Source organism: Gottfriedia luciferensis, assembly GCF_001712755.1.
Lineage (GTDB): Bacteria > Bacillota > Bacilli > Bacillales > Bacillaceae_G > Gottfriedia > Gottfriedia luciferensis_B.
Genome location: NZ_MDKC01000032.1, coordinates 57672 through 288357, shown reverse-complemented (window position 1 = coordinate 288357; position 230686 = coordinate 57672). Strand labels below are relative to the sequence as shown.

Here is a 230686-nt window from a genome sequence, read left to right as displayed (position 1 = left end):
GAATATGAACAGAATCTTTATAGCCAAAATATAAAGTTAATTGCAGGAGTAGATGAAGTTGGTAGAGGTCCATTAGCTGGTCCTGTTGTAGCAGCGGCAGTAATTTTAGCGGAAAATACTGAGCTAATTGGGTTAGATGATTCCAAAAAATTATCTAAAGAAAAACGACAGTATTTCGTAAAGCGGATCAAGGAAGAAGCAATTTCTTATGGAGTTGGTATGGCAAGTTCAACAGAAATTGATGAAATCAATATTTATGAAGCGACTAAATTAGCGATGAGACGTGCGATCGAACAACTTACTCATTCGCCTGAACATTTATTAATTGATGCAATGAAACTACCACTGGATATTTCTCAAACATCAATCATTAAGGGCGATGCAACGAGCATTAGTATAGCAGCTGCTTCAGTACTTGCAAAAGAAACAAGAGATTCTTTAATGTGCGAACTTAGTGTAAAACACCCAAACTATGGATTTGAAAAGCATATGGGATATGGAACAAAGGAACATTTAAAAGCGATCGATGAGCATGGAATAATTAATGAACATAGAAGATCCTTTGCACCAATCAAAGAAAAAGTTTGATTGTAAAAATAATTGGAAGTTAGACTACATCAATTTACTGAAGTAGTCTAAAATAGATTAGATTAACGACATTTAATATTACATAACATTTTAATTTTGTACAAAGTAGATAAATAAATCGAAATGATAAAAACCTAAAATTAAAATGCTCCTAACTGTCGTTAATTTATTTTTTATTGGACAAGGATAAATTATTGGAAAAATAATATTGTAATATGATAAACTACATTGACTATTGTATCTGAAAGGGTTTTCTATATAAAAACATAGAATATTTAATTCTTTTCTACTAAAGTATTTACAGTATATTCTGTAAGAGATACAATAGGGATGTGTTTTAATTTGTCTTGTTCTAAAAGGGGAGGATGGATCATGAATATCCATGAGTATCAAGGGAAAGAAATCCTACGAGGCTATGGCGTAAAAGTACCAAATGGTAAAGTTGCTTTCACAGTTGAAGAAGCAGTAGAAGCAGCTAAAGAATTAGGTACAGCTGTATGCGTAGTAAAAGCTCAAATTCACGCTGGTGGCCGCGGTAAAGCGGGTGGCGTAAAAGTAGCGAAAAATTTAGATGAAGTAAATACATATGCTAGTGAAATTCTAGGTAAAGTATTAGTTACTCATCAAACTGGACCAGAAGGTAAGGAAGTTAAGCGCTTACTTATCGAAGAAGGCTGCGATATTAAAAAAGAGTATTATGTTGGTTTAGTTTTAGACCGCGCTACTTCACAAGTTGTATTAATGGCTTCTGAAGAAGGTGGAACTGAAATTGAAGAAGTAGCTGAAAAAACACCTGAAAAAATCTTTAAAGAGTATATTGATCCAGCAGTAGGTCTACAAGGCTTCCAAGCACGTCGTATTGCGTTCAATATCAACATTCCAAGCAACTTAGTAAACAAAGCTGTTAAGTTCATGATGGGCTTATATACTGCGTTTATCGAAAAAGATTGCTCAATCGCTGAAATTAATCCATTAGTAGTTACAGGTGATGGAGAAGTAATGGCATTAGATGCAAAGTTAAACTTTGACTCAAATGCTTTATATCGTCATGCAGACATTTTAGCTTACCGTGACTTAGAAGAAGAAGATCCAAAAGAAATCGAAGCTTCTAAGTATGACTTAAACTATATTTCTTTATACGGAAATATCGGATGTATGGTTAATGGTGCTGGTCTAGCAATGGCTACAATGGATATCATTAAACACTACGGTGGAGATCCGGCTAACTTCCTTGATGTGGGGGGCGGTGCTACAGCTGAGAAAGTTACTGAAGCGTTTAAAATCATCCTTTCTGACCAAAATGTTAAAGGTATTTTCGTTAATATCTTCGGCGGCATCATGAAGTGTGATGTTATTGCTGAAGGTGTAATCGAAGCAACTAAACAAGTTGGTTTACACTTACCATTAGTAGTTCGTTTAGAAGGAACGAATGTTGAATTAGGTAAGAAGATTCTTAATGAGTCTGGCTTAAACATTGTTGCAGCAGATTCAATGGCTGATGGCGCTGAAAAAATCGTTGCACTTGTAGGCTAAGAGAGGGAGGATAAAAATGAGCGTATTCATTAATAAAGATACTAAAGTCATTGTACAAGGTATTACTGGTTCACAAGGCTTATTCCATACAACTCAAATGTTAGAGTATGGTACTAAAATCGTTGGTGGTGTAACTCCTGGTAAAGGTGGAACTGACATTGCTGGCGTACCTGTATTCAATACAGTTAAAGATGCAGTTGAAGTTACTGGTGCTAATGCATCTGTAATCTACGTGCCACCAGCATTTGCTGCTGATGCAATCATGGAAGCAGTTGATGCAGAATTAGATATCGCGATTTGTATTACAGAAGGTATTCCAGTACTTGATATGGTAAAAGTTAAAAAGTACATGGAAGGCAAAAAGACTAGATTAGTTGGTCCTAACTGTCCTGGTGTTATCACTCCAGATGAGTGTAAAATTGGTATCATGCCTGGTTACATTCACAAAAAAGGTCATGTAGGAATCGTATCACGTTCTGGTACATTAACTTATGAGGCTGTACATCAATTAACTCAAGCTGGTATTGGTCAATCTACAGCTGTAGGTATTGGTGGAGACCCTGTAAATGGAACAAACTTCATCGATGTATTAAAAGCATTCAATGAAGATCCAGAAACTTATGCAGTTATTATGATTGGTGAAATCGGTGGAACTGCAGAAGAAGAAGCTGCTGAGTGGGTACAAGCTAATATGGCGAAACCAGTAGTAGGATTCATTGGCGGTCAAACAGCTCCAGAAGGTAAACGTATGGGACATGCTGGTGCAATCATCGCAGGCGGTAAAGGTACTGCTAAAGAGAAAATGGCTACAATGGAAAGCTGTGGCATTAAAGTTGCACTTACTCCTGCAGTAATGGGCGAAACTTTAATTGGTGCATTAAAAGAGCGTGGCTTATATGAACAATGTAAGACACATGAAGCTTTAGTATAAGAATAATTATAAGTAGCCTCCGATAGGAGGCTACTTTCTTATAAGAAAGGAGAATACATGGAAAAGAAAATTCGACTTATTCATTTGCATCATTTTTTATTTGAAAACTATCAAGCAATCAAGAAGATTCTTCTCTATGATCATGATTTAGAAAACCTCTATCAATATTCACCTTCCACATTTAAAACTACATTTCAAATGACTTCTAAGGCCGCTGATAAATTATATAATCAACTTCATTCAACTTCCATTTTTGATATTTTAAAAGAAAGCTATAAAAAAAATATTAAAATTATTACAATTTATGATGATTTATATCCGGATTTGTTAAGAGAAATATGTGACCCTCCGTTTGTTTTATATTTAAAAGGTAATGAAAATATCCTAAATAAACAATTTATGTTGAGTATAATTGGGGCAAGAAAACCAACCTCATTTGCGAAAATTATTTGTGATTCATTAATAATAGGTCTGATAAGAGAAAATTGTGTTATTGTTAGTGGAATGGCATCTGGATGTGATTCAATTGCACATAATTCAGCTATTTTCCACAACGGAACAACGATTGCAGTTGTTGGATGTGGGTTAGACTATATATATCCGAAGGAAAACTGTAACTTATTTAATGAGCTATCTATAAATCATTTAGTTATTAGCGAATATCCATATTATATTAGACCAGAAAAAAGATATTTTCCTAGAAGAAATAGAATTATTGCTGGTTTATCAAAAGGTTTAATCGTTTAGAGGCTAAGGAGAAGAGCGGGACAATGATTACTGCAAATTTTGCAATTCAATATAATAGAGAGGTATTTGCAGTGCCAGGTCCGATTATAATGGAAGAATATAAAGGGAATCATCGATTAATTCAGGATGGAGCGAAATTAATTACATGTACAAATGATATTTTAGAGGAATTTTAGGAATATACTAAAAAATAAAAAAATATGTTTATATTACAAAATATTGACAATACTAATGCGACTTGTGTTATTTTATATCTAAATAAAATTTGACTAATGTATAGAATAAACTATACAATTTGAAATTGTATGAAGGAAAATCAAAAATATAAATTGAACTCTTCTTATTATGAATCTATTTGAGAATACATAAGAATTAAAGAAAGAAATAAGGAATACAGAGAGTAAAGAATAGGAAACTCTCGGGAGGCTTAAAAGATGGCAGAAAATTTAGTTATAGTGGAGTCCCCTTCAAAGGCTAAAACAATAGAAAAGTACTTAGGTAAAAAATTCAAAGTAATCGCATCAATGGGACATGTTCGAGATCTACCTAAAAGCCAGATGGGGATTGAAATAGAAAACGATTACAACCCAAAATACATAACAATCCGTGGAAAAGGTCCAGTTTTAAAGGATTTAAGATCTGCTGCGAAAAAAGCAAAAAAAATCTATCTAGCAGCCGATCCAGATCGTGAAGGTGAAGCAATAGCGTGGCATATTGCGAATACACTCAATATCGATACATCATCGGATTGCCGTGTAGTGTTTAATGAAATTACAAAAGACGCTATTAAAGAGTCATTTAAAAAGCCTAGACCAATTAATATGAATTTAGTAGACGCCCAGCAAGCAAGACGTGTACTAGATCGTTTAGTAGGGTATAACATTAGCCCATTATTATGGAAGAAAGTGAAAAAGGGCTTAAGTGCTGGTCGAGTTCAATCTGTCGCTCTTAGACTAATTATCGAACGAGAAAAAGAGATTCAAATCTTCCAACCTGAAGAATATTGGACAATTAAAAGTAAAGCTTTAACAAAGAAAGAAACATTTGATACTTCTTTTTACGGAGTTAATGGTAAAAAGTTGGAATTAAATTCTGAGACTGACGTGAAAAATATTTTATCACAAATCAAAGGTGAACACTTTGAAGTTCAAAGTGTTACTAGAAAAGAACGTAAACGTAATCCAGCAACTGCTTTTACTACATCCTTACTACAGCAGGAAGCAGCTAGAAAATTAAATATGCGTGCAAAGAAAACGATGATGATTGCACAGCAATTATATGAAGGAATTTCGCTTGGTAGTGGAGGACAGGTTGGATTAATCACATATATGAGAACTGATTCAACTAGAATATCCGATGTTGCGGCTGAGGAAGCAAAATCTTATATAATTGACACTTATGGTGCAGATTTTGTTGCTACAAATAAAAAAAGTGAAAAAAAATCAGATAAAGTACAAGATGCACACGAAGCAATTAGACCAACGTCTACATTACGTTCGCCTGATACAATCAAAGCACATGTTAGCCGTGATCAATATCGACTTTATAAATTAATATGGGAACGATTTGTTGCTAGTCAGATGGCATCTGCAGTACTAGATACGGTTAAAGTTGACTTAATTAATAATGATGTAATATTTAGAGCAAATGGGTCAGTCGTTAAATTCCCTGGTTTTATGAAGGTGTATATAGAAAGTAATGATGATGGCACAGAAGAGAAAGATCGTATCCTTCCACCATTAGCTGAAGGTGAAAAAGTTAAATTAGAAGATATATTACCTGAACAACATTTTACTCAACCACCTCCGCGATACACGGAAGCTAGATTAGTAAAAACGCTTGAAGAGTTAGGAATAGGTCGACCATCAACATATGTACCAACTTTAGAAACGATTCAAAAACGTGGATATGTTTCATTAGATAATAAACGTTTTGTACCTACTGAACTAGGTCACATAGTATTTGATTTAGTCGTTGAGTTTTTCCCAGAAGTAATTAATATTGAGTTTACGGTTCAAATGGAAGGTGACCTTGATAAAATTGAAGACGGCAATGTGAATTGGATTCAAATCATCGATCAATTTTATAGAGGTTTTGAGAAACACTTAGAAATAGCTGAGAAAGAAATGCAAAAAGTTGAAATTAGAGATGAACCTGCTGGTGAAGACTGTGAAGTATGTGGAAGCCCGATGGTATTTAAAATGGGCAGATACGGTAAGTTCATGGCGTGCTCAAACTTTCCAGATTGTAGAAATACAAAAGCAATTGTAAAAGATATTGGTGTCAAATGTCCTACATGTAAAGATGGGAATATAATTGAGCGTAAATCGAAAAAGAATCGAATATTCTATGGATGTACGAATTATCCAGAATGTGAATTCTTATCATGGGATAAGCCAATTGCAAGACCATGTCCGAAATGTGAAAACTTATTAGTTGAAAAGAAAATGAAAAAAGGTATTCAAGTTCAATGTGTATCATGTGACTACAAAGAGGACCAACAAGTGTGAGTAATTAATTTACTTACTTACCTTAAGACTTTTTAGCAAATCAGTCTGAAATTCATATTTCCTAAAGAATTTGTCTAAATAAAAGTGTGAGCAATTTATTTGCTCACTTTTACTTTTCATATCAACTTTTAATTAAGAAATCATTAAGTAAAAAATTATAAAATATGATTACGTAATTTTGATTGAATCAGCGTAGAAGGAGTTAACAATGAAAGAACAATTTATTAATGTAATTGGAGCAGGATTAGCAGGAAGCGAGGCTGCTTATCAAATCGCAAAAAGAGGAATTAAAGTACATTTATACGAGATGAGACCTGTTAAACAAACTCCTGCTCATCATACTGATAAGTTTGCTGAGTTAGTTTGTAGTAATTCACTAAGAGCGAATACACTAACGAACGCTGTAGGGGTATTAAAAGAGGAAATGAGACGATTAGATTCAGTTATTATTCGATCTGCTGATGAGTGTGCTGTACCAGCAGGTGGTGCGTTAGCTGTAGACCGACATGAGTTTGCTAGCCGTGTAACTGAATATGTAAAAAATCATCCAAATGTAACTGTGCATAACGAAGAAATGACTAAAATTCCTGAAGGACCAACAGTTATCGCAACAGGACCTTTAACATCACCTGAATTATCACAGCAATTAAAAGAATTAACGGGTGAAGATTATTTCTATTTTTATGATGCAGCGGCTCCAATAGTTGAAAAAGAAAGTATTGATTTAAATAAAGTATATTTAAAATCAAGATATGATAAAGGTGAAGCAGCTTACTTAAATTGCCCAATGACAGAAGAGGAATTTGATCGTTTTTATGAAGCATTAACTACTGCAGAAACAGTTCCTTTAAAAGAATTTGAAAAAGAGATTTTCTTTGAAGGTTGTATGCCAGTTGAAGTAATGGCTAAACGTGGAAAGCAAACATTATTATTTGGACCAATGAAACCAGTAGGCTTAGAGGATCCAAAGACTGGTAAAACGCCGTATGCAGTTGTTCAACTACGCCAGGATGACAGTGCTGGAACTTTATATAATATAGTAGGATTCCAAACGCATTTAAAATGGGGGCCTCAAAAAGAAGTTTTACAATTAATACCTGGCCTTGAGAATGCTGAGATCGTACGATATGGTGTAATGCATCGAAATACGTTTATAAATTCACCGAATCTATTAGAAGCAACATATCGTTTTAAAGGACGTGAAGATTTATTCTTTGCAGGTCAAATGACTGGAGTGGAAGGTTATGTAGAATCTGCAGCATCTGGTTTAGTAGCGGGAATAAATGCAGCTAGATACGTAATGGAAAAAGAGTTAGTCGTATTCCCAGCAGAAACTGCAATTGGAAGTATGGCTAATTATATAACGACAACAAGTGCAAAACACTTCCAACCAATGAATGCTAATTTCGGTCTATTCCCTAGGCTTGATGTCAAAATTAAAAGAAAACAAGAACGATATGAAGCTTATGCAAACCGTGCATTAGAATCAATTATGAATTTTGTAGAATGTTAAGAAAATAAATTGCAAATAGCTACTTAATATGTTAGTATGTAGTGGCTTGTGAGGAGAAATTACCTTGAATATTAAAATATTGTGTCAATTATTCATTCAGTATTTACAATTAGAGAAAAACTCTTCACAATACACATTAAATAGTTATAAAAAAATTGTTGAACAATTTCTAGTTTTTATGGAGCAACAATCCATTATTTCATTTTCTTCAGTTACTTATTCTGATGTTCGTCTCTATTTAACAACTTTGCATGACAAACAGCTATCAAGACGTACAGTCTCAAAGCATATTTCTTGTTTAAGAAGTTTCTATCGTTTTCTTATGAGAGAAAATGAAGCAAAAGAGAATCCTTTTGTATTAGCGTCACTTCCTAAAAAAGAAACTATGATACCAAGATTTTTGTACAAGGAAGAACTTGAAAAACTATTTAAGATTAGCGATCTAGATACGGAACTTGGACAAAGAAATCAAGCTCTTTTAGAATTGCTATATGCTACCGGAATCCGAGTAAGCGAATGCTGTAATTTGAAATTAAAAGACATAGATTTTCAAATTGGGACTATTTTAGTAACGGGCAAAGGGAATAAACAGCGGTATATTCCCTTTGGCAGTTATGCAGAAAAAGCTCTTCATACATATATAGAAGATGGCCGAAATAGACTGATAGTAGCTAACAAGCAAATGAATGACGATCTTTTTTTGAATCACCGTGGTACAAAACTAACGGCAAGAGGTGTCCGTGGTATATTAGAAAAAATGATCAAAGATACTTCGTTGACTAATAAAATCTATCCACATATGTTAAGGCATACCTTTGCTACGCATATGCTTGATAACGGTGCTGACATTCGTAGTGTTCAAGAATTACTTGGGCATGAGAATTTATCATCTACTCAAATCTATACACATGTAACGAAGGAAAGATTACAAAAGGTATACAATTTACATCATCCTAGAGCATAAATTCGCTCAATTTTAGAAATTAATCGACATTTCTAAGGAGGATTCACATGTCCAATTTTCATGCTACAACGATTTTCGCAATCAGACACGATGGTAAAAGTGCCATGGCTGGTGATGGCCAAGTAACTTTTGGAAATGCAGTAGTAATGAAGCATACTGCAAGAAAAGTTAGAAAGCTTTTTAATGGAAAAGTTTTAGCTGGTTTTGCAGGATCTGTTGCAGATGCATTTACTTTATTCGAACTTTTTGAGGGCAAGTTAGTTGAATATAATGGTAATATTCAACGAGCTGCTGTTGAATTAGCAAAAAAATGGAGAACAGATCGAGTATTACATAAACTTGAAGCATTGCTAATCGTAATGGATCATAATTCATTATTATTAATTTCTGGTACTGGTGAAGTAATTGAGCCTGACGATGGAATTCTTGCAATCGGTTCTGGAGGGAATTACGCCCTTGCAGCAGGCCGTGCGCTAAAGGAAAACGCAGGGGAAAATCTCTCAGCAAAACAAATTGCCTATGCTAGTTTAAAAACTGCAAGTGATATTTGTGTGTATACGAACGGAAATATAATTTTAGAAGAATTAGAATAGGAGAGTGTATTATGAGTACTTCTTTCACGCCTCGTCAAATTGTTGAAAAACTTGATCAATATATTGTTGGACAGCAACAAGCGAAAAAAGCAGTAGCAATTGCACTCAGAAATCGATATCGTAGAAGTTTACTTGAAGAGTCATTCCGTGATGAAATTTCACCAAAAAATATTTTAATGATTGGTCCAACAGGTGTTGGTAAAACTGAAATTGCTAGAAGGATGGCAAAACTAGTTGGTGCACCATTCATTAAAGTTGAAGCTACTAAATTTACAGAAGTTGGTTACGTTGGTAGAGATGTAGAATCAATGGTTCGTGATCTAGTCCAAACTTCTATTCGAATTGTAAAAGAAGAGCGTATGAATAAGGTGAAAGATCAAGCTGAAAAAAATGCGAATCAAAGATTAGTTAAACTTTTAGCACCAAGTATGAAAAAACAAGCTTCATTCAAAAACCCACTTGAGATGCTTTTTAATCAAGATTCACAAAACTCGAATGCTGAGCAAGAAGAGAATGATACAGAATTAACATCTAAAAGAAGAAATATAGAATTTCAACTATTATCTGGAAAACTAGAAGATGAACTTGTATCTATTGAAGTAGAGCAACAACAAGCTCCGATGCTAGATTTTATGCAAGGAACTGGAATGGAACAAATGGGAATGAACTTCCAAGAGTCATTAGGTAGTCTATTTCCAAAGAAAACTAAAAAAAGAAAGCTTCCTGTTAAAGAAGCTCGTAAGATTTTAACGAATGAAGAAGCTCAGAAATTAATCGATATGGATGAAGTAACACAAGAAGCAGTTTATAGAGCTGAACAACTAGGGATTATTTTCATTGATGAAATTGATAAGATTGCAAGTAAGCAAAACTCTACTCAAGATGTTTCGAGAGAGGGCGTACAAAGAGATATCTTACCAATCGTTGAAGGAAGTACGGTTGTGACAAAATATGGACCGGTTAAAACGGATCATGTTCTATTTATTGCAGCAGGTGCATTCCATATTTCCAAACCATCAGATTTAATACCTGAATTACAAGGTCGCTTCCCAATTCGTGTAGAATTAGGGAAATTATCTGTTGAAGATTTTGTTGGTATTTTAGTTGAGCCTGATTTTTCAATTATTAAACAATATAAAGCTTTATTGTCTACAGAAGGTATACAAATCGAATTTTCTGACGATGCTATACGTAGAATAGCAGAAATAGCATTTGAAGTTAATCAGACAACAGACAATATAGGCGCAAGAAGATTGCATACTATTATGGAAAAGCTTCTTGAAGACCTATCGTTTGAAGCTTCTGAAATTCAAATGGGAACAATTATGATTACACCTCAATATGTAAATGAAAAGCTCGCAAATATTGCAAAAGATAAAGATATCAGTCAATTCATTTTATAATTTAGTTAAAGAACATGTTGAATTCAGCCATGAGTTTGCTAAGAAGTTCAAAGGAAACGTACAATTAAATAGGAGGCATTTAGAAAGATGCAATTATTAGAAAAAACAAGAAAGATTAATAAGTTATTACAACAATCTGCAGGTAAGCCAGTAAACTTTAAAGAAATGGCAGATACATTAGAAGAGGTTATTGAATCAAATGTATTTATTTTAAGTCGTAAAGGGAAATTATTAGGTTACGGTCTTCACCAAAAAATCGAAAATGAGCGTATGCAAAAAATGTTCAGCGATCGCCAATTCCCTGAAGAATATACACAAAACCTATTTAATATTAATGAAACATCATCAAATATCGATATCAACAGTGAGCACACTGCATTCCCAGTTGAAAATAAAGATTTATTTTCTGGCGGTTTAACTACTATTGTACCAATTATCGGTGGTGGTGAGCGTTTAGGTACTCTTGTTCTTGCTCGAATTAATCATGATTTTGAAAATGATGATTTAATCTTAGCAGAATATGGCGCTACAGTAGTAGGTATGGAAATTCTACGTGAAAAAGCAGAAGAAATTGAAGAAGAAGCTAGAAGTAAAGCAGTTGTACAAATGGCTATTTCATCTCTTTCTTATAGCGAATTAGAAGCAATCGAACATATTTTTGAAGAATTAAATGGCTACGAAGGTTTATTAGTAGCAAGTAAAATTGCTGACCGAGTAGGTATTACAAGATCTGTAATCGTAAATGCACTACGTAAATTAGAAAGTGCTGGTGTTATCGAGTCAAGATCACTAGGAATGAAAGGTACTTATATTAAAGTACTAAATGACAAATTCTTATTAGAGTTAGAGAAATTAAAATCTAACTAATTAATAATGTCACTTCTTAAAAGATAATATTAAGTTTAAACCTTTTCTCAATTAATAATTGGGAAAAGGTTTTTTTGCTTTATTATTGTTAGAATATTGCATATTTTATATTGGAATAAAAAGATTAAATAAATAGAGACTATTTCCTTTTTTGTATAAATGAACTATGTAGACGAATTGGAAATTATGGTATGATTAAAAAATATTTACTTGATTATAGTGATAAAATATAAAAAGTATTTTTGAGAGGGAATTAGATAATAAAATTGTAAGGGGATTTTTTCCTTTTATACTGTTGGCTGCTTTCAAATATATTGTTGTTTTTTAGTAGATGTCAGTTATTTCCACTTCAGATACATACTCTCCTTAATACGAAGATAAAGAAGTACAATATCAAACAAGTATGAAAAGTTTCTAGAACTAGCCTACTTTCATTAGTATTAACCCTATTTTAAACTACCTCGTTAGCTTTAATAATTTTTGGTTATAAACAGTTAATTACTAAACAACAATTATTACAAAAGAGGCTTCCTTTTTAATAGTATAAAATAAAAAAATTGTACTCTTTAATTTGTTCTTTATTAAGTATAACTAAAATTAGGTCATCCTAAAGTTTAATCTATTATATTAAAAATAAAATTTTGGAATATAAGTACAATTATTTTAAAAAAATGAAAAAATAATATTTTTTATTGTACTAGATAAAATTTCACATTATTTTAAAGAATAAGTGGATACATTATAGAATTTTAATAATATAATTTTTAAAAGGATCAAAAAGTGAACAACTGAGTTTTTATCGAAACTTACATTGAAAAAGCATGTATGCGAAATGATTGATTCGTACCGAATATTGAATAAAATTAATAGATTCATATTTATTACTATTTAGCCGTTTAATAATAGGCAAATTGAAAGGCTAAATAGTAATAAAAGAAGAATTTGATGAATTAAATCTAGATTTTTTTTAATCTCCTTTTGATGCATTCACTAGACTCCTTGGGAAATGGACATAGTACATATTTAATCGGAAACTGCATATTCAATAGTACGAATAAAACTTGAGTAAAGCTTTAATTCCCTTTATTTAAATGTTGCCTAAAAATTTAATTTCGCCAAAAATCACTAATTTAAGAACAAATTGTCAATCAAGTATTAAACATAATATGGTAATTCGCTGAGGTGAAAAACGTGTTGCAAGTTCAAAAAAATGTTTCACAAAGTTATTGGAAAAAGTGGATTGAAGATCGTGATTTAGATGCCGGAGATACGTTAATGCAGATATATATGCCACTAGTTCACTTTCAAGTAAATCGTATAGCTCATAGATTACCTTCAAGTGTCAGCATCAGCAGGGATGATTTACACAGTTTAGCGTTAATGGGTTTATATGACGCACTAGAGAAATTTGACCCGAAAAGAGATTTGAAATTTGAAACATATGCTTCAATAAGAATAAGTGGTAATATACTGGATGGTCTTCGTAAAGAAGACTGGTTACCTAGAACAATTAGAGATAAAGCAAAAAAAATTGAAAATGCAATTGAAAAGTTAGAACCGACTCTTGAACGAAAAGCTACACCTGAAGAAATAGCGCTGTACACTGGTTATTCTTCGATGGAAGTTATTAATGTCATGAATGATGTGTTTTTCTCTAATATGTTGTCTGTAGATGAACAAATCAAAGATGCTGGAGATGGACAAGTTAATTTTATTGAAACAATAAAGGATCATGAAACATTAACACCAGAAGAAATGCTACTGAAAGATGAACAAAATAAGCTACTTGCTAAGAGGATTGAAACTGAATTAAATGAGAAAGAACAGCTAGTAATAAGTTTGTATTATTATGAAGAATTAACATTTACTGAAATTGGAACAATTATTAATTTATCGACTTCTAGGGTGTCTCAGATCCATGCTAAATCTATTTTTAAATTAAGAGATCTTTTAAGTAAAAAAAATATATAGGAGCTTTGTAAACTCCACAATGAATTCATTTAGAATTTTAAATGGCACTATAATGATTTTTAAGATTATTTATATTTGAGTAATGCAAATCAGCCTCATATTATTTACTTTATTGACAATTCTATTTTAACGATTTAATAAAATATGAAGAAGAATACGATTAAGTTGAATAAATTAACAAAAATTCCCAATACTGATAAAGATTCTGTTGTTGGGACAGGTGAATTCTCATTTCTAAATCACTTGATTTATTCCATTCATGTGTTAATCAAAAGTATGGAAAAATAGCCCAAATTTAAATAATAGCAGTTCGATGATTTAAAAAAGACTTTCTATGGATGAAAATGCAAGAAGGATTTAGATAGAGAAAAGAAAAAGCAAACATTGTTGAAACTTCGACAATAATTTCTCGTTTTCTCTTGATAATTAATAATGTATATGCTATAGTAGTCCATGGTGTTAATACACACGCTTGCCGATTTTCTTATTGGTGCTACCCAGTTTGGGAGTGATAGGAGAAGAAGACGTGAGCGGAGGAAAAAGAACCATTAGGAGGAAATAAAATGTCAGTAATTTCTATGAAACAATTATTAGAAGCTGGTGTTCACTTCGGTCACCAAACACGCCGTTGGAACCCAAAAATGAAACGTTACATCTTCACTGAGCGTAACGGTATCTACATCATCGACCTACAAAAAACAGTTAAAAAGGTTGAAGAGTGTTACAACGTAATGAAAGGTATCGCTGCTGAAGGTGGAAACATCCTTTTCGTTGGTACTAAAAAACAAGCTCAAGAAGCTATTAAAGATGAAGCAATCCGTTCTGGTATGTACTTCATTAACCAACGTTGGTTAGGTGGAACGTTAACAAACTTCCAAACAATCCAAAAACGTGTTAAACGTTTAAAAGATATCGAAAGAATGCAAGAAGATGGCACTTTTGAAGTGTTACCTAAGAAAGAAGTTATTCAACTTAAAAAAGAATTAGAACGTCTTGAAAAATTCTTAGGCGGAATCAAAGACATGAAGCAACTTCCTGATGCATTATTCGTAGTTGATCCTCGTAAAGAGCGTATCGCTGTTGCTGAAGCACGTAAGTTAAACATTCCTATCATCGGTATTGTTGACACTAACTGTGATCCAGATGAAATCGATCACGTTATCCCAGCAAACGACGATGCTATTAGAGCTGTAAAACTTCTTACATCAAAAATGGCAGATGCGATTCTTGAAGCGAAACAAGGCGAAGAAACAACTGCTTAATGAGAAATTGAAAGGTGATAAGAGGTTTTAGCCTTTTATCACCTTTTTTTAAGGTTAAAATAATCAGAAATTGTTTACCTTATAAAACGATTGAATAAAATAAGCTTACATATAGGAGATGAAATATTATGGCAATTACTGCACAAATGGTAAAAGAATTACGTGAAAAAACTGGCGCTGGTATGATGGATTGCAAAAAAGCATTAACTGAAACTGAAGGTAACATGGACAAAGCAATCGACTACCTTCGTGAAAAAGGGATCGCAAAAGCTGCTAAAAAAGGTGACCGTATCGCTGCTGAAGGTTTAACTTTCGTTGAAGTTTCTGGAAACGATGCAGTATTAATCGAAGTAAACTCTGAAACTGATTTCGTTGCGAAAAACGAAGGTTTCAAAGAATTAGGTTCTGTTCTTGCTAAACATATCGTTGCTAACAAACCTGCAACTGTTGAAGAAGCTTTAGCACAAACAATGGCAACTGGTGAAACTGTTGAAACATACATCAACCATGCTATTGCTAAAATCGGAGAAAAAATCTCTTTACGTCGTTTTGAATTAGTTTCTAAAACTGATGCTGATGCATTTGGTGCTTACTTACACAGTGGCGGTCGTATCGGTGTTCTTTCAGTAGTAGAAGGAACAACTAAAGAAGATGTTGCTAAAGACGTATCTATGCACATCGCTGCAATCAACCCTAAATATATCTCTCGTGATGCTGTTTCTCAAGAAGAAGTTGAGCATGAGCGTGGAATTTTAACTCAACAAGCATTAAACGAAGGTAAACCTGAAAACATCGTTGCGAAAATGGTAGAAGGACGTATTGGTAAATACTTCGAAGAAATCTGCTTATTAGATCAATCTTTCGTTAAAAACCCAGACGTTAAAGTAGGTCAATTCGTTAAAGCTGCTAACGGAACTGTTAAATCTTTCGTTCGTTATGAAGTTGGAGAAGGCTTAGAAAAACGTGAAGATAACTTTGCTGAAGAAGTAATGAATCAAGTAAAAGGTAACTAATTTAGTTACTTTGAATGAAAATAGGGGACACTATGTGTTCCCTATTTTTTAAAGAAACGTAAATACATAGATGTACGTAAATGGAGGGTATTATGAGTAAAGCAAAGTATAATCGCGTAGTATTAAAACTTAGTGGTGAGGCACTAGCTGGCGGGCAAGGATTTGGAATTAATCCATCTGTTATTAAATCAATTGCTGAACAAGTTAAAGAAATTGCAGAACTAGATGTTGAAGTTGCAGTAGTAGTAGGTGCTGGTAACATTTGGCGTGGTAAAACAGGTAGCGAAATGGGTATGGACCGAGCTACAGCTGACTACATGGGCATGTTAGGTACTGTAATGAACTCTTTAGCACTTCAAGATAGTCTTGAAACACTTGGTGTACAATCTCGTGTACAATCATCAATTGAAATGCGTCAAGTTGCAGAACCATATATCCGTCGTAAAGCAATTCGTCATTTAGAGAAAAAACGTGTTGTAATTTTTGCTGCTGGTACAGGAAATCCTTATTTCTCAACTGATACTACTGCTGCATTACGTGCTGCTGAAATTGAAGCAGATGTTATTTTAATGGCAAAAAATAATGTAGACGGAGTATATTCAGCTGACCCATCAATCGATAAAACTGCTGTAAAATACGAAACTCTTACATATCTAGACGTATTAAAAGAAGGTTTAGGTGTAATGGATTCAACTGCATCTTCTTTATGTATGGACAATGATATTCCATTAATTGTATTCTCAATTATGGAAGAAGGTAATATTAAACGTGCCGTACTTGGCGAAAATATTGGAACAATAGTAAAGGGGAAATAAAGATGTCTAATCAAATCATTTCTTTAGCAAAAGAAAAAATGACAAAAGCTGTTTCTGCTTTCTCTAGAGAATTAGCAACAGTACGTGCTGGTCGTGCAAACCCAGCTATTTTAGATAAAGTTTTAGTTGAATATTATGGTGCTCCAACACCACTCAACCAAATGGCAAATATTTCAGTACCAGAAGCAAGATTATTATTAATTACTCCTTACGATAAAACAGTCATTAATGATATGGATAAAGCGATTCAAAAAGCTGACTTAGGATTAAACCCTTCAAATGATGGAACTGTAATCAGAATTAGTTTCCCACCATTAACAGAAGAGCGACGTCGCGATTTAGTAAAAGTAGTTAAAAAATCTGCTGAAGATGCTAAAGTTGCAGTACGTAACATCCGCCGTGATGCAAATGATGATCTGAAAAAAGCAGAAAAAAATGGTGAAATTACTGAAGATGAATTACGTGGTCTTGTAGAAGACATTCAAAAACAAACAGATTCACATATCGAAAAAATCGATGGAATCACAAAAGAAAAAGAAAAAGAGATAATGGAAGTTTAATACTGCATTGCAAGGTATATCTTATTAGCGCTTAGAAAAATAATGAATTTTTCACATTATGCTATTACATAATTTCATTATTGCATTATAATTAAATAAACTAAGCGCTTTGAGTAAAAAGACCCTCTGTTTAAGGGGGTTTTTTTACTCAATGCTTTAATTAGATATACTTAGACGGAGGATTAAAGATGTTTAAATTAATTTCTTTTTTTAAAAGAAATAAAGAAGAGAAAAATGTACCTCCAAGTTCGCAATTAAATGGGGTCGATGGAGTAATTCCTGAGCATGTTGCAATAATAATGGATGGTAATGGTAGATGGGCACAAAAGAGGAATCTTCCAAGGGTTAAGGGACACTATGAGGGAATGAAAGTAGTTCGAAAAATTGCAAGAACTGCTAGTAAATTAGGTGTAAAGACGTTAACTTTATATGCTTTTTCAACTGAGAATTGGAAAAGACCTAAAACTGAAGTAGAATTCTTAATGAAGTTACCTCAAGAATTTCTAGGAACATTTTTACCTGAATTAATCGAAGAAAATGTGCAGGTAAGATTAACTGGAAATAAAGAGCAATTACCAAGCTATACTACAGAAGCAGTATTAAGAGCAGTAGAGGAAACTAAAAATAATACGGGTATGGTATTAAATTTTGCCCTAAATTATGGATCTAGAGACGAAATTATTTCTGCAGTTAAAAAGATTTCTTCAGATGTATTGGATAATAAAGTAAATAAAGAAGAAATTAATGAAGAATTGTTCAATCGTTATTTAATGACTAGTGATTTTAAAGATCCAGATTTGTTAATTAGAACAAGTGGTGAATTAAGGATTAGTAATTTTATGCTTTGGCAAATTGCTTATTCTGAACTATATTTTACAGATGTATTATGGCCCGATTTTACCGAAGAGTGTTTAATTGATGCGGTTAAAGAATATCAAAATCGAGCTAGAAGATATGGTGGTATTTAAGAAAGCGGTGAACGAACTTGAAACAGCGTATTATAACAGGAGTTATAGCTGGAGCATTATTTTTAGGATTAGTAATATTTGGTAAATGGCCGTTTGGATTACTTGTATTTGCACTTGGGACAATCGGTTATTTTGAATTGATTAGAATGAAAAAGTTTAATTTATTCAGTGCACAAACTGTACTTGGATTAATCTTAACATGGGTAGCAATTACACCAAATGATTTATCAAATAAGATTTTTCCTGTGGAAATCGGTAAAACAGAAATTTCAATTGTACTAATCCTACTACTTTTATCATATACGGTAATTACAAAGAATACATTTACTTTTGAAGATGCTTCTTTTGTAGTACTAAGTAGTTTATATGTAGGATTAGGATTTCATTATATGTACGAGATGAGAAATATGGGGATTGCATTCTTTTTCTTCCCATTATTCGTAATTTGGGCAACTGATTCGGGTGCATATTTTATAGGGAAAGCGACAGGTAAAACTAAACTTTGGCCTGATATTAGTCCCAATAAAACGATTGAAGGTTCGATAGGTGGAATTATTTGTGCTGTAGTAGTTGCAGTAATTTTATCGATTATGTTAACTTTAAATCATTCAATACTATATTTAGTACTAGTAGCTGTTCTTGTTTCGATTTTTGGTCAATTAGGTGATCTCGTACAATCTGCATATAAAAGATACTACGGTGTGAAAGACTCAGGAAATTTATTACCTGGTCATGGTGGGATTTTAGACAGATTTGATAGTATCATTTTCACATTGCCAATCGTCTATTTACTATTTACGTTATAGTATTAGTTTTTGCATTTAAGGAGACATATGAAAATGAAGAAAATCAGCTTACTTGGAGCAACTGGTTCAATCGGTATACAAACACTCGATATTATTAGAAATCAATCAAATGATTTTGAATTAGTCGCGTGTTCAGCTGGGAGAAATATTGATGAATTATATAAGATTATTTTAGAATTTAAACCAAAACTAGTTTCAGTTGCTGGTAAAGAAGAAGCTGAAAAACTGACGAGCTTAGGTATCCCTTCACAAATCAAAGTTTTATATGGTGAAGAAGGCCTTATCGAAGTTGCCGTTCATGAAGACAGTACAATACTTGTAAACGCTGTTGTTGGAAGTGTAGGTTTAGTTCCAACTATGAAAGCCATCCAAAATGGTAAAACAATCGCACTAGCGAATAAAGAGACATTAGTTACAGCAGGTCATATTGTAATGGCTGAAGCAGAAAAATATGGTGTCTCAATTTTACCAGTAGATAGTGAGCATTCAGCAATCTATCAATGTTTAAATGGTGAAAACCCAAATGAAATACATAAATTAATCATTACAGCTTCAGGTGGTAGCTTCAGAGATAAAACAAGAGATCAATTAAAGGATGTTACTATTGAAGATGCGCTAAATCATCCAAATTGGTCAATGGGAGCAAAGATTACAATTGATTCAGCTACGATGATGAATAAAGGATTAGAAGTAATTGAAGCACATTGGCTATTTAATATGCCATATGAAAAAATTGATGTAGTACTTCATAGAGAAAGTGTTATACACTCTATGATTGAATTCGATGACGGAAGTGTAATGGCACAATTAGGAACACCTGATATGAGGGTACCAATCGCCTATGCACTGAACTATCCTTCAAGAAAACCAATTACTAATCATAAGCCATTAGATTTGATTAAATTTGGGACACTTCATTTTGAGGAGATGGATTTTAACAGGTTTAAATGTTTGGATTATGCTTACCAAGCTGGTAAAGTTGGCGGTAGTTTACCAACTGTATTAAATGCAGCAAATGAAGAAGCGGTAGCTGCTTTTTTACAGAATAAAATATCATTCTTACAAATTGAGAATTTAATAGAAAACGCTCTTGAAAAACACAATGTAATAAGTAAACCTTCATTAGAAGAAATTCGTAACATTGATGAACAAACAAGACAATTCGTTTCATCACTAATAAAGTAAGGGTGGTAATTAGATGAATACAGTTATAGCGTTTGTTGTAATTTTTGGCGCACTTGTATTTTTTCATGAACTAGGACATCTATATTTTGCAAAACGTGCTGGTATATTATGTAGAGAATTTGCAATTGGGTTTGGTCCAAAGGTTTTCTCATTTTATCGAAATGAAACTACATACACAATAAGATTATTGCCGCTTGGTGGTTATGTTCGTTACGCTGGAGAAGATCCAGAAATGGTACAAGTAAAGCCTGGATCACATATCGGTTTACAATTTAACTCAATCGGGGAAGTTACTAAAATTGTAGTTGATCAGTTTGATCGTTTCCAAGATCTTCGTTTTGTTGAAGTTGATTCAATAGATTTAGAACATAAGTTAGAAATCATTGGTACTGAAGAAGGAACAGAAGGCGTTTCAAAATTCAATGTAAATGAAAAAGCGTTCATTTATAGTGAAGGACAAGGTCATCAAATTGCTCCGTATAACCGACAATTTAATAGTAAATCAGTTGGAAAAAGAGCGATTGCTATTTTTGCAGGACCAATGATGAATTTTGTTTTAGCTTTAGTGATTTTTATCTTATTGGGATTACTTCAAGGAACTCCAGTAAATGATGCTAAAATTGGTGAATTACTTCCAAAAGGTCCAGCACAAACTGCTGGTCTAAAAGAAGGCGACATTGTTTTATCAATTGATAATAAAGATGTTTCAAAGTGGGCAGAAGTCGTTAAAATTGTAAGAGAAAGCCCAAGTAAAGAATTATTATTTAAAGTAAAAAGAGATAACAAAGTTATTTCGATTCCAATTACTCCAAAATCAGAAACAATCGACCATAAAGTAAATGGCTTAATCGGTGTATATGCACCTGTTGAAAAAAATGTTTTTTCTTCGGTTAAATATGGTATAACTGAAACAATTGGATGGACAAAAGAAATTGTATTAGCAGTTGGGCATTTAGTATCTGGTCAATTCTCAATCAATAATCTTTCAGGTCCAGTTGGTATTTATCAGGTAACAGATCAAGCTGCACAATCAGGTATTTTCTACTTAATGAAATGGGCAGCGTTTTTAAGTATCAACCTTGGTATTATGAATTTATTACCATTACCGGCTCTTGATGGAGGAAGACTAACATTTTTTGCAATAGAAGCATTAAGAGGTCGACCAATAGATCGCCAAAAAGAAGGTGTCGTTCACTTTATTGGTTTTGCGCTTTTAATGTTATTAATGATCATCGTAACTTGGAACGATATTAAAAGATTTTTCTTATAAGAAGCTCTGTTTAATTTAATCGTGTAATTTCATGAATTTTGTTTAAAGAATCCGCGACTTACTTGTTTATAAAACGGGCTTAATGACATATTGTTTGTCAATTAGCCCGTTTTAAGTGGGAGCGGATTCTTAACTTACAAAGGCCTTTTATAGAAATAGCTTTTAAAACAATTATTTTTAAAATAATTTATAAAAAAAGAATATAAGAATAAAAGAAAAATATGAGGTGAATCCTTTTGAAACAAAGTATCGTATATAGTCCAACTCTTCGTGAAGTACCATCAGATGCAGATATAAAAAGCCATCAATTATTATTAAGAGCAGGATTTATTAGACAAAATGCATCTGGTATATATAGTTTCTTACCTTTAGGCAATAAAGTTCTTCAAAAAGTAGCAAATATTGTTCGAGAAGAAATGAATAATGCTGGTGCGATGGAAATGTTAATGCCATCAATGCAAGCGCAAGAATTATGGGAAGAATCAGGTCGTTGGGATAATTTTGGTCCAGAACTAATGCGTTTAAGAGATCGTCACGGTAGAGGATTTGCATTAGGAGCAACTCATGAAGAAGTTGTTACTTCCATTATTCGTGATGAATTAAAATCATATAAAAAATTACCGATTACACTTTATCAAGTACAATCAAAATTCCGTGATGAAAAACGCCCTCGTTTTGGACTACTTCGCGGTCGTGAATTTTTAATGAAGGATGCTTATTCTTTCCATGCATCACAAGAAAGCTTGGATGAAGTATATGATCGTTTATTTACGGCTTATAGTAACGTATTTACTCGTTGTGGTTTAAATTTCAGAGCGGTTGTTGCTGATTCAGGAGCAATGGGTGGAAAAGATACGCATGAATTCATGGTGTTATCTGACATTGGTGAAGATACAATCGCATTTTCAAATGAATCTAGCTATGCAGCAAATATTGAAATGGCACCAGTTGTTGCGAATTACGAACCATCTGATGAGAAATTAGAAGAAGTTCAAAAAGTAGAAACGCCAAATCAAAAAACAATCGATGAAGTAATTGAATTCTTAAACTTACCGATTGAAAAAAGCATTAAATCAATTATTTTCAAGGCAGATGAAAGTTTTGTATTAGTGCTTGCTCGTGGTGACCATGAAATCAACGATATTAAATTAAAGAATTATTTAGGTGCACATTCAGTTGAGCTTGCTTCTAAAGAAGAAGTAAAAGAACTAATGAACTGTGAAATAGGATCACTAGGTCCAATTGGAGTAAAATCAGATTTATTAGTATTAGCAGATAATGCAATTAAAGGTATTGTAAATGGTTGCTGTGGGGCAAATGAAGAAGGTTATCATTACATTAACGTAACTGTAAATAGAGACTATGATGTTAAAGATTTCGTAGACTTAAGATTTATTCAAGAAGGTGACTTATCACCAGATGGTAAAGGAACTATTTCATTCGCAAAAGGTATTGAAGTAGGTCATGTATTTAAATTAGGTACAAAATATTCTGAGTCTATGAATGCAACATTCCTTGATGAAAATGGAAAATCGAATCCAATCATTATGGGATGCTATGGTATTGGTGTATCTCGTACATTAGCTGCAATTGTAGAGCAATATAATGACGAGAAAGGGATTGTCTGGCCTAAAAACCTAGCTCCTTTTGATGTACATGTTATTACTGTAAATACAAAGAATGAAGAGCAAGTAAATTTAGCTGACGATATTTATAAAACGTTAAAAGAGATTGGACAAGATGTATTATTAGATGACCGAAATGAACGTGTAGGTGTAAAATTTGCAGACGCAGATCTTTTCGGAATTCCTGTACGTGTAGTTGTTGGTAAAAAAGCTGCAGAAGGAATTGTAGAACTTAAAACTAGAGATGGACAAGTTAGTAAAGAAGTAGAAATTTCTAACCTTGTGAATGAAATAAATATGTTAAAATAAAATAAAAGTGGAAGCGACACCTTACGGTAATCGCACACAAATAAAAAGTACCTCTTATTTATGTGGAGGTACTTTCGATTTTTTTACACATATACTGCAATTTATATAATAAGGTTGGTGAAAAAATGGGACAAACACGTCAGGAGCGGTTTCAGCTATTATTAGATCAGCTCCAATTTCCTGAAGATATGCGAGATTTGTATTTTAAAAATGGGGAAATCGTAAATCTTGAAGTAAATAAAAGCGAAAAAAAATGGCAGTTTACTTTTAAAATAGATAATGTTTTACCTTTTGCAACGTTTCAAGTTTTTGTAACAAGTTTATTAAGGACTTTTAAACATATAGCAGATGTTTCAGTCGTTATTAATACGGAAAATCCAAAAATAGAAGAACAAAAAGTAATTGATTATTGGTCATTTATGATTCAATCTGTTGAATCGAAATCACCTATATTACAACATATTGAATCTGCTCTACCTTCAGTTGAAAATAATAAAGTAATGATCCATTTAAATAGTCTAATTGAAGAAAATGCTTTTACAAATCGATACGTTCCTCAGCTGCAAGATTTATATCAAAAAGTAGGTTTTCCTAAGCTGTTTTTTGAGAATACGATTAAAGACAATGTTGAAGAAAAAACTGAGTTTCTTGAGAAAAAAGCTGAAGAAGATCGCAAGCGAGCGATGGAAGTACTTGTTGAATTAGAAAAGAAAGAGGCTGCTGAAGAAGCTGAAGGAGATGAGCCCTCAGGTCCTCTTGTCGTTGGATATTATATTAAGGAAACTGAAATTAATACAATCTCGTCAATCATTGAAGAAGAAAAACGAGTTGTTCTGCAAGGATATGTATTCGATTCTGAAATTCGTGAACTTAAGAGCGGCCGTGTCTTAATTACCTTTAAAATTACCGATTACACGAGCTCAATACTAGTTAAAATGTTCTCTAGAGATAAAGAAGATATCCCGATGTTAAATAAAATTAAAAAGGGTATGTGGGTAAAAGTTAGAGGATCCGTACAAAACGATACATTTGTACGTGATTTAGTCATGATTGCAAATGATATAAATGAAATTACCCCAGATGAACGCAAGGACGAAGCTCCAGAAGGAGAGCGTAGAATTGAGTTACATGCCCATACACATATGAGCCAAATGGATTCAGTTGTTTCAGCAGGTGATTTAGTCAAACAAGCAGGTAAGTTTGGACATGAAGCAATTGCAATAACGGATCATGCGGTTGTTCAATCCTTCCCTGAAGCATTTGGAGCTGGGAAAAAACACGGTGTGAAAATACTATATGGCGTTGAAATAAATCTAGTAAATGATGGTGTACCAACAGCATATAATCCATCTCATATTTCATTAGAGGAAGCAACCTATGTTGTATTTGACGTAGAGACAACAGGTCTTTCTGCGGTTTATGATACGATCATCGAGTTAGCTGCTGTAAAGATTCATAAAGGTGAAATCATTGACCGATTTGAACGATTTGCAAATCCACATCATCCACTATCTGCAACTACGATTGAATTGACGGGAATTACTGATGAAATGGTAAGAGATGCCCCAAATGTTGATGTGGTACTTCGTGAGTTTAAAGAGTGGATGGGTGACGATATACTAGTAGCTCATAATGCTTCATTTGATATGGGCTTTATTCAAATGGGCTTTAAAAAATATGAAATTGGTATTACAAATAATGGTGTAATTGATACGCTTGAGTTAGCTAGAACTTTGTATCCGGATTTTAAAAACTTTCGATTAAATACACTGTGTAAAAAATTCGATATTAACTTAACACAACATCATAGAGCGATTTACGATGCTGAGGCCACTGGCTTCTTACTTCTAAAAATGCTGAAAGATGCAGCAGAGCAGGATATGTATTATCATGACGAGCTAAATAATAACATGGGGAAAGGCGATGCTTATAAACGAGCAAGACCATCACATGCAACTCTTTTAGCTACGAATGAAACTGGACTAAAAAACTTGTTTAAAATTGTTTCATATTCTCATATCCATTATCATCATCGAGTTGCAAGGGTTCCTAGATCATTATTAGTGAAACATCGCGAAGGTATATTAGTTGGATCTGCATGTGATAAAGGTGAAGTTTTTGAGGCAAGTGTTCAAAAATCTCCTGAAGAAGCAGAAAAGCTAATGGAGTTTTATGATTATATCGAAGTAATGCCGCCAGAGACACTTTTACATTTAGTAGAATTAGAAATTGTTCGAAATGAACAACATTTAAGAGAAGTTATTTCAAAGCTTGTTAAAATGGCTGAAAAGGTAGAAAAAATTGTAGTTGGTACTGGTAACGTTCACCACTTACAAAAAGAAGATCAAATTTATCGCAAAATATTAGTTGGGTCTCAAGGTGGAGCAAATCCATTAAATCGACATCGATTACCAGATGTTCATTTTAGAACAACTAATGAGATGCTATCTGCCTTCGCCTTTTTAGGAGAAGAAAAAGCAAAAGAAATAGTCGTTACAAATACGCAAAAAATTGCTAGTTTAATTGAAGATATTAAGCCAATTAAGGATGACTTATATACTCCAAAAATTGAAGGTGCTGAAGATGAAGTTCGCGATATGAGCTATCAAATGGCAAGATCTATTTACGGAGAGCAATTACCAGAAATTGTAGAAGCCCGTCTTGAAAAAGAGTTAAAGAGTATTATTGGACATGGTTTTGCCGTAATTTACTTGATTTCGCATAAACTTGTAAAAAAATCATTAGATGATGGGTATCTAGTAGGTTCAAGGGGATCTGTAGGATCATCATTAGTAGCGACCATGACAGAAATTACAGAAGTAAATCCTTTACCACCACATTACGTCTGTCCAAATTGTAAGCATTCTGAGTTTTTCAATGATGGATCAGTAGGTTCTGGATTCGATTTACCGAACAAAGATTGTCCGGAATGTGGTACTGCATATAAAAAAGATGGTCATGATATTCCTTTCGAAACCTTCCTTGGATTTAAAGGAGATAAGGTTCCTGATATCGATTTGAATTTCAGCGGTGAATATCAACCAACTGCTCATAATTATACAAAGGTACTTTTTGGTGAGGACTATGTCTATCGTGCAGGTACAATTGGTACTGTAGCTGATAAAACAGCATACGGTTATGTAAGAGGTTATGCAAATGATCATAATTTAAATTTACGTGGTGCTGAATATGATCGATTAGCTATGGGATGTACAGGTGTAAAAAGAACAACTGGACAACATCCAGGTGGAATTATAGTAGTTCCAGATTATATGGACATTTATGATTTTTCACCGATTCAGTTCCCAGCTGATGATGTAAAGTCTGAATGGAAAACGACACATTTTGATTTCCATTCAATTCATGATAATTTATTAAAACTTGATATATTAGGACACGATGATCCAACGGTTATCCGTATGCTTCAAGACTTAAGTGGAATCGATCCAAAAACGATTCCAACTGATGACCCTGAAGTAATGAAGATATTTGCAGGACCTGAGTCGTTAGGGGTAACTGAACAGCAGATACTCTGTAAAACAGGTACTTATGGAATTCCAGAGTTTGGTACTAAGTTTGTACGTCAAATGTTAGAAGATACAAAGCCATCTACATTTTCTGAACTTGTTCAAATATCTGGTTTGTCACATGGTACAGATGTATGGTTAGGAAATGCATCTGAATTAATAAACAGCGGGACTTGTACACTTTCTGAAGTAATTGGTTGTCGTGACGACATCATGGTTTATTTAATCTATCAAGGATTAGAGCCTTCATTAGCATTTAAAATAATGGAATCTGTTCGTAAAGGTAAAGGTGTACCAGCAGAGTGGGAAGAAGAAATGAGAAATAATAAAGTACCTGCTTGGTATATTGATTCTTGTAAAAAAATTAAGTACATGTTCCCTAAAGCGCATGCCGCTGCTTACGTATTAATGGCAGTACGAATTGCATATTTCAAAGTACACCATCCAATCCTTTATTATGCTGCATACTTCACAGTTCGTGCTGAAGATTTCGATATTGAAGCAATGATAGCCGGTCCAAGTGCGATTAAAGCTAAAATAGAAGAAATCGCAATAAAAGGATTAGATGCTTCAGTAAAAGAAAGAAGTTTAATGACTGTATTGGAAATTGCTTTGGAAATGTGTGAAAGAGGCTTTTCGTTTGAAAAAATGGATTTATATCGTTCAAGTGCAGATGAATTTTTAGTAAATGGGAATAAGCTAATCCCACCGTTTAATTCGATTCCAGGATTAGGAACGAATGCGGCTAAAAATATTGTTTCGTCTAGAGAAGATGGAGAATTCCTTTCGAAAGAAGACTTACAACAAAGAAGTAAAATTTCAAAAACAGTTTTAGAGTATTTAGATAAACAAGGCTGTTTACAAAACTTACCTGATCAAAACCAATTATCACTTTTCGATGGCTTTTAACAGTTTGCAAAACTTGGGAATTATGGTATAGTAGATACAGATGTAATTTAGCACGGGATTTTTCTTGAAGAGCAGGGGCAACCTGCTCTTTCTTATTACCCTTATGACCCAATTCATCTCTTGCGTAGTATGTAACTTGAATTTTAAGTTACAATAATTGCGTAAATTGGAAATACTAAAGATAATTTCCCTGCTAAATAGCAGGGAATTTTCATCTTGTAATGTTTGGAAGGAGGATACTTCTTGAGTAAGAAGGTCACAGAGGTTGTATCAGAATTAGCACAACCAATAATTGAACAACTAGGATTAGAGTTAGTTGATGTAGAATACGTAAAAGAAGGAAAAGACTGGTTCCTTCGAGTATTTATAGATAGTGAGTCTGGAATTGATTTGGAGCAATGTGCTGCAGTAAGTGAAAAACTAAGTGAAGTCTTAGATGAAAAAGATCCAATTGAAAACCTTTATTTCTTAGATGTTTCATCACCAGGTGCTGAACGTCCTTTAAAGAAAGAACAAGATTTTATAAAAGCAATTGGAAAACAAGTTTTCATTAAAACTTATGAACCAATCCTTGACGAAAAGAAATTCGAAGGGAAATTAATTTCCTATACGTCAGAGGAAGTTCAGTTAGAGTTAACAATTAAAACAAGAAAAAAAATGATGACTATTCCAACACCAAAGATCGCAAGTGCAAGACTTGCTGTTACGTTTTTCTAAGTAGGGGGTACTTTTAATGAGTTCGGAGTTATTAACAGCATTAGAAATAATTGAAAGAGAAAAAGGAATTAGTAAAGATGTAGTAATTGAAGCAATTGAAGCAGCTTTAATTTCAGCATATAAACGTAATTTTAATCAAGCACAAAATGTTCGAGTTGATTTTAACCTACATAACGGTTCAATTCGTGTTTTTGCAAGAAAAGAAGTAGTAAGCAATGTGTTTGATACACGTTTAGAAATTACAGTTGAAGAAGCACAACAACATAATCCAAACTTTATGGTGGGAGATATCATTGAATTAGAAGTAACTCCTAAAGACTTTGGACGAGTTGCTGCAACTACTGCTAAACAAGTAGTAACACAAAGAGTTCGTGAAGCAGAACGCGGTGTAATTTATTCAGAATATATTGACCGCCAAGAAGATATGATGACAGGTACAGTTCAACGTATCGATTCACGCGCAATTTATGTTAACTTAGGTAAAATTGAAGCAGTACTTCCTGTAACTGAACAAATTCCAACTGAGAAATATAGAATCCATGATCGCATTAAAGTATTTGTTACAAAAGTTGAAAAAACATCAAAAGGTCCACAAATTTTTGTATCACGTACTCACCCTGGATTATTAAAGCGTTTATTTGAAACAGAAGTACCTGAAATTTATGATGGTGTTGTAGAAATTCGTTCAGTAGCCCGTGAAGCAGGTGACCGTTCTAAGATTTCAGTATATACAAGCAATCCTGATTTAGATCCAGTAGGTGCTTGTGTAGGTCAAAAAGGTCAACGTGTACAATCAATCGTTAATGAATTAAAAGGTGAAAAAATTGATATTGTTCGTTGGTCTTCAGATCCAGTTGAATTTGTTGCAAATGCATTAAGTCCATCTCAAGTTATTAGAGTTTTAGTAAATGAAGAAGAAAAAGCAACTACAGTAGTAGTACCAGATCACCAATTATCTCTTGCAATTGGAAAAAGAGGTCAAAATGCTAGATTAGCTGCCCGTTTAACTGGTTGGAAAATTGATATTAAATCACAGTCTGACGCAGATAAAATTGGTATTGACTATACATCACCAGCGCAAGAATTAACTGTATCTAATGATGATTTCGATGCTTACGCTGACGACTTTAATGAGGAGTGAGTAAACTCATGAATCGAAAAATTCCTTTACGTAAGTGTGTTGTAACACAAGAAATGAAACCAAAAAAAGAATTAATCAGAATTGTACGTTCTAAAGAAGGAGAAGTATCCATTGATCCAAGTGGAAAAAAATCTGGTCGTGGAGCTTACTTAACAAAATCTGTTGAAGTAGTAAAACAAGCGCAGCAAAAAAATACTTTAGAACAGCAATTAAACGCTAAAATTGATGCTAGTCTATATGAAGAACTTTTAGCGTTTATTGAAAAGGAAAAAGCATGACAAATAAAGGATTGTCTTTATTAGGACTTGCAGCTAGAGCTCGTAAAGTGGTTTCAGGCGAAGAGTTAGTTGTAAAAGAAGTCCAGCAAAAAAGAGCAAAACTAGTTATTTTGTCAAAGGATGCTTCCGATTTAACCGCGAAGAAAATAAAAGACAAGACAACTTATTACAATACTCCACTTTGTTATGTTGAAAATCGCTTTGAATTAGGGCACGCTATTGGGAAAGACGCTCGAGTGGTCGTTGCAATTACTGATCAAGGATTTGCAACAAAACTTCAGACATTATTAAATTAATGGACTAATCTGGGGGTGAACGTATGACGAAAATTAGAATTTATGAGTATGCTAAAAAGCAAAATGTTTCAAGTAAGGAAATTATTGAAAGACTCAAGGATTTAAAAATCGAAGTAAAGAATCATATGGCCACAATTGCAGAGGATATTGTTGAAAAGTTAAATAAGAGTTTTCAACCAAAGTCTGTAGAGATCAAACAACCCCAAAAAGCTATGTCTAAATCTTCTTTTAAGGTAATTTCTGCATTTAATGTAGAAGCTAGTGAAGAGCTTGATTATGAAGCAGACTATCAATTAGAAGATACGAAAGAAAAATCAAAAAAGAACAGTAATAAAAAGAAAAAGACTGATAGCCAAAAGCAAAGCAGTCAAATTGAAGATCGACAAACGACAGGGATAAAGAAAGGCAACCAAAATATGAATCATAAAAATAACTCAACCGAGAACACCTCAAATAAAATAATCTTCTCAGGATCATTAAAAGTTTCTGAGCTTGCAAAAAAATTAGGTAAAGAACCATCAGAATTAATTAAAAAATTATTTATGTTAGGCATTATGGCGACAATCAACCAAGACCTTGATAAAGACACAATCGAATTATTAGCAAGTGACTACGGAGTTGAAGTTGAAGAGGAAGTTATTGTCGATGAAAATGATTTCGAAAGCTTTATTGATGAAGCTGACGATGAGGCTAATCTACAAGAACGTCCACCAGTTGTAACGATTATGGGTCACGTTGACCACGGTAAAACTACTTTACTTGACTATATTCGTAAATCAAAGGTAACTGCTGGAGAAGCAGGTGGAATTACACAACATATCGGTGCTTACCAAGTAGAAATCGAAGGAAAGAAAATTACGTTCTTAGATACGCCTGGTCACGCAGCATTTACTACAATGCGTGCACGTGGAGCACAAGTTACTGATATTACAATTATCGTTGTAGCAGCTGATGACGGTGTTATGCCTCAAACAGTTGAAGCAATCAATCACGCAAAAGCAGCAGAAGTACCTATTATTATAGCTGTGAATAAAATGGATAAAGAATCTGCAAACCCAGATCGTGTAATGCAGGAATTAACTGAACACGGTATTGTTTCTGAAGCATGGGGTGGAGACACAATCTTTGTTCCAATTTCAGCACTAAACGGTAATGGTGTTGATCAGTTACTTGAAATGATTCTTTTAGTTAGTGAAGTAGAAGAATATAAAGCTAACCCATCACGTAAAGCACTTGGTACTGTAATCGAAGCTGAATTAGATAAAGGTAAAGGTGCAGTTGCAACTTTATTAGTTCAAAATGGTACATTAAAAGTTGGAGATCCAATTGTAGTTGGTACTTCATTTGGTCGTGTACGTGCAATGGTAAATGACTTAGGTCGTCGAATTAAAGAGGCTGGTCCATCAATGCCAGTTGAAATTACTGGTTTAAATGAAGTTCCTCAAGCAGGAGACCGTTTTATGGTATTTGCTGACGAGAAACGTGCGCGTCAAGTTGGTGAAGCACGTGCTTCACAAGCAGTTATGCAACAACGTAGTGAAAGCTCAAAATTATCTCTTGAAGATTTATTTGCTCAAATTCAAGAAGGTAACGTAAAAGAAATCAATCTAATTGTTAAAGCTGACGTTCAAGGTTCTGTTGAGGCGATGGCTGCTTCATTACAAAAAATTGAAGTAGAAGGCGTAAAAGTTAAAATCATCCACACAGGCGCTGGTGCAATTACTGAGTCTGATGTAATTTTAGCTTCTGCATCTAATGCGATTATTATTGGTTTCAACGTACGTCCTGATGTAAATGCAAAACGTACTGCAGACTTAGAAAATGTAGATATTCGATTACACCGCATTATTTACAAAGCAATTGAGGAAATTGAATCTGCGATGAAAGGTATGTTAGACCCAGAGTTTGAAGAAAAAGTAATCGGTCAAGCAGAAGTTCGTCAAGTATTCAAAGTATCAAAAGTTGGTACAATTGCTGGATGTTATGTAACTGATGGAAAAATCACTCGTGACAGCGGTGTACGTTTAATTCGTGATGGTATCGTTGTATTCGAAGGTCAATTAGACACGCTAAAACGTTTCAAAGATGACGTTAAAGAAGTAGCGACAAACTACGAATGTGGTATCACAATCGAGAAATACAATGATATTAAAGAAGGCGACGTAATCGAAGCTTACGTAATGGAAGAAATTAAACGTAAGTAACGAAAAGTGGAGAAAGCTTGCCCAGCTCTGAAGGGAATATCTCCGGCAACTTGAAGAAGTGGTGGTTTGTCCACTTCGAAAGTAGTTGGAATATTACCGAAGAGCTAGCTTTCGGAACTAGACATAACGAAAAGTGGAAGCGACTCGCTCTGCCCCGACAAGCATAAGACAAGGACCAGATAAGGTTGGTCTTTAACCTTAACTGGTCATTGGCTTATGACCTCGAGGGGCAAGTCGCTGGAACTAGACATCATATTATTTTCTTCTAGATGATCATTTAAAACTGGAAAAAAATAATGGACTTATCACAAATGAATAAGTTCAGCATAATAAATAATTATTTATACATTTAGTTAAACTAATTGTATGAAGCACGTAATGTTTTGCTTTGTAAGATTGAGGTGAAAGTATGAAAGTTAGAGCACATCGTGTTGGGGAACAAATGAAGAAAGAACTTGGTGAGATTATTGGTAGAAAAATTAAAGATCCAAGAATCGGCTTCGTAACTGTTACTGATGTTCAAGTAACTGGTGACCTTCAACAAGCTAAAGTCTATATTTCAGTATTAGGTGACGATGAACAACGTCAAAATACATTAATTGGATTAGCGAAAGCAAAAGGATTTATTCGTTCTGAAATTGGTCAACGTATTCGTTTACGTAAGACACCAGAATTAATTTTTGAATTTGATGAATCAGTCGATTATGGTAATCGAATTGAGACATTGCTAACTCAAATTAATAAAGAGAATAACTGATAATGAATGGATAGGCGAGAGATTCGTCTATCCATTTTTCATCATGCTAAAAAATAAACGATAGGTGATAAGATGAATGGTGTAATTGCACTAAATAAACCAGCGGGTCTTACCTCTCATGATTGCGTCTTTAAAATAAGAAAGATTTTAAAGACAAAAAAAGTCGGTCATACAGGAACCCTTGATCCAGAAGTAACGGGCGTCTTGCCAATATGTGTAGGTGAAGCTACAAAGCTAATACCATATTTAACCGATGATCGGAAAAAATATATTGGTGAAATTACTTTAGGGTTTTCTACAACAACCGAGGATGCTCATGGTGAAATTATTGATCAAAAGAAGGTTGATCGAGTTATTACTCGTGAAGAAATTTTAAATGTATTAAATCAATTAACTGGAGATATCAGTCAAACTCCTCCAATGTACTCTGCTGTAAAAGTAAATGGTAAAAAGCTATATGAGTACGCTAGAGCTGGAATTGAAGTTGAACGTCCAACTAGAACGGTTACAATATTTGAAATTATTTTACTTGATGATCGAGAAGTATTCGAAGGAGAAACAATTTCTTTTAAATTTGAAGTTTTTTGTAGTAAAGGTACATATATTAGAACTTTAGCTGTTCAAATTGGTGAGCTTTTAGGATTCCCTGCTCACATGTCTTATTTAACTAGAACAAAAGCAGGCGCATTTACGATTGATGATTGTGTTACATTTGCTGAATTAGAAGAAAATGCTAATGATTTTACTTTAGATCGTGTCATGTTATCGATGGAGCAAGCTCTTAATGAGTATCCACGTCTAACTGTGACAGCTGAAGAAGAAGTAAGAGTTTTTAATGGTGGATTTTTTCCGAATACGATGAACTGTAAAGAAGGGGAATATATTGCAGTCTACAACGAAAATAATAGAATTATTGCAATGTACACTCCAAACCCTAAAAATAATAATGTAATTAAACCGACAAGAGTATTTCATAACCAATAGAAAAAACTATATAAATTTTATTCATTGTTCTATAATGGGAAAAGAGACTTGATTATAGAAAAGGTGATATATATGACAAAAATAATAAAAATCACCCATCCTCATTCAATAAAAAAAGAAGATTGTAAAGAAACGGTCTTAGCACTTGGCTTTTTTGATGGAGTACATAAAGGTCATCAACAAGTCATAAAAACTGCCAAAGAAATTGCGGATGAAAAAGGATTATTATTATCAGTTATGACATTCAATCCACATCCATCTGCAATTCTCGGAAATCGTGATGATGCGATTTCTTATTTGACACCTTTGGAGCTAAAAGTGAAGTGGATGGAGAAACTTTGTGTAGACCAATTATTTGTTGTTGAATTTTCAGAGGAATTTGCGACATTACTACCACAAGAATTTGTCGATCAATACATTATTTCTTTAAATGCAAAACATGTTGTTGCTGGATTTGATTTTTCATTTGGAAAATATGGTAAAGGGAATATGGAATCATTACCATTTCATTCTAGAGGTGAATTTACTCAATCAACAGTTTCAAAATTCGTTTTAGACGAGGAGAAAGTAAGTTCAACACGAATTAGAGAAGCGATAAAAGCTGGTGAAATGGAAGAAGCTACCCACTTACTTGGCAGGCAGTATCAAATTAAAGGGATCGTTGTAGATGGTGACAAACGTGGCCGAACAATTGGATTTCCAACAGCTAATATTTCTGTTTCCATTCCATATGCATTACCATCAGTAGGTGTTTATGCTGTAAAATGTATTGTTAATGGTGAAATATATGAAGGTATGTGTAATATTGGATACAAACCAACTTTCTATCATGAGTTCCAAAAACAAACAATTGAAGTTAATATTTTTGAATTTAATGAAGATATATACGGAAAAGAAGTTGAAATTTTTTGGTATGCTAGAATACGTGATGAAAAGAAGTTTAATGGTATAAATGAGTTAATCGATCAATTACAGAAAGATCGTGAAACAGTAAAAAGTTATTTTAGACAATAACTAATTTAGAATACTTGCTTTTATAATTAAAACAATGTAATATTATTAAAGTACTTGAAAAACCGTTGCTTGGCAAATCGATTCACCGACGACTGCTAGGTGATAGGTGTTCAACAATATTATTATGAGGTGAAAAAACATGGCATTAACTCAAGAACGTAAAAACGAAATCATCAGCACTTACAAAACTCATGCGAACGATACTGGTTCTCCAGAAGTTCAAATTGCAGTTTTAACTGAAAACATTAACTCTTTAAATGGGCACTTACGTACTCACAAAAAAGATCACCACTCTCGTCGTGGTTTATTAAAAATGGTTGGTAAGCGTCGTAACTTACTTAACTACTTACGTAACAAAGACATTACTCGTTACCGTGAATTAATTAACAAATTAGGTTTACGTCGTTAATTCGAGTATTAATTTGATACTTTAAGAAAAAGCGGGATTCTTCCCGCTTTTTCTTATACATATCGATTTAAAATTACTGAACAATTGAATTTTAAATTTATAAATATTTATTCTCTTTTTCTCGTTAGTTGATTTCTTTACTAAACATAGGAGATAATAGAGAATATACGATTTTTTTACATAATTAATTTAGACTTTGAATTGTAAATTAGAGAGGGGTATTTATACCATATGGAACAACAAAAGCACGTTTTTTCCACAGAGCTTGCTGGTAAAACTCTTACTGTTGAAGTAGGACAATTAGCAAAGCAAGCAAATGGAGCAGTTTTAGTAAGATACGAAGATACTGTCGTATTAGCAACAGCAACTGCATCAAAGGAACCTAAAAAAGTTAGCTTTTTCCCATTAACAGTAAACTACGAAGAGCGTTTATATGCAGTAGGTAAAATTCCTGGTGGATTTATTAAACGTGAAGGTAGACCAAGTGAAAAAGCAATATTAGCGAGTCGACTAATTGACCGCCCAATTCGACCATTATTTGCGGATGGATTCCGTAATGAAGTACAAGTAATCAGCATGGTAATGAGTGTTGATCAAGATTGTTCATCAGAAATGGCTGCTATGTTTGGTAGTTCTCTAGCTCTATGTGTATCTGACATTCCTTTTAACGGCCCAATTGCTGGAGTTGTAGTCGGTCGCATTAATGGCGAATTTATTATTAATCCAACTGTAGAGCAAGCTGAAAACAGTGACATTCATTTAACAGTTGCTGGAACGAAAGATGCAATTAACATGGTTGAAGCTGGAGCTAATGAAGTGCCAGAAGAAGTAATGCTTGAAGCAATTATGTTTGGTCATGAAGAAATTAAAAAATTAATTGCATTCCAAGAAGAAATAGTAGCTCAAATTGGAAAAGAAAAAATGGAAATTCAGCTTCATGAACTTGACGCTGAATTAGAAAAACAAATTCGTGAAATTTGTGAAACAGAATTAAACGCAGCAATTCAAGTTCATGAAAAACATGCTCGTGAAGCTGCAATCAATGAAGTAAAAGAACGTGTTGTTCTTCATTTTGAAGAAAATGAAGCAGAAGAAGAGATTATTGGACAAGTTAAAGAAATCCTTTCAATGCTAGTAAAAGAAGAAGTGCGTCGTTTAATTACGGTTGAAAAAGTACGTCCTGATGGAAGAAAATTAGATGAAATCCGTCCATTATCATCACAAGTTGGTTTACTACCTCGTACACATGGTTCTGGCTTATTCACTCGTGGACAAACTCAAGCGTTAAGCATTTGTACACTAGGGGCTCTAGGTGATGTGCAAATTCTTGATGGATTAGGCATAGAAGAATCAAAACGTTTTATGCATCATTACAATTTCCCACAATTTAGTGTTGGTGAAACAGGCCCAATTCGTGGACCAGGTCGCCGTGAAATTGGACATGGAGCATTAGGTGAAAGAGCACTTGAGCCAAGTATTCCAGATCAAAAGGATTTCCCATATACAATTCGACTTGTATCAGAAGTACTTGAATCAAATGGTTCAACTTCACAAGCAAGTATTTGCGCAAGTACTCTTGCAATGATGGATGCTGGTGTACCAATTAAAGCACCAGTTGCTGGTATCGCAATGGGATTAATTAAATCTGGTGAACATTATTCAGTTCTTACAGATATTCAAGGTATGGAAGATCATTTAGGAGATATGGACTTTAAAGTAGCAGGAACAGCTAAAGGTGTAACTGCACTTCAAATGGACATTAAAATTGAAGGTTTATCAGAACAAATTTTAAAAGAAGCATTAGAACAAGCAAAAATTGGTCGTATGCAAATTCTTGATTCGATGCTTGCTACAATCAGTGAACCAAGAACAGCATTATCTGAGTTTGCTCCAAAAATCTTAATGATGACAATTAACCCAGATAAAATTAAAGATGTTATTGGACCTGGTGGAAAACAAATCAATAAAATTATTGAAGAAACTGGCGTGAAAATTGACATCGAACAAGATGGAACAGTATTTATTTCATCTGTAGACCAACCTATGAATGAACGTGCAAAACAAATTATTGAAGACCTTGTTCGTGAAGTAGAAGTAGGTCAATTATACATGGGTAAAGTAAAACGAATTGAAAAATTCGGCGCATTCGTTGAAATCTTTGCAGGTAAAGATGGATTAGTCCATATTTCTGAACTAGCAGAAGAACGCATTGCAAAAGTTGAAGACGTAGTTTCACTTGGAGACGAAATCCTAGTAAAAGTAACTGAAATCGACAAACAAGGACGAGTAAACCTTTCTCGTAAAGCTGTATTAAAAGAACAAAAAGAAAAAGCTGAGCAAAACTAGAAAAGCGGAAGGCGTTCGCTCTGCCCCGACAAGCATAAGACAAGGACCAGTGAAGGTTGTTTTTTAACCTTTGCTGGTCCTTGGCTTATGACCTCGAGGGGCAAACGCCTGGAGCTAGACATCTCGCAAAGCTTAAAAGCTTTTGCTCTTCCATGACCCAAAATAGAAACAACAGGCACATAGAAATGAGCCTGTTGTTTTTTTATTTTTACTTCCACATTTCCATTCTAATTCTCTCTTTTAATTTTGCAGAATTTTATGTGTGCCTAAAAATTTTTTGGTTACAATAAGAAAAGTAGAACTAGAAATTACCAGGTAAATTAGTGATTGCTAATTTAGTCGTACATAAGTCATAGAAAGCTTGTTCTATTATATTAAAAAATATCATATTCCTTCTAGTAGGAGGGCGTTTAGGAAATGGGAAGAAGTCGGTTAAAAGTCTTAGCATTCGTTATGGCATTATTTCTAGCAATTTTAGTCGTTAGAAATCAATATACTAATCAATACGTGAGGAACTTAACTTCAAAAACGTCATTTGTAACAGCAAAAACAAATGGGTTATTTGATGAAATCAAAACAAAGGCGCCAACTTTCGAGATACCTCCAAAAGATGCCTATGTGGACTCGGTTTGGAAAGCAATACCTGGGTATAATGGTTTAACAGTCGATGTTAATGCGTCATATAAGAAAATGAAAGCAAAAGGCAAGTTTGATGAGAATAAGCTAGTATTTAAAGAAGTTTCTCCAAAAGTTCATTTAAAGGATTTACCACCATCACCAGTGTATAAAGGGAATCCTGAAAAACCAATGGTAGCATTTACAATCAATGTTGCATGGGGAAATGAATATATTCCGAAAATGTTAGAAGTATTAAAGAAGCACAATGCAAACGCAACTTTCTTTCTTGAGGGTAGATGGGTAAAAAATAATCCAACTGTCGCTCAACTAATCACTGCTGCAGATCAAGAAGTTGGGAACCATTCTTATACACATCCCGATATGGCAAGATTAGGTAGTCAGCAAATAAGAAATGAAATAACCCAAACAAATTCAGTCATACTAGCCACAACTGATCAAAAAGTTGTATGGTTTGCCCCTCCAAGCGGTAGTTATCGTGATGAGGTAGTTAAAATTGCTTCAAGTTTAGGCTTAAAAACAATTATGTGGACAGCAGATACGATTGATTGGCAGAAACCGCCAAGAGAAGTCATTATTAATCGTGTTATGAAAAAAGTAGAAAATGGTACAATCGTTCTTATGCATCCAACGAAACCGACAGCTGAGGCACTTGATGAACTAATTACAAAAATAGAAGCATCAGGTCGAAAAGTTGTAAATATTTCAACTTTATTAGATGAAAAACGGTACGATACAATTAAAAAAGTTGAAAACAAATGACAATTACTTTCAGCTTTGTTAAGATGATTGTAAAATATAGTTAAATTTTTCAATCTTATTACAAAAGTGAAAATAGATGGTGTATACATAGGAGGCATTACATGATTGTACGACATACTTGCAAAAATGGAGTTAGAGTAGTAATTGAAAATATTTCAACTGTTCGTTCAGTTGCACTTGGAGTCTGGATTAAAACAGGTTCAAATAATGAAACGTCAGAACTAAATGGTGTATCACATTTTCTTGAGCATATGTTCTTTAAAGGTACTAAAACACGAAATGCGAAAGAAATCGCTGAAAGTTTCGATTCAATTGGTGGACAAGTAAATGCATTTACTTCAAAAGAATATACTTGTTATTACGCTAAAGTGTTAGATACTCATGCGGATTACGCGTTAGAAGTGTTAGGTGATATGTTTTTTAATTCAACTTTTGATGAAGGTGAATTAGAAAAAGAAAAAAATGTAGTACTTGAAGAAATTAAAATGTATGATGATACACCAGACGATTTAGTACATGATTTATTAAGTAAAGTTATGTATGAAACTCATCCATTAGGTTATCCAATTCTAGGAACAGAAGAAACTTTAAAATCTTTTAACGGCGATACTTTACGTCAGTATATGAAGGATTTTTACACGCCAGATCAAGTAGTTATTTCAATTGCGGGTAATATTGATGAATCCTTTATTAAACGTGTTGAAGATTTATTTGGAAATTATGAGGGGAAAAAGAAAGAGATAAACTTTGGGATCCCTACAATACATTATGGACAAATTGCTCGAAAAAAAGAAACAGAGCAAGCACATCTTTGTGTTGGCTATAGAGGTCTTGAACTTGGACATAGCGACTTATATCCATTAATTGCCTTAAATAATATACTTGGTGGTAGTATGAGTAGTCGTTTATTCCAAGATGTTCGTGAGCAAAAAGGACTTGCATATTCTGTTTTCTCATATCACTCTGCATACCAAGATAGCGGTACAGTTGCAATTTATGCAGGTACTGGAAAAAGCCAATTAAATCAATTATTTGAAACAATCCAAGAAACTTTAAAAGTATTAAATGCAGATGGAATAACAGAAAAAGAATTAAATAATTGTAAAGAGCAATTAAAAGGTAATTTAATGTTAGGATTAGAAAGTACAAATAGCAGAATGAGCCGAAATGGTAAAAATGAATTGATGCTAGGTAATCACCGTACTTTAGATGAAGTAATTCAACTAATAGATAACGTAACAATTGATAAAGTAAATGATATTGCGAAGTTTGTTTTTACTGATGACTATGCAGTTTCATTAGTAAGTCCCGATGGAGTAATTCCAACAAATATTAAACAATAAGTTAATCAATTAGGGGAGCCCTTAAAGGGTCCTCTTTTTTATTTTTCAAATGACTGAGAATAGAAATGTTCAGATTTAAACAGTTTTTCATTACTGCTCCTTAATTTTAGAAAGAATCTTCACCAATGCAATGGAAGATTCATAAGATATTTAGGAGAAAGATGTTAGGCGGTAGTCCTGCTTACAGAGATTAATTTCCATTTACCATAGTGAAGTAAAGAAGGTGAATGCTGCATGTTAACTGGCTTGCATATTGCTGTTATTGGTGGGGACGCCAGACAGCTGGAAGTTATTCGGAAGTTAACAGAGTTAGACGCAAAGGTAACATTAATAGGCTTTGAACAATTAGATAGTGGCTTTACAAGTGCTTCAAAAGAATTAATGGCAGATGCAAATTTTGAAGATCTTGATGCAATCCTTCTACCTGTACCAGGTACAAATATTGAAGGAGTAGTCGATACAATTTTTTCAAATGAGAAAGTCGTGCTGACAAAAGAAATTTTAGACAGTACTCCTTCACATTGTACGATTTACTCTGGAATAAGTAACTCTTACTTAGATAGTATAGTTACAGCTTCAAACCGAAAGTTAGTAAAATTATTTGAACGAGACGATGTAGCTATTTATAATAGTATTCCAACCGTTGAAGGTACGATTATGATGGTTATTCAACATACGGAATATACAATTCATAATTCGAAAGTAGCGGTATTAGGTTTAGGTCGTACAGGAATGAGTGTCGCTAGGACTTTTCATAATTTGGGTGCAAAAGTAAAAGTAGGGGCTCGTAAATCAGAACATATTGCTAGAATTATTGAAATGGGCTTAGAAGCTTTTGAATTTAAGAATATTGAAGAGGCCTTAAAGGATGTAGATGTTGTAATTAATACTGTTCCAGTTCAAATCGTGACAGCAAGTGTTATTTCAAAATTACAACCACATTCATTAATCATTGATTTAGCTTCTAAACCTGGAGGAACAGATTTTCGTTATGCTGAAAAAAGAGGCATTAAGGCCTTATTAGCACCAGGTTTACCAGGAATCGTTGCTCCTAAAACAGCAGGTCAAATAATTGGAAACGTACTAACACAGCTATTAAAGGTAGATTTAGATAAAAGGAAGGAGCAACAAAAATGACGTTGAAAGGTAAGAAAATTGGATTTGGTATTACAGGATCACATTGTACTTATGAAGAGGTAGTACCACAAATTCAAAAATTAGTGGATGATGGAGCTGACGTATACCCTGTCGTTACATTTACTGTAAAAAGCACAACAACCAGGTTTGGAGTAGGAGAAGACTGGATCGAAAAAATTGAAGAAATTACAGGGCGTAAAACAGTTGATTCAATTGTAGGAGCAGAACCATTTGGTCCAAAAGTACAATTAGATTGTATGGTAATTGCACCGTTAACAGGAAATTCAATGAGTAAGTTTGCTAATGCTCAAACTGACAGCCCTGTATTAATGGCAGCTAAGGCTACATTAAGAAATGGAAAACCTGTTGTTTTAGGTATTTCTACAAACGATGCTTTAGGTTTAAATGGAACTAATTTAATGTGACTTAGATGGTAATACCAAATCAATTTTAAAGATCACCTGGGGAGCTTTGGGTAAAGTATTAGTGTAAAATCATCTAGTTTTTGATGTGGCTCTTTTTGATACTCAACTTTAAATAAGACTGATTTAAGGAGTTTATTTTTAAGCTCTATATTGGTTGTTTTGTAATATAAATCTAACACTTTTTCAAAGGTTGGAATTAATTGTTCGTTTAGCAACTCTCTATTGTGATATTTTGTCAGTTCATCCAAAATTAACGTCTTACTATTTGAAAGTTCTTCTAGTCGATTAGAGAGGGTTTTTGAACGTTCATTGTAAATCGATTCATCATAAATACCGCGTTCTAGTAAATTAAATAAATTATTTTTTTGTTTTACAACTTCATTTAATTCATTCTCTATTTGTTTAAGTGCCTGTTTTTTTAAATTAATTACTTCAAAATCTTCCTCGTCGGGTTGATTCGTAAAACTGATTTTATATTCTTTTAACCAAATTTCTAACCCTTGTAATAGTTTCTCTTCAATTAAATGAGTATAGGAAGAGCGGGTGTTACAACGGTTATTTGTACACACAATTTGTCTAGGTTTGCCTTTTGGATAACGCTGCTGTAATTTTGATCCACATTTACTACAAAACATTATTCCAGCTAGCTGATTACTTAATTTACTATTATAAGGGGCATGGTATCGACTAGTTAAAATATCTTGTGCAAAATTGTGTATATCAGGATCAATTATTGCTTCATGTTTTCCATCGACAATTAACCAGTCAGATTTTGGTTTTCTTATACCTTTACTTGATTTTTTATTCCAAGTCACTTTACCGATATAAATCGGATTTTTGATCATCTCCAAAATGGAATTGTAACTCCACTTTTTACCTGTATAGGAAGGGATATTCATTTGATTTAAACGGTTAGCAATTTCGTTTGCACCAATCAAATCCTTCGTATACCATTCAAAAATACTTTTTACTACCTTTGCCTGCTTGCTATTAATACGTAAAGAGCGGAATTCCTTTGTTTCATATATCTCATATCCATAAGGTGCAAAGGTTCCTAAATAATTTCCTCTTTGGACTGATAATACTCGACCTCGTTGAAGCCTTCGAGTAATTATTTTTAATTCTTTTCGCGCCATAAATGCCTCAAATTCACTGTATTCCTCATCAAACTCATCATGTAGGTCATAGGTCTTTCTTGGAGTAATAATTTTTGTTCTAGAGGATTTAAACGTTTCTAAAATAATGCCCTGTTCCTTCATATTACCGCGTCCAAGACGGTCCATATCCATTACTAACACGCCATCATATTTGAATTCTTCAACTTCTTGTAAAAGCTTTAACATTTCTGGCCGGTAAACAAGCGATTCACCAGATGCAATTTCTTGTCGTATACAGATTATATTTAAATTACTTTCCTTAGCGAATTTCAAAAGCTGCTCCTTATGCTTTGATAAGGTCTCACCTTCACCTCTAGCCTCTGCATCTAAATCTGCTCGACTTTTACGCAAGTACAATGCAACTCGTTCCATGTAATCACCTCATAGACTATATATATGTCTAATTAAGGAATTAATTAATTTTTGAATCATCGGCAAAAAAAGGTTGGTTAGTCCGTCAGAAAACTAAACATACAATGAATTATGGGGGTGGTGATACTGAGTAAACAAACAGAATTTACTGCTACCTATCAATTCGGAAAAACAAAAGTGAATATAATTGCGCCAAATGATGTTACAGAAGAAAATAAAAAGAAAATTATTGAAGAAATTCATACGATTGGCTGGAAGATTATTAAAGAAGAAATGTATAAGAAAGATGATCAGTAAGATGAATTTAGTAAGCACCTAAAAAAGGGTGCTTTTTTATCTGTAATCTTGATCAATGAAGAATTAGATTTCAAAAGTAAATTGCTTAGGCAAACTATATTTTTGTACTTTTCACAGCGGTAAAAAACTAAATATGCAATCAATTTAACTACAGATATAATAGTGACCATGATTCATTATTTTAAGAAAAATTCTAAGACAGATTACTCAAAAATCTGTCATTTTTTTTACATAACGAACGTAATTATAGTGATAGTGATTCTAAATATTCATCAAAGAGAGGAATGTTGGTTATTATCGAATATCATTTTAAAAAACAATTTTGTTCAAAGGGAAAATTGATCGAACGTAAGCTTGCTGATCAATTGATTTTAAATGTAAGAATAAAAGATGTCTTAGAACTAGCTTATAATAACTGGGCTTTAGATTATGCAAAAGGTGTAGTTGCCTTAAATCTTACAAATGGTGAATTAATTGGTTATTCACTTAAGGGTGCACATAATAGAACTAGAAACGACTATGAGATTATTATTTTTGAACTAGATGCAAATGTTGACGTGGAAGATATTACTGTTTTAATGGGGAATATTGGTATTCGAGCTGTACGGACATTTTTTGAAATCGACGATGAAACTTTTTCTAACAATATGATATTTTGGACAGAAACCTATTTACGGTTTCATAATTTGACGATTAAATCAATTAGAGATCGGTTTTTAAAGGTACTATATACTGATTATAAACAAACCTTTTATAATACTTGCATTAAAAAACAACTTGATTATGTTTACGCTAACTATATCGTTCATTACAATCATTAGGGTGAGATCTTAAAAATTATTTTATTAAGCTTAATTTTTTGTTTCAATCCCCTTTTAAATCCTTTAATCGGCTCCTTTTAAAGTCAATTTTTTACTGTCCCAAACCAATGATATTCCGTTTAGATAGGTATTATCCTCTAAGTCATAATTTAATGCGTTTAATGAGTACAAAAAATATCTATTTTATTCCCTTTGGCCAAGATGATCCAATCAAAAAACCGAATTCATTAGTGGCAAGAATGGATTCATTGCTTGATACAGTGAAATCTTCTATTGAAGGAAAACAACTTCAACCTGTTTTAGTTGAAAAATATCGCGATCTCCAATAAATATTTTAGAAAAAATAGGACTGAATTATTTTTTCTATGTTAGAATGAAGAAAATTGAGTATGTGTCATTAGGATACATACTCGTTACTATGAAATCAATTATTCAAGCGAAAACCTTTGAATATAAACTTCATTTGACGTAAACTATTTAATAAAAGTGAAAACAGGGATGGTGCAAAAAAAGTGGGGAATAAACAAAGTTATGTAGTAGCTGTAGTAGGTGCAACTGGAGCAGTTGGACAACAAATGATTGCAACATTGGAGAAAAGAAATTTTCCAGTAAAAGAAATTAAATATTTATCTTCAAAACGTTCTGCAGGAACAAAATTAACATATAAAGGTAAAGAAGTAATCGTACAAGAAGCTACTCCTGAAGCTTTTGAAGGTGTTGATATTGCTTTATTTAGTGCTGGTGGCTCAGTATCAAAAGATCTAGCTCCTGAAGCAGTTAAAAGAGGGGCAGTAGTAGTAGATAACACTAGTGCATTTAGAATGGCTGAAGATGTACCTTTAGTTGTACCTGAAGTAAATGACAAAGATTTATTTAATCATAAAGGGATTATTGCAAATCCTAACTGTTCAACAATCCAAATGGTTGTTGCCCTAGAACCAATTCGTCAAACAATTGGTTTAAATAAAGTAGTAGTTTCAACTTACCAAGCCGTTTCTGGTGCTGGAGTTACAGCAATTGAAGCATTAAAGGAACAAGCGCAAGCATTCTTAAATGGTGAAGAAGCAACTCCATCAGTATTACCGGTAAAAAGTGGTGAGAAACATTATCAAATTGCTTTTAATGCAATTCCACAAATCGATGTATTTACTGAGAATGGATATACTTATGAAGAAATGAAAATGATTAATGAAACGAAAAAAATCATGCATTTACCTGAATTACAAATTAGCGCAACTTGTGTACGACTTCCTGTAATTTCTGGTCACTCAGAGTCAGTTTACATTGAAGTTGATAAGGAAGTATCAGTAGCTGAACTTAAATCACTTTTAAGTGATGCACCTGGAATCGTTTTACAAGATGATCCAGAACAACAACTATATCCAATGCCATTTTACAGTATTGGAAGTAATGAAGTATTTGTAGGACGTATCCGTAAAGACCTAGATAATCCATTTGGATTCCATTTATGGATCGTTTCAGATAATCTATTAAAAGGTGCTGCTTGGAATTCAGTGCAAATTGCTGAAAGATTAATTGAGTTAAGCATCATTTAGTGAAAACTGCTAGAGAGGTGCAAAAATGAAAATATTAGTCCAAAAATTTGGAGGGACTTCAGTACGTGACGAAAATGGTAGAAAGCACGCACTTAAGCATATAAAAGAAGCATTAGAAAAAGGATATAAATTAGTAGTTGTTGTTTCTGCTATGGGACGAAAAGGTGAACCATATGCAACTGATACACTATTAAATTTAGTTGGCGCAAAAAAAAGTAAGGTTACACAAAGAGAACTTGATTTATTAATGTCATGTGGTGAAACAATTTCATCAATTATTTTTTCAAATTTATTGAATGAAAACGGTATTCATGCCATGGCAATGACAGGTGCATCTGCAGGTTTCCGAACAAATGATGAATTTGGAAATGCAAAAATTCTTGATATGAAATGCGGCCGTCTAATTAAAGAGCTAGAAAACTATGATGTTGTAGTAGTAGCAGGATTCCAAGGATCAACATCTAATGGTGATATCACAACATTAGGTAGAGGTGGAAGTGATACTTCTGCTTCTGCACTTGGGGTTGCTGTTGGCGCAGAAACAATCGAAATCTTTACTGACGTTGAAGGCGTAATGACAGCAGATCCAAGGATTGTAAAAGAAGCAAGGCCTTTATCAGTTGTTACGTATGCAGAAATTTGTAATATGGCGTATCAAGGTGCGAAAGTAATTCATCCTAGAGCTGTAGAAATCGCGATGCAAGGAAAGGTACCTATTCGAATTCGTTCAACCTATTCAAATAGTTTAGGTACACTAGTAACATCGAATCCTACACAACGAATTATTGGTGATAATATTCAAGATCGTTTAATTACAGGAATTGCACATGTACCGAATGTTACGCAAATTAGAGTAACTTCAAAGGAACATACTTTTGATTTACATTCTCAAGTATTTAAAGCAATGGCAAATAAAGGAATAAGTGTAGACTTTATTAATATCTCTCCTAATGGTGTAGTATACACTGTAAGTGATGAAGTTGCTTCAAAAGCGATAGATGTATTAAAAGGAATCGGCTATGAGCCTTCATACACTACAGGATGTGCAAAAGTATCAATAGTTGGAGCGGCAATTGCAGGAGTACCTGGCGTAACTTCAAAAATTGTAACTGCATTAGCTGAAAAAGGAATTCAAATTTTACAATCAGCTGACAGTCATACAACTATTTGGGTGCTTGTCAAAAATGAAGATATGGTCGAAGCAGTTACTGCACTTCATGATGCATTTGAACTTAGTTCAGTTAAAATGGATTAAATTTTGATCGGAGTGGAACAATGAGTAGATTTGGTAAAATTTCAACAGCGATGGTAACTCCTTTTGATTCAAAAGGAAATATTGATTTCGCAAAAACAACAAAACTTGTGAACTACTTAATTGAGAATGGTACGGATTCAATCGTAGTTTGCGGAACAACTGGAGAATCTCCAACGTTAACTTCTGAAGAAAAATTAGCATTGATTAGCCATGTTGTTTCAACTGCAGCTGGAAGAGTACCTGTAATCGCAGGTACAGGAAGTAATAATACTCGTGAAACAGTTGAATTAACGAAAAAGGTTTCTGCTTTAGGTGTAGATGCAATAATGGTAGTTGTACCTTATTATAATAAACCAAACCAAGAAGGACTTTATCAACACTTTAAAGCGGCAGCTGAAAGTACTGAACTGCCTGTAATGTTATATAATGTACCAGGTAGAACAGTTGCTAGCCTTTCTGTAGATACAGTTGTAAGATTAGCAGAAATTCCGAATATAGTTGCAATTAAAGATGCGACTGGTAACTTAAGCATAATGACAGAAATTATTGACCGTACTCCTGAAGATTTTGAATTATACTGTGGTGACGACGGCCTAACACTTCCTGCATTTGCTATTGGTTCAAAAGGAACGGTTTCTGTTGCAGCACACGTATTAGGAAATGAAATGCAGCAATTAGCTGAAAGCTTCTTCACAGGAGATATGGCTAAAGCACAATTCTTACACCGTAAACTATTACCATTATTTGAAGGATTCTTCATGGCACCAAGTCCAGGTCCAATCAAAACAGCTTTACAAATGAAAGGGTTAGATGTTGGTGGAGTTCGTTTACCGCTTGTACCACTTTCAGAAGCTGAACGCACAACGATCGGTATATTAATAAATAAATTAGACGAAGCATTACAAAGTAATTAATAACAAAACCACTTACAAATAATCCGATTAATTTGGATTTGCGTAAGTGGTTTTTATTAATGTATGGACTCATCCACAAAAAACAGAATTCTCCTATTGAATCACAATAAATGGTCTCATCATTTCATAGTCCTCGTGTTCCAACATATGACAGTGCCAAACATATAAGCCCGTGAATGGCCCAAACCTCATGATTATTCTTGTTACTTGATTTGGATTAGCTTGAACAGTGTCCTTCCAACCACATTCTTGTGGGTTTGGTGGAGACGGTGGATCTGTATAATGAATGATCTTTTCCTTTTTATACTTTTCTACATCAAAGTTTCTACGATCTAAGATTTGGAAATTAATTAAGTGGAGATGTATAGGATGAGCATCTGGCGTTAAGTTAATTAAATACCATATTTCAGTTGTTCCCAATTTTGGATTTTCTGTAATGGGGGCATCCCAATGTTTATTATCCAATAACATAATTTCTCGTCCATACTGATCCATCCTGTGATCTAATGTTAAGTATCGCTTCATTGAAGCAGATTGTTCATTTATTTTTGGAATAGTCACCATACTAGCTGGTATCATGCTCGTGTCTAGGTTTGACAATGGCAATGTAACTAGAAATTGCATCACAGTTCCTGTATTTTCATCAACAGGTCTTCCCGATGGAAATGGGGTAGGAGCATCATTCTGCATAATAATCTTCTTACCTTCAAGATTGGTAAAATCGATGATTACTTCTGCTCGTTCTGCAGGTGATAACATGAGCTCATTTATCCCAATCGGATGCTGCATGAATCCACCCTCAGTTGCGATTTGATACATAAGTTGACCTGTATTAAGCTTAAATCGAAAAAAGCGTGAGTTAGAACCGTTTAATAATCTAAATCGATATTTTCTTGGTTCAACTTTTAAATAAGGATGAACTTTACCATTGACGATGACTGTATCACCAATAAATTCAGGGATATTAGACGTTTGTAGTTCTTTAATTGGTTGATCTGGTTGTTCTGGATAATAAAGTGAACCATCGTGATTAAAACTTTTATCTTGTATCAATAGTGGGACATCATAATTCCCATTCGGTAAATTTAATGAACCTTCCTTCTGATCACTAACTAGATAGAATCCTGCTAAACCAGCATATATATTAAGCCTTGTAATACCAAGTGCGTGATCATGGTACCAAAGTGTAGATGCACAATCGCAATTATCATATCGATATACTTGCTTTCTAAAATAACGCCCAACTTGTTTATAATCTTTTGTGAACCAAGCTTCAGGATAGCCATCGCTTTCAGATTCGACACAAGCACCATGTACATGTACAACTGTCCTTACTTGAGGGACATCTTTATGAGCACCATGAACTGTATAATCGATCGGAAACAGGTGTTTGTCTGGTAAATCATTGATCCATTTAATAAACACGATTTCCCCTTTCTCTACTTTAATTGTAGGTCCAGGATAGCTTCCCTCATACCCCCAAACAGTTGAGTCATTTAACTCGCTATGGAGCGATTGTTTAAACTCCGTCATCGTTACTTCATAATAAGTATAAAAATGATCTTTCCAGCGAGGTTTTAATATTGGTGGAATGGGTAGTTCATCAACAAATTTAGAAAGATTCATTTTGGGGGGCTCTTTGTGATTAAAATTCATATCGAACCTCCTTTTCTAACATATTCATATTCCAGCAATAAGTAATAATTGACTATTCAATAGAAAGAAATTCAATATAGACAGTTAAGAGAAATAAGAGGAGATAAGAAGTCTGATAACATGATTAATTTTGCAAAAAACTGTCAAAGGTAGCCCATATTATTCTCGTTTAATTCAAGTAATCTTAACTCCAATCGTTAAGAAGGAAAGATGAAGTGGAAACAACACAATTTTTCTTTTTAATGTTAGCTATAGAAACCTGGCCGTTAAAAAATGATTAAAAATACTACCCAAAGTAATCCGATTTTCCTATTTAAGGAAGAATGTATCTTGTTTTACCTGTTCGGACTAGGATATAATGTTTGTAAGATTTTGAACGGTCTGTAAATTTAAAGAATTAACTAGGAGGAAAAGGTTGTGGTGAAGGAAATGAAGGAACAAGTAAAAGTTTTTGCCCTTGGTGGGGTCGGAGAAATCGGAAAAAACATGTATATAGTCGAAGTAGGCGATTTGATATACGTGTTAGATGCAGGTTTGAAATTTCCTGACCAAGAAATGTACGGAATAGATCATGTCATACCTGATGTAAGTTATTTAGAGAAAAACGCACATAAAGTAGTAGGTGTTTTTATAACACATGGACATGAAGATCATATTGGTGCAATTCCATATATTATGAATAAACTTCCACAAGTAAAGTTTTACACGAATAAATTAGCTTATTTATTTATAAGAGAAAAATTAAGTGAAAAGGGTATTAAAAACCTTGAGCAATTTGAACTATATGACGAAACTACTTTATTAACTTTTGAAAATAGTTCAATTAGTTTTTTTAGGACTACTCACAGTATTCCTGATTCGTTTGGATTTTGTATAAATACACCACAAGGTGCTGTCGTTTTTACTGGAGACTTCAAATTTGATCAATCGAAAAGTCCCTATCCAGGTGCTGATTTAGGTAAACTAGCATTAATAGGAGATAAAGGTGTCTTATGTTTGCTATCTGATAGCACGAACGCAGAAAGACAAGGGTTTTCGGGTTCTGAGAAGAAAGTATCGGAAGAAATTAAAAAAGAAATAATGAAAGCAAAAGGAAGAGTTTTAGTAGCTTGCTTTTCTTCAAATATATATCGAATCCAACAGGTTATTGATGCAAGTGTAGCTTCTGATCGAAAACTTGCAGTTGTCGGAAGTAGTATGATGAAATCGATTGAAATAGCGAAGGAATTAGATTATTTATCGATTCCTGATGATTTAATGATTTCAGTTGTGGATACAGATAATTATAAAGAAAGAGATATTGTCATCCTTACAACAGGTACTCAAGGAGAACCGATGGCAGCTCTTTCAAAAATTGCTAAAGGTACGCATAAACAAGTTTCAATCCGAAAAGGTGATACTGTACTAATGGCGGCAACACCTATTCCAGGAAATGAAATGTTAGTTTCATCTTCTGTTAATCTATTATTTAGAGCCGGCGCAAATGTTATTTATGGTTATAAGAAGGTACACGTATCTGGCCATGGCTATGAAGAAGAATTAAAATTAATGCTTGAATTAATGAAGCCAAAATATTTCATACCAGTTCATGGCGAATATCGAATGCAAAAAGCACATTCACATATTGCAGAAGAAGTAGGGATGGCAAAAGAAGATATTTTTATTATTGAAAAAGGGGACATCGTTTCGTTTAAAAATGGTCAAGCTTCTCGTACTGAAAAAATCGAAGTTGTCAATGTTTTAATTGACGGAATTGGTGTCGGTGATGTTGGAAATATCGTATTACGTGATCGTAAGCTACTTTCACAAGATGGAATACTTATCGTTGTGGTAACGTTTAACAAGCAAAAGAAAGCAATCATATCTGGTCCAGAAATTATAACTCGTGGTTTTGTATATGTTCGTGAGTCCGAAAAATTAATAACTAGATCAACTGAAATTGTAAAAGACATTACAGAAAAAATGTTACAGAACGATCAAATTGAATGGACATTATTAAAAAATTCAATAAGAGATGGATTAAGCGCTTACTTATATGAAGAAACAAAAAGAAGACCAATGATTCTTCCAATATTAATGGAAGTATAATTTTAAATAGCAATGTATTTCTTAATCCAAGATGGGTATGATTTCCTTATTATTTTCACATACTAACTTGTATGAAAAATGATAGGGGGAACCGTTTTGACAAATTCAAATAATGAAACACCTATTCCAAACGAAGATGCACCTCCAAAGCCAAATGATCAAAAGGATATGAGCATTGTTGAAAAAATTCAGCAATTAGGACAAACAAATGTTCCAGCAAGCAATGATTCAAAAATCCATTGTCTAACGATAATTGGACAAATTGAAGGGCATGTGGCATTACCACCTCAAAACAAGACAACTAAATATGAACATTTAATCCCGCAATTAGTGGCAATTGAACAAAATCCTAAAATTGAAGGATTATTGATTGTTCTAAATACTGTTGGTGGAGATGTGGAAGCAGGCCTTGCGATATCAGAAATGATTGCGACATTAACGAAACCTACTGTATCAATCGTTTTAGGCGGTGGTCATAGTATCGGGGTACCAATTGCAGTAAGTACTGACTTCTCATATATTGCTGAAACGGCAACAATGACGATTCATCCAATTCGTCTAACTGGCTTAGTAATTGGTGTACCTCAAACATTTGAATACCTTGATAAAATGCAAGAAAGGGTAACACGTTTTGTTACAAAGCATTCAAATATTACAGAAGAACGTTTCAAGGAATTAATGTTTACAAAAGGTAATTTAACAAGAGATATCGGCTCGAATGTAGTCGGTGGAGATGCAGTAAAATATGGACTAATTGATGATGTAGGTGGGATCGGGCAAGCACTGAGTAAGTTGCAGGAATTAATTGATGAACGAAAAGAAAAGTCTAATAAAGAGGAGAATGAATTTTGATTCTTTATACAATCATGCCAATTGAATCGATTTTTCCTGTTGATCAACAAGAATACACATCACAGCAGTTTTTGGAATACAATGGTGTTCCAATGTTGGTTGATAGTGTTGGAGGTACAGCTTTTGAAATTAAACGAATTGTCAGTACTGATCCGCAGCATTTTATGCAGTATACACCTGGTCAAAGAATTTTAGTTCTTCCAACTTGAGGTAATTATTAACAATACATGGTAAACATATGTTCTGATATGTTATAATAAATTCAATTTAAGAAAGCAGCCAAAAGGCTGCTTTCTTTGGCGAATCTGCAAATTTTGATGGGGGTGAATTACATGGCAAAGCAGAAGCAGCAAAAGTCAAAAGCTCGAAAATCAGTAAGTGGTAATGGTTCAATATGGTATGAAATTAGTGGATTAATATTTTTAGCACTATCAATCGTAACAATATTAAAGCTTGGTATTGTAGGTAAAGCGTTTGTATTATTCTTGAGATTCTTCTTTGGGGAATGGTACATGCTTAGTTTTCTTTTTATCATCGGTTTATCTGCATATAGCATAATTTATCGAAAAAGACCTCCATTTGTTTCGAGTATTACGATTGGTGGATTGTTAATCTTCTTTAGTATATTGATGTTTAGTCATGTTACTCTATTTGATTTATTAGCAAAAAATAATCAATTTCATGATCAATCTGTTATAAAAAGTACGCTAGATTTATTTTTAATTGAAGCCAAAGGCAAAATCAGTACGGTTGATCTTGGTGGAGGTATGATTGGAGCAATACTTTTTGCAGTTTTATATTTCTTATTTGATCGAACCGGTGCGATTCTATTCGGAATCATTGCAATTGTTGCGGGAGTTTTATTTATAACTGGTAAGCCACTTGGTGGTTATATATATCAATATATAATGCCAAAAGTAAGAAATTTAATTTCAGATAGCTGGAAGGATTTTACAAATTTCTGGAAGCGTGGTCGTGAACAAAAAACTACTAGTAGACGAGCTGAGGCTAAACAAAAGAGAAAAGCAAGGAAAGATTCATTTGAAGACAATGATAATGAAGTAGAAGTGTCTACGGGTAATAATTTAAATTACCAAGTTAAAAATTCATATGAAGATGAGATCATCGAGCCGAAAAAAGAAATTCAAATCGAATATTCTCCTACATATCAGCCACCTAAGGGACCAGAATTGATCATCGCAAATAATTCAAATCAAATCCAAGCTCATTTTGCAGAGGATGATGATCAATCAATTGAATTGCCAGTTGCAGAAGTAGGTATTGATGATAAGGTAGATTACGTATTGCCATCAATGGATTTATTGGCCTACCCAAAGGGTGCTAAAAAACGTGAAAATGAATCCAAACTAAAGGAAAATGCGGACAAGCTTGAAAGAACATTTCAAAGTTTTGGTGTAAAGGCTACAGTAACAAAAGTACATCATGGACCTGCGGTAACAAAATATGAAGTATACCCTGAAGCAGGTGTAAAAGTTAGTCGTATTGTAAATCTTAGTGATGATTTAGCCCTTGCACTTGCAGCAAAAGACATTCGAATTGAAGCTCCGATTCCAGGTAAATCTGCTGTAGGAATTGAAGTGCCTAATACGAATATAACGACTGTATTACTTAGAGAAGTTCTCGAAGCAAAAAATCCGAAATTACAAAATCCATTAGCTGTATCGTTAGGAAAAGATATTGCCGGAGATGCTGTATTTGCAGAGCTTAATAAAATGCCGCATTTACTAGTAGCTGGGGCGACAGGTAGTGGAAAAAGTGTATGTATAAATGGAATCATTGTAAGTATCCTAATGAATGCAAAACCATCTGAAGTAAAGCTAATGCTAATCGATCCGAAGATGGTTGAATTAAATGTTTATAATGGTATTCCTCATTTGCTAACTCCTGTTGTAACAAACCCTAAAAAGGCTTCACAAGCGTTACGAAAAGTTGTTAGTGAAATGGAAAGAAGATACGAGCTTTTTTCTCATTCAGGTACTAGAAATATCGAAGGTTATAACGAATTAACTAAACAAAATAATACGATGACTGATTCGAAACAACCTTTATTACCTTTTATCGTCGTAATAGTTGATGAGTTAGCTGACTTAATGATGGTAGCTTCGAGTGACGTGGAAGATTCAATCACTAGATTAGCTCAAATGGCTCGTGCAGCTGGTATCCACTTAATTATTGCTACACAACGACCGTCCGTTGACGTTATCACGGGTGTCATTAAAGCAAATATACCTTCTCGAATTGCTTTTAGTGTATCTTCTCAAACAGATTCTCGTACAATACTTGATACTGGTGGAGCAGAAAAACTATTAGGAAGAGGAGATATGTTATATCAACCAATCGGTGCATCTAAACCAATCCGAGTACAAGGGGCATTTTTATCTGATGATGAAGTTGAAAGAGTAGTCGAGTTTTCAATCTCTCAACAAAAGGCTCAATACCAAGAAGAAATGATGGTAAAAGAGGAAAAAGATGGGAAATCTGAAGTGAATGATGACCTTTATAATGAAGCTGTTGAGTTAGTATCAAATATGCAGTCAGCCTCGGTATCACTACTACAAAGAAGATTTAGAATTGGTTATACAAGAGCTGCCAGATTAATTGATGCGATGGAAGATAATGGTATAGTTGGTCCGTATGAAGGTAGTAAACCAAGGGAAGTATTAATTAGTAAGCCAGTAGAAGATGAGCAAGCCTTGTCATAAACAAAAAAGAAAAAATTGTCGAAACATTATTGACATTTTTAGACATAGAATGATATTATTTCTTCAGATAAATTGATAGTCCTCATATAATATCGACATAATGGGTCGGAAGTTTCTACATTGCAACCAATATTTGCAATACTATGGGGAAAAAGCATTATTATGGAGAAATGATTTATATTTACGATAATCAAAAACTCTTATAATCTAGCTTTTTCACTAAGTGGAACGGTAGATTATAAGAGTTTTTTTTGTTAAATATGAACAAATGATCCATTAACGTAATAAAAAATAAAGCGTTTACAAAAAAGTGTTGAAATGAGTAAAAAATAACAGTATAGTAAAGAAGGATTATACGACAGATGTCTAACAACTGATGTCTGAAATCCGAAGTTTGGGGGATGGGAAATGAAGATTAAAACAGACACCAGATTACTTTATCTCCAAGTGATGGATCGAATAAAACAAGATATTGAGAATGGTATTTACTTGCCACATCATAAGTTACCATCAGAGTATGAGTTATCTAAAATATTTGGAGTATCAAGAGCAACATTAAGAGAAGCATTAAGAGTTTTAGAAGAAGAAAATATCTTAGTTAGAAGACATGGAGTCGGTACATTTGTGAAACCGAAACCAATATTTAGGACAGGCATTGAACAATTAAGTAGTGTCTCAGAAATGATTGTTGATGCAGGTAAAGAGCCTGGTACAATCTTTCTATCTTCTAAACTATTAGTTCCTACGAAAGAAGATTTAAAAAGCTTCACAATCACTGAAGATGATCGAATGCACGTAGTAGAAAGAATTCGAACAGCAAATGGTGAACCTGTCGTTTATTGCATTGATAAATTACCGACTAATTATTTTAAACAGGTTCCATCATATGAAGATCACTCGTTTTTTACATTCATTAAAAAAGAAACTGGTCGCAATATCGAATATTCAAGTGCAAGAATTGAACCGATAGGTTACCACGATAAAGTTTCTCCTTTATTACAGTGTGAACCAGATGTTTCATTATTATTAATCGAACAGTTACACTTTGACGATTTAAACCGTGCAGTTTTACATTCTTATAATTACTTTAGAGCGGATCAGTTCAGCTTTAATGTTTTAAGAAAAAGAAATTAAATTGTATAGCCAAATTAATATTTACGAAAAATAAGTTTTGGCAAGTTTTCAAATATTGTTTACTGAAAGTTCATTAAATTATTAGGGAGGTGGATCGTTAAGATAACGATTATAAACCAAGCTAGTACAAAAGTAAATAAAAATTTAAGGGGGCAAAATTTTTATGAAGATGAAAAAAGCTGGTCTTGTTCTTTCAATGGCCTTAGCAGCAGGTACAATTTTAGGTGCTTGTGGTAAAGGTGGAGATACAAAAGACGCAAAAGGCGCATTTAAAGTAGGAATGGTAACTGACTCTGGTACGATTGATGATAAGTCATTTAACCAAGGTACTTGGGAAGGGATCCAAGCTGGAGCTAAAGATTTAGGTTTCAATCTTAAGCAAGATACAAAATACTTAAAACCTGCAGGTGAAACTGAAGCAGATTACTTAAAAGAAATCGGTAACTTAAATGATGCAGGGTTTCAATTTATTATAACTCCTGGTTATAAATTTGAAACAGCAATTAATAAAGCGCAAGATAAATATAAAGATGACAAATTTGTAATTATCGATGGTACTCCACACACAGCTAAAGATTTTACTCCAAATGTAAAAGATAACACAGTTTCAATTTTCTTCGCAGAACATGAAGCTGGTTACTTAGCTGGTATTGCAACAGCAGTTCAATTAAAAACTGGTGATGTTGGATTTATCGGTGGTATGGAAATTCCAGCAGTTCAAAAATATAACTGGGGATTCCAACAAGGTATTAAATATGCAAACGAAAAACTTGGAACAAGCATTTCTTTAAAAGCTAATAACGTAGTTTATTCTGGAAGCTTTACAGACAAAGCAGCAGGTCAACAAATTGCAGCTCAAATGTATGACCGCGGAGTTAAAGCGATTTTCACTGCAGCAGGTGGAGTAGGACAAGGTGCTATTACTGAAGCTAAAAACAGAGTAGCTAGTGGTAAAGAAGTTTGGGTTGTTGGTGTTGACGTAGATCAGTACGCTGATGGTGTTTATAAAGATAACAAATCAATCATTTTAACTTCAGCTATGAAAGGTGTTGCAAAAGCAGCTTCTGATATGGTTAAAGCTGAAAAAGATAAAAAATTCCCTGGTGGACAAACTTTAACTTACGATGCAAAAAATGATGGAATTGGTTTACCAAAAGAAAATCCAAACTTAAGTTCTGATACTATAACAAAAGTTAATGATGTATTTAACAAAATTAAGTCTGGTGAAATTGTAGTAGCAAGTGAAAGAGGAAGTTTAATTAAGTAATTAAATTTCTAATTAATAAATGATAGAAGAAGCATAGGAAAGGAGTCCCTTTTATATGCTTCTTCTACCCTAAAAATGATTTTTTAGTTTCATGCTTTAATCAATTGTAAGCACTTATATTGGTAAAGCTTCCAATTGATTAGGGCATGACTATCGGGAGAGAGAGTTAAGCCCTCCTTAAATAAAAAATATAGAAAAATATTTCGAAATCAAGTAAAACTTTAAAATAAAAAATGACTTCGTAATATCAAGGAGGAAAATTATGGAATATGTAGTGGAGATGCTAAATATAACAAAAGAGTTTCCTGGCATTATAGCGAATGATAATATTACACTACGATTAAAAAAAGGGGAAGTTCATGCTTTATTAGGTGAAAACGGGGCAGGGAAATCAACTTTAATGTCCGTCCTTTTTGGAATGTACACACCTGAAAAAGGGATTATAAAAATAAAAGGTAAAGAAGTTAAAATTTCAAATCCAAATGTTGCAAATGAACTAGGAATCGGAATGGTTCACCAACATTTTAAACTAGTTTCAAATTTTACAGTAACAGAAAATATTATTCTAGGTCTTGAACCTAAAAAGGGGCTAGTCGTAGATATTAAGACTGCAGCAAAACGTATTGAAGAGCTTTCGAAAACTTACGGTTTAAATGTAGATCCATATGCAAAGATTGAAGATATTACAGTAGGGATGCAACAAAGAGTCGAAATTTTAAAAACTTTATACCGTAATGCTGAAGTATTAATCCTAGATGAGCCAACAGCAGTACTTACTCCACAAGAAATACAAGATTTAATGAAGATTATTAAAAACTTGATCAATGAAGGCAAGTCAATCATTATCATTACTCATAAATTAAAAGAAATTAAAGCTGTTGCCGATCAATGTACAGTAATTCGTCACGGTAAGTACATTGGTACAGTTGATGTAAAACAAACTTCTGAATCTGAAATGGCATCTATGATGGTCGGACGTCAGGTGTCTTTCAAGGTAGATAAGGTAGAATCAAATCCTGGTGAAGTTGTACTAGATGTAAATAATTTAAGTGTCAAAAATAATAAAAAAGTTTTAGGTTTAAAAAATGCTACACTTCAAGTTCGAGCAGGTGAAATCGTTGGGATTGCCGGAGTTGAAGGAAATGGACAATCTGAACTTGTTGAAGCAATTACAGGGTTAAGAGCGATTGAAGAGGGTTCTATTTTATTAAAAAATCAAGATATTACAAAACACAGTATACGCGAGCGAATTAGAAACGGTATTGCTCATATTCCAGAGGATCGTCAAAAAAGAGGACTTGTTCTTGAATATACAATTGAAGAAAACGTTGTTTTAGAGATTTATAATCAAGAGCCATTCTCTAAATATGGTGTATTAGATAAAGCTGCGATTGCCAAACATGCAAAGAAAATTATTGAAGAATTCGATGTACGATCTGGTGAAGGTGCTAAAACAGTGGTTGAATCAATGTCTGGAGGAAACCAACAAAAAGCAATCATTGGTCGTGAAATCGAACTTAAGCCAGAGTTATTAATTGCATGTCAGCCAACGCGTGGATTAGACGTTGGTTCGATAGAGTATATTCATAAGAGATTAATAGAGCAAAGAGATAGCGGAAAAGCTGTTCTACTGATCTCGTTAGAGCTAGATGAGGTTCTTAATTTATCTGACCGCATTGCAATCGTAAATGCTGGAGAAATCGTTGATATCGTTAATGCCAAAGACACAAATGAAGATGAATTAGGATTAATGATGGCTGGTATAAGGAGAGGTGAAGGGGCATGAAAAAGGGAGGAATCATTTCTTTAATTGCCGTAGTATTAGGTTTACTAGCTGGAGCATTATTAATTTTAGTAACAGGTAATGATCCAGTAGAAGGGTTTACTTATTTATTCCAAGGTGGATTAAAAGATCCGGAGCGTATTGGTAATACATTTGCTACTGCTACTCCGTTAATTTTAACAGGACTTTCTGTTGCATTTGCATTCAGAACAGGTTTATTTAATATTGGTGCAGCTGGCCAAATGCTTTTCGCAGGATTTTGTGCTTCTGCAATTGGTTTAACTTTCGATTTACCTACTCTTATCTTAGTACCAATTATGGTAATTGTAGCCTTTATTGCAGGTGCAGCTTGGGCATTTATTCCAGGACTACTAAAAGCTAGGTTTAATGTTCACGAAGTAGTTTCTACGATTATGATGAACTGGATTGCCTATTGGACTGTTTATTATTTAGTACCACAATATTTTAAAGGTAGTACTGAAACAGAGTCAAAAATGCTTGCAGATGCAGCAACATTAAAAATGCCATTTTTATCAAATTTATTTGGTGGATCATATATTAACTTCGGTTTATTTATCGCCGTAATTATGGTAATCGTTGTTTCATTTATTATTAATCGTACAGTATTAGGGTATGAATTAAAAGCTGTAGGTTACAACCGAAGTGCTGCTGAATACGCTGGTATTTCAGTAAATAGAAATGTTATTTTATCAATGATGATTTCAGGTGGACTAGCAGGGTTAGCAGGTGTTGTTCAATTCGCTGGTAATGCATCACTAATTCAAATAGGTGTTTTACCTACCGAAGGATTCGACGGAATTGCCGTGGCACTTTTAGGCATGAATACACCAATTGGCGTATTTTTCTCAGCTATTTTCTTTGGACTATTATATTCTGGTAAAGGTTTTATGAGTGCAATGACTTCAATTCCACCAGATATTGCTGATGTTATCATTGCAATTATTATTTATTTCTCTGCAACTAGTATTTTAATTAAAAAAGTTATAGATCGAGTATCGAAATCACGCAAATACAAAAACAGCAATGTAGGAGAGAAGGTGAAATAAGGCATGGATTTAATTATACAAATTTTCCCATATGCAATTGCCTATACGATTCCATTATTAATCGTAGCATTAGGTGGTTTATTTTCTGAGCGAAGCGGTGTCGTAAATATTGGTTTAGAAGGTTTAATGGTTGTTGGTGGTTTCGCTAGTGCCTTAACAATTTCAAAACTTCAAGAAACTCATCAAGGTGAAGTTTGGGTAATCTGGGTAGGAATTCTTGTTGCAGTTCTAACAGGTGCTTTATTTTCTTTACTACATGCGTTTGCAAGTATAAATTTACACGCAGATCAAGTAATTAGTGGTATCGCAATTAATATGATTGCAGGTGCTTTAACAATCTTCTTAGCAAGAAATATTACTGGATCAGGAAACATCAGTATTAACGGTATTACTCGTACGGATATCCCAGTGTTAAAGAACATTCCAATTCTTGGAGATTTATTCTTTAAAAACACGTATTCTACAACATGGTTAGTCATCGGCATTCTAATCATTAGTACATTTGTACTTTATAAAACTCGTTTAGGCTTACGTCTACGTGCATGTGGTGAATACCCACAAGCAGCTGATGCAGCAGGTATTAATGTATACCGTATTCGTTACCTTGGCGTTATTATTTCTGGTGCATTTTCTGGATTAGGTGGAGCAATTATTTTAGTAACTTACTCTGGCGAATTTACAGGTAGTGTAGCAGGTCTTGGTTTCTTAGCAATTGCTGCATTAATTTTTGGACAATGGAAGCCACTTGGAATTTTAGCAGCGACATTATTCTTTGGTGTAGCAACAACAATTGCCAATGTATCGCAAGTAATTCCAAGCTTAGCTCATATCCCACCATTAGCATTAAAGTTATTCCCATACGTTGTAACTTTAATCGCATTAGTAATTTTCTCTAAATCATCTCAAGCACCAAAATCAGTTGGTGTTGCATATGAAAAAGGTAAACGATAAATAATTGTTTTGAAGCTTCCTATTTAATTAGGAAGCTTTTTTCATTTGCTGAAACAACATTGTGTCAACTAATTACGAATATTATCCTGTTAAGTAAGATTGCTTTGGTTGAACATCTCTCAACTATACCAAGAAATTAAATTATAATTCGTGTTTTGATCGATTTTACGAAGAAGAAGATCCTCAAGACATTCAAATAACTTCAGTTTGATTTCTTCTGGAATTCGTTAACCTCATGTCACATGGAGTTATTTGAGGATAAAATCACATCGGAAAAGAAGAATTAATCGTTTTAGAGGTATAAAAGAAAAGACAATGTTAAAAAGTGTATTGGTTTTAAGATTTTCAGTTATGTTTTGGTAATGATTGGAACGTAAGGTGCGAGACTCCTGTGGGAAAAGAGGGAAGGGTGAGACCCCGCAGGCTGGCCGAGGAGGCTCACCTCTCTCCCCACGGAAAGGGAGCATCCTGGAGAGGAAATCAACGAAGTACTTATTTTAAAAGAACAGATAGTTGAATTAAACGACTTTTTCAACATCTCTAAACGATTTTAAAATAAGAAGCTTCTTTTTATTTGAATTAATAATTTTGGGTAAACTAAGCAGTAGGTTTTATTTTTGGTAAAATTAGAGATACAATGAAGATATTGGAAATAAATATGAGTAAATAGTATTTGACTAAGGAGGGTTCAATTTGAATTTGTTACAGTACAAAAATAGTGATATTAACGGTATTAAGCTACATGTGGTAACAACTGAAAAGTTTAAAACAAATTCGATTACGTTAAAAGTACGAGGAAAACTCGAAGAAGATACAGTATCGTATCGCGGAATTTTACCTTATGTATTGCAAAGTGGAACAAAAGATCTTCCTACCAATGGTGAAATTAGAAGAAAATTAGAAGAATTATATGGGGCGACCTTCTTTGTAGACGTATCAAAAAAAGGTGATTACCATGTTATGTCATTTACAATTGACATTGCAAATGAAAAATACCTTTCAAATCAAGGTTCACTATTAAATGAAGCGCTGATGCTTATTGCTTCTATTTGGCAAAATCCATTTTTAGAAAATGGGGTATTTTCAGCTAAACATGTTGAAACTCAAAAAAGAACTCAAGTACAACGAATTCAATCAATTAATGATGATAAATTGAAATTTGCAAATCAACGACTAGTGGAAGAAATGTTTAAGGATGAACCTTATGCGTTACTTGCAAATGGAAAAACAGAAGATGTCAATTCAATGACAGCAGACTCACTTTATCAGTACTATGAAAAAGCTTTGCAACAAGATTTAATTGATCTATATATAGTTGGAGATGTTGCATTTGACCAATGTAAACAATTAGTTGAAGAGAATTTTAGAAACACAACTAGTCGAAAATTAACAGTTGATACAACAAAAGCAACGCCAGTCGATTCTCCTAATGAAGTAATTGAAGAGCAAAAACTAAATCAGGCTAAACTTCATATAGGTTATACGACTGGGATTTCGATTAAAGATCCAGATTACTTTGCACTTCAAGTATTTAATGGACTTTTTGGCGGATTCTCTCATTCAAAGTTATTTATCAATGTTCGTGAAAAAAATAGCTTAGCATACTATGCTGCTTCTCGTTTTGAAAGTCATAAATCAATTTTAATGGTTATGTCTGGTATAGCAAGTGAAAATTATGAAAAAGCAACTACAATTATTGCTGAACAACTTGAAGAAATGAAAAAGGGAAATTTCACTGAAGAGGAAATCGATCAAACAAAATTAGTGATTAAAAACAGTCTATTAGAAAGTATGGACACAGCTTATGGAATTATTGAAACATTATTCAATGACCAAGCTGCAGGGAATGAACGTCCGATCGAGGACTGGTTCCCTGAAATTGAAAAAGTTACGAAAGATGAAATTGTAGCTGTAGCTAATAAAATTAAACTTCACACAACTTATTTCTTAAAAGGTCAGGAGGGAGCATAATGGAAAAAAAGTATTTTGAACAATTGAATGAAACGCTTTATTTCGAGGAGCTTGAAAACGGATTAAAAGTATATATTCTTCCTAAACAAGGCTACAACAAAACATATGCGACCTTTACAACTAAATACGGTTCGATTGATTCTGAATTTATTCCTTTAGGAAAAGATGAAAAATTAGTTGTACCAGATGGGATTGCTCATTTTTTAGAGCACAAGTTGTTTGAAAAGAAAGATGGGGACGTATTCCAAGTTTTTAGTAAACAAGGAGCTTCTTCTAATGCGTTTACAAGTTTTACACGAACTGCTTATTTATTTTCAGCAACGAATAATGTAGAACAAAATTTAATGACTTTAATTGATTTTGTTCAAGATCCATATTTTTCTGATCAAAGTGTTGAAAAAGAAAAAGGGATTATTGGTCAAGAAATTAAAATGTACGAAGATAACCCTGATTGGAGACAATATTTTGGGATGATTGCCAATTTATATGGTAAACATCCTGTTAGAACCGATATTGCTGGTACGGTTGAATCAATTTCAAAAATTACAAAAGAATTACTTTATACTTGTTACGAAACTTTTTATCATCCGAGTAATATGTTGTTTTTTGTTGTAGGTCCGGTAGATCCTGATAAAACAATGAATTTAATTAAAGAAAACCAAAGCAAAAAAACGTTCAAAGATGCAAATGAAATTAAGAGATTTTTCCCTGAAGAAACGCCAGAATCAGCAGAAAAGAAAAAAGTGTTACATATGAATGTCCAATCATCGAAAGTGCTCGTTGGCGTGAAAGACTTTTCTGCACCTAAAGGTGGAAGCGAATTATTAAAGCATGAATTATCAATTTCAGTATTACTTGATTATTTATTTGGCAAAGGCTCAAATACGTATCAACAAATGTATGAAGACGGCTTAATCGATGATACGTTCTCATATGATTACTCCGCAGAAAATGGTTTTGCTTTTGCAATCATCGGAGGAGATTCTACTTCACCTGAAAAACTTTCTGAAAAAATTAAAGAAGTGTTATTAGATTCAAAAAATCATCAGTGGGAAAAAGAAATTGTCGATCGCGTAGTTAAAAAGAAAATTGGCGGATTCCTACGCTCATTAAATTCTCCAGAATATATCGCTAACCAATTTACACGATATGCGTTCTTAGATATGCATTTATTTGACATTGTATCTGTGTTACAATCTATTTCTGTAGAGGATCTAAAAGAAAGTGCTAGTCATCTAATAAATGAAGACTATATGAGTGAATTTTTTGTTCTTCCTCATTGAATGAATTAAAAGCATCCTTTATTGGATGCTTTTTGAAATTTTAAAAATTTAAGGGTTTTTAAAGAATCAAAGTGTATTATTTATTAATAAAAATTTTTAAGTCCTCGTTTCTCTATTACCTTTATAATTATTAATACTCTTTAAACCTGCATTAAAACCTCGAATAAATGGAGATTATAATAAATGAGAAAAAGAATTCTAGTAATTGGAGCTAGTGGTGACATTGGCTTAGCAATTTCGAAAAAATTAATCAATGAAAAATATGATTTAGTTGTCCATTATAATAGTAAGAAAGAGCCACTTAATGAGCTGATCCAATTAGCTAATGAGATTGAAGTAAATTGCCAATTTGTTCAAGCGGACTTGTCAGTTGAAAATGGAGTTGAAATTTTAACATCACAAATAAATGATACAATCGATTCAATTGTTTATGCATCGGGTTTTTCAATCTTTGGTTTAATTAACGATGTAAGTGATGAGGAAATCGATCGAATGACTCAATTACATATCAAAAGTTTGATCAAAGTAGTCAATCATTTTCTTCCTAATATGGTGGCTAAAAAATCTGGCAGTATCGTCGTTATTTCGTCTATATGGGGACAAATTGGTGCTTCATGTGAAGTATTATATTCAACTACTAAAGGTGCTCAAAACGCCTATGTGATGGCATTAGCTAAAGAATTAGGGCCAAGTGGAGTGAAAGTAAATGCCGTTGCCCCAGGTGCCGTAAAAACGAATATGTTAAATACGTTTAGTGAAGAAGATTTAAAAGAAATCGCAAATGAAATTCCAATGAATCGTTTAGCTCTTCCATGTGAAATTGCGAATACGGTAAATTACCTAATTTCCGAACAATCTTCTTATATAACAGGCCAAATTCTTGGAGTAAACGGCGGTTGGCATACTTCATAGCAAAATTTCCGGTCGAAAGTTATTTATTTCACATATTTTACCTTTTATATTATGGCGAAATCGTTTATTATTAAATGGAGAGTTAAGTAGTTAACAAATAGGGGGTATAGGTATGGAGTTAATCGAATGGTATTTTGAGTATGAAATACATAAGAATCGCCCTGGACTACTTGGAGATATTGCATCGCTAATCGGTATGCTAGGGATTAATATTTTAACAATCAATGGTGTCGACACAATGAGACGCGGCATGTTACTTGGTTGCGATAACGATGATCAAATTACTAGATTTGAATCAATTTTAAATACTATGGACAATATAACAATAATTAAACTTAGAAAGCCAACTCTGAGAGATCGTTTAGCTGTAAGACATGGTACTTATATTCAACGTGACGTAGATGATAAAAAGACTTTTCGTTTTGTCCGCGATGATTTAGGTATGCTTGTTGATTTTATGGCAGAGCTATTTAAAATGCCAGGCCATAAGCTAATCGGAATTAGAGGGATGCCTCGTGTTGGTAAGACAGAATCAGTTGTAGCAGCAAGTGTTTGTGCAAATAAACGCTGGTTATTTGTTTCATCAACATTAATTAAACAAACATTAAGAAGTCAATTAATAGAAGATGAATATAATTCAGATAATGTATTTATTATTGATGGCATTCTTTCTCATAGAAGAGCAAATGAGCAACATTGGCAATTGGTTCGCGAAATTATGGCAATGTCTTCTGTGAAAGTAGTGGAACATCCTGATGTATTTGTACAGCAAACTGAATACTCCTTAGAAGATTTTGATTACATAATTGAATTAAGAAATGATGAAAATGAAGAAATTAAATATGAACTTGTAGACCAAATGGATAAAAATGGACACAACTCGTTCTCGATGTTTGATTTTTAAAGTTAGTTGGGGTGTAACTTGTGACAGAATTAGGAAAATATTTACGAGAAGCAAGAGAAGCGAAAGGTTTATCAATTGACGATGTACAAGAGTTAACGAAGATTCAGAAACGTTATCTTGAAGCAATCGAAGAAGGTAATTATGAAATATTGCCAGGGCAATTTTATGTTCGTGCATTTATTAGACAATATGCAGAAACAATAGGTGTTGACGTTTCTGGATTTCTAACTGAAAAGCCAGTGGTAGAAGAATCAACTGTGGCAAGTACAGTAGAAGAAGTAAAGCATGAAGAAATCCCTAGTAGAGCATCGAAGCTTAAAGAACCATTAAGCAATGTTAAGTCATCACGAGTAATGGATTATTTACCAAGGATACTAGTAGCGATTCTTATCATCGGAATCTGTATCGCTATTTATATGATGTTCCCATCAAAAAATGATGGAAAATCTGCGGATACGAATCAGACTCAATCTAACTCTAATTCTGAAATTGAAAAACCAAAAAATAATGCGCTAGATCAGGCAAAAGTTAATAATACGAAAAAAACAGAGAAACCGAAAAATGATGTGACTGAGCAAACACCAGCGCAAAAAATTACTGTTGACTCTGCAGCGGGTAAACGAACTACTATTTCTTTATCTGGTACGGATGTATTTAAATTAGAAGTAGTTGCAAATGGTGAAAGTTATGTAGATTTAAAAAATGCTGATGGAAAAATGTTCTATTCCGGAATTTTAAAACAAGGACAAACTCAAAACTACGACTTAACAGATGAAAATGAAGTAACAGTAAATATTGGTGCTTCTAATAATGTTGAGCTACGAATTAACGATCAGATATTTAAATATCCAGTTAATCCAACAAATGCTGTTCACCAAAAGATTACGATTAAAAATTTAAAAATGAATCAATAGTCATCTTTAAGATGGCTTTTATTCATTTATTATAAATGCTTCATTTTTAGAAAGTTTTGGAGGGTTTTACCATGAATTTACCAAATAAGATCACAGTTTCAAGGGTTTGTCTAATTCCATTATTTATGATTGCCGTTTTAATCGATTTTGGATGGGGAAAAGTTACATTAATGGGTGATTCAATACCAGTTAATCATTTAGTAGGAGCTGCAATTTTTATTATTGCATCAGTTACTGATTTTATAGATGGTTATTACGCTAGAAAATTTAATCTAGTAACTAATTTTGGTAAGTTTTTAGATCCACTTGCTGATAAATTACTTGTATCGTCTGCATTAATTATCTTAACTGATTTTCATTATGTTCCTGCATGGATTACGATTGTCATTATAAGTAGAGAGTTTGCTGTAACCGGATTACGAATGATTTTAGCTGGCTCTGGAGAAGTTCATGCTGCTGCAATGCTAGGTAAAATTAAGACTTGGGCTCAAATAGTTGCGATTTCTGCCTATTTCTTACATGACTTCCCATTGAATTTCTTACCATTTTCGATTGCGGATGTATCACTTTGGGTCGCATTATTCTTTACAGTATATTCTGGTTGGGATTATTTTTACAAAAATAGAGATGTTCTTCTTAAATCAATGTAATTAATATAGGGGGAAATGATATGAAGCGTGCTGAAATCATCGCAGTAGGTACTGAGCTACTTTTAGGCCAAATTGCAAATACAAATGCTCAATTTATAGCTAAACATTTATCTGCATTAGGATATCACCATCATTTCCAAACAGTTGTAGGAGACAATTCCGAACGACTTAAAAGTGCATTAGAAATTGCTTCATCAAGAAGTGATTTAATCATCTTAACTGGTGGACTTGGACCAACAAAGGATGATTTAACGAAAGAAGTAGTCGCAGAATTTGTTCAAGAATCACTTGTTTATCATGAACAATCACTAGAGTATATTGAACAATATTTTATTAAAGTAAATCGACCAATGACTGAAAATAATAAAAAACAAGCATTAGTCATTCATAACGCACATGTTTTATTGAATAAAAACGGTATGGCACCTGGAATGGTTTATGAAGTGAAAAATAAACAATTTGTATTATTACCAGGACCACCTAAAGAAATGATTCCGATGGTTGAGAAAGAACTAATTCCTTATTTTTTAAAAGGTAAGGAAGCAAGTACGATTATTTCGAAAGAGCTTAAATTTTTTGGCATCGGTGAATCGATTTTAGAAACTGAAATTCTTGATTTACTTGAAAATCAATCAAATCCAACAATTGCTCCTTTAGCGAGTGAGGGAGAAGTAATGCTTCGAGTTACTGCAAGTGCTAGTAATCAACAAGAGGCAGAAAAACTAATTGGACAAGCTGAAGAAAAAATACGTGAGCGCGTTGGGCAGTTTATATATGGTACAAATAATGAAAACTTATTTACAGTTTTATCAAGTAAGCTAAAAGATTTTAAACTGACTATTTCTGCTGCTGAAAGTTTAACTGGAGGTCTATTCAGTAAAAGACTGACAGATATTCCCGGGAACTCGTCCATTTTTAAAGGTAGTGTTGTTTGTTATTCTAATGAAATAAAACAAAATCTTTTAAATGTGCCAGCAGACATTCTTAATAAAAATGGTGCTGTAAGTGCAGAATGTGCAAAATCACTAGTTGAAAATATTCAAAGATTAACAGGCAGTAATATTTCAATTAGTTTTACTGGTGAGGCAGGACCGTCTACATTAGAAGATGTGCCGGTAGGGAAAGTATTTATCGGTATAAAAATTGGTGATTCTGATTCAATTGTAAAAGAGTTTCAATTCAGTGGCACTAGAGAACAAATCAGATTATCAAGTGTCAAAAATGGCGCGAACTTGTTGATTAAATTAATTAATTCAAGTTTCGAAAGTCAAGACTTATAAATTGAAATAGAATATTTTATAATATAAAAGCTCGGTTAATTTAGCCGAGTTTTTTAATTTTATAGTTTCGATATTAATAAAAATCTAGTTTTATAGACCAAAAAATACGAAACAAGCGTTTCTATTCTTTAAAAATTAAGTTTAAATACGAAAAATATCGAATAAACGTTCTATTTTTTTGTTGGCAAACGAACAAAAAACAGTTATTATATAGTTAAGAGATAAATGAATCCTGAAGGAGGAATCTAAATGAGTGATCGTCAAGCTGCATTAGAAATGGCTTTAAAACAAATAGAAAAACAATTCGGTAAAGGTTCAATTATGAAACTTGGAGAACAAACAGAACGCCAAATTTCAACTATTTCTAGTGGATCGTTAGCACTAGATGTAGCATTAGGTGTAGGTGGATATCCAAGAGGACGTATTATCGAAGTATATGGTCCTGAAAGTTCAGGTAAAACAACTGTAGCATTACATGCAATCGCTGAAGTTCAAGCAAATGGAGGACAAGCGGCGTTTATAGATGCTGAGCATGCATTAGATCCGGTTTATGCTCAAAAATTAGGTGTAAACATTGATGAGTTATTATTATCTCAACCAGATACAGGTGAACAAGCACTTGAAATCGCTGAAGCATTAGTTCGAAGTGGTGCAATTGATATTATCGTAATTGATTCAGTAGCTGCATTAGTTCCAAAAGCTGAAATTGAAGGTGAGATGGGTGATGCTCACGTAGGTCTACAAGCACGATTAATGTCGCAAGCATTACGTAAACTTTCAGGTGCAATTAACAAGTCAAAAACGATCGCATTCTTCATTAACCAAATTCGTGAAAAAGTTGGAGTTATGTTTGGTAATCCTGAGACGACTCCAGGTGGACGTGCGTTAAAATTCTATTCTACAATTCGTTTAGAAGTACGTCGTGCTGAACAATTAAAACAAGGTAATGATATTGTGGGTAACAAAACAAAGATTAAAGTAGTTAAAAATAAAGTAGCACCACCATTTAGACAAGCAGAAGTAGACATTATGTATGGAGAAGGTATTTCTAAAGAAGGTGAAATTCTTGATATTGGAGCCGATTTAGATATCGTTCTTAAGAGTGGAGCATGGTATTCTTACAATGAAGAGCGTCTTGGACAAGGCCGTGAGAATGCTAAGCAATTCTTAAAAGAAAATAAAGAAATTCGTGATACGATTAAACAATCGATCCGTCTTCACCATGGTTTAGATAACCCTGTTACTGTAACAGAAACAGATGACGAAGAACAATTCTCTTTATTAAATGAGTAATCATAAGTTAGTTTAGAACAATAAAAAATGCGGGCGCTTATTAAAAGTGCCTGCATTTTTTTATTTATAATTTCATGACTTTGATTTTTTTGAAATACAGAAAATAATTTCATCAATTTGAAAGAATTGATTCCAATAGAAGGATTCACCATCCCTATAAGAAATGCAAAGTGAGACCTTATTAGAATGACCATGAAGAGGCAAATAAAGTCATTCATGGTAAGTAGGTGTCTTGTATTAGAATAAGGCATACTTTTATGATCGGGGCTTATCAAAAAACAGACAATATCTATATTTTTTTATATTTATGAGTAGTAATTTATAAAAGAAAAATTCGATCAAATAACTTACTAATCAGATCTTAAAAAAAAATTAATGAATAAAATTTAGATTCTCATGTATGAAATCTAGTAAAAATGTAATAAATATTGATAAATCAAGTAAGTAAGCGAGTTACAAGGCTTGACATCATTTGGTAAGAGATTTAATATTTAAGTGTATATTCTAAAAAAATATTACTATTTTGTGAAAAATTGAATTGAAGTGTGCTGTATGTTGATGCAATTATTTATACAATATAACAGCCGACAAAAATGAAACTAACTAAATAGCAAGAGGAGGTGAAATCATGGGTGCAAATACTATAATTTTGATCATCTTCGCATTGCTTGCCACATTCGGAGTCGGTTATGCTGTCGGATTTTTTGTCCGTAAGTCCATTGCAGAAGCTAAAATAAATGGCGCAACTAATCATGCAAATCAAATTATTGAAGATGCAAAACGTGATTCAGAAACAATTAAAAAAGAAGCTTTATTGGAAGCAAAGGACGAAATTTTCAAAATTCGTACAGATGCAGAGAACGAAATTCGAGACCGTCGTAGTGAACTACAAAAGTCAGAAAATCGTTTAATGCAAAAAGAAGAGAACTTAGATCGTAAAGATGATGGACTTTCAAAACGTGAGTCTGTTCTTGAAAGAAAAGAGGAATCTCTTGTTTTAAAACAACAGCAGATAGAAGAAATGGAAAGCAAGATAGAAGCATTAATTGCTGCTCAACAAGAAGAGTTAGAGAGAATTTCTAGCTTAAATCGTGAAGAAGCAAGACAATTAATACTTACTAAAGTCGAAAATGAATTATCCCATGAAACAGCAATACTAGTAAAAGAAACAGAAGCTCGAGCAAAAGAAGAAGCAGATAAGAAAGCAAAAGATATTTTATCATTAGCAATCCAGCGATGTGCTGCAGACCATGTTGCTGAAACAACTGTTTCAGTTGTAAATCTTCCAAATGATGAAATGAAAGGTCGTATTATTGGCCGTGAAGGACGAAATATACGTACTTTAGAAACGTTAACTGGTATAGATTTAATTATTGATGATACGCCTGAAGCTGTAATATTATCAGGTTTTGATCCAATTCGTCGTGAAACTGCACGAATTGCACTAGATAAATTAGTACAAGATGGTCGAATCCATCCTGCACGAATTGAAGAAATGGTTGAAAAATCAAGACGAGAAGTAGATGAGTACATACGTGAAGTCGGTGAACAAACTACTTTTGAAGTTGGTGTTCATGGAATTCACCCTGACTTAATAAAAATATTAGGTCGTCTGAAATTTAGAACTAGTTATGGTCAAAATGTGTTAAAGCATTCGATGGAAGTAGCGAACTTAGCTGGACTTATGGCTGCTGAACTTGGTGAGGATACAAAACTTGCAAAACGTGCAGGTTTACTTCACGATATTGGTAAAGCAATTGACCATGAGGTAGAAGGAAGTCACGTTGAAATCGGTGTTGAATTAGCAACGAAATATAAAGAACATCCAGTAGTTATCAATAGTATTGCATCACATCACGGGGATGCTGCGCCAACTTCAATTATTGCGGTTCTTGTAGCTGCTGCAGATGCTTTATCTGCTGCTAGACCGGGAGCACGTAGCGAAACATTAGAAAACTATATCCGTCGATTAGAAAAGCTTGAAGAGATTTCTGAATCATATGAAGGTGTAGAAAAATCATTCGCTATTCAAGCAGGTCGTGAAGTACGCATCATGGTAAAACCAGATACAATTGATGATTTACAAGCTCATAGATTAGCGAGAGACATTAGAAAGCGTATTGAAGATGAACTGGATTACCCAGGTCATATAAAAGTTACGGTTATTCGTGAAACTCGAGCTGTCGAGTATGCAAAATAAAGTGGTTTATGCCACTTTATTTTCTTTTTTGTAACAAAATAAAGTATTTTTAAAAATAGCTCCAACTAATACATATCTGAAATGAATCTTAGTTGAATGGCATAGATGAAGATTCAGATTGTGCTAGTAATGGGGCTTTTCGTATTTTTGGGTAATCTAAAAGTAAAATCAGTGCTGTGAATTAACAGTGGCAAGTTGGAAGGATGTAACGTAATGAGAATAATGTTTATAGGCGATGTAGTTGGTTCAAATGGTAGGGCAATGGTAAAGGCTAATATTCAAGCTTTAAAAAGGAAATATAATCCTTCAGTAACGATTATAAATGGTGAAAATGCAGCACATGGTAAAGGAATAACGGAAAAAATTTACCGCGAATTTTTAGAATTAGGTGCTCAAGCAGTAACACTTGGTAACCATGCATGGGATAAAAAGGATATTTTTGAATTTATTGATCAAGCAAAATACTTAGTTAGACCAGCTAATTTCCCTGAAGGTACACCTGGTAATGGATTAGTATTTTTAAATTTTAATGATGTTGAAATAGCCGTTATAAATTTACAAGGTAGAACATTTTTACCACCACTTGATTGTCCTTTTAAAAAAGCTGATGAGCTAATAAAAATCGCTAAAAAACGAACAAACATCATTTTTGTTGATTTTCATGCTGAAGCAACAAGTGAAAAAATTGCTATGGGCTGGTATTTGGATGGAAGAGTAACAGCGGTTGTTGGTACACATACACATGTTCAAACGGCTGATGAGCGAGTTTTACCTGCTGGTACAGCGTTTATTACAGATGTTGGAATGACAGGTCCATATGATGGAATTCTAGGTGTTACGAAAGAAGCTGTTATAAAAAAATTCCTAACGAACTTACCAGTGAGATTCGAAGTTGATGAAGGTAGAGGTCAGTTAAGTGGTGTAATTATCGAATTAGATAAACAAACTGGGCTAGCAAAATCAATAAAAAGAATACAAATAAATGATGATCATCAAGAGCTATAATATTAATTAAAAGAATTGTGAAAATTTTTAAAAAACTTTTAAATATTTGCAGGAATAACTTCTTGTTATCGAGAATAGTTTTTATTGTACACAATAATAGCTTTGTAAGTACAAGGAGGATCAGGAATGGAAATATTAAAAGTTTCAGCAAAGTCAAACCCTAATTCTGTAGCAGGAGCACTTGCAGGTGTATTGAGAGAGCGTGGTTCAGCAGAAATTCAAGCAATTGGTGCTGGCGCGTTAAACCAAGCTGTAAAAGCAGTTGCAATTGCAAGAGGATTCGTTGCACCAAGTGGTGTAGACCTTATTTGTATCCCTGCATTTACAGATATTCAAATCGATGGGGAAGAGCGTACAGCGATAAAATTAATCGTAGAGCCTCGTTAATAATAACAACCTGTTAGCCTAAAGCGACAGGTTGTTTTATTTTTAATTCAAGGAAGAGTAAGTGTTAGCAAGTCAGATTACGCAAAATTGTAATTAAAAAGTGTACCTAAGACTTTAGCTCCAACTCGAAAGCTCGTTTAGTCGACGAGTTTTTTTGCGTATAATTATTACTTTTATTATTCGAATTATTAATATGTTACACTAATTTCAATAGTCAAAAAAATAGGAGGGTGTTAATTTATGAAAGTTTTTGATGCTCATTGTGATGTATTGATGAAATTACTAGAAAAGCCTTCGATCAATTTTGAAAATGATGATTCCTTACAAGTTTCAGTTAATCGATTAAAACAAGGGAATAGTAAAATACAATGTTATGCGATTTATATTCCTGAAAGTATACATAAACTAATCAAATTTGATGCAGCTCTTCAATGTGTAACACTTTTTTATGAAAAAGTAGCAACAGAAAATAATAATATAAAAGTTATTCGAACAAAAGAAGATGAAGTTGGATTAAAAAGTCACGAAATGGGTGCTATTTTGACGCTAGAGGGCTGTGATGCACTTTTAGGTGATATTAATCGCTTAAAGATATTACATCGTCTAGGGGTACGTAGTGTCGGTCTAGTATGGAATTATGCAAACGAAGCTGCGGATGGAATTCTTGAGGAAAGAAATGGTGGTTTAACTAATTTTGGAAGAAGTGTAGTTCATTACTTAAATGAGCATAATATGTGGTGTGATCTTTCTCATTGTACTGAAGCCGCGTTTTGGGATGCATTTGAACAAGCAAAATATCCAACTGCGACTCATTCAAATGCTAAAGCGATTTGTAAACATCCAAGAAATTTAAATGATGAACAGCTAAAGGCTATGTTTAATAGAGGAGCAATAGTCGGGATTAATTTCTATCCTACTTTTTTAGTTGATGAAGGTGTCGCAAATATTTCAGATATTCTTAAACATATCGATTATATGTGCTCTCTAGGTGGAGAAAAATTTATCGCGATGGGATCAGATTTTGATGGAATCGATACTCATCCAACAAATTTACATCACGTAGGTCTTTATCAAAATTTAACAAATGAATTGCTTAAACACTATACAGAACAGCAGGTTAAAGGCTTTATGTATGAGAATTATTCATCATATATACATTACAAATAACACGTTACTTGTTCAGAATAATAAAAATATAAAAATTAAAGGAATAATTTCTTTCAAAATCATTGATTTTTTTGATTAATAGGTCTAGAATTGAAAGCGAATTAACTCATATCAAAAGATATGTTTTAAATCGCTTTCATTCTTTTATAAAAAATGAATGATATGCAAAAAAATTATCCATTTATAATTTAATTTATTACGAATGAGGGCATTCAAAGGGGTGTAGGAAATGATTGAACAACTTTCGTGGAAAGTTGGAGGACAACAGGGTGAAGGTATCGAAAGTACAGGTGAGATTTTTGCAATTGCGCTAAACCGTTTAGGTTACTACTTATACGGATATCGTCATTTCTCTTCTCGTATTAAAGGTGGTCACACTAATAACAAAATTCGTGTAAGTACAACTGAAGTTCGTGCAATTTCAGATGACTTAGATATTTTAGTAGCATTTGACCAAGAAACAATCGATGTAAACTTTTATGAATTACGCAAAGGCGGTATCGTAATTGCTGATGCTAAATTTAATCCGACAATTCCAGATTCAACTGACGTAACACTTTATTCAATTCCATTTACAGAATTAGCAACTGAACTAGGTACTTCATTAATGAAAAACATGGTTGCAGTTGGAGCTTCAAGTGCAATTTTAGGTCTATCAATTGAAGTGTTCAGAGAAGTTGTAGATGAAATTTTTGGTAAAAAAGGTCAACAAATTGTTGAGAAAAACATAGAAGCAATCGCACGTGGAGCAGAAGAAATGAGAGAAATGCTTGGCGTGAATGTAAATAAAATGCAATTATCAGAAGCTGATGGTAAAAAACGTATGTTCCTAATCGGTAACGATGCAATCGCAATGGGTGCATTAGCAGGTGGTTCTCGTTTTATGGCAGCGTATCCAATTACGCCAGCATCTGAAATTATGGAATACTTAATCAAAAAATTACCTCAGTATGGTGGAGCAGTTATTCAAACTGAAGACGAAATTGCTGCATGTACAATGGCAATCGGTGCTAACTATGCTGGTGTTCGTACATTAACATCATCTGCAGGTCCTGGTCTTTCATTAATGATGGAAGCAATCGGTCTTTCTGGTATGACTGAGGTTCCTTTAGTAATCGTTGATACTCAACGTGGTGGTCCAAGTACTGGTCTTCCAACTAAACAAGAGCAATCAGACTTAATGGCTATGATCTACGGAACTCACGGTGAAATTCCGAAAGTAGTAATCGCTCCAAGTACAGTAGAAGAAGGATTCTACGATATGGTGGAAGCGTTTAACGTAGCTGAAGAATTCCAAGTACCTGTAATCGTAATTACTGACTTACAACTTTCTTTAGGTAAACAAACTGTTGAGCCACTTCAATTTGAAAAAGTACAAATTCGCCGTGGTAAGTTTGATTACAAACAAGAATTACCTGTATCTGAAAACAAAGAGTACTTCAAACGTTATGAAGTGACTGAAGATGGCGTTTCTCCTCGTGTAGTACCAGGTATGAAAGGTGGAATTCACCACGTAACAGGTGTTGAGCATGATGAAATGGGTAAACCATCAGAATCACCAATTAACCGTAATCAACAAATGGATAAACGTATGCGTAAATTAAATAACCTAAAATTCCCTAACCCAGTGTTAGTGAACTCTAAACACGAAGATGCTGATGTATTACTAGTTGGTTTCAACTCAACTCGTGGTGCGATTGAAGAAGCAATGGTTCGTTTAGAGCAAGATGGTATCAAAGTTAACCATGCTCATATCCGTCTAATTCACCCATTCCCAACAAACGAATTAATGCCTGAGCTTAAAAAAGCTAAGCGTGTAATCGTAGTTGAAAATAATGCTACTGGTCAATTAGCAAGCATTATCAAAATGAATTGTGGTCATGCAGAAAAGATTTCAAGCTTACTAAAATATGATGGAAATCCTTTCTTACCAAAAGAAATTTACAATACTTGCAAGGAAGGAGTTGTTCTAAATGGCAACATTTAAAGAATTTCGTAATAATATTAAACCAAACTGGTGCCCAGGATGTGGAGACTTCTCTGTACAAGCATCTATTCAACGTGCAGCAGCGAATGTTGGTTTAGAACCTGATAACCTTGCAGTAATTTCTGGTATTGGATGTTCTGGTCGTATTTCTGGATATATTAACTCTTACGGTTTACATGGTATCCATGGTCGTTCACTTCCAATTGCACAAGGTGTAAAAATGGCTAACCGTGATCTAACTGTTATCGCTTCTGGTGGTGACGGTGATGGATTCGCTATCGGTTTAGGTCATACAATCCATGCAATTCGTCGTAACATCGACATTACGTATATCGTAATGGACAACCAAATCTATGGTCTAACAAAAGGTCAAACATCACCTCGTAGTGATGTAGGATTCAAAACTAAGAGTACGCCACAAGGTTCTGTTGAATCTGCACTTTCAGTAATGGAAATGGCATTAACAGCTGGTGGAACATTCGTAGCTCAAAGTTTCTCAAGTGATTTAAAAGAATTAACTTCATTAATTGAGCAAGGTATTAACCACAAAGGTTTCTCTTTAATTAACGTATTCAGCCCATGTGTAACTTACAATAAAGTAAACACATATGACTGGTTTAAAGAAAATCTTGTTAAACTTTCTGATGTTGAAGGATATGATCCATCAAACAAAGAAATGGCTATGCAAACATTAATGCAAAATAAAGGTTTAGTAACTGGTCTTATCTACCAAAACAAAGAGCAAAAATCATACCAACAATTAATTTCTGGATACAGTGAAGAACCATTAGTTGAATCAGAACTTCAATTAGAAAAAGCACAATTCGAAAAATTAGTTGCTGAATTCATGTAATAAAAAGAAAAACTCCTCATTTTTTGAGGAGTTTTTTCAAAGTGTTGAAATATAAAATGGTCAATAGGGAAACGGACATTAAATGAACATTTATTTAATGATGAAATTATCATTTCTGGGATGATCTATTAAGGTTTTAAATATTAATATGGTTGAGTAATTTCATGATTCCAATAATCACTAGTAATGATTTTTTCAGAAGATAAAAATACTATGGGTTAATTTTTATAAAAAAAAATTCAGTTGTTTAGTTTAATTAATGTTCGATATTTATTGACCTACAAGCTGATTAATATAAAATAGTTGGGTTACTCTAGTAAAGGCAATCTGATTAGGATTTATTGCAGACTTTTTTCGATGAATAAGTTGATTGGAACGAAAGGGATGCTCGACTCCTATGGGATTAGCGGGAAGGCTGAGACCCCGCAGGCTTGCCGAGGAGGCTAAAGAATCTCGCCCCATGGAAAGCGAGAATACTGTAGTGGAAATCAACATCACTCTACTCCTTTTACGAAAATTTGGTAATTAAATTGACAAGGTTGTTTTTCAACAACATGGAAAAACTCCTCACTTTTTGAGGAGTTTTTTTTTATTTTAGATATGGACAATCATGACAATCTATTATGAAGGATACTGCCATTTGATGTTGAAGTAATTTGTAGTTAGGAGTGTTTTGATGATGAATATAAAAATAAGAAGACCGATAATAGAAGACATTAAAGAATTAAATCAATTTTTTAAAATAGTGATTATAGATACTTTTACAAAAGAAGGTATTAGCAATCAAGTGGAAAGTATGAAGGAAGAAATCAAAACAAAAGGAATTTATCTAGAAAATGATTTTGAAAGTAATGGTGAAGAACGATATTTTTTGATTGCGTTAAATAACGAAAAGATTATTGGTTCGATTGAATATGGTCCAGCTAGTGATCTTATTTTAAATTGTACAAACAATGAATTAAAAGGGCTACCTGAGGTCGGTACTGTATTTGTACATCCAGACTATCAAAAAAATGGAATAGGAAATTTATTATTAAAGAATATGTTCGTTACTTTACACAATAAAGGGATAGAAGAATTTTGTTTAGATAGTGGCTATTGTAATGCCCAAAAAATCTGGAAAAAGAAATTTGGCGAACCTGATTATTTATTAAAGGACTATTGGGATAAGGGATCTGATCATATGATTTGGAAAATTAAAGTCAGCGATAGATTAAAATAGCAATTTTTCAGGTTTTATCTGCAAACCACTGTTTAATTACCAATTTCATCATTTGTTTTTACAGAAGAACCCTTTATTTGGCATTCCAAAACTCTTATTTGCAGCCTAGTCATTATTTATCACTTCTGTTTTTAAATCTACAGTTTTATCAACATTTAAAGATTCTCTAAGGATACCATATTAAAAAATAGAGGTTTCCAATTTTGGAGACCCTCCATTTTCTAATAACAAAGTAACACTAAATTGAATTCTTAAATTAAAAAATAGGCAAATAAAGGAAATCGCTTGATATTATCGAATTTCTTAATTAGAAATAATAGAAAGGAGAAAAATTTTGTTATCCTCACTCGTACCTGCTTTAATTACGTTTATTTTGGTAAGTATTCTTTCACCTTTTTTAATTGCTACGTTAAGAAGATTGAAGTTGACTCAACCTATTAGAGCGGAATTACCAGCTGAACACCATAATAAAAAAGGAACTCCTTTAATGCTGGGAAGTATATTTTTGATAGGTATTTTAGTAGCTTTCGTTAATTATTCAAGTCCACTTATGCTTTTTTTAGTTGGAACTTTTATTTTATTCAGTGTTGTTGGTTTTCTTGATGACTTTTGGAAAGCATCAAAACAGGATCCAGGAGGAATATCAGCTAAAACAAAACTAGTTTTTCAATTTTCATTTACTATTTTTTTACTTATTGTTTTAATTAATTTTTTTGAAGTAGACACAACCTTTCGGATTACCGATTCGATAAGTATCTTTTTACCATTATGGGTTTATTTGGCCTTAATCACTTTATTTATTGTAGGATCAGCTAATGCTATTAACTTTACTGACGGGATGGACGGACTGCTTGGTATGGTATCAATCCCTACCTTCTTTTTCTTTTTTCTGATTTCAGATCATATTGAAGTGAAAATTTTTAGTCTCATAATGATCGCTAGTTTAGCTGGTTTTTTAATTTATAACTTATATCCAGCTAAGGCTTTTATGGGCGACACAGGTTCAATGGCAATCGGTGGTTCGTTATCATTTTTAGCGATAATTGAAAAAGTAGAGATCTTGATTCCAATGTTGTTTTTTATTTATTTAGCTGAACAGTTTTCCGTTATTTTTCAAGTTTTCTACTTTAAAAGAACAAGAAAAAGATTATTTCTAATGGCACCTATACATTTTCATTATGGAATTAAATATGGTTGGTCAGAAAATGTCATTGTCATGAATTTTACGATTGTTTCTTGGACAGGTTGTTTCTTAAGCTACTTATATTTTTATTTTTTTATGTAAATTATGAACTCAATGAATTTAAGAGAATCCTTTGATGGATTCTCTTTTTATGTTGAAAAAGGTGTTTTTTAGGTTTAGAGAGGACTCGAGTTACGGTTCCAAGAGTGTGGACCATATAACCTGAATCAACATTCTTCAATCAATCATTAAAGCGCTTTATTCTTTTTAAGAATTGTTTTTATAATATTGGATAAAATTATTCAAATATACTAGTATTATCAGCTTTCTTTTTTGCCTAACGCACATTGTATATTGTAGAATAACGTTATATACTTAAGTAATGTGTGGACGCTCGAGAAGAAAGGAGATTGTTTCATGAATGAACAACAACGCCTTCAAGGCACTAATATAAATAATTCAAAAGATAAAAATGATAAAGATTATAGTAAATATTTTGAAAAAGTTTACCAAGCTCCATCTTTAGCTGATGCAAAGCGTCGAGGTAAAGAAGAAGTTACTTATGATCGTGGTTTTGAAATTCCTGAAGAGATGAGAAATTCAGGTGTAGGTAAAAAATTCTTAATCCGTACATATGGCTGCCAAATGAATGAACATGACACAGAAGTTATGGCAGGTATTTTAACGACGATGGGTTATGAAGTAGCTACATCAGTTGAAGATGCTGATATTATTCTATTAAATACATGTGCAATTCGAGAAAACGCTGAAAATAAAGTGTTTGGTGAAATTGGTCACTTAAAACCGTTAAAACTTCAAAGACCAGATCTATTAATCGGTATTTGTGGTTGTATGTCTCAAGAAGAAGCAGTTGTTAATCGAATCTTACAAAAACATTCATTTATAGATATGGTATTTGGTACACATAATATTCATAGATTACCATTTATTATTCAAGAAGCGATGTTTAGTAAAGAAATGGTGATTGAAGTATGGTCAAAAGAAGGGGATGTAATTGAGAACCTTCCAAAAGTACGTCGTGGAGAAATTAAAGCATGGGTTAATATTATGTATGGCTGTGATAAATTCTGTACGTACTGTATTGTTCCTTACACACGTGGTAAAGAACGTAGTCGTCAACCAGAGGATATCATCAATGAAGTACGTGAATTAGCTAGACTGGGCTATAAAGAAGTTACTTTATTAGGTCAAAATGTTAATGCTTATGGTAAAGACTTAGATGATGGTAAATATGGATTAGGTCATTTAATGGATGAAATCCGTAAAATTGGTATCCCTCGTGTTCGTTTTACAACAAGTCATCCACGTGATTTTGATGATCATTTAATAGAAGTATTAGCAAAAGGTGGCAACTTAATGCCACATATTCACTTACCAGTTCAATCTGGTAGCTCTGAAGTTCTAAAACTAATGTCACGTAAATATGATCGTGAACAATATTTAGAACTTGTAAGAAAATTAAAAACAGCAATGCCACAAATTTCATTTACAACAGATATCATTGTTGGATTCCCAAATGAAACGGATGAGCAATTCGAAGAAACGATGACTTTATATGAAGAAGTTGGTTTTGATTTAGCATTTACTTTCATTTATTCACCACGTGAAGGTACACCAGCTGCAAAAATGGTAGATAATGTACCAGAAAGCGTGAAAAAGGAAAGATTACAACGACTTAACAATCTTGTAAATGAAAAATCTGCTGAATTCAATAAACGTTTTGAAGGTCAAATACTTGATGTATTAGTAGAAGGAGAAAGTAAGAAGAACCCTGATGTACTTGCTGGGTATACTCCTTATAATAAACTTGTAAACTTTAGAGGTCCTAAATCAATCGTTGGTCAAATTGTAAAAGTAAAAGTTACAAAAGCTAAAACATGGTCATTAGATGGAGAATTAGTAGAAGAAACAGTAGAGGTGCTATAATGGGAAAATATACAAAAACGGATATCGTTGAACGTGCAAAAGAATTAGCAGTAATGATTTCTGAAACAGAAGAAGTAGACTTTTTTAAACGTGCTGAAGCGCAAATTAACGAGAGTGAAACTGTAAGAGCTTATATTGAAGAAATTAAGTCATTACAAAAACAAGCAGTTAATTTAGAGCACTGGGGTAAGAAAGAAGCACTTAAAAAAGTTGAACAAGAGCTTGATGAATTAAACGAAAAACTAGAAACAATTCCAGTTGTACAAGAATTTCAATCTTCTCAAGTAGAAGTTAATGACTTACTTCAATTAATCGCACATACGATCTCAAATGGTGTGACAGACGAAATCATTAAGTCAACGGGCGGTAACTTATTAAGTGGAGAGACAGGTTCAAAAGTAGAACATGGGCCAGATGCTTGCAAAACAGATAGCTGCAGCCATTAATAAAAAAGACTCAAGGAAGCAAATAATTTTGCTGCTTGAGTCTTTTTTTTATATAAAGCTAATAAAGTAATTACTAAATAGCCTTAATATCATAATTTTTATGTTTATTTTTTAAATTCTTCAATTTAGAGTCAACTTTATTAGGCTGTCGTCATACAATTTATCATCACATGTTTTTTTAACTTGTATAAAAGAATTTTCATGTCATTAACACATTCCGCATATGTCACGCATAGAATGAAATGAAAATGGAACGAGGAGGGTCACACCTATGTCTGAACGCGAACATAGAGAGATTATAACGAAGGCAGTCGTAGGAAGAGGCAAGAAATATAACAAAGTCACACATACAATCACACCAAATCATACTCCATCAAGTATTTTAGGCTGCTGGGTTATTAACCATGTATATGATGCAAAAAAATGTAAGGATGGAGTAGAAGTATCTGGTAAATATGATATTAATATTTGGTACTCCTATGGTGACAATACGAAAACAGAAGTAGTTCCTGAGTCTGTTAAGTATACTGAAGTAGTAAAGTTAAGACACAGAGATGAAAACTTTACTGGCGAAGATTGTGAAGTAATTGCTAGATCATTAAAACATCCAAATTGTTTAGATGCAATTATTTCTCCAAATGGAAATCGATTTATTGTAACTGTAGAAAAAGAAGTATTAGTTGAAGTTGTAGGTGAAACGAAAATTGTCGTACTTGTTGCACCACATGGTGTACACGACGATGACGAGTTCTTTGATGTAGATGATGAGTTTGAAGATTTAGATCCAGATTTTGTTTTAGAAGGCGAAGAAGAGTAAGTTAGGCTAGGAAGGTGATACTTCCTAGCTTTTTTATTTTATAAACATTTTGAACTTACAATCAATCGAAAGTTTTCTTTTTCTTAACTTTCGAACTTTCTAAGCCTTTTTGTAAAATGTGATATAATATGCGAAGAATGTTTTTTGATGGAGAGGATAGAAATGGCAACTTATACGCCAATGATTGAGCAATATTTAAATATAAAGAAAAATTACCAAGATGCATTTTTGTTTTTTAGACTTGGTGATTTTTATGAAATGTTTTTTGAGGATGCCATAAAGGCATCTCAAGTTTTAGAGATTACGTTAACCGGTCGAGCAGGAGGAACTGATGAACGAATTCCAATGTGTGGAGTACCATTCCATTCTGCAGCTGGATATATAGAACAATTAGTTGAAAAAGGATATAAAGTAGCTATTTGTGAACAAGTCGAAGATCCAACGGTCGCAAAAGGAGTAGTTCGAAGAGAGGTTGTTCAACTGATTACTCCAGGGACGCAAATGGAGGGTAGATCGATTGATGAAAAGCAAAATCATTATATCTCAACATTATCAGAAGTAACACCAAGTTTATATGCTTTAGCTTGGATTGATTTGACGACTGGTGAGGGGAATGTTTTATTACTTAATGGTTCAATTGAAGAAGCAGTTTTAAAAATCGCAGCAACTGGTACTAAAGAAGTTGTTGTAAATGAAGATTTTTCATCTAAAGCGATTCAAACACTAGAAAAAAGTTTTTCAATTACCGTTTCATTTGAGGAAAATGTTCGTTTATCAGATGAGTTTACAAATGTTGTAAAATCAATTGATCAAACTAGTTTAAAAACTACTGCCGCAAGATTATTAAATTATTTATCGAGAACACAAAAACGAACACTTTCTCATCTTCAAGAAATAGTCGTTATTCATCAACATGATTTTTTAAACATGGACATGTATTCGATGAGAAATCTTGAATTAGTTGAAACACAACGTTCAAAAAACAAACAAGGTTCTTTAAATTGGTTATTAGATGAAACGAAAACGGCGATGGGTGGACGTTTACTAAAAAAATGGATTCAACGTCCACTAGTAAGTACTAAACAGATTGAACATCGTTTGACGATTGTAGAATTGTTAATGGAAAATTATTTTATCCGTGAAGACCTGAAGGAATTATTAAAAGATGTATATGATTTAGAGCGCTTAGCTGGGAAAGTCTCATTTGGTAATGTAAATGCAAGAGATTTATTACAATTAAAACGTTCACTTCAAACGGTACCTTCAATTATTCATGCTTTAAAATCAATTAGTCATGAAACGATAGATGAATTAATTAATCAAATCGATCCGTGTGAAGAGCTTCAAATGCTTTTAGAGAATGCAATTTTAGAAGATGCGCCTTTATCAATTAAAGAAGGAAACATTATAAAAGATGGCTTTCATAAAACATTAGATGAATATCGATTCGTTAGTAAGAACGGTAAAAATTGGCTAATGGAATTAGAGCAAAGAGAAAGAGAAATTACGGGGATTAAGAACTTAAAAATTGGCTATAATCGAATCTTCGGCTACTTTATCGAAGTGACTAGATCAAATATTAGTCAAGTACCAGAAGGTCGTTACGAACGTAAACAAACATTAGCGAATGCAGAACGCTTTATTACTGAAGAACTAAAAGAAAAAGAAACAATGATTCTTGAAGCTGAAGAAAAAATGATTGGCTTGGAATATGAGTTATTTATTTCAATTCGAGAACAAGTAAAACAATATTTATCTAGACTTCAAACATTAGGACAAGTAATTAGTCAAATTGACGTTTTACAAAGTTTTTCTGTAGTAAGTGAAAAAAATGGATATGTTAGACCTGCATTCACGGAGGAAAGAGAATATATCGTGAAGAATGGAAGACATCCAGTAGTTGAAAAGGTACTACTAGGTTCCGAATATATTCCGAATGATACTAATTTCGATGTTGAGACTCATCAATTTTTAATTACAGGACCTAACATGGCTGGTAAAAGTACGTATATGAAACAAGTTGCGCTAATAAGTATATTGGCTCAAATTGGATGCTATGTACCTGCTGAATATGCGAAATTACCTATTTTTGATCAAATATTTACTAGAATTGGGGCAGCAGATGATTTAATTTCTGGACAGAGTACATTTATGGTCGAAATGTTAGAAGCTAATTATGCAATCACAAATGCAACTGAAAAAAGTTTAATTTTATTTGATGAAATTGGTAGAGGAACATCAACATATGATGGAATGGCCTTAGCACAAGCCATGATTGAATATATACATGATCATATCGGAGCAAAAACGCTTTTTTCTACTCACTACCATGAATTGACGGTATTAGCTAATCAACTTAAGTTTTTGAAAAATATTCACGTTGCAGCAAAAGAGCAAGATGGAAAAGTATTATTCCTTCATAAAATCTTTGAAGGCGCAGCGGATCAAAGCTATGGTATCCACGTTGCCGAATTAGCAAACCTTCCAAAAGATGTAATCAGTCGGGCAAAAGAATTATTAAATGATTTAGAATCAAATAGTCATTCCTATGTTAAAGAGGGAATTGAAAATACAGAAAAAGAGATTGTAACTATTCAAGTACCGAAAAAAGAAATTGTTCAAACGACCAACAAAGAGGATGCTGAATCTCAGTTAAGCTTATTTGACGATCATCAACCGGTGGTTAAAGAAGTTGTTAAAAACCATCCTGTCATTGATCAATTAAAAGGAATAAATATACTAGAATTAAATCCTATGGAAGCATTTAATTTATTATATGAACTTCAAAAGCAAGTTAAAAAATAAAAGAAGGCCAAATGGCCTTTCTTTTAATTAATAGTTAAAATTATGATAATAGCTTAATGTACTATACCTTTTTTTATTGATTAATGCATTTATTTAGAGAGGAGGTTCACTAATGTCAAAAATACAGAAGTTAGATGAAATTTTAGCCAATCAAATAGCCGCAGGTGAAGTTGTAGAACGTCCTGCATCAGTTGTTAAGGAATTACTTGAGAATGCAATTGATGCAATTAGTACACGTATTACAGTCGAAATTAACGACGGTGGACTCTCACGAATTTTTGTAAGTGATAATGGCGAAGGGATGACAAAGGAAGATAGTATCCTTGCATTTGAGCGCCATGCAACTAGTAAAATAAAAGATGAAAATGACTTATTTCGAATACGTACATTAGGTTTCCGAGGTGAAGCATTACCGAGTATTGCGTCTGTAAGTTATGTTACAGTAAAAACATCAACCGAAGACGGACCTGGAATTGAAACCATTTTAAAAGGTGGCGTATTGCAATCCCAAAAAGAAATTGCTAAATCAAAAGGTACAAGTATTGAAGTTTCAAATTTATTTTTTAATACACCAGCTAGATTAAAATATATGAGAACGGTTCAAACAGAATTAAGTAATGTAACAGACGTTGTCTATCGATTAGCATTAGCTAATCCACAAATCGCTTTTGATTTGAAACATAATGATAAATTAATGTTCCGTAGTAATGGAAATGGCGACGCAAGACAAATCCTTGCATCATTATACGGACTACAAATTGCAAAAAACATGGTTCATTTTAAAGGCGAGTCATTAGACTTTCAAATTGAAGGCTATTTATCTATGCCAGAATATACAAGAGCAACTAGAAACTATATATCACTATATGTAAATGGAAGATATGTAAAACACTATGGTGTAAACAAATCAATTAGTGAAGGTTATCATACTTTGCTACCAATTGGCCGTTTTCCAATCGTTTCGTTATTTATTAAAATGGACCCTCAATTAGTCGATGTAAATGTACATCCAACAAAACAAGAAGTTCGTTTTAGTAAAGAGGATCAATTATTTACATTAATTACTGAAAGTATAAAAAAAGTTTTTAGAGGTCGTTCCCTAATTCCAGAAATAAAGTCAACAGTTCCAAAGGAAAAAATATTTAGTGAACAATCTACATTTTCCTTTGAACATTCTTCTATAAAAGAAGATGTAGAAAAGAAATTACCATTCTCGCTTCAAGATCGTTTTACTACTAATTCGAATTATTCCAATGAAACGAATGAAACAATAAAAGAAGAAGATTCAACTGAATTCGATTCAATTAATCAAATTGATTCATCAACCCCAACCGATTATGAAAGTCTTTATTTTGAAAAACATGAATTGAATAAAGACGTAGGATATTCAAATTTTGTAAGTGAAGACGACCAATCAAATATAGAAGAAACAGTCATTGTGAACGAAGAAGTATATGATGAGCAAAACATAGACCAACTACCCCCTTTATATCCAATCGGCCAAATGCACGGAACGTATATTATTGCTCAAAATGAAAAAGGATTATATTTAATTGATCAACATGCCGCACAGGAACGTGTTTACTATGAATATTTTAAGGAAAAAATAGGGGAAGTTGCATCAGAACTGCAAACTTTATTAATTCCAATTACATTTGATGTTTCACCAGAGCAAGCTATTTTATTAGACCAATACCAAGATGAACTCCAAGAAGTTGGGCTATTTATCGAGAAGTTTGGATCGAATAGTTATGTCATTCGTGAACATCCAAATTGGTTTCCAGAAGGACAAGAGGATACATTAATTGATGAAATGATTCAAGAACTATTAAAACGCGGAACGATTAATATAAAAAAACTGCGTGAAGAAAAAGCCATCATGATGAGCTGTAAAGCGTCAATAAAAGCAAATCAATATATAACAAACGATGAGATTTTTAATCTATTAGAATCGTTGAGAAAATCAAGCAATCCATTTACATGTCCACACGGTCGACCAATCGTTATCCATTTTAGTTCGTATGAGCTTGAGAAAATGTTTAAGCGAGTAATGTAATAAAATAAGTTTGAATTTTTAAAGGGCAGTCTCATAATTCAGATTAACTGAACTATGGGCGCCCCTTTTTTAAAATTAATAAATTATTTAACAACTCCAATCACAAAACCATCATATCCTTTTAATCCAACAGTCTGAATAGCGGTAGTGTCAATTCGAGAGTCTGTAGTGATTAGATCCAAAAGCTCACGAACACCTTTAACACTTTCATCTTGACTCGTTTCATAAATTACCTCTCCGTTTCGAACAACATTATCGACAATAATTAATGCACCAGAGCTTGCTAATTTTAATGCCCATTTTAAATAATGAGGATTATTTGGTTTATCGGCATCGATAAATATGAAATCAAATAAAGGCTTTGATTCTTTTAGCGTTGGTAAAGTATCTAACGCTTTTCCGATAATAATCTCGACTTTTTCTTGCAATTTTGCTTCTATGATATTTTGTTTGGCAACTTTTGCATGCTCATGGCTAATTTCTAAGGTTGTTAATTTGCCATCCTCAGGAAGTGCACGAGCTAACCAAATACTACTATATCCACCTAAAGTACCGATTTCTAAAATGTTTTTAGCGCCTTTAATTTTTGCTAATAGATAAAGTAATTTACCTTGAGTAGGAGACACATCTATACTAGGTAAACCGGCTTGATAATTTGCAAGTAATACATTTTCTAATATAGGATCATTTGGAATTAGTTTTTCTACAAAATATTCATCAACATCGTTCCATATTACGTTATTAGGCAAGATTACTTCCCCCTTACTTAGTACTGTTTTCAAAAAAGTATATGGTATTGTTTTATAAAAATGCTTCTACAGGAAAAAAGACATATACACGAAGTGAAAATTCATACTTAATCGGTTTGTTTTACATATTTGTGTTTGCTAAAATAGATTGGTAGTAAAATTAACCAGTAGAGGAGATTTTTATATGATTAATAAAATCGGTAAAGTTACTGTTTATGTAGAAGATCAAGAGCAAGCAAAAGATTTTTGGATTAATAAAATGGGGTTTGTACTAAAATTAGAAATGCCAATGGGACCAGACGCTAAATGGATTGAAGTAGGTCCAAGCGAAAGTGAATTTACTACTTTAGTTCTTTACTCTAAACCTTCGATGGAACAATTTAAACCAGAAAAAATAGCTCATCCATCTGTACTTTTTAGCACAACGGATATTGAGTCTGCTTATGAAAAAATGAAACAAAATGGCGTAAAAGTTGATGACCTGATGAAAATGCCATACGGTTCAATGTTTAATTTTTATGATCAAGATGGTAATGATTATTTATTAAGAGAAGACAAATAATACATAATAAAAAGAGTTGTTTCTATTTAGAGAAACAACTCTTTTTACTTAAACTAGATGTTCGAATTTTACTCGTTTATTTAAATAGTACATTATCGGTATACCAACAACCATCACTACAAATTCACCAATGGCTGTAGTTAAATAAGTTATTGGGAAAGGTAAATGAAATGCTAGTTTTAATTCGATTGCGATTAAGAACATAGTAATCGTAAAGACAACCGTGTTAACAATCATTCTCGGTATAATACCTTTTATAAATTTTGACGTGGCAATTGTAATTAATAACGAAATAATCGATTGGCCAACACCAAAGACTAAATCATATGCCATTATTGGAGAAAAGAAAAAATTAGCTAATATAACTCCTAAAACTACTCCATATATGTACTTTTTATTAAATACGACTAAGTGGTTAAAAATTTCGGATACACGAAACTGTACATTCGTAAACCCGAATGGTTGAATAAAGTACGTAACTGCAATATAAAGTGCAGCAAATACTCCATTAACAGTAATTGTCTTTAACTTCATTTTGTTACTCCTTAGTTTTTTTTCGTGGGAGGTTTTCGAACCACGTAAAAAACATATTTTTTAAACGTAAGAATAAATATTATACTTAAAAATAATTTTAGTCAATAATAAAAAAGAAATTAATTATGAAAATAAGTTCAAAAAAATACTTTATAAAGAATATATTATATTGGTATAATTAGTGAATCAAAACAATTTATTTTTCTTTCAGTTTAAAGTGAAAGGACTGACAAAATGACAATTCCTTATGATCCATATATTTTAGTATTTGGTGTTTCGATATGTGATATTATCGGATTTACGAAAAAAAATTATCGTCCATATGATTCAAATCCAGGCAGTGTAAAAGTATCGTTTGGTGGTGTTTGCCGTAATATTGCAGAAAATATGGCAAAGATCAACTTAAATACAAAGTTTATTTCAGTCATTGGTGATGATATCAATGGAATCAATATGTTAAATCACGCAAAAAATATGAACATAGATATGGAAGACACATTAATTATTAAAGGAGAATCTACTCCAACATATTTAGCCATTTTAAATGAAAGCGGAGAAATGGTCTCTGCGGTAGTAGATTTAGATATCACAAACAATTTTACAGAGGAGTTTATAGACTCCAAAGCAGAAGTTATTCGAAATGCTGAATATATGGTGGTTGACGCGGACAATCCAAGTATTTTAGCTTATTTATTAACAAATTTCCATAATGAAACAAAATTTATTTTAGATCCAGTTTCTGCGTCAAAAGCTTCAAAAATAAAAGATTATATTCAATATTTTCATACGATTAAACCAAATCGACATGAAGCTGAAGTATTGTGTGGATTTGAAATTACTTCTGTGGAAGATGTTCGAAGAGCTGGCAGATATTTTAGAGAATTAGGTGTAACAAATGTTTTTATTAGTTTAGATGCAGAAGGAATTTATTATAATGATGGAATAGAAGAAGGTATTATCCAAGCCGATGGCGTTTCAGTCGTTAATGTAACAGGAGCGGGAGATGCTTTAGTTGCTGGGATCGGATATGGCTATATGAATAATATGAGCATTGTTGATACAGTTAAATATTCGGTTTCGATGTCATCTATTACAATTTCACATGTCGATACGATTAACCCGAATATGTGTTGTAACGTGGTAGATCACCATATTAATGAACTTAATTGGATTGAAATGCAATTTTAATTGAGAACCTTTTATTGGGTTCTTTTTTTTGTTTTTTAATTAGAAAAAATGCCATTAAATTTAGGTAAGCAGTAGATAGATTTTCGACGTTAAAATCAAGGATAGGTACAAATAAAGTCTGTGAAACTGCAAATAAATTTGAACTTCAAATAAAATAAGTGAAATCGCAATTAAAATCAATGAATCTGCAAATAAAAATGATGAAAAAGCAATTAAAATTAGTAAAACAGCAAATAAAATAAGCAAAACAACAAATAAAACCAATATAACTGCAAATAAGCCAACAATTATCCCCCAAAAAATATACAAACAGCAGATATTAATCAAAAAACTCAATAATCGATCCGAAAGGGTGATGGTTCAGAGCAATTCATACATACAGAAAAAAGAACCTAGCTTAATGCAAGGTTCTTTCCAACATCAAAGAGAACGAACTAAAATATCTCTCGCACTTTCTTTATCCAAAATTTTATAACCACCAACTACTGGTTTTACAAATGATTTTTCTACTAATTCGTCTAAACGTGAGTCGTCAATTTGATAATCTGCTAAACGGTTTGGTGCACCGATTGAGTTCCAAAAACTTCTTAGTGCTTGGATCCCTTCTTCTGCAACTTGCTTCGTTGTTTTTCCTTCTTCAGAAATTCCAAAAACATTTGTTGCTAGCATTTTAATTCTGCTTGGATCATAGTCTAAACAGTGACTTAGCCAGTTAGGGAATATGATCGCTAACCCACCGCCATGTGGAATATCGTAAATGGCAGATACCGCATGTTCAATTTGATGTGATGCCCAGTCGCCACCATCTGTACCATTTAATAACGTATCATTAAAGGCTGTTGTTCCAGCATACATAATTGTTTCGCGTAATTCATAGTTTTCTAAATCCTTAACAAGTTTTCCACCAGCTTCGATTACAGTAATTAATAAACTTTCGATAAAGCGATCAATCATAGGTGTATTGCTAACACGGTGGAAATATTGCTCTAATGCATGTGACATAATGTCAACAATTCCGTAAATTGTTTGATCTAGTGGTACCGAGAATGTATAAGAAGGGTCTAAAATTGAAAATTTAGGAAAAACGAGTGGGTTACTCCATCCTCTTTTTTCATTTACTGCCATATTTGATATAACTGATGTGCAGTTCATTTCTGAACCGGTTGCAGCTAATGTTAAAACAGTACCAAAAGGAGTTGCACTTGTCGGCCTAGATTTTCTTGTAATAACATCCCACACATCTCCTTCATATGGAACGCCAATTGCAATAGCTTTAACACAGTCGATTACACTGCCGCCGCCTACAGCTAAAATAAAATCAATTTTTTCATCCCTACAGATTTGAATACCTTTATTCACCGTTGTTAGTCTCGGATTTGGTTCAACTCCAGAAAGTTCAAAAATCGTTTTATCACTTAATTGGTTCATTACGTCATCATATACGCCATTTTTTTTAATACTGCCGCCACCATAAACGATCAGGATACGATTATAATTTTGTACTTCATTTGCTAATTGTTCAATTTGATTTTTCCCAAACCATAATTTAGTTGGGTTATGTTGTAAAAATGGAATCAAGGTCTTGCTCCTTCTAGTTGTACTTACTTATTTTTTAATGTTGTGTTTAGCAATTCGGCTTGTTGAATGGCTAATTGATCTTCTAATATTGCTCCAGGTGAATTTCCTGTTCCAATAATATATCCTTCAAGTGTAGCTCCAACAAATTCGAAAATATGCTTAAATTGTAAAATTAATGGTAGAGCTTTAATTTTAGGCTGATCTCCACCAACAATTACGACATAGATTTTTTTGTTTTTCATTTTTTCAGCGAATTGTAGATCTTTATTACGAAGACTTTGAGACCAACGATCAATAAAGTTTTTCATGTATCCACTCATACCATACCAATATAAAGGTGTTGAAAAAATAATCGTATCATGCTCAAGCATTTCTTTTACAATTTCCTCGTAATCATCATCAATTGGTTGGAAGCCATTTGGCTCGTGTCTTTGGTCGTTAATTGCCTTTATCTGTTTATGACGTAATTGTACTTCCGTCTTGGCAACATCTTTTGTAATGAAATTTGTTAGCTGCTCTGTATTTCCGTTTTCCCTAGAACTACCATGAATGATAAACATATTGTTTCCACTCCTTTTTGAATAAATTATGATTGTAATTATGAATGATAACGATCTTAAAATAAAGTACGTACTAAAAAGTGCCTATAAAACTTTTTGGGAAATCTAAGTCTATGGAACTAAGTTCGGTTATTTTATAACTGATAAATAGTTGAACTATAAATTATTTGTATGCTATATTTTATGAACATTTACTGTTGACTGCAAAATCATTGATAGGACAATAGTTATAATATCCACAATATATGATGATTTTGAAGTTTTCATTAGTACTAAAAAAGTTGAGTAAAATAACATTATTTTTAATTAAATAGTATTTAGCAATGATGGAGGATATATGAAAGAATATAATATGCCGATTGAAGCGGCGATTGAGGTAATAGGTGGTAAGTGGAAATGTATCATACTTTGCCATTTAGAAACTGGTAAAAAAAGAACGAATGAACTTAGAAAACTGATGCCTAAAATAACTCAAAAAATGTTAACACAGCAATTAAGAGAGTTAGAAACGGATGGACTAATTAATCGTATTGCATATGATCAAATTCCACCAAAAGTGGAATACGAATTAAATGAATACGGTAAATCAATGAAACCAATTTTGGATCTCTTATGTACATGGGGCGGAAATCATATAAAGAAAAGCAAAACGAATTAATACTATCGTTATAAAATTAAGAAACGACAAAAAATTTATTAAATTAAAAATTTTTTGAAGGAATTTAAAAAGAAGTGTAGAAATATTTATCTTAGAGACTACTATATAAGTGTAAAATCGATTCATAAAACGATGATTACATTAATATAGTAGTAAAGGTTGTGTGTTCGTTAGGGAAATTCCCATATATTTCTAAATGGTATTCTTGGCGAATTGTCATCCTTGTTAAGAATTTTTTTTATGCGGTTTATTTGTTTTGTAAGCGTTTACTTTACGCTCTTACATAGTTTTTTCTTTTCTTTACAAAATTCGTAATTTATAGGGGGAAATTAAAATGAAACAAGATGAATTAAAACAAACAAATACTAGCTATGATGTTTTTCCAGTATCAGATGTACATCATTTAGAACTATATGTAGGGAACGCGAAACAAACAGCTTATTTCTTCGCAAACACTTTTGGATTTACACCAGTAGCATACTCTGGCTTAGAAACAAAAGTACGTGATAAAGTTTCTTACGTATTAAAAAATGGTACTATTCGTCTAGTTATTACTGGAACTTTAAAAGAAGATTCTAAAATTGCTGACTTCATTAAAAAACATGGTGATGGTGTTAAAGATATCGCTTTATTAGTAGATGATATCGAAGCAGCATATCAAGGTGCAGTAAGCCGTGGAGCAATTAAAATTTTACCTCCAACTGAAGTTAGCGATGAATACGGAACAGTTAAAAAAGCTGTAATCGGAACTTATGGTGATACAATTCACACATTAATCGAAAAAGGCGACTACAATGGTCCTTTCTTACCAGGATATAAAGATCGCGCTTTCACAATTCCAGTAAATGAAACTGGATTAATCGCATTAGACCACGTAGTTGGTAACGTTGAAAGAATGGAAGAATGGGTTTCTTATTATGAAAATGTAATGGGATTCCAATCAATGATCCATTTTGATGATGACGATATTAGTACGGAGTATTCTGCATTAATGTCAAAAGTTATGACAAATGGAAGCAGAATTAAATTCCCAATTAATGAACCAGCTGAAGGTAAAAAGAAATCACAAATTCAAGAGTACTTAGATTATAACAATGGACCAGGCGTACAACATATTGCTTTATTAACTGAAGATATTGTTGATACAGTTACTAAACTTAGAGCTCTAGGTGTGGAATTCTTAAAAACACCAGATACTTACTATGATATGTTAACAGAGCGCGTTGGAAAAATTGATGAAGATATTGAGAAATTAAGAGAATTAAAGATTTTAGTTGACCGTGATGATGAAGGGTATTTATTACAAATCTTCACTCGTCCAATCGTTGACCGTCCAACTTTATTTATTGAAATTATTCAACGTAAAGGTGCTAGAGGTTTCGGTGATGGTAACTTTAAAGCATTATTCGAATCAATCGAGCGCGAGCAAGAACTTCGAGGAAATTTATAAGGAGTTGTAACAATGGAAATTAGACCGGATACTTTACCATGGCAAGATGCTTATAAGCTGTTAATTGGTTCAGTGTTGCCTCGTCCGATTGCTTTTGTTTCAACTGTAAACTCAGAAGGTGTAGCGAATGTTGCACCTTTTAGTTTCTTTACAGCGATTTGTGCTGACCCGATGTTAGTGTGCTTTGCACCAATGATTAGAGGTACAGACGGCGAGAAAAAAGACACATTAAAAAATATTGAACAGACGAAACGATTTATTATTAATATTGTAAGTGAAGAAATTTGCGAACAAGTTAATAATGCTGCTGCAGATTTTCCGTATGGAGTAGATGAATTTGAACAAGTTGGTCTTACAAAAGTTGATGGGACAACTGTGCAAGTTCCTCGAGTAAAAGAAAGTTTAGTAGGACTAGAATGTGAGCTTCATGAGCTACTACATTTTGGTGAGAACAAAGGTGCTGGAAGTTTAGTAATTGGTAAAGTCGTTAATGTTCATATAAATGATGAATTATATGCAGATGGCAAAATCAATACTGAAAAGCTAAATCCAGTTGGTCGCCTTGCTGGCCATTCTTATACTCGTGCTATTTCTGATACTTTTGCAATTGAAAGAAAAAGGTGAAGGTATGAAATTTATAACTTTTCAATATGATGGTAATGAGCGTGCAGGATTATTAGTTGAAGATCAAGTAATGGATCTTAATAAAGCTAGTAATGGCAGAATTCCAGCGGATTTACTAACAATTCTAGAAAACTATGATTTATATAAAAATGAAATAGCAGAAATAACAGGAGAAGGTATTCCACTTTCTTCCGTTCAATTGCGAGCACCATTACCAAAACCACAGAGTATTCGTGACTTTTATGCCTTTGAAGAGCATGTGAAAACTGCTCGCGGCAGAAGAGGTCTAGAGATGATACCTGAGTGGTATGACGTACCAGTTTTCTATTTTACGAATCATCGAGCGGTAATTGGACCTGAAGATCATGTCAGTATTCCAGTTAATTGCAAAAAGATGGATTTTGAATTAGAAATCGCTTGTATTATCGGTAAAGAAGGTAAAGATATCCCAGTTGAAGAAGCCGATGATTATATTCTTGGCTATACAATTTTGAATGACTGGAGTGCTAGAGATATTCAAGCACATGAAGTAAAGGTTGGCTTAGGTCCATCTAAGGGTAAGGATTTTGCTACTTCTATAGGACCTTGCATTGTAACAAAAGATGAAATTGAGAAATTTAGAACAGGTAAAAGCTATGATTTGAAGATGACAGCTGCAGTTAATGGAAAAGTCATTTCTAGTGGCAATTTTTCTTCAATTTATTATTCCGTTCCAGAATTAATTTCTCATGCTTCAAAAAATGTAACGTTATATCCAGGTGATGTGATTGGCTCCGGAACTGTTGGAACAGGCTGTATCTTAGAGCTTGGTGAAGAAAAACATCGCTGGTTAGAAGATGGAGACGTCGTGGAGTTAAGCATTACAGGTTTAGGTACATTACGAAATACCGTAAGAAAGTGAGGGGAAGCTTGTGTATTATCGTAGTCTAGGTAAGATTCCAAAGAAAAGACATATTCAATTTCGTAAAGAAGATGGGTCATTATACAGAGAGCAGGTAATGGGTACAAAAGGATTTTCAGGTACTCAATCTATTTTATATCATAACAATATGCCTACATCAGTTAGTGAAACATCATTTTATAAATCACTTCAAATCGAATTTGAAGAACAGACATCCCTACAGCACCGCCATATTCGTACAAACAATTTAGAGCGTACAGGTGATGCATTAGAAGGAAGAGTATACGTTTTAGGTAATTCTGATCTGTTAATTGCAGTTGCAAACGTAACGGAAGAAAGCAAACATTTTTATCGAAATGGTGAAGGAGATGAAATGTTCTTCGTCCATTACGGTTCAGGTGAAATCCAAACAATGTTTGGAACAATTACTTACCGTAAAGGGGATTATATCATGATCCCTATTGGAACAATTTACAAAGTAGTTCCAAATGATGATACGAAGTTTTTAATTGTTGAGTCAAATAGCCAATTAACAACGCCAAGACGTTATCGCAATGAATATGGCCAAATGCTTGAGCATAGTCCATTTTGCGAACGTGATTTTAGAGGACCAGAATCGCTTGAGACATATGATGAAAAAGGTGAATTCACTGTCCTAACTAGAGCAAGAGGAAACCTTTATAAACATGTTTTAACACATCATCCATTTGATGTAGTAGGTTGGGATGGGTATTTATATCCATGGGCATTTAATATTGAAGATTTCGAACCGATTACAGGAAGAATTCATCAGCCACCACCAGTACATCAAACATTCGAAGGACATAATTTTGTAGTGTGCTCATTTGTACCAAGGATGTATGATTACCATCCCGAAGCAATTCCGGCACCTTATGTACACAGTAATGTAAACAGTGATGAAGTCCTTTACTATGTAGAAGGAAACTTTATGAGTAGAAAAGGAATCGAACAAGAGTCTATTACATTACATCCATCAGGTATTCCACATGGACCACATCCAGGTAAAACTGAGGGAAGTATTGGAAAGAAAGAAACATTAGAACTAGCAGTTATGATTGATACATTTAGACCACTTTACGTAGTAAAAGAAGCACATCAATATGAAGATCCGGCTTATATGGGTAGTTGGATTGAAAAGTAGAGTCTTTTGATTCTACTTTTTATTTGAATTTGAAACAAGCTATGTACAAGAAAACCCAGGCATTATGGAACTAGATAATTTGAAATATTCTTAAAAATAGTACTAGATTAACAGCTTAATAATATGATAAACTGACAACATTATACAAAACTTTGAATAAAAGGAGAAATAAGCATGTACGTGAAACCACAAATTTTGACGCTTCAAGCATACACACCAGGAAAACCAAGTGAAGTAGTCATGCGTGAATATGGTCTAGACAAAGTAGTAAAACTTGCATCAAATGAAAATCCATTCGGATGTTCTCCTAAAGTTTTTGAAGAACTACGTAATGTAGTAAGTAAGTTTGCGATTTATCCAGATGGAGCAACAGAAGAAATTAGTAAGAAACTAGCAAATTTCCTAAATATACAGCCAGATCAATTAATATTCGGAAGTGGTGCAGACGAAGTTATTCAAATGATTAGTCGAGCGTTGCTAACGAAAGAACATAATATTGTACAAGCATCTCAAACATTTTCACAATATGCTCATCACGCAGTTATTGAAGGTGCTGAAGTTAGACCTGTTCCTTTAGTTAAAGGTGTACACGATTTAGATTCTATGCTTGCACAAGTTGATGCGAATACTAAAATAGTTTGGATTTGTAATCCAAATAACCCAACAGGTACATATATTGGTAGCCGCAAATTAGTCGAGTTTTTAGAAAAAGTACCAAGCACTACTTTTGTAGTTGTAGACGAAGCTTACGTTGAATATGTATCAGCATCAGATTTCCCTGATACAATCTCATTACTAAATAAATTTGAAAACCTAATCGTATTAAGAACATTTTCAAAAGCATACGGCCTAGCATCATTCCGAATCGGTTACGGAATCGGAAATAGCAAATTAATTCAAGAATTAAATATCGCTAGACTACCATTCAACACTTCAATGTTATCTCAAGTTGCAGCAATAGCAGCACTTGAAGACCAAGTCTTTATTAAAAACTGTGTTGAACAAAATAAAAAAGGCATGGAACAATACGAAGAGTTTTTCAACAGTTATGGAATCGAATACTACCCATCTCAAGCAAACTTTATATTTGTTTCACTTGAAAATAGCCAAGAAATCTTTAAAGATCTAGAATCAAAAGGATACATTATCCGTGCATTCCCTAATGGAATTCGAATTACAATCGGAACTGCTGCTGAAAATGAAGGACTAATCTTACATTTAAAGCCAGCATTAACGAAAAATACTTCTACAATCTAATTAATTGGAAAATCGTCATTTATAGAAATGACGATTTTTTGTTTTATCTTTATATAACTAAAATTTACGTATACTTGAAGTAGTATATTTACTCGTTTCGTCTCAATAAGAGATAAAGGGGGGAATGCTTTACTAGAAGTTGAGAAGAAAGGGAATCAAGTAGAAATTATCATTTATTGGAAGAGTGAAAAACAACTAAGTTCACTATGCCATTAGAACTCTTTGAAAAAAAATATAATGATATTCAATAATGTTAAAAATATATAAATAGATAGGGTGATTAGCGTGGAATTTACGTTACTTGGATTAGTGTTAGTCATAGTTTTTGTACTTTTTACAACGGTTATTGATAAACTTAACAAACTAGAGAATCGAATGAAAAATATAAAGATTACTTTAGATCAGATTGCTAAAGTAGTAGAAGTCCCAGAACATCCAATTAATAATGATATACGTAAACTTTTACAAGAAGGAAAAGAAATTCAAGCAATTAGAGAAGTTAGAAGTGTTTTAGGTCTTTCATTATTAGAAGCAAAACAATATGTTGATGCTTTAAAAATGGTTGCGAGTTAGTGAAGAATTGTACCTCAGCTTGTGATTGTTGAGGTACAAAAATTAATTCTTTTTTACCTGTTTTTCCTTCTAAAATATAAAAGTCAGATTCCTTACAAGTTGGAATCTAACTTTATATTTTAGTTTTTTACTATATTTCCGAACGAAAAGTTTTACCTAACTGATTTCCGAGACCGAAATAATGACGGAAATTGTATATTAGTGGACTCCATTTATTTGGATCAATATGATTTTCTTCAATGATGATTTCATTATGAGCATGTACATGTAAAACATGTGTCTCAACAATTGCAAAATCAGGTGAATGTTCAGGGATACGAATGTGCTTTACAATTGCCTCGATTTGAATTGGGCATTCTGCTATTCGTGTAGGTTTTACGGTTTGTGACTCTGTAGCGGTTAATTTACTAATATTGTATTTTTCTTTTTTATATGAAAATCCTATATTTTTCTTAGTATCAGGAACGGGATTTTTTCCCGTAAAAGGGGCTAAAAATTCAACATTCTCCCATAATAAAGGGCTAGGTACATTGATTACACATTCAGGATGTCGCTGTAAATTTTCAATTGCTTTCCCGCCAAGTCCAATTCCTAATATTATGCAATCTCCTAAAGCCCATGAAGAGGACATCGGGCTAATATTAACTGTCCCATCCTCATTCAATGTATTTAGTAAAATTACGGGTGTTCCATAATATAGAATTTTAGGTCTAATCAACTTTGTATTTGTAAAATGATTCATTTTTTTCCTCCTAATAATTATGTATTTCAAATATATTGTAGAATATAAATAGTTCAATTATCATCGAAATATGGATTACATAATGGGAGGAGATTTAAAATGAATGCAAATCCAAATGTGGCAGTGGTTGCTACGCTTGTAAGTGAAACTTCACGTGCTGCAATATTAACCGTCCTTTTAGATGGTCGATTTCATCCTGCTAGCGAACTGGCATATATGGCTGGAATAAAACCACAAACGGCTAGTTTCCATTTAGCAAAATTGGTCGATGCGAAATTACTTAATGTAGAAAAACAAGGAAGACATCGTTACTACGGTATTCGAAATCAGGAGGTTGCTCAAATAATGGAGACATTATTATCAATAGCTCCACCAATTGAAATTAGGTCTTTAAAACAAGCTTCGGAAAATTCAGCAATACGCTTTGCAAGAACGTGTTACGATCATCCTGCAGGAAAGTTTGGGGTACTATTAACTGATTCTTTAATTAATTTGGGAGTCATAAACGAAGAAAAACAAGGATTTATTGTAACAGAAATAGGAGAGAGATTCTTTACTGATTTTCAAATCGATCTTGAAAAAATTAAGAAGAAACGTCGATCATTTTCACATAAATGTTTAGATTGGAGTGAAAGACGATATCACCTTGGTGGAGCATTGGGAAATGCTCTTCTAGAAAGATTTTTAGAACTAAATTGGATTCAACGTATGCCAAAAACAAGAGCCATAAAAATAACTTTTGAAGGAAAAAAAGGTTTTAAAGAAATATTTTCTTTTGATATTTAAAGTACTTATTTACTAAAATCAACTAGAAAAAGCTAGTTGCCCTAATAATGCATACATAAGTAGTACAACAACTGACAGGTATATTGCGTTAAAATTACTGATACTAATACTTGAAGAGAATAAACTTTTCACTGAAGAATAAATATTAACAAATATAGCTTTAGTGGAAATGGGGATTGAGGTATGAAAGAAAGGTCAGAAAAAAGACATAATGTTCCAGTTGGTTCAAAAAGTGTTATTACTTTCGGTTCGGCTTTAGCCATTACAATATCTTGGAGTATTCATAAATCAGTTCTTTGGGCAATAATTCACGGGTTTTTTAGTTGGTTTTACGTTATTTATTATCTCTTTACTAAGTAAGGTTTTTGCATTAGTTATACTATATAAGATATTTGTTATAAGAATAAAACACTTATTTTAGTTTAATAGATTCGAAAAATTAAAAAATCTTAATGTAAACCCTTTCAAAATTTTTATTTTTCAAAAGGGATTGACAACTTATATCAAATTCATTAAGATGAATAAAAATAAAACGAAAAAGGAGACATGAACATGCTTTTCGCACGCACGAATAATGGGCTACAACATCATCATCCACCCAGGGTTTGAATCTATGGACAAAAATTGACCATAGATGCAAGCCCTCTTCGTGTTACGAAAAAGGTGCTTGTGTCGTGCCAGAAGGCCATACAGGCATTTAACCTGTATGGCCTTTTTGTTTTTTCTAAAAGGGGGAATGTTCAATTGGATGGGAAATTAAAGCAATCATTAGTCAATTATCGATATAAAAGAAAAATGGAAGATTATGCACTAGAGCGAGGATATATCCCTTTTCATCCTCAGTTATTTGAAGAGTATGATTCATTTTCGAGTCGAAACCCTAGATTAGCTAGAGAAGACTTAGTTGTTGTATTGACACGTTTACAGCAAATTTTATTGTTAAGACCTGATTTAACAAGTGCATTAATGAAAGAAATTTATCCAATCGCATTGAAGGAAGAGAAATGTAAAGTATTTTATCAATCAACAATCTATCGAAATAATGGGGTAGAGCTTGAGGAAATTAATCAATTTGGTATCGAAAATTTAGGGCAAATTTCTGAAGCATCTGAAATAGAAGTAGTTATTATGGCAATTGATTTATTAAGCAATGTTCCTTTTATTTTAGAAATCGGGCATACAGGATTTATCGAAGGACTTTTCAAAGAATGTAATTTAAGCGAGTCGCAAAAAAACAAATTGAAAAAGCTAATTTATTTAAAAAACATAGATGAATTAGAACGATTTATTCAGTCAATTAATTTACCCCTTCAAGCCAGAAATGTTTTTGAACAGTTATTTAGTTTACAAGGTAAAGGGGAAAAACTTCATTCATTACTTAGAAGTTTAGTATTAAATAATGAAATGGAAAATGCTGTTGAAAAGGTAATTAAATTTCAAGAAATTAGTCCAAATATTCTTCTCGATTTATCAATCGTAAATGAATTTGATTATTATGACGGAATCGTTTTTAAAGGGTATTACGATCAGTTAAATAAAGAGGTTTTAAGTGGAGGACGCTATCTTCTGGTGTCTGAAGATTCGGAAAACAGCATTGATGCAATCGGATTTTCGATTGATACAAATGCTTGGATAACATGTCAAATGAGGGATGTAAAGTGAGTTGGCTAACAGTTGCAGTTGCAAAAGGAAGACTTGAAGATGAGGTTATTAAAATATTAAGTCAGTCTGGTTACCGAAAAGTAATTGATTCTAAAACTAGAAAACTAATCTTTGAAGATGAATTAAATAAAATTAAATATTTAGTAGTGAAACCAGTGGATGTCGCTACATATGTTGAACGAGGAGTTTGCGATCTTGGTTTTGTAGGAAAAGACATTCTGCTAGAACAAGAGAAAGATGTATACGAGTTGATGGATCTAGAACTTGGAAAATGCATTTTTGCAGCAGCGGGTTTTCCAGGAACGTTAATTGATCGAGGTGATGAAACGTTAAGAGTTGCGACAAAATATCCAAATATCACTTCGAAGTATTTTCAGTTTAGGCAAAATATTGAACTTATTTATTTAAACGGTTCTGTTGAATTAGCACCAATTGTAGGAATGTCCGATATTATTGTTGATTTAGTAGAAACAGGAAGTACTTTAAAGGCAAACGGATTAGTCATCTTAGAAGAAATGATTCCAATTAGCGCCAGAGTGATTTCAAATCGTGTTAGTTATCGATTTAACTATTTCCGTATTACTGATTTTATAGAAAAAATAAAGAAGGGTAGGGATATATATGCTGGAAATTTTATCGATTAATCATAAAAGTGAAAAACTTGAAAGTATTATAAACCGAACGAATTTACCTACTGTTGAGATCACAAAAAGTGTGGAAAAGATTTTATTAAATGTGAAAGAAAATGGTGATGAAGCTGTTCGCAGGTATTCTTTAATTTATGATGAGGTCAAACTAAAAAGCTTTGAAGTTAGTGAAGATGAATTTAATGAGGCTCTAGAACAAACTGATGAAAACTTAGTAAATGCATTAATTGAAGCTAAGAAAAATATAGAGACATATCATGAAAAGCAACTTCAAGACGGCTATAAAATAAATGAAAAAAATTCATATGTTCAACAAATAATTAATCCAATTGAAAGAGTTGGTGTGTATATCCCAGGTGGAAAAGCGGCGTACCCATCAACAGTTTTAATGAATGTGATTCCTGCAAAAATAGCAGGCGTGAATGAAATTGTCATTGTAACGCCACCAAATAAAGAAGGAAAAATTAAGCCTTCTATTCTAGTCGCTGCGAAATTAGCTGGTGTTACAAAAGTGTTGAAAATTGGTGGAGCGCAAGCAATTGGGGCATTGGCTTATGGAACTGAAACAATTGAAAAAGTAGATAAAATAGTTGGCCCTGGCAATATTTATGTGGCGCTCGCTAAGAAAAGTGTTTCAGGCATCGTAGGAATTGATATGGTTGCAGGTCCAACAGAGGTTGTCATATTAGCAGATGAAACTGCCAATCCGAGATTTATTGCTGCTGACTTAATGGCACAGGCGGAGCATGATGAAATGGCATCTAGTATTGTTATTACGAATACAGAAGAGTTTGCACAAAAAATACAGCAAGAAATACCAAACTTATTAGAAGAACAACCAAGAAAAGAAATTATTAAAAGCTCATTCGAAAATTATGGAGCTATTATCGTCGTTAAAACAATCGAGGAAGGAATTGAGCTTGTTAATAAGTTAGCGCCTGAACATCTTGAACTAATGATAAAAAATCCAGAGTCGATCGTTCATAAAGTTAAAAATGCAGGTGCTATTTTTTTAGGAGACTATACTCCAGAGCCTGTTGGTGATTACTTTGCGGGAACAAATCATACATTACCGACTAGCGGAACTGCAAGATTTACCTCGCCATTAAATGTAAATGACTTTAGTAAGAAAACATCCGTTGTTTATTACAATAAAGTTGCCTTAAGCGAAGCAAGAAAACATATTGAATTGATCGCAGAGGAAGAAGGACTATATGGTCACGGTAAAGCAATTAGTATTCGATTTGAGGAGGATTCAAAGTGAGAACTGCAATGATAACAAGAAAAACAAATGAAACAAATATTCGTTTAAATTTAAATTTAGATGGTGATGGAGAAAGTAATATTCAAACTGGAATTGGTTTTTTAGATCATATGTTAACGTTATTTTCATTCCATAGCGGAATAAGCTTGGAAGTATTTTGTGAGGGTGATCTTGAAGTAGATGATCATCACACAACAGAAGATGTTGGTATCGCATTAGGTAAAGCCTTATTAATTGCGTTAGACGAAAAAATTGGCATTAATCGTTACGGTTCATGCTACATTCCAATGGATGAAACGTTAGCAAGAGTGGTCGTAGATTTTAGTGGTAGACCATATCTTGTTTACAATGATCGAACGGTAAGAGAACGAATAGGAATGATTGATACACAGAATTTTAAAGAATTTTTTAAATCATTAAGCTCTGAAGCTAGAATGAATTGTCATATGGAAGTTTTATATGGAGAAAATGATCATCACAAAATTGAAGCTTTATTTAAAGCATTTGGCAGAGCGGTTAAACAAGCGGTTGAAATAACTTCGACTAAATTACCTTCCACGAAAGGAATGTTATAAGTGAATATTATTATTGATTATGGTGTAGGTAATTTAGATTCATTAAAAAGAGCTTGTGAAGAAATTGATTTTCCGGTAGTCATTACGAATGAAATTGAAGTGATTGAGGAAGCTTCTTCTATTATTCTACCAGGTGTTGGGGCATATGAAGCAGCGATGAATGAATTAAATCGACTTGGTTTAGTTGATTGTATAAAGTCTAAGGCAAAAAGTGGTACTCCAATTTTAGGAATTTGTCTTGGAATGCAATTACTATATGAATTTAGTGAAGAAAACTTCGGAGCAATTGGGCTTGGCTTAATTAAAGGTCAAGTAAAACGTATACCTGACATCGTAAAAGTTCCACATATGGGCTGGAATAAGCTAAATTTTACGAAACAGGAATCATTATTAAAATATGTAAATGAAGGTGATTATGTCTATTTTGTACACTCATTTTATATTAGTTCAACAAATGATGAGCTTTTAGCTTATTCCGATTACGGGGTAAAGATTCCAGCAATTATTCAATCCAATAATATTTACGGAATGCAATTTCACCCTGAAAAAAGTGCAGAAACAGGTCTGAATTTATTAAAAGCATTTAAGGAGATGTGTTTATATGATTCTATATCCAGCAATTGATTTAAAGGACGGTAATTGCGTTCGCCTTGAGCAAGGAGACTTTAATAAGAAAGTAATTTATAAGAATTCACCACTTGAAGTTGCGTTAGACTTTGAAAAAGCTGGTGCAAAAGTTTTACATGTCGTTGATTTAGATGGAGCAAGGACTGGAGAACGGAAAAATGCTTCAATTATAAAAGAAATCGTTCAAAATACGAATTTAAACATTCAGTTAGGTGGAGGAATCAGATCACTTGATTCGATTTCGTTCTGGTTAGAATTAGGTGTAGAAAAAGTAATTTTGGGTACAGCTGCAATTAATAATAGACAACTTTTAGAACAAGCTGTTTTAAAATACGGTGATCGAATCATTGTAGGAGTAGATGCAAAAAACGGTTTTGTAGCCATAAATGGATGGGAAGAGTCGACAAATCAAGATAGCTATGAATTTTGTAAACAGCTAGAGCTACTCGGTGTGAAAACAGTCGTATACACTGATATATCAAAGGATGGCATGTTAAGTGGGCCTAATTTAGAAGCATATAAAAAATTAGCTGAAGAAACGAATTTAAAAATCATTGCTTCAGGTGGAGTGAGCTCAATCAATGATCTGAAATCACTTCGCACGTTAAATATTTATGGTGCGATTTCTGGAAAAGCATTATATGAAGGGAAATTTACAGTTGAGGAGGCACTTAAATGCTTGCAAGAAGAATTATACCGTGCTTAGACGTTCGTAATGGACGAGTCGTAAAAGGAAAACAGTTTTCAAGTATTCAAGATGTTGACTCACCTACGAAACTAGGAAAATATTATAGTGATAATGGTGCTGACGAGTTAGTATTTTATGATATTACGGCCTCAAATGAAGAAAGAGATATATCATTGAAATTTGTTTCAGAAGTAGCGAAGGAATTGCGTATTCCTTTCAGTGTTGGAGGTGGAGTACGTTCGATTGATGATTTTACGAAACTATTAAGAAATGGAGCCGATAAAGTTTCAATTAATTCTGCAGCAATTTTAAATCCGAATTTAATTAAAGAGGCATCAGATCGTTTTGGATCGCAATGTGTCGTGCTTTCAATTGATGCAAAGTTAAATAAAGATGGCAATTATAAAGTGTGTATAAATGGTGGTCGGAAAGAGACTGAATGGGAAGCGATTGATTGGGCAAAGAAAGGTGTGGAGCTTGGAGCGGGTGAAATTGTCTTAAATAGTATTGATGAAGATGGTATGAAAAGAGGGTTTGATATCCGATTGCTGCAAAAAATTACAAATGCAATTAATGTTCCGGTTATTGCATCTGGTGGCGCAGGAAAAGTAGAACACTTTTACGATGCGATTGAATATGCAAATGTCGATGGAGTTTTAGCTGCTTCAGTATTCCATTTTGGAGAAATCAAAATTAGTGAATTAAAAGACTACTTAAATGAAAAAAATATTCCAGTTCGACTATAGGAGGAGAAAAACATGTATTTTGATATCGAAAAAATTCGCTTTAATGAACAAGGATTAGTACCAGCAATTGTGCAAGATATTAATACGAAAGAAGTATTAATGTTGGCATATATGAATAATGAATCAATTAAACTCACAATCGATACTGGATTTGCTACATTTTATAGTAGAAGTCGCCAATCAATTTGGAAAAAAGGAGAAACATCGGGGAATCTTCAATATGTCAAATCGATTTCTTATGATTGTGACCAAGACTCAATTTTACTACAGGTTGAACAAGTAGGAGTAGCTTGCCACACAGGAAGCTACAGTTGTTTTTCCGAAAAATTAACATTAATGCAAGAAAAAAATATTGTTCAAAATGAATCATTAAGTTATCTACCAAACCTCTATGAAACGATACAAGATCGAAAAGAGAATCCAATTGAAGGATCTTATACTACCTATTTATTTAATCAAGGCATTGATAAGATATTGAAAAAAGTAGGTGAAGAGACGAGCGAAGTAATTATTGGTGCTAAAAATGAAGGAACGGAAGAATTAATTTATGAGATTAGTGATCTAGTCTATCACACAATTGTTTTAATGGTAGAAAAAGGAATAAAATTGGAAGAGATAAACAATTGCTTAATAAATAGGAAGGAGAAAGTAAAATCTTGAAAATTGATGGACACACACATACACAATATTGTCCGCACGGAAGTGGTGATGACGTACAATTAATGATCGAAAAAGCGATTGAACTTGGGTTCGATGAATACCATATCACGGAACATACACCCGTACCATCATCATTTCAAAACTGCTTAAAGCCAAATGACGCTGTTGCTTCACTTGCTATGTCTGAAAATGAAGTAGACGAATATATTAAGGAAATGTATAAAGTAAGAGATCAGTATAAGGATCGAATTCGTATAAAAATTGGATTTGAATACGATTATTTACCGAGTGAATCAGTATGGTTTAAAGATTTCCTAAAAGAATACGGCAAATATTGTGACACAGGACTTTTGTCAGTTCATTACCTAGAAGGAAAAAATGGATGGCATTGTATAGATTATAAAGCTGAAGATACCTTTTCTGGTTTAGTTAATTACTATGGCAGTGCAGAAGCGTTTCAACTTGCTTATTACGATTTAGTAAAACAGTCTATCATTGATGATTTAGGTCCGTTTAAACCCAAAAGAATAGGACATATGACTTTATGTAATAAATTTAAACAATTTTTGAATTGTGATGATACGGAAAAAATCCTAAATAAACAAGTTGAACTATTAAATCTAGTAAAAGAAAAAAATTATATTTTAGACTATAATACTGCAGGATTATTTAAAGAGTATTGTGGTGAAACCTATCCACCAAAACATGTCATTGAAATTGCGAATTCCTTAAACATAGAATTAATGTATGGTTCTGATTCTCATAGTGTAAAAGATGTTGGAAGAGGATATGAGGTTTATTTTTCAAATAGTAAAAAATCTTGCTGATGATCAAGTGATAATTCAGATCTTAAAAAGGGGAAACTGAACTGTCAGAATTTTAGCCATTGTAGTTACTCATGAAGCAGTTATGAGTAAGATAAAAGCAAGAATAAGCCATTTTAGTTACTTATGAAGGGGTTATAAGTAAGTTAAAAGCAAAAATAAGCCATTTTAGTTACTCATGAAGCAGTTATGAGTAAGATAAAAGCAAGAATAAGCCATTGTAGTTACTCATGAAGCGGTTATGAGTAAGTTAAAAGTAATATTTAGCCATTTTATTTACTCATGAAGCAGTTATGATTATGTTATTTTCAATATTGTATATGTTTTATTCCAACACTCTGACGATAAATTGATAATTTATCGTCGTCTTTTTGTTTAGTGAGAAATTTTGTTAAAATGGTGAAATTCTCCCATATTACAACTATCAAACGATAATGTATAATTAAGAAAAATTAGTAATTTTTTCTAAATTTAGTTTAGATAAAGGGAGAATTTGAATGTCAAATATTATTTGGGTCGTATTAGGGGCTTTATTAATGAGTACGATTGATTATTTGATGTTTCACTTTGGACTTGTTAATTCCGAGAATCAAAGATGGAACTGGTTTGAAAAACGAACAAAGTTTCAAAAAATTAGTGTACTGTCTGGTGTGTTTTTAGTTATTTTTGTACTTCACATTGTAAGTTAATGCTTCTAAGAGAGTCATGGTTGTGACTCCTTTTTGTTTTTATAGAAGTATTTTTAGCTAAAAAAATAAAAGGTAAAAATAGCCATTTGTTGAATAAATAACAGTGGTGACCTCAAGTACGAATTATTCGTTATCATTTAGTTCAAAATTTGTCCTACTTTTTTATGACAGTTTATTAGTTATGAGGAGACTTTATAGAAGTAATTTCTAAAATTATTAGAGTTTAAAAAGGAGGAAATTTTTTTGAATCGAAAAGAAATGTTTTTAAACGTATTAGACAAAACATATGATAAGGAAAGTTGGTTTGCTCCACTAAAAAATTCAATTGAAGGAATTACAGCTGAACAAGCTGGTTGGAGACCAACAGGGGAAGCGACTAAATCAATTTGGGAAAACGTTAATCATCTTCTTTATTACAAAGAGAGGATTGTAGCAAATCTAGAAGGTAGAGAATGGACGCAAAATCTAGACGGTGACCAAACCTTTTTTCTTACAGAACAATCGAATGAAGAAAACGAATGGAAAAAAGTTATTGAACGATTGGAGAATACTAGTTTTAGTTTAAGACAGTTATTGAGTAATATGACAGATGAGGAATTGATGAAAAATTCCTTTGAAGTCAAACTAATGGATTTATTACTACATGACGCTTACCATACCGGACAAATTATTCAAATAAGAAAAATGCAAGGATCGTGGCCATCACATCGTTGACATAACCGATTAAGGCAGCTTAAAGCTGTCTTTTTTATAATCTAGTTCTAAGCTCTTAAAAAGGAGAAAAATTGATGTTTAGTTATAAAATTGAAGAAAATTTGCAATTAAAGTTATTGACTCTACAAGATGCAAATGAGTTATACAAATTAACAATCAATTCAATGGAACATTTAAAAGAATGGTTACCATTAATAGCATATAATAAAAAACTTGAGGATACAGAGAACTTTATAAAAACAACTATGAAACAATTTACTGAAAACAATGGATTCCAAGCTGGTATTTGGTCAAATTCAAAACTTGTTGGAGTAATAGGGTTTCATAAAATTGATTGGTCAAATAAGTCGACGAGTATTGGTTATTGGCTAGGAAAGGGGGTTGAAGGTACAGGTATAATGACAAAGGCTTGTCATGCATTTGTTAATTATGCATTAACAGATCTATTGCTAAATCGGGTCGAGATTCGTGCTGCTGTTGAAAATACAAAAAGTCGTGCTATTCCTGAGAGGTTAGGATTCTTTCAGGAAGGTCGGATCAGGAAAGCTGAATGGTTGTATGATCATTATGTAGATCACATCGTTTATGGAATGTTAGCGGAAGATTGGGTTTCTTTAAGGAAATAATGTTAATTTCATATCAATGAACTTTTTTTTTGCATGAAAAGTATTAATACTTCAAATACTTCATTTGAAAGGATTTACTAATTATTTTTGTGTAAATATTTATTAATGAGTTAAATGAAATAATGACTTGTCTAGTGTGATGCTATAAACTGCATGTAAGAAAAGGAGAATATCAATGCATTGGTATGAAAAACTAAATCAGTATTTTCCAGTTGAAGAAATGAAATCAAGGGAACATATGGAAACTTTATTGAAAGAGCGATCAGATATTTACCATAAGGATGAAGGTCCACATCATGTTTTAATGTATGCGGAACTAGATGATTTTGTATTTATCGATTACTTGTTCGTTTCAAAAGATGCCCGTGGACAGGGTCTTGGGTATAAATTGCTTGATAAGCTAAAGAAGAAAGGCAAACCAATTATTTTAGAGGTTGAACCAGTTAATTATGAAGATACAGATACAGAAAAAAGGCTTAGATTTTATAAAAGAGAAGGTTTTGAGCATGCTCAGTCGATAGGATATAACAGACGATCATTAGCAACTCAAGAAATAAACCCTATGGAGATTTTATACTGGTCTCCAAATAATGAGGGTGAAGAAATGATATTTAAAGCGATGAAAAAAACATATAATATGATTCATACATATAGGGATACACATTTTTACGGTGAATCTTATCAGCCAGTAGAGGAAGTTTTAACTTTTGGAGAAAATAATAGCAATCAAAATCTTTTAGAAGACATATAAAAAACGACTGATAACCTCAGTCGTTTTTTTAATTACACACCCATACGTTTGCGTTGATTGTTTGGCTTTTTAGAAATTTGATTCTTTTTCGTCATATCTTTAACAGCATTTACTCCAGTATTTTGATTAGAATTTTGCTGTTTTTTGCTAGCCAACTTTTGTTTCATTAATTCCTGAAGACTAACTTTTTTTGGTTCATTGTTATTTTCGCTCATAAATTTAGTTTCCTCCAATTTAATCATACTTTTATAATGACTTGTTGAAGGAAAATTAGCAAGTACATTTAAAAGAATTAAGCGATCTATTAGCTGTCTTTTTCTGTATTTTTCTTATGAAACTCTTCCATTTTTTTACTCTTCGAATATGCAGATTCCTCTGAATGCCCAAATTGATCGACAGAACTTTTCTGTGGACCTTTGTTTGTATGTCCTTTTGCCATGTTTAACCCTCCTTTTTTATTATTATGTGCTTAAATTCCTTGAATAATCTTTAATTTAAAATGGGAATCTATTTATGATAAATAGTATTAGGAGGAAGCAAAATGACAAGTAAAAATGGCAGCAAAGGAAGTAAAAATCAAAACGCACCTGAACTTCATGGACAAGCACCTACTAGTGGTGATAATACAAAAGGAAATGTCTATCGCTCTAAAAAAGGTAGTAAATCACAAACTGAATTACACTAAAATAACCAATTAAAAAAGAGCTTGGATTTCCCCAAGCTCTATATTTTTTCTAACTATATTTAGTCTTGAACATTAAATCCTTCTTCATCTAAATATTCACAAGCTTCACCGTAGCTATTGAATGTACCATCAAGATTTTCTCCTGCGTAAACATTCCACATGTCCATTTCAGAAACAAGTTTAAGGATTTGGCCGTTCGCATTAACCCAGATTTCTTCTACTTCTTCATCTTCTTCAAAAATTGGCTCGAATGATAGGCTTTCAATTGATTTAGTGAGAATTGTGCGAAGTTCCTCTTCAGTAAATTCTCTTATATTTACCATACCTTTTTCGTTCGTTTTGTACCCTTTTACACCTTCAGCATATACAAAGCCGTTTCCATTAGGATGTAAATGATAAACAACATTCTTTTTTTCTTTTAAACTTTCTTCATATTGAAAATTTGTACGACCAAGTGAGACTGGCTTTTTAGTTAATTCTGGAAATGATTCAATGATTGTTAGTTTTTCTTCGTAAGTTAGCATAATGCCTCCAAAAAAATATTCTTTTACCTATGTTTTGTATGTAACGTAACAAATATAACAAAAATCTTTTGAAAATGACATAGAATTGTCACAATTTCAGCTACTCTAATTTGGTAGAATAATAATGCTGTATAAATTTAACATATTCCTTTTGACAAATTTTTGGACTTAATTTGATTTTATTATACATAGTAGGTGAGAACATGACAGTGGAAGTTAAAGTGAAAGTGAAAGAACAATTTATTAAAAAACAATTTTATAAATCGTATTTAAATGAAAATGAAAACAATATCCATCCTATTGCAGTTCTAGCTGACCTTTACAATGAACAAAATGATGATATGGATCTTTCATCTATTCGATTTGCACAAGGTGAAGTTTATTTTGAAAATAAAGATTTTGAATCTGCAGTTTTCAAATGGGAAAAAGTCGGAAACCAGTTAAGCGATTGGGCAAAGAAAAATATCGCTGATTCTTATTATGAAATCGGTGCATTTGAAACAGCTGAGAAGTTATATAAAGAAGTTAAAACAGATAGTAGTACTTTGACATCTGAAATATTCTTACATTTATTCTCACTTTATATCGATGTTTCGAAATACGAAGAAGCAGATCGTATTATTAAAGAAGCAGTAAAATATAATCCTGATTATCCAAATGTAACGAGAATTGCACGTAAATTTTATGAAAAACATCACGATTGGACTAGTGCTGTAGCTCTAGCTTCAGATGAATCAATTCGAACAGAAGATTTGAAATGGTTTATTGTATTAAGAGAATACATTGTAAATGGTGTAACAAAAGAAATGGCACCAAGTTACTTTGTGCAACCGTTACTATCATTGGCTAAAGTCGATCTTGAGCACTTTGAATTAATGGTAGAAGCACTTTGGAATAGTTACAGAGAACAATCAGTTTATGTAAATTGGTTACAAACATTTAATGATATGTTATTCCAAATCAACGTTGAAACAGGTGTGAAGTGGAATCGTTTGCCATCAATCTATTCAATGACATACGAAGAATTAGTTGAAGGTGATTATTTTGTAGCTCAGCTTGAGGAAATGATGCCAAGCTTTTTAACAAATTGGTTACGTATTACCGATATAAAAGGTGCGGTTTTAGCAACGACTGCAACACTTGCATGGGATCGATTATTCCCAGGCCGTATTGATTATCAAATTGTTGCTGACGCAGAAATGGCATTTGAACAGTTATTAAAAACGCCTGATTGCTTTGAAATTGGCAAAGAATTATTTGAAAACATCCTACAATGGTCTGCTTTAAATGAAATAGAAGTTGGAGACCGTTTTGAGTGGTGGACAAGTAAATTAACTCAATTTGAAAATACAACAATGCTTGTTGCAGGTACATCAGGTAACGGTAAATCTTCATTTGTTAACTCACTTTTAGGTGAGAAAATGATGGGTTCTTCTACGACAATGCCTGTATTATTTGAACAAAATAGTGATTCAAATATTATCGTATTTTCGAAGGAAGGAAATACACAACTTGCCGAATTTGCAGATTTTTACGATTTAACAACAGTTGAAAATAATCTGTTAAAAGGTGATGAATTAGTATACTATAAATTACCAAATTCATTTTTAGAAAAGCATCGCCTATCAATTATTGATACACCTGGAATTGATGGAAACCAGGTTAATACAAAAGCATTATTACAATCTGTAAAACTTGCAGATCGTCTTGTTTATGTTTTAAATGCTACTGCACCTTATACAGAAAACGAACGATCGTTACTAGTTAAAATTCATAAAGAATTACCAACTCTACCGATTCACTTTATTTTAAATAAGATGGATTCTATTTATAGTAAAGAAGAAATTGATCGAGTTCGCGCTGAAATCCAAGCGAAAGTTAATCAAGACTTCCCTAGCGCTAAAGTATTACCTTATTCTTCAATTTATAATAATCAAGATCAATTTAAAGATTTAGAATTATTTATTGAGGATAACGTTCTTTCAACTGAAGCAAATTCTAAACAAACAGAAAAATTATTATTAGCTATTCGCAAATTAATTAATTTCTTATTAGAAAAACGAGTAGAGAAAGAAGACGAACTACGTGCTAATGTTGAATGGAATGAAGTTCTTGATGACAAATTAAATGGTCTATTACATTCTTTAAAAGATAAAGAAATGGAACATTTAAATACAATTAAAAGCTCGTATCGTGAATTAAAAGACGAATTAAAATATGACCTGAAGCTAAGTATTCCTGGTCTTCTAAAAGAATGTAAAGAATTAATCAAAGAAGATAGTGATTTCGGTACAATTCTTGAAACACTAAACGAAGAGATGAATCTTCGTATTGGTGAGTATGTAAGAGAGAATACTTTACCAAAACTAAATGAAGCTCTTCAAAACTGGATTAAAGATTCAGGTGTTTTATTAGAAGGTACTCAAGGCTACTTATCTGAAATGAGTGATTCTTTAAATGACTACATTGGAAATGAATACTTAAATCTTGAATGTGATTTTAAAGTATTAGATGACTGGCGCCGTGATGCTGATCGAATGACTAGTATGACTCAACTAGATGATATGAATATTTTATTAAATTCTTCACCATCTCAGTTTATCTTAAAGAGCTCAGGTATCTTATTAGGTTTACTACCACAAAATAAATCAAAGCTTGTTGCTCAATATCAAAAGTATGTTGATAATGTCAACTATGATGATGTAACATCAGAATTATCAATGAAGTTTTTCCTACAATTTGAAATGTTTGAAAAAACTTTACCAAGAGATTTATCAATGTTCCTACATGCTCCATTTGAGCAAATCCATGAACTAGTTGATGAAACAAGAGTAGCAATTTCTAACTATAATCAAACTTTAGAAGATATGAAATCTAATCCAAGTATTTACTTCGATCCGATTACATTCTTCACAGTAAGATTAAGACAATTAGAGTTTTTAACATTACGTAAATAATAAGGAAAGAGTGTGCTAAATGGCACACTCTTTTTTCATGCTGTTAAAAAAAGTTGTTAATTAAATAAGAATGTCTTGTTGATTTCCACTACGGGATGCTCGCTTTCCATGGGGCATGAGCTGAGCCTCCTCGTTCCTGCGGGGTCTCACCCTTCCTGCATCTCCCATAGGAGTCGAGCATCCCTTCGTTTCAATCAACTCTTCAAATATAAAAATTATTCTTTAGAACATTAAAAAAATCAATATTTTAAAGAATTACCTTTAATTATTAAACTGTACCTAAAATTCAAATTCTACCTATGCAAATTTACATTTACAAATATGGTAAACATCTAAATGACTTACACTTTGGCTCAATTAATTTTTTTTAGAGAAATCATTATTAGGCCAATTATAAATCGCAAAAAAACATTATTTAATCAACGAGTATCAGAGGATCTTGGATAATTCCAAACGGAAAATTCATACTTTTCAGATTTAATCTAATATATTTAAACACACTCTTTTTATATGACCAATGCATTTATTTATAAAACCAGTATTCCTTTCAACTATTCCTCTGCATCTTCTTCAAACGGAATATGTACAACGATTGTTTGGTAGCCTTCTTTAATTTTTACATATCCACCCCAAGGGATTTGTAGTATTAAAAAGGCTCCTTTTGTATCAATTGAAAAATGTGCAATTTTTTCATGTTCTTCATCGAGTAAAAGCACTTCCCGCTCATTCCCAACTGTTCTAATACCAGGATGGCAATGAATTTGTATTTTCCAGTTGCCAAGTCTACTTAATAAGAAATGACTCATAAAATAGATCACCTTCTATTATTTAGTTTCTTCAATATGGACTAATGAAACTTATTGGGAAAACAGTACGAAAAACAGTTGAAGCCATCTTTCAATTAATTCTATTCTAAAGAATGGTAACTTAAAACTATTTAGGAATATTCGAACTATATTTCTTACTCAAAAAGGATTCATATGGAAGAATAAAAGTGAAAAAATTTGAGATAAAAGAGTTCATAAGTACGTAAAAATGTCCAAGAATTTAGGCAACAGGCTGAGAAGTTAAAAAATTCAGATTAGAAAAAGTTTAAAAGAGTTACTAGAATAACTCTTTTTTTTTGCTCTTGAACTATCAGGGAGTTTAGAAGCTTTAAGATTATTTAAGATTTTTTAGAATTCAATTAAAAAAAATGTATTTTGCAGGAGATTCTAATTTTTACGTCAAACTCAAAAATATATCCTAAATGGAAAGGTGTATTTTTGAAAGAAGGTGATACATAACCCGAAGCCGATAGCCAAAAGGAATAACTGGAGATATTAATTTCATGGTAGTCGGGTAGCCTCAAATCGTCTTTTGATTTCTAGATTGTTGGTAAGAACTTATTTAGGAACTAAGGAGAGGTGTAAGGATGAAAAAAAGAAACCGAAAATTATTAGTACCGGCTGTTGCTTCATTGTTAACATTATCGATGTATTTCCCAGGAGGCCCAACTTTTGCCGCAGCTTCCAAACATGTACAACTTAATCAGGTAGCTCCAACTGCTGCAAATCATGGTACTTCCACTGGTCACACAAACCGTAACTCCAAAGCTACTGTAACTATTGCCCTTCAGCTAAGAAACAGCGATAAACTGGATGAATATATTGCCAGCTTAAAGAACCCTGACTCCATCAACTACAAGAAATACTTAACTCCCAACGAATTTAAAAATCAATATGGACCAACTGATACTACTGTTGCCAATGTTAAAAGCTATTTGACAAGTCAAGGCTTTAAAGTCGAAAATGTTTCTTCCAATAACGCCTTTATTACCGTCAGTGGCACCATTGGTCAAATGGAGGATACTTTTGGTGTAACTATAAATAACTATAAAGATTCAAATGGCAAAACCTATTATGCCAATGATCAAGCTCCTTCCATTCCAGCTGAATTTTCTGGGGTGATTACGGATGTTGAAGGTCTCAATAATGAACCACATTATACACATTCGAAAATTAGTAGTGCATCTATGCAATTCTCCCAACAGAATAAAGCGGTGACACCAAAAGTGGGCAGTGGCCCAGCTGGCGGTTATACACCGGCTGAATTAAAAGGTGCATACGATATCAACCCACTGGCAACTGCCGGATATACTGGATCTGGCCAAACTGTAGCAGTTATGGAGTTGGACGGATATAAAGCAACAAACATTAGTACCTATAACAACTACTATGGCTTAGGAAGCCCTGCACCAACAAATGTATATATCGATGGTTATAGTGGTGCTGCTGGTCAAGGTGCAATCGAAGTTGAACTTGATATTGAGGTAATCAATGCAATTGCGCCAAAAGCACAAGTGGTTGTATACGAAGGGCCAAATAGTGCCCAAGGATTAATTGATACCTATCAAAAAATTGCCTCTGATAATACAGCAAAATCAATTTCTGTCAGCTGGGGGATCGGAGAGCAGCATGAAGCAAGTGCGACCATGAATAGTTTACATACCATATTCCAACAATTTGCTGCCCAAGGACAAAGTATTTTTGCTGCGTCTGGAGACAATGGTGCCTACGATTCTGGAGGTAGAACTTTAGAGGTTGATAGTCCCGCAAATGACCCGTATGTAACTGGCGTTGGTGGAACTCACCTGAATTTAAGTGGTACTTCCTACAGTTCAGAAACGGTTTGGAGTAACAAAACAAGCAAATCAGGTGACGGTGGAGGATTATCTAAAGTTTATACAATGCCATCGTTCCAATCAGGTCCTGGTGTCCAAAACAGTTATTCGAATGGTAAAAGGGAGGTTCCAGATGTATCGGCAGCTGCTGACCCTAACACTGGATATTCAATCTATACTGGAGGTGCCTGGCATGTAGTAGGTGGTACATCAGCTGCTGCACCATTATGGGCTGGAATCGCTGCACTCAATAATCAATTCGCACAAGCAAATGGCAAGGGTAACCTTGGTCAAGCAAATCCAACTCTTTATCAAGTCTTTAATACAACTCAAAAATATGCAGCATATCATGATATTACGTCTGGAACAAACTTGTACTATCCGGCTACCTCTGGCTACGATATGGCTTCAGGTATTGGGACACCAGATGCGTATAATTTAATTCGCGATATAAATGGGTTTTAAAGTAGTAAATCGACAGTCTCCAAATTGGAGGCTGTCATTTTTGTTAAAGAAAAAAATTAAGAGTCAATCTTAAATTCAAGTCTAATGAAGAATATACTTTAAAATGTGTAGTAAACATGTTAAAAAGCTTTACAGCAATACCTCAAATCATGAGGAAATATGTGGGAATTAGGCAACTAATTATTTTATTAAAACAGAACATGATGATTTGATAATAAATAAAAACAGAAATAAATTAGTATTACTTTAACTTAATACTTTTTGTGAAATTATTGCTAAATATAGATATGTTAAAAGTTGTCGAATATAATAGAAATATAAAAAAATTTAATTAAGGAAAAAGGGGGGGTTATGTTGCTGTATGCAATATTAGGCGTTGCTATTGTAGAAATTATTATCCTTTTACTTATAATGACTAAAATTGGAAAAGGTTTTGGTCAAAGTGGTGATGGATTAACCAGAGAAGAGATAGAAAATGAAAGAAATAAGATGATAAAGCAGGTCCGAGAAGAAATAAATTCTTCTAAAACAGAATTGCATACTTTACTTAGAGGAAATAGAGAAGAATTAGCAAATAGCTTCAATGTATTTATGAAAGAAACAAGTTCAAATATAAAAGGATTAAGGGAGCAACAAGAGCAATCGCAACAAAGACACGTCGATACTATGAATAAATTAATTCTATCGACTGAAGAGAAATTAAGTACAATAAATGATACAACAAATAAACTTCAAGAGAAAACAGTTAAGACATTACATGAAAATCATGTTACTACTTCGAAAAATTTAACTGACCAAACTGAAAAAATCTTACAAACCATAAATGAACATATAATAGGGATGCAAAGAAGTAATGCCACTCACTTAGAGAAGATAAATGAAAATGTTGAGAAAACAATTAATTCATTACAAGAGAGTAACAACAAGAGATTAGAAGAGATTCGCAAAACAGTTGATGAGAAATTACACGACACTTTAGAAAAAAGACTTGGAGCTTCATTTAAAATGGTTAGTGAACATCTTGAAAAGGTACAACGTGGCTTAGGAGAGATGCAAACATTAGCAAATGGAGTAGGGGATTTAAAACGAGTATTAGGTAATGTAAAAACTAGAGGGTCTTGGGGTGAGGTTCAGCTTCATAACATTCTAGAACAAATGTTAACTGCAGAACAATATGATGTAAACGTTATCACAAAACCTAAGAGTAAAGATAGAGTTGAGTTTGCGATTAAAATACCAGCTAAATCAGAAGAAGAAAAGACAATCTATTTGCCGATTGATTCGAAATTCCCATTATCTGATTATGAAAATTTACTGCAAGCATACGATGAAGCGAACCAAGAAAAAGTTGTGATTTACCGTAAACAACTTGAAAATAACATTAAAAATGAAGCTAGGAAGATTAGTGAAAAATATGTGGAACCACCATTCACGACTGATTTTGCGATTATGTTCTTAGGAACAGAAGGGTTATATGCAGAAGTTTTAAGAATACCAGGATTAGTTGAATTACTACAAAGAGAGTACCGAATAGTGTTAAGTGGACCAACTACCTTGACAGCATTATTAAATGCTTTACAAGTAGGTTTTAGAACATTAGCAATTGAAAAACGCTCAAGTGAAGTTTGGAAATTGTTAGGAATGGTAAAAACAGAATTTGGTAAATTTGGAGACTTATTAGATAAAACTCATAAAAAGATGCAGGAAGCTACAAATAAACTAGAAGAAGCTAGTAGAAAATCAAGAAATATTGAACGTAAGTTAACTAAAGTAGAAGAAGTACCGGTAAGTAATACTTTCTTAATAGATGAAGTAATACCTTCTTAATAGAAGAAGGTATTACTATAAACAGGGATGAATATTCATTCCTGTTTTTTGTTTGAATTGTATATAGATAAATTGAAGGTTTTTAAAAGATTGAGCAAAATGAATGCTTTTTATATTTTGTTATTTAAAAGGAGAATGACGATAGTCTCTTTTCAGCTCCAAATTAAATTGATTAGCCCATTTAGCTATACCCTACCACTTTGGAATTCAGGTTTCATAATACTTTAGGTAAAAAATAAGTTTGTTGGATTAATTAGAATTATTTATTAATCTCAAGAAAAAATTTCGTTGACTGGCAAAATCTACTTTAGCACTTAAACTAGACCGAGTTAAATTAACGACTACACCTCTCCTAAGATCTCCGAAAATCTGAAGGTAAATACCAAATGCGATTTCAGGTGCTACTCTTTCAGCGATTTCAATAAAGGGAGTAATTAAACGATTAGCATCACAAAGTCATTTCTATTGCTCTAATCTATTGATGTTATAGGAATCCTAAACGGTGAATAGTAACAAATAATTACAAGGAATTCTTAATTGGCGGAAGGGTCGTATTAAACAAACTAGTTGTAATAAATTGTTCATGATAATCAAAATCTATTACATAGTGGAGCAATTTGAATTAAAAGCGCTTGCATTTTTTTAATTATGTTCTTATAATACTTGTATACAAGTATACTCGTATGGAATTGAAGGTGAACTTATGTCAGAATTAAAGAAATATCTTTATCCGGAAAAATGGCTATCAAAAGCTTCAGCTGGTGATCGTGTAACATATGAATTAAGGATGCAGATAATTTCTGGACTAATTGAAAGCGGTACCAAGTTATCAGAAAATAAATTGGCTGCCGATTTTAATGTAAGTCGTTCTCCTATTAGAGAGGCATTGAAAACTTTAGCATCTGAAAATCTAATTCGTTTAGAAAGAATGGGTGCAGTTGTTATTGGATTAACTGAAAAAGAAATAGAAGAAATATATGATGTGCGCTTACTAATTGAAACATTTGTATTTGAGCGATTGGTAAAATTAGACACGAAAGAATTGGTTATGGAACTAAGTAAAATTCTTGAAATGATGAAAATTGCTATTAAATATCAAGATGCAGATGAGTTTTCATTTCAAGATGTATTATTCCATGAAACGATTATTCGAGCGATTGATCATTCTTACATTTTGATGATCTGGAATAATGCAAAACCAGTTATGGAAGCGTTTATACTTTTATCAATGCGAGTACGGTTTAAGGAAAAATACGAAGACTTTCAACGAATAGTCGAAAATCATCAGTTATATATTGATGCAATTAGTACGAAGAATAGAGACCTTATGATTCAATCATTACATCAAAACTTTGATGATGTTCAAGGAAAAGTAGAGGATCTTTGGAGATCTCAACAAATGTTTTCAAAAGGAGTAGAACAAGAATAATGACAAACTATATGTTAGGGTTAGACATCGGTACCACAAGCACAAAAGCCGTTTTATTTACTGAAACAGGTGAAGTCGTTCAGCAAGAGAATATCGGATACCCACTCTATACACCTGATATTTCAACAGCTGAACAAGACCCAGAAGAGATCTTTACAGCTTTAGTACAAGCAATTTCTAAAATAATGAAACAACATCCTCAAAAAGAGATATTATTTATTTCTTTTAGTAGTGCAATGCATAGCCTAATTGTTATGGATGAAAATGATCAACCATTAACGCCTTGTATTACATGGGCAGATAATCGAAGTGAGTCTTGGACTCATAAAATTAAAGATGAATTAAATGGTCACGAAATATACAAACGAACAGGAACTCCTATCCATCCAATGTCACCTTTAAGCAAGATAACATGGATTGTTAATGAACGACCAGAGATCGCACAAAAAGCGAAAAAATATATTGGAATTAAAGAATATGTATTTAAAAAATTCTTTGATCAATATGTTGTGGATCATTCGATTGCTTCAGCCATGGGTATGATGAATCTTAAAACATTAGATTGGGATGAAGGAGCGTTACAAGTAGCAGGAATTACAACTGATCAACTATCAAGACTAGTACCTACTACGGAGATTTTTACAAACTGTAATCCTGAGTTAGCAAGACAAATGGGAATTGATCCACAAACTCCTTTTGTAGTTGGCGCAAGTGATGGCGTACTTTCAAATCTTGGTGTGAATGCGATTCGAAAAGGAGAAATTGCAGTCACAATTGGGACAAGTGGGGCAATTCGAACGATCATTGACCAACCGCAAACTGACGAAAAAGGACGAATATTTTGCTACGCATTAACAGAAAAACACTGGGTCATCGGTGGACCAGTAAACAATGGCGGAATGGTATTTCGTTGGATTCGTGATGAATTTGCGGCTTCGGAAGTTGAAACTGCAAAAAGATTAGGTATTGATCCATATGAAGTATTAACAAAGATTGCCGAAGGAGTAAAACCAGGAGCAGATGGCTTGTTATTCCATCCTTATTTAGCTGGTGAACGTGCACCATTATGGAACCCTGATGTTCGAGGATCCTTTTTCGGATTAACGATGGCACATAAGAAGGAGCATATGATTCGCTCTGCACTAGAAGGAGTTATATACAACTTATACACTGTTTTTCTAGCTCTAGTTGAATGTATGGATGGACCAGTATCTAAAATCCAAGCAACTGGTGGGTTCGCAAGATCAAATGTATGGCGTCAGATGATGTCTGATATTTTTGATTTAGATGTAGTCGTACCAGAAAGCTATGAAAGTTCATGTCTTGGTGCTTGTATTTTAGGTCTTTATGCAACAGGAAAAATAGAATCCTTTGAAGTAGTATCTGAAATGGTCGGTAATACGCACAAACATACTCCTAATGAAGATGCAGTAAGAGAATATCGAGAATTATTGCCAATCTTTATTAGCCTATCGAGAGTATTAGAAAAAGATTATCAGCGGATTGCTAATTATCAAAGAGGATTAATTATTAAAAATAAATAGATATTCGGGGGGGATTTCCATGCCACTAGTTATAGTAGCAATCGGAATAATCGCATTACTTGTTTTAATTATGAAGTTAAAATTAAATACTTTCCTTTCATTAATTATAGTTTCATTTGGAGTTGCTTTAGCACTTGGAATGAAACCAGACAATATTGGTACAACGATTGAAGCTGGGTTAGGCGGAACACTTGGTCATTTAGCATTAATCTTCGGACTTGGTGCAATGCTTGGTAAGTTGATCGCAGATTCTGGTGGAGCTCAACGTATTGCGATGACGCTTGTTAACAAATTCGGTGAAAAGAACATTCAATGGGCAGTTGTTGCTGCTTCATTCATTATCGGAGTCGCTCTATTCTTCGAAGTAGGATTAGTATTATTAATTCCGATTGTATTTGCCATATCTAAACAATTAAAAGTTTCTATTTTATATTTAGGTATTCCAATGGCAGCTGCTTTATCTGTTACACATGGTTTCTTACCGCCACATCCAGGTCCGACTGTAATCGCTGGTGAATATCATGCAAATATAGGTGAAGTATTACTTTACGGTTTTATTATTGCCTTACCAACTGTTTTTATCGCAGGTCCTTTATTTACAAAGCTTGCTAAAAAGCTAGTACCAGCCTCGTTCACAAAAACGGGTAATATTGCATCTTTAGGTGAACAAAAAACATTTAAACTTGAAGAAACTCCTGGTTTTGGAATCAGTGTTTTTACAGCTTTACTTCCTGTTATTTTAATGTCATTTGCAACAATTGTTAATTTGTTACAAAAAACAATTGGATTTGATGATAATAGCCTATTAGTAGCGATTCGCTTTATTGGTAATGCTGGTACTGCAATGGTTATTTCACTATTAGTGGCGATTTATACAATGGGATTGGCTAGAAAAATACCAATTAAAGAAGTTATGAACTCATGTACAACTGCAATTACACATATTGGGATGATGCTCTTAATCATCGGAGGTGGCGGTGCCTTCAAACAAGTGTTAATTGATGGCGGTGTTGGTGATTATGTAGCTGAGTTATTCAAAGGTACTTCAATGTCACCGATTTTACTTGCTTGGATTATTGCAGCGATCCTACGAATTTCATTAGGTTCTGCTACTGTTGCAGCTTTAACTACTTCTGGTTTAGTTATTCCAATGTTAGGTCATTCTGATGCTAACTTAGCTTTAGTCGTTCTAGCAACTGGAGCTGGTAGCTTAATCGCTTCACACGTTAATGACGCAGGGTTCTGGATGTTTAAGGAATATTTTGGATTAAGTATGAAAGAAACGTTCTTAACTTGGACATTACTAGAAACAATTATTTCCGTTTGCGGACTGTTCTTTATTCTTTTACTAAGTTTATTCGTATAATGGAAAAAACCAGCAGGATGTATTACTTTTCACTTACTGAAGGTTAATTAATCATAAAGGGCAGTATCCTCATTATAATACTTAGAAACGTTTACGTATTATAGTAGTGGTATACTGCTCTTTCTTTTATTATAGTTCAGTGTTTGAGAACCAATCGACATTCAAGGAAGAACGTGATAATTTCTACGTGATCGTCTATTGGGTAATGTTGCCCTTTGCTAATTGAGAGATGTAGTTCTTCAAGGTTACTGGTTTGAGACTTAGTTCATAAGGTTGTTTTGGTTAATCAGACCTATATTTAAAGAAATACATAATAATTGTTCTTTCTTTAGTTGATAATTTTGGACTAGAAAAAGTGCAGGACAAATGACATAAAAAAATTTAGAGAGGGCTTAAAAAACGATTCAATTTGAAGTATCATATATTCCTAAAAGTTTAAAGTCTAATTGTTAGAATTCTATCTTTTTTTCGTTGACATAGAACTCCCACCGAGTTATATTGGTTTCAGACAGTTAGAATTCTAATTATTCGGAGGTGAACGATTTGATTGATACACCTTATACGAGACTTCTAAGTACTATTATGCATAAGGTACGGGATCAATTGTCGTATCGTACGAAAGAACTTGAAGTAAATCCACAACAAGGTAGGATGATCAGTTATATTGCTGAGCATCAGGATCGAGGTTTAATTCAAAAGGATTTAGCAGATGCATTTAATCGAAGAGGTGCAAGTATAACCAGTATGCTTCAAGGACTTGAGAAGAATGGATACATTGGTAGAAAAATTCAAGCTGATAACGAACGTCAGAAGCAAATTTTCGTATTAGATAAAGGTAAAGAAATCGTTAATCAGATTGATGATATGTTTTTGGCAATGGAATCTCGATTAACAGAGTCATTGACTGAAGAAGAAAAAAATGAATTTTTACGCCTATTGAAAAAAATTGATTCAAACCTTTGAGTGACTACGGCCATTACGGTCGTATCGATATAAACTTAGAAATCTAAAAGTTAGAATTCTAAGTATATATATTCAAAAATTATAATTATAAAAAAATAAAAAGATAAGATTCGGGAGGATGGAATATAATGGAAGAATTTGAAATAGATCAATCAAATATTTATTATTTAAAAGATGCACCGATACGTAAAGCGTTAGCTCGTTTATGTATCCCAATGATGATTGGGATTTCTGCTGGTACAATTTATAACTTAATAAACGTATTTTTTATCGGTTTAGTTCATGATACTGCGATGTTAAGCGCGATTACATTAGGATTACCGATCTTTACAGTACTAATGGCGATTGGGAATGTATTTGGGGTTGGTGCTGGAACTTTTGTTACTCGTCTTTTAGGTGAAGGGAATCTTCAGAAAGGGAAATCAGTAGCTGGATATGCTTTTTATATGAGCATTATGTGTGGATTGATTATTGCAGTAATTGCCTTATTATTTGTTAATCCAATTGTTCATTTGTTGGGAGCGGACGCCACAACATTGCTTTATACAAAACAATATACAATCACGCTTTTTATTGGTGGCTTTGCATTTATATTGAACTTTGCATTAGAACAAATTGTGCGTTCTGAAGGTGCAGCAAAAGAATCTATGTATGGCATGTTCATTAGTGTTATTTTTAGCATCATATTTGATGTGTTATTCATTTTAGTTTTAAACCTTCATGTAATGGGGGCTGCACTTTCGATGGTTTTAGCAAATATCGCGGCAAGCATCTATTACGTTTGGTTTTTAAACAGAAAAAGTGAAACATTAAGAGGTTTCTTAAAGAATTGGAAAGTATCAAAAAACGATCAATTAGAAATCTATAAAGTCGGTGTTCCTGAGCTATTTAAAATGTCATTTATGATTATTACAACCTTATTATTAAACAACTATTCCATTGAATACGGCGAGCATGTTGTAGCAAGCTTTGGAATTGCAGTAAGGATTGCACAACTCCCAGAGTTTATAACGATGGGCTTATTTATAGGGGCTATTTCTTTAATTGCTTATAATTTTGGTAGGAAAAATAAACCACGTCTATATGAAACTTTAAAAGAGTTAACATTATGGATTGGTGGAATCTCAATTGTATTTGGTGGAATTGTATATATTCTTAAAGATCAAGTACTCGGTTTATTTACAAGCGATTCAGCCGTGCTAAGTATTGGAGCACTAATCTTAACAGCTCAACTCATTTCATCTGTTTTTAACGGATTCATAGGTTTATTCACTAGTATTTTCCAAGCGTCCGGTGAAGGACTTGCAACAGGAATCATGTCAATTACACAAGGAGTTCTTTTCATTCCAGTTATCATCATCTTGCATCATTTTTATGGATTAAGTGGCATAATTTGGTCTTTAACACTTACGGAGGGGATAACGTTCTTTATGGGTGCTGTTCTAATGATTCCTTACTTAAGAAAACTTAAGATAATGCCAGATAGCAGCCTAGCTCATCAATAACCAGTTTTTAATCAAATAAACTCGAAGGAATTTTCAGTATTACAAATTATAATATTAAATACAAACTATGAAAAAAGTTATTAACTAAAATGTGTGAAACAGACATTAGACTGGAAATAAAGCATAAGTTCCTTAAGGTCCTTATGCTTTATTTTTTTTGTTCTTTAAATTTGCTTATTATTATTCCATGAAAAAGGCGCTTCGCTCAGAAGTAATCCATTGCTCTAAATCGTCTTTGCTACGTCGAACAAGTCTATTCACTAGCACATCGTGCCATATATAATCCTCTAATAAGTAAATATGAACTGGATCATTTGTATAAAAAGCAATACTACGATCCTCAATTGATGGTCCATAAATCATCTCTTTAGAATCAATCGACAAAATAAACCAATGATCTGTAGACTTAGTCTCAGTAAATGGTGTTATGCGATGACTTTCTAGTTTTCCAATTGGATTTTCGACATGTAGCGTAATTCCTTGTATGGTTGCTTTTTCAGTCGCATGAACCAGTTCCTTTTTCAAAACCTCATACATTTCGTCCCACATTGATATTACAATCCGTTTTTCTGCTTTTTTAATCAACGTCTCACAATAGTTAATAATCGTTTTATAGTCCTTTAAAGTAATGACACGGTTGTCCACTTTTTCACCAAATGATTCTAGATCCTTTAAAGAGTCACTTATAACTGAATAAGTTGATTGCCACTCTGTTTGGGCCTTCTGTAAAAAGATATCAACGGGCAGGGGGGAATATCGTGCCGTGTCATTTATTTCCTCTTTCAAGACAATACCTTTTTCAACAAGATTACCTAACACATCATAAATACGTGCTCTTGGTATACCGGAGTCCTTGCTAACTTGATAAGCTGTTACAGGACCTTGTTTAACGAGTGATACATAAGATTTAGCTTCATATTCGTTAAAACCTAATTTTTTTAACTGTTGCACTAGATCTTCCATTTTTCGCACTCCTATTTTTGTTTATGTAATAAATTTACAATATCTATTTACAGATAGCAATTTGTTAGTTACTATTTCAGTAGTGACTATACTGAAAGGTTGATAGAAATGCATCTAGACTCATCTTTATTAATTATTTTAATTTGTTTTGGATTTTTAGCTTCATTCATTGATTCTGTTGTTGGGGGTGGAGGGTTAATTACACTACCTGCATTATTATTCACTGGACTTAACCCTGCCGCGGCAGTAGCTACCAATAAATTAGCAGCGACAATTGGCTCTCTAACAAGTACATTAATGTTTTATCGTTCTGGTAAAATCGACTTAAAATCAGTGCTTAAATTTTTTCCGCTTTCATTTGTTGGCTCATTATTGGGTGCATACACTGTACATTTGCTAAACCCTGAAATGCTTAAGCCATTGATGTTAATTATGCTCGGAGCAGTAGCAATTTTTACTATTTTCAAGAAAGATTGGGGCAGCATTTCAACACAAAAAAAATTATCCAATTATCAATTCATTATTTTTTTAGTTACAATATTTGCGATTGGTTTCTATGATGGGTTCATTGGACCTGGAACAGGATCATTTTTAATTTTTGCTTTTTTGATGATTGGGTTTGATTTTTTAAAGTCTGCAGGCAATGCAAAATTTTTAAACTTTAGTAGTAATATTGCTGGATTGTTAATGTTTATGTTTTTAGGACAAGTAAACTACACTTATGGAATAATAATGGGAATAGCACAAATTGCTGGTGCGATATGTGGATCGAAATTTGCGATAAAAAAAGGAAGTGGTTATGTACGTGCTCTTTTTATTGCAGTAACCTGCTTACTATTAGTGAAGAATATATATGATTATATCCAATAACTTTTAAAATACTGATCTCCCTTTAAGGTAAGAAAGTGGATGTAGAAATAACCATTTATAGCTTTAAAAGTAGGAGAATTGGACTGGATTCTAAAAAGCACTCCAATTTATCGACAGGAGTGCTTACAGAATGTATTAACTTGTTTGAACGGTTTTATAAGATCAACAAACTCTAGAATGTTTATTCTTAGTAAAAAATAATAAGAGTCTTTTTAGAATACAAGTTTTAAATTTATAAAATACGTTGATGTTCAATCGTAATTGACCTATAAACTGTTTAACAATCTGTTACGCTACTTTAAGTAAAGGATATTAAATTAGGTTTTTAGTGTAACCATTTTTTTTATGAATAAGTTGATTGGAGCGGATAGTGCTCGACTCCTATGGGATATGCGGGAAGGCTGAGACCCCGCAGGCTTGCCGAGGAGGCTAAAGAATCTCGCCCCATGGAAAGCGAGTCCTGTAGTGGAAATCAACCTCACTAACCTCCCTTTACGAAAATTTGGTAATTTAATTGACAATGTTGTTTTTCAAAAGAGTGAAAGCACCCCAGTTTATCAACTGGGGTGTTTTTTTTGTGACGAAATCAAAACTTAACTGTCCTATAACAACAAATCTAAAGAGAATCAATCGAATTGGGTTTTATAGATTTGAAAAATTTGTGACAAAATATAAATATGCGAAGAAACAATATCTTATTATAATAAATTTTATTGAATTTGATGAAAATGTGAGGTAAGATTGTTTGGTCTGAAAATTAGTCCAATTGGGAAACTTTATACAAATTAATAATCGGAGTTGTTGTTTATGTCACCAAGAGTACCTAATACTTTTATAATCATTTTAGGTTTTATGTTATTTGCACTGTTTTTTGGAGCAGGAAATCTAATTTTTCCACCCATACTTGGACAGTTAGCCGGAAAAAACTTATGGATCGCCAATGCAGGCTTTTTAGTAACTGGAGTTGGATTACCATTGTTAGGTGTTACTGCTTTTGTTTTTTCAGGTGAAAAAAATTTGCAATCTTTAGCTAGACGGGTTCATCCGTTGTTTGGTATTGTATTTACTACGGTTCTTTATCTAGCAATTGGTCCTTTTTTTGCTATCCCTAGATCAGGGAATGTATCGTTTGAAATTGGCGTTAAACCTTTTTTATCAAATGATGCAAATCCTGGTGCATTAATCATATTTACCATCTTATTTTTCACAGTTACATGCTTGTTATCACTTAATCCTACGAAGATTATTGATGTAGTAGGAAAATTTCTAACTCCTATTAAATTAACGTTTATCGGATTGCTTGTGGTTATTGCTATTGTTCATCCAATTGGGAAATTTCAAGAGCCATTTAAAGGATACACAACAAATGTGTTTTTTAAAGGGTTCCAAGAAGGTTATTTAACAATGGATGCACTTGTAGCGTTTGTTTTTGGAATTATTATTGTCAACGCAATTAAAGGAAAAGGAGTTACTACTAAAAAACAGCTTATGATCGTTTGTGGAAAGTCAACAGCAATAGCTGCTTCACTTTTAGCAATAATCTATACTGCTCTTACATATATGGGGGCTTCTAGTGTTGAGAAACTTGGTCGATTAGATAATGGGGCTGAAGTTTTAGCGAAAGTTTCAGACTATTATTTTGGTTCTTATGGAGCAATATTATTAGGTTTAATGATTACAGTGGCATGTTTGACTACGAGTGTAGGTCTAATCACTGCATGTTCTACTTTTTTTCATGAATTGTTTCCAGCCATTTCTTACAAAAAAATTGCGATCATTATGACTGTATTTAGTACACTGATAGCAAATATAGGATTAACACAGCTAATTAAAGTTTCAATTCCTGTATTAATGACACTATATCCTATCGCTATATCCTTAATTTTCTTAACATTCTTACACTATACATTTAAAGGTAGGTCTGAAGTGTATCAAGGCAGTTTGATTTTAACTTTTATTGTCAGTCTTTTTGATGGGTTAAACTCAGCTGGAATACAAATTGAAGTAATTCATCATTTCTTTTCTAAGTACCTCCCGTTGTATAGTTTAGGTTTAGGTTGGATTTTTCCAGCTATTATTGGTGGTTTTATTGGTTATTTTATTAGTATTATACGTAAGAAAGATAAGAAAGATATTCCTAGTTCAATTCGAAAGATTAGTTAATTTTAGGGAAATAACGAAGCTTTTTAACTGTAAATTTTCTTAAGTAAGTTAGTAATGGTAAAAGGGGAGAAGTTTTTTAGAGTAATTCAAAAAGTGACAATTGTTTCATCAGAAAGGGGAGTAAATAGAATGGCACAAAAGGAATTGAAAAAAGGATTGAAAGCGCGCCATATTCAGATGATTGCATTAGGCGGTACAATCGGCGTAGGCTTATTTATGGGTTCAACGAGTACAATTCATTGGACAGGCCCATCAGTAATGCTTGCTTATGCAATTTCGGGGATTTTTATCTTCTTCATTATGCGTGCAATGGGAGAAATGCTTTACTTAGAGCCAAGTACAGGTTCATTTGCGACATTTGGCCATAAATATATTCACCCTTTAGCAGGGTATATGACTGCTTGGAGTAACTGGTTCCAGTGGGTTATTGTTGGAATGTCAGAAATTATTGCAGTTGGGGCATATATGAAGTATTGGTTTCCAGACCTACCTGCTTGGATACCAGGAATTATTGCAATTGTGATTCTTGGTGCAGCAAATTTAATTTCTGTTAAATCATTTGGTGAATTTGAATTTTGGTTTGCAATGATTAAAGTCGTTACAATTTTATTGATGATTGTTGCAGGGTTTGGTCTTATTTTCTTCGGTCTTGGAAACGGAGGAAATGCGATTGGTTTATCTAACCTTTGGAAAAATGGCGGCTTCTTTACAGGTGGTTGGTCAGGTTTCTTCTTTGCACTTTCATTAGTTGTTGGAGCTTATCAAGGTGTTGAATTAATTGGTATTACAGCTGGAGAAGCAGAAAATCCGAAAAAAACATTAAAAGATGCGATTCAAAGTCTTATTTGGCGTATTTTAATCTTCTATATAGGTGCTATTTTTGTAATTGTAACAGTTTTCCCTTGGGATCAACTAAATTCGATTGGTAGCCCGTTTGTTGTAACTTTTGCCAAATTTGGTATTACAGCTGCAGCTGGAATTATTAACTTCGTAGTAATTACTGCTGCGATGTCTGGTTGTAATAGTGGTATTTATAGTGCTGGACGCATGCTTTATACATTAGGTATAAATGGACAAGCACCAAAATATTTTACAAAAGTCTCAAATAACGGAGTGCCTTTATTCGGTACGATTGGTGTACTAATTGGTTTAATAATTGGCGTTATTTTAAATTTTATTGCCCCAAAAAACTTATTCGTGTATGTATACAGTGCAAGTGTACTTCCTGGGATGATCCCGTGGTTTGTCATTTTAATTAGTCATATTCGTTTTAGAAAAGTAAAGGGAGATGAAATTAAAAATCATCCTTTTAAAATGCCTTTTGCACCATTTACTAATTACTTAACGTTAGCCTACTTAGTTTTGGTATTAATCGGTATGTGGTTTAATGATGACACACGTATCTCACTTATTGTAGGGATTATTTTCTTGGCAATCCTTGTCATTTGTTTTTATGCTTTTGGTATCGGAAAACGTGTACCATTAGATGCCCAAGCAGATGAAGAAATAGCTAACTAATACTTGACTTAATTTGATGTGATGTTCCTAAGAACATAGCTTTTCAATAAAAAATATTAATTTTATAAACAATTTATGCGTTCGTATGATTAGATCAAACAGTATTAAACTGGATGAGACTATTATACGAACGCATTTTTTATATTAACTGAATAAATAAATCGACAGTATTTTTTAATACAAAAATTAAAGTTTTTTTTAAAACAGTACGTAAAGTAAAAAATAAATATTTTGACTATTTTTGCATTTTATGACAAAATGATGAAAACTACATAGTAGGGAATAGGTGTAAATGAAGTTCATAGTTTGAAATCATTTACTTAAAAGGGAAGATTGGTTTAATTCCAACACGGTCCCGCCACTGTAAAAGAGGAGTAAATAAAAAGATGCCACTTATTAATTTAGGGAAGGCTTTTATTTACAAAAATTCTTAAGTCAGTAGACCTGCCTATTCTAACGACGCTGTTTGACCTACGAGAGATAGGGAGGTGCCTTATGGAAAGAAAGCTTAAGTTAACTTGTTCTAATTATTTATGTTTTCCAACTTAAAGGCATTTTTGTCTCTTATGAGATAAAAATGCTTTTTTATTTTAGTTAAAAGGAAAAGGAAAAAGTAGTACATATAGTAATTTAGGATATCCGAGAAATGGTGAAATAAATGAAAGACCTAGTCTAGGGACATATTTTGCATTAGCAAGTAGTAGTAAAAACATTTACGAGGACTGTGGTTTAATGACCCGTAATGAAACTGAGGTAATAGATGCCTTATCAAATATGGTAAAATCTGCGAAAAAAGTTCGAGAAAAATATTATTCAATTATTTAATGATAGGGTGAAATCGATGAGTGGTAGATATGTAAAAGAATCCAGAGTATTTGATAGTAGTAGAATATTTCCAACTGATTTAAATAACCATGGTACATTATTCGGAGGGAAAATGCTTGCAGCAATGGACTTAATTGCTTCCATTTCAGCTACAAAGCATTCAAGAATGGAATGTGTAACCGCATCGATGGATTCAGTAGAATTTTTATGTCCAGTTCGTGAAAGTGACTGCATATATTATGAATCGTTCGTGATCTTAACAGGCTCAAGCTCAATGGAAGTGTTTGTTCGAGCTACAGCCGAAGACCTACTTTCAGGTGAAAAAAGGGTTGCTGCAACATGTTTTGTAACATTTGTTGCACTTAAAGATGGAAAACCACATAGAGTAGTAGAGGTAATACCAGAAACTGATGAAGAAATTAAATTACAGCAATTAGCATTTAAACGATTAGAAAGTCGCCAATTAAGAAAGAAATTGAGTAAGGAATTGGCATTAATTTGGAAAGAATAAAAAGAAACCATTGAAATCATACTAAAAGTAAGTTAAGATTAAATTAATATTTTTAAGGAGGCATCAAATTTAGACACTATGTACAATATCCGATAACTTTTTAAGCTAACGAATTTTATAGCAAAAAAGTACTCTGCCTGAAGTCAGAGAAATTGGATAACTATGTCTATTGATGAGCCTATACTAATAATAAATTTAATCCATTGTCTTAAATGAATGGTTTATTTACTATTACATTTCATTAGAAAAATATTCTAACGTATATATTTATATATATACACGGCTTATTAAATCACATCCAATTTACACACAGGCAGATACTGCTTGTGTGTTTTTTATTTTCTTTCTTAAAAAATGCTTTCGATAAAGGATTGAATTTTTTAAGCAGGGTGATATTTTAAAATCGGATGGAGTGAAGTATATGTTTATTATAAAAGCATCGAATATAGAAATAGAATTAAACGGTAAAACAATTTTTAAAAATGGAAACTTAGATATAAAAGAAGGTGAAAGGGTAGCATTAATTGGTGAAAATGGCGTTGGAAAATCAACATTTATTAATGCCATTTTAGGTAATATTCCATTGAAAAAAGGAATGCTGCAAATTCACTATTCAAAAGATGAAATTGGATGGCTTTTAACAGATGAAGAGAATCAGGAAGGCATTTTGGCAAGGGAAGTGATCGAATCGTTTGATCAGGAACGATCCTTCATTAAAAAGAATTTAGAAAAATATCTACTTGATTTGTCAAATGAAGAAAATCTTGCTAAATATAACGAGAACTTAAGTAGATATTTAGAATTAGATGGCTATGATTGGGAAACAAAAATAGATCAAGTTTTGAAGAAATTTCAATTACCGCAAGAATTATGGAATATTCCATTCAGTCATTTAAGCGGTGGGCAAAAAACAAAAGTCAAATTAGCAAAAGTAATGATGAAGCAACCAAAGCTATTAATTTTAGACGAACCAACAAATCATTTGGACTCTGAGTCAATCCAATGGTTAACGGAATGGTTACAAAACTTTAAAGGTAGTGTACTTTTTATTTCTCATGAACGTCAATTCATTGATGATGTTGCGACTGTTACAGTTGAATTAACTGATAGTGGTACATTTAAATATAGTGGTGGCTATTCAACTTACAAAATTCAAAAAGAACATGAGCGAAAAACTCAGCAGGCTCAATATGAAAAACAAGAAGCAGAAAAGAAAAAGCTTATTGAAACAATTAATCAATATAAACAATGGTTTACAAGCTCGCATAATGCAGCCAGTGAACGAGATCCTTTTGCTAAGAAACAAGCAGCAAAAAATGCATTAAGATTTAAATCAAAAGAAAAGGATTTAGATCGATTAGAGAAAAGAAAAGTAGAAAAACCAAAAGAAGCTAAATTAATTTCAGCGAGCTTTGAAAATGATTCATTTTCAGCAAAACAAATGATTACTTTTGAAAAAGTCGATTTTTCATATGATAACAAAACGATATTTAATCAAGTTGATTTTATTTTAAATCGAGAAGATCGATTAGCAGTAATCGGTAAAAATGGTTCTGGAAAATCTACATTTTTAAAATTATTAACAGGATTAATGATTCCTTGTAATGGCTCTGTAAGACATAATCCTCAATTAAAAATAGGTTATTTTATGCAAGAGCTTGAAGCGTTAAATGAGGATTCAACAATTTTAAATGAAATTTTATCACTTCCAAATATGACTGAAACAGAAGCAAGAACAATTTTAGCATGTTTCCTTTTTAGAAGAGAGGATGTTTACAAGAGTATTGCTCAACTAAGTATGGGGGAGAAATGTAGAGTTGCTTTCGTAAAGTTATACTTTTCTGATTCTAATCTACTAGTGCTTGACGAACCAACAAATTATTTAGATATTCACACGAGAGAAAGAATTGAGGAAGCATTAGCTGCATATCCTGGAGCTGTAGTTGTAGTGTCACATGATCCATATTTACTAAAAAAGGTCTCAAATCGTGTAATTCATATTGAAAATGGAAATCTTTATGATTTCAAAGGATCTTTTTCAGAATGGAACGGAAGACAGAACATCTCAAACGATCAGCAAACTTTATTAAATGAACGAATTAAATTACAACTTGAAATAGCTGCAATGAATGCAGAAGAAAAAGATACGGATGAAGAAAAGAAAGCTCAAATTTCAAAAATCGTCAAGCTACAAAAGGAACTTGATGGAATAAATGAGAGGTTATTGTCAGAGAGAAGTGAGAAGAAAGGGTAAGAACATAAGAACTTAGTACAAAAAGTGCAGGGAAAATAAAAAAACAAATCACTTAAGTTAAGATTACTTATGGTGATTTGTTTTTTATTTTTAGTCCGAGTTTACTTAACTATTTATCCTGCCTTAAGTACATCATTTACATCATGTATAACGACAAATGCTTTTGGATCGATTGTGTGGATTATTTTTTTTAGTTCAAATAGTTCTTTATTATTAAGAATAATGTATAAGGACTCTTTTCTTAAGCCAGAGAAATGGCCTTTTGCAGTATAAATCGTTACGCCTCGATTCATTTCATTTGAAACGATTTGTGCAATTTCATTTGCTTGATCGGAAATAATCGTAATCGCTTTTTTAGGATTTAATCCTTCCATAATAAAATCCAAAACTTTAATACCTATATAAATAGAAATGACAGTATATAATGTTTTCTCAAAGCCGATTACAAAATAACCACCTAAAACGACAATTAGATCAAATAAAAGTAAAGATTTACTAATACTCCACCCAAAGGATTGATGTACCATTTGAGCAAGAACCGTAGAACCACCTGTTGTGCCACCCGCACGAAAGACAATTCCTAACCCCAGACCGATTAAAACACCAGCAAAAATAGTACCTAGTAAAGTTTCGCTTGTAGGTACGCCGTAACCGTCCGTAATACGTAAGAAAAATGAAATCGCTACGATTGAAATAACTGTATAAATTATTAGTTGTTTCTTTAAATATTTATATCCAATTATTAACAAGGAAGCATTTAAAACAAAATATACGACATCAGGTGACCAGTTAAATAGATAATAAGTAATCATCGTAATGCCGGTAAAGCCACCTTCAGCTAATTTATTCGGTATTGCAAAGAAGTTAACACCGACTGCAAATATAGCTGATCCAACAAGGAGATATAAAATATCTACGAAGTTTTTACGCACAGTTACCCCTCATTTTCTAACAGATTTTTTTCACTTCTATCATTCTACCTAATAATGTGTCTTGAATCAAAAAATTTCTATTAAACAAATTATCTATTATTAGTCATAGTTATAAACACACTTTCATAGGTTTAGAAAGAGACAAGCTATTAAGGGGGAATCATTATGGTATTTGCTACACCTGGAAAATCTGGTTCATTAATTACGTTTAAAAATCGTTATGACAATTTTATTGGTGGGGAATGGGTAAGACCAGTAAGAGAACAGTATTTTGGAAATGTTTCGCCTGTAACTGGACAAGTCTTTTGTGAGGTGGCTAGATCGACTTCAGAAGATATCGAAAAAGCACTTGATGCAGCACATGGTGCAAAAGGTAAATGGGGGAGAATGTCAGTAACTGAGAGGGCAAATATTTTACATAAGATTGCTGATCGTATGGAATCAAATAAAGAATATCTTGCTGTCGCTGAAACTTGGGAAAACGGTAAACCTGTTCGTGAAACTTTAGCTGCAGATATTCCTTTAGCAATAGACCATTTCCGTTATTTTGCCGGATGTATCAGGTCGCAAGAAGGATCGCTCGGTGAACTTGATGGTGATACAGTTGCATATCATTATAAAGAGCCATTAGGGGTTGTCGGTCAGATTATTCCATGGAACTTCCCGATTTTAATGGCTGTATGGAAGCTTGCTCCAGCCCTTGCTGCAGGGAATTGTGTTGTTTTAAAACCGGCTGAGCAAACGCCAACATCTGTGTTAGTTTTAATGGAACTAATTCAAGATCTATTGCCACCTGGAGTTGTTAACGTTGTAAACGGATTTGGACTTGAAGCAGGTAAACCATTAGCTTCAAGTGATCGAATTGCAAAAATTGCATTTACTGGTGAAACTTCAACTGGTCGACTAATTATGGAATATGCTTCAAAGAATTTAATTCCTGTTACATTAGAATTAGGTGGTAAATCTCCTAATATTTTCTTTGAAGATGTAGTAGATAATGAAGAGTTTTTCGATAAAGCACTTGAAGGCTTTACGATGTTTGCTTTAAATCAGGGGGAAGTATGTACATGTCCTTCTAGAGCGCTTATTCATGAATCAATTTATGAGGAATTTATGGATAGAGCAGTAAACCGAGTAAAAGCGATTAAGCAAGGAAATCCATTGGATCCTCAAACAATGATCGGTTCTCAAGCTTCGCACGAGCAATTGAATAAGATTTTATCTTATTTTGAAATTGGAAAGAATGAAGGTGCAGAAGTTTTAGTTGGTGGTAGTCGCAACGTTCTTGATGGAGAATTGAAAGATGGTTTTTATGTAAACCCGACCATTTTTAAAGGGAACAATAAAATGAGAGTGTTCCAAGAAGAAATTTTTGGTCCTGTTGTTTCGGTTACTACATTTAAATCAAAAGAAGAGGCATTGGAAATCGCTAATGACACTTTATATGGATTAGGAGCGGGAGTATGGACTCGTGATATGGATACTGCTTATCGATTCGGACGCAATATCGAAGCAGGTCGAGTTTGGGTAAACTGCTATCACGCATATCCGGCACATGCAGCCTTTGGTGGGTATAAAAATTCAGGAGTAGGTCGTGAAACGCATAAAATGATGTTGGACCACTATCAAAATACAAAGAATTTGCTAGTTAGTTATTCACCGAGTAAACTAGGATTCTTTTAATAACTTTTACACTCCAGTATTCATTTACTGGAGTGTTTTTATTTAGATAGAAAGAATACAAAATAATAATTTTCTAAAATCCATACATAAAAACTAGTAGCTATTTAATATGTTAAATAAAAAGTATAAATTGGAGGGACTAAATATGTTAGAGCTAGCAATCTATGTATTTATCATTATAGTACTGTATAGTTTCATTCAATTATATTTAAACCGGAAGTGGAAGTTAATCTATACTACGTATGGTTATCAAAACTATTTTATCATTATTGGTAAATTGAAGAAGAATGGAATTGAGTATAAGACGAAATTACCGATGAATTTTAATGGTAGGAGATTTAATGAGAATACTCAATATGATATATATGTAAAAAAAGATTTAGAACATTTGGCATTGCAGTCTTTATATCAAACTTAATAGATTGTACAATAACAATCTAATTTTATGTAAAAATTATAAATTTCCACTGCAGGATGTTCGTTTTAAAGGAGTGCGATTGAGCTTTCTAGTTGTGTTAGCCAAGCAACTTTTCTTTAGTTAATAATTTCCTATAGGAACCCCGGGCATTTTTTAAAATATAAGGTTATAATATTACTCCTGCAAAGTTTCCACGTAATACTTGTTTATTCTTCTGATTTGTACATAAGAAGGATGACATGATCGATATTCTATTTTCTTGTTTTTCAAATTTCTCGATTGTAACTTCACAGGTTATTGTATCTCCTGAGTAAACTGGTCTTAAAAATTCGAAATTTACCGTTCGTGCTAGTACGTTGTGATCTCCACCTATTTTGGTTGGTAAAGTTGCAGTCAACAAACCTTGAATAACAAGTCTTCCTTGTTCATCAGGCGTAATATGATGTGCGCCTGCATCACCAGAAACCTTCGTAAATAATTCAACGTCTTCTACCGTAAAAGTTCGTTCAAATGTAATGATATCGCCTACTTGTAATGACAATTTTTTACCTCCTTATTAATAAAAATATTAATTTTCTTACTTAAATAGTTCGTTTTCTTACTGTACTATCCTTCAAAATCGTTAAAAAAATCGACTAAATAGTCGATTTGCTCCTTGATATAACATTAAGCAAGGGGGATTAATTACGAGGTGCCCATAAAATGACAGATACACCAATTAAACAGATTGCCGCACCGATCCAATCATATAAATCAGGTGATTTTTTATCAACACCCCAGCCCCATAAGATTGAGAGAACGATAAATACGCCTCCATATGCTGCATAAACTCTACCAAAGGATGGGAAAATTTGGAACGTTGCAATGACACCATAAACTGCCAAAATAATCCCTCCGATTAATCCTAAATAAGCTGATTGGCCTTCTCTTAGCCATAACCATATAAGGTATCCTCCGCCAATTTCAGCTAAACCGGCTAATAAAAATATAACTATTGCAGTGATCAATATTACTTCTTCCTTTCTATTAAAAGACAAATTGGTGAAAACATATGTACAAGTTTATGCCCTTTATTTTAACAATAAAGACTAAAAGAAACGATCATTCTATTTGAATCTTTATAAATTTACCATCGTTCTCTTAGATCATGAATTTCGGTACTAATAGAACTATTCTAATCATAATTTTATAGAAGAAAATAATATGAAGAGGAGGTGTAGTGTTTAGTGCTAAAAGTTAAAGTGAATTTACGTCCCGTTGTTAGTAAGGTCAATTTACCAACCGTTTTGAAAACAACTATTCTTCCAGGTGATTCAGTTGAAAGATTATTTATTGCAACACAAGTAGGAGAGATTTTTTACATAGGAAATGGAGAAATCAGGACTTTTTTAGATATTCGACCTCGGGTATTAAAATTAGGTGAGTCTGGAGGCTATGACGAACGCGGCTTACTTGGGTTAGCATTTCATCCTAATTTTTATCATAATGGGTTGTTTTATATTCATTATTCAGTAGCTGGTTCTCAGGGGCCAAGTGCTCTTTCTAACCATTTTAAACCTAATCCATGTGATCCCAAAACATTAAATTTGAAATGGCTGAATAGGGAAACTCAATATAACCATATTGATACAGTTGAAGAATGGGTACTCCAATCAAATGGTCAGCCTCAAAAACGACGGACATTATTGAACATTAAAAGACCGTTCTTGAATCATAATGGACTTAACACTTTAAATTTTTCACCCGAAACAAGTAAACTTGTTTTAACAACAGGAGATGGTGGGTCAGGCTATGATCCATTTAACTTAAGCCAAGATAATTTGGAAATTGCAGGTAAAATAATTGAAATTGATATAAATAAAAACATTAACAGCAATAATCCTCCTATTGTAACTCGTTTTAATGAACTTCCAACAAGTATTCAAGAAACTCTCACAGTAATAGCTAAAGGGGTTCGTAATATATCAGGTATTTCATATCAAAGATTTTATAATCAATATATTAAATATATTGGAAATGTCGGTCAGGATTTGGTCGAGTCGCTTTTTTCATTTGTTCATTATAAACCAATTCCGGTCACTCAATTAATCCAAATGAATTCTGAATCTGAGATGGAGGGATTTATTAACTTCGGCTGGAGAGGTTGGGAAGGTGCTTTTCCTACTTCGACAATAAATGGATGTACAGATAATTCAAATGTGGATGAGAAAACAATAGCATATTACGATCAATCAGTTACACTTTCAGCGAGCCGTCTTCAACCTTTAACTAGTTATTTTCATAAAGATCCAAGACCAGATAAATTTGAAGGAACGGCACTTACAGGAGTCCAGTCATACATGGGAAATGAAATTCCTAGTTTAACTGGTGGTATTGTATTTACCGATTTGGTACAAAAAGGATCTCAAGCACAGGTTAAAGGAGTTTTAGCTTATACGAAATTAAGACCAGATGGTAAACAAAGTGATTTCAGTGTTATACAAACTGATTATGACTTTGGATCTCAACCGGCCTATTATGTAGGTTTGGGGACGAATTTAAATCAAACTAAAATCTATTTAGCGGTTTATGGTTCTATGAAAGTGACTGATTTAAACATGGGTACGATTTTTGAAATTGTACCGTGACTTTTAGTAAAGTTGTCTAATACTAGTAAATAAACAACCACGGAGGTAATTATTGACTCCAGTGGTTGTTTATAATTGATGAGCATTGTATAACATAAGAGACTATTCGCCACTTGTTAAGTGTTCTTGTATTTATTGCGATAAAAATGCATAAATACAAGATCCCTATTAGATCATGAGAAGTAGCTTGTATCTAGGTTAATCATTAAAGTTTTGAAATTTTTTACCATTTCGATCGTCAAGGCAAGAAACTTCAATCAATAAATTATTAAACGTTGTGAAATAAAAGCCATAGCTATTCCCTCTCATGGTATAAGGTTCCTTGTCTATTTGGATGCCCCCAGCTATTAAGCGCTCATACTGTTGATCGACCTCACTTGACGTTTCCACTAAAAAACCTACATGAAAAGCTTCAGGGTATTTAATTTCCATTTGCCTCTTAAATGCCTTTGGATCACTTAACACGAGAATAAATCCTTGCTCATCACTTAACACTACGAGAGCTTTTCCTTTTTGTTCTAGAAATTTAAAGTCAAAAAATGTTTCAAAGAATTGTCTAGCTTCTGATAAATCATCGACACATAAATTTAAATGATTCAACCTCATTCACTTTTCTCCTTTTAATAAATCTTTGATTAAAAGAAGTAACACTTGTATCTTTTCCTTATATAGTGTTACTGCTTTTGTTGTTTAAACTTGATACAACTAGAGTATATATATGTAATTTAATTGGAAAAATATTCCTTTTTTACTTCTGCTTTGTTAGTTATAGGCTATAAAGAAAATAAGTATATTCTAAGAATTACAGCTAGTTTTTTGGAGTAAGTAACAATTAAATGGTATAAAATGGAATTTTTTGATACAGTTGTATTAAACAGAATCATTGTATATTGAGGAGAAAATCAATGGGATATATTATGGATTTAAGAAAAGTTGTAGGTAGTCGACCTATCTTAATGGCAGGTGCAAATGTTATCCTACTAGATTCACAAAAGAGAGTATTATTACAATTAAGAAAAGATAATAAGACTTGGGGATTACCTGGTGGATCATTAGAGTTAGGAGAAAATTTAGAAGAAGTGGCTAAAAGAGAATTGAAAGAAGAAACTGGTCTTACAGCATTAAATCTTGAGTTTTTTAACATCTTTTCTGGAGAAGAATTTTATTATAAATATCCCCATGGGGATGAGGTATATAATGTAATTGCGACGTATATTTGTACTGAATATACTGGGCAATTAGAGCCAGAAGAAAGCGAAGTGCTCGAGTTAGGCTTTTTTAATTTTCATGACCTTCCATCAGAAATTAATCCATGTGAAATTCCTATTTTAAACTTGTATAAGGATTCTAACTATTGAACTTAGAATGTGGAATTAAGACTAAATAATGATTAAAAGGATCTTTTTTTAAGATCCTTTTTTCATTTTCAATATTATATTAATTGATATTTTGTTAAACCTTTAAAAATTAAGTATTTTTTTATTAAGGTCTAAATTACAATATTAGCTTTTTTATTCTATGTTATTTTGCAGTTGAAGTTGCTGCTTCGTTTTTGCAGTTTTCGCAAGTTGAATAGATTTTCACAACTTTTTTATACTCCGCGTACTCAATAGTTTCTTCGCATTCTTTACAGATTAAAATTTGCATTAGAAACACCTCCTAAACCCACTATAACACGTTCGAATCACGATTTCTCCAGGGACTTTACCCACCCTGTGGACGTGAATTGTCCCGGTTGAAATAACGTTGATATAGCAAGGTTTTCAAGTAGAAATGGACTTAAAAAAAATTTTTTTTCGATTTAAAAAAACGAAAAATAGAACAGTGTGAGTATGTTTTGGTATCAATTTTGTCCATGAATAACTAATAACTTTTTTTATATTATTGATTATCTTAATTAAAAGATATTTTAATTAAAAATTACCTCCCGACTAGCGTCAAGAGGTCATCTTTATTCGACTAATATTAGTGAATAGGCATACCCCAGGATTCTTGCAGTTTTTCAAGTCCAGATTGATTTGTTACCTTAAGAATGATTTGTTTGTTGGTGACTTTTTTCTCCATCAAACTATAAGAATCACCGTCCCGCAAGCCTGGCCAATAAACACTTCCAGCACCAATCGTATTAATTTTTTTGCTCATTGCACGAACATAGTTAATATCATTTTTACTCTTTTTTACCAAATAATCCAAGCCGCTTTTCATTGGTGCTCCCCACTCGGTAATGATGGCACGATCGGAGTATTTTCCAATTTCAAATGTTAAAATATTTGACCATCCTGTTTCTGTGAGGGCATTAATATGTACATATCCTGCATAAAACGCATAGCAGTGAACGGCAAGCATTGTTCCGTCAAGTCGTTTGTCATCTCCTAGAGGATTAATATAAAGAGCGGCCAAACCAATTCCATCAAGAATGACATTTTTCTTTGGAATATTGAAGCTTGTTAACCAATCATGATAGAGATTGCGTAAATCTTTCGTATTATAACCATATGGCTCATTAATAGGTTCAAAATAACAGTTGGGGTTGTTTCCGTATTTTTTAATAACAGTACTCCACATGCTAAAATATTTATTGAGATCTTCAGGTTTTCCATTTTTCGGTGGCCTAGCAAAAAATGACTTTGCCTCTTTCTAACGCAGCATCAATGGCCCCTGTATAAGTACGCCAATAATTTGCGACTGTCGCTTCATTAATGGGTAGTCTAACTGTGTTAGCACCAGTTTCATCGAACATCTGCCCGATCACTTGTCGGCCTACTACTTTTGCAGAATCGTATGTATCATTTTTGGCCAGTCCACTTACATAAATGACGCCATCGACAAAATTGTCGCGCTCATCTGCCCAATTCACACCCCTTATTCCAGCTGACAGTGATGAAGTAGGTTTATTAATGGTGATTTTAACAAGATTTAAAAAAGTAAAAGAAGAGGCAATCAGTAAAATAATGGAACCTAAAATACCTACTACTATAAAGGATACTATTTTTACTATTTTCAAAATTTCCCCCCTCATCTAATTAATCTCTGTAAAATTTATTTTTAGAACTTTACTATTATTCTATGATTTACTGAAAAAGAATGAATAAAGTAATAGATTTCAAAAGGTTCACTATACAAAAAGAAAGTTTGCAATAAAGAATGTTATAATCTATTGAAATGGGAATGTTAAAGAGTTCTAATTTTAATGAATAGGGGGGTAGGAATGAAAAAAATCTTAGTAGTAATAGCCATTTTAATAACAGGGATTGTAGGGATAATAGGTTATGTTCATTTTCAAAGTGGATTTGATATTAAAATTAAAAATCAAACAAATAAAGATGTAACGGGAATATATTTGACCTATGATCATGTTAAAACCGATCTAAAGATACCTACAATTGCTTCGCATAAGGACTATAAACTAAACATAAATCCCTCAAAGGATGTTGGAGAGAGTACAATGGAGCTACATTATAAAGACAATAAAGGAAAATTACATACAGAATCAGTTATCGGATATTTTGAAGGTGGTTATTCTGGAAATATATTAATTACGATAAAATCTGTTGATGAAGATGGAAAACTTAAATTTAAAGTTAAGGAAGATATTTCTTTATATTAATTTGTTTTTTATATTAAAATCTCATTGTTCAACAAGTTTCATAGAATGTTGCAGTAAATGGCTGTTAAGTTGTATCAGAATATGCTTAAATGTTTATCTAAATTAGCATAAACATTTTTATTTAAAGATAGATTTATATGCTTTTTTTCGGAGGAATATTAATGCAATTATCATCTAGAATTTCGATTCCAAATTATGTAACAAAGAGGTTTTTTGTTCTGTATAGCGTCCCTTTTTTAATAAGTGTTCTCTTGATATTTCTTACTGATCCTTTAAAGGTTGTTGATTTGTTCTATCAAACTTTATACTTATCGATTTTCTACATAGGACTACCTATTGGAGTTGTGTTTTTACCTTATTATGGATATTTTTATTTACTTCAGAAATATTTTAAAGTGACTTATGTCATAACAGTAACTGCCTTAATTACAACAATAATCGCACTAATCTTAGTGTTTATAGTCATTCAAAAAACATATAAATCATTTGAAACCCGTAGCTACTTTACAAAAGAAACGACTAGTCAGTTGTCAAAAAAGTCTAACGAATTATTTGAAAAAGAAACAGGTGTTAAAGGAAAAATAAACAAACTTAAGATGATTAGCAGATATAATGACGCCGATAATGGGGACTTTACACTTACTCGAAAAAGATATTATGACATTGAAGTTGTCTCGAAAAATCCATCAGATTTACAAAAAATTCCAAGAAGTTATAAATTTATTAGTGTTAATGGGAAATGGATTTTAAAAACGAAAAATGAGAAATGGTTCTTAAATTAGATAATGTGTTGAAATAAGTTAATTAATTAAATAAGGGCTACTTCAGAAAAATTTTGATATGAATAAAAAGAAACAACGCTTAGAATTTACTCTAAGCGTTGTTGGTTTTTATTGAACTAGGCCTTATGAAATAGAGCAATAAAATAGTTTAATAATCTTTCAATTCAATTTCATTGGCAGCTTTAGCGATCATTCTCGTAATCATTTTAAACATGCCATTCATTAAGATGGGAAAGCGTAACATTGCATTGCGTAATAAAATTTTGAAGTTTGATTTTTCAATCATTCCTCCAGCAGTTAAAAGCCCTATTTTTTGGTTTTTTTCAACAAAATTTTTCATCACATTTTCATAGGTGATGAATGACCTTTTGTAATCACCATTAGCAGCTTTCAGCTCTCCTGCGAGGACATATGCTCCGACAAGGGCCAGGCTAGTACCTTGACCTGAGAGGGGTGAAGGACAATAAGCCGCATCACCTACTAAAGCAATTCGGCCATCTGACCAGGTCGGCATGTGAATTTGACAAATTTCATCAAAATAAAAATCTGAAGCATTAATCAATTTTTGGAGCAAGTTCGGTGTTTCCCAACCATTAAGTTCTTCGAAAGCATTTTTAATAAGATTTTTTTGTTCTTCTGTATTATAACGGTCGTACTTAAGTGGCTCGGATTGGAACACTAACATGCCCTTTGCTTCCTTTTTATCATTTGCGCTATACATTCCAACAGTTTTACCCGGAACGGTATAAAGCATTTGAGAGTGGTCGAGGTTCAGATAATTCTCGAATTCAAAAATTGAGATATAACAGCCGAGAGTACGTTTAAACTGATCCTCGTCACCAAATTTCAACGTACGCACATTGGAATGGATTCCATCAGCGCCGATTATTAGATCGAATGTATCTGGTTTCCCATTAGTATATTGAACTTCAACCCCTGACATTGATTCATGAATAGAGGTAATTGAATCGCCCCAAATATATGTAACTTTATCCTTGGTCAAATCGAACAAAATGTTACTAAGATTCTCACGCATAATTTCAATATCCATCCCTTGCTGATTCCCCATACTTGCTTCACTAATTTTACCTTTAATTTTTCCTTTATCATTCACGAAGTAAACTCCAGTCATATGTGTATCTAATGAACGAACATCATCAAGAATTCCCATTCGTTCAAGCACAGAAATTGCAGCACCACGGATATCAACAGCGTATCCCCCTGGGCGTAAAGAAGGAGCCCGTTCTACTACAGTCACCTCGAAACCATAGCGATGAAGCCAGTAAGCAAGTGCTGGCCCTGCAATGCTCGCTCCGGAAATAAGAACACGCATCGGTTGCTTCATAATTAGTTAATCACTCCTCAGCTAAAAAAAATTAGACAACATAACAACAATATATTCACTGTTTTTTTACTTATGTACTTTCGTGAAATTTCAACAATAATCTAGGGGGGAATGGATGAATGTTTATCTATCTAAATTTGAAGGCTTATTATTGAACAAACGGTCAGTTAAGTTTCATATGGACTATTTAAATTTCATTAAAAAAAAGGCAAATTACCCCAAGTTACAGAATAACACTAGATAGGTATAATCATTTTAATATTAAAAACCGATTTCATAGTAATCTATTTAATTTTTAGGGGAGTCAATATTGGAATTTAAATATGCAGGATTTTGGATAAGATTATGCGCATATACAATTGATTTTTGTATCATTATTTTATTAGGTTTTATTCTAAGTCCATTGCTTCTTAGTTTCTTTACTAACACAAATAATACATACAACCTACTTATTGATCTCATTGGTATTATTTACTTAATGCTTTTGCCAGCTACAAAATTGCAGGGGACAATCGGAAAGGCCACTGTTGGTATTAAAGTAATCAACAAAGAAAGATGGAAGTAAGTTATCTGTATTTGAGGCAATTAGCCGTTGGTTAGCCCAAGTTGTTTCCAGTTTCATTTTATTTATTGGTTATATAATGATTGCTTTTTCAAATAGGAAAACAGCATTACATGATAAATTAGCCAATACTTATGTCGTGTATAAATAATCTTATTTAATTGATCTACTTAGGGCATTTAATTTGGAGCTTTTTAAAGGTCCAATTTTCTTTTAGTCAGTTTTTTTTAGAAGGAAAGTGCATTCATTTATAGAACTATCAAGTATAATTATCGAAGTAACACAATTGATTTGCCTAATATAAAAAATAAGAAGGTGATACTTTATGACAAATAAAGCAAAGATAAAAGATATTATTGAAGAATTAGAAATGCATAAAAACTGGTGAAGTTTTTTCGGTTGCTGAAGATGATCTAATTGATGCCGAAGATGAAAAACCTTTCGATGATTTACAAGATTGGCAGATAGAAAATTTAGAAATCGCAAATGAAATTGTGGAAAATTTTGAGGACTATAAAGAATTACCTTCAAAATATGAAATTGATGAATATAAAATGATTAAAGACTTTTGTTTAACAGTTAAAGATGAGAAAATACAAAATATATTACTAATCATAATCGAGGGAAAAGGCGCATTTAGAAGATTTAAAGATGCAGTTATAGAGTTAAATATTGATATGGATTGGTATAGTTATCGTGACAGACGCTATAAAGACTTAGCGATCGCATGGTGTCAAAATAATGATATCGAGTACATAGATTAGAATTTCTAGAAATAAGAAACAGTAAACCGAAAATGTTAGAAACTATTAGTCTAACTAAGCTCCTAACTAGACTTATCAAAGATTATATGCCTCCCTATAACAATTAAGTTTAAGCAAATAAAATGAATCCCTTCAGATTTCGATGAAGGGATTTTTAACGTTTTCTATGTAATTAGTTAATTTAGCAGTGCCAATCTTCTAAAAATAATTAAAGTAATTTCAACCCAGAACCAGCAATAAAGGAACGAAAATAATAAAATAATTAGAACAGTATTGATTGAAAAAGAATCAGAAAATCCCGGCCCTAAGACTGGAAAGTGGAAAAGATATAATAGACTCATAATACCTAACATTAAAAGAGCTGCTCCCGTCGCAATAATCGATAATCTATTTTTAAAAAAGTGAAAAGCCAAGCCTAAGCCAAGTCCTAATAATCCTGTTGTAAAAGGAAAGACAATTAGTTCAGTTGGCTGTAGGATCAATAACAACAGGATTGTTAAAAAATAGGACTTTATTCCATTTTTAATGGAAAACATGGAACATAATAAAATTGGTGCAGTGGCGAGTGGACTTAAAAATAATCCTATACCTGGTAATAGGCCACCAGCAGCTTGAAACAATGCAGCAATACACGAAAAAATAGAAGCTAAAATAAATTTCTTGGTTTTATTTTGTTTAGTAAATTTTAGTTGAAACAACCGGACCTCTTCAGTAATTGGTTTGAAAAAAAACACATTTTCACCTCATTTAATTTACGATATACATCATTTATATGAGACTAATCAAATCGCAATACGCCAAACATGTTAATGCAAAATGATGAAATATTGATAACAAACACAAATAAATGTATGATAAATACGTTGAGAATTGCATGAAAATTTCAAAATTGAAGGGGAAAAGCTATGAATATTAAAATTGACAAAGAATATGTGCTACAAACCGCTAAACAATTACTAGAGTTTAATAGCCCAAGTGGTTTTTGCTTTGAAATTATGGAGTTAATTCAGTCCTGGACAAATAGTTTAGGATATGACTTTGAAACGACTAATAAAGGTTGTGGCGTGATCACAATTCCTGGTAAAAGCAATGAGCAAGTCATCGGATTATCAGCACATGTTGATACGTTAGGGGCAATGGTTCGATCAATTACAAGTAAAGGTACATTAAAGTTTACAATTATTGGTGGGCCAATCGTACCAACTCTTGATAGTGAATATTGTCAAATTAGAACGCGTGAAGGAAAAATATATACAGGTACATTTTTATCTACAAGTCCATCAATTCACGTATTCGAAGATAGTAAAACAAAAAAACGTGACCCAGAAAACATGGAAGTTCGTATTGATGAATGTGTTAAGTCAAAAGAGGATGTATTAAATCTTGGTATTAGCCCAGGAGATTTTATTTTCTTCGACCCGAAAACGACAATTACTGAAAGCGGTTTTATAAAATCAAGATTTATTGATGATAAAGCAAGTGTAGCATGTTTAATTGGTTTACTTGAATTGTTTAAAAGGGAAAAGATTGTCCCTACATATACAACAAAATTATTTATTTCTACGTATGAAGAAGTTGGACATGGCTCTTCGTATATCCCATCTGATATTACTGAATTAATTTCAGTTGATATGGGTTGTATTGGAGATGATTTAAGCTGTACTGAATACGATGTTTCGATTTGTGCAAAAGACTCTGGCGGACCATACGATTACAATATGACGACTGATTTAGTCAATTTAGCAAAAGAAAATGAACTTAGCTATGCAGTAGATATCTATCCAATGTACGGTTCTGATACAGTTGCAGCTTTACGCGGAGGACAAGATATTCGTGGCGCGTTAATTGGACCAGGTGTTCATGCTTCTCATGGTATGGAAAGAACGCATTACAGTGCGATGGAAAATACGATGAAATTATTGTACTTATATTTAACAAAGTAATCATTTAAAAGGGGCTGTCCACGGGACGACCCCTTTTTGATAAAGTATCTCTAGTACGAGGTATTTCAAAAGTTGCATTTTATTTTGTGTTGAAAAAATGGAGCTTAATGATATAAAACTAGCAAATTTTTTTCGAATTTTTATTCTGCATAGCATATATGCTAGTTTTCCATTGGAAAGGATCTACTATTATACAAGTTTTGGGTCGGAATACCCCATCTGGTATGGGTAATTTTTTAATTTAATTGCGATTCTTTGGGATTTAATTGCAGTTTTGCTAAATTTAATTGCGATTCTCAAAATTTAATTGCAGTTTTGTCAATTTTAATTGCGAAAACCAGATTTTATTTGCAGTCCACCTTAATCACAAAAAAAATAAGGGTTCCATTAAAAGTTAGACTTTTGGATACCCTCTAATAGTTTAATATTTTAATTTTTGAACCCCATTTAATTGACTATCGAATCTGTCCTCACCATTTGTTTTTACATTTTTCTTTAATGTAAGTGTATAAAAATAAGCCGATACTAACTCGCGGTTTTTTTCTTGGAGTTTGTCTAATAATAATTTTTTTGTACCAGCACCAACAACTCCATCACTAGTTAAGCCATTATCTAGTTGGAATGCTCTCACTGCCTGATCTGTGCCTTTAGCAAAATAGCCATCGACCCCGTTTGTAGAATATCCTAATTTAGTTAATGAATCCTGCAGCCATTCAACCTCTGAACCTACACTTCCAAGTTGTAAACTAGTCGGAATATCCGTTGGTTTTGTTACTACTACAGTTCCTGAATCATCATCAAATAAATGATTTGCGACGGCGATGTCTTGGAACGATTGGTTAGATGAAGTGATTAAAACAGTAGCACCTTTTTGAACTCGATCATATAACCATTCTACTTCTTCATCATACATTCGTACACAGCCGTGACTAGCATAAGTTCCAATAGAACTTGGATTATTATTTCCGTGGATTGCATAGGTTGTACCCCATGTCCCTCTAGCATTTAAACCTAACCACCTATTACCAAGTGGATTCCTCGGATCACCCCCAGGAATATTCTCTTTATAATAAGGCCGATTTACAATTTTAACGACGATTTTAAATTTGCCTTCAGGAGTTAGATCCTGACTCTTACCGGTAGCAACTTTAAAAACTTTTACCAATTTACCATTCTCATAAAAAGCTAATCTATTAATCGATTTATTAATAATGATAAATTGCGAAACAGGTTTTGTTTCTGCCGCGAAAGACTGAACAAAAGAAGTGCTTAAAAATAAAAGCAGTACTAAGAAAAAAATAAAACAGCGCTTTAACAAAGTTTTCCCCCCAACAATATTTAGAAAATGCGTAGCCTTATATAGTATGAAGGGAATGCTTGTCCTATCAATTTTAAATTTGAAATAAAGAAAAAATAGTTAATTGGAATACTGGATAAGGTCTAAAAATGGATCTATAAGTCTTTTAGATTTTCAAATAAGTTATAGGTTGAGATTAGTTTAATGGTAGGAACGGATATACTTTATTCATTTAAATCGTTGAAGAAAAATGTAAATGTTTGCATTAATGACCAATCTTGTTAAAATAGAAAATGTAAGCGGTTTAAAAGAATTTTGAATATACATTTACTAAGAATAGGACACTTTATATTATAAAATTGTGCACACGATTGCACGATTTTAAATTGGTTTAAATGTTTTGGAATTTCACGTACCGAATTATGTAGATTGAAGAAATAAAAAGCAAATAAATTTTTTGAGTTTTTAAGATTTATACATAATCTAGGAGGCAATTAAAATGGAGAAAAAATGGTGGCATAATAGTGTAGTTTATCAAATATATCCTAGAAGTTTTATGGATAGTAATGCTGATGGAATCGGTGATTTAAAAGGAATAATTGAAAAGCTTGATTATTTAAAGCTTTTAGGAATAGATGTTATATGGTTGAGTCCTGTATATAAATCTCCTAATGATGATAATGGTTACGACATTAGTGATTATTGTGACATTATGGAAGAGTTCGGGACGATGAATGATATGGATGAATTAATTTCTGAAGCGAATCGTCGAGAGATTAAAATCGTAATGGATTTAGTTGTGAACCATACATCTGATGAACATCCGTGGTTCATTGAATCTCGAAAGAGCAAAGATAACCCATATCGAGACTATTATGTTTGGAGAGATCCTGTGAATGGAAGTAAACCAAATGACCTTCCTTCTGTTTTCAGCGGCAGTGCATGGGAATATGATGAACAAACTGGACAATACTTTTTGCATTTATTTAGTAAAAGGCAGCCAGATTTAAACTGGGAGAATCCAAAAGTCCACGAAGAAGTATATAATATGATGAACTTTTGGCTTGATAAAGGAATTGGTGGATTCCGAATGGATGTAATAGATTTAATTGGAAAGATTCCAGATCAAGAGATTACGGCAAACGGTCCTAAGTTACATGAATTCTTGAAAGAAATGAATAAAAAGACTTTTGGAAATCATGATGTGCTAACTGTTGGTGAAACTTGGGGAGCAACTCCAGAAATTGCAAAGCTATATTCGGATCCTGCTCGAAATGAATTAAGTATGATTTTTCAATTTGAGCATATCGGTCTTGATCAACAAGAAGGTAAAGAAAAATGGGATTTAAAGCCATTGAATTTGTTAGAGCTAAAAGAAGTTTTTAATAAGTGGCAAACTCAGCTTGATGGAAAGGCTTGGAATAGCTTGTTCTGGAACAATCATGATTTACCACGAATTGTTTCTAGATGGGGTAATGATAAAGAATATCGGATTGAAAGTGCAAAAATGCTTGCTACAATCCTTCATTTAATGCAAGGTACACCTTATATTTATCAAGGTGAAGAAATTGGAATGACAAATATTCGATTTGAAAGCATTGATGAATATGACGATATTGAAACGAAAAATATGTATAATGACCGTATTTCAAAAGGTTACAAGCACGAAGACATAATGGAATCGATTTATACAAAAGGTAGAGACAATGCACGTACTCCAATGCAATGGAATGGAGAAAAGCATGGAGGTTTTACAAAAGGAAACCCTTGGTTAACAGTAAATCCGAATTTTACTAAAATAAATGTTGAACAATCGATAAATGATTCAGATTCAATTTTTCATCATTATCGTCAATTGATCCAATTGCGAAAAGAAAATCCTGCAATTGTTTATGGTTCATTTGAAATGCTTGCTGAAAAGGATGAAAAAGTATTTGCATATGAAAGACAGTATAATGGTGAAAAATTCTTAGTAGTAGCTAACTTTACAAATGAGGAAACAAACTTTAGTTATAGTAATAACTATAATGAAGTAAGTATAATTTTAAGTAATTATAAAGATTCAAGTGTAACGGGTGTGAATAATAGCTTAAGACCGTATGAAGCAATTGTTTATAAAATTAAATAATTAAATTTATTAAAAATAGTTTGACATTTTGAAGTCCACTCGTATATGATAAGAATATCAAATAAGAAGGAGGTAGGTTAACATGATGATTGTAAGAAAATTAAGCTGTGAAGCATCACAAAATTTCATAATGATTATGAACCCTATCTCTACGCAGGACGGACCACGTTGAAATTTAGATTTCAATTGACGATTTAGCCATGGGTTTATATTTCCCATGGCTTTTTTGTGCCAAAAATGAACGATTCATAACTGTTTGTTTTTGGGCGAAACGTTTCTTTATGGCCATGGGGTATGGAAAATATTCCCATGGTCTTTTTATTGTCAAAAAAAGTGGAGGGTTGCGTAGAGTTAGGTTAATTGATACAAGGGAGGTATAATTTTGTCTCGAATTTTAAAATATGTCTTTAGGCATAAGCTTTCATTTATTATTGGTTCAATTTCAATGGTTTTAGTTATAGGTGTGGATCATTTAATTCCTTATTTACAAATGATTCTAATCGATGATGGTATTACGAAAGGAAAATCATCAGTAGTTCTTCCGGTTATCGGTGGAATTATAGGTGTAACAATTATCAAATCAATTTTTGGTTATGTAAAAGAATATTTATATGACTTAGTAAGTTCAAAGGTACATGAGGATATAAAAAATGATATGTTCAAGCATATTCAAAGTTTTGAATTTAAGTATTTCGACTCGATGAATACGGGTGAATTACTATCGAGAATTAATGAAGATGTGGAAAATATCTGGCAAACAATTGCGTTTGGACTAAGATTGTTTGTTGAAAATATAATTTATTTTACTGTCAGTACAGTTATCTTATTTGTAATTAATTGGCAGTTGGCACTAATTTGTTTAGCAATCATGATCCCAATTGGATATATGGGGACGCGTTTAAATCGCTTACTTAATAAAGGTTACGGTAAAATAAGTGACCATACAGCTGAAATCAATACAACAGCTCAACAAAATATTGCGGGTGTAAGATTGGTTAAAGCATTTGCTAGAGAAAAGCATGAGACGTTGAAATTTTTGAAAATGAATCGTGGATATTATGATTTAAATATGTCTCAAGCTAAAATAATGCGTAAATATTTTCCTAATATTGAATTTTTAACAAATATTGCGCTTGTTGCAATGATTATTATCGGTGGATATTTCGTTTTACAACAAAGTATGACGCTAGGTGAACTAGTAGCATTCAGTGGATATATTTGGAACTTAATTTGGCCGATGAGAATGCTAGGCTGGTTAACAGATGTACTTTCTAAAAACCAAGCTTCTGCGAAGAAGATTTTTGAAATTTTAGATCGTAAAACAGCAATTGAAAACAAAGAAGGTGCATATACACCTAATCTAGTTGACGGTTCAGTGGAATATAAAAATGTAAGCTTCAAATATAATGATGAAATTGTCTTAAAAGATCTTAATCTATATATTCCAAGTGGTAGTAAAGTAGCGATTATGGGAACGACAGGTGCTGGGAAATCTTCAATTCTTCATCTGATTGGTCGCTCATACGATGTGGCCAAAGGGGAAGTTCTAGTAGATGGCGTTAATGTTAAAGATTTTAATCTAACATCTTTACGTCAAAATATGTCTCTCGTTTCTCAGGATACTTTCCTTTTCTCAGATACGATTGAAAATAATATTAAACTAGGAAACCCAGAAGCTACAATGGATGAAATCCGTGAAGCTTGCCGTATTGCTTGTTGTTTAGACTTTATTGATGAGCTAGAAGAAGGATTCAGCACGGAAATTGGTGAACGAGGTATTGGTTTATCTGGTGGCCAAAAACAACGTATATCAATTGCCCGCGCATTATTAAGAAATGCTCCTATCTTAATTTTAGATGATGCAACTTCTGCATTAGATATGGAAACGGAGTATGAATTATTACACAATTTAAATAAACGTTTCTCACATAGTACAACATTTATCATTGCACACCGTATTTCAGCTGTAAAAAATGCCGATGTAATTTTATTCGTTGAAAATGGGGAAATAGTTGAAAAAGGAAATCATAAACAATTACTTGATAAAAAGGGAAGATACTTTGAAGTCTACGAAGAACAATTCAAAGATTTTGAAACAGTAGAAAGCGGGGTGGTCTAATGGCACAAAATACGATAAATCGTGATGAAGACCAACTAAATCGGAGTAAAACCGAGCTTATTCTTAGGCTCGGGACTTATTTAAAGCCTTATAAATTAAAAACATTTAGCGTTATTTGTTTAATGTTATTTGTAATGGTAATCGGGATATTAAATCCATATTTACTAAAGGTAGCGATCGATACAAATATTAAAAATCACGATGTAAAAGGGCTCATAATGATTGGAGTTGTACTATTAGCACTAAATTTCTTAGCAATGATTGCCTCAAAAATACGTTGGACGATGATTAGCTCTGTTACGAATAATATTTTAGTAAATATTCGTCATGAGCTTTATACACATATTCAAAAACTATCATTTACGTTTTTTGATAATCGACCAGTAGGTAAAATTTTGGCTCGTGTAATGGGTGATATTAGTGCTCTCCAAAATTTATTCAACCAAAGTATTCAAACGTTAATTCCAGAATTACTAAGCTTAGTTTGCGTTACAGTCGTAATGTTTATTTTAAATGTTAAACTTGCAATCGCATCAGTATCAATTCTGCCATTTTTAGCAGTTGCCATGTTTTATATTGAAACACGTGCACGTAAAAGATGGGATGATTATAGAAAGAAACGTTCAAATTTAATTGCGTTTATACATGAAGATTTTTCAGGAATAAAAGTAGTTCAATCTTTTGCGAAAGAAAAAGATAAAGAAAAAGACTTCAAAGAAAAGGTTTCTGAATTAATGGGCTCATTCATGAGAGCAGTAAAAATGAATGACTTCTTCTGGCCATTAGTTGAGCTTTCTTGGGGTGTTGGTACTGTAATTGTATTTTATGTTGGATATAAGCTTGTAACTAGTCAAGATATCGAAGTTGGAACATTAATCGCATTTTCAATGTATATTGGCATGTTCTGGCGTCCAATTATGAACTTATCAAACTTTTATAATACATTAATATCAAACTTCTCGGCAGCTGATCGTATTTTTGACATTATGGATATTGATCCAGAAATTATTAGTGAAGAAAATGCACCTCCAATTGGACGTATTAATGGTGAAGTTCAATTTAGAAATGTGACTTTTGGTTATGATGAAAACTCTACAGTCTTAAAAAATGTGAATTTCACAATAAATCCTGGTGAAAAAATTGCATTGGTAGGTGCAACTGGAGCAGGGAAAACAACAATTGTTTCACTTTTAAGTCGATTCTATGATCCTTTAAAAGGTGAAATCTTAGTAGATGGGAACGATATTAAAAAAGTAGATTTAGAATCTTTTAGAAGTCAAATGGGAATAATGCTACAAGATACATTCCTATTCTCAACATCGATTATGGAAAATATTCGATACGGTAAATTAAACGCTACAGATGAAGAAGTAATTGCTGCAGCTAAAGCAGTCCATGCTCATGACTTTATTATTAAAATGGAGAATGGATATGATACAGATGTAAACGAGAGGGGATCAAGACTTTCATTAGGTCAAAGACAATTAATCTCTTTTGCTCGTGCTCTACTAGCTGATCCTAGAATATTGATATTAGATGAAGCTACTTCGAATATCGATACACATACAGAGAAGCTTGTTCAAAATGGAATTGAAAAGCTATTAGAAGGTCGTACATCATTTGTCATTGCCCACCGATTATCAACAATCCGTGACTGCGACAAAATTATGGTTATCGGAAACGGAAATGTCGAGGAAAGCGGTACACATGAAGAGTTACTAGGATTAAAAGGACATTATTATAAGCTATACATGGCGCAATATAGCTTCATTAATGATGGAGCATAATTGAACTGTTTTAATTAGATTGGGGCTGTCTCAAAAGTCAGGTTAACTGACATATGAGCGGCCCATTTTTATTGGGAAATGTACTACTCTGTTAGGGTATTTCAACAGAGTTTTTCATTTGCAGTTGATCTAATCGATTATTATAAGAAATTTTTGTAGATTCTTATCAAGTTTTTATTTGATAGAAGGCATATTTGCAAGTTTTCCATTTAAATGATCTGCTTTTGTCTGTTTTTTAGAAAGGAATACCTTAACTGGTATGGGTACTTTTATATTTTAATTGCGTTTTTTAGGATTTTAATTGCAGTTTTGTAAAATTTAATTGCGATTCTCAAATTTTAATTGCAGTTTCGCTAAATTTAATTGCGATTCTCTTAATTTAATTGCAGTCCACAATTTTAATTGCGATTCTCTTAATTTAATTGCAGTCCACCGATCAATTGCAATATCTCATAAATTATTTGCAGCGCCGAGCCTATATCACTATTCTTTTTGATTTACAGTTAGGACATCCTTTTTTATGCCAAAAATTTAAAATTAGAACTTTGGAAATGAATTATTACGAATTCTTAATATAAGAATTAATTCTATGAATCTTGAAAAATCAACTTAACATAAGTACATAAAATAACTTTATTTTCTGTTTTTTTCTAATGTTAAAATAATAGTGATTAAAATATTTTTGCGAAATTGGAGGTCAAGTATGAAACTTAATTATGAAATTAATTTGGATGATTATATTGAATTTAATTTACATCATTTAAAACATTCTAAAACTGTTCAAAAGTCGTTAATTAATCAACGAATTGCTGTGAGTTTAATCTATTTAGTAATACCATTTTTAATTTCCTTTTTTTTCAAGCAACCGCTTTTTGGTTATTTACTTGCCTTTTCGATAGCAGCCATTCTTTGGTTCGTTTATTTTCCAAAGTATTTCTACCGTTCCTCTAAAAACAAAATGATTAAGCATTTAACTGAAAAGAACGATCAATCGTTATTCGGCGAACATTCTCTAAAGGTTGATGAGAATGGAATGAAAGAAATTACAAAATCAAGTGTTCATGAAATAAAGTGGGATGATATAGTTGAAATAAAAGGAACGAAGAATTACTTTTATATTTACTTTACAAGTATGCAAGCCATTGTAGTTCCGCTAGAAGCAATAAAGGATGACATGGAGAGATTATTACAATTCTACAGAAAATATAATATTCAAGTTTTATATTGCTAGTTGAATATTGCATTCTGATCTTTAAAAGTTCAAGTTATTTTAACTTGAACTTTTTTATTGGTACTTTTCATTCTTAATCAAGAAAGAGGATTATGATAAAATGTAATAAAGGAGGGTACTCACTTGGAGAATTGTATAAAGGTTTCAGTTCGAACGCTAGTTGAGTATGCTCATACAGCGGGAAGTATCAATTTAACTTATAAAAGTTCGGTTTCTTTAATTGAAGGAACAAAGGCGCATCAAAAAATCCAAAGAGAATATGGTGAACAGGATGTAAAAGAACGACCTATATCCGGCACTATAAAATTGGATCAATTGGCGTTTCAGATAGAAGGCCGTTGTGATGGATTATTACTGAAGGATGATCAATATATAATAGAAGAAATTAAATCAACAATGAAGGATTTAAATGAAATAAATGAAAATTCATATCCTGTTCATTGGGCTCAAGCAAAAGTTTATGGATATTTTATTTGTGAAGAACTACAGCTTGAAAAGATTACACTTAGACTTACATATATTAATATTTTAACTGAGCAAAAAATAAGCTTCGATCTTTTGTTTACAAAGGATGAATTAACAAATTACTTATACAAAATGCTAGAAATTTATTATCCTTTTGCAAAATGGAAATACGATCATATTGAGTTAAGGAATCAGACCATAAAAGAATTAAATTTTCCCTTTCCTTCTTTCAGAAAAGGACAAAGAAAGTTAGCAGGTGCGGTATATCAAACGATTCAAGAAGGTAATAATTTATTTGCTGTTGCACCAACTGGAATAGGAAAAACGGTATCAACTATTTTTCCAACTGTTAAAAGTATTGGTGAGGATCGTATCAATCGGATGTTTTACTTAACTTCTAAGACAATGACTAGGACTGTTGCTGAAGAAGCATTTAAGCGCATGACAGATCAAGGACTTTGTATAAAGTGTACGACGATTACAGCAAAAGATAAAATCTGTTTTAAAGAAGAGACGATGTGTCAAAAGGATTATTGTGAATTTGCCAATGGTTATTATGACAGAATTAATGATGCTGTTCTTGATATTCTTTCATCCGAAAAAGCACTAACTAGGGAGAAAATAGAAGAATATGCACGAAAACATACAGTCTGTCCATTTGAATACTCATTAGATTTATTAAATTCTTCAGATGCTATTATTTGCGATGTAAATTATATTTTCGATCCTAGAGTATCGTTAAAGCGATTATTTGATGAGCATAAACGAAGTACAGTTTTATTAATTGATGAAGCTCATAATCTTGTTGATCGCTCAAGAGAAATGTATTCTGCGAGTCTATTCAAATCTAAATTTTTAGAGTTGAAAAATCGATATAAAAATTTAAAAGATGAACTTTATGCCATAATAAATGAAATAAATAAGCGTTTTATTGAATTAAGAAAGAAATGGAAGGACGTTGTAACCCCAGTTTCAAAGGAAATAGATGGGGATTTACTAGAACTTCTACATACATTCAATGAAATCGTAGAAATAAAATTACCGGAAATGGACGAGGACGAAAATAAACAACTTTTGCTTGATACTTATTTTGAGTCACTCAACTTCGTCAAAATCGCAGAGTTTTTTGATGAAAATTACGTATGCTACTATGAACTATATAAAAGTGAAGTTCATTTAAAGCTATTTTGCCTTGACCCATCTAAAGTTGTAAATGACGTAATAAAAAGATTTCGCTCAACAATTTACTTTTCAGCTACTTTAACCCCAATACAATATTTTCAAGATATGCTTGGTGATCAAAGTCGCGATTATACAATTTCAATCGATTCTCCTTTTCATAAGGAGCAATTGGAGGTAACAATTGACCCTCTATCAACGCGGTATCAAGATCGTGAAAGAAATTTAGAAAGATTAATTGATTCGGTATATAAAGAAATTACGAAAAGAAAAGGTAATTATTTAGTTTTTTATCCATCCTATCAATATTTAATTCAAAGTGTTGATTTATTTAAAGAGAAATACCCTACTATAAAAACAATCGTTCAAGAAAATGGTATGACTGAAATTGAACGAGAGGAATTCCTTTTACAATTTGATAGTCTAAATGAAGAAACGCTAGTTGGCTTTGCGGTATTAGGCGGTATATTCTCTGAAGGGATCGATTTAAAGGGTGATCGTTTAAACGGAGTCGTAGTAATTGGTGTAGGATTGCCGCAGATTTGTTTAGAAAGAAATATTTTAAAGGAGCATTTTAATTCGGTTGGAAAAAATGGGTATTATTATGCATATGTCTTTCCAGGTATGAATAAAGTAATGCAAGCGGGTGGAAGAGTGATACGATCTGAATCAGATGAAGGGACTTTATTACTAATTGATGACCGATATAAGAGTTCACTTTATCAAAGTTTATTACCTGAAGAATGGAAGTAAGAGTTAATAATTAAATAATTCAAAAAAAACAATTGATAATTATCAGAGTTTTTAATATACTTATCAATATAATTAAATAATCTTATCAAGAGCGGTGGAGGGACTGGCCCGACGAAACCCGGCAACTCTAGTAAAAACTAGAAAGTGCTAAATCCTGCAGGTGAAAAACCTGGAAGATAAGAGCGATATGTATATTTTGCGGACATAACCACTTCTTATTTTTTAGGAAGTGGTTTTTTATTTGACTAAAATGGGGGATTTATAATGACTAACACAAAAGAGGCTTTAAACACGAATAAAAAATCAATTGAAACGGTAGCTGTTCATGGAAGCAAAGGTTATGATCCATTAACTGGTGCGATTAGTTATCCAATTTATCAATCTGCTACTTTTAAGCATGCAGGTCTTCATCAATCGACTGGATATGATTATGCAAGATTACAAAATCCAACTCGTGAAGAAGTTGAAAATACTGTTGCAAAATTAGAAAGTGCAAATTATGGTGTTGCATTTTCAACAGGAAATGCAGCCGTTACTGCAGTATTAAGCTTATTTAAAAAAGGTGACCACCTAATTGTTTCAGATGATTTATACGGTGGTACATATCGTTTATTCGAAGAAATTTATTCGCCATATGGACTTGAGCATAATTTTGTAGATACGACTGAAATTGAAAATATTCTTGATGCACTTAAACCGAACACAAAAGGAATTTTTATTGAAACACCATCAAATCCAATGATGAAAGTAACTGATTTAAAAAGAGTAGTTGAGCTTGCAAAAGAACGAGATATAATTGTGATCGTTGATAATACATTTTTAACACCTTATTTCTTTAGACCAATTGAATTAGGTGCAGATGTTGTTGTTCATAGTGGAACAAAATATTTAGGTGGCCATAATGATACACTTGCTGGTTTTGTCGTAACAAATTCTGAATATACGAATGAACGAATTCGTTATTATCAAAAATCAACAGGAGCAACATTAGCTCCATTTGACTCTTGGTTGATCTTAAGAGGAATTAAAACATTACATTTACGTATGGAATACAGTCAAAAAAATGCAATTGTACTTGCGAAATTTTTAGAAAATCATCCGAATGTTACTGAAGTGTTTTATGTAGGGTTACCAACGCATAAAGGGTATTCAATTATTAAAGAACAAGCAACTGGATTTGGTGCAATGATTTCATTTAAAGTGAAAGATTTAAGTTTGGTTGAACAAGTATTAGGAAGTGTAAAAGTTATTACATTCGCAGAAAGCTTAGGTGGAGTTGAATCATTAATTACGTACCCACATACGCAAACTCATTCAGAAATGCCAGAGGAATTTAAAAGAAAGCTTGGTCTAGATGACCATACACTTCGTTTATCTGTTGGTATTGAACATATTGATGATTTATTAAATGACTTAGAAAATGCATTGGGGTGATGAGGATGCAATTTGGAACGAAATTAATTCATAATGGAAATGAAATAGATCAGGCAACAGGCGCATTAAGTATTCCGATTTATCAAACTTCAACATTTCATCAATTTGATATAGAGAATTTTGGTAAGTACGACTATGCAAGAAGTGGAAACCCAACAAGAGAAGCATTAGAAAATACAATTGCAAAGTTAGAAAATGGTGTTCGCGGTTTTGCATTTTCATCAGGGATGGCTGCAATCTCATCTGTATTGTCTTTGTTCTCAGCTGGAGATCATATTGTCATTTGTGAAGATGTATATGGAGGAACATTTAGAATCGCGACTAAAGTATTAAATCGTTTCGGAATCGATTTTACATTTGTAGACGCTTCTAATTTACAAGAGATTAAAGCCGGAATAAAGCCAAATACAAAAGGACTTTATTTAGAAACACCGTCTAATCCTCTTTTGAAAATTACTGATTTGAGTAGTGCAATCAAGATAGCAAAAGAAAATGACATCCTTGTCATTGTAGATAATAGTTTTTTATCACCATATTTACAAAGACCTTTAGATTTAGGAGCTGATATTGTCGTTCATAGTGCAACAAAATTTATTGCAGGCCATAGCGACGTAATCGGAGGGCTAGCGGTCGTAAATTCGGAAGAACTTGCAAATGATTTATACACAATCCAAAATTCATTCGGGGCAATTTTAGGTCCACAAGACTGTTGGTTAACATTAAGAGGATTAAAGACATTAAAAGTTCGTATGGATGCATATGAACAAACTGCATCAAAATTAGCAAATTGGCTTTTAGAACAAGAAGAAGTTGAGGATGTTTATTACCCAGGACTAAAAGATCACCCTGGTCACGATATACATTTTGAGCAGGCTACTGGAGGAGGAGCAGTCCTTTCATTTACACTAAAAACGATTGAACAAACGACAAGTTTCCTACAATCAGTCGAAAACGTTGCAGTTGCCGTTTCATTAGGTGGAGTTGAGACAATTGTTTCATATCCTGTGAAGATGTCCCATGCTGCAATACCGCTCGATGTTCGTGAAAGATTAGGCGTAAAAGATACATTAATAAGAGTGTCAGTTGGTTTAGAAGATATTGAAGACTTGATTGCAAGCTTTAAAAAAGCATTAAATGCAGGGGTAAGAGAAAAACAAGAAGTGCAGGAATAGGGAAACCGGATAATTAAAAAAGAGAATCTGTCTTAGAAACACGAACAAATTAAACTCTATATTAAAAATCCCACAATGGAATTTCTGTGGGATTTATTTATTTTATATTTTTTAATTTTGCGCTATTGATGATGCGTAAATTAGATGTAAACTTTTTAAGTAATATAAAGATTTTTAGTTGACTATGAAATGAATATTTCCCCGTCACCAATTTCCTCTTGAATTACCTCAGCTGCACCTATAAGTGCCAAAGCGTTTCCAACTAATTGAATTGAATCAGAAAGCACGATTTTTCTTTGTAATTCAAGTAAATTTTTCTTATCTGAAGTGAACAATTGCTTAGAAACGTAAAAAGCAACGGATAACTGACCAGCTGTGCCAATCCACATGCCTGATATGATATCTCTTTTCCCTTGAAAGATTGAATCTTTGTCAATTGAATATAATTTTGATAATGTAATCGTTTCATATAATTGTGCAACTGCCTTAACCCACGATGCAGCAACAATTTGTTTTTCAAGACTTGCTTGTAAACCGTCATCTTCTATAGTAGTTATTTGATTTTGGTCTTTCCCTTCCTTTTCCTTGATATTTTCTTCTAGCATCTTTTCCATCTCCAATATAAAATATCTGTTATTTATATAACTATTCAACTTAGTGTGATTGTGATTCTATCTAATAGGATATTTTCGTATTACAATAATTAACTTTTCGTTAAATTAGGATGGAATCAACTAAATAATCTGATGTCTAATTAATTAATATTCAAGTTTGAATTGTCTAAAATTGGATAAAAAAAGCTAATTGACATATGGTTAATTGTAATGAAAAGGTTTCACTATGTTTATAAACGAATATTTTTTAAAAATAATACAAAAAATGTTCGTGTTTTTGCTTGAAACGCATTCATATTGATGGTATTCTATTTTAGGTTGATCAAATGATATAAATTAAACCTTATTTGGAGGTATATATAGATGTATGATGTTATCGTTGTTGGAGCAGGACCTGCTGGAATATTTACTTGTTATGAATTAACTTTAAAAATGCCTAATGCTAAAGTACTACTTGTTGATAAAGGACATGATATATTCGCAAGACATTGCCCGATTTTACAAAAGAAAATTGAAAAATGTCCGCCTGCTGCAGGTAAAAAAGAATTTTCAGGTTGCTTACCAGCTTGCTCAATTACAAATGGTTTTGGTGGTGCTGGAGCATATTCAGATGGAAAATTTAATATTACAAGCGAATTTGGTGGATGGATGACAGATTACTTATCAGATTCACAAGTAGTTGAATTAATCAAATACGTTGATGAAATTAATTTAGAACATGGTGCGACTGAATCGATTACTGATCCCTTAACAGAAGAAGTTAGAGATATTGAACGTCGTGGTTACGCAGCTGGACTTAAATTATTACGCGCACAAGTTCGTCATTTAGGAACTGAGCAAAATTTAGAAATTCTAAAAAGCATTTACGAGTATTTAAAAACGAAAATCGATATGAAGTATAAAACTGAAGTAGAGGACTTAATAACTGAAAAGGTTGAAGGTACTCATATCATAAAGGGAATTAAATTAAAAAAAGGTGAAGAATTACATGCTAAGAAAGTTGTAATTGTGCCTGGTCGTGATGGCTCAAAATGGCTAACTGATGTTATGAAAAAACGTCGTTTAAAAATGTCAACAAATCAAGTTGATATTGGTGTTCGTGTTGAGACTTCAAACGTAGTAATGGAAGAGATTAACAAGCACTTATACGAAGGTAAATTCGTCTTTAATACTAGCGTGGGTACAAAAGTCAGAACATTCTGTAGTAATCCATCTGGACACGTAGTAGTTGAAAATCATTCAGGAATTATGACTGCTAATGGTCACGCTTATAAAGACCCTAAACTAGGTAGTCCAAATACAAACTTTGCCTTATTAGTATCGCATCAATTCGCAGAACCATTTGATAAACCAAATGAATATGCGCACGAGGTTTCACGCCTTGCAAACATGCTTTCACACGGTGGAGTAATCGTACAAAAATACGGAGATATTTTAAAAGGTCGCCGTTCAACTGAAAAGCGTATTAAAGAAGGCTTTTTAGAACCAACTTTAAAAGAAGCAGTACCAGGAGATTTAGGATTAGTTTTACCATATAATACAATGAAAAGTTTAATTGAAATGGTAGAAGCATTAAATCATGTAACTCCAGGTATCGCTGCAGAACATACACTTTTCTACGGCGTAGAAGCAAAATTCTACTCAGCACGACCAAAGCTAAATGTACACTTTGAAAGTGAAATCTCTGGATTATATCTAGGTGGAGATGGAGCAGGAGTTACTCGTGGCTTAGCTCAAGCAAGTGCTTGTGGTGTATGGATTGCGCGTGATATCATTACAAAAATCGGAAGTAAAGAAAAAGAATTAGTTACTATTTAATACTTTATTTAACAAACCTCTATTGCATTGTTATAGCATTAGAGGTTTGTTTTGTTAGACTAAACATTTAATTAATTATTTTAGTATTTGGCTTAAAAAAGAATTAACGTGACTTTTTTGAAAAGGTATAATTTAACTAAAAACTAAAAGGTTTGTGATATCTTGCAATTAAAAACTAAATATAAAACTTGGATTCGTATCTATAAACTGCTTATATTTCTAGTGATTTCACTCATCTTTCTTTCTGTAACAATATTACCTGTTAATACATATGTACGAATTCTATCAGGAATTTTAGCTGTGCCATTTCTATATATAACACTTATACTTTCTTATTCTATATACCAATTCGCATCCATTGGAGGGAATTATCAGTCAAAAATTCATGACTTAATTGTGTCCAAAGTAAAGTGGGATGGAGACGGAACACTTTTAGATATTGGTACGGGCAGCGGTTCGCTGATCATTAAACTCGCAAAGGCTTTTCCTACATCAGTATTAACTGGAATTGACTATTGGGGGGGAAATTGGGAGTATTCAAAAGCACAATGCCAGCAAAATGCAGAAATAGAAGGTGTTTCTCATCAGATTCATTTTGTGAAAGCAAGTGCTTCAGAACTCCCTTTTAATGAGAATGAATTTGATGTCATTGTAAGCTGTCTTACTTTCCATGAAGTAAAAGATCGAAGCAATAAAACTGATGTAATAAAAGAGGCATTAAGAGTGTTAAAACCTGGAGGGGAATTCGTCTTTTTAGATTTATTTATGGATGAAAAAATATTTGGAGATGAAAAGGAGCAGCTCTTAAACGATTTAAAGAAATATGGTGTATCTGAATTGAACAGATCTAAACTTGATAAAGAAATGAAATTGCCAAAAATTTTATTGAACAAAAAAGTATTAGGAAATGCAGTGATTTTGAGTGGAAGGAAATAATAATGAAATCACTATAAAACAAATAGTTGGATGAATGATTTTGGCTGTAAAAGAAGGTTTAGTAGATTATTGATCGAAGTGATTTATAAAATAACTACATATAAGTTAGGAGTCTTAACATGGAAGATAAAGAGAAAATTTATTATAAGCGTGGTACAGAAGAATTAAAAATGAAAAATATACGTGCCCATAAGCTTGTTCAAGAGTTTAATAATATAAATGTGGAATCGTTCGAAAGAAAAGAAGAAATATTGAAAGAGCTGTTTGGTACAGTAGGGGAAAATCCAAGTATTGAGCATAATTTTCATTGTGATTTAGGGGATAACATTCATGTGGGAGATCATTTCTATGCAGGTTATAATTGTACAATCTTAGATATGGCAGAAGTGAAAATAGGAAATAACTGTATGATTGGTCCGAATGTAGGAATCTATACAGCTGGCCATTCGATTCAACCAAAGGATCGAAATAAGAGCGGGTATGCGATTCCAATCCATATTGGAGACAATGTGTGGATTGGAGGGAGTTGTACTATTTTACCAGGCATTACGATTGGAGATAACTCAATTGTAGCTGCAGGTTCTGTCGTTACGAAAGATGTACCTTCTAATAGTGTAGTGGCCGGTAACCCTGCGAAAATTATTAAAAGTATAGAAAATTAAATGAAATTATAAACTTAATAAAAATATAAATGAGGTAGATAAAATGGATAATTGTGCAGATGTTTTAATCGTGATCGATTTACAAAATGGTGTATGTTACAGCGGTGAGCATTTATTTGAATTGCAAAATTTAATTAGTAAAGTAAATAAAAGAATCTCATTATATAGAGAATTAAGTAAACCAATTATTTTTGTTCAGCATTGTGATGAAGAATTAGTACATGGAGAAGAACTTTGGGCTATTAATGCTAATCTAGATGTTCGAGAACAAGATTTTTTCATCAATAAAATACATGCAAATTCTTTTTTTAAAACAAACTTAAAAAATCTTTTAGATCAATTAGCTGTACAAAAAATAGAATTTTGCGGTGCTCAAACTGAATACTGTATGGATGCTACAATTAAATTTGCGCATGGATTGGGTTACGAAAACTTCATGGTAAACGGAGCAACTTCTACATTAAATAATCCATTTATGTCTGCAAAAGAAACAATTGATTTTTATGAAAAAATGTGGAACCATCGATTTTTAACTTTTATAGAAAATGATCTCAAAAGGGATACTTTAGCAAAAAATTAACTACTCCACATTAAAGAGGTAGATGAGAAATACTCTCTAGGACTATTTAAAAATCTAGTGAATATAATTTAGTAGATTTGAATAGAAGTGGGGGGATATAAATGAAAAGAGTTGCATTTTGCATCTTCTGTTTCTTTTTGTTGTTTTTATCGAATGTCTCAATCTCAAATGCAACATCGCGCTATTTAGATCAAATAGATAAGAATAATCGTAAGGAAGTTAATTATTATGTTAAGAAATCAACTGTGATTGTCGAACAAAAAGAATTTAGTTTAACAAATAAGGAAAAAAACACAAACGAAAATGTAGTGGCTATTGCTGCAAAATACGATACTGTAAGAGATCGTTTCTTTAAAACAGCGAATTATGATACGTATTTACTGGATGAAAAAACAGGAGAAATATTAGATCCTGGAAAATTTGTTTCATCGAAAATATATGATGAATTCATAAAAGAACACAAAAATGATGGAGAAAATGATTTTAGATGGAAAAATTCATTAATCGTTTTGGCATTAATATTTATTACTATCATAATCATTCCAATTTTTGCTTCAAAATTAAATGATTAATTCGAAGGCTGTTTCGGCAGTCTTTTTATTATGCTAAATAGATGATTATTGAAGTATGAAGTTTATTAGATTGAAATTTAGATTAACTAGTAGTATTTTTATTAGAAAACAGGTTAGGAGATAAGAAGATGATCCAGTCAATCGTGCATATTGCATTAGTCGTAAAAGAGTATGATGAGGCTATTGAGTTTTATACGAAAAAACTTCATTTTAATTTAATTGAAGATACATATCAGCCTGAACAAGATAAGAGATGGGTAGTTGTAAGTCCACCTGGTTCATCAGGAACGACTATTCTACTTGCAAAGGCATCAAAACAAGAGCAAGAGCCATTCGTTGGCAATCAAGCTGGTGGGAGAGTTTTTTTATTTTTAGGAACAGATGATTTCTGGAGAGATTATGAGGAAATGAAATCAAAAGGAATTGAGTTTGTAAGAGAACCGAAAGTACAAGATTATGGAACGGTTGCAGTATTTAAGGATTTATACGGAAATCTATGGGACTTAATACAATTCAGTGACAATCATCCGCTTGCAAAAAGAATAAAATAAAAGTTTACTTGATATTAAAAATAAATTTGCCAATTAAATTTAACGTTTATTTGATGTTTACAGAATTAATAAAGTAATTAGAGGAACCTTCATTTTGACGAAGGTTCCCAAATTTTTTATTTAATTACACAAACATTATAAATGGAATAAATGCATAAATAAAAAGACAATAGGAGGAATCAATAATGAGGGTAGAAGATTTAAAGTATTACATTTCTTAATCCCCAATATACTTAGGCCTGACGCTATTATTAATATACCGCCTACAATCGTCACTTCATTTAGAAGATCAGTGCTTAAAGAATTCTTCATTAGTATGGCAATCAAATAGATGGATCCCTGCCATGTAAATAATGCAATTCCAGCAAAAATGATTCCAATCCCAAAAGTGGATGCTAAAACAATCGAAGTAATGCCATCCAACGTACCATTTGCAAGAAGGTATGTATAATCCCCTTTTAACGCTGCTTCTACTGGTCCTAAAATCGATAATGTTCCAATACAAAATAATAAAATAGCGGTTGATAATCCTTCAGCCAAATTACCTTTAGAATATTTATTAACTAAGCTATTAAATCTTGATTCTAACTTGAGTTTTTGTCCAATTAATCCGCCTATGGCCAGACTTACAATAAAAAGTACTGGATATTTGCTAGAAGGCAAATGTTGTACTAGTGAGTTGATCCCTAATCCTAAAGCTACTAATCCCATCGCCTGCATAAGGATTTCATGATATTCTTCTTTTATCCCTTTTTTAAAGATGCTTCCGATCAAGCTCCCGGCTATAATCATCAATGTGTTAAAAATCGTGCCAAACATAATTCGATTTCTCCTTTTATTAATAGTATATTAATAAAAAATAAACCCTCTAGTAACTAGAGGGTCAAGTAGGTTTTTATCATTTAGTTTACTCATAAGGTAATAAAATTTCCGTGACATGCTTTTCATTATCGTTAGTAAAGCCGTAATCAATAAGTGTAATTTCAAAGGAATCATCTAACAGTTTATAATTGTGTTTTTTCATATACGTCAATAATTTCTTATAATAATCAACAGCATCAATGTGAGTACCTTTAAATCGAACTCTCAAATAGTCTCTTGATGGAATAAGAATGGAAGTTGGTGGAATGTGATCTCCATCTTCAAGTATCATGAAAATACTGGAGTATTTATCAAAAACATTCTTTTTCAAATTTGATGCTGAGATTGAGATGCCAATTTTCCCTAAAAAAATTTCCTCATTAATCCCAAAACTGTTCCTTAGTTCTGTAATAGGTAATTCAATATCATCGCCTATAACATAGTCATGGCGTAAATAAGCTACATGCATTTCGGGAAGTGTTATTTCTGATATTACATCTAAAGGTGTACTAACAGCATCTTCAATTTGTAATAAACGGCGTGATATTTTCGTTTCAATAATCTCCAATTCATTCTTCTTTTTGGCAACTTCATCTTTTTGTTTTTTTAACATTTCAACAAGAGCATCAATTTCCCGATAATTAAAAAAATCAATCATTTCGTTTATTGGTAAATCAAGAGCCCTCAAATATTTAATCGAATTCAGCCTTTCAAACTGTTGAGTTGAATAATATCGATAGTTGGTCTTTTTATCGGTAAATTCTGGACGTAAGAGACCAATCTGATCATAATACCTAAGAGTCGCAATTTTAACTTGGAATAATTTTGATACTTCACCAATTGTAAAATACTCTTTCATTTCTTAAAAACTCCTCTATTTGCCATGAAAATGATATTCCTTATTATCAAATATCCTTTAATTTTAATAAGCTCCAAATTGTTAAATTTTGATAAATGTAATTACTTTCCGGAAAGATTGTTAATTTAAATAATACATTCAATTCAGATTGTCATCAATTAATAAAAAATGTTCAATATGTAGATCAGAAAATTCAATTATCAAAATTAGGACTTTAAATGATAATATAAGGAAATAGAGAGAAAATTTGTAAAATTAATCAATTAAGTAGGAGCAGATTACATGGAAAAAGAGATTTATCTAATTAGACACTGTGAAGCAGAAGGACAGCCATTTGAGGCGAATCTAACGAAGCGAGGTTCAAAACAAGCTAAGCAATTGAGTGATTTTTTCTCAAAGATAAAAGTTGACCAAATTATTTCAAGCCCTTTTTTACGAGCAATTCAATCAATCGAACCGACTAGTAATGAAAAGAATATAGACATTGATCTCGATGAGCGACTATCTGAACGTAAGCTAAGCTCAACTGATTTACCCGACTGGCTTGAAAAATTAGAAGCCACATTTGAAGATATGGAGTTGAAATTTGATGGTGGCGAATCAAGTCAAGAAGCTACTAATCGTGCAATAAGCGTAATAGATGAAATCATCAAAAGTGAAAATCAAATTACAATCATTGTAACTCATGGGAATTTGATGTCTTTAATAATAAAACAGTTTAACAAAGAATTTGGTTTTGAGAATTGGAAAAGTTTAAGTAATCCTGATATTTTTCTTTTGAAGTGTAAGGATAATGAGTTTGATTGTGAACGTTTGTGGGAAGTTGAATAAGAGAGTTGGTAAGAAAAAATATAATTCGCCTAAGCTAATAGATTATTAAAATTAGAGGTTCAGTTAGAGAAGATTGTTGAGTTTTTTATTGAACTAAATGGCAGATTAGTTACATAAGGAATGTTAAAAAAATGATACGCTTAGAGAATAAGGATTGATATAATTAACCTATAGAAAAAATTTCCAACTATTTTAGGGGAGATAATAATGGGATTATTATTTGATTTAACATTTAATATATTTGGTAGTATTGTATGTGGATGGCTGATAGTTCTTTCGATAATAAAGATACAAGAAGGTTTATCGGGGGCTAAATTTGAAAAACATCAAAAAAAGTATTTATACAAACGAGGAATATTACTAAGCATAGCAATAGGGCTAGTTTTTTATTTTACTGGATGGTAGTAATTCCTTATCCAACTAACGCATGCAATAGTTGAAGATCAAGAGCTGCTAATATGCTGCTGAACTGGGAGAACCTTTAAAGTTTAAAATAGAATAATAATCAAGAGTATTTTTTCTTATTGAACTAATTCATGCGATAGTTGTATAGTAAAATAGCATATATAAATATGATCACTTAGCAATTTTGGATACTAACTTTAGTTTGGCTACTAGTTGTTTATATCTAGTTGATTTTATAGAAGGATTTTAGCATTATTTAAATACCAAAGTAACATTTTTAAGGATTATAAAAAAATGAAAAGCATGTTTTGAATAGCTTGAACAAAACATGCTTTTATTTTTTATTAATCGACTAATGACTAATTTCTTTAGATTTAAGTTCAGTAAAAAATGAGATTTATACTATTAAAACTTATATTCTAATTTGTTACTACTTAATAAAAAACGCGATAATACCTATGATAATACATAAAACTCCACCCAAAAATTGTCCTAATCCAGATGCTTCTCCCATTAATATTAAATTGAATATGTTTTTACTTCTTTGACTTTTTCCAAATAAGCCTTTGTCTGTTCTCATACGATAAAGACCCCAAGTAATTAAAATTATTCCAAAAATAAATAAGATTATAAGCATTTTCGTTCCTCCGTTGTTTGTTTAAGTAATGTAATGAAACTATTTGTCATCTTCATCAAAAATAAAAGTTTCTTCAATTGATAAATTGAAAACTGAAGCTATTTTATATGCAAGTTGAACAGATGGATTATATTTTTGTTTTTCTAATGAGATGATCGTTCTTGAAGATACACCTACTTTATCAGCTAATTCTTGTTGTGTTATATCATGTTCCATTCTCAATTCTTTCACTCTATTTATCATAACTCCTCCTAATTAAAGGACATGATTATAAAATTTTCTAGATACCATATCACTTATTATCAATGAAACTAAAAGTATAAATAATGCAGCATTTATTGAAATTACAACAAAATTGGATAAAAACATAAAAATTAAAAGTTCACATACAAGCAAATTCAAGGAAAAATAGGCAACTTTCCCATCAATTATCATATCTCTTTCGTCATACTCCTTTGATAATTCCTTTTCTACTTCAGTGTTATTTCTAGATTTAATGTAAGAGGCTATTGAATATAACAAAAGTATTCCGCCTAATAATAACAAGATAAATCCGAAATTAAATCCTACCGATTTATTGAAAATTAATTTTATACTCCCAAATACAATGAGCAAACTTGACAATAAAAAGCGATCCCTAAACATATTTTTCAAAATATATCTCTCCTATCCCATTAACCACGCGAAAAGTGAAATTTTCTTCATGTGAAGTTCATTTCATGTGAAGTCTACTTCATGTTACTGTTATTTTAAAAAAATGTCAATATGTAAAATCTTAAGCCAATTAAGTAATAGTTATAAAGAATATAATGAGCGAACCTTTATATAACTAACGCACGCTTTAGTTGTACAAGATTATCAGCTGAATATTCGATTTTTTTATGAATTATTTACATGATTTTCCAAATAAAAGGCGTATACTAAAACAATTCATATTAATTTTTATATAATAATATTACATTTCTTGTTTTAATTTCTTACCAATATCACCTATTTTTTAGAGAAACTCTTTTTTACTTTGAGTTTCTCTCTTTTTAATTCTTATATAACTAACGCATGATTTAGTTATATATCAAATTTGTTTTTATGATTAACCTAGAATGGAGAATATTATGACTATGACGGATGAGCAATTTGATCAATATCTTGATTACTGCTACGATAAGTTAGAAAAAAAACAAGAGGAATTATTCAAGAATTACAATATAGGTAGTTTTGAAGAGTACTAGTATGATCAAGAAACTGGAATTTTACAATTTAAAACAGGTGGTAATGTAAAGTTAGAATTTAATGTGATTTTTATTGGTTCCTGGTCAAGTAATAGTAATACTTGGATGTGGTCTTGGGGTAATGAAAGTATGACTGAGGATGTAAAAAATAATTCAATAGTGTTAAAAGAACTGAAGGAGAAAACAGGCTTTGGTATTTTTACCAATCCATTTTTCGAATGTGATGAGGAAATGGCTCACGAATTAACCTCATTTGCCGTAGAACACCTCAACGCTAAGGGAATGTATATATCCCCTGATGGAAGGAGTCAATTGTTTATGGCAATTATGTCACTAAATTAGAATTCCTTATGTAACTAACGCAATGCATTAGTTGATGATCCAGGGCAACCAATTCTATTTCCAAAGGCTAGTTCTTAAAAAAATGAAACAACTGATTAAATCGGTTGTTTTTGAATATACTTAGTATTTACTATCCTTTGCAGGCTATTAGTATTATTGTTCTCTTTATATTTACGAAAAACAGGGTGACAATACCTTGTAACTCCATATCAAAGAGACCAGTCCCTTCTGCAACATCGTAGCCTTACATGTATTTAATATCACTAATTTTCGCTTTAGTTATATGCTTTTTGGACATTGATTAATAACCTTCTTTCCTAAAGAATGTAATTATCATTTCTAATAGCGAGGTTTTTTTAACGTAAAAAGTTGTGAAAAATCATATCTTGAATAAAGGGGGTTTTTCTATGGCTCGAATAAAATACAATCAAAGTGATGTTGAATTATTGGCAAGATTAATCCGAACCGAAGCGGAAGCGGAAGGACAAAGGGGGATGTTGTCTGTTGGTGCTGTAGTGATAAATCGAGCCTTGGTCAAGTGTTCAGATTTCAAAAATGTTGATACAATCCGAGAGGTCATTTATCAATATCATGGGAGCGACGCTTCCTTCGACGCGATTCAATCGCCATCATTTTATCAAAGAGCGACCGAGACTTATTTAAAGCTTGCCAGACAATGTTTACAGAATTGGCGACTATATCCTGCTGTGTATTCTTTGTGGTATTTCAATCCATCGGGAGCGGGAGTTCATAATACCCAGTGTCCTCCTAAATGGTATGGTCAGCCTTATGCGGGGGTTTGGAAGAATCATTGCTTTTATGAGCCGACTGGTGCGGAATGTGCGGAAATTTACGAAATATAATATAAAAAAAGAGCCGAAATTTAGACTGCACCCCTTAAAGTAGATGTTGAAAAACCCACATTTGGGCAACAGTGATTTTAAGGGGTGTTTCTTATGGCGAAAAAAGGACAAAAGTTTCAAAAATATAGTATGGAAATTAAGGCAGAAGCAATCCGTTTAAAAGAAGAAGGTTATTCTTATAAGCAAATTGCTGACAAGCAGCTACCAATCCAGGTGGCTTTTTTTTCGACTAAATGGCAGAATAATGCAATAATGAATAAATAAAAAACAGTAGACAAATAAGACAGAAAAGTTATAATAGTATAAAAATAAATTATAAAAACTTTGAAGAGAAGAGTAAATAGAATTCATTCATCTTAGAGAGCTCCAGTTGCTGAAAAGGAGTATGAATGGTCCATTGAAGCAAGACTCTGAGTTTCATATCGGAACCAATAATGGCGATGGTATGACAGGCGCTCCTGTTATAGAGTATGAGTATGTTTAAAATGTACTTAATGAGGTTAATGTGATGACATATTAACAAACTGGGGTGGCACCGCGACACGATAGGTAAACTCGTCCCCAAGACTACGGTCTTGGAGGGCGAGTTTTTTTATTTGTACAAATTAAAAAATTTATTTAGAGGTGTAAAATGAAAAAAAAATAAGATGTATATTACTTGGAAAAATCCTTTGCTTTTATTATTTGGAATAGGCGTTTCAAATATTGGAGATTGGATTTATTTAATCGCACTAAATCTAATTATCTATGATATGACGAAATCTGTTTTGGCTGTATCCACTCTTTATGTCTTGAAACCATTAGCAACATTACTTACTAACCTATGGGCTGGTAGTTTAATTGACAGATTTAACAAAAAAAATTTAATGGTATTTTTGGATTTTTTGAGGGGATTATTAATATTCTTATTACCAAGTATATCATCTGTTTACCTGATCTTTATCGTCGTATTTATCGTCAATATGGGAAGCTCAATGTTTTATCCAACATCAACAACTTATATAACTAAATTAATTCCACAAAATCAGAGGATTCGATTCAATGCTTTGAGTAGTTTAGTACAATCTGGAGGATTCCTAACTGGACCAGCTATCGCAGGACTACTTTTTCTGATTGGCACACCTATGTTTGCTATTAATATTAATGCGATCTCATTTATCATTTCAGGAATTGTAACAGCTTGTTTGCCTAATTTGGATAAGGTAACAATGCGACAGGTAAAATATGAGAAGCTCTCCTTCAAACTAATTAGGAAAGATTTAACTGAGGTTTTAAAGTTCAGCCGTAAATCAAGTTACGTTATGATAATTTATTTTTTGTTTAATAGTATATTAGTTTTAACGGCTGCTATTGATTCATTAGAAGCAGTGTTTTCAAAGAGCGTACTTCATTTGAGTAATTCAGAATATGGTGTTCTAGTAAGTATTGCTGGAGCAGGAATTGGTATAGGTGCAATTAATAATACAATTTTTGCAAAAAGACTACATCCTTCTTGGCTTATGGGGATTGGGACAATTTTTTTATCATTAGGATATATCGTATATTCATTTTCTAATTCTTTTTCAATGGCTGGATTCGGATTTTTCATATTATCATTTGCGTTGTCTTTTGCAAATACGGGATTTGATACATTTTACCAATCCAACGTAGATGTTAAGATAATGGGAAGAGTTGGAAGTATCTATGGTTTTGTTGAGGCAATATTAGTGATAGTTTCAACTATGCTAATCGGATATTCTACTCACTATGTATCGATTAAAATGTCAGTAATTGCTGGAAGTCTTATTATGCTATTTTTAGCGGTATTTTTAAGTGTATTTATTATCCGACCTTCAAACGAAAACTATTTCAGAAGCATTGGATATAAATAAGTTTTTAGAATTTAGTAAAAAAAATTTTCGTTCTTATGCAACTAACTGATGCTTTATTGTATAAGCTTGTGCAGAGAATCTTGTTAATTAGGAGGGATTTAATGAAAAAACTACAACCTCTTCGGATTCAAACTGGGTGGAAAGTTACCTTTAACTCTTTCATTGAATTGGATCCACAAGAATAAATTGATGAAAATGATGAAAACTGGTGGGAATTTAATGAGGATTTATTGCAAACTTGAAAACAGTGATAAGAATCTAATTTTAGATTTAGGTTGGTATGGGGAGCGCAATTTGAATTCTGGATTTTTTAAAATAAACCTAATACAGAATTTTAACTGGGAAAAGCCTTTAGTAGAATTTATATCAAAGGAAAAAAATGAAATTATAGATAAAATTGAAGAGTGTATGAATTCTTATTAAACTAAAAGCATGTTTGAGTTGAATACCAGCTGCCAATATAGGTGGCTTTTTTTATTTAATATAATGGCAGTTTAGTTACATAAGAGGGTTACTCAGGAAAGACATCGAAGTAGTTAATTTAAAAAAGTATTCAAGTAACAAGGTTAATGTAAGTAGGATTGCAGAAAAATCATATACAATAAATAGAAATACTTACTTAACAAACTATGTAAGGAGATAGTACTTTGAACATTATAACTTTGATTGTAAGTTATTTAATTGGCTCAATCTCTTTTGCTTTAGTAATCGGTAAACTGTTTTATAAGAAAGATATTCGTAATTACGGTAGTGGTAATCTTGGTGCAACGAATGCTTATAGAGTTTTAGGCCTAAAAGCAGGTGTAATTGTTGCAATTGCTGATATATTAAAAGGTACATTTGCTTGTCTACTTCCCTTAATACTTGGTTCCACAGTTAACCCTATTGTATGTGGTTTATTAGCCATATTAGGGCACATATTTTCTGTTTTTGCTAGTTTTAAAGGTGGAAAAGCTGTTGCTACAGCAACTGGAGTTTTCTTATTTTTGACTCCTTTAGGTGTTTTTGTTGGCTTTGTTGTCTTTGTGTTAACTTTGCTATTTACTAAGTATGTATCACTAAGTTCAATGTTGGCTAGTATAGCATTATTCATTTACAGTCTTATATTTGAAGATAAAGTTATCATTGCCCTTTCTCTACTAATAAGCTTAACAATAATCATTCTACATCGACAAAATATAAAGAGAATTGTAAATGGAACAGAGAACAAAATAGTTAAAAATTAATGTTTACTTATTGAACTAAAGCATGCTTTAGTTCGATAACATTTTGGAGCTGTGATCGGCTTCTTTTTTTTTTCAACGAAATGGCAGTTTCGTGGAATAAGAAATGATAAGCTTATTAATATGAATTTCTATGTTAATTCAAATAGTTTTTAATTTTTGGGATGGTGTACAAAATGGTAGGTATTGATTTTACCTTAGCTAAAGGCAAAAGAAGAAGAGACTGGTTAGATATAAATAGAAATGTGAAGTTTTCTGAAAATATTCACTTTCATCTTCGTGGTAAGGAAAGGAATAATGTAAGCTTACGTTTATTACTTGATTTAGATCAATACAGTGATAAGCTTTTTTCAGAGAAAGAAATAAAAGAATTACTCAGTATTTCTGATTATTTGTTAAGTAATTACCAAGCAGAATATGACAGAATGGAAAAAGAAATAAGGAAATTTGCAAGTGAGTTAAAAGAGCTTTGTTTAGAAGCAATCGAACAAAATTTATTCATCATCGCACTTGGTGATTAAGTATAGAAACCTTAGTTTATTTAATGATATGCAGCTAATAAAGTGCTTTAGTTACAAATGTGAATTGTTGTGGGATGGTGAGTAATAATGAAATGGAATGAGATTAAAACAACTGAGGATATAAAAAAACTTCAAATTTTATTTGGAGGATTCCATGATAGTTGTTTAAAAGAATTATATTTGTGGACAGATAGTTTTGTAGATGAAGATTTAACAATGGCTATGACATCGGGAACTAATGTATGAATACTTTTTCAAAGACAGTTTGAAAATACATCAGCAATAGAATTATTGTTTGAAGGTGTAAAACAATTCCACATATCACCTCCTCCAGAACACTCTGATTCAGTAATTTATGGAGCTTCTTTGTTAATTGAAGATGAATTAATTTATTGGGGTGATGACAGTAGTTGGAGTCCAAAGAAGAATATAGATTATGGTGTAAGTTGGATCTCATCTAAAAGACTTAGATGGAGAGATGTTAGTTCATGGATTGGAGAAAAAATGAGATATGGTGTAATTAGTGAAGATTAATTCATTTTTCTTATGCAACTAAAGCATTGCAATAGTTGAAAAACACATAGCATCAGTTTGATCGGTTCTTATTTTTACAATTATATTGAAGGATTCATTTGTTAAGTTGCAGAGAGGAGGAACAATAGTATGATACACAGATTTTTTAAAAAGAAACAAACATTGTACCCTGCAGATAGTTACTCTAAGGAGTATATAGAAAATATGCTAAAAGCGAGTGAGTATGAATTAACAAGAATACCCACTATTTTTTCATTTTTATTAACTAGCTCTGATGATCTAAAAATTAGAACAGCAAAAGTTCTTTATGAATATGTCATTTCGTTAAACATTCTTGAATTATCAAAGCTTGATAACTTGTTTAGAGAAAGAACTTCATTAGATTGGTCATATGATTGGAGAAATGAATCCCCAGAGAATTTATTATTACCGGATATGTCTGATGATGAGAAGTTAATAATACTAGGATTATGTAGTTTTCATCCAAATGGATATTTTAGAGAAAAAGCGATACATTTATTAAATTTGGATGATTCAGGTAAAGAATTGCCTTATTTACTTATTAGATGTAACGACTGGGTTACAGAGATAAGAGAGACTGCTAAGAAATATGTCAAGATTCGATTAACAATTAAGAATGTAAATCACATCGTAAGTAATCTTCCACTATTCTTTAAGTTAAAGAACACGAAGCGAAATGATAATAGTGTCTTTGAAGATGTAGTCCAGTTGTTATCCCAAAAGGAATCGTTACCTTTTTTAGACGAGGGTACAAAATCAGACTTTACTAAGATTAGATATTTCTGTTATCAAACGATTATATATTCCAAATTAGTTAATAAAGAAATACTTATAAATTATCTTAAACTAGAAAAAGAACCTCACCCACGTCTTTTACTCTTTAATGAAATAATAGGTGATATTAGTGTTAATGAATTTAAAAACTATTACCCTATTTTGAAAAAGGATAAATTTCCAATGATTCGTGCAAAGGTATTAGAGAAATATTATTCTTTCTTTCCAGGTGAGAGCGTTTTAGAACTTGAAAGTGCACTATTAGATAAAAGTGGTACAATTCGATCTATTGCAAGATTCTTATTAAAAAAGCAAAACATAACTGACTTCGCTCCTTTTTACATTCGTATGATCAATTCGGAACAATTTCTTCGTGGAGCAATATTAGGGTTAGGCGAAGTAGGTAAGAAAGAGCACGTCCAGTTGATAATTCCGTTTTTAGGTAATCTTAATGTTTCAATAGTTAAAGCCGCTATCTATGCAATATCTATGTTAGATGGAGAAAATCAAAAGGAATATTTTATGAGACTGCTTGATCATAAACAAGAAGGAGTAGCTAATGCTGCTAGGAAATCATTAACTAAAGTTTACTATAATGATATGAAAGAACAATTATCTAATTTGTTTAAAGAAACTAAATATGAACATACAAAATATAATTTAGCTCTTTTACTTTGTTCACTATCTAAATGGGATGCGATTAACTATATTATTGAGTTTTATGTAAATACGGAAGATACTGTAATCTCAGATATAGGGAGAAAAAATTTTGTTAAATGGATAGGAAATTTTAACCGTATTTTTGATTCACCGACTATGAATCAAATTGAAGCTATTAAATACACATTAGCTAAATATGGTAGAAAATTAGAAAAACAAGAAGTAAAAGATATTGAATTCTATATAAAAGGGTTTCAATAATTTTGACTATGATACAAAATTTGTTCCATTTATTATGGAATCAGAAATTAATAATAGTTAGAGTTTCGAATGTTTCACTTAGACTCGAATGGTATAATTTAACAACATGATCGGCGCTGTTTAGTCGTTTTTTTTATTGAAGTAAATGTTAGTTTAGTGCAATAAGACATTTAGGTTTTATTAAGCTAAATTATTATGTATGAATCGTAACAGACGATTTCATTCAAGGAGATAAATATGAGTATGCAGAATGAATTAAATCAAATAGTCAAAGAAACAATTGCACCTTTATTTAAAGAAAATGGATTTAAGAAGAAAGGAAAAAACTTTGCTAAAATATTTCCTGACTTTGCCTGGACTGTTAACATCCAATCTTCTAAATGGAATACAAAAAATGAAGTAGAGTTTTTATTTAATACTGGAATTTATTGCGATAAAGTATATACCACTTTATCTGAAATGAAATCTCCAATATTTCCATTGGAATTATACTCGATGTTAAGACTACGAATAAGTGATATAAAAAATATACGTGAAAATTGGTATAAGATATCAGATAATACGGATATTGAAGAAATAAAAAAGCAGGTGGAAAGTGACATTGTAAATGTTATAATTCCTTATTTTGAACAGTATAAAACAGTCGAAGATATTATTAATTTTATAGAAATAATGGAAGAACAGGGGGAGTGGGAATGCCCACATCATTTAACACTTCTTTATCATTATTACGGTTATCCTGAAAAAGCACAAAAAAGAATGAAAGAAGTATATTTAACATCCAAGTTTGATACACAAAAAGAGTATATAAAGGAACTTTCCACAAAAATTGGAATAAACGTGAATTAATAGCATACCTTAGATAGTTCAATTTTTAAGAGATTAAAATCATAGTTTAAATGTGTTTGGAGGAAATTTTTTGAATGATTTAATTATAGATACTGTTGCATTTTCAAAAGAAGAATCTAACTTTGATACATACGAAATAATAGATGCAGATTGGAAAGATGAATATGGATTAATAGTACTTATTAAGGAAAAAAAGAAGTATACCCTCTTCTTTAATGATGAAAATTTTCTTTCACTCAATCTTGAGGTAGATTTCCCAATTGTAAGATGGGTAGATAGGGAGACAATTGTTATTGTAGATTCTAGGGAAGAATTAAAAAAGGATAATGTTTTTATTTTAAATATGAATGGTATTATAGTAGATTCCTTTAACTGTGGAGATGGTGTAGAAGATGTCGAAGTAGGTAAGGAAGGGATTTGGATTAGTTATTTTGATGAAGGTGTTTTTGGAAGTGGAATTTCTACAGAGGGTTTAGTGTTATTCAGCTTAGAAGGTAAAGTGCTTTTTAGATATCACTCTGATTTATTTAAAGGTCCGATTATAGATGATTGTTATGCAATTTCTAAAGGGAAGGGATCGTCCATATGGCTATATCCATATTCTCAATTTCCATTGATACAACTATACCCTGAATCAAGAGAAATAAACACTTATAAAGTCCCTGTAAAATTTCGTGGTTCACATGCTATAAGCATAAGATGTAAGTATGCATATTTTTATGGTGGCTATAATTCAAAAGGTGAACTTTATTGTTGGGAAATTGGGAAGAAAAAACATGAAATGATAGGGAGAATCGATGGGAGAACAAGAGGATTAGGTAATGGTGAAAGTAACCATTTCATTTCTATGTCAGATAAATTGATAAGATTACATAAGATAATAAAAGATGATGAATTTACTTTTTCTTAAATATTGATTTATAGTTATTGAAAAGATTGTGAAGGTAAATGGAATCCATCCTCCATCCTTAGAAGTTAATTTCTTAATGACTAAATAAAAAGAACACTACTTTTTTAGTTACTCAAAAACCGTAGTGTTCTTTTCTATATTTTAAGCATATTTTAGATTTGAAGTTAAAGTTTATTTTTTGATAACAAGAGTTTCCCATCCATCATAATGACCACCGAAATGTTCTGAAGCTTCAATTAAGAAATCAGTTAATTCATCAATACTATCTACATCAACATGATCTTCTCTAGAAATACGGACAGTAAATTCATACTCTTCATCTAAATCTTCATCAATATTTGAATACTTTCCTTCAAAATTAAATCCTTCTTTTGCTATTTCGTTAATAAACTCATTTATCTTTATTTCATCATTAAATAAAATGAAATGTTCGACTTTACGAGGTAATTTTAATTTGTCACCTGATCTTTTTAATTGCTCAATTAATTCAGCATTACTTATATGCTGCAAGTGGTATTGATTTGGATAAAGAAATTCGAAATAATATTCCCAAAGTTCCTCTTCATCCATACCATACACTCCAAATGCGTAATTATTGGCTACAATGATTTGTTCAGCAACTTCAATTAGCATTTTAGGATCTTGTTCCGAAGTATAATAGACAAGTTCTCTAAAACCATCAGTCGTAACTCTTCCAACATTAAGGTAGAGTTTTGGATTAATTCGTTTTTCGATTTCCTTATTAACTTTTTCTAAAACTTTTAATTCATGTTTACTAGGAAAACCTCGTTCGTCTGGATTTTTTAATTGTAGTTTTATACAAACAATAGTTGGATAATCTTCAATATTTACTTCTTCAGTTACTTCCATATCTAATACTACAGTAGCAGGTTTATCATCTATAAAACTAAAATACGCATTCCAATACTCAGACATTTATATTTCTCCTAAATAAATTTGACTTTTATCGCTTAACACGAATTTCTAATTCCTCAAGTTTTAGTGACAATTTTTCTTCATTAATATTAATTTTTAAATCTTCAAATGTATATTCAGCAAAATGAGGTATATCAATTGTAATCGCAGAAAGCTCTTTACTAATAAAAGTAGAGTCCTTACCTGCTTCTAATTTCTTTTTGTAGCGATTAAATTTAGTATCAAGATTTTCCATATTTTCGTACAATTCTTCAACTGAGTTATAAAGTTGAATTAATGGAATAGCCGATTTTTCTCCTACTCCAGGGCAACCAGGTATATTATCACTTGAATCACCTAATAATGCTTTTACATCAACCCATTGTTTTGGATGGATTCCATAATCATTACTAAAGTGCTCTAAGGAGTATACAATTTCACCAGTTTTTTGAGCAATGATTTGAGAGGTATGCTCGTTTATTAATTGTAATAAGTCTCGATCATTACTATAAATATAGCATTTATTTTTTACAGAATTAGACCAATTATTTGATAAGGTTCCCATTAAATCATCTGCTTCATAAGGTGCCATTTCAAGTTGAGCAATACCGATTTCTTCTAATGCTGTTTTTAAAGTGAAATATTGTTCGATAAGTGGCGATGGTAGTTCTCCACGAGTTGCTTTATAAAAATCATATTTATTTCGACGATCTGTTTCTTCACGTTTAACATCCCAAGTAATTGCTAGATGAGTAATGTCATGTTCTTTAATTAAGTTAAAAAGCTTAGGAATAAAAACTCTTAATGCATTTATATAAACGCCATCTTTCGTTTTAGAAAGTTGTTCATCACTTCTGCCATAAGAAGTTGCAAAATAACCTCTACTTAATAAGTTAAAGCCATCAATTAATAATAAAGATTGATTTTCCATTTTATAAATCACCTAATATCTATATATTTAATATCAAAATGATAGCATATCCTACCGAAAATGATAACTAGTGTATTACTGCCAATTAGAATGAAAGTACCGATATTAAGCATATTTTATTGCATTCATGTGTAATGACATAAAACTTTCATTAGAATATAGAATTTTCTGTTTATTTATTAATTAACTTTTACTATAATGGAGTTTATATAAAAAAATGCAAAGGGTAGGTAGTTATATGGAGAAAGTAAAAAGTACTGTTAAGATTGAGGATATTTTAGTTGCCTATAATACGTTAAAAGAAGTTACGAATAAAACACCTTTGCAGATTAGTACAATGCTTAGTGAAAAATATGATTGTAACGTATTTTTAAAGCGAGAGGATTTACAAATAATCCGCTCATTTAAGCTTAGAGGGGCATATTACAAAATTAGCAACTTGTCTTATGAAGAAAGACACAAAGGGGTTGTATGTGCGAGTGCAGGCAATCATGCTCAAGGCGTAGCATATACATGTAATCAATTGCAGGTGTATGCGAAAATATTTATGCCATCAACAACGCCGAATCAAAAAGTATCTCAAGTGAAATTCTTTGGTGGACCATATGTTGAAGTTATCTTAATCGGTGACACCTTTGATATTGCTCATCAAAATGCACAAATTTATTGCAATGAAAATCAAATGACATTTATTCATCCATTTGATGATCAAGATGTAATTGCAGGGCAAGGTACAGTAGCAGTTGAAATATTAAATGAAATTGACCGTCCAGTAGATTATCTTTTCGTAGCAATCGGCGGAGGTGGGTTAGGCTCTGGGGTTGGAACATACATAAAAGGAATTAGTCCTTCAACAAAGGTAATTGGAGTAGAGCCGATGGGTGCTGCTTCGATGGCTGAATCGATTGCAAATGGACGAGTTGTAACCTTACCTTTTATTGAGAAGTTTGTTGATGGAGCAGCGGTTGGCCAAGTTGGCTATTTAACATATGAAATCTGTAGAGATGTACTTGACCAAGTTGTCGCTATTCCAGAAGGTGAAATTTGTACAACAATTTTAGAGCTTTACAATAAAAATGCAATCATTGCAGAGCCCGCTGGAGCTATGTCTGTATCAGCCTTAGAATTATTTAAAGATGAAATAAAAGGGAAGAATGTCGTTTGTATCGTATCTGGTGGAAATAATGATATTGATCGACTTCAAGAAATAAAAGAAAGGTCTTTAATTCATGAAGGACTAAAACATTATTTCATCATCAACTTCCCACAACGATCTGGCGCATTACGTGAATTTCTTGATAAAGTATTAGGACCAAACGATGACATTACGAGGTTTGAATACACAAAGAAAAACAATAAGGACAATGGGCCAGCACTAGTTGGAATAGAATTGGCCAATAAATCCGATTACAAAGCATTGATTGAGCGAATGAATTGTCATGAAATTCAATTCATGGAAATAAATAATAATCCAACATTGTTTAATTTACTTATTTAGACTATTTAATTACTATAGTGAAATAACCCACAAGGTAATATTTTCTTTGTGGGTTTTTGGTTTTATCATCAAAAATGCTTATGAACGTATCACTTCGAAGTATATAATTTGTCCGCATTTCTTCTTAAAGTATATTCTCAGAAAAATACAACACCCTAAAATTAAGAAAAGCTATCACTTAAAGTTCAACTATTCTCTGCTTCAAATTAGGCTAATTCTGTTTTAAATATTTTTGAAATCGTGGCACTTGACATCATAAACTACATAAAATACAATATTTCTAGAAATACTGAAATAAGCGTTGGTTTTTGAGAGGAGGTTAAAGTGGTGAACGATGATATTGCAGTAAAGGTTTATAAAGCATTAGGAGAATCTACTCGTTTACAAATTGTTAAAGTACTTGCTAAGCAATCTGAATTAGCTTGTTCAGAAATGAAAAATCAAATAAAAGTATCGGCCAATTCTACATTGACACATCATTTAAAACCATTACTTGATTGTGGCTTGCTAACAGTCCGCAAAGAAGGAACCTTCAGATACTATAGTTTACAACGAGAAGTTTTGGAAAAATATGCACCCGCTTTACTTTAAAAATAAAGCGGTATAATTTTACTTTATATTTCAGTATTTATAGAAATACCGAATAATCTAAGGGGGAAATGAATATGAGTTTAGTAAGCAAAGATAATACTAGTTGGGGAAAATTAGAAAATGGTCTAGAAAGTAAACTTTTTGAACCAGTAAAAATAGGTGCTTGGAATTTACGTAGTCGTACTGCAATGGCTCCATTAACAAGAAGTTTTGCAGATGATCAAACGGGTGTAGTTGGCGAGGATATAGTTGAATATTATCGCAAACGAGCTGCAGATGGCGTAGGTTTGATTATTTCTGAAGGAACAGTCATTAGTCCACGAGGAAAAGGTTACCCAGGTATTCCAGGAATTTATTCTGAGGATCAAATAAAAGCTTGGAAAAAAGTAACGGATGCTGTTCATAAAGAGGGAGGGACAATGATTTCTCAAATCTGGCATGTAGGACGATTATCTCATCACGAGCTTGCTGGAAATAAGCCACCTCAAGCACCATCAGCGATTCCTGCAGAAGGATTAGTTTCTCGTTTTCGTAAGCCGTATGATATACCTGAAGAAATGACTACTGAGGATATTAAAGAGGTAATCAATCAATATGCTCAAGCAGCTAAAAATGCCATTGAAGCAGGTTTTGATGGAGTCGAAATTCATGCTGCACACGGATACTTAATCGACCAATTTAATTCAGATGTTACAAACCATCGTACAGATCAATACGGTGGTGATCTTCCAGAAAGATTAACTTTCATGAAAGAAGTAATAAAAGCAGTTATCGAAGCAATTGGTACTGAAAGAACAATGATTCGATTTTCTGCTCATAAAGCTGATATTCCGGGTTATATGTGGGAAGACCCAGAATATGCAATTCGTACATTCATTGAAGCATTCAAAGAAGTTGGTGCAACTTTATTACATCCTTCGATTATGCAATTTGATCGTATACTTGCAGATGGTAAAACGATGCATCAGCTTGTTAGAAAGTACTGGGATGGAATTATTGTTGGAGTAGGAACGTTAAATCCTGAAATGGCAGAAAAAGCAATCGTTGAAGGAACAATTGATGTTGCTGCGTTTGGACGTCCTCTAATTTCGAATCCAGATCTTATACACCGTTTGAAAAAAGGTGAAGCAATTGAAGAATATGATGTTAAAAAGCATCTAAATGTTCTAATCTAAGCTTTAATTTGAATAGATAGTAAGAAGGAAGCTAATCAAGTGGCTTCCTTCTCTAAAGTTTACTATTTCGGTATTTATAGAAATATATAATTATGATGAAAGGAATTAGTTTATGACAAATAAAGGGAAAATTTATATTTTAGCAATGATCAGTTTTTTAGTAGGAACTTCACAATATGTTATTTCAGGTATCTTAGATAAAATGGCCGAAGAATTAGGTATTTCGATTGAAGCTGCAGGGCAACTAATTACGGTGTATTCATTAATCTATGCGATCGGTACACCGATATTAATGGCCGTATTAGCTAAAATGGAACGACGAAAATTATTACTATTTTCTTTAAGTGTATTTATTTTAGGTAATTTATTAGCAGTAATTGCACCTGGTTACGGTTTGTTTATGGTTGCGCGTATTATAATGGCATTAAGTGCAGGAGTTACAGTTGTAACTGTACTAAGCTTGGCTGCAAAGATCGCACCAGCAGATAAAAAGGCAAGTTCAATTGCAACTGTTGTCATGGGATTTACTGCTTCACTCATTATAGGTGTCCCAATTGGTAGATTTATAGCAGCTGCCTATGATTGGAGACTGGTCTTTCTTGGGGTTGCCATATTTGTTTTAATCTCTTTAGCAATTATCGTTAAAACAATTCCACAAACACATGGTAATCAACCGATTCCATTATTGCAGCAAATTTCATTGGTTAAACAACCAAAAATTGCATTAGCCTTATCTATTACATTTTTCTTAATGAGCGGATATGGCATCGTATTTACTTATTTATCACCGTATCTTATTCAAACTACTAAGATGAGCGATCATGTTTTAAGTTTTGCTCTTCTAATACTTGGTATAGCTAGTTTATTTGGATCTAAATTCGGGGGATTCAGTGCAGACAAGTGGGGGATTACGCTTACATTAAAACGAGGATTAGTACTTAATATATTATCGATTTTATTATTATCATTCATCTCTAGTTCAATCAATACAGTGATCATTATCCTTACATTATGGTCATTTTCTGGATGGTCATCTGGAGCAACACAACAATTTAACTTAGCAACAATTTCTCCTAAATCATCTGATGTTTTATTAGGTTTAAATCAGTCAATGATGCAATTAGGCTTTGCATTTGGTGCAGCAATCGGAGGGCTTGCAGTCAGTCAATTGTCCATCCGTTCAATTACATGGATGGGCTCAATTCCTGTAGTGGTTTCTTTAATCGTTACGGTTGGATTATCACGTTATTTAATGAATGAAAAGAAAATCAGTCAAGCCGTTGGCACACAAATAAGAGCTTAAATGGACTAATTTATAATTGGAAACTTAGTTTTGTGAAAAAATAATTTATACTTTATTGGGGCTGTCTTATGTGTCGGATAAATTGACAAATAGGCGCCCCTTTTTAATGTCGAAAATAGAATGTACGTGTGCTTTGATCGATCTTTTTTAGAGAAATTAAGAAATTTTTTAATGGATTTAATAAGAATCAGAGAAGTTTTGCTTATTTCGATATGAAAGGATCTTAACTACACAGATTTTAAGTCAAAATACCATTACCAGTATAGGTAATTATTTATTTTATTTGCGATTCTTTAGGATTTAATTGCAGATTTGGTAATTTTAATTGCGGTTTATGGATTTTAATTGCGGTTTTCGGATTTTAATTGCGGTTTTGGATTTTTAATTGCGGTTTTGGATTTTAATTGCGGTATACGGATATTAATTGCAAATTTGATAATTTTAATTGCCATTTTAAAATTTTATTTGCACTTCTCAAATGTTTATTTGCAACGCCTCATCTTTACACATTTCAAACATATTTTTACAGCTAAGACTTAAATCGACATGATTCTTCTTTCACCTCTTATTCACCCCTAGATATTTTACTGAAAAAACAAATTGAATAATATTCGAATTATATGAATCTTTATAATAAATTAAATTCAACCTTTTTCGAATAAATTTTAAATAAAAGTATTCCTAATGCAATGTAACCGATTTATAATTGAATTCGGAAAGCCTCAAATAAGCATATTGTAATCAGTACATAAAAAATTTTCTCTTACAAAAATGGAAAATAATAAAACGATAATTTTTTATATTTATTTAATAATAAGTAATAGATATAAAATGGGGGCTTACTCCTTTTAGATAAATAAACTTAATTAAGGAGCTGGTATTTATGTCAAGCAAGACATTAGAAGCATTTTTAACTCCACAGTTAGCTGAGTTAAAAGAGAAAGGGCTCTATAATGAGATTAACTCTTTAGAAGGTTCTAACGAAGCTACTATTCAAATTAGTGGTAAACAATTTATAAATTTATCTTCAAATAACTATCTTGGTTTTGCGACTCATCCTCGTTTAAAACAAGCTGCTATTGAAGCGACTGAAAAATATGGAGTTGGTGCAGGAGCGGTACGTACGATTAATGGTACGATGGATATCCACGATCAACTTGAAAAAGCGATTGCTGAATTTAAACATACAGAGGCTGCTATTGCATTCCAATCTGGTTTTAACTGTAATATGGGTGCTATTTCAGCAGTTATGACAAAAAAAGATGCAATTCTATCTGATGAATTAAACCATGCTTCAATTATCGATGGTTGCAGACTTTCTGGGGCAAAAATTATTCGTGTAAAACACCAAGATATGGATGATTTACGTGAAAAAGCAAAAGAAGCTACAACTTGTGGCTTATATGAGAAAGTTATGTACATTGCTGATGGTGTTTTCTCTATGGATGGAGATGTAGCAAATATTCCTGATATCGTAAAAATTGCTGAAGAATTTGGCTTAATTACATATATCGATGATGCTCATGGTTCTGGCGTTATGGGTAAAGGAGCTGGAACAGTTAAGCATTTCGGATTATCAGATAAAATTGATTTCCAAATTGGTACACTTTCTAAAGCAGTTGGTGTTGTAGGTGGATATGTAGCTGGTTCGCAACAATTAATCGATTGGTTAAAAGTTCGTGCACGTCCTTTCTTATTCTCTACTTCTTTAACACCAGCAAATGCTGCTGCATGTATTGAAGCAATTCGTATTATGTCTGAAGAACCAGAAAAAATCGACAAGCTTTGGGAAAATGGAGATTATTTAAAAGCTGGTTTATCAAAACTTGGATTTAATATTGGTGAGTCTGAGACACCAATTACACCATGTATTATCGGTGACGAAAATCTTACACAAGAATTTTCTAAACGTTTATACGAAGAGGGAGTTTATGCGAAGTCAATCGTATTCCCAACAGTACCACTTGGAACTGGTCGTATTCGTAATATGCCAACAGCTGCGCATACTAAAGAAATGCTAGATGAAGTTTTAGCTATTTATGAAAAAGTTGGTCGTGAATTAAACGTTATTCAATAATTTTAAAAATTAATTTCGATATATTTTATTACTATAAGGTGGACTAAGGAATGAAGAAAATATTAATTACTGGTTGTTTTGGACAAATCGGTTCAGAATTAACTATGCGTCTTAGAAATGAATACGGTAATGATAATGTTGTTGCGACAGATATTCGCCGTCTTGAAGGTAGTCCAATTTTAGAAACTGGTCATTTTGAAATTTTGGATGTAATGGATAAAGAAAAAATGTTAGAGATTGCTAAAAAGTATGAAGTTGATACTTTCATTCATTTAGCTGCTCTTTTATCAGCAGTTGCAGAAGCAAAACCTACATTAGCTTGGGACTTAAATATGGGTGGATTAGTGAATGCTCTTGAAGTAGCGAGAGAATTAAGCTTAAAATTCTTTACCCCAAGCTCAATCGGTGCATTTGGACCAGCAACACCAAAGGATAACACACCACAAGATACAATCCAACGTCCAACTACAATGTATGGTGTTACAAAAGTAGCTGGTGAATTATTATGTGATTATTACTTTGAAAAATTTGGCGTAGATACTCGCGGCGTACGTTTCCCAGGCTTAATCTCTTATGATACAGTGCCAGGTGGAGGTACTACTGATTATGCTGTTGATATTTATTACGAAGCATTAAAAAATAAGAAATATACTTCATTTATCGGTGAAGGAACATACATGGATATGATGTATATGCCTGATGCAATTGATGCAATTATTAAGTTAATGGAAGCAGATCCATCAAAACTTAAACATCGTAATGCATTTAATATCTCAGCGATGTCATTTGAACCAACTCAAATCGCGGCATCTATTCGTAAATTCATCCCTGAATTTACATTAGATTTCGACATTGACCCTATTCGTCAAGGTATTGCCAATTCATGGCCAAATTCAATTGATAGCTCAGCTGCAAAAGAAGAGTGGGGCTTCGATCCGAAATTTGATTTAGATCGTATGTCTGAAGATATGTTAAATAAATTAGCTGCAAAGTTAAACGTAACTCAAGCTTAATCAAAAAAGAAGGAGACAGTTGTCTCCTTCTTTTTATTTTCCCTTTTGTTTACTAATTCCTGTTTTTGGTATTTTGTTTAGTACTTTGACACAAACTTATCATGTATCAAGAATGAAAAATTAAAATGCTGTTAAAAAAGGAAGTTAGAAGATGAATAATTTAGATCACAAGGGTTTACCTTTAACGATTAAAGAGATTAAAACTGCATATGAACTTTTAGGGGGTAAAGTTCGAAAAACACCATTAGTAAAATCATTTTATTTAACTTCAAAGTCGGATGGAGAAATTTATTTAAAACTTGAAAATATGCAATTAACGGGCTCATTTAAATTTCGAGGTGCATTTAACAAAATTTATCATTTAACTGATGAAGAAAGAAGTAAAGGAATTATCGCATGTTCAGCTGGTAATCATGCACAAGGTGTAGCATTATCTTCAAAGCTATTACATATTAAGAGTAAAATCATCATGCCTTCATCTGCACCAAAAGCAAAGGTTGAAGCAACAGAAGGATACGGATCAAATATCATTTTATACGGTGATACTTTTGATGATGCGAAAGACTATTGTGCTAAAGTACGAGACGAAACTGGTGAAACATTCATCCATCCTTATGATGATATTTACATTATGGCTGGTCAAGGGACTATTGGGATTGAAATTTTAGATGATCTTTGGGATGTTGATACAATCATTGTTCCAATTGGTGGTGGTGGCCTTATTTCGGGAATTGCAGTCGCTTTGAAATCATTTAACCCTTCAATAGACATAATTGGAGTTCAAGCTGAGAATGTACATGGCATGAAAGCATCAATAGACGCCGGAGAAATAGTGAGTAACTATATTGCTCCTACAATAGCCGATGGTTGTTCTGTTAAAGTTCCAGGGAAATTAACATATGAAATTGTAAAAGAATTAGTAAGTGAAATAATTCTTGTAAGTGAGGATGAAATAGAAGTAGCAATGAAGGATTTACTACAGCGCGGTAAAGCAGTTGTGGAAGGTTCTGGTGCACTAGCGACAGCAGTAATTTTATCTGGTAAAGCTTCAAAATATATAAGAGATAAAAAAGTAGTAGCGATCATATCGGGTGGTAATGTTGACCTCGAGAGAATTTCCAGTGTTTGTGAACATTTCTTTGGAAATGAAGTAAAGTGATTTATTAAGAATGGGTGATCCGATTGTCGGAAAATAAATTAAGAAGAGAAATGGGATTTATTGCAGCTTTAACTACTGTAATTGGTACTGTAATTGGTGGTGGGGTTTTCTTTAAAGCCACAGCTGTATATGGCGCAACTGGATCTGCGAGCTTAGGCTTATTAGCATGGATTATTGGAGGCATTATTACAATTTGTGCTGGTTTATCAGGTGCTGAGCTTGCCGCAGCAATTCCAAAAACAGGAGGAATGATTGCCTATTTAAAGCACACATATGGAGATCTGACTGCCTATTTACTCGGATGGGCACAAACGATTATCTATTTTCCAGCTAATATTGCCGCTCTCTCGATCATATTTGGTACGCAAGCAGTTTCCATCTTTGGTGTCCCTGCCAATTCTAATCAATTCACTGTAAGTATTATTGCTGTAGTTACTGCAATTTTTATCACTTTAATGAATTTTTTGGGAGCAAAAACTGCTGGTAGTATTCAATCACTTTTTACGTTTTGTAAACTAATACCGTTGGCGATTTTGATTATATTTGGATTATTACATGAAGGAAATGTAACTTTTCAACTTTTTCCAGTTGAAGTAGGAAGTGATCGAAGTTTTTTACCAGCACTTGGATCAGCTTTACTTGCTACGATGTTTGCATACGATGGTTGGATACTCGTAGGAAATATAGCCGGAGAAATGAAAAACCCTAAAAATGATTTGCCAAAAGCAATCGTATTTGGCTTAGCAGCTGTAATGGCTGTGTACCTTTTAATTAACATATCCTTTTTATTTGTATTAACCGCAGAACAATTAGCTAGTACATCTACACCTGCCACTGAAGTTTCGAAAGTCTTATTCGGTAACTTTGGAGGAAAACTCGTCTCAATCGGAATTTTGATATCTGTATTTGGCACAATTAATGGCTATACAATGACAGGTATGAGGGTTCCATATGTAATGGCTAGAGAACAAAAACTTCCTTTTAGTAGTTGGTTTGGTAAATTATCTAAAACTGGTGTTCCATATAATGCTGGTCTATTTATCCTAATAGTTGCCATATTTATGATGTTTATAGGTGGATTTGACTTATTAACTGATATGTTAGTATTTGTCATTTGGATTTTCTATACATTAACATTTATTGCGGTTTATATTTTACGAAAACGGGAACCAGATCTAAAAAGACCATATAAAGTACCTTTTTTACCTTTAGTTCTCTCAATCGCAATAATTGGGGGGATCTTTATAGTCGTTAATACACTAATGACGCAAACTATTTTAGCTTTTTGGGGAATTGGTTTAACGTTAATTGGACTTCCTGTTTATTACATGTTAGGGAAAAATCATGTTGTCGTAGATGATGAGTGAAAAAGGTAGGAATTTTTCCTACCTTTTTGAATGTAACCATACACTAGTTATTAATTTTTATGGATAACAATTATGGCTGCCTCATTGGAGTCTTTGAATAAACCAATAAAATGCCAACACAAAAATAAGGCAAGACATTGAGACCACCATTTTACGATACCATGGGAAACGTCGTAGCAAAAGCAAAAAAGGAAGTAAAAGGCAGAGGACCATGAGCTGGCCAACTTCCACACCTAAATTAAACGTCAGGAGAGAGCCAAGTTGATTACTCTTTGGAAGTCCAGTTTCAGCCAAGGCTCCGGCAAAACCCATACCATGAATCAAACCAAATATGGCCGTCAATAGCCATCGCCATTTTGCCTTTTGAACAAATATGTTTTCTACTGCCACATAACAAATTGTCAGGGCTATCAAGGATTCGACCCAGTACGGGATGACGTGAATGCGACCGGTCGCCACTAGGAATAGTGTAACGCTGTGGGCGATTGTAAAAGCAGTAACAATCTTCAACGCATCCTTGAGTCTAGTTGCGATTAATACTAAGGATAATAAAAATAGCAAATGATCATAACCTGACAAAATGTGTTCGATTCCAAGCTTAAAGTATTTCCACAAAACAGCGCTAATATTAGGCTGGGGAAGATCATTAGGAGGATCCTTAGGAAGGTTGATCATAATATCTCTATTAGTGCTATCAATCATATTCTGCTGAAAATAATCCCCTACATGGACCATGAGTACACTTGTATGAGCAGGCACATCGTCAAACACAAGATCGTAATGAAGATTAAATTGTTTGATGTTTTCATCGGCGATAAACCTCATTTGATATTCCATGCCTCTTATAACACCCTTTTGCGCCATGTTCATCGAAACCAATTCCATTGTTAAGGGCTTTGAATCCACATCTATGCGAAGGCCTTTCTGTAGATAGGATTCGATTTTTTGCGTGGCCGATTCATCATTCACCAGATTATCTAAGTCAGTACCGAAATGTGGAAACAAGTCCTTTTGTTCAATAAAAAGATCATAGAGAATCTCGTTCCCTTCAATGTTTAAATCTGAGTAGCTCATATCTATGGAATGAGCATGTGAAGTTTTGGTTGGCCCCAAAATTAATAGGAACATGATGACGAATATGGACAGAAATGAACGCTGCTTCATAGTAGATCCTCTTTTCATGAAATGTTAGTATTACAATCTGCAAATAGTTATTCCTGTTACGAACGTTCAATCTGCAATCTGAACATGTTGAGCCAATATCCCGTTGCAGAGCAAGGAAATGCAGCTTTAGTACGTCTTTGAAACTATTAATATTCCAAATGGATGAGGGGGAGAAAGGTGATCTCCCCCAGTTTCATTACTGATCCATCCTAAATTTTGCTAATGTGATGACACCTGCGTGAATACTTTTGGTTTCAAACACTTGAATTGCTCTACTTTTGAGTCAATACATATTGAGAGTCTAGCAGCAATATTCAGCTGCTTTGCTTGAGATTTGCTCCCGCTTTGAGCCTTCAATTCATTTACAAAGCTGATCAAATCGTTGTCTGCCAATTTTTCCAGCAGACTATCGGTAATACTGTTCCTTTGGCAATCCCTACTGTTATGCTCTTTAACGTCACGGTTGAACGACTTGGAATGTCTTGCGATCCACTACCGTATAACCGTCATTGAGTAAAAAGAGTACATCATAAGTCCCAGGGGCCAGTCCATTGTTTAAACTAACTCTTCCAGATCCAGGCGTTAAATAACTCCATCGCAAAGATGCACCGGCGTCTGGAGGAACAGCTCCGGTTTTGTATATGCCGACCCAATCTTTCCCGTTTAACGCTGCCCCAGTATAGGATAAGGTAATAGCTTCCCCTTGGATGTACTGGGATTTGTCTAGTGTTATTGGGCCTGTAGATACTCCAACTGCTTGAACAGTTACATTAATGCTTGTTGTCAATGGAACGCTGTTCGGGTTTTCAACTCCGGAAGGCAGGGTTACGGTCCCTGGCACCGAGAAGGTCTGCTCCGTCTTGATAGCCGGATCGTAGCTAACGCCGCTTAATTCCCAAGTCACACTTGCGTCCACATTTCCTCCATCGGTTGCAAGAATTACTTTTGTGGGCAATCCAAGAGCTTCCGCTGTCTTGGCCGTTCCGTTGTTCGCAGATACCGATGCAGGCGCAGGTATGCTGTTTAAATTAACATTTTTACCCTCAATGTCAATGTCCTGAGAAGAACGGTTATACATGGAATCGTCGGCAAATACCCTGAGTATATATGGAGTAGTCGGCGACAAATCTGTAAATTTATAATGCCTGTATTCATCGAATGGCTTGTCTAGCGGAAGCGAAAGACTGTTAAACGATTTTTCAACTTTACCGTTGAGCTTGTTGATAAGCTGAATATTATATTCCAAAACGCGCACATTGTCATTTGCTTGCTTTATTGTAAAAGCAAGTTCGTTGTTTTTGTAGGAATCTACCGTAATACCTTCTTCAAACTGTGGAGCTATGAGTTCTCTTATATCGCTTCTGCTATAGGTAAAGGCCTTTTTGCCTTCACCGACGATTTTTACAGAAGGTATGCCTACATATTCATCTGTGCTTAAATTATATTGTTTGATGATAATTTTTGAACCGTAAACCTCTAAGAAATTCACGATGCGAGGCGTAGTTTTATAGTTGATATACGCACCTTCTAAATATCCGCCGTACGGACCGTCATCAATATAACTTGAATATGAACTCGCACCGCTGTCGAGAAACGTAGCCGAACCTTGATAATGAGAACGTTCGTCGGTCGGGTCGTATTGCGTATGCCCTGACATATAGACTACCTGCGACAAGTCATTGTCGGCAATATACTGACCTACATTATTACTTGCTGCGCTGCTCCATCTACCTGACCATACTGTTCCGCTTATAGGGTAGTGAGAAGATAAAAATATAGGTTTTTTTGGATCGTAATCTGCTTCTGTTTTAATTTGGTTGAGTAATTCTTTGGTTTTCCCAACGGTATTGTCGTTGTTATAATTTCCGTCAAATCCAACAATATTATATCCTTTTACCTTTACCCTATAGGCACTATTAAAGAAGTTGTTATCGTATGAATTCGTTGAGGCGTTCCACGCGCCTGCCGAACCGACAGGAATAAATTTTTCAGCGCCGCCCATATCATGGTTGCCTCGTACCATATAAAGCTTTGTATTGTCAAACAGACCTTCACCTTTCAGTTTATTGTAAATGTCTGTCATATTTTTCATCCACACATATTCATTGGCGTTGTTACCGCCAGTAACGTCGCCAGGAATAAAGAGTACGTCGGCCTGTGGGAATAACCTTAGTTCTGTTCTGTAATCTTTTTCAATGCGCGCAATTGTTGCGGGATTAGCACTTACTTCCGGGTCGCTGTCCACAATCATATTTAAACCTGCAGGGGTTAGCTTTTTATTACTTTTTTGGTAGATGAATATGGCATTGTTTAGTTCCCGTTCGTAATAATTAATGGTTTCCTGTGTATATAAATTTACTTTTTGAGTGGTTGCAACCTTAGTTGCCGTATTCAAAACCTTTTTCAAATAATCAAAATCGGTTTGGCTGTAGTCGTTACCGAGACCGTCCGTTACTATTTTATTAGCTTTTGAAATTGTGTCGTTAAGTGCTTTCAAATCTACTTTATTTACAGCGTAACTATTATAATTAGCTTGAACCATTTCACTGCTAAATGCACCTTTCCAAACATTCAAATCAGCTATATCGAATGAATTTCCGCCATTTTTGCCTATTCCGTCGCTACCTATATTTAATGGGTTCGATGTATCTAAACTTCCTACCCCGAGTGAAGTTTCGGTCATTTTGTAACCATCAATATACAACGATCCGAGCATTTTATCCCTATCTACAACAAATGTCACGTAACGCCAATTAGAAGCATTAAACGTATCACGCCCAAATTTTACTGATGATGTAGGGAATCCTAAATTCATATTGGCCGAATTGGCTGATGTAAATATAGCCCAACCTTCGTTAGAGCTCTTAGTAAAATCCTTGTTTGATAATATTACCTGATTATTGTTAGTGTCACCCTTATACCAGAAGGATGTTGTAAAACTGTCATTACCAAAATTCAAGCTATGCTTCGTACCAACATAATTCCCGTCACCGCTTTCTAAGTGAAGGGCTTTGGTCCCGGGTAATACACCGTCTACATAACTATAATTTCCTTTCCCTTCCAAATTTTCTTGATTTGCATCGTCCTTTAAATTATGATCGAATTTCATCGATGCAATAAGTGGGGTGGCATTTAATACTGCGTTCGTTGGCAATGAAGTTTTTCTGTCACCATTTGATGGTAAACTAACTACAACGCGCAATTTTTTACCAATATCATTTAACGTTACGGTGTAGCTTTTTGATGTACCACCAGATTTTACATTAATATATTGATCGCTGATACGTGATTCCTGTACTTGCCATTGAAATGTTAGATTTTTGCCCATTGAACCATGACCCATGGTTACATTGGCGGTGATCGTTTGTCCGCTAACCGGCTGCATATTGTCGATTTTAACGAGTTTGGCACCCGAATCGTTTGCAAGTGCGTCTGTGGTGTTTGATAATATAACGAATATCATCGTTAATACGAGAGAAATAGATAAATATTTTTTCATTACAGAAAACCTCCAGTAATTCTAATTTTCTACGATTACCGCGAATTGTTCTAAATAAGAGACAAACTTTTCTTTTGACTTTTAAATGAATATCACTTATCTGAAATAGCCGTTTGTCGTCTTGATTAGATGGAAAAATTCGTATAATAACGGAGGGGGGCCCCGTTAATATCGAATTTTGTTGTCCCTCACTTGATGGACAGAATTGAGCAAAATTCGTATGCTTTGATCTTTTACAACTATCGGTACATGATTCCACCCAATTTAACATTTCAACTCACTGAACATATTCCGAAAATATTAGGTGAATTCGACGTAGTAAAGCTTTTTACAACAATTAATAAGCTGTGAAAAATAGTTAAATATCAATAAATTATTACTCCTCCTTTTTCAAATGAACCTTTCTTAAGACTTCTTCTCAAAGCGAAGACAGCCTCAATTTAGAAATTCTGATTTTTTTTCAGTAAGATGGTGAAAAATATCACATGGACAATTATATAAGCACTATGTAAATTAAATATTAATTCTAAATTATCTATTATTAATTAAACGATTTGTGTTAAGTAATACTTAATGATAAAAACGATTAAACTTAAATGTTTTCCTGCAAAAAGTAATCAAATAGAAATACCAAAGACCTAAAACTATATACTCCTCATTCCTCTATCATTAAGCTAGAATTGATCTTTAACATTTAAATAAATGCAAAAGAGTTCAAGAAAAACTACATTCTTGAACTTAAATAGATGAATTTGAAATCATGTCTGCTATCATTATTTTTCGTGTTCCTATCGATCGTCGATCCTTCTAGATTAAAATAATCTGGATATAATTGATAAAATTAGCCAATAATTATACATCTTAATTATTGACCATATGTAAAGTAAACTTGAATTTTAAGTTAACCAATTAATCGTATAAAGATATTCTTAATAATGATTTACATTATAGGCACAACCTGAAAAGAAAACTTATGAAAAACCAGATACTCCTACCGATTTCGGATTAAAAAATGAATGTGAATCACATTAGGATGATTAGATAGTAAATGTTATTTCACACGAAAAAGGAGCAATCGTTATGGGATTGCTCCTTTTTTTATATTCCATCTCTAGACAAATTTTAAGAATTACTTATTTCATGAAATGTGTTTTCATTTGAATTAGTCGTGGTAAAATTTAAAAATCTAAAAGATGTAATGACTCCAATCAATAAAAACAAACTTGCAATGATTGGCGGTAAAAGATGATAAAAATCAGTGTACCCAATCATAAAATGGACTCCAAACGCAGTTATAAACGCGGGTAAACTCCCGAACAATAATGTCCACCAGATCCATTTTTGATTATGTCTGAATCCCCATAATGAAATCATGAGTACTAGTAAGCCAACACTTACTAACCCACCTCCAAATCCGGCGCGATCATGTGAGATAACAGGTATTAAGTGTTGATTAAATGCATTCAACTCAGAAGGTGTTATACATAGATAATTTAAATCTGTTTTCACAAAGGTAGTAGTGACACCTACAAATGAAATAATACATCCTCCGAGTATGATCGAAAATCCTAATATAATAAAAAATAATTGACCTATTAAACTAAACTTCCAATCTCTATTATTTGTTAGATTTTCAGATTCCGGACTTCTATTTAAGCCTCTAGTTTTAAAAAAACCAAGTAAGAATGGTATTAATAAAACTACCCAAAATAAAGCGTGTAACCAATCAAAATACCCATATCCTATAAATAAAAATATCGCTAAAAAACCTACGAACGCACTAGTATCAGATGCTTTCTTTGCCCAATGATAATGATGTTTAATTCCATTTCTGGCTAATGACATGAACAATATTCCCCCTGACATAATCGTCCCAGAAAGTGTCATCCGATCATGTGACATAAAGGGGAGAAGCCGATCATTAAACTGTAAAATTACATGACGTTTAATCGTTAAAAAGTGCTCATCATATGGAAGGACAATGGAAGTTAAACTAATAAATAAAGCAAGTAATCCTCCAATAAACATGAAAAGTCCAAATAAAAAGTACCATTTCCATCCGTCACTTAAACTAGTCATCTCTTTTTTACTTCTATACATTATCGCTTCATTAATCCGTTTTGGTAGACCAGGACCACTGAGCACATATCCATGAGTTAAAAATACTAATGATGATCCAGAATCAATTATTTCTATTGCATCAAACGGCTCAACAACTCCACCTTTTGTAAAAATTGGTTTCTCAAACTGAATTGATTTTAACTTTTGAATAGTATTTATTAAGCTGTTTTTTTGCTCTATATCAGTAGTAACTGGAGGTTCTTCAATCAATATTGAATCGAATGGATAATTTTCTTGTTTAAGAAGAATATCAATTTCATTTGAATAAAATGATAGACAAATAGGTTTACTAGAAGCCCAATTATTTTTTACTAAATCCATGGCCAAATCAAACTCTAGGATGAATAAATCAACAAAATCTGAAAGCCTTGATTCGATCAGTTTAAATTCTTCAAAACTCCCAACTATTCTAGCAAAAATGGGAACCTTCTTATGTATTTTAGAAAGTTTATGAACTGTTTGTTCTACGGTTAGTACTTTATTTTCCTCTGTTCCGATTAATTGGTTAAGTTTGAAATCAATGAGCGGACTTTGGCTTGTATAAGAGTCGTTTATTGAAATAGGACCGATTTCAATCACACCAAATCCTAAATTCATAAAAGCGTTTGTGCCAGATAGATAGGGGTCAATCTTAGAGGCCAATCCAATTTGATTTTTAAGTTTCAAATTATGAATCTCATTTTTAAGGGAGCTGTCTGTGTTTAAATGACCAAGAAATTCGATTAGATTCGGACCAAATGGAAAAGAAGAGATTTTATTCATGCTACTATGAATGAATTCTCTTGAAACTTTAGAAGGAAGCTTTGAGAGCATTGGTTTAAAAATTGTATGATAAGACCAATCAGGCATCGTATAACCTCATTTTTTTTAAGATTACTTATAGTTTACTTTCTCAAATATAAAATGAAAACACTTTCTTTCTAAATTGTGAATTGATTCACATCACATTGGAATTTTTGTATAAATATGGTATAAATAAAAAGAGTTATCTACTTTCAAAATTAGTAAGACAAGTAAGGAAAAGGTTGTATAGAAAGGCGTATATGTGATTACAATGGTAAATATGCAAAAAGTGATAGTCATAGTTGGTCCTACAGCAGTAGGGAAAACAAAGCTAAGTATTGAACTTGCAAAAGCTGTTGATGGAGAAATCATTAATGGTGATGCAACACAAGTTTATAAAGAATTAAATATTGGAGCAGCTAAAGTTACAGAAGAAGAAAAGGAAGGAATTCCGCATCATTTAATTGATTTTCTTGATCCAAATGATTCGTTTACAGTTGCGGATTTTCAAACTTTAGCTAGAGAAAAAATTAAAGAAATAGCTAATCGAGGTAAAATCCCAATTATTGTTGGTGGAACTGGATTATATATCCAAAGTGTATTAACTAAATATGAATTTGCTGAGCAAGAAGGTGATGAGCTTTTAAGAAACCAATTAGAGGGCTTTGCGATGGCCTTTGGGAATAAAGCATTACATGATCAATTAAAAGAAATTGATCCAGAAAGTGCAAAGCAAATACATATGAATAATGTTAGAAGAGTAATCCGTGCAATTGAAGTTTTCAAACTAACGGGACAAAAATTTTCAGAGACCGCATTTAAAAAAGAGCCAGAGTATTTATATGATGCAGAAATAATCGGATTATCGATGGATCGAGAGCTACTATACAATCGAATTAATTTACGAGTTGATCTAATGTTGGAAGAAGGACTAGTAGATGAAGCAAAAATGCTCTACGACAAAGGTATTCGAAATTGTCAATCAGTACAAGCGATTGGCTATAAAGAGCTTTACGATTATTTTGATGGAAGCTTAACGAAAGAAGAAGCAATCGATTTAATTAAACAAAGTTCAAGAAGGTATGCAAAAAGGCAAATGACGTGGTTTAGAAATAAAATGAGCATCCATTGGTTTGATATGGATGGACATAATTTTGATATAAAAAAACTGGAAATTTTAGCTCTACTTGAAGGAAAGGGCTATTTCATCTCGAATAAATATATGTAGAGGTAGAAGAGGAGGAAAAGGACATGAAAACATCAATCAACATTCAAGATCAGTTCTTAAACCAATTACGTAAAGACAATCTAGCGGTTACAGTATTTTTACTAAATGGATTTCAAATCAAAGGTAAAGTAAAAAGCTTTGATAACTTTACGGTATTGTTAGATGTTGAAGGTAAACAACAATTAATATATAAACATGCAATTTCAACGTTTGTACCATCTAAAAATGTACAAATTGAAATGTAAAATAAATTTAAAAAAGAGCATTGATCTTATGGTCAATGTTCTTTTTTAATTATGATAGATAAATTAATAAAGATAATTATATTATGTAAACTAGAGGAGGAGAAACAAATGTATGTTCCAAAAGAATTTAAAGAAACAGATCTAAATCAATTAATAGCCGAAATGAAGAAAAATAGCTTCGGAATATTATTATCAAATAATGACGAAGCAAAAATAGAAGCAACTCATTTACCATTTATCATACAAGAAGCTAAAGAGAATTTAATCATAATTACACATTTAGCTAAGCCAAATCCTCAATGGAAAACGATGAATGGAAAGGAATGTTTAATAATCTTTTCAGGGCCACATGCATATGTTTCTGCTTCATGGTATGAAGAAAAAAATACAGTTTCAACTTGGAACTATACAGCAATCCATGCTTATGGAAAAGTAACAACAGTTGAAAATAAGGATGAAATGAGAGAAATCGTTTTAAAAACAACTGACTATTTTGAAAAAGGACAATCAAAACCTTGGAAATACAAAGATCACACAGATTATGTTGAAAAATTACTTTCAGGAATTGTTTGCTTAAAAATTGAAGTAACAGAGTTAATCGGTAAAAAGAAATTAAGTCAAAATCATTCGATTGAGAGAAGAGAAAAAGTGATTGCAGCTTTGCAAAATGAAGAAAAATATTCTTCGAAAGAAATTGCTGAACTTATGAAAGCAAAACTAAATACAAGAGCATAAAAAGAAGTTTACTATACTGTAAAAGCAGGGAGTTATGATGTTAGAAATCATAACTCCTTTTTATTTGGGTATTCATTTTCTTGATAAAATTGAAAGTATCGTTTTAAGGAAACGGAGGTCTTCAACCCAACTAATTGCTGAATATCTTCCACTAATAATCCCTCTTTTATTTTCCGTAGAATAAAAGTATTTCTTAAATGTTGTGAGCAAAGTCCCTTTCTAAGTCCAGCTCTTTTAACTTCCAGCCTAAGCATTTTTTGAAATGCAATTTCAGTTAGTGCTTTCGGTGAATCTGTATCGTAAACCCAATGGAATGTCATGCGGTTAAAATCAAATGCAACAAAGAGCGGATGAGTTGAATGATAGTGAGGTCTTACGGGCTCTGGTATCGTAACAAAATAATTATATAATAGTACTCGATCTTCTTTTGTGAGAATAATTGTTCTTTTAGTCCCTTCCTTGCTATGGACAACAAGTTCATTTAAAGCGAAGTTAATGTCTCTCATTTGTAAATCAATTAATTCCTTTAAAGTTAGTCCATAAAACAGCATAAAACGAATCATAATTTCGTTACGATCCATTAAAAATGATCTAGCTTTTAATTGTTTTTCTGACAAATCTGTTGTGGATTGAACGATTGATAGTAATTTTTTCTCTTCTTCTTCAGAAATAAAATCGTCCGTTGAAAGGGCTCGTGAAGGCGCTGCTAAATAGTTAGTGAATGGAATAATATTTTCGATTGAAGCATTATTAGAATGTAAAAATTTATAAAATTGATTTAGTACGACATATATTCGATGCATTGTTTTCTCATTATATCCACGTTCAGATGTTAAAAAATAGAAATAATTATTAAAATCTTGAACTTGTAATGTACTAAAACTTTCATTAACTTTTTTAAAGTAACGGAAACATTCTTCTAAATCATAGCAATAACGCTTAATAGTAGATTCTTTTCTTCCTTTACTATTTAAGTGAGAGGCAAATTGCAAGATGACATCAGGTAAAGTAGCAATCGTTAAGTTTGGGATCGTCAAATTTATCAACTCTTCTCTTTTTCTCTCATTATATCAAATAAGTTAATAGAATTTAGTAAAATTTAGCAATCTTATCCATTTAACAGTTAGTTTGGAGAATAAAAGTTTTGAAATTAATTGTTCGTACATATAATAGTAAAAAACTTATTTAGTAAAATACTTTCAAAAGCGCATAAAACGAATTGTAATGTGATTTCTCGTGGAGTGCTTACTTATAGATACACAAAAAATGTTCGACAGAATAAGAGAGGTGTCATGTTTGGAGCAACCAATTCGTTTAAAAGATAACGGCCAAATAAATGTTGTACTGAATACAGTGAAAAGGGGAGAGGTTTCTCCAAATCCAATTATCGAAACAGTGAAGCAGCCTAAACATGAGTTATTAATTGAAATAGAGGATCAATTAAGGCATTTAATTGGCATGGAAGAAATAAAAAAAATGATTCATGAAATTTATGCTTGGATATTTATTAATAAAAAAAGAGAAGAATTAAGCTTAAAAGCTGAAAAACAAGTATTGCATATGTTGTTTAAAGGCAATCCAGGAACTGGAAAAACGACTGTTGCAAGGATTATTGGTCAATTATTTTTGAAAATGGGTGTATTGTCAAAAGGCCACTTAATCGAAGCAGAAAGAGCTGATTTAGTCGGAGAATACATTGGTCACACTGCTCAAAAAACTAGAGATTTAGTAAAAAAAGCAAATGGTGGGATACTTTTTATTGATGAGGCATACTCACTTGGCCGTGGAGGGGAAAAAGATTTCGGAAAAGAAGCAATTGATACACTTGTTAAACATATGGAAGATAAACATGGTGACTTTGTACTGATTCTAGCCGGTTATTCTTCCGAAATGGATTATTTCTTAAGTTTAAATCCTGGACTAAAATCAAGATTTCCTTTCATTTTAGAATTCCAGGATTATTCTGTAAAGGAACTTCTAGATATTTCAAAAAAAATGTTTGTTGACCGAGAATATATACTTTCACGTGAAGCGGAATACCGATTAAGAGACTTTATCCAAAAGGCAAAACTTGAAAATCGTGCTCATTTTAGTAATGGGCGTTTTGTCCGTAATATTGTTGAAAAATCGATTAGGACACAAGCCACTAGATTAGTATCAGAGACCGAATTTAATCGAGAAATATTAATGAGAATCGAAGAAAAAGACTTATTTACTTCAGACAAAATCGATTCGATTAATTGACCGATTAGCTATTTTATTTGGTGTTTTCTACCCCACCAACCTTTAATGTTAAAATAAATTGAAATAATGACCCCAAATAAAATATTGAGGACAATACAATAAACATAACCATATTTCCATTTTAACTCAGGCATATTTACAAAATTCATGCCATAAAATCCTGCAATAAAAGACATTGGCAAGAAAATGGCACTTATGAGTGTTAAAGTTTTCATAATATCATTTGTACGGTCAGATTTTAAGGACATTTGCAGTTCTATAATGCCTCCCATACTTTCTTTAAAATTATCAAGGGCATTAATAATACGTTCATAGTTCTCTTTCAATTCATTAAAATAAAAACCTGCATCCTGACTTAAGAAAGGAAAATCTGCTTCGACGATTTGGTTAATGACATTTACTTGGGGCTCTACAAGCTGTCTTAAATCTTGAAGTTGAACTTTCCAATTGAAAATTTTCTGATCCAAATCCTTTCGAAATGGGTCATTAAATAAGTCTCGTTCAATTTCTTCAATCTCATTTGCAAAACGATCAATAGAAATAAGGAACTTCTCAATAACTTCATGGAATATTTGATATAAAACATGGCCAGCATGGTCTACTTTAATATAATTTTGACTGAATTCCTGCGTTACATATTTGAAAAGATCGATTTCATGATCTTCTATATATGAAATAATTAAATTACTGCAAACAAGAATATTTATTTTTGTTGGTTTAAATAACTTAGTTAAAGCATATAGGGAAAGTATTGCCTCGTTTTTAAAAACATTTATTCTTGGCTTATGTTCACTATGGAGAAGTTTCTTTTTTGCTAAAGGATGAATCGTTAAACTTTCAATAATAGTAGTTAATTCATCAAAGGATTTATTATTAAAGTGATACCAAAGAATTTCATCTTTCGTTGGAAGCATAAATTTATCAATTGTTTCGACAGATTGATTTGTTATATTATATCTCTTCAAATGAAATTCTCCTTTAAATAAATTTCTAAAATAGTGTTGGCAAGAATAGGTAAATTATGTGAAGAAAACTAATTTAAGATTAAGAAGGGGCCTCGAATTAAGAGGTGTGTATTATAGCGGTCACAATCATTTTATTTATAAATTATGATAATACAATATTCTACTAGATCGCAAAAGCTGGAAGGATAAGCCTTTTCCTATTTATATTTAAAGCCTGAAAAAAACAAAAAAGAGGATGATTTATTCACCCTCTTTTTCTTTTTTAAATATTAGTTTCTGCATACTTTTTGAAATTGTCTAGAATTGCTTGCCATCCTTGTTGTTGAAATTCAACTGGATTCGTTTCTTCAGCATCGAATGTTTCAATTACTTCAGTAGTGTCTTCTTTTCCTTTAAACGTGATCTTAACTTTTCTTCCATCACCTAGAGTATATGCAATTACTTCATAGTTTTTTACTTCATCATAAATTCCTCCGAAGTCGAACCCAAAACTGCCATCTTTTGCTTCCATTCTTGATCTGAATTCACCACCAACTCTTAAATCATTCTCAGCAATTGGTGTGTGCCAGTCGTCTGAAGCACTGTTCCATTTTTTAATATGAGTAGGTTCTGTCCAAAATTCCCATACTTTTTCTACTGGTGCTTGAATCGTCGTTTCTACGGTTACTTTTTTAGTTGTTTCCATTTTAATTCACGCCTCTCTTGATACTAAATTGGATAATAACATATGTAGCTTACTTTCTTGTGAGCGATTTCAAAAAATGAGATAATCCTTGTACACCTAAAGCATAAGTTAGGTGTACAAGAAATATCAATTACACATTATTATTGAAAGAGTTAATAATCACAGAAATTCTTCTGTTCTTTTATTATTACCAAGTCAACCAGCCACTAGTTTTCATATATTTGTGAATTAGGTCGTATTTTTCAATTCTGATTAAATGGTTCATACGATTTCGATATTTTCGATAATCGTCTTTTCGAACTTCTTTTACTTCTTTATCATAATGAACAGATTTTAATCCTTTTCTATATTCAAAAAGTTTTTCCTTTCGAGGATCTTTATAAATTTTCTTGTGACTTTTTTTCTGTTCATTATTCCAGTATGAAACTTCTAAATCTAACATTTCCTTCCCTGCTGCGGGGATTTAGATTATGGCATTTGCCATTAGTGCCGACCGCAACTAATAGAAGAACACTTTAGGATTATACAAGTTTTTCACTCCTTAAAAATTTCTCAATTATTTTAACGAAGGCTTTTATAAGTAATACTCCAGTAATTCTATTCTTAATTAGTATATTCGGTTTTTCTTCAGAGACTCCTTTCTTATTTAACTAAATTGACAGGTAGTTGAATAAGTACAGTAATAGAATTTTAAAATAAAAAAACAAACCATCATTTGAAAAGGTTTGTTTTTATTGGACTTATTTAATTTAGTTTTTGAGTGCTTGATTCGTTTAGACTAACTGTTGAGCCTTTAAATGATCTTTTAGGAAGACTCCAATTATAATGTACAGATAATAGTCTAAGTAGAACAATAACAATGAATAATAATAATAGTTCAAAATTTGTATCAACAAATTTATTTCCAATTAAAACGCCTACAAGTATTGCCCAAAAAGCGTATACTTCTGAGTGTAATACCATTGGTTTTCTTTTTGCTAGTAAATCTCGTACGATTCCGCCACCGATTCCAGTTAAGACAGATGCTACTATAACAGCGCTAACTGGTAATTTTAATTCCATAGCATAATTTGCTCCAAGAATCGCAAAAGCGGATAAACCGATTGAATCGAATAAAATATCTAATTTTTTAAATGGTTTATTTGATAATTGCGGAAAGAAAAAGATAATTGTCATCGCAACTAACGCAATTGTAAAATTTGTTGTTTGATTCCATAAATAGTTAATTGGATAACCTATTAATAAATTACGTAATGCACCGCCACCAAAGGCTGTAGCAAAGCCTAGAATATAGACACCAAATAAATCATAGTCTTCTTCCATAGCTACAACTGCACCACTTAATGCAAAGGAAATAGTACCAATAATGCTAAATAACTCCCATGTTTCCAAAAAGCAATTCCCCCGCCCTTAATAAAAAGATGAAAAATAGTCCAGATATCATTATAATAAAGAGACAGTTAAGAGTAAAGAATATTTATTGCTTAGAATTGGTTAAAGAAAAGGTGGAATTTTGTGTCGAATGAAATGAGAGAAAAAGCCATTTTAGTTGGATGTCAGCTTCAAAATGTAGATGATGATCGGTTTAATTATTCATTGGACGAATTAGCATCACTTACGAAAACAGCAAATGGAGAAGTAGTTTTAATAACTTCACAAAAAAGAACTAAATATCATCCAGCATTATACATAGGGACAGGTAAAGTAGAAGAGTTAGAGGCAGCAATTGCAGAGTTAGAACCTGATGTTGTTATTTTTAATAATGAACTAACTCCATCTCAAATACGTAATTTATCTGCAAGATTAGAAAAAAGGGTAATTGATCGTACACAATTAATATTAGACATATTTGCACAGCGAGCGAAAACAAAAGAAGGTAAATTACAGGTTGAACTGGCTCAATTACAATATTTGATGCCAAGATTAGTTGGTCAAGGGACTGAGTTATCAAGGCTTGGTGGAGGTATTGGTACAAGAGGACCAGGTGAAACAAAGCTAGAATCTGATCGTCGTCACATTCGAAAACGTATTGATGACATTAAACAGCAATTAAACATAGTCGTTGAACATCGTAAACGTTATCGTGAGCGACGTAAGAAAAATGAAATGTTTCATATTTCATTAGTAGGTTATACAAATGCAGGAAAATCAACATTATTTAACCGACTAACTAAATCTGATGTGTATGAGCAAGATTTACTGTTTGCGACATTAGATCCGACAACTAGAAAATTTGTTTTATCAAATGGTATGACAACTTTACTTACAGATACGGTTGGTTTTATTCAGGATTTACCAACTTCACTTATTGCTGCATTCCGTTCAACACTTGAAGAAGCAACGGAAGCAGATTTCATTCTTCATGTTGTCGATGCATCTCATGAAAATTATAAAAGCCATGAAGTAACAGTTTCTAAATTATTGAATGATTTAGATGTTGAAAATATTCCAATTTTAACTGTCTATAATAAAATAGATCAAGTTCATGAGGACTTTGTACCGTCACCATCCGAAGGTTTTATTGAAATGAGTGCTTTAAATGAAGATGATTTAAGTAAATTACGTCAAAGAATTGAATTTGAATGTAAACAGTATATGGAATATTTTGAGGCATTTGTACCAGCTTACGAGGGCAAATTAATTCATGAAATCAAAAAACTAACGATGATTGAATCAATCAACTTTAATGAAGAATCAGAAATCTATCAAATTACCGGGTACGTTTTCAAAGAACATTCAATTTATGATACTGTAAAAAGATATAGAATATATAAGGAGCAATAATCAATGCTAGAATTTTTATCAAACGGGGAAAAAATTGCACCATTAGTGGCAGATGTTGAAAAATTAATTTCAGAAGCCCATAAAGAAATTGACGAAGTGATTGAATATAACCAATTCAAAGTTTTACAAAGCTTTCGAAAACATAAAGTGAGTGATAGTCATTTTATCCCAACAACTGGTTATGGTTATGATGATATCGGAAGAGATACATTAGAAGAAATTTTTGCAGATGTTTTAGGTGGAGAAGCTGGTTTAGTGAGACCGCAAATCATTTCTGGAACTCATGCAATTTCAACTGCTTTATTTGGCGTACTAAGACCAGGGGATGAGCTTTTATACATTACTGGGAAGCCATACGATACATTAGAGGAAATCGTAGGGATTCGTGGGGAAAGTGGAAATGGCTCATTAAAAGACTTTGGAATTGGATACGAATCAATCGAATTAGTAAATGATGAACGAATCAATTATGAAAAAGTAGCAAATAAAATGACAAGTAATACGAAAGTAATCGGTATTCAGCGTTCAAAAGGTTACGGAACAAGACCTTCATATACAATTGAACAAATTAAAGAGATGATTGATTTTGTAAAAGAAATTGATCCAAATGTCATTGTTTTTGTAGATAATTGCTATGGTGAGTTTGTTGAAAAACTAGAGCCATGCCATGTAGGAGCAGATTTAATGGCAGGTTCATTAATTAAAAATCCTGGTGGTGGACTTGCCAAAACAGGTGGTTATATTGTAGGACGTAAAGATTTAGTCGAAAAATGTGGCTATCGTTTAACATCTCCTGGAATTGGACGTGAAGCTGGTGCTTCTCTTTATGCGTTACAAGATATGTATCATGGCTTTTTTATGGCGCCACATATTACTGGTCAAGCTTTAAAAGGAGCTTTATTTACTGCTGCATTTTTAGAAAAGCTTGGAATGAACACAAATCCTTCATGGGATGCAGTAAGAACTGATTTAATACAATCTGTTCAATTTGATGATAAAGAAAAAATGATAGCATTTTGTCAGGCAATTCAAGCGGCTTCACCAATCAATGCTCATTTTACGCCAACAGCAAACTATATGCCTGGATACGAAGACGATGTCATCATGGCAGCGGGGACATTTATCCAAGGTGCAAGTATTGAGTTAACAGCAGACGGTCCAATAAGAGCTCCTTATGTTGCATATGTTCAAGGTGGTTTAACATATGCTCATGTGAAAATCGCAATTTGTTCGGCAGTTAATTCTTTAATTGAAAAAAATCTATTAGAAATTTAAAATAAAATAGCTCATGACCTCTAGTCATGAGCTATTTTATATATGAAAATAATTGGGGACTTACTTTCATAATGAAAAAGGTTCTATCTATATTTCTATCTTACAGGTTAATTCTTAAATTAACCTTAACACTATCATTAAAATTTTGTAATGTTTATCTAATCTTGTATTAAGGTTAGGAGTATACGAGTATATAGAAGTTGGGTATACAGTATAGATTCAGTAATGTATGGAGGAAAAACAATGGAAAATCTACCTAATTGTCCTAAGTGTAATTCAGCATATACATACGAAGATGGAAATCTTTTAATTTGTCCGGAATGTGCTTATGAATGGACAATGGAAACAGAACATACGAATGACGAAACAATAGTAGTAAAAGATGCTAACGGAAATATTTTAAATGATGGGGATTCAGTTACAGTTATAAAAGATTTAAAAGTAAAGGGCACATCACTTGTCGTTAAAATTGGTACAAAAGTGAAAAGTATTCGATTAGTTGAAGGTGATCACGATATCGATTGTAAAATTGAAGGCTTTGGTGCCATGAAGTTGAAGTCTGAGTTTGTTAAAAAAGCGTAGTATCGTTATTTAAAATTTCTATTAAAAGAAAAATGCATCAAGTCAAAAGGCTCGATGCATTTGTTTTATATGTAAACTTGAGTAATATGATGATTATTTGAAAGGTCATAAGTTTTAATATGTTTTGGATTCAGCGGCTATTGTGAATTCTTTAGAATTAATATAGGAGAATGAATTATGAAACTTTTTCAAAGTAAAAATACTCATGATCATGCAAACAGCTGTTACCAAGAGATTCTAACACCTCTTGGTCAAGTTATGTTAGAACTAAATATTGATGACGAACGTTACACTAACTTAACTAAAATTTCGGATTGCTTTAAGCTCCATAATGGAGGCACTTTACTTAGTTATAAACAGCATCTCTTTATTGCCGAATTAGTAATTTGCAACCCTAATTATAAAATCCCTAATCATATGAAAGTTGAAAAAGTTATCGCTGGAATATGGAGGATTAAACCATTAGTTAAAAATTTAAAATGTAAGTTCGATACAAAATTAATACCAATCAATTTAAACGAAACTGTTTGTAGTTCTGATAGTGGACAAAATCTAGATGCCATAACATTTGAGTATAAAGAATTTAAAATGACGATTGGAACACAAGACGGAAATACATTATTAAACCGAGTACATGAAAAAGACATGATGGCGAATAAATTTAATCGATTGGATCAAGAATTTCCAGACAATATAATTCATTACAGGAAAGACTATACTGGACTTTCTGTGCCACTTACATCACTTGAAAGAAACGAAGTAACTCAAATTCATTTTGTTATCGCTTGGAATTATGCACTAGATGAATATGATAGTTCAACATGGTTTGCTGCTGATTTGTCTAGTAAAGCAATTCTTTCTGGTGAAGAATTAATTTAAATTTACTAAATAAAGTAAAAAATAATAGTTTGATATAAATTGATATTTGTTAAAATAAAAGAGATGTAATTAAACGTTTACATTCATTGATATTATTGCAATTATTTTTTTAAAATCGCACGACATAGAAGAAGGTTAACAACAGTTAATTTAAATTTATAAAAATATCACAATTTGTTCTAAATGCAAATCCCTCAATGTGTTTATATAGAATACATGAGGTGAGTGATTTGAAAGTTGATTCGATCGGTGGAACTGAACAAACTCTTAATCATATGAATAAAACATTGATACTTGCAAAAAGAGTAAGATTAAGACCAACTAAAGAACAAGAAACACAATTATGGAAATCAGTGGGAACTGCCAGATGGGCTTATAACTGGGCATTGTCCAAACAGAAAGAAAGCTATAAAAACAGTGGGAAGTTTATTTTTGATGGTCTGTTAAGAAAAGAATTAACAATATTAAAACAAACAGATGAATTTTCATGGCTTTATGAAGTATCGAATAATATTACAAAACAAGCGATAAAAGATCTTTGTCATGCGTATGAAAAGTTCTTTAAAGGGTTAGCAGATCAACCACGATTCAAAAGTAAAAGAAAATCAAAACCATCCTTTTATAACGAAAATGTGAAGTTGAAAGTAAAAGGAAAGAAAGTATTGATTGAAAAAGTCGGTTGGGTTGTAGTTTCCGAATGTATACCAGATAAAAAATACTATAATCCTAGAATTAGTAATGATGGTAAATACTGGTATCTTTCTGTAGGGATTGAAGAATCTAAACCAATTGTTGAACTGACAAATGTCTCACTTGGAATTGATGTAGGAATTAAAGAGTTAGCCGTTTGTTCAGATGGCACTAGGAAGAAAAATATTAACAAAACAAGCAATGTGAGAAGGGGAGAGAAACGCATACGTAGGTTGCAACGTCAAATTTCTCGTAAATATGAAATAAACAAGGAGGGAAACCGTTTCGTCAAAACAAGCAACATTATAAAAATCGAAAAAAAAATACAACACCTCTATAGAAGGTTGACGAATATCAGACTAAACCATCTTCATCAATCCACGAGCGAAATCGTGAAAACCAAACCTTATCGCATCGTAATGGAAGCTATAAATATCAAGGGAATGATGAAGAATAAACACCTGTCAAAAGCAATCGCAAAGCAGTGTTTATTTAAATTCAAACGCCAAATTCAGTATAAATGTGAAAAATATGGCATTGAATTTGTAGAAGCTAATCAATGGTACCCATCTTCTAAAACGTGTTCAAGTTGTGGGAATAAGAAAAATGATTTAAATCTATCAGACCGATTATACAAATGTGAATGCGGTCATGAAATCGATCGAGATATAAACGCAGCAATCAACTTGTCACGATATAAATTAGTAAACTGATACCTAGACGTCATTACTAATATGTAGGATTCGTTGTATCCGAATTTACGCCCTTGGAGTGTTAGACCAAACGAAAGTAGCCTAACTAGGCAAAATCGGACACGTAGAAAAGGGAAATAAACGAAATCTATTAAAAATAATGTTTTTTATTGATTTTTATAAGTTTTTGGCAACGGTGTTTAATTGAATAACCGAGCGCATAATTTTGCAATGGATTATGTAAATTCAGAGGAAAAACAAAAGATGCTATATAAACGGACTCTATTGATGGTTAGCATTTCGCAAATTTTTGGTGGAGCAGGATTAGCTGCCGGAGTTACAGTCGGTGCACTATTAGCTCAACAAATGCTTGGAACAGATGCTTTTACTGGTCTGCCAGCATCCCTTTTTACACTAGGCTCAGCAGGAGCGGCATTAATTGTTGGTAGGCTTTCGCAAAGATTTGGTCGACGAATCGGGCTTGCTGCAGGATTTTTTACTGGTGGACTTGGTGCAATCGGTGTAGTAATTGCAGCAATGACAAACAGTATTATCCTTTTATTTGCCTCACTTTTGATATACGGTGCAGGAACAGCAACCAATTTGCAGGCTAGATATGCGGGAACTGATTTAGCAAATAATAAACAACGTGCAAAAGCGATTAGTATTGCAATGGTTTCCACAACATTTGGTGCTGTTGCAGGTCCTAACCTAGTAGGCCCAATGGGGAAATTTGCTGTCTCCATTGGCGTGCCAGCACTTGCAGGTCCATTCATTTTATCTGCAACTGCTTTTATTTTGGCTGGTCTGTTTCTTTTCGTTATGCTTAATCCAGACCCATTAATTATGGCAAAAATGATCGAGTCAAATAAAACAAAACAAGTTAATGTGGAAAATTCATCACCTGTTGAAAGTATTAAAAACAAGAGGGGAATTGCTGTTGGAGCCGCAACTATGGTGCTGACACAAATTGTAATGGTTGCTATTATGACAATGACACCGATCCATATGGAACATCACGGTCATGGACTAAATGAAGTAGGGATTGTGATTGCGTTTCATATTGGCTCGATGTATCTTCCTTCATTGATTACAGGAATTCTTGTTGATAAAGTCGGTCGAACTGCCATGTCGATTGCGTCTGGGGCGACTCTACTCTTAGCAGGATTGACCGCTGCATTAGCACCTAGTGATTCAATGATTCTCCTAGTAGTTGCGCTTTCATTACTAGGATTAGGTTGGAACTTTGGACTAATAAGTGGAACTGCTCAAATTGTTGATTCAACAGATTCATCTACACGTGCCAAAACTCAAGGGACTGTTGATGTATTTATTGCACTAGCAGGAGCATCTGGTGGTGCTTTGTCTGGAATGATTGTAGCTAATTCAAGCTATGCAACATTATCATTAGCTGGAGGAGCTTTGTCTTTAATCCTTATTCCAGTCGTGATTTGGTCACGTGGAGGAAAAAAAGAACGTGAACAAGGGCTTCAAATGTAAAAATCAAATTTAATTTATAATTAAGATGAAATAGGAGCTGATTAATCAGCTCCTATTTCACAATTTGCATGCTTGATAAAAAGTTTAATTAAATTCTTAGTAAAACCGTATATTTAATTGTGCCCGCGAATTGAATTCGTGCTCAATTACAAAGGGGGAAATATGAAAAAATTTTTAGCTTATTTCATACTAATAATGTTATTGATCAGTTTAACCAGCTGTTCTTTAAGCAAAAACACAAGTAAGGATATTTTTCATTATAAAAATTCTTATGTCGGTAATAACAGTGCTGTAGGAAATATTATAAAACAATTACCGAATCATAAAGAATTCACCCAAATGTCACTCCAAACAAAAAAGAAGCCTTATGGTGTGACGATTGAATATAAGAATTTACCCGCAAATACTAAAAATATAGTAATAAATAATGCAACTTACTTATTTACATTGATCAAAAACGTAGAATGGATTGTTTTTGATTTTGCTGATCAAAAATATACTTTGACAAGACAACAACTTGATCAATGGTATGGAAAAGATTTAGGCTCATATACGAATGAAAAGGAACTAGAGGAACTAGTCCACACTAATTTAAAAGATAAAAGCAAAGTAAATCAGTTTTTTAAGAAATAAGGTCTTTTTTTTAGTCATTATTAAAGGGATTGATAAATTTTAAATAGGTTAATAGATTGAGAAATAGTAGTAAACGGATATAAAGGGGTAAACGAATGTCTATTTTAACAAATGAATCTGAATTTAAGGTTCTAATTGAAAAGGAACTAATTCCGAATGTAAACCTCAAGAGTGAACGTCCAAATAACCCAATTGTCGTTAAGAATATTCCAGAAGGTTGGAAATGCATTGGATCAGGTAATTATGCGGCTGTTTTTATACACCATTCTGAACCAAATGTGGTTGTTAAGGTGTATGGAAAAGATCTAGACGGTTTAGAAAAAGAAGTTCAAGTCTATAAACAATTAGGAGAGCATCCAGCATATTCGAAATTGATCCAATTTGGTGAAAAATACCTAGTATTAAAAAGATTAGAGGGAATTACCCTATACAACGCTCTTGCAAATGGTGATCGAATACCTGAAAGTGTGATTAAAGATGTAAATATTGCGCTTAAGTATGCGATCAGTCGTGGGTTAAATCCATACGATGTTCACGGAAAAAATGTGATGATGAAAGATGGTAGAGGGTACGTTGTAGATATATCTGATTTTTACAAAAAAGGAAAAGATGAAAAGTGGGAAGATCTAGTCAAAGCTTACTATAAACTATATAAAAAAACATTGTATAAAGTACCTATTAAAATCCCGTTGAAATTCTTGGATTTTACTAGACATTCATACAGATTTTACAAAAAATTGAAGAGGAAAATTTAAAATAGATCACGTTGAGATATGTGACGATAAGTGCAATAGGTTTTATAATTGAACATTTTATGTGACTGCAAATGAATTCTAAACAAGAAATAGCGATTGATATTTAAAGAAGACTAGTATTCGGGCTAGTCTTCTTTAGATTGCAGTTATTCATTTAGTATTTATGTTGAGGATAAATTGGCTCTTAGTTTTGTACTCTTTTTTCACTAAGACCTAATTAAAATAGAGTCTGTTTTCATTAAATATCTTTGTGATTTTCATAATTTAACAATTGTTTATGATTATAAAACTTCTCAAAAATGAGTCCCATTAAATAGTAAAATACTAAGCCGAAACATAGATGAATAAGTGTAAATTTAATACCAAATGAAGCAAATTCATAGATAACGACAGGTAGTTTAGCCGTTGTCCAAACTCCTAAAAAGAAAACAACATAGCGAATACTTGCTCCTTTTTTCAATAAAAGTACCGCGATTGGAAAAGCTAGGTATAGAGGACCAGCTGCAATACCTCCTAGTAAAAGAGCAAACAGAACACCGTAAATGCCAGATTTATCTCCCATATATTTAATAAGAGTTTCTTTTTCAACCCATTTATCAAGTAAGCCAACAAAAATTAAAACAGGTGGAAGAAGAAATAACATATTTAATATACTATTTCCAGTTAACTGAAATGCTTTCATTCCAAGTGAGTGGTTTAATAATGTTAGTACGATGAAAGCTATTAATAAAATAAAAAAGAAACGATATTTTTTTAATTGACTCATACCATCACCAACCATATTATATATGCAAATAAAAGAGACATTAAAAGTCCACTTGCATTACGTGCATATGCAAAACTTTTTCCAAATAATTTTTGTTCCATAGGTAAAGTAATAATTCCTACTGACATTAAAGTTGACATTAATACTGCTACTTGTGGGAGTCCAGCACCATTTTGGACTAATGTTTCTCCAAGAGGAAAAACGATAAAGCTTGGAATTAGTCCAACTGAACCAATTAATGTAGATAGTATTATTCCTTTCACTCCAGAGTGTTGGCCAATAATTGATGAAACGAGTGAAGGCGTTAATAAAGATAAGGATAGTCCTACAAAAAACATAATCGTTAAAATTTCAGGGAAAATATTACAAAACATTCTCCATGACTTTAATAGTGCATCTTTTGTTTTCTTTCGATCTTTTATAAAAGAGATACAAGTAAGAATTATAGCTAAACTGTATAGGATCGATGCATTAATCATGATCCTTCTCCTTCCTTCCATTCATTGTATTTGTTTATGAAAAATGTTAAATTTTTAAGCTTTTCTTCGATGTTTATTTGAAATTCTTCTAATTTTTCTTTTCCAACTTCAGTAATTTTGTACATCTTGATCGGTTTATCTTGTTCGGATTTACCTAAATAAGACTCAACAGCACCTTCAGTCTCTAATTGCTTTAGAGTTCGATATAATATAGAACTATCAATTGGATTAATTGGAAGTTCTTCCTCACACTTTTGCAAAAGTTTCCCTCCATAACAATCTCCCTCTGTTAAAAACAATAAAAGAAATGCACCAGTATGTCGGCCCGTATGTTTCATAAATATAAACCTCCTAAATTTGTGTATTTCCAAAGATTAATTTCATACTGTTAATAACAATATACTGTTAATTACAGTAATATGTTACTAACAGTAAATATACTCTGTTAATTTATTTCAACATTTTAAAAAATTTCTCTTTCTAAGGAGAGATTGGATGATTAGGTTTATACAAGAGCATTTCTTTAGTTGAGAAATGCTTTTTTATCATTTAAAGAATGTAAGGATATTTTTATAACAATAATAATATAATAAAAAACAACAATAATTTATTGTAAAACGATAAATTATATGGTAAATTCAAAATGAAAATAATTTAGTGAGGTGCATTTATGAAACGAGGGTCAACTCTCTTTTTAAAAATAGTAGTGATTCTTATTGGTCTCCCAGTTCTTGCATTGTGTATATTTGTGGTTCCGAAGATTGCAGAATTTGCTGCTGAACTGTATCCGAATATTGCTTTAATGAAAATTTTTATTTTTATAGATCTATATGCTGCAGCGGTTCCTTTCTATTTTGCGCTTTATCAAGCTTTTAAACTTTTAAGCTACATTGATAAAAACAAAGCTTTCTCGGAATTATCGGTTAACGCTTTAAAGAAAATAAAGTTTAGTGCAATCGCAATCAGTGTTTTGTATGTACTAGGGTTGCCACTTTTTTATTTAATCGCTGATATGGATGACGCTCCAGGAATAATCGTTATTGGCATGGTCTTGATTTTTGCTTCATTGGTAATTGGAGTCTTTGCAGCCGTTCTCGAAAGGCTTTTGAAAGAAGCGATTGATATAAAATCAGAAAATGATTTAACAGTCTGAGGTGAGAACATGGCAATTATTATTAATATTGACGTGATGTTAGCAAAAAGGAAAATGAGTGTAACCGAGCTTTCGGAAAGGGTTGGGATTACGATGGCGAATCTTTCTATTTTGAAAAACGGTAAGGCAAAAGCGATACGTTTTGCAACTTTAGAAGCGATTTGTAATGCCTTAGACTGTCAACCTGGAGATATTTTAGAGTACCAAAATGATGAAGACAACAAATAGATCGTTAAGATTGATATAAATTATGAAGGAGAGCTAATTGTGAATTTAATACTTCAAAAGGATGAGTCATATTTTATAAGAGCGTTCAAACAACTTGTTCGATTTGGTTGGGAGCAGGCTTTATCATGTATTTTTCCTGTTGTGATTTTTGCCTCTTTAGCTTTTACTAAAATTGTGCCACTTCCATTTCTTCCAAGATATGATTGGTTACTATTGATCTGTATTTTGATGCAGTGGTTAATGGTGCGTACTAGGCTAGAAACATTGGATGAATTAAAGGTCATCACACTTTTTCACCTAATTGGACTTGCGCTTGAACTTTTTAAGGTACATATGGGCTCTTGGGCATATCCTGGAGAAGGATACTCAAAACTATTTGGAGTGCCACTATATAGTGGTTTCATGTACGCAAGTGTTGCCAGTTATTTATGTCAAGCGTGGAGAAGGCTGAATGTTGAACTAATTAATTGGCCACCATTTTTGATAGTTGCTTCACTTGCAGCGTCAATTTATTTGAATTTCTTTACTCACCATTTTTGGATAGACGTTCGTTGGTGGTTATCAGGGCTTGTAATAATTGTTTTTTGGAAATCTTGGGTCACTTATGAAGTTAATGGGACCAGGTACCGTATGCCAATCGCACTTTCTTTCGTACTAATCGGATTTTTTATATGGATAGCCGAAAATATTGCAACGTTTTTTGGTGCTTGGCAATATCCTAATCAGTCGGTTGCATGGAGTTTAGTTCATCTAGGTAAAGTAAGTTCATGGCTATTATTAGTTATTGTAAGCTTTCTGATCGTAGCTACCTTAAAGCGAGTTAAAGGAAATAATTCAATTAAAAGGAAAGACACTAAAAAAAGTAAAAATATGTAGAAGTTTATATGTTTGAAATCAAAAAAATAACCTGTATCAAAGATTAACTAGTAATCAGATACAGGTTTATTAATAATTTGTATCGTTAGTATATTTTAATAAGATGCCTAAACCTAATATACTGCCTACTTACCGATAAGATTCATAAACCCTTTGTATATTAGGAAAAGGGAGAAAATTAAAATAGCTAAAATACCAATTAAATCTGTTAATGGCTCTACACTTGATAAGAATGTGCCTGCTAAAGGCATTTTGATTAAAGCAAAACCAGCAATAATACTAGCTAACATTAAAAAAATTCTTTCCATTCATTCATCCCTCCATTCAATATATTTTATGTGCAAGTAGAATGTAAGTGCTTTCAAAAACGAGCATTTATAAAAAATGTGCGTTTGTCACGGTAAAGTTGAGATCGTTTTCATATAAATACACTAAAAGTAAACTTAGAGGAGAGTGGGGTTTAGAATACTATTTAATAGATTAAATAGTATTCTAGTTCTTTTTACATCGATGTATAGTCGACACTATTTCTTTCCTATCATTTAACTACTTTTTAATATAAACGCCGTTTCACTTATTATTCTCTTTCATCTATTAATAGAGATTAATCATAATAGGAGTGAAGAATAATTGAGTTCAAAGCATAAACATGATGTATCTTTTCAAACGTGGAATCTTTATTTAGGAGCGGATCTCACGCCGTTAATAGGAACAACACTGGCACAAATTCCCCAGCGCGTAACAGAAGTATTTCAGCAATTTCTAGCAACTGACATAACTACTCGCGTAAAGGCAATTGCTAAAGGAATCGCAAAAGAAAAACCTGATTTTATAGGTTTACAAGAGGCTGAATTATTACAGCTAATTATCCCTACATTTGGGATTGTTACTTTCGATTTTATTGAATTATTAATAGGAGAATTAGAAAAACTTGGATTGAAATACAAAATTGGAGCTAAGAACGATAATCTATCGGTAGGCCTACCTGATCTTAATGGAAATTTAGTTCAATATTTAGATAGGGATGCCATATTGATTCGGAAAGATTCTGAATGGAAAATACTAAGTAAACAGGAAGCAAACTTTCAAACAAATTTAACTTTACCCGTAGGAGGACAAGCTATAACAGTGCTTCGCGGATGGTCCTCCTTAGAAGTAAGAAAAGGGGGGAAAGTTTTCAAATTAATTAATACACATTTGGAACCAAATGACGAAGCTGTTCGTAATGCTCAAGCAACCGAAATCCTTCTAGGGCCTGCAAATACACAGTTACCAGTTATTATTTCTGGAGATATGAATGCTGTTCCTAATAGCACGACATACAATCTATTTGTTAATTCGGGCTTAAATGATTTATGGAATTTCGTTGGAATAGGACTAGGATTTACTGGACATCAAGCACCAAACCTATTAAATTCAGTGTCTTTGTTGAACGAAAGAGTAGATTATATCTATTATAAAAATGGCTGGAATCCACTATCGGCTCATCTAATTGGAAACTCACAGAGTGACAGAACAAAAACTGGTCTTTGGCCATCGGATCATGCAGGGTTATTTTCAAGATTAAGTTTGAAATACAATCATGATGATCATTAGTTAACTACTGAATAAATAAGAAATGACCGCAATTTTACACAAGGCGGTCATTTCTATTCAACCTTATTAATTCTATGAAGGGCATTTCATTATTGAAATTGAATACTATGTAAAATAAACAATTTTTAAGGAGGTTTTAATGAAAAGAGTTAGTCTGTTCAAGCTAACGTTTATCATATTGCCTTTACTACTTGTTGCTTGTCGTTTCACATCTTCAGAAAGCCAATCAATTATAGATTGGGTAGACTTTGTTCGATGGAATGGTGTTGAGTACAATGGCATCCAATCAGGAATTTTAGCTAATGAAAAATTTATTGATGAAAAAATAGGGGAAGTAAAATTCAGGGTAGCAGATCATGTCACAAATTCTAATTATAAAATTAAAGATGGAGATGCAGCATTCCACGAAAAAGGAACGGACATTTATTCAATCAAGGGTAATCCTGAATTAATTGCCTTAAAGGATAAAACTGCCATAAATGGATATAGAATTTATTATGCAAAAGGAACAACTGATTATAAGTGGTATTTTAAAGATGTACCAATCGAAAAAGTAGATCTGATTGAAATCTACCAATCTTATTCACCTAGCGCGAAAAAGATATCTGAGATAAAAGACAAAGGAAAAATAGTTAACTTCCTGGATATTTTAAAGAATAGTAAGGAAGATTCAAATTTTCAACCAAACAATGATCATACAGATTCTACTCACTATGAAATTGTATTATATACAGATGAACCAATCGCTTATAAGTATACGATTGAATTTGACGGTGCTAATTACTACTGGTACCCGTGGGATACTTCGATTTTATCAAATGAGATTGGAAAATTTATACCAAAGTAATGTTTTAACTACATATACACCTATATTTAAATACAAAAATTGACTCGCTAATTATATTTTTAGCGAGTTTTTGCTTTACATAATAATTCCACTACATAGGACAAAATTCAAATCCATTATGTGCAATCCCATCAAAATCTAGTCTTCGAAAAACACTAGTAAAATATGTGAAATTATAGATGAAACTAGCACATTTTTTATATTAAACTACTTTCAAAGATGGTAAAATATGGTTATAACATATTGGGAAGCTGATCTTTTTTACGGAGGGGCAATATTTGAGAAAGCCAAATATATTTTTGATAAGCGTAGCCATCCTAGCTTTATGCTTAGGTGGATTTTATTTTGAAAAAATGAAGAATACCAAAGCAAGGAATGAAATATGCATTGGTTATAACTACACAAAGTTCGGGAAAAATGTAATCAAATTTAATCCAGTTAAAGTAGAAAAACAAGTAAAATTAAATAAATTAGAAGAGATCTATTTATTTAGTAAAAAAATTGAAAAACCAATTGTTGATTTAGCTACATATGATGTTCAGTTATCATTCAGAAGTCCAATAGATGAAACTGTTGAATATAGTTCATTACTTTGGTTCACAAAGAATGGTGCCATCATAAAAATTAATGGATTTAATGGATTTCGGAGTGTTGGTATTGAGAATGCCAAATCAATAAAAAATATAATAAACTATATAGAGTTGTAATAATTAAATAATGTTTTAGTAAATGAGTTGTCATGGCAACTTATTTTTTTTTGCTGTTATAAGAAAGAATTGATTGGATATTTAGTAGTTTAAGAAATGATATAATATGATAGTAGTTCAAATAGCAAAATGAATAATTAAACTTTAAGTTGGTGATTGAATGTTTCGTTTCTTTAAATTTAAAAAGAAGGTAAGCTTCAGTGAACAATTATGTGAATTGCAAAAGATTGGTATACAATTAAATCCAATTATAAATGAAGAATTAATTCTTGCTGAGTATAGTGAAGAAGAATTTGAAAGAGAACCTTACCTATTACTACTTATTGCATTAGGAAGTGAATTGGAGCTAAACGAAAATTACTGTTCAAATGAAATATGGTATTTGGATACGGAATGTATTGAGGACACAGGAGATTATGTTCGCATTGCAGAAAGAATTAGAGACTTATCTAAAAATTACTTAGATTTTAAAAATATTAAAGATAATGTAGATATTGAAAATCAAGAGGCATCAATTTCGTTTACTTTAGATGAAAAAGATTATTGTTGGAAGTTAGAAGTAAATGATGACTGGATCGATGAGCAAATTATTGTTCAGTTTAATGATTTATTAGAAATAAAAAATACGGATAAGAGGGTTTATATTCTAGATTTAGGAGGACAAGATTGTTTAGTTGGTATTTATTCTAAGGAACAAGTAAAAAAGTTAAATAACTTACTTAAAGGATCTAAATTTGTATCTTTATAAAAGGACAAAATCTTAATATTTAACAGTTAACTTTATTTTGTAAAATGTGATATATCTATTTGTACTAATTTATTATTGCTTAATAAAAACTTTGGATAAAAGGAAATAAAGAAGTGGGAATGTGAAGATAGGAAGTGTAAAACGGTGGAATTGGAAACGGTTATGCAGGAGCTAGAAGCACTAGGTAAGGAACGGACAAAAAAGACATACATAAGTAACGGGGCACATGAGCCACTATTTGGAGTGGCAACAGGGGCAATGAAGCCGATTGCTAAGAAAATTAAAATGGATCAGCAATTAGCCAATCAATTATATGCAACAGGTAATTACGATGCCATGTATTTTGCGGGGATAATTGCAGAGCCTTTGAAAATGACTGAAGAAGACTTTGAAAGTTGGATTGATGGAGCTTATTTCTATATGCTTTCAGACTATGTAGTTGCAGTTACTTTAGCTGAAGCCGATATTGCGCAAGAGGTAGCCGATAAATGGATTGCAAGCGGAGATGAACTTAAAATGTCAGCTGGTTGGAGCTGTTACTGTTGGCTATTAGGGAATCGCTCGGATACTGAATTTGACGCACTCAAGATTTCTAATCTGCTTGACCAGGTGAAAGATACAATACATGAATCTCCAGAACGAACAAAATCTGCGATGAATAATTTTGTTTATACAGTAGCAATTTCATATGTACCTCAACATGAAAAAGCAGTTGAAACTGCAAAAGCAATTGGACCAGTCGAAATGAAAAAGGAAAAGAAAAAAAGCACCATTTTACTTTGCTCTGAAAAAATTCAAAAGGATTTAGATAAAGGTTTATTAGGATTTAAGCGTAAGCACGTAAGATGTTAAAGATTTTTATTAAACGCATTAAAGCAGAGCGATCCCTCTTTTTAAAATTGTAAAACCTTATATAAAAAAAAGCCTAACTTTTACTTTAAATAAAAAAGTTAGGCTTTTTTATTTTTTATGTTGGTTTCAGCTGTAATCGTAAAAATAAAAGCGTTGCTAAACTTTATTTAAAAAGGAGCGCTGATTAAATAAGCGCTAAATTTATGCATTTTGTTTACTGAGATTTCGCTGAGCTGCCATATAGCTCCCAATTATATTTTGATAACCTGGGAGATTACTAGCAAGCAAATTGCCAAAGCCTTCGACATCGTTACGCCAATCGCGTTGTAATTCGCAAGCTACGCTAAACCAGTTCAATAGTTGCACACCACTATGGGCCATACGCGTATTAGCGGCATCTGCAACTTGTTTACTAAAAGTTCCTGAAGCATCAGTAACAGCAAATACTTCATACCCGGCATTTATAGCGGAAAGTGCAGGGAAAGCAACACAAACGTCCGTAACTACGCCTGCGATAATCAGTTGTTTTTTTCCGGTTTCTTCGATTGCTTTTACAAAATCATCATTATCCCATGCGTTAATTTGTCCAGGACGAGCTATTTTTGGCGCGTTAGGAAAAAGATCAACTAATTCTTGCATAAGTGGTCCATTAGGTCCATTTTCAAAGCTTGTTGTTAAAATAACTGGTAAATCAAAAAACTTAGCAGTATGAGCAAGAGCTAAAACATTGTTCTTGAATTCATCAACACCATAATCACGCACTAGGCCAGCCATCAGACCAGTTTGATGATCCACTAAAAGAACAACAGCTTCATCTTTATTAATACGAGAATAGAGATCAGACATTATGTATTCCTCCTAAAAATTAAGTAATTGAATTAATTTCTTCGTTTATAACAATCAGAAAAGGTAGACTGAGTTTTTTAAAATACCTAGTTTCCTTCTATTAATCTAAAACAGGAGTTTTATCTATCCAATTTATGAATTGGTGTAAATAACGCTGAAGATAACGT

General features: G+C 32.7%; 214 protein-coding genes, 4 pseudogenes, 4 riboswitches and 1 other annotated feature (2 of these 223 only partly in view). Of the genes and pseudogenes, 174 read left to right on the top strand and 44 right to left on the bottom strand.

The features are described 5' to 3' along the window. From BED47_RS16305 to dpaB, 36 genes and pseudogenes are all read left to right on the top strand, one after another. Positions 1 to 588 carry the 3' portion of a ribonuclease HII gene (locus BED47_RS16305; RefSeq protein WP_025569029.1) on the top strand. The gene continues 180 nt to the left of window position 1, outside the view, so 588 of the gene's 768 nt are visible here — the last part of the coding sequence; its start codon lies off the left edge, out of view; it ends in the stop codon at positions 586 to 588. A gap of 372 nt (positions 589 to 960) precedes the next feature. After that, a complete protein-coding gene (sucC, locus tag BED47_RS16300; protein WP_069034519.1) occupies positions 961 to 2121 on the top strand; it encodes an ADP-forming succinate--CoA ligase subunit beta in 1161 nt (386 codons plus the stop codon). Between the two features lie 16 nt (positions 2122 to 2137). After that, a complete protein-coding gene (sucD, locus tag BED47_RS16295) occupies positions 2138 to 3052 on the top strand; it encodes a succinate--CoA ligase subunit alpha (RefSeq protein WP_069034518.1) in 915 nt (304 codons plus the stop codon). A gap of 57 nt (positions 3053 to 3109) precedes the next feature. After that, on the top strand, positions 3110 to 3799 hold the full coding sequence (locus BED47_RS16290; protein ID WP_084006953.1) for a DNA-processing protein DprA: 690 nt from the start codon (positions 3110 to 3112) through the stop codon (positions 3797 to 3799). Continuing rightward, a complete protein-coding gene (locus BED47_RS23320) occupies positions 3778 to 3975 on the top strand; it encodes a DNA-processing protein DprA (RefSeq protein WP_302622007.1) in 198 nt (65 codons plus the stop codon). The genes BED47_RS16290 and BED47_RS23320 overlap by 22 nt, the downstream gene beginning before the upstream one ends. Before the next feature lie 258 nt (positions 3976 to 4233). After that, entirely contained in the window at positions 4234 to 6309 is a 2076-nt protein-coding gene (topA, locus tag BED47_RS16285) for a type I DNA topoisomerase (protein WP_069034517.1), read from the top strand. A gap of 208 nt (positions 6310 to 6517) precedes the next feature. After that, the gene (gene trmFO, locus BED47_RS16280) at positions 6518 to 7822 is read left to right on the top strand and encodes an FADH(2)-oxidizing methylenetetrahydrofolate--tRNA-(uracil(54)-C(5))-methyltransferase TrmFO (protein ID WP_069034516.1); all 1305 of its coding nucleotides are present in this window, start codon (positions 6518 to 6520) and stop codon (positions 7820 to 7822) included. A gap of 64 nt (positions 7823 to 7886) precedes the next feature. Next, positions 7887 to 8786 (top strand): tyrosine recombinase XerC, encoded by a 900-nt coding sequence (gene xerC, locus BED47_RS16275; RefSeq protein ID WP_069034515.1) that lies wholly within the window; start codon positions 7887 to 7889, stop codon positions 8784 to 8786. 47 nt (positions 8787 to 8833) lie between these two features. Continuing rightward, a complete protein-coding gene (hslV, locus tag BED47_RS16270; RefSeq protein WP_056470870.1) occupies positions 8834 to 9379 on the top strand; it encodes an ATP-dependent protease subunit HslV in 546 nt (181 codons plus the stop codon). 11 nt (positions 9380 to 9390) lie between these two features. Then, on the top strand, positions 9391 to 10782 hold the full coding sequence (gene hslU, locus BED47_RS16265) for an ATP-dependent protease ATPase subunit HslU (RefSeq protein ID WP_069034514.1): 1392 nt from the start codon (positions 9391 to 9393) through the stop codon (positions 10780 to 10782). Between the two features lie 87 nt (positions 10783 to 10869). Further along, positions 10870 to 11649, top strand: coding sequence for a GTP-sensing pleiotropic transcriptional regulator CodY (gene codY / locus BED47_RS16260; protein ID WP_056470865.1), 780 nt, complete (start codon positions 10870 to 10872; stop codon positions 11647 to 11649). Positions 11650 to 12843: 1194 nt separating this feature from the next. Beyond that, a complete protein-coding gene (locus BED47_RS16255) occupies positions 12844 to 13620 on the top strand; it encodes a FliA/WhiG family RNA polymerase sigma factor (RefSeq protein ID WP_254664608.1) in 777 nt (258 codons plus the stop codon). 563 nt (positions 13621 to 14183) lie between these two features. After that, positions 14184 to 14882 (top strand): 30S ribosomal protein S2, encoded by a 699-nt coding sequence (gene rpsB, locus BED47_RS16250; protein ID WP_056470859.1) that lies wholly within the window; start codon positions 14184 to 14186, stop codon positions 14880 to 14882. Between the two features lie 128 nt (positions 14883 to 15010). Beyond that, a complete protein-coding gene (gene tsf / locus BED47_RS16245; protein ID WP_069034512.1) occupies positions 15011 to 15895 on the top strand; it encodes a translation elongation factor Ts in 885 nt (294 codons plus the stop codon). 92 nt (positions 15896 to 15987) lie between these two features. After that, positions 15988 to 16710 carry a UMP kinase gene (pyrH, locus tag BED47_RS16240; protein WP_069034511.1) on the top strand — a complete coding sequence of 241 codons (723 nt, stop codon included), beginning with the start codon at positions 15988 to 15990 and terminating at the stop codon, positions 16708 to 16710. Between the two features lie 2 nt (positions 16711 to 16712). Next, a complete protein-coding gene (frr, locus tag BED47_RS16235; protein ID WP_069034510.1) occupies positions 16713 to 17270 on the top strand; it encodes a ribosome recycling factor in 558 nt (185 codons plus the stop codon). A 188-nt stretch (positions 17271 to 17458) separates the two neighbouring features. Further along, positions 17459 to 18238, top strand: coding sequence for an isoprenyl transferase (locus tag BED47_RS16230; protein WP_069034509.1), 780 nt, complete (start codon positions 17459 to 17461; stop codon positions 18236 to 18238). A 17-nt stretch (positions 18239 to 18255) separates the two neighbouring features. Continuing rightward, positions 18256 to 19044: a phosphatidate cytidylyltransferase gene (locus BED47_RS16225; RefSeq protein ID WP_069034508.1), complete on the top strand. Its 789-nt coding sequence runs from the start codon at positions 18256 to 18258 to the stop codon at positions 19042 to 19044. Positions 19045 to 19077: 33 nt separating this feature from the next. Continuing rightward, a complete protein-coding gene (dxr, locus tag BED47_RS16220; protein WP_069034507.1) occupies positions 19078 to 20229 on the top strand; it encodes a 1-deoxy-D-xylulose-5-phosphate reductoisomerase in 1152 nt (383 codons plus the stop codon). A gap of 13 nt (positions 20230 to 20242) precedes the next feature. Next, positions 20243 to 21499 carry an RIP metalloprotease RseP gene (rseP, locus tag BED47_RS16215; protein ID WP_069034506.1) on the top strand — a complete coding sequence of 419 codons (1257 nt, stop codon included), beginning with the start codon at positions 20243 to 20245 and terminating at the stop codon, positions 21497 to 21499. Positions 21500 to 21735: 236 nt separating this feature from the next. After that, positions 21736 to 23433: a proline--tRNA ligase gene (locus tag BED47_RS16210; protein ID WP_069034505.1), complete on the top strand. Its 1698-nt coding sequence runs from the start codon at positions 21736 to 21738 to the stop codon at positions 23431 to 23433. Positions 23434 to 23558: 125 nt separating this feature from the next. Beyond that, complete coding sequence (locus BED47_RS16205; RefSeq protein WP_069034504.1) at positions 23559 to 27869, top strand: PolC-type DNA polymerase III; 4311 nt, start codon at positions 23559 to 23561, stop codon at positions 27867 to 27869. A 243-nt stretch (positions 27870 to 28112) separates the two neighbouring features. Next, on the top strand, positions 28113 to 28586 hold the full coding sequence (rimP, locus tag BED47_RS16200; protein WP_025568538.1) for a ribosome maturation factor RimP: 474 nt from the start codon (positions 28113 to 28115) through the stop codon (positions 28584 to 28586). 16 nt (positions 28587 to 28602) lie between these two features. After that, on the top strand, positions 28603 to 29727 hold the full coding sequence (gene nusA, locus BED47_RS16195; protein ID WP_069034503.1) for a transcription termination factor NusA: 1125 nt from the start codon (positions 28603 to 28605) through the stop codon (positions 29725 to 29727). A gap of 8 nt (positions 29728 to 29735) precedes the next feature. Beyond that, complete coding sequence (rnpM, locus tag BED47_RS16190; protein ID WP_025568540.1) at positions 29736 to 30005, top strand: RNase P modulator RnpM; 270 nt, start codon at positions 29736 to 29738, stop codon at positions 30003 to 30005. Further along, a complete protein-coding gene (locus BED47_RS16185; RefSeq protein WP_025568541.1) occupies positions 30002 to 30301 on the top strand; it encodes a YlxQ family RNA-binding protein in 300 nt (99 codons plus the stop codon). Before rnpM ends, BED47_RS16185 begins: the two co-directional genes overlap by 4 nt. Positions 30302 to 30324: 23 nt before the next feature. Beyond that, positions 30325 to 32505 (top strand): translation initiation factor IF-2, encoded by a 2181-nt coding sequence (infB, locus tag BED47_RS16180; protein WP_069034502.1) that lies wholly within the window; start codon positions 30325 to 30327, stop codon positions 32503 to 32505. Positions 32506 to 32914: 409 nt separating this feature from the next. Then, positions 32915 to 33262, top strand: a complete 348-nt coding sequence (gene rbfA, locus BED47_RS16175) for a 30S ribosome-binding factor RbfA (protein WP_025568543.1) — start codon at positions 32915 to 32917, stop codon at positions 33260 to 33262. A gap of 72 nt (positions 33263 to 33334) precedes the next feature. Continuing rightward, entirely contained in the window at positions 33335 to 34246 is a 912-nt protein-coding gene (gene truB, locus BED47_RS16170) for a tRNA pseudouridine(55) synthase TruB (RefSeq protein WP_025568544.1), read from the top strand. 72 nt (positions 34247 to 34318) lie between these two features. Then, a complete protein-coding gene (gene ribF / locus BED47_RS16165; protein WP_029715282.1) occupies positions 34319 to 35260 on the top strand; it encodes a bifunctional riboflavin kinase/FAD synthetase in 942 nt (313 codons plus the stop codon). Positions 35261 to 35399: 139 nt separating this feature from the next. After that, positions 35400 to 35669: a 30S ribosomal protein S15 gene (gene rpsO / locus BED47_RS16160; protein WP_025568545.1), complete on the top strand. Its 270-nt coding sequence runs from the start codon at positions 35400 to 35402 to the stop codon at positions 35667 to 35669. Positions 35670 to 35900: 231 nt separating this feature from the next. Next, complete coding sequence (pnp, locus tag BED47_RS16155; protein ID WP_025568546.1) at positions 35901 to 38015, top strand: polyribonucleotide nucleotidyltransferase; 2115 nt, start codon at positions 35901 to 35903, stop codon at positions 38013 to 38015. Positions 38016 to 38432: 417 nt separating this feature from the next. After that, complete coding sequence (locus BED47_RS16150) at positions 38433 to 39413, top strand: polysaccharide deacetylase family protein (protein WP_069034501.1); 981 nt, start codon at positions 38433 to 38435, stop codon at positions 39411 to 39413. Between the two features lie 101 nt (positions 39414 to 39514). Continuing rightward, positions 39515 to 40756, top strand: a complete 1242-nt coding sequence (locus BED47_RS16145) for a M16 family metallopeptidase (protein ID WP_025568548.1) — start codon at positions 39515 to 39517, stop codon at positions 40754 to 40756. 234 nt (positions 40757 to 40990) lie between these two features. Further along, entirely contained in the window at positions 40991 to 41893 is a 903-nt protein-coding gene (dpaA, locus tag BED47_RS16140; RefSeq protein ID WP_025568549.1) for a dipicolinic acid synthetase subunit A, read from the top strand. Further along, positions 41890 to 42315 (top strand): annotated as a pseudogene (gene dpaB, locus BED47_RS16135) (dipicolinate synthase subunit B); the annotation flags it as partial. The gene dpaA and the pseudogene dpaB, both read left to right, overlap by 4 nt. A 35-nt stretch (positions 42316 to 42350) precedes the next feature. Here the strand turns inward: dpaB and BED47_RS16130 are convergent. After that, on the bottom strand, positions 42351 to 43847 hold the full coding sequence (locus BED47_RS16130) for a recombinase family protein (protein WP_069034500.1): 1497 nt from the start codon (positions 43845 to 43847) through the stop codon (positions 42351 to 42353). 120 nt (positions 43848 to 43967) lie between these two features. Here BED47_RS16130 and BED47_RS23460 point away from each other — a divergent pair, with 120 nt between their 5' ends. The 6 genes and pseudogenes from BED47_RS23460 to dapA all read left to right on the top strand — a co-directional run bounded on the left by BED47_RS23460 (position 43968) and on the right by dapA (position 48690). Further along, positions 43968 to 44144, top strand: coding sequence for a cell division protein FtsZ (locus BED47_RS23460; protein WP_098948807.1), 177 nt, complete (start codon positions 43968 to 43970; stop codon positions 44142 to 44144). Positions 44145 to 44431: 287 nt separating this feature from the next. Next, positions 44432 to 44965 carry a hypothetical protein gene (locus BED47_RS16125; protein WP_025568551.1) on the top strand — a complete coding sequence of 178 codons (534 nt, stop codon included), beginning with the start codon at positions 44432 to 44434 and terminating at the stop codon, positions 44963 to 44965. A 146-nt stretch (positions 44966 to 45111) separates the two neighbouring features. Then, positions 45112 to 45294 (top strand): annotated as a pseudogene (gene spoVFB, locus BED47_RS23315) (dipicolinate synthase subunit B); the annotation flags it as partial. A gap of 183 nt (positions 45295 to 45477) precedes the next feature. Continuing rightward, positions 45478 to 46521 carry an aspartate-semialdehyde dehydrogenase gene (gene asd, locus BED47_RS16120; RefSeq protein ID WP_025568552.1) on the top strand — a complete coding sequence of 348 codons (1044 nt, stop codon included), beginning with the start codon at positions 45478 to 45480 and terminating at the stop codon, positions 46519 to 46521. Between the two features lie 25 nt (positions 46522 to 46546). After that, positions 46547 to 47776 (top strand): aspartate kinase, encoded by a 1230-nt coding sequence (gene dapG, locus BED47_RS16115; protein ID WP_025568553.1) that lies wholly within the window; start codon positions 46547 to 46549, stop codon positions 47774 to 47776. A 20-nt stretch (positions 47777 to 47796) separates the two neighbouring features. Continuing rightward, on the top strand, positions 47797 to 48690 hold the full coding sequence (gene dapA, locus BED47_RS16110; RefSeq protein WP_025568555.1) for a 4-hydroxy-tetrahydrodipicolinate synthase: 894 nt from the start codon (positions 47797 to 47799) through the stop codon (positions 48688 to 48690). 93 nt (positions 48691 to 48783) lie between these two features. Here the strand turns inward: dapA and BED47_RS16105 are convergent, their stop codons facing one another. Continuing rightward, positions 48784 to 50316: a multicopper oxidase family protein gene (locus BED47_RS16105; protein WP_069034544.1), complete on the bottom strand. Its 1533-nt coding sequence runs from the start codon at positions 50314 to 50316 to the stop codon at positions 48784 to 48786. A gap of 447 nt (positions 50317 to 50763) precedes the next feature. Here BED47_RS16105 and BED47_RS16100 point away from each other — a divergent pair, with 447 nt between their 5' ends. The 30 genes from BED47_RS16100 to mutL all read left to right on the top strand — a co-directional run bounded on the left by BED47_RS16100 (position 50764) and on the right by mutL (position 89493). Beyond that, a complete protein-coding gene (locus BED47_RS16100) occupies positions 50764 to 52434 on the top strand; it encodes a ribonuclease J (RefSeq protein WP_069034499.1) in 1671 nt (556 codons plus the stop codon). A gap of 168 nt (positions 52435 to 52602) precedes the next feature. Next, positions 52603 to 53286, top strand: a complete 684-nt coding sequence (locus BED47_RS16095; protein WP_254664609.1) for a ClpP family protease — start codon at positions 52603 to 52605, stop codon at positions 53284 to 53286. Continuing rightward, positions 53283 to 53495 (top strand): YlzJ-like family protein, encoded by a 213-nt coding sequence (locus BED47_RS16090; RefSeq protein ID WP_025568559.1) that lies wholly within the window; start codon positions 53283 to 53285, stop codon positions 53493 to 53495. The genes BED47_RS16095 and BED47_RS16090 overlap by 4 nt, the downstream gene beginning before the upstream one ends. Positions 53496 to 53618: 123 nt before the next feature. Then, on the top strand, positions 53619 to 56009 hold the full coding sequence (locus BED47_RS16085; RefSeq protein ID WP_069034498.1) for a DNA translocase FtsK: 2391 nt from the start codon (positions 53619 to 53621) through the stop codon (positions 56007 to 56009). 62 nt (positions 56010 to 56071) lie between these two features. After that, positions 56072 to 56173, top strand: a riboswitch (purine riboswitch). A gap of 244 nt (positions 56174 to 56417) precedes the next feature. Then, the gene (locus tag BED47_RS16080; protein WP_025568763.1) at positions 56418 to 57143 is read left to right on the top strand and encodes a GntR family transcriptional regulator; all 726 of its coding nucleotides are present in this window, start codon (positions 56418 to 56420) and stop codon (positions 57141 to 57143) included. A 169-nt stretch (positions 57144 to 57312) separates the two neighbouring features. Further along, complete coding sequence (locus tag BED47_RS16075) at positions 57313 to 58410, top strand: BMP family lipoprotein (protein WP_217493006.1); 1098 nt, start codon at positions 57313 to 57315, stop codon at positions 58408 to 58410. A gap of 262 nt (positions 58411 to 58672) precedes the next feature. Continuing rightward, positions 58673 to 60196 (top strand): ABC transporter ATP-binding protein, encoded by a 1524-nt coding sequence (locus tag BED47_RS16070; protein WP_069034497.1) that lies wholly within the window; start codon positions 58673 to 58675, stop codon positions 60194 to 60196. Then, entirely contained in the window at positions 60193 to 61260 is a 1068-nt protein-coding gene (locus BED47_RS16065; RefSeq protein ID WP_025568767.1) for an ABC transporter permease, read from the top strand. Before BED47_RS16070 ends, BED47_RS16065 begins: the two co-directional genes overlap by 4 nt. A gap of 3 nt (positions 61261 to 61263) precedes the next feature. Further along, positions 61264 to 62211: an ABC transporter permease gene (locus BED47_RS16060; protein WP_025568768.1), complete on the top strand. Its 948-nt coding sequence runs from the start codon at positions 61264 to 61266 to the stop codon at positions 62209 to 62211. 693 nt (positions 62212 to 62904) lie between these two features. Beyond that, positions 62905 to 64182, top strand: coding sequence for an EF-P 5-aminopentanol modification-associated protein YfmF (gene yfmF, locus BED47_RS16055; RefSeq protein ID WP_069034496.1), 1278 nt, complete (start codon positions 62905 to 62907; stop codon positions 64180 to 64182). Then, on the top strand, positions 64182 to 65465 hold the full coding sequence (gene yfmH, locus BED47_RS16050; protein WP_069034495.1) for an EF-P 5-aminopentanol modification-associated protein YfmH: 1284 nt from the start codon (positions 64182 to 64184) through the stop codon (positions 65463 to 65465). Before yfmF ends, yfmH begins: the two co-directional genes overlap by 1 nt. Positions 65466 to 65648: 183 nt before the next feature. Beyond that, a complete protein-coding gene (gene ymfI / locus BED47_RS16045; RefSeq protein WP_025568771.1) occupies positions 65649 to 66377 on the top strand; it encodes an elongation factor P 5-aminopentanone reductase in 729 nt (242 codons plus the stop codon). A 112-nt stretch (positions 66378 to 66489) separates the two neighbouring features. Beyond that, entirely contained in the window at positions 66490 to 67281 is a 792-nt protein-coding gene (locus tag BED47_RS16040; RefSeq protein WP_025568772.1) for a DUF3388 domain-containing protein, read from the top strand. Positions 67282 to 67301: 20 nt separating this feature from the next. Further along, on the top strand, positions 67302 to 68195 hold the full coding sequence (locus BED47_RS16035) for a helix-turn-helix domain-containing protein (RefSeq protein WP_069034494.1): 894 nt from the start codon (positions 67302 to 67304) through the stop codon (positions 68193 to 68195). A gap of 71 nt (positions 68196 to 68266) precedes the next feature. Further along, a complete protein-coding gene (pgsA, locus tag BED47_RS16030) occupies positions 68267 to 68845 on the top strand; it encodes a CDP-diacylglycerol--glycerol-3-phosphate 3-phosphatidyltransferase (RefSeq protein ID WP_025568774.1) in 579 nt (192 codons plus the stop codon). A 20-nt stretch (positions 68846 to 68865) separates the two neighbouring features. Beyond that, a complete protein-coding gene (locus tag BED47_RS16025) occupies positions 68866 to 70125 on the top strand; it encodes a competence/damage-inducible protein A (RefSeq protein ID WP_025568775.1) in 1260 nt (419 codons plus the stop codon). A 249-nt stretch (positions 70126 to 70374) separates the two neighbouring features. After that, positions 70375 to 71418, top strand: a complete 1044-nt coding sequence (recA, locus tag BED47_RS16020) for a recombinase RecA (protein ID WP_025568776.1) — start codon at positions 70375 to 70377, stop codon at positions 71416 to 71418. A 628-nt stretch (positions 71419 to 72046) separates the two neighbouring features. Then, positions 72047 to 73618, top strand: a complete 1572-nt coding sequence (rny, locus tag BED47_RS16015; RefSeq protein WP_069034493.1) for a ribonuclease Y — start codon at positions 72047 to 72049, stop codon at positions 73616 to 73618. 213 nt (positions 73619 to 73831) lie between these two features. Further along, the gene (locus tag BED47_RS16010; RefSeq protein WP_069034492.1) at positions 73832 to 74623 is read left to right on the top strand and encodes a TIGR00282 family metallophosphoesterase; all 792 of its coding nucleotides are present in this window, start codon (positions 73832 to 73834) and stop codon (positions 74621 to 74623) included. Positions 74624 to 74749: 126 nt separating this feature from the next. Next, on the top strand, positions 74750 to 75010 hold the full coding sequence (spoVS, locus tag BED47_RS16005) for a stage V sporulation protein SpoVS (protein ID WP_044893696.1): 261 nt from the start codon (positions 74750 to 74752) through the stop codon (positions 75008 to 75010). 240 nt (positions 75011 to 75250) lie between these two features. Next, complete coding sequence (locus tag BED47_RS16000) at positions 75251 to 76177, top strand: dipeptidase (RefSeq protein ID WP_069034491.1); 927 nt, start codon at positions 75251 to 75253, stop codon at positions 76175 to 76177. Between the two features lie 229 nt (positions 76178 to 76406). Further along, positions 76407 to 78164: a 2-oxoacid:acceptor oxidoreductase subunit alpha gene (locus BED47_RS15995; protein ID WP_069034490.1), complete on the top strand. Its 1758-nt coding sequence runs from the start codon at positions 76407 to 76409 to the stop codon at positions 78162 to 78164. Continuing rightward, positions 78151 to 79017, top strand: a complete 867-nt coding sequence (locus BED47_RS15990; RefSeq protein ID WP_069034489.1) for a 2-oxoacid:ferredoxin oxidoreductase subunit beta — start codon at positions 78151 to 78153, stop codon at positions 79015 to 79017. The genes BED47_RS15995 and BED47_RS15990 overlap by 14 nt, the downstream gene beginning before the upstream one ends. Positions 79018 to 79693: 676 nt before the next feature. Continuing rightward, complete coding sequence (locus BED47_RS15980; protein ID WP_069034487.1) at positions 79694 to 80239, top strand: GNAT family N-acetyltransferase; 546 nt, start codon at positions 79694 to 79696, stop codon at positions 80237 to 80239. Between the two features lie 334 nt (positions 80240 to 80573). Further along, entirely contained in the window at positions 80574 to 81524 is a 951-nt protein-coding gene (mraY, locus tag BED47_RS15975) for a phospho-N-acetylmuramoyl-pentapeptide-transferase (RefSeq protein ID WP_069034486.1), read from the top strand. A gap of 315 nt (positions 81525 to 81839) precedes the next feature. Beyond that, a complete protein-coding gene (gene miaB / locus BED47_RS15970) occupies positions 81840 to 83369 on the top strand; it encodes a tRNA (N6-isopentenyl adenosine(37)-C2)-methylthiotransferase MiaB (protein ID WP_069034485.1) in 1530 nt (509 codons plus the stop codon). Further along, positions 83369 to 83815 (top strand): RicAFT regulatory complex protein RicA family protein, encoded by a 447-nt coding sequence (locus BED47_RS15965; RefSeq protein WP_069034484.1) that lies wholly within the window; start codon positions 83369 to 83371, stop codon positions 83813 to 83815. The genes miaB and BED47_RS15965 overlap by 1 nt, the downstream gene beginning before the upstream one ends. 271 nt (positions 83816 to 84086) lie before the next feature. Further along, a complete protein-coding gene (gene cotE / locus BED47_RS15960) occupies positions 84087 to 84632 on the top strand; it encodes an outer spore coat protein CotE (protein ID WP_069034483.1) in 546 nt (181 codons plus the stop codon). 162 nt (positions 84633 to 84794) lie between these two features. Continuing rightward, positions 84795 to 87437, top strand: a complete 2643-nt coding sequence (gene mutS, locus BED47_RS15955) for a DNA mismatch repair protein MutS (protein WP_069034482.1) — start codon at positions 84795 to 84797, stop codon at positions 87435 to 87437. Positions 87438 to 87549: 112 nt separating this feature from the next. Continuing rightward, on the top strand, positions 87550 to 89493 hold the full coding sequence (gene mutL / locus BED47_RS15950) for a DNA mismatch repair endonuclease MutL (protein WP_069034481.1): 1944 nt from the start codon (positions 87550 to 87552) through the stop codon (positions 89491 to 89493). 83 nt (positions 89494 to 89576) lie between these two features. Here the strand turns inward: mutL and BED47_RS15945 are convergent, their stop codons facing one another. Beyond that, entirely contained in the window at positions 89577 to 90242 is a 666-nt protein-coding gene (locus BED47_RS15945; protein ID WP_069034480.1) for an O-methyltransferase, read from the bottom strand. A 184-nt stretch (positions 90243 to 90426) separates the two neighbouring features. Between BED47_RS15945 and BED47_RS15940 the strand changes: the two genes are divergently transcribed. Beyond that, a complete protein-coding gene (locus BED47_RS15940; protein WP_069034479.1) occupies positions 90427 to 90804 on the top strand; it encodes a VOC family protein in 378 nt (125 codons plus the stop codon). A gap of 48 nt (positions 90805 to 90852) precedes the next feature. Here the strand turns inward: BED47_RS15940 and BED47_RS15935 are convergent, their stop codons facing one another. Continuing rightward, complete coding sequence (locus BED47_RS15935) at positions 90853 to 91338, bottom strand: QueT transporter family protein (RefSeq protein WP_069034478.1); 486 nt, start codon at positions 91336 to 91338, stop codon at positions 90853 to 90855. A gap of 5 nt (positions 91339 to 91343) precedes the next feature. Next, positions 91344 to 91388, bottom strand: a riboswitch (PreQ1 riboswitch). Between the two features lie 184 nt (positions 91389 to 91572). On the opposite strand from BED47_RS15935, the gene BED47_RS15930 reads away from it, so the two are divergent. Continuing rightward, entirely contained in the window at positions 91573 to 92526 is a 954-nt protein-coding gene (locus tag BED47_RS15930; RefSeq protein WP_069034477.1) for a carbohydrate kinase family protein, read from the top strand. Between the two features lie 420 nt (positions 92527 to 92946). Here BED47_RS15930 and BED47_RS15925 read toward each other — a convergent pair whose 3' ends face one another. Both BED47_RS15925 and BED47_RS15920 read right to left on the bottom strand, forming a co-directional pair. Further along, positions 92947 to 94104: an iron-containing alcohol dehydrogenase gene (locus BED47_RS15925; protein WP_069034476.1), complete on the bottom strand. Its 1158-nt coding sequence runs from the start codon at positions 94102 to 94104 to the stop codon at positions 92947 to 92949. Between the two features lie 23 nt (positions 94105 to 94127). Beyond that, complete coding sequence (locus BED47_RS15920; RefSeq protein WP_069034475.1) at positions 94128 to 94664, bottom strand: flavodoxin family protein; 537 nt, start codon at positions 94662 to 94664, stop codon at positions 94128 to 94130. 337 nt (positions 94665 to 95001) lie between these two features. On the opposite strand from BED47_RS15920, the gene BED47_RS15915 reads away from it, so the two are divergent. The 7 genes from BED47_RS15915 (at position 95002) to BED47_RS15885 (ending at position 101289) form a co-directional block, all read left to right on the top strand. Continuing rightward, positions 95002 to 95322 carry a winged helix-turn-helix transcriptional regulator gene (locus BED47_RS15915; RefSeq protein ID WP_069034474.1) on the top strand — a complete coding sequence of 107 codons (321 nt, stop codon included), beginning with the start codon at positions 95002 to 95004 and terminating at the stop codon, positions 95320 to 95322. A gap of 334 nt (positions 95323 to 95656) precedes the next feature. Then, positions 95657 to 96772, top strand: coding sequence for a 4-hydroxyphenylpyruvate dioxygenase (hppD, locus tag BED47_RS15910; protein ID WP_069034473.1), 1116 nt, complete (start codon positions 95657 to 95659; stop codon positions 96770 to 96772). Between the two features lie 12 nt (positions 96773 to 96784). After that, on the top strand, positions 96785 to 97396 hold the full coding sequence (locus BED47_RS15905; protein WP_069034472.1) for a flavin reductase family protein: 612 nt from the start codon (positions 96785 to 96787) through the stop codon (positions 97394 to 97396). Between the two features lie 4 nt (positions 97397 to 97400). Next, positions 97401 to 98297, top strand: a complete 897-nt coding sequence (locus tag BED47_RS15900) for a fumarylacetoacetate hydrolase family protein (RefSeq protein WP_069034471.1) — start codon at positions 97401 to 97403, stop codon at positions 98295 to 98297. Between the two features lie 10 nt (positions 98298 to 98307). After that, positions 98308 to 99459 (top strand): homogentisate 1,2-dioxygenase, encoded by a 1152-nt coding sequence (locus BED47_RS15895; protein ID WP_069034470.1) that lies wholly within the window; start codon positions 98308 to 98310, stop codon positions 99457 to 99459. A 174-nt stretch (positions 99460 to 99633) separates the two neighbouring features. Next, complete coding sequence (hisC, locus tag BED47_RS15890) at positions 99634 to 100716, top strand: histidinol-phosphate transaminase (protein ID WP_069034469.1); 1083 nt, start codon at positions 99634 to 99636, stop codon at positions 100714 to 100716. 285 nt (positions 100717 to 101001) lie between these two features. Beyond that, positions 101002 to 101289 carry a hypothetical protein gene (locus BED47_RS15885; protein WP_069034468.1) on the top strand — a complete coding sequence of 96 codons (288 nt, stop codon included), beginning with the start codon at positions 101002 to 101004 and terminating at the stop codon, positions 101287 to 101289. Between the two features lie 130 nt (positions 101290 to 101419). Here BED47_RS15885 and BED47_RS15880 read toward each other — a convergent pair whose 3' ends face one another. Then, on the bottom strand, positions 101420 to 102031 hold the full coding sequence (locus tag BED47_RS15880; RefSeq protein WP_069034467.1) for a flavin reductase family protein: 612 nt from the start codon (positions 102029 to 102031) through the stop codon (positions 101420 to 101422). Between the two features lie 99 nt (positions 102032 to 102130). Here BED47_RS15880 and BED47_RS15875 point away from each other — a divergent pair, with 99 nt between their 5' ends. From BED47_RS15875 to BED47_RS15810, 15 genes are all read left to right on the top strand, one after another. Then, positions 102131 to 102817: an ArsR/SmtB family transcription factor gene (locus BED47_RS15875; protein WP_069034466.1), complete on the top strand. Its 687-nt coding sequence runs from the start codon at positions 102131 to 102133 to the stop codon at positions 102815 to 102817. A 183-nt stretch (positions 102818 to 103000) separates the two neighbouring features. Further along, positions 103001 to 103177, top strand: a complete 177-nt coding sequence (locus tag BED47_RS23780; protein WP_175403510.1) for a hypothetical protein — start codon at positions 103001 to 103003, stop codon at positions 103175 to 103177. A gap of 384 nt (positions 103178 to 103561) precedes the next feature. Beyond that, positions 103562 to 104479, top strand: a complete 918-nt coding sequence (locus BED47_RS15870; RefSeq protein WP_069034465.1) for an ATP phosphoribosyltransferase regulatory subunit — start codon at positions 103562 to 103564, stop codon at positions 104477 to 104479. After that, positions 104476 to 105123, top strand: coding sequence for an ATP phosphoribosyltransferase (gene hisG, locus BED47_RS15865; RefSeq protein WP_069034464.1), 648 nt, complete (start codon positions 104476 to 104478; stop codon positions 105121 to 105123). Before BED47_RS15870 ends, hisG begins: the two co-directional genes overlap by 4 nt. Beyond that, the gene (hisD, locus tag BED47_RS15860; protein WP_217493005.1) at positions 105104 to 106390 is read left to right on the top strand and encodes a histidinol dehydrogenase; all 1287 of its coding nucleotides are present in this window, start codon (positions 105104 to 105106) and stop codon (positions 106388 to 106390) included. The genes hisG and hisD overlap by 20 nt, the downstream gene beginning before the upstream one ends. Next, positions 106387 to 106965: an imidazoleglycerol-phosphate dehydratase HisB gene (hisB, locus tag BED47_RS15855; protein ID WP_091022181.1), complete on the top strand. Its 579-nt coding sequence runs from the start codon at positions 106387 to 106389 to the stop codon at positions 106963 to 106965. Before hisD ends, hisB begins: the two co-directional genes overlap by 4 nt. Next, positions 106966 to 107589, top strand: coding sequence for an imidazole glycerol phosphate synthase subunit HisH (gene hisH, locus BED47_RS15850; protein WP_069034462.1), 624 nt, complete (start codon positions 106966 to 106968; stop codon positions 107587 to 107589). It begins immediately after the preceding gene. Continuing rightward, entirely contained in the window at positions 107567 to 108298 is a 732-nt protein-coding gene (gene hisA / locus BED47_RS15845) for a 1-(5-phosphoribosyl)-5-[(5-phosphoribosylamino)methylideneamino]imidazole-4-carboxamide isomerase (RefSeq protein ID WP_069034461.1), read from the top strand. Before hisH ends, hisA begins: the two co-directional genes overlap by 23 nt. Then, on the top strand, positions 108268 to 109026 hold the full coding sequence (gene hisF / locus BED47_RS15840) for an imidazole glycerol phosphate synthase subunit HisF (RefSeq protein WP_069034460.1): 759 nt from the start codon (positions 108268 to 108270) through the stop codon (positions 109024 to 109026). Before hisA ends, hisF begins: the two co-directional genes overlap by 31 nt. A gap of 12 nt (positions 109027 to 109038) precedes the next feature. After that, positions 109039 to 109686, top strand: coding sequence for a bifunctional phosphoribosyl-AMP cyclohydrolase/phosphoribosyl-ATP diphosphatase HisIE (gene hisIE / locus BED47_RS15835; protein WP_069034459.1), 648 nt, complete (start codon positions 109039 to 109041; stop codon positions 109684 to 109686). Further along, positions 109683 to 110513: a histidinol-phosphatase HisJ gene (gene hisJ / locus BED47_RS15830; protein ID WP_069034458.1), complete on the top strand. Its 831-nt coding sequence runs from the start codon at positions 109683 to 109685 to the stop codon at positions 110511 to 110513. The genes hisIE and hisJ overlap by 4 nt, the downstream gene beginning before the upstream one ends. 494 nt (positions 110514 to 111007) lie before the next feature. Beyond that, positions 111008 to 111199 carry a hypothetical protein gene (locus BED47_RS15825; RefSeq protein WP_069034457.1) on the top strand — a complete coding sequence of 64 codons (192 nt, stop codon included), beginning with the start codon at positions 111008 to 111010 and terminating at the stop codon, positions 111197 to 111199. 258 nt (positions 111200 to 111457) lie between these two features. Beyond that, a complete protein-coding gene (locus BED47_RS15820; protein ID WP_091022300.1) occupies positions 111458 to 111913 on the top strand; it encodes a DinB family protein in 456 nt (151 codons plus the stop codon). Between the two features lie 74 nt (positions 111914 to 111987). Further along, entirely contained in the window at positions 111988 to 112539 is a 552-nt protein-coding gene (locus tag BED47_RS15815) for a GNAT family N-acetyltransferase (RefSeq protein ID WP_069034455.1), read from the top strand. Between the two features lie 175 nt (positions 112540 to 112714). Beyond that, positions 112715 to 113290, top strand: coding sequence for a GNAT family N-acetyltransferase (locus BED47_RS15810; RefSeq protein WP_069034454.1), 576 nt, complete (start codon positions 112715 to 112717; stop codon positions 113288 to 113290). Between the two features lie 32 nt (positions 113291 to 113322). On the opposite strand, the gene BED47_RS15805 is transcribed toward BED47_RS15810, so the two are convergent. Then, positions 113323 to 113505, bottom strand: a complete 183-nt coding sequence (locus tag BED47_RS15805) for a hypothetical protein (RefSeq protein WP_069034453.1) — start codon at positions 113503 to 113505, stop codon at positions 113323 to 113325. A gap of 89 nt (positions 113506 to 113594) precedes the next feature. Beyond that, positions 113595 to 113729, bottom strand: coding sequence for a hypothetical protein (locus BED47_RS24425; RefSeq protein WP_286131686.1), 135 nt, complete (start codon positions 113727 to 113729; stop codon positions 113595 to 113597). Between the two features lie 102 nt (positions 113730 to 113831). On the opposite strand from BED47_RS24425, the gene BED47_RS23455 reads away from it, so the two are divergent. Then, positions 113832 to 113975 carry an imidazoleglycerol-phosphate dehydratase gene (locus BED47_RS23455; protein ID WP_097978661.1) on the top strand — a complete coding sequence of 48 codons (144 nt, stop codon included), beginning with the start codon at positions 113832 to 113834 and terminating at the stop codon, positions 113973 to 113975. A 59-nt stretch (positions 113976 to 114034) separates the two neighbouring features. Here the strand turns inward: BED47_RS23455 and BED47_RS15800 are convergent, their stop codons facing one another. Beyond that, positions 114035 to 114499: a hypothetical protein gene (locus BED47_RS15800; protein ID WP_069034452.1), complete on the bottom strand. Its 465-nt coding sequence runs from the start codon at positions 114497 to 114499 to the stop codon at positions 114035 to 114037. A gap of 203 nt (positions 114500 to 114702) precedes the next feature. Here BED47_RS15800 and BED47_RS15795 point away from each other — a divergent pair, with 203 nt between their 5' ends. Then, on the top strand, positions 114703 to 117456 hold the full coding sequence (locus tag BED47_RS15795) for a dynamin family protein (protein WP_069034451.1): 2754 nt from the start codon (positions 114703 to 114705) through the stop codon (positions 117454 to 117456). A gap of 551 nt (positions 117457 to 118007) precedes the next feature. On the opposite strand, the gene BED47_RS15790 is transcribed toward BED47_RS15795, so the two are convergent. Beyond that, a complete protein-coding gene (locus BED47_RS15790; RefSeq protein WP_069034450.1) occupies positions 118008 to 118262 on the bottom strand; it encodes a hypothetical protein in 255 nt (84 codons plus the stop codon). A 608-nt stretch (positions 118263 to 118870) separates the two neighbouring features. Here BED47_RS15790 and BED47_RS15785 point away from each other — a divergent pair. The 7 genes from BED47_RS15785 to BED47_RS15755 all read left to right on the top strand — a co-directional run bounded on the left by BED47_RS15785 (position 118871) and on the right by BED47_RS15755 (position 129217). Beyond that, a complete protein-coding gene (locus BED47_RS15785) occupies positions 118871 to 120583 on the top strand; it encodes a S53 family peptidase (RefSeq protein ID WP_069034449.1) in 1713 nt (570 codons plus the stop codon). A 351-nt stretch (positions 120584 to 120934) separates the two neighbouring features. Continuing rightward, positions 120935 to 122410, top strand: a complete 1476-nt coding sequence (locus BED47_RS15780) for a DNA recombination protein RmuC (protein ID WP_069034448.1) — start codon at positions 120935 to 120937, stop codon at positions 122408 to 122410. Positions 122411 to 123113: 703 nt separating this feature from the next. Beyond that, positions 123114 to 123839 carry a GntR family transcriptional regulator gene (locus tag BED47_RS15775; RefSeq protein ID WP_069034447.1) on the top strand — a complete coding sequence of 242 codons (726 nt, stop codon included), beginning with the start codon at positions 123114 to 123116 and terminating at the stop codon, positions 123837 to 123839. After that, positions 123839 to 125383: a gluconokinase gene (gene gntK / locus BED47_RS15770; RefSeq protein ID WP_069034446.1), complete on the top strand. Its 1545-nt coding sequence runs from the start codon at positions 123839 to 123841 to the stop codon at positions 125381 to 125383. Before BED47_RS15775 ends, gntK begins: the two co-directional genes overlap by 1 nt. Before the next feature lie 19 nt (positions 125384 to 125402). After that, complete coding sequence (locus tag BED47_RS15765; RefSeq protein ID WP_069034445.1) at positions 125403 to 126749, top strand: GntP family permease; 1347 nt, start codon at positions 125403 to 125405, stop codon at positions 126747 to 126749. 543 nt (positions 126750 to 127292) lie between these two features. Further along, entirely contained in the window at positions 127293 to 127712 is a 420-nt protein-coding gene (locus BED47_RS15760) for a MarR family winged helix-turn-helix transcriptional regulator (protein ID WP_084006951.1), read from the top strand. A 128-nt stretch (positions 127713 to 127840) separates the two neighbouring features. Beyond that, positions 127841 to 129217, top strand: coding sequence for an MATE family efflux transporter (locus BED47_RS15755; RefSeq protein WP_069034444.1), 1377 nt, complete (start codon positions 127841 to 127843; stop codon positions 129215 to 129217). A gap of 180 nt (positions 129218 to 129397) precedes the next feature. Here the strand turns inward: BED47_RS15755 and BED47_RS15750 are convergent, their stop codons facing one another. Beyond that, positions 129398 to 130180 (bottom strand): TrmB family transcriptional regulator, encoded by a 783-nt coding sequence (locus tag BED47_RS15750; protein WP_069034443.1) that lies wholly within the window; start codon positions 130178 to 130180, stop codon positions 129398 to 129400. A 108-nt stretch (positions 130181 to 130288) separates the two neighbouring features. On the opposite strand from BED47_RS15750, the gene BED47_RS15745 reads away from it, so the two are divergent. The 5 genes from BED47_RS15745 (at position 130289) to abc-f (ending at position 138321) form a co-directional block, all read left to right on the top strand. Beyond that, positions 130289 to 131050, top strand: coding sequence for a TSUP family transporter (locus BED47_RS15745; protein ID WP_439097788.1), 762 nt, complete (start codon positions 130289 to 130291; stop codon positions 131048 to 131050). A gap of 807 nt (positions 131051 to 131857) precedes the next feature. Beyond that, positions 131858 to 133213, top strand: coding sequence for a branched-chain amino acid transport system II carrier protein (brnQ, locus tag BED47_RS15740; protein WP_069034442.1), 1356 nt, complete (start codon positions 131858 to 131860; stop codon positions 133211 to 133213). 129 nt (positions 133214 to 133342) lie between these two features. Continuing rightward, positions 133343 to 134731 carry an amino acid permease gene (locus BED47_RS15735; RefSeq protein WP_069034441.1) on the top strand — a complete coding sequence of 463 codons (1389 nt, stop codon included), beginning with the start codon at positions 133343 to 133345 and terminating at the stop codon, positions 134729 to 134731. Between the two features lie 267 nt (positions 134732 to 134998). Next, positions 134999 to 135197: riboswitch (cobalamin riboswitch) on the top strand. A 375-nt stretch (positions 135198 to 135572) separates the two neighbouring features. Further along, complete coding sequence (locus BED47_RS15730; protein ID WP_069034440.1) at positions 135573 to 136067, top strand: acyl-CoA thioesterase; 495 nt, start codon at positions 135573 to 135575, stop codon at positions 136065 to 136067. Positions 136068 to 136488: 421 nt separating this feature from the next. Beyond that, entirely contained in the window at positions 136489 to 138321 is a 1833-nt protein-coding gene (gene abc-f / locus BED47_RS15725; RefSeq protein ID WP_069034439.1) for a ribosomal protection-like ABC-F family protein, read from the top strand. A 113-nt stretch (positions 138322 to 138434) separates the two neighbouring features. Here the strand turns inward: abc-f and BED47_RS15720 are convergent, their stop codons facing one another. Next, positions 138435 to 139253 carry a YitT family protein gene (locus BED47_RS15720; RefSeq protein WP_069034438.1) on the bottom strand — a complete coding sequence of 273 codons (819 nt, stop codon included), beginning with the start codon at positions 139251 to 139253 and terminating at the stop codon, positions 138435 to 138437. A 165-nt stretch (positions 139254 to 139418) separates the two neighbouring features. Between BED47_RS15720 and exaC the strand changes: the two genes are divergently transcribed. Together exaC and BED47_RS15710 are read left to right on the top strand one after the other, a co-directional pair. Next, on the top strand, positions 139419 to 140936 hold the full coding sequence (gene exaC / locus BED47_RS15715; protein ID WP_069034437.1) for an acetaldehyde dehydrogenase ExaC: 1518 nt from the start codon (positions 139419 to 139421) through the stop codon (positions 140934 to 140936). Between the two features lie 145 nt (positions 140937 to 141081). Beyond that, positions 141082 to 141354, top strand: coding sequence for a hypothetical protein (locus tag BED47_RS15710; RefSeq protein WP_069034436.1), 273 nt, complete (start codon positions 141082 to 141084; stop codon positions 141352 to 141354). Positions 141355 to 141520: 166 nt separating this feature from the next. Here BED47_RS15710 and BED47_RS15705 read toward each other — a convergent pair whose 3' ends face one another. Both BED47_RS15705 and BED47_RS15700 read right to left on the bottom strand, forming a co-directional pair. Further along, a complete protein-coding gene (locus BED47_RS15705; RefSeq protein ID WP_069034435.1) occupies positions 141521 to 141895 on the bottom strand; it encodes an FAS1-like dehydratase domain-containing protein in 375 nt (124 codons plus the stop codon). A 139-nt stretch (positions 141896 to 142034) separates the two neighbouring features. Then, positions 142035 to 142358, bottom strand: a complete 324-nt coding sequence (locus BED47_RS15700; protein WP_439097791.1) for a YnfA family protein — start codon at positions 142356 to 142358, stop codon at positions 142035 to 142037. A 222-nt stretch (positions 142359 to 142580) separates the two neighbouring features. Here BED47_RS15700 and BED47_RS15695 point away from each other — a divergent pair, with 222 nt between their 5' ends. Further along, positions 142581 to 143981 (top strand): PQQ-dependent sugar dehydrogenase, encoded by a 1401-nt coding sequence (locus BED47_RS15695; protein WP_069034433.1) that lies wholly within the window; start codon positions 142581 to 142583, stop codon positions 143979 to 143981. Positions 143982 to 144179: 198 nt separating this feature from the next. Here BED47_RS15695 and BED47_RS15690 read toward each other — a convergent pair whose 3' ends face one another. After that, the gene (locus BED47_RS15690) at positions 144180 to 144587 is read right to left on the bottom strand and encodes a VOC family protein (protein WP_069034432.1); all 408 of its coding nucleotides are present in this window, start codon (positions 144585 to 144587) and stop codon (positions 144180 to 144182) included. 299 nt (positions 144588 to 144886) lie between these two features. Between BED47_RS15690 and BED47_RS15685 the strand changes: the two genes are divergently transcribed. Beyond that, entirely contained in the window at positions 144887 to 145339 is a 453-nt protein-coding gene (locus BED47_RS15685) for an NUDIX hydrolase (RefSeq protein ID WP_069034431.1), read from the top strand. 163 nt (positions 145340 to 145502) lie between these two features. Here the strand turns inward: BED47_RS15685 and BED47_RS23450 are convergent, their stop codons facing one another. The 3 genes and pseudogenes from BED47_RS23450 to BED47_RS23305 form a co-directional block, all read right to left on the bottom strand. Beyond that, on the bottom strand, positions 145503 to 145628 hold the full coding sequence (locus BED47_RS23450) for a GapA-binding peptide SR1P (RefSeq protein WP_098428711.1): 126 nt from the start codon (positions 145626 to 145628) through the stop codon (positions 145503 to 145505). Positions 145629 to 145946: 318 nt separating this feature from the next. Further along, positions 145947 to 146552, bottom strand: a pseudogene (locus BED47_RS23310) (hypothetical protein); the annotation flags it as partial. Between the two features lie 40 nt (positions 146553 to 146592). Continuing rightward, on the bottom strand, positions 146593 to 146985 hold the full coding sequence (locus BED47_RS23305; RefSeq protein WP_084006949.1) for a hypothetical protein: 393 nt from the start codon (positions 146983 to 146985) through the stop codon (positions 146593 to 146595). Positions 146986 to 147189: 204 nt separating this feature from the next. Between BED47_RS23305 and BED47_RS15675 the strand changes: the two genes are divergently transcribed. Together BED47_RS15675 and BED47_RS15670 are read left to right on the top strand one after the other, a co-directional pair. Then, a complete protein-coding gene (locus BED47_RS15675; protein ID WP_069034430.1) occupies positions 147190 to 147588 on the top strand; it encodes a hypothetical protein in 399 nt (132 codons plus the stop codon). Between the two features lie 161 nt (positions 147589 to 147749). Continuing rightward, positions 147750 to 148370 carry a hypothetical protein gene (locus BED47_RS15670; protein WP_069034429.1) on the top strand — a complete coding sequence of 207 codons (621 nt, stop codon included), beginning with the start codon at positions 147750 to 147752 and terminating at the stop codon, positions 148368 to 148370. Positions 148371 to 148518: 148 nt separating this feature from the next. On the opposite strand, the gene BED47_RS15665 is transcribed toward BED47_RS15670, so the two are convergent. Continuing rightward, a complete protein-coding gene (locus BED47_RS15665) occupies positions 148519 to 149715 on the bottom strand; it encodes an FAD-dependent monooxygenase (RefSeq protein ID WP_069034428.1) in 1197 nt (398 codons plus the stop codon). A 310-nt stretch (positions 149716 to 150025) separates the two neighbouring features. On the opposite strand from BED47_RS15665, the gene BED47_RS23300 reads away from it, so the two are divergent. The 3 genes from BED47_RS23300 (at position 150026) to BED47_RS15655 (ending at position 151041) form a co-directional block, all read left to right on the top strand. Then, positions 150026 to 150280, top strand: a complete 255-nt coding sequence (locus BED47_RS23300; RefSeq protein ID WP_175403509.1) for an RDD family protein — start codon at positions 150026 to 150028, stop codon at positions 150278 to 150280. 19 nt (positions 150281 to 150299) lie between these two features. Continuing rightward, positions 150300 to 150428, top strand: a complete 129-nt coding sequence (locus BED47_RS24545) for an RDD family protein (RefSeq protein WP_084006960.1) — start codon at positions 150300 to 150302, stop codon at positions 150426 to 150428. A 343-nt stretch (positions 150429 to 150771) separates the two neighbouring features. After that, the gene (locus BED47_RS15655; protein ID WP_069034427.1) at positions 150772 to 151041 is read left to right on the top strand and encodes a UPF0158 family protein; all 270 of its coding nucleotides are present in this window, start codon (positions 150772 to 150774) and stop codon (positions 151039 to 151041) included. Between the two features lie 176 nt (positions 151042 to 151217). Here the strand turns inward: BED47_RS15655 and BED47_RS15650 are convergent, their stop codons facing one another. Further along, a complete protein-coding gene (locus BED47_RS15650) occupies positions 151218 to 151739 on the bottom strand; it encodes a hypothetical protein (protein WP_353615540.1) in 522 nt (173 codons plus the stop codon). Between the two features lie 207 nt (positions 151740 to 151946). Between BED47_RS15650 and BED47_RS15645 the strand changes: the two genes are divergently transcribed. Further along, on the top strand, positions 151947 to 152984 hold the full coding sequence (locus BED47_RS15645) for a M42 family metallopeptidase (protein ID WP_069034425.1): 1038 nt from the start codon (positions 151947 to 151949) through the stop codon (positions 152982 to 152984). 421 nt (positions 152985 to 153405) lie between these two features. Here BED47_RS15645 and BED47_RS15640 read toward each other — a convergent pair whose 3' ends face one another. Continuing rightward, entirely contained in the window at positions 153406 to 154302 is an 897-nt protein-coding gene (locus tag BED47_RS15640; RefSeq protein WP_069034424.1) for a L,D-transpeptidase family protein, read from the bottom strand. A gap of 478 nt (positions 154303 to 154780) precedes the next feature. Between BED47_RS15640 and BED47_RS15635 the strand changes: the two genes are divergently transcribed. The 7 genes from BED47_RS15635 (at position 154781) to BED47_RS15605 (ending at position 166549) form a co-directional block, all read left to right on the top strand. Then, on the top strand, positions 154781 to 156409 hold the full coding sequence (locus BED47_RS15635) for a glycoside hydrolase family 13 protein (protein WP_069034423.1): 1629 nt from the start codon (positions 154781 to 154783) through the stop codon (positions 156407 to 156409). Between the two features lie 382 nt (positions 156410 to 156791). Next, positions 156792 to 158528: an ABC transporter ATP-binding protein gene (locus BED47_RS15630; protein ID WP_069034422.1), complete on the top strand. Its 1737-nt coding sequence runs from the start codon at positions 156792 to 156794 to the stop codon at positions 158526 to 158528. Further along, positions 158528 to 160315, top strand: coding sequence for an ABC transporter ATP-binding protein (locus BED47_RS15625; RefSeq protein ID WP_069034421.1), 1788 nt, complete (start codon positions 158528 to 158530; stop codon positions 160313 to 160315). The genes BED47_RS15630 and BED47_RS15625 overlap by 1 nt, the downstream gene beginning before the upstream one ends. Positions 160316 to 161018: 703 nt before the next feature. Then, positions 161019 to 161546 carry a YcxB family protein gene (locus BED47_RS15620; protein ID WP_069034420.1) on the top strand — a complete coding sequence of 176 codons (528 nt, stop codon included), beginning with the start codon at positions 161019 to 161021 and terminating at the stop codon, positions 161544 to 161546. 123 nt (positions 161547 to 161669) lie between these two features. Further along, positions 161670 to 163943 carry an ATP-dependent DNA helicase gene (locus BED47_RS15615; protein WP_069034419.1) on the top strand — a complete coding sequence of 758 codons (2274 nt, stop codon included), beginning with the start codon at positions 161670 to 161672 and terminating at the stop codon, positions 163941 to 163943. Positions 163944 to 164022: 79 nt separating this feature from the next. Continuing rightward, positions 164023 to 164126: riboswitch (SAM riboswitch) on the top strand. 81 nt (positions 164127 to 164207) lie between these two features. Beyond that, the gene (locus tag BED47_RS15610; RefSeq protein ID WP_069034418.1) at positions 164208 to 165377 is read left to right on the top strand and encodes a trans-sulfuration enzyme family protein; all 1170 of its coding nucleotides are present in this window, start codon (positions 164208 to 164210) and stop codon (positions 165375 to 165377) included. Between the two features lie 5 nt (positions 165378 to 165382). Further along, a complete protein-coding gene (locus BED47_RS15605; RefSeq protein ID WP_069034417.1) occupies positions 165383 to 166549 on the top strand; it encodes a trans-sulfuration enzyme family protein in 1167 nt (388 codons plus the stop codon). Positions 166550 to 166731: 182 nt separating this feature from the next. Here BED47_RS15605 and BED47_RS15600 read toward each other — a convergent pair whose 3' ends face one another. Next, the gene (locus tag BED47_RS15600; protein ID WP_069034416.1) at positions 166732 to 167154 is read right to left on the bottom strand and encodes a hypothetical protein; all 423 of its coding nucleotides are present in this window, start codon (positions 167152 to 167154) and stop codon (positions 166732 to 166734) included. 372 nt (positions 167155 to 167526) lie between these two features. Here BED47_RS15600 and BED47_RS15595 point away from each other — a divergent pair, with 372 nt between their 5' ends. The 6 genes from BED47_RS15595 to BED47_RS15570 all read left to right on the top strand — a co-directional run bounded on the left by BED47_RS15595 (position 167527) and on the right by BED47_RS15570 (position 172282). After that, complete coding sequence (locus BED47_RS15595) at positions 167527 to 168981, top strand: NAD(P)/FAD-dependent oxidoreductase (RefSeq protein ID WP_069034415.1); 1455 nt, start codon at positions 167527 to 167529, stop codon at positions 168979 to 168981. A gap of 159 nt (positions 168982 to 169140) precedes the next feature. Beyond that, the gene (locus BED47_RS15590) at positions 169141 to 169917 is read left to right on the top strand and encodes a class I SAM-dependent methyltransferase (protein WP_069034414.1); all 777 of its coding nucleotides are present in this window, start codon (positions 169141 to 169143) and stop codon (positions 169915 to 169917) included. Between the two features lie 119 nt (positions 169918 to 170036). After that, a complete protein-coding gene (locus tag BED47_RS15585) occupies positions 170037 to 170579 on the top strand; it encodes a sugar O-acetyltransferase (RefSeq protein WP_069034413.1) in 543 nt (180 codons plus the stop codon). Positions 170580 to 170622: 43 nt separating this feature from the next. Continuing rightward, positions 170623 to 171159 (top strand): cysteine hydrolase family protein, encoded by a 537-nt coding sequence (locus BED47_RS15580; protein WP_025568410.1) that lies wholly within the window; start codon positions 170623 to 170625, stop codon positions 171157 to 171159. Positions 171160 to 171260: 101 nt separating this feature from the next. Then, the gene (locus BED47_RS15575; RefSeq protein WP_069034412.1) at positions 171261 to 171731 is read left to right on the top strand and encodes a hypothetical protein; all 471 of its coding nucleotides are present in this window, start codon (positions 171261 to 171263) and stop codon (positions 171729 to 171731) included. 128 nt (positions 171732 to 171859) lie between these two features. Next, positions 171860 to 172282, top strand: a complete 423-nt coding sequence (locus BED47_RS15570; protein ID WP_025568408.1) for a VOC family protein — start codon at positions 171860 to 171862, stop codon at positions 172280 to 172282. A gap of 135 nt (positions 172283 to 172417) precedes the next feature. Here the strand turns inward: BED47_RS15570 and BED47_RS15565 are convergent, their stop codons facing one another. After that, on the bottom strand, positions 172418 to 173101 hold the full coding sequence (locus BED47_RS15565) for a DUF554 domain-containing protein (protein ID WP_025568407.1): 684 nt from the start codon (positions 173099 to 173101) through the stop codon (positions 172418 to 172420). Positions 173102 to 173189: 88 nt separating this feature from the next. Beyond that, complete coding sequence (locus BED47_RS15560; RefSeq protein ID WP_025568406.1) at positions 173190 to 174002, bottom strand: MerR family transcriptional regulator; 813 nt, start codon at positions 174000 to 174002, stop codon at positions 173190 to 173192. Between the two features lie 282 nt (positions 174003 to 174284). Here BED47_RS15560 and BED47_RS15555 point away from each other — a divergent pair, with 282 nt between their 5' ends. Next, the gene (locus tag BED47_RS15555; RefSeq protein WP_025568405.1) at positions 174285 to 174833 is read left to right on the top strand and encodes a histidine phosphatase family protein; all 549 of its coding nucleotides are present in this window, start codon (positions 174285 to 174287) and stop codon (positions 174831 to 174833) included. Positions 174834 to 175040: 207 nt separating this feature from the next. Continuing rightward, entirely contained in the window at positions 175041 to 175238 is a 198-nt protein-coding gene (locus tag BED47_RS15550; protein WP_025568404.1) for a hypothetical protein, read from the top strand. 430 nt (positions 175239 to 175668) lie between these two features. Here the strand turns inward: BED47_RS15550 and BED47_RS15545 are convergent, their stop codons facing one another. Genes BED47_RS15545 through BED47_RS15535 form a run of 3 tightly spaced genes read right to left on the bottom strand, consistent with a single transcriptional unit; the run spans position 175669 to position 176529 of the window. Continuing rightward, positions 175669 to 175875, bottom strand: coding sequence for a hypothetical protein (locus tag BED47_RS15545; RefSeq protein ID WP_025568403.1), 207 nt, complete (start codon positions 175873 to 175875; stop codon positions 175669 to 175671). A gap of 39 nt (positions 175876 to 175914) precedes the next feature. Beyond that, positions 175915 to 176118, bottom strand: coding sequence for a helix-turn-helix transcriptional regulator (locus tag BED47_RS15540; protein WP_025568402.1), 204 nt, complete (start codon positions 176116 to 176118; stop codon positions 175915 to 175917). Positions 176119 to 176130: 12 nt separating this feature from the next. Continuing rightward, a complete protein-coding gene (locus BED47_RS15535; protein WP_025568401.1) occupies positions 176131 to 176529 on the bottom strand; it encodes a hypothetical protein in 399 nt (132 codons plus the stop codon). 458 nt (positions 176530 to 176987) lie between these two features. Between BED47_RS15535 and BED47_RS15530 the strand changes: the two are divergent. The 11 genes and pseudogenes from BED47_RS15530 to BED47_RS15485 all read left to right on the top strand — a co-directional run bounded on the left by BED47_RS15530 (position 176988) and on the right by BED47_RS15485 (position 185933). Further along, positions 176988 to 177446, top strand: a pseudogene (locus BED47_RS15530) (DUF6882 domain-containing protein). A 407-nt stretch (positions 177447 to 177853) separates the two neighbouring features. Next, on the top strand, positions 177854 to 178309 hold the full coding sequence (locus BED47_RS15525) for a cell wall hydrolase (RefSeq protein ID WP_025568400.1): 456 nt from the start codon (positions 177854 to 177856) through the stop codon (positions 178307 to 178309). 93 nt (positions 178310 to 178402) lie between these two features. After that, positions 178403 to 178573 (top strand): hypothetical protein, encoded by a 171-nt coding sequence (locus BED47_RS23775; RefSeq protein ID WP_175403508.1) that lies wholly within the window; start codon positions 178403 to 178405, stop codon positions 178571 to 178573. Positions 178574 to 178624: 51 nt separating this feature from the next. Next, positions 178625 to 178875, top strand: a binding site (T-box leader). Between the two features lie 81 nt (positions 178876 to 178956). Beyond that, positions 178957 to 180180 carry an MFS transporter gene (locus BED47_RS15520; protein ID WP_029715260.1) on the top strand — a complete coding sequence of 408 codons (1224 nt, stop codon included), beginning with the start codon at positions 178957 to 178959 and terminating at the stop codon, positions 180178 to 180180. A gap of 647 nt (positions 180181 to 180827) precedes the next feature. Continuing rightward, positions 180828 to 181406, top strand: a complete 579-nt coding sequence (plsY, locus tag BED47_RS15510) for a glycerol-3-phosphate 1-O-acyltransferase PlsY (RefSeq protein ID WP_025568399.1) — start codon at positions 180828 to 180830, stop codon at positions 181404 to 181406. 173 nt (positions 181407 to 181579) lie between these two features. Beyond that, positions 181580 to 181924 (top strand): hypothetical protein, encoded by a 345-nt coding sequence (locus BED47_RS15505; RefSeq protein WP_025568398.1) that lies wholly within the window; start codon positions 181580 to 181582, stop codon positions 181922 to 181924. Positions 181925 to 182011: 87 nt separating this feature from the next. Further along, positions 182012 to 182170, top strand: a complete 159-nt coding sequence (locus BED47_RS24195) for a hypothetical protein (protein ID WP_254664607.1) — start codon at positions 182012 to 182014, stop codon at positions 182168 to 182170. A 120-nt stretch (positions 182171 to 182290) separates the two neighbouring features. Continuing rightward, the gene (locus tag BED47_RS24190; protein ID WP_254664606.1) at positions 182291 to 182458 is read left to right on the top strand and encodes a hypothetical protein; all 168 of its coding nucleotides are present in this window, start codon (positions 182291 to 182293) and stop codon (positions 182456 to 182458) included. A gap of 129 nt (positions 182459 to 182587) precedes the next feature. Then, on the top strand, positions 182588 to 184174 hold the full coding sequence (locus BED47_RS15495) for a HEAT repeat domain-containing protein (RefSeq protein WP_069034411.1): 1587 nt from the start codon (positions 182588 to 182590) through the stop codon (positions 184172 to 184174). A gap of 243 nt (positions 184175 to 184417) precedes the next feature. Beyond that, the gene (locus tag BED47_RS15490) at positions 184418 to 185023 is read left to right on the top strand and encodes a DUF4304 domain-containing protein (RefSeq protein WP_175403507.1); all 606 of its coding nucleotides are present in this window, start codon (positions 184418 to 184420) and stop codon (positions 185021 to 185023) included. Positions 185024 to 185093: 70 nt separating this feature from the next. Beyond that, entirely contained in the window at positions 185094 to 185933 is an 840-nt protein-coding gene (locus BED47_RS15485) for a hypothetical protein (RefSeq protein WP_084006946.1), read from the top strand. 171 nt (positions 185934 to 186104) lie between these two features. Here the strand turns inward: BED47_RS15485 and BED47_RS15480 are convergent, their stop codons facing one another. Both BED47_RS15480 and BED47_RS15475 read right to left on the bottom strand, forming a co-directional pair. Continuing rightward, positions 186105 to 186869, bottom strand: a complete 765-nt coding sequence (locus BED47_RS15480) for a DUF695 domain-containing protein (protein ID WP_025568394.1) — start codon at positions 186867 to 186869, stop codon at positions 186105 to 186107. 28 nt (positions 186870 to 186897) lie between these two features. Next, positions 186898 to 187779 carry a 5'-3' exonuclease gene (locus tag BED47_RS15475; RefSeq protein ID WP_025568393.1) on the bottom strand — a complete coding sequence of 294 codons (882 nt, stop codon included), beginning with the start codon at positions 187777 to 187779 and terminating at the stop codon, positions 186898 to 186900. A 238-nt stretch (positions 187780 to 188017) separates the two neighbouring features. Between BED47_RS15475 and ilvA the strand changes: the two genes are divergently transcribed. From ilvA to BED47_RS15435, 8 genes are all read left to right on the top strand, one after another. Beyond that, positions 188018 to 189277, top strand: a complete 1260-nt coding sequence (gene ilvA / locus BED47_RS15470) for a threonine ammonia-lyase IlvA (RefSeq protein ID WP_069034538.1) — start codon at positions 188018 to 188020, stop codon at positions 189275 to 189277. A gap of 327 nt (positions 189278 to 189604) precedes the next feature. Next, positions 189605 to 189868: an ArsR/SmtB family transcription factor gene (locus BED47_RS15465; RefSeq protein WP_084006945.1), complete on the top strand. Its 264-nt coding sequence runs from the start codon at positions 189605 to 189607 to the stop codon at positions 189866 to 189868. A gap of 74 nt (positions 189869 to 189942) precedes the next feature. Beyond that, positions 189943 to 191043 (top strand): alkene reductase, encoded by a 1101-nt coding sequence (locus BED47_RS15460; RefSeq protein WP_025568391.1) that lies wholly within the window; start codon positions 189943 to 189945, stop codon positions 191041 to 191043. 112 nt (positions 191044 to 191155) lie between these two features. Next, entirely contained in the window at positions 191156 to 192346 is a 1191-nt protein-coding gene (locus BED47_RS15455; RefSeq protein WP_025568390.1) for an MFS transporter, read from the top strand. 883 nt (positions 192347 to 193229) lie between these two features. Further along, entirely contained in the window at positions 193230 to 194423 is a 1194-nt protein-coding gene (locus tag BED47_RS15450) for a glycine C-acetyltransferase (protein ID WP_025568389.1), read from the top strand. A 50-nt stretch (positions 194424 to 194473) separates the two neighbouring features. Beyond that, positions 194474 to 195436 carry an L-threonine 3-dehydrogenase gene (locus BED47_RS15445; RefSeq protein ID WP_025568388.1) on the top strand — a complete coding sequence of 321 codons (963 nt, stop codon included), beginning with the start codon at positions 194474 to 194476 and terminating at the stop codon, positions 195434 to 195436. A gap of 151 nt (positions 195437 to 195587) precedes the next feature. Next, a complete protein-coding gene (gene tdcB, locus BED47_RS15440) occupies positions 195588 to 196595 on the top strand; it encodes a bifunctional threonine ammonia-lyase/L-serine ammonia-lyase TdcB (protein ID WP_025568387.1) in 1008 nt (335 codons plus the stop codon). Between the two features lie 50 nt (positions 196596 to 196645). Beyond that, positions 196646 to 197962, top strand: coding sequence for an APC family permease (locus tag BED47_RS15435; protein WP_439097790.1), 1317 nt, complete (start codon positions 196646 to 196648; stop codon positions 197960 to 197962). 81 nt (positions 197963 to 198043) lie between these two features. Here the strand turns inward: BED47_RS15435 and BED47_RS15430 are convergent, their stop codons facing one another. The 3 genes from BED47_RS15430 to BED47_RS15420 all read right to left on the bottom strand — a co-directional run bounded on the left by BED47_RS15430 (position 198044) and on the right by BED47_RS15420 (position 205595). Next, entirely contained in the window at positions 198044 to 199126 is a 1083-nt protein-coding gene (locus BED47_RS15430; protein WP_025568386.1) for a HupE/UreJ family protein, read from the bottom strand. Between the two features lie 457 nt (positions 199127 to 199583). Beyond that, a complete protein-coding gene (locus BED47_RS15425) occupies positions 199584 to 202625 on the bottom strand; it encodes a LamG-like jellyroll fold domain-containing protein (protein WP_025568385.1) in 3042 nt (1013 codons plus the stop codon). Between the two features lie 1122 nt (positions 202626 to 203747). Next, positions 203748 to 205595 (bottom strand): hypothetical protein, encoded by a 1848-nt coding sequence (locus BED47_RS15420; protein ID WP_069034410.1) that lies wholly within the window; start codon positions 205593 to 205595, stop codon positions 203748 to 203750. A gap of 199 nt (positions 205596 to 205794) precedes the next feature. On the opposite strand from BED47_RS15420, the gene miaA reads away from it, so the two are divergent. The 3 genes from miaA to BED47_RS15405 all read left to right on the top strand — a co-directional run bounded on the left by miaA (position 205795) and on the right by BED47_RS15405 (position 207737). Next, entirely contained in the window at positions 205795 to 206757 is a 963-nt protein-coding gene (gene miaA, locus BED47_RS15415) for a tRNA (adenosine(37)-N6)-dimethylallyltransferase MiaA (protein ID WP_439097789.1), read from the top strand. Between the two features lie 23 nt (positions 206758 to 206780). Continuing rightward, complete coding sequence (gene hfq / locus BED47_RS15410) at positions 206781 to 207002, top strand: RNA chaperone Hfq (protein WP_056470298.1); 222 nt, start codon at positions 206781 to 206783, stop codon at positions 207000 to 207002. Between the two features lie 108 nt (positions 207003 to 207110). Beyond that, entirely contained in the window at positions 207111 to 207737 is a 627-nt protein-coding gene (locus tag BED47_RS15405; protein WP_069034408.1) for an FMN-binding negative transcriptional regulator, read from the top strand. A gap of 47 nt (positions 207738 to 207784) precedes the next feature. Here BED47_RS15405 and BED47_RS15400 read toward each other — a convergent pair whose 3' ends face one another. Beyond that, the gene (locus BED47_RS15400) at positions 207785 to 208774 is read right to left on the bottom strand and encodes a tyrosine-type recombinase/integrase (protein ID WP_254664605.1); all 990 of its coding nucleotides are present in this window, start codon (positions 208772 to 208774) and stop codon (positions 207785 to 207787) included. Positions 208775 to 209033: 259 nt separating this feature from the next. On the opposite strand from BED47_RS15400, the gene spoVK reads away from it, so the two are divergent. Then, a complete protein-coding gene (gene spoVK, locus BED47_RS15395) occupies positions 209034 to 209981 on the top strand; it encodes a stage V sporulation protein K (protein ID WP_069034407.1) in 948 nt (315 codons plus the stop codon). A gap of 8 nt (positions 209982 to 209989) precedes the next feature. Here the strand turns inward: spoVK and BED47_RS15390 are convergent, their stop codons facing one another. The 4 genes from BED47_RS15390 to BED47_RS15375 form a co-directional block, all read right to left on the bottom strand. Next, positions 209990 to 210946, bottom strand: coding sequence for a magnesium transporter CorA family protein (locus tag BED47_RS15390; RefSeq protein ID WP_069034406.1), 957 nt, complete (start codon positions 210944 to 210946; stop codon positions 209990 to 209992). Between the two features lie 262 nt (positions 210947 to 211208). Further along, the gene (locus BED47_RS15385; RefSeq protein ID WP_069034405.1) at positions 211209 to 211631 is read right to left on the bottom strand and encodes an SRPBCC family protein; all 423 of its coding nucleotides are present in this window, start codon (positions 211629 to 211631) and stop codon (positions 211209 to 211211) included. 187 nt (positions 211632 to 211818) lie between these two features. After that, complete coding sequence (locus tag BED47_RS15380; protein ID WP_175403506.1) at positions 211819 to 212073, bottom strand: hypothetical protein; 255 nt, start codon at positions 212071 to 212073, stop codon at positions 211819 to 211821. Positions 212074 to 212375: 302 nt separating this feature from the next. After that, positions 212376 to 213023 (bottom strand): trimeric intracellular cation channel family protein, encoded by a 648-nt coding sequence (locus BED47_RS15375; protein WP_069034404.1) that lies wholly within the window; start codon positions 213021 to 213023, stop codon positions 212376 to 212378. Positions 213024 to 213158: 135 nt separating this feature from the next. Here BED47_RS15375 and hflX point away from each other — a divergent pair, with 135 nt between their 5' ends. The 8 genes from hflX (at position 213159) to BED47_RS15335 (ending at position 221421) form a co-directional block, all read left to right on the top strand. Continuing rightward, positions 213159 to 214415: a GTPase HflX gene (gene hflX / locus BED47_RS15370; RefSeq protein WP_069034535.1), complete on the top strand. Its 1257-nt coding sequence runs from the start codon at positions 213159 to 213161 to the stop codon at positions 214413 to 214415. Between the two features lie 3 nt (positions 214416 to 214418). After that, positions 214419 to 215690: an aminotransferase class I/II-fold pyridoxal phosphate-dependent enzyme gene (locus BED47_RS15365; protein WP_069034403.1), complete on the top strand. Its 1272-nt coding sequence runs from the start codon at positions 214419 to 214421 to the stop codon at positions 215688 to 215690. Positions 215691 to 215933: 243 nt separating this feature from the next. Further along, positions 215934 to 216272, top strand: a complete 339-nt coding sequence (locus BED47_RS15360) for a zinc ribbon domain-containing protein YjdM (RefSeq protein ID WP_069034402.1) — start codon at positions 215934 to 215936, stop codon at positions 216270 to 216272. A 177-nt stretch (positions 216273 to 216449) separates the two neighbouring features. After that, on the top strand, positions 216450 to 217151 hold the full coding sequence (locus BED47_RS15355) for a hypothetical protein (protein WP_069034401.1): 702 nt from the start codon (positions 216450 to 216452) through the stop codon (positions 217149 to 217151). 287 nt (positions 217152 to 217438) lie between these two features. Further along, a complete protein-coding gene (locus BED47_RS15350; RefSeq protein ID WP_069034534.1) occupies positions 217439 to 218554 on the top strand; it encodes an RNA-guided endonuclease InsQ/TnpB family protein in 1116 nt (371 codons plus the stop codon). 210 nt (positions 218555 to 218764) lie between these two features. After that, entirely contained in the window at positions 218765 to 220033 is a 1269-nt protein-coding gene (locus tag BED47_RS15345; RefSeq protein WP_069034533.1) for an MFS transporter, read from the top strand. 162 nt (positions 220034 to 220195) lie between these two features. After that, a complete protein-coding gene (locus tag BED47_RS15340; RefSeq protein WP_069034400.1) occupies positions 220196 to 220666 on the top strand; it encodes a DUF4825 domain-containing protein in 471 nt (156 codons plus the stop codon). Between the two features lie 95 nt (positions 220667 to 220761). Next, a complete protein-coding gene (locus BED47_RS15335) occupies positions 220762 to 221421 on the top strand; it encodes a serine/threonine protein kinase (RefSeq protein WP_069034399.1) in 660 nt (219 codons plus the stop codon). A gap of 238 nt (positions 221422 to 221659) precedes the next feature. On the opposite strand, the gene BED47_RS15330 is transcribed toward BED47_RS15335, so the two are convergent. The 3 genes from BED47_RS15330 to BED47_RS15320 are packed head-to-tail and all read right to left on the bottom strand — an operon-like array spanning position 221660 to position 223004. Beyond that, the gene (locus BED47_RS15330; protein ID WP_069034398.1) at positions 221660 to 222187 is read right to left on the bottom strand and encodes a permease; all 528 of its coding nucleotides are present in this window, start codon (positions 222185 to 222187) and stop codon (positions 221660 to 221662) included. Continuing rightward, positions 222184 to 222666: a hypothetical protein gene (locus tag BED47_RS15325; RefSeq protein WP_069034397.1), complete on the bottom strand. Its 483-nt coding sequence runs from the start codon at positions 222664 to 222666 to the stop codon at positions 222184 to 222186. The genes BED47_RS15330 and BED47_RS15325 overlap by 4 nt, the downstream gene beginning before the upstream one ends. After that, complete coding sequence (locus BED47_RS15320; RefSeq protein ID WP_069034396.1) at positions 222663 to 223004, bottom strand: PadR family transcriptional regulator; 342 nt, start codon at positions 223002 to 223004, stop codon at positions 222663 to 222665. The genes BED47_RS15325 and BED47_RS15320 overlap by 4 nt, the downstream gene beginning before the upstream one ends. Positions 223005 to 223336: 332 nt before the next feature. Here BED47_RS15320 and BED47_RS15315 point away from each other — a divergent pair, with 332 nt between their 5' ends. From BED47_RS15315 to BED47_RS15305, 3 genes are all read left to right on the top strand, one after another. Then, the gene (locus BED47_RS15315; protein WP_069034395.1) at positions 223337 to 223819 is read left to right on the top strand and encodes a DUF2975 domain-containing protein; all 483 of its coding nucleotides are present in this window, start codon (positions 223337 to 223339) and stop codon (positions 223817 to 223819) included. A 9-nt stretch (positions 223820 to 223828) separates the two neighbouring features. Further along, entirely contained in the window at positions 223829 to 224047 is a 219-nt protein-coding gene (locus BED47_RS15310; protein WP_069034394.1) for a helix-turn-helix domain-containing protein, read from the top strand. Positions 224048 to 224122: 75 nt separating this feature from the next. Further along, on the top strand, positions 224123 to 224923 hold the full coding sequence (locus tag BED47_RS15305; protein ID WP_084006958.1) for a DUF817 domain-containing protein: 801 nt from the start codon (positions 224123 to 224125) through the stop codon (positions 224921 to 224923). Positions 224924 to 225048: 125 nt separating this feature from the next. On the opposite strand, the gene BED47_RS15300 is transcribed toward BED47_RS15305, so the two are convergent. Continuing rightward, positions 225049 to 225231 carry a hypothetical protein gene (locus BED47_RS15300; protein WP_069034392.1) on the bottom strand — a complete coding sequence of 61 codons (183 nt, stop codon included), beginning with the start codon at positions 225229 to 225231 and terminating at the stop codon, positions 225049 to 225051. A 322-nt stretch (positions 225232 to 225553) separates the two neighbouring features. Between BED47_RS15300 and BED47_RS15295 the strand changes: the two genes are divergently transcribed. The 5 genes from BED47_RS15295 (at position 225554) to BED47_RS15275 (ending at position 229673) form a co-directional block, all read left to right on the top strand. Beyond that, the gene (locus BED47_RS15295) at positions 225554 to 226519 is read left to right on the top strand and encodes an endonuclease/exonuclease/phosphatase family protein (RefSeq protein ID WP_069034391.1); all 966 of its coding nucleotides are present in this window, start codon (positions 225554 to 225556) and stop codon (positions 226517 to 226519) included. Positions 226520 to 226658: 139 nt separating this feature from the next. Beyond that, on the top strand, positions 226659 to 227366 hold the full coding sequence (locus tag BED47_RS15290) for a hypothetical protein (protein ID WP_069034390.1): 708 nt from the start codon (positions 226659 to 226661) through the stop codon (positions 227364 to 227366). Between the two features lie 278 nt (positions 227367 to 227644). Further along, complete coding sequence (locus BED47_RS15285; RefSeq protein ID WP_069034389.1) at positions 227645 to 228073, top strand: hypothetical protein; 429 nt, start codon at positions 227645 to 227647, stop codon at positions 228071 to 228073. Between the two features lie 160 nt (positions 228074 to 228233). Further along, complete coding sequence (locus tag BED47_RS15280; protein WP_069034388.1) at positions 228234 to 228821, top strand: hypothetical protein; 588 nt, start codon at positions 228234 to 228236, stop codon at positions 228819 to 228821. Positions 228822 to 228965: 144 nt separating this feature from the next. Beyond that, positions 228966 to 229673, top strand: coding sequence for a DNA alkylation repair protein (locus BED47_RS15275; RefSeq protein WP_069034387.1), 708 nt, complete (start codon positions 228966 to 228968; stop codon positions 229671 to 229673). A 201-nt stretch (positions 229674 to 229874) separates the two neighbouring features. Here BED47_RS15275 and ycaC read toward each other — a convergent pair whose 3' ends face one another. After that, positions 229875 to 230519 (bottom strand): isochorismate family cysteine hydrolase YcaC, encoded by a 645-nt coding sequence (gene ycaC, locus BED47_RS15270; protein WP_069034386.1) that lies wholly within the window; start codon positions 230517 to 230519, stop codon positions 229875 to 229877. 100 nt (positions 230520 to 230619) lie between these two features. Further along, a protein-coding gene (locus BED47_RS15265) for an NADPH-dependent FMN reductase (protein WP_069034385.1) crosses the window boundary here: on the bottom strand, positions 230620 to 230686 show its 3' end. It continues 293 nt past the right edge of the window; 67 of the gene's 360 nt are visible here — the last part of the coding sequence; its start codon lies beyond the right edge, outside the window — the gene reads right to left on this strand; its stop codon occupies positions 230620 to 230622.

What these genes read in the sequence shown, in the direction of transcription:
- sucC (WP_069034519.1), top strand. Translation starts at nt 961, where the DNA reads ATGAATATCCATGAGTATCAAGGGAAAGAAATCCTACGAGGCTATGGC.
- sucD (WP_069034518.1), top strand. Translation starts at nt 2,138, where the DNA reads ATGAGCGTATTCATTAATAAAGATACTAAAGTCATTGTACAAGGTATT.
- BED47_RS16290 (WP_084006953.1), top strand. Translation starts at nt 3,110, where the DNA reads ATGGAAAAGAAAATTCGACTTATTCATTTGCATCATTTTTTATTTGAA.
- topA (WP_069034517.1), top strand. Translation starts at nt 4,234, where the DNA reads ATGGCAGAAAATTTAGTTATAGTGGAGTCCCCTTCAAAGGCTAAAACA.
- trmFO (WP_069034516.1), top strand. Translation starts at nt 6,518, where the DNA reads ATGAAAGAACAATTTATTAATGTAATTGGAGCAGGATTAGCAGGAAGC.
- hslV (WP_056470870.1), top strand. Translation starts at nt 8,834, where the DNA reads ATGTCCAATTTTCATGCTACAACGATTTTCGCAATCAGACACGATGGT.
- hslU (WP_069034514.1), top strand. Translation starts at nt 9,391, where the DNA reads ATGAGTACTTCTTTCACGCCTCGTCAAATTGTTGAAAAACTTGATCAA.
- codY (WP_056470865.1), top strand. Translation starts at nt 10,870, where the DNA reads ATGCAATTATTAGAAAAAACAAGAAAGATTAATAAGTTATTACAACAA.
- rpsB (WP_056470859.1), top strand. Translation starts at nt 14,184, where the DNA reads ATGTCAGTAATTTCTATGAAACAATTATTAGAAGCTGGTGTTCACTTC.
- tsf (WP_069034512.1), top strand. Translation starts at nt 15,011, where the DNA reads ATGGCAATTACTGCACAAATGGTAAAAGAATTACGTGAAAAAACTGGC.
- pyrH (WP_069034511.1), top strand. Translation starts at nt 15,988, where the DNA reads ATGAGTAAAGCAAAGTATAATCGCGTAGTATTAAAACTTAGTGGTGAG.
- frr (WP_069034510.1), top strand. Translation starts at nt 16,713, where the DNA reads ATGTCTAATCAAATCATTTCTTTAGCAAAAGAAAAAATGACAAAAGCT.
- BED47_RS16230 (WP_069034509.1), top strand. Translation starts at nt 17,459, where the DNA reads ATGTTTAAATTAATTTCTTTTTTTAAAAGAAATAAAGAAGAGAAAAAT.
- dxr (WP_069034507.1), top strand. Translation starts at nt 19,078, where the DNA reads ATGAAGAAAATCAGCTTACTTGGAGCAACTGGTTCAATCGGTATACAA.
- rseP (WP_069034506.1), top strand. Translation starts at nt 20,243, where the DNA reads ATGAATACAGTTATAGCGTTTGTTGTAATTTTTGGCGCACTTGTATTT.
- BED47_RS16205 (WP_069034504.1), top strand. Translation starts at nt 23,559, where the DNA reads ATGGGACAAACACGTCAGGAGCGGTTTCAGCTATTATTAGATCAGCTC.
- nusA (WP_069034503.1), top strand. Translation starts at nt 28,603, where the DNA reads ATGAGTTCGGAGTTATTAACAGCATTAGAAATAATTGAAAGAGAAAAA.
- rnpM (WP_025568540.1), top strand. Translation starts at nt 29,736, where the DNA reads ATGAATCGAAAAATTCCTTTACGTAAGTGTGTTGTAACACAAGAAATG.
- BED47_RS16185 (WP_025568541.1), top strand. Translation starts at nt 30,002, where the DNA reads ATGACAAATAAAGGATTGTCTTTATTAGGACTTGCAGCTAGAGCTCGT.
- infB (WP_069034502.1), top strand. Translation starts at nt 30,325, where the DNA reads ATGACGAAAATTAGAATTTATGAGTATGCTAAAAAGCAAAATGTTTCA.
- rbfA (WP_025568543.1), top strand. Translation starts at nt 32,915, where the DNA reads ATGAAAGTTAGAGCACATCGTGTTGGGGAACAAATGAAGAAAGAACTT.
- truB (WP_025568544.1), top strand. Translation starts at nt 33,335, where the DNA reads ATGAATGGTGTAATTGCACTAAATAAACCAGCGGGTCTTACCTCTCAT.
- ribF (WP_029715282.1), top strand. Translation starts at nt 34,319, where the DNA reads ATGACAAAAATAATAAAAATCACCCATCCTCATTCAATAAAAAAAGAA.
- rpsO (WP_025568545.1), top strand. Translation starts at nt 35,400, where the DNA reads ATGGCATTAACTCAAGAACGTAAAAACGAAATCATCAGCACTTACAAA.
- pnp (WP_025568546.1), top strand. Translation starts at nt 35,901, where the DNA reads ATGGAACAACAAAAGCACGTTTTTTCCACAGAGCTTGCTGGTAAAACT.
- BED47_RS16150 (WP_069034501.1), top strand. Translation starts at nt 38,433, where the DNA reads ATGGGAAGAAGTCGGTTAAAAGTCTTAGCATTCGTTATGGCATTATTT.
- BED47_RS16145 (WP_025568548.1), top strand. Translation starts at nt 39,515, where the DNA reads ATGATTGTACGACATACTTGCAAAAATGGAGTTAGAGTAGTAATTGAA.
- dpaA (WP_025568549.1), top strand. Translation starts at nt 40,991, where the DNA reads ATGTTAACTGGCTTGCATATTGCTGTTATTGGTGGGGACGCCAGACAG.
- BED47_RS16130 (WP_069034500.1), bottom strand. Translation starts at nt 43,847, where the DNA reads ATGGAACGAGTTGCATTGTACTTGCGTAAAAGTCGAGCAGATTTAGAT.
- dapG (WP_025568553.1), top strand. Translation starts at nt 46,547, where the DNA reads ATGAAAATATTAGTCCAAAAATTTGGAGGGACTTCAGTACGTGACGAA.
- dapA (WP_025568555.1), top strand. Translation starts at nt 47,797, where the DNA reads ATGAGTAGATTTGGTAAAATTTCAACAGCGATGGTAACTCCTTTTGAT.
- BED47_RS16105 (WP_069034544.1), bottom strand. Translation starts at nt 50,316, where the DNA reads ATGAATCTTTCTAAATTTGTTGATGAACTACCCATTCCACCAATATTA.
- BED47_RS16095 (WP_254664609.1), top strand. Translation starts at nt 52,603, where the DNA reads ATGAGCATTGTTGAAAAAATTCAGCAATTAGGACAAACAAATGTTCCA.
- BED47_RS16085 (WP_069034498.1), top strand. Translation starts at nt 53,619, where the DNA reads ATGGCAAAGCAGAAGCAGCAAAAGTCAAAAGCTCGAAAATCAGTAAGT.
- BED47_RS16080 (WP_025568763.1), top strand. Translation starts at nt 56,418, where the DNA reads ATGAAGATTAAAACAGACACCAGATTACTTTATCTCCAAGTGATGGAT.
- BED47_RS16075 (WP_217493006.1), top strand. Translation starts at nt 57,313, where the DNA reads ATGAAAAAAGCTGGTCTTGTTCTTTCAATGGCCTTAGCAGCAGGTACA.
- BED47_RS16070 (WP_069034497.1), top strand. Translation starts at nt 58,673, where the DNA reads ATGGAATATGTAGTGGAGATGCTAAATATAACAAAAGAGTTTCCTGGC.
- BED47_RS16065 (WP_025568767.1), top strand. Translation starts at nt 60,193, where the DNA reads ATGAAAAAGGGAGGAATCATTTCTTTAATTGCCGTAGTATTAGGTTTA.
- BED47_RS16060 (WP_025568768.1), top strand. Translation starts at nt 61,264, where the DNA reads ATGGATTTAATTATACAAATTTTCCCATATGCAATTGCCTATACGATT.
- yfmH (WP_069034495.1), top strand. Translation starts at nt 64,182, where the DNA reads ATGGAAAAAAAGTATTTTGAACAATTGAATGAAACGCTTTATTTCGAG.
- ymfI (WP_025568771.1), top strand. Translation starts at nt 65,649, where the DNA reads ATGAGAAAAAGAATTCTAGTAATTGGAGCTAGTGGTGACATTGGCTTA.
- BED47_RS16040 (WP_025568772.1), top strand. Translation starts at nt 66,490, where the DNA reads ATGGAGTTAATCGAATGGTATTTTGAGTATGAAATACATAAGAATCGC.
- pgsA (WP_025568774.1), top strand. Translation starts at nt 68,267, where the DNA reads ATGAATTTACCAAATAAGATCACAGTTTCAAGGGTTTGTCTAATTCCA.
- BED47_RS16025 (WP_025568775.1), top strand. Translation starts at nt 68,866, where the DNA reads ATGAAGCGTGCTGAAATCATCGCAGTAGGTACTGAGCTACTTTTAGGC.
- recA (WP_025568776.1), top strand. Translation starts at nt 70,375, where the DNA reads ATGAGTGATCGTCAAGCTGCATTAGAAATGGCTTTAAAACAAATAGAA.
- rny (WP_069034493.1), top strand. Translation starts at nt 72,047, where the DNA reads ATGGGTGCAAATACTATAATTTTGATCATCTTCGCATTGCTTGCCACA.
- BED47_RS16010 (WP_069034492.1), top strand. Translation starts at nt 73,832, where the DNA reads ATGAGAATAATGTTTATAGGCGATGTAGTTGGTTCAAATGGTAGGGCA.
- spoVS (WP_044893696.1), top strand. Translation starts at nt 74,750, where the DNA reads ATGGAAATATTAAAAGTTTCAGCAAAGTCAAACCCTAATTCTGTAGCA.
- BED47_RS16000 (WP_069034491.1), top strand. Translation starts at nt 75,251, where the DNA reads ATGAAAGTTTTTGATGCTCATTGTGATGTATTGATGAAATTACTAGAA.
- BED47_RS15995 (WP_069034490.1), top strand. Translation starts at nt 76,407, where the DNA reads ATGATTGAACAACTTTCGTGGAAAGTTGGAGGACAACAGGGTGAAGGT.
- BED47_RS15990 (WP_069034489.1), top strand. Translation starts at nt 78,151, where the DNA reads ATGGCAACATTTAAAGAATTTCGTAATAATATTAAACCAAACTGGTGC.
- BED47_RS15980 (WP_069034487.1), top strand. Translation starts at nt 79,694, where the DNA reads ATGATGAATATAAAAATAAGAAGACCGATAATAGAAGACATTAAAGAA.
- miaB (WP_069034485.1), top strand. Translation starts at nt 81,840, where the DNA reads ATGAATGAACAACAACGCCTTCAAGGCACTAATATAAATAATTCAAAA.
- BED47_RS15965 (WP_069034484.1), top strand. Translation starts at nt 83,369, where the DNA reads ATGGGAAAATATACAAAAACGGATATCGTTGAACGTGCAAAAGAATTA.
- cotE (WP_069034483.1), top strand. Translation starts at nt 84,087, where the DNA reads ATGTCTGAACGCGAACATAGAGAGATTATAACGAAGGCAGTCGTAGGA.
- mutS (WP_069034482.1), top strand. Translation starts at nt 84,795, where the DNA reads ATGGCAACTTATACGCCAATGATTGAGCAATATTTAAATATAAAGAAA.
- mutL (WP_069034481.1), top strand. Translation starts at nt 87,550, where the DNA reads ATGTCAAAAATACAGAAGTTAGATGAAATTTTAGCCAATCAAATAGCC.
- BED47_RS15940 (WP_069034479.1), top strand. Translation starts at nt 90,427, where the DNA reads ATGATTAATAAAATCGGTAAAGTTACTGTTTATGTAGAAGATCAAGAG.
- BED47_RS15935 (WP_069034478.1), bottom strand. Translation starts at nt 91,338, where the DNA reads ATGAAGTTAAAGACAATTACTGTTAATGGAGTATTTGCTGCACTTTAT.
- BED47_RS15930 (WP_069034477.1), top strand. Translation starts at nt 91,573, where the DNA reads ATGACAATTCCTTATGATCCATATATTTTAGTATTTGGTGTTTCGATA.
- BED47_RS15920 (WP_069034475.1), bottom strand. Translation starts at nt 94,664, where the DNA reads ATGTTTATCATTCATGGTAGTTCTAGGGAAAACGGAAATACAGAGCAG.
- BED47_RS15915 (WP_069034474.1), top strand. Translation starts at nt 95,002, where the DNA reads ATGAAAGAATATAATATGCCGATTGAAGCGGCGATTGAGGTAATAGGT.
- hppD (WP_069034473.1), top strand. Translation starts at nt 95,657, where the DNA reads ATGAAACAAGATGAATTAAAACAAACAAATACTAGCTATGATGTTTTT.
- BED47_RS15905 (WP_069034472.1), top strand. Translation starts at nt 96,785, where the DNA reads ATGGAAATTAGACCGGATACTTTACCATGGCAAGATGCTTATAAGCTG.
- BED47_RS15900 (WP_069034471.1), top strand. Translation starts at nt 97,401, where the DNA reads ATGAAATTTATAACTTTTCAATATGATGGTAATGAGCGTGCAGGATTA.
- hisC (WP_069034469.1), top strand. Translation starts at nt 99,634, where the DNA reads ATGTACGTGAAACCACAAATTTTGACGCTTCAAGCATACACACCAGGA.
- BED47_RS15880 (WP_069034467.1), bottom strand. Translation starts at nt 102,031, where the DNA reads ATGAATCATTTTACAAATACAAAGTTGATTAGACCTAAAATTCTATAT.
- BED47_RS15875 (WP_069034466.1), top strand. Translation starts at nt 102,131, where the DNA reads ATGAATGCAAATCCAAATGTGGCAGTGGTTGCTACGCTTGTAAGTGAA.
- BED47_RS23780 (WP_175403510.1), top strand. Translation starts at nt 103,001, where the DNA reads ATGAAAGAAAGGTCAGAAAAAAGACATAATGTTCCAGTTGGTTCAAAA.
- hisA (WP_069034461.1), top strand. Translation starts at nt 107,567, where the DNA reads ATGATTCTATATCCAGCAATTGATTTAAAGGACGGTAATTGCGTTCGC.
- hisF (WP_069034460.1), top strand. Translation starts at nt 108,268, where the DNA reads ATGCTTGCAAGAAGAATTATACCGTGCTTAGACGTTCGTAATGGACGA.
- hisIE (WP_069034459.1), top strand. Translation starts at nt 109,039, where the DNA reads ATGTATTTTGATATCGAAAAAATTCGCTTTAATGAACAAGGATTAGTA.
- BED47_RS15825 (WP_069034457.1), top strand. Translation starts at nt 111,008, where the DNA reads ATGTCAAATATTATTTGGGTCGTATTAGGGGCTTTATTAATGAGTACG.
- BED47_RS15820 (WP_091022300.1), top strand. Translation starts at nt 111,458, where the DNA reads ATGTTTTTAAACGTATTAGACAAAACATATGATAAGGAAAGTTGGTTT.
- BED47_RS15815 (WP_069034455.1), top strand. Translation starts at nt 111,988, where the DNA reads ATGTTTAGTTATAAAATTGAAGAAAATTTGCAATTAAAGTTATTGACT.
- BED47_RS15810 (WP_069034454.1), top strand. Translation starts at nt 112,715, where the DNA reads ATGCATTGGTATGAAAAACTAAATCAGTATTTTCCAGTTGAAGAAATG.
- BED47_RS15805 (WP_069034453.1), bottom strand. Translation starts at nt 113,505, where the DNA reads ATGAGCGAAAATAACAATGAACCAAAAAAAGTTAGTCTTCAGGAATTA.
- BED47_RS24425 (WP_286131686.1), bottom strand. Translation starts at nt 113,729, where the DNA reads ATGGCAAAAGGACATACAAACAAAGGTCCACAGAAAAGTTCTGTCGAT.
- BED47_RS23455 (WP_097978661.1), top strand. Translation starts at nt 113,832, where the DNA reads ATGACAAGTAAAAATGGCAGCAAAGGAAGTAAAAATCAAAACGCACCT.
- BED47_RS15800 (WP_069034452.1), bottom strand. Translation starts at nt 114,499, where the DNA reads ATGCTAACTTACGAAGAAAAACTAACAATCATTGAATCATTTCCAGAA.
- BED47_RS15795 (WP_069034451.1), top strand. Translation starts at nt 114,703, where the DNA reads ATGACAGTGGAAGTTAAAGTGAAAGTGAAAGAACAATTTATTAAAAAA.
- BED47_RS15790 (WP_069034450.1), bottom strand. Translation starts at nt 118,262, where the DNA reads ATGAGTCATTTCTTATTAAGTAGACTTGGCAACTGGAAAATACAAATT.
- BED47_RS15785 (WP_069034449.1), top strand. Translation starts at nt 118,871, where the DNA reads ATGAAAAAAAGAAACCGAAAATTATTAGTACCGGCTGTTGCTTCATTG.
- BED47_RS15780 (WP_069034448.1), top strand. Translation starts at nt 120,935, where the DNA reads ATGTTGCTGTATGCAATATTAGGCGTTGCTATTGTAGAAATTATTATC.
- BED47_RS15775 (WP_069034447.1), top strand. Translation starts at nt 123,114, where the DNA reads ATGTCAGAATTAAAGAAATATCTTTATCCGGAAAAATGGCTATCAAAA.
- gntK (WP_069034446.1), top strand. Translation starts at nt 123,839, where the DNA reads ATGACAAACTATATGTTAGGGTTAGACATCGGTACCACAAGCACAAAA.
- BED47_RS15765 (WP_069034445.1), top strand. Translation starts at nt 125,403, where the DNA reads ATGCCACTAGTTATAGTAGCAATCGGAATAATCGCATTACTTGTTTTA.
- BED47_RS15755 (WP_069034444.1), top strand. Translation starts at nt 127,841, where the DNA reads ATGGAAGAATTTGAAATAGATCAATCAAATATTTATTATTTAAAAGAT.
- BED47_RS15750 (WP_069034443.1), bottom strand. Translation starts at nt 130,180, where the DNA reads ATGGAAGATCTAGTGCAACAGTTAAAAAAATTAGGTTTTAACGAATAT.
- BED47_RS15745 (WP_439097788.1), top strand. Translation starts at nt 130,289, where the DNA reads ATGCATCTAGACTCATCTTTATTAATTATTTTAATTTGTTTTGGATTT.
- brnQ (WP_069034442.1), top strand. Translation starts at nt 131,858, where the DNA reads ATGTCACCAAGAGTACCTAATACTTTTATAATCATTTTAGGTTTTATG.
- BED47_RS15735 (WP_069034441.1), top strand. Translation starts at nt 133,343, where the DNA reads ATGGCACAAAAGGAATTGAAAAAAGGATTGAAAGCGCGCCATATTCAG.
- BED47_RS15730 (WP_069034440.1), top strand. Translation starts at nt 135,573, where the DNA reads ATGAGTGGTAGATATGTAAAAGAATCCAGAGTATTTGATAGTAGTAGA.
- abc-f (WP_069034439.1), top strand. Translation starts at nt 136,489, where the DNA reads ATGTTTATTATAAAAGCATCGAATATAGAAATAGAATTAAACGGTAAA.
- exaC (WP_069034437.1), top strand. Translation starts at nt 139,419, where the DNA reads ATGGTATTTGCTACACCTGGAAAATCTGGTTCATTAATTACGTTTAAA.
- BED47_RS15710 (WP_069034436.1), top strand. Translation starts at nt 141,082, where the DNA reads ATGTTAGAGCTAGCAATCTATGTATTTATCATTATAGTACTGTATAGT.
- BED47_RS15690 (WP_069034432.1), bottom strand. Translation starts at nt 144,587, where the DNA reads ATGAGGTTGAATCATTTAAATTTATGTGTCGATGATTTATCAGAAGCT.
- BED47_RS15685 (WP_069034431.1), top strand. Translation starts at nt 144,887, where the DNA reads ATGGGATATATTATGGATTTAAGAAAAGTTGTAGGTAGTCGACCTATC.
- BED47_RS23450 (WP_098428711.1), bottom strand. Translation starts at nt 145,628, where the DNA reads ATGCAAATTTTAATCTGTAAAGAATGCGAAGAAACTATTGAGTACGCG.
- BED47_RS15675 (WP_069034430.1), top strand. Translation starts at nt 147,190, where the DNA reads ATGAAAAAAATCTTAGTAGTAATAGCCATTTTAATAACAGGGATTGTA.
- BED47_RS15670 (WP_069034429.1), top strand. Translation starts at nt 147,750, where the DNA reads ATGCAATTATCATCTAGAATTTCGATTCCAAATTATGTAACAAAGAGG.
- BED47_RS15665 (WP_069034428.1), bottom strand. Translation starts at nt 149,715, where the DNA reads ATGAAGCAACCGATGCGTGTTCTTATTTCCGGAGCGAGCATTGCAGGG.
- BED47_RS15645 (WP_069034425.1), top strand. Translation starts at nt 151,947, where the DNA reads ATGAATATTAAAATTGACAAAGAATATGTGCTACAAACCGCTAAACAA.
- BED47_RS15635 (WP_069034423.1), top strand. Translation starts at nt 154,781, where the DNA reads ATGGAGAAAAAATGGTGGCATAATAGTGTAGTTTATCAAATATATCCT.
- BED47_RS15625 (WP_069034421.1), top strand. Translation starts at nt 158,528, where the DNA reads ATGGCACAAAATACGATAAATCGTGATGAAGACCAACTAAATCGGAGT.
- BED47_RS15620 (WP_069034420.1), top strand. Translation starts at nt 161,019, where the DNA reads ATGAAACTTAATTATGAAATTAATTTGGATGATTATATTGAATTTAAT.
- BED47_RS15610 (WP_069034418.1), top strand. Translation starts at nt 164,208, where the DNA reads ATGACTAACACAAAAGAGGCTTTAAACACGAATAAAAAATCAATTGAA.
- BED47_RS15605 (WP_069034417.1), top strand. Translation starts at nt 165,383, where the DNA reads ATGCAATTTGGAACGAAATTAATTCATAATGGAAATGAAATAGATCAG.
- BED47_RS15600 (WP_069034416.1), bottom strand. Translation starts at nt 167,154, where the DNA reads ATGCTAGAAGAAAATATCAAGGAAAAGGAAGGGAAAGACCAAAATCAA.
- BED47_RS15595 (WP_069034415.1), top strand. Translation starts at nt 167,527, where the DNA reads ATGTATGATGTTATCGTTGTTGGAGCAGGACCTGCTGGAATATTTACT.
- BED47_RS15585 (WP_069034413.1), top strand. Translation starts at nt 170,037, where the DNA reads ATGGAAGATAAAGAGAAAATTTATTATAAGCGTGGTACAGAAGAATTA.
- BED47_RS15580 (WP_025568410.1), top strand. Translation starts at nt 170,623, where the DNA reads ATGGATAATTGTGCAGATGTTTTAATCGTGATCGATTTACAAAATGGT.
- BED47_RS15575 (WP_069034412.1), top strand. Translation starts at nt 171,261, where the DNA reads ATGAAAAGAGTTGCATTTTGCATCTTCTGTTTCTTTTTGTTGTTTTTA.
- BED47_RS15570 (WP_025568408.1), top strand. Translation starts at nt 171,860, where the DNA reads ATGATCCAGTCAATCGTGCATATTGCATTAGTCGTAAAAGAGTATGAT.
- BED47_RS15565 (WP_025568407.1), bottom strand. Translation starts at nt 173,101, where the DNA reads ATGTTTGGCACGATTTTTAACACATTGATGATTATAGCCGGGAGCTTG.
- BED47_RS15560 (WP_025568406.1), bottom strand. Translation starts at nt 174,002, where the DNA reads ATGAAAGAGTATTTTACAATTGGTGAAGTATCAAAATTATTCCAAGTT.
- BED47_RS15555 (WP_025568405.1), top strand. Translation starts at nt 174,285, where the DNA reads ATGGAAAAAGAGATTTATCTAATTAGACACTGTGAAGCAGAAGGACAG.
- BED47_RS15550 (WP_025568404.1), top strand. Translation starts at nt 175,041, where the DNA reads ATGGGATTATTATTTGATTTAACATTTAATATATTTGGTAGTATTGTA.
- BED47_RS15545 (WP_025568403.1), bottom strand. Translation starts at nt 175,875, where the DNA reads ATGCTTATAATCTTATTTATTTTTGGAATAATTTTAATTACTTGGGGT.
- BED47_RS15540 (WP_025568402.1), bottom strand. Translation starts at nt 176,118, where the DNA reads ATGATAAATAGAGTGAAAGAATTGAGAATGGAACATGATATAACACAA.
- BED47_RS15525 (WP_025568400.1), top strand. Translation starts at nt 177,854, where the DNA reads ATGGCTCGAATAAAATACAATCAAAGTGATGTTGAATTATTGGCAAGA.
- BED47_RS23775 (WP_175403508.1), top strand. Translation starts at nt 178,403, where the DNA reads ATGGCGAAAAAAGGACAAAAGTTTCAAAAATATAGTATGGAAATTAAG.
- BED47_RS15520 (WP_029715260.1), top strand. Translation starts at nt 178,957, where the DNA reads ATGTATATTACTTGGAAAAATCCTTTGCTTTTATTATTTGGAATAGGC.
- BED47_RS15505 (WP_025568398.1), top strand. Translation starts at nt 181,580, where the DNA reads ATGGTAGGTATTGATTTTACCTTAGCTAAAGGCAAAAGAAGAAGAGAC.
- BED47_RS24195 (WP_254664607.1), top strand. Translation starts at nt 182,012, where the DNA reads ATGAAATGGAATGAGATTAAAACAACTGAGGATATAAAAAAACTTCAA.
- BED47_RS15495 (WP_069034411.1), top strand. Translation starts at nt 182,588, where the DNA reads ATGATACACAGATTTTTTAAAAAGAAACAAACATTGTACCCTGCAGAT.
- BED47_RS15490 (WP_175403507.1), top strand. Translation starts at nt 184,418, where the DNA reads ATGCAGAATGAATTAAATCAAATAGTCAAAGAAACAATTGCACCTTTA.
- BED47_RS15480 (WP_025568394.1), bottom strand. Translation starts at nt 186,869, where the DNA reads ATGTCTGAGTATTGGAATGCGTATTTTAGTTTTATAGATGATAAACCT.
- BED47_RS15475 (WP_025568393.1), bottom strand. Translation starts at nt 187,779, where the DNA reads ATGGAAAATCAATCTTTATTATTAATTGATGGCTTTAACTTATTAAGT.
- ilvA (WP_069034538.1), top strand. Translation starts at nt 188,018, where the DNA reads ATGGAGAAAGTAAAAAGTACTGTTAAGATTGAGGATATTTTAGTTGCC.
- BED47_RS15460 (WP_025568391.1), top strand. Translation starts at nt 189,943, where the DNA reads ATGAGTTTAGTAAGCAAAGATAATACTAGTTGGGGAAAATTAGAAAAT.
- BED47_RS15455 (WP_025568390.1), top strand. Translation starts at nt 191,156, where the DNA reads ATGACAAATAAAGGGAAAATTTATATTTTAGCAATGATCAGTTTTTTA.
- BED47_RS15450 (WP_025568389.1), top strand. Translation starts at nt 193,230, where the DNA reads ATGTCAAGCAAGACATTAGAAGCATTTTTAACTCCACAGTTAGCTGAG.
- BED47_RS15445 (WP_025568388.1), top strand. Translation starts at nt 194,474, where the DNA reads ATGAAGAAAATATTAATTACTGGTTGTTTTGGACAAATCGGTTCAGAA.
- tdcB (WP_025568387.1), top strand. Translation starts at nt 195,588, where the DNA reads ATGAATAATTTAGATCACAAGGGTTTACCTTTAACGATTAAAGAGATT.
- BED47_RS15435 (WP_439097790.1), top strand. Translation starts at nt 196,646, where the DNA reads ATGGGATTTATTGCAGCTTTAACTACTGTAATTGGTACTGTAATTGGT.
- BED47_RS15430 (WP_025568386.1), bottom strand. Translation starts at nt 199,126, where the DNA reads ATGAAGCAGCGTTCATTTCTGTCCATATTCGTCATCATGTTCCTATTA.
- BED47_RS15425 (WP_025568385.1), bottom strand. Translation starts at nt 202,625, where the DNA reads ATGAAAAAATATTTATCTATTTCTCTCGTATTAACGATGATATTCGTT.
- BED47_RS15420 (WP_069034410.1), bottom strand. Translation starts at nt 205,595, where the DNA reads ATGCCTGATTGGTCTTATCATACAATTTTTAAACCAATGCTCTCAAAG.
- hfq (WP_056470298.1), top strand. Translation starts at nt 206,781, where the DNA reads ATGAAAACATCAATCAACATTCAAGATCAGTTCTTAAACCAATTACGT.
- BED47_RS15405 (WP_069034408.1), top strand. Translation starts at nt 207,111, where the DNA reads ATGTATGTTCCAAAAGAATTTAAAGAAACAGATCTAAATCAATTAATA.
- BED47_RS15385 (WP_069034405.1), bottom strand. Translation starts at nt 211,631, where the DNA reads ATGGAAACAACTAAAAAAGTAACCGTAGAAACGACGATTCAAGCACCA.
- BED47_RS15380 (WP_175403506.1), bottom strand. Translation starts at nt 212,073, where the DNA reads ATGTTAGATTTAGAAGTTTCATACTGGAATAATGAACAGAAAAAAAGT.
- hflX (WP_069034535.1), top strand. Translation starts at nt 213,159, where the DNA reads ATGAGAGAAAAAGCCATTTTAGTTGGATGTCAGCTTCAAAATGTAGAT.
- BED47_RS15365 (WP_069034403.1), top strand. Translation starts at nt 214,419, where the DNA reads ATGCTAGAATTTTTATCAAACGGGGAAAAAATTGCACCATTAGTGGCA.
- BED47_RS15360 (WP_069034402.1), top strand. Translation starts at nt 215,934, where the DNA reads ATGGAAAATCTACCTAATTGTCCTAAGTGTAATTCAGCATATACATAC.
- BED47_RS15355 (WP_069034401.1), top strand. Translation starts at nt 216,450, where the DNA reads ATGAAACTTTTTCAAAGTAAAAATACTCATGATCATGCAAACAGCTGT.
- BED47_RS15345 (WP_069034533.1), top strand. Translation starts at nt 218,765, where the DNA reads ATGGATTATGTAAATTCAGAGGAAAAACAAAAGATGCTATATAAACGG.
- BED47_RS15340 (WP_069034400.1), top strand. Translation starts at nt 220,196, where the DNA reads ATGAAAAAATTTTTAGCTTATTTCATACTAATAATGTTATTGATCAGT.
- BED47_RS15335 (WP_069034399.1), top strand. Translation starts at nt 220,762, where the DNA reads ATGTCTATTTTAACAAATGAATCTGAATTTAAGGTTCTAATTGAAAAG.
- BED47_RS15330 (WP_069034398.1), bottom strand. Translation starts at nt 222,187, where the DNA reads ATGAGTCAATTAAAAAAATATCGTTTCTTTTTTATTTTATTAATAGCT.
- BED47_RS15325 (WP_069034397.1), bottom strand. Translation starts at nt 222,666, where the DNA reads ATGATTAATGCATCGATCCTATACAGTTTAGCTATAATTCTTACTTGT.
- BED47_RS15320 (WP_069034396.1), bottom strand. Translation starts at nt 223,004, where the DNA reads ATGAAACATACGGGCCGACATACTGGTGCATTTCTTTTATTGTTTTTA.
- BED47_RS15315 (WP_069034395.1), top strand. Translation starts at nt 223,337, where the DNA reads ATGAAACGAGGGTCAACTCTCTTTTTAAAAATAGTAGTGATTCTTATT.
- BED47_RS15310 (WP_069034394.1), top strand. Translation starts at nt 223,829, where the DNA reads ATGGCAATTATTATTAATATTGACGTGATGTTAGCAAAAAGGAAAATG.
- BED47_RS15300 (WP_069034392.1), bottom strand. Translation starts at nt 225,231, where the DNA reads ATGGAAAGAATTTTTTTAATGTTAGCTAGTATTATTGCTGGTTTTGCT.
- BED47_RS15290 (WP_069034390.1), top strand. Translation starts at nt 226,659, where the DNA reads ATGAAAAGAGTTAGTCTGTTCAAGCTAACGTTTATCATATTGCCTTTA.
- BED47_RS15280 (WP_069034388.1), top strand. Translation starts at nt 228,234, where the DNA reads ATGTTTCGTTTCTTTAAATTTAAAAAGAAGGTAAGCTTCAGTGAACAA.
- ycaC (WP_069034386.1), bottom strand. Translation starts at nt 230,519, where the DNA reads ATGTCTGATCTCTATTCTCGTATTAATAAAGATGAAGCTGTTGTTCTT.